206 protein-coding genes and 4 pseudogenes (1 of these 210 only partly in view) are annotated in these 230,686 nt (G+C 44.1%); 115 read left to right on the plus strand and 95 right to left on the minus strand.

Annotated elements, in window-relative coordinates; genetic code table 11:
- From NLG07_RS01915 to NLG07_RS01945, 7 genes are all read left to right on the plus strand, one after another.
- Positions 1 to 303: the 3' portion of a VOC family protein gene (locus NLG07_RS01915; protein ID WP_254856021.1), read on the plus strand. Its footprint begins 138 nt before the window's first position; only the last 303 of its 441 coding nucleotides appear in the window; the start codon falls outside the window, past its left edge; its stop codon occupies positions 301 to 303.
- A 12-nt stretch (positions 304 to 315) separates the two neighbouring features.
- Positions 316 to 780: a Cys-tRNA(Pro) deacylase gene (gene ybaK, locus NLG07_RS01920; protein ID WP_254856023.1), complete on the plus strand. Its 465-nt coding sequence runs from the start codon at positions 316 to 318 to the stop codon at positions 778 to 780.
- A 61-nt stretch (positions 781 to 841) separates the two neighbouring features.
- Positions 842 to 1,870, plus strand: coding sequence for an ester cyclase (locus NLG07_RS01925; protein WP_254856024.1), 1,029 nt, complete (start codon positions 842 to 844; stop codon positions 1,868 to 1,870).
- Positions 1,870 to 2,568, plus strand: coding sequence for an ABC transporter ATP-binding protein (locus tag NLG07_RS01930; RefSeq protein ID WP_254856026.1), 699 nt, complete (start codon positions 1,870 to 1,872; stop codon positions 2,566 to 2,568). Before NLG07_RS01925 ends, NLG07_RS01930 begins: the two co-directional genes overlap by 1 nt.
- Before the next feature lie 3 nt (positions 2,569 to 2,571).
- Positions 2,572 to 3,885, plus strand: coding sequence for an ABC transporter permease (locus NLG07_RS01935; protein ID WP_254856028.1), 1,314 nt, complete (start codon positions 2,572 to 2,574; stop codon positions 3,883 to 3,885).
- Between the two features lie 12 nt (positions 3,886 to 3,897).
- Entirely contained in the window at positions 3,898 to 7,038 is a 3,141-nt protein-coding gene (locus NLG07_RS01940; RefSeq protein ID WP_254856030.1) for a tandem-95 repeat protein, read from the plus strand.
- Entirely contained in the window at positions 7,035 to 7,607 is a 573-nt protein-coding gene (locus tag NLG07_RS01945; RefSeq protein ID WP_254856031.1) for a glutathione S-transferase family protein, read from the plus strand. Before NLG07_RS01940 ends, NLG07_RS01945 begins: the two co-directional genes overlap by 4 nt.
- A gap of 56 nt (positions 7,608 to 7,663) precedes the next feature.
- Here the strand turns inward: NLG07_RS01945 and NLG07_RS01950 are convergent, their stop codons facing one another.
- From NLG07_RS01950 to NLG07_RS01985, 8 genes are all read right to left on the minus strand, one after another.
- Positions 7,664 to 10,087: a TonB-dependent receptor gene (locus NLG07_RS01950; protein ID WP_254856033.1), complete on the minus strand. Its 2,424-nt coding sequence runs from the start codon at positions 10,085 to 10,087 to the stop codon at positions 7,664 to 7,666.
- An 84-nt stretch (positions 10,088 to 10,171) separates the two neighbouring features.
- Positions 10,172 to 10,729 carry a sugar O-acetyltransferase gene (locus NLG07_RS01955; protein ID WP_254856035.1) on the minus strand — a complete coding sequence of 186 codons (558 nt, stop codon included), beginning with the start codon at positions 10,727 to 10,729 and terminating at the stop codon, positions 10,172 to 10,174.
- A gap of 27 nt (positions 10,730 to 10,756) precedes the next feature.
- The gene (locus NLG07_RS01960; protein WP_254856036.1) at positions 10,757 to 10,927 is read right to left on the minus strand and encodes a hypothetical protein; all 171 of its coding nucleotides are present in this window, start codon (positions 10,925 to 10,927) and stop codon (positions 10,757 to 10,759) included.
- A gap of 135 nt (positions 10,928 to 11,062) precedes the next feature.
- On the minus strand, positions 11,063 to 11,524 hold the full coding sequence (locus tag NLG07_RS01965) for a hypothetical protein (protein ID WP_254856037.1): 462 nt from the start codon (positions 11,522 to 11,524) through the stop codon (positions 11,063 to 11,065).
- A 155-nt stretch (positions 11,525 to 11,679) separates the two neighbouring features.
- Positions 11,680 to 13,419 carry a sodium:solute symporter family protein gene (locus NLG07_RS01970; protein ID WP_254856038.1) on the minus strand — a complete coding sequence of 580 codons (1,740 nt, stop codon included), beginning with the start codon at positions 13,417 to 13,419 and terminating at the stop codon, positions 11,680 to 11,682.
- Entirely contained in the window at positions 13,419 to 13,712 is a 294-nt protein-coding gene (locus tag NLG07_RS01975; protein ID WP_254856039.1) for a DUF4212 domain-containing protein, read from the minus strand. Before NLG07_RS01975 ends, NLG07_RS01970 begins: the two co-directional genes overlap by 1 nt.
- A gap of 376 nt (positions 13,713 to 14,088) precedes the next feature.
- Entirely contained in the window at positions 14,089 to 15,102 is a 1,014-nt protein-coding gene (locus NLG07_RS01980; RefSeq protein WP_254856040.1) for a LacI family DNA-binding transcriptional regulator, read from the minus strand.
- A gap of 15 nt (positions 15,103 to 15,117) precedes the next feature.
- Complete coding sequence (locus tag NLG07_RS01985; protein WP_254856041.1) at positions 15,118 to 16,461, minus strand: GH1 family beta-glucosidase; 1,344 nt, start codon at positions 16,459 to 16,461, stop codon at positions 15,118 to 15,120.
- A 165-nt stretch (positions 16,462 to 16,626) separates the two neighbouring features.
- Here NLG07_RS01985 and NLG07_RS01990 point away from each other — a divergent pair, with 165 nt between their 5' ends.
- Both NLG07_RS01990 and NLG07_RS01995 read left to right on the plus strand, forming a co-directional pair.
- Positions 16,627 to 17,871, plus strand: coding sequence for a sugar MFS transporter (locus tag NLG07_RS01990; RefSeq protein WP_254856042.1), 1,245 nt, complete (start codon positions 16,627 to 16,629; stop codon positions 17,869 to 17,871).
- Positions 17,872 to 17,875: 4 nt separating this feature from the next.
- Positions 17,876 to 20,422, plus strand: a complete 2,547-nt coding sequence (locus tag NLG07_RS01995) for a glycoside hydrolase family 3 protein (protein ID WP_303049216.1) — start codon at positions 17,876 to 17,878, stop codon at positions 20,420 to 20,422.
- Between the two features lie 313 nt (positions 20,423 to 20,735).
- On the opposite strand, the gene NLG07_RS02000 is transcribed toward NLG07_RS01995, so the two are convergent.
- Both NLG07_RS02000 and NLG07_RS02005 read right to left on the minus strand, forming a co-directional pair.
- Positions 20,736 to 23,723, minus strand: coding sequence for a TonB-dependent receptor (locus tag NLG07_RS02000; RefSeq protein ID WP_254856785.1), 2,988 nt, complete (start codon positions 23,721 to 23,723; stop codon positions 20,736 to 20,738).
- A 26-nt stretch (positions 23,724 to 23,749) separates the two neighbouring features.
- On the minus strand, positions 23,750 to 28,459 hold the full coding sequence (locus tag NLG07_RS02005; RefSeq protein ID WP_254856043.1) for a family 16 glycosylhydrolase: 4,710 nt from the start codon (positions 28,457 to 28,459) through the stop codon (positions 23,750 to 23,752).
- A gap of 283 nt (positions 28,460 to 28,742) precedes the next feature.
- Here NLG07_RS02005 and NLG07_RS02010 point away from each other — a divergent pair, with 283 nt between their 5' ends.
- On the plus strand, positions 28,743 to 28,982 hold the full coding sequence (locus NLG07_RS02010; protein ID WP_254856044.1) for a VF530 family DNA-binding protein: 240 nt from the start codon (positions 28,743 to 28,745) through the stop codon (positions 28,980 to 28,982).
- Between the two features lie 12 nt (positions 28,983 to 28,994).
- Here the strand turns inward: NLG07_RS02010 and gnd are convergent, their stop codons facing one another.
- Both gnd and NLG07_RS02020 read right to left on the minus strand, forming a co-directional pair.
- Positions 28,995 to 30,467, minus strand: coding sequence for a decarboxylating NADP(+)-dependent phosphogluconate dehydrogenase (gene gnd, locus NLG07_RS02015; protein ID WP_254856045.1), 1,473 nt, complete (start codon positions 30,465 to 30,467; stop codon positions 28,995 to 28,997).
- A 104-nt stretch (positions 30,468 to 30,571) separates the two neighbouring features.
- Positions 30,572 to 31,534, minus strand: a complete 963-nt coding sequence (locus tag NLG07_RS02020) for a carbohydrate kinase (RefSeq protein WP_254856046.1) — start codon at positions 31,532 to 31,534, stop codon at positions 30,572 to 30,574.
- Positions 31,535 to 31,635: 101 nt separating this feature from the next.
- On the opposite strand from NLG07_RS02020, the gene NLG07_RS02025 reads away from it, so the two are divergent.
- The gene (locus NLG07_RS02025; protein WP_254856047.1) at positions 31,636 to 32,787 is read left to right on the plus strand and encodes a DNA alkylation repair protein; all 1,152 of its coding nucleotides are present in this window, start codon (positions 31,636 to 31,638) and stop codon (positions 32,785 to 32,787) included.
- 6 nt (positions 32,788 to 32,793) lie between these two features.
- Here NLG07_RS02025 and NLG07_RS02030 read toward each other — a convergent pair whose 3' ends face one another.
- On the minus strand, positions 32,794 to 33,027 hold the full coding sequence (locus NLG07_RS02030; protein WP_254856048.1) for a hypothetical protein: 234 nt from the start codon (positions 33,025 to 33,027) through the stop codon (positions 32,794 to 32,796).
- 70 nt (positions 33,028 to 33,097) lie between these two features.
- Positions 33,098 to 35,383, minus strand: a complete 2,286-nt coding sequence (locus NLG07_RS02035) for an alpha-amylase family glycosyl hydrolase (protein WP_254856049.1) — start codon at positions 35,381 to 35,383, stop codon at positions 33,098 to 33,100.
- 75 nt (positions 35,384 to 35,458) lie between these two features.
- Here NLG07_RS02035 and NLG07_RS02040 point away from each other — a divergent pair, with 75 nt between their 5' ends.
- On the plus strand, positions 35,459 to 35,911 hold the full coding sequence (locus NLG07_RS02040) for a methylglyoxal synthase (protein WP_254856050.1): 453 nt from the start codon (positions 35,459 to 35,461) through the stop codon (positions 35,909 to 35,911).
- Here NLG07_RS02040 and glpK read toward each other — a convergent pair.
- Positions 35,908 to 37,392, minus strand: coding sequence for a glycerol kinase GlpK (gene glpK / locus NLG07_RS02045; RefSeq protein WP_254856051.1), 1,485 nt, complete (start codon positions 37,390 to 37,392; stop codon positions 35,908 to 35,910). The genes NLG07_RS02040 and glpK overlap by 4 nt on opposite strands.
- A 114-nt stretch (positions 37,393 to 37,506) precedes the next feature.
- Between glpK and NLG07_RS02050 the strand changes: the two genes are divergently transcribed.
- From NLG07_RS02050 to NLG07_RS02060, 3 genes are all read left to right on the plus strand, one after another.
- Complete coding sequence (locus tag NLG07_RS02050; protein WP_254856052.1) at positions 37,507 to 38,268, plus strand: DeoR/GlpR family DNA-binding transcription regulator; 762 nt, start codon at positions 37,507 to 37,509, stop codon at positions 38,266 to 38,268.
- A 70-nt stretch (positions 38,269 to 38,338) separates the two neighbouring features.
- Positions 38,339 to 39,856 (plus strand): glycerol-3-phosphate dehydrogenase, encoded by a 1,518-nt coding sequence (glpD, locus tag NLG07_RS02055; RefSeq protein WP_254856053.1) that lies wholly within the window; start codon positions 38,339 to 38,341, stop codon positions 39,854 to 39,856.
- 45 nt (positions 39,857 to 39,901) lie between these two features.
- Positions 39,902 to 40,369 (plus strand): EVE domain-containing protein, encoded by a 468-nt coding sequence (locus NLG07_RS02060; RefSeq protein ID WP_254856054.1) that lies wholly within the window; start codon positions 39,902 to 39,904, stop codon positions 40,367 to 40,369.
- Between the two features lie 6 nt (positions 40,370 to 40,375).
- Here NLG07_RS02060 and NLG07_RS02065 read toward each other — a convergent pair whose 3' ends face one another.
- The 3 genes from NLG07_RS02065 to NLG07_RS02075 form a co-directional block, all read right to left on the minus strand.
- Positions 40,376 to 42,040 carry an SWIM zinc finger domain-containing protein gene (locus NLG07_RS02065; RefSeq protein ID WP_254856055.1) on the minus strand — a complete coding sequence of 555 codons (1,665 nt, stop codon included), beginning with the start codon at positions 42,038 to 42,040 and terminating at the stop codon, positions 40,376 to 40,378.
- 5 nt (positions 42,041 to 42,045) lie between these two features.
- The gene (locus NLG07_RS02070; protein ID WP_254856056.1) at positions 42,046 to 44,613 is read right to left on the minus strand and encodes a CheR family methyltransferase; all 2,568 of its coding nucleotides are present in this window, start codon (positions 44,611 to 44,613) and stop codon (positions 42,046 to 42,048) included.
- Positions 44,614 to 44,979: 366 nt separating this feature from the next.
- Positions 44,980 to 45,999 (minus strand): PleD family two-component system response regulator, encoded by a 1,020-nt coding sequence (locus tag NLG07_RS02075; protein WP_254856057.1) that lies wholly within the window; start codon positions 45,997 to 45,999, stop codon positions 44,980 to 44,982.
- A 278-nt stretch (positions 46,000 to 46,277) separates the two neighbouring features.
- Between NLG07_RS02075 and NLG07_RS02080 the strand changes: the two genes are divergently transcribed.
- Positions 46,278 to 48,410 (plus strand): YgiQ family radical SAM protein, encoded by a 2,133-nt coding sequence (locus NLG07_RS02080; RefSeq protein ID WP_254856058.1) that lies wholly within the window; start codon positions 46,278 to 46,280, stop codon positions 48,408 to 48,410.
- 48 nt (positions 48,411 to 48,458) lie between these two features.
- On the opposite strand, the gene NLG07_RS02085 is transcribed toward NLG07_RS02080, so the two are convergent.
- Positions 48,459 to 49,448 carry a fatty acid desaturase gene (locus tag NLG07_RS02085; RefSeq protein WP_254856059.1) on the minus strand — a complete coding sequence of 330 codons (990 nt, stop codon included), beginning with the start codon at positions 49,446 to 49,448 and terminating at the stop codon, positions 48,459 to 48,461.
- Between the two features lie 240 nt (positions 49,449 to 49,688).
- Here NLG07_RS02085 and NLG07_RS02090 point away from each other — a divergent pair, with 240 nt between their 5' ends.
- Positions 49,689 to 51,224, plus strand: coding sequence for a HAMP domain-containing sensor histidine kinase (locus tag NLG07_RS02090; RefSeq protein ID WP_254856060.1), 1,536 nt, complete (start codon positions 49,689 to 49,691; stop codon positions 51,222 to 51,224).
- Positions 51,225 to 51,229: 5 nt separating this feature from the next.
- Here NLG07_RS02090 and NLG07_RS02095 read toward each other — a convergent pair.
- The 7 genes from NLG07_RS02095 to NLG07_RS02125 all read right to left on the minus strand — a co-directional run bounded on the left by NLG07_RS02095 (position 51,230) and on the right by NLG07_RS02125 (position 61,616).
- Positions 51,230 to 52,383, minus strand: a protein-coding gene (locus NLG07_RS02095; protein ID WP_254856061.1) for an IS3 family transposase whose coding sequence is annotated in 2 segments (ribosomal slippage) — positions 51,230 to 52,143 and positions 52,143 to 52,383 — 1,155 coding nt in all. Because the reading frame shifts where the segments join, the coding sequence is not laid out codon by codon here.
- 379 nt (positions 52,384 to 52,762) lie between these two features.
- Positions 52,763 to 54,292 carry a TnsD family Tn7-like transposition protein gene (locus NLG07_RS02100; RefSeq protein ID WP_254856062.1) on the minus strand — a complete coding sequence of 510 codons (1,530 nt, stop codon included), beginning with the start codon at positions 54,290 to 54,292 and terminating at the stop codon, positions 52,763 to 52,765.
- 2 nt (positions 54,293 to 54,294) lie between these two features.
- Entirely contained in the window at positions 54,295 to 55,941 is a 1,647-nt protein-coding gene (locus NLG07_RS02105; protein WP_254856063.1) for an ATP-binding protein, read from the minus strand.
- Positions 55,934 to 58,042 carry a Mu transposase C-terminal domain-containing protein gene (locus NLG07_RS02110; protein WP_254856064.1) on the minus strand — a complete coding sequence of 703 codons (2,109 nt, stop codon included), beginning with the start codon at positions 58,040 to 58,042 and terminating at the stop codon, positions 55,934 to 55,936. The genes NLG07_RS02105 and NLG07_RS02110 overlap by 8 nt, the downstream gene beginning before the upstream one ends.
- Positions 58,029 to 58,886 carry a TnsA endonuclease N-terminal domain-containing protein gene (locus tag NLG07_RS02115; RefSeq protein WP_254856065.1) on the minus strand — a complete coding sequence of 286 codons (858 nt, stop codon included), beginning with the start codon at positions 58,884 to 58,886 and terminating at the stop codon, positions 58,029 to 58,031. Before NLG07_RS02115 ends, NLG07_RS02110 begins: the two co-directional genes overlap by 14 nt.
- 139 nt (positions 58,887 to 59,025) lie before the next feature.
- On the minus strand, positions 59,026 to 60,858 hold the full coding sequence (gene glmS, locus NLG07_RS02120) for a glutamine--fructose-6-phosphate transaminase (isomerizing) (protein ID WP_254856066.1): 1,833 nt from the start codon (positions 60,856 to 60,858) through the stop codon (positions 59,026 to 59,028).
- 2 nt (positions 60,859 to 60,860) lie between these two features.
- Positions 60,861 to 61,616, minus strand: coding sequence for a DeoR/GlpR family DNA-binding transcription regulator (locus tag NLG07_RS02125; protein WP_254856067.1), 756 nt, complete (start codon positions 61,614 to 61,616; stop codon positions 60,861 to 60,863).
- Between the two features lie 151 nt (positions 61,617 to 61,767).
- Between NLG07_RS02125 and NLG07_RS02130 the strand changes: the two genes are divergently transcribed.
- Complete coding sequence (locus NLG07_RS02130) at positions 61,768 to 62,613, plus strand: putative RNA methyltransferase (protein WP_254856068.1); 846 nt, start codon at positions 61,768 to 61,770, stop codon at positions 62,611 to 62,613.
- A 3-nt stretch (positions 62,614 to 62,616) separates the two neighbouring features.
- Here NLG07_RS02130 and glmU read toward each other — a convergent pair whose 3' ends face one another.
- From glmU to NLG07_RS02170, 8 genes are all read right to left on the minus strand, one after another.
- Complete coding sequence (gene glmU / locus NLG07_RS02135) at positions 62,617 to 63,975, minus strand: bifunctional UDP-N-acetylglucosamine diphosphorylase/glucosamine-1-phosphate N-acetyltransferase GlmU (protein ID WP_254856069.1); 1,359 nt, start codon at positions 63,973 to 63,975, stop codon at positions 62,617 to 62,619.
- A gap of 69 nt (positions 63,976 to 64,044) precedes the next feature.
- Complete coding sequence (locus NLG07_RS02140; RefSeq protein WP_254856070.1) at positions 64,045 to 64,929, minus strand: DMT family transporter; 885 nt, start codon at positions 64,927 to 64,929, stop codon at positions 64,045 to 64,047.
- A 4-nt stretch (positions 64,930 to 64,933) separates the two neighbouring features.
- Positions 64,934 to 65,479: a methylated-DNA--[protein]-cysteine S-methyltransferase gene (locus NLG07_RS02145; protein WP_254856071.1), complete on the minus strand. Its 546-nt coding sequence runs from the start codon at positions 65,477 to 65,479 to the stop codon at positions 64,934 to 64,936.
- A 54-nt stretch (positions 65,480 to 65,533) separates the two neighbouring features.
- Positions 65,534 to 67,462, minus strand: a complete 1,929-nt coding sequence (gene speA, locus NLG07_RS02150) for a biosynthetic arginine decarboxylase (RefSeq protein WP_254856072.1) — start codon at positions 67,460 to 67,462, stop codon at positions 65,534 to 65,536.
- A 215-nt stretch (positions 67,463 to 67,677) separates the two neighbouring features.
- Complete coding sequence (gene groL, locus NLG07_RS02155) at positions 67,678 to 69,318, minus strand: chaperonin GroEL (RefSeq protein ID WP_254856073.1); 1,641 nt, start codon at positions 69,316 to 69,318, stop codon at positions 67,678 to 67,680.
- A 33-nt stretch (positions 69,319 to 69,351) separates the two neighbouring features.
- A complete protein-coding gene (locus NLG07_RS02160; RefSeq protein ID WP_254856074.1) occupies positions 69,352 to 69,642 on the minus strand; it encodes a co-chaperone GroES in 291 nt (96 codons plus the stop codon).
- 182 nt (positions 69,643 to 69,824) lie between these two features.
- Positions 69,825 to 71,210 (minus strand): amidohydrolase family protein, encoded by a 1,386-nt coding sequence (locus NLG07_RS02165; RefSeq protein WP_254856075.1) that lies wholly within the window; start codon positions 71,208 to 71,210, stop codon positions 69,825 to 69,827.
- A 59-nt stretch (positions 71,211 to 71,269) separates the two neighbouring features.
- Complete coding sequence (locus tag NLG07_RS02170) at positions 71,270 to 71,797, minus strand: FxsA family protein (RefSeq protein WP_254856076.1); 528 nt, start codon at positions 71,795 to 71,797, stop codon at positions 71,270 to 71,272.
- 173 nt (positions 71,798 to 71,970) lie between these two features.
- On the opposite strand from NLG07_RS02170, the gene NLG07_RS02175 reads away from it, so the two are divergent.
- The 5 genes from NLG07_RS02175 to accC all read left to right on the plus strand — a co-directional run bounded on the left by NLG07_RS02175 (position 71,971) and on the right by accC (position 76,790).
- Positions 71,971 to 73,788: a protein-disulfide reductase DsbD gene (locus tag NLG07_RS02175; RefSeq protein ID WP_254856077.1), complete on the plus strand. Its 1,818-nt coding sequence runs from the start codon at positions 71,971 to 71,973 to the stop codon at positions 73,786 to 73,788.
- A 60-nt stretch (positions 73,789 to 73,848) separates the two neighbouring features.
- Positions 73,849 to 74,382 (plus strand): heme NO-binding domain-containing protein, encoded by a 534-nt coding sequence (locus NLG07_RS02180; RefSeq protein WP_254856078.1) that lies wholly within the window; start codon positions 73,849 to 73,851, stop codon positions 74,380 to 74,382.
- A gap of 137 nt (positions 74,383 to 74,519) precedes the next feature.
- A complete protein-coding gene (aroQ, locus tag NLG07_RS02185; protein WP_254856079.1) occupies positions 74,520 to 74,957 on the plus strand; it encodes a type II 3-dehydroquinate dehydratase in 438 nt (145 codons plus the stop codon).
- A 21-nt stretch (positions 74,958 to 74,978) separates the two neighbouring features.
- Entirely contained in the window at positions 74,979 to 75,437 is a 459-nt protein-coding gene (accB, locus tag NLG07_RS02190; RefSeq protein WP_254856080.1) for an acetyl-CoA carboxylase biotin carboxyl carrier protein, read from the plus strand.
- A gap of 9 nt (positions 75,438 to 75,446) precedes the next feature.
- On the plus strand, positions 75,447 to 76,790 hold the full coding sequence (accC, locus tag NLG07_RS02195) for an acetyl-CoA carboxylase biotin carboxylase subunit (RefSeq protein ID WP_254856081.1): 1,344 nt from the start codon (positions 75,447 to 75,449) through the stop codon (positions 76,788 to 76,790).
- Between the two features lie 55 nt (positions 76,791 to 76,845).
- On the opposite strand, the gene NLG07_RS02200 is transcribed toward accC, so the two are convergent.
- Positions 76,846 to 77,604, minus strand: coding sequence for a fatty acid desaturase (locus NLG07_RS02200; RefSeq protein WP_254856082.1), 759 nt, complete (start codon positions 77,602 to 77,604; stop codon positions 76,846 to 76,848).
- A 132-nt stretch (positions 77,605 to 77,736) separates the two neighbouring features.
- Between NLG07_RS02200 and NLG07_RS02205 the strand changes: the two genes are divergently transcribed.
- The 4 genes from NLG07_RS02205 to NLG07_RS02220 all read left to right on the plus strand — a co-directional run bounded on the left by NLG07_RS02205 (position 77,737) and on the right by NLG07_RS02220 (position 80,712).
- Positions 77,737 to 78,762 carry an AraC family transcriptional regulator gene (locus tag NLG07_RS02205; RefSeq protein WP_254856083.1) on the plus strand — a complete coding sequence of 342 codons (1,026 nt, stop codon included), beginning with the start codon at positions 77,737 to 77,739 and terminating at the stop codon, positions 78,760 to 78,762.
- A gap of 73 nt (positions 78,763 to 78,835) precedes the next feature.
- Complete coding sequence (locus NLG07_RS02210) at positions 78,836 to 79,225, plus strand: hypothetical protein (RefSeq protein WP_254856084.1); 390 nt, start codon at positions 78,836 to 78,838, stop codon at positions 79,223 to 79,225.
- A gap of 54 nt (positions 79,226 to 79,279) precedes the next feature.
- Positions 79,280 to 79,462 carry a DUF6435 family protein gene (locus NLG07_RS02215; protein ID WP_254856085.1) on the plus strand — a complete coding sequence of 61 codons (183 nt, stop codon included), beginning with the start codon at positions 79,280 to 79,282 and terminating at the stop codon, positions 79,460 to 79,462.
- A 203-nt stretch (positions 79,463 to 79,665) separates the two neighbouring features.
- Positions 79,666 to 80,712, plus strand: a complete 1,047-nt coding sequence (locus NLG07_RS02220) for a DcaP family trimeric outer membrane transporter (RefSeq protein WP_254856086.1) — start codon at positions 79,666 to 79,668, stop codon at positions 80,710 to 80,712.
- A 34-nt stretch (positions 80,713 to 80,746) separates the two neighbouring features.
- On the opposite strand, the gene NLG07_RS02225 is transcribed toward NLG07_RS02220, so the two are convergent.
- The gene (locus NLG07_RS02225) at positions 80,747 to 81,685 is read right to left on the minus strand and encodes a LysR family transcriptional regulator (protein WP_254856087.1); all 939 of its coding nucleotides are present in this window, start codon (positions 81,683 to 81,685) and stop codon (positions 80,747 to 80,749) included.
- A gap of 139 nt (positions 81,686 to 81,824) precedes the next feature.
- Between NLG07_RS02225 and NLG07_RS02230 the strand changes: the two genes are divergently transcribed.
- Positions 81,825 to 84,653: an FAD-binding and (Fe-S)-binding domain-containing protein gene (locus NLG07_RS02230; RefSeq protein WP_254856088.1), complete on the plus strand. Its 2,829-nt coding sequence runs from the start codon at positions 81,825 to 81,827 to the stop codon at positions 84,651 to 84,653.
- A gap of 105 nt (positions 84,654 to 84,758) precedes the next feature.
- On the opposite strand, the gene NLG07_RS02235 is transcribed toward NLG07_RS02230, so the two are convergent.
- The 6 genes from NLG07_RS02235 to NLG07_RS02260 all read right to left on the minus strand — a co-directional run bounded on the left by NLG07_RS02235 (position 84,759) and on the right by NLG07_RS02260 (position 91,211).
- Complete coding sequence (locus NLG07_RS02235; protein WP_254856089.1) at positions 84,759 to 85,373, minus strand: Slp family lipoprotein; 615 nt, start codon at positions 85,371 to 85,373, stop codon at positions 84,759 to 84,761.
- A 235-nt stretch (positions 85,374 to 85,608) separates the two neighbouring features.
- Positions 85,609 to 87,705 (minus strand): TonB-dependent siderophore receptor, encoded by a 2,097-nt coding sequence (locus NLG07_RS02240; protein WP_254856090.1) that lies wholly within the window; start codon positions 87,703 to 87,705, stop codon positions 85,609 to 85,611.
- A gap of 171 nt (positions 87,706 to 87,876) precedes the next feature.
- A complete protein-coding gene (locus tag NLG07_RS02245; RefSeq protein ID WP_254856091.1) occupies positions 87,877 to 88,218 on the minus strand; it encodes a DUF4870 domain-containing protein in 342 nt (113 codons plus the stop codon).
- Positions 88,219 to 88,442: 224 nt separating this feature from the next.
- Positions 88,443 to 88,712 (minus strand): TIGR03643 family protein, encoded by a 270-nt coding sequence (locus tag NLG07_RS02250; RefSeq protein ID WP_303049222.1) that lies wholly within the window; start codon positions 88,710 to 88,712, stop codon positions 88,443 to 88,445.
- A gap of 116 nt (positions 88,713 to 88,828) precedes the next feature.
- Positions 88,829 to 90,958: an exonuclease domain-containing protein gene (locus tag NLG07_RS02255; RefSeq protein WP_254856092.1), complete on the minus strand. Its 2,130-nt coding sequence runs from the start codon at positions 90,956 to 90,958 to the stop codon at positions 88,829 to 88,831.
- Between the two features lie 4 nt (positions 90,959 to 90,962).
- Positions 90,963 to 91,211, minus strand: a complete 249-nt coding sequence (locus NLG07_RS02260; RefSeq protein WP_254856093.1) for a hypothetical protein — start codon at positions 91,209 to 91,211, stop codon at positions 90,963 to 90,965.
- 82 nt (positions 91,212 to 91,293) lie between these two features.
- On the opposite strand from NLG07_RS02260, the gene NLG07_RS02265 reads away from it, so the two are divergent.
- The 13 genes from NLG07_RS02265 to envZ all read left to right on the plus strand — a co-directional run bounded on the left by NLG07_RS02265 (position 91,294) and on the right by envZ (position 102,745).
- A complete protein-coding gene (locus tag NLG07_RS02265) occupies positions 91,294 to 91,485 on the plus strand; it encodes a CPXCG motif-containing cysteine-rich protein (RefSeq protein ID WP_254856094.1) in 192 nt (63 codons plus the stop codon).
- Position 91,486: 1 nt separating this feature from the next.
- Positions 91,487 to 92,098: a flavin reductase family protein gene (locus NLG07_RS02270; RefSeq protein WP_254856095.1), complete on the plus strand. Its 612-nt coding sequence runs from the start codon at positions 91,487 to 91,489 to the stop codon at positions 92,096 to 92,098.
- A 23-nt stretch (positions 92,099 to 92,121) separates the two neighbouring features.
- Entirely contained in the window at positions 92,122 to 92,289 is a 168-nt protein-coding gene (locus NLG07_RS02275; RefSeq protein WP_254856096.1) for a hypothetical protein, read from the plus strand.
- A 10-nt stretch (positions 92,290 to 92,299) separates the two neighbouring features.
- The gene (locus NLG07_RS02280) at positions 92,300 to 92,584 is read left to right on the plus strand and encodes a high-potential iron-sulfur protein (RefSeq protein WP_254856097.1); all 285 of its coding nucleotides are present in this window, start codon (positions 92,300 to 92,302) and stop codon (positions 92,582 to 92,584) included.
- A 126-nt stretch (positions 92,585 to 92,710) separates the two neighbouring features.
- Positions 92,711 to 94,201, plus strand: coding sequence for a S10 family peptidase (locus NLG07_RS02285; RefSeq protein ID WP_254856098.1), 1,491 nt, complete (start codon positions 92,711 to 92,713; stop codon positions 94,199 to 94,201).
- A gap of 10 nt (positions 94,202 to 94,211) precedes the next feature.
- Positions 94,212 to 95,090 carry a 50S ribosomal protein L11 methyltransferase gene (gene prmA / locus NLG07_RS02290; RefSeq protein ID WP_254856099.1) on the plus strand — a complete coding sequence of 293 codons (879 nt, stop codon included), beginning with the start codon at positions 94,212 to 94,214 and terminating at the stop codon, positions 95,088 to 95,090.
- Between the two features lie 160 nt (positions 95,091 to 95,250).
- A complete protein-coding gene (dusB, locus tag NLG07_RS02295; RefSeq protein WP_254856100.1) occupies positions 95,251 to 96,237 on the plus strand; it encodes a tRNA dihydrouridine synthase DusB in 987 nt (328 codons plus the stop codon).
- A 32-nt stretch (positions 96,238 to 96,269) separates the two neighbouring features.
- Positions 96,270 to 96,563: a DNA-binding transcriptional regulator Fis gene (fis, locus tag NLG07_RS02300; protein ID WP_254856101.1), complete on the plus strand. Its 294-nt coding sequence runs from the start codon at positions 96,270 to 96,272 to the stop codon at positions 96,561 to 96,563.
- A 115-nt stretch (positions 96,564 to 96,678) separates the two neighbouring features.
- The gene (gene purH, locus NLG07_RS02305; protein WP_254856102.1) at positions 96,679 to 98,277 is read left to right on the plus strand and encodes a bifunctional phosphoribosylaminoimidazolecarboxamide formyltransferase/IMP cyclohydrolase; all 1,599 of its coding nucleotides are present in this window, start codon (positions 96,679 to 96,681) and stop codon (positions 98,275 to 98,277) included.
- A gap of 24 nt (positions 98,278 to 98,301) precedes the next feature.
- Positions 98,302 to 99,588 (plus strand): phosphoribosylamine--glycine ligase, encoded by a 1,287-nt coding sequence (gene purD, locus NLG07_RS02310; protein ID WP_254856787.1) that lies wholly within the window; start codon positions 98,302 to 98,304, stop codon positions 99,586 to 99,588.
- Positions 99,589 to 99,707: 119 nt separating this feature from the next.
- On the plus strand, positions 99,708 to 100,610 hold the full coding sequence (locus tag NLG07_RS02315; protein ID WP_254856103.1) for a phosphoribulokinase: 903 nt from the start codon (positions 99,708 to 99,710) through the stop codon (positions 100,608 to 100,610).
- A 92-nt stretch (positions 100,611 to 100,702) separates the two neighbouring features.
- Positions 100,703 to 101,437, plus strand: a complete 735-nt coding sequence (gene ompR, locus NLG07_RS02320) for a two-component system response regulator OmpR (RefSeq protein WP_254856104.1) — start codon at positions 100,703 to 100,705, stop codon at positions 101,435 to 101,437.
- Positions 101,438 to 101,446: 9 nt separating this feature from the next.
- On the plus strand, positions 101,447 to 102,745 hold the full coding sequence (gene envZ, locus NLG07_RS02325) for a two-component system sensor histidine kinase EnvZ (protein ID WP_254856105.1): 1,299 nt from the start codon (positions 101,447 to 101,449) through the stop codon (positions 102,743 to 102,745).
- On the opposite strand, the gene hslO is transcribed toward envZ, so the two are convergent.
- Both hslO and hslR read right to left on the minus strand, forming a co-directional pair.
- Positions 102,742 to 103,635 carry an Hsp33 family molecular chaperone HslO gene (hslO, locus tag NLG07_RS02330; RefSeq protein ID WP_254856106.1) on the minus strand — a complete coding sequence of 298 codons (894 nt, stop codon included), beginning with the start codon at positions 103,633 to 103,635 and terminating at the stop codon, positions 102,742 to 102,744. The genes envZ and hslO overlap by 4 nt on opposite strands.
- A 19-nt stretch (positions 103,636 to 103,654) precedes the next feature.
- A complete protein-coding gene (gene hslR, locus NLG07_RS02335; protein ID WP_254856107.1) occupies positions 103,655 to 104,059 on the minus strand; it encodes a ribosome-associated heat shock protein Hsp15 in 405 nt (134 codons plus the stop codon).
- Between the two features lie 125 nt (positions 104,060 to 104,184).
- Between hslR and gspC the strand changes: the two genes are divergently transcribed.
- The 13 genes from gspC to NLG07_RS02400 all read left to right on the plus strand — a co-directional run bounded on the left by gspC (position 104,185) and on the right by NLG07_RS02400 (position 116,659).
- Positions 104,185 to 105,090 (plus strand): type II secretion system protein GspC, encoded by a 906-nt coding sequence (gene gspC, locus NLG07_RS02340; protein ID WP_254856108.1) that lies wholly within the window; start codon positions 104,185 to 104,187, stop codon positions 105,088 to 105,090.
- Positions 105,091 to 105,103: 13 nt separating this feature from the next.
- Complete coding sequence (gspD, locus tag NLG07_RS02345) at positions 105,104 to 107,149, plus strand: type II secretion system secretin GspD (protein ID WP_254856109.1); 2,046 nt, start codon at positions 105,104 to 105,106, stop codon at positions 107,147 to 107,149.
- Positions 107,150 to 107,151: 2 nt separating this feature from the next.
- Positions 107,152 to 108,708 carry a type II secretion system ATPase GspE gene (gene gspE / locus NLG07_RS02350; protein WP_254856110.1) on the plus strand — a complete coding sequence of 519 codons (1,557 nt, stop codon included), beginning with the start codon at positions 107,152 to 107,154 and terminating at the stop codon, positions 108,706 to 108,708.
- A gap of 3 nt (positions 108,709 to 108,711) precedes the next feature.
- Positions 108,712 to 109,941 carry a type II secretion system inner membrane protein GspF gene (gspF, locus tag NLG07_RS02355; RefSeq protein ID WP_254856111.1) on the plus strand — a complete coding sequence of 410 codons (1,230 nt, stop codon included), beginning with the start codon at positions 108,712 to 108,714 and terminating at the stop codon, positions 109,939 to 109,941.
- 5 nt (positions 109,942 to 109,946) lie between these two features.
- Positions 109,947 to 110,384: a type II secretion system major pseudopilin GspG gene (gene gspG / locus NLG07_RS02360; RefSeq protein WP_303049223.1), complete on the plus strand. Its 438-nt coding sequence runs from the start codon at positions 109,947 to 109,949 to the stop codon at positions 110,382 to 110,384.
- A gap of 3 nt (positions 110,385 to 110,387) precedes the next feature.
- Positions 110,388 to 111,002: a prepilin-type N-terminal cleavage/methylation domain-containing protein gene (locus NLG07_RS02365; protein WP_254856113.1), complete on the plus strand. Its 615-nt coding sequence runs from the start codon at positions 110,388 to 110,390 to the stop codon at positions 111,000 to 111,002.
- Complete coding sequence (gspI, locus tag NLG07_RS02370) at positions 110,999 to 111,418, plus strand: type II secretion system minor pseudopilin GspI (RefSeq protein ID WP_254856114.1); 420 nt, start codon at positions 110,999 to 111,001, stop codon at positions 111,416 to 111,418. The genes NLG07_RS02365 and gspI overlap by 4 nt, the downstream gene beginning before the upstream one ends.
- The gene (gene gspJ, locus NLG07_RS02375; protein ID WP_254856115.1) at positions 111,418 to 112,053 is read left to right on the plus strand and encodes a type II secretion system minor pseudopilin GspJ; all 636 of its coding nucleotides are present in this window, start codon (positions 111,418 to 111,420) and stop codon (positions 112,051 to 112,053) included. The genes gspI and gspJ overlap by 1 nt, the downstream gene beginning before the upstream one ends.
- Positions 112,050 to 113,108, plus strand: a complete 1,059-nt coding sequence (gene gspK, locus NLG07_RS02380; protein ID WP_254856116.1) for a type II secretion system minor pseudopilin GspK — start codon at positions 112,050 to 112,052, stop codon at positions 113,106 to 113,108. Before gspJ ends, gspK begins: the two co-directional genes overlap by 4 nt.
- A gap of 2 nt (positions 113,109 to 113,110) precedes the next feature.
- A complete protein-coding gene (gene gspL, locus NLG07_RS02385; RefSeq protein WP_254856117.1) occupies positions 113,111 to 114,313 on the plus strand; it encodes a type II secretion system protein GspL in 1,203 nt (400 codons plus the stop codon).
- Between the two features lie 11 nt (positions 114,314 to 114,324).
- Positions 114,325 to 114,804 (plus strand): type II secretion system protein GspM, encoded by a 480-nt coding sequence (gene gspM / locus NLG07_RS02390; protein WP_254856118.1) that lies wholly within the window; start codon positions 114,325 to 114,327, stop codon positions 114,802 to 114,804.
- Positions 114,801 to 115,565: a type II secretion system protein N gene (locus NLG07_RS02395; RefSeq protein ID WP_254856119.1), complete on the plus strand. Its 765-nt coding sequence runs from the start codon at positions 114,801 to 114,803 to the stop codon at positions 115,563 to 115,565. Before gspM ends, NLG07_RS02395 begins: the two co-directional genes overlap by 4 nt.
- A gap of 95 nt (positions 115,566 to 115,660) precedes the next feature.
- Positions 115,661 to 116,659 carry a diguanylate cyclase gene (locus NLG07_RS02400; RefSeq protein ID WP_254856120.1) on the plus strand — a complete coding sequence of 333 codons (999 nt, stop codon included), beginning with the start codon at positions 115,661 to 115,663 and terminating at the stop codon, positions 116,657 to 116,659.
- On the opposite strand, the gene yrfG is transcribed toward NLG07_RS02400, so the two are convergent.
- Positions 116,656 to 117,333, minus strand: a complete 678-nt coding sequence (gene yrfG / locus NLG07_RS02405) for a GMP/IMP nucleotidase (protein WP_254856121.1) — start codon at positions 117,331 to 117,333, stop codon at positions 116,656 to 116,658. The two genes, NLG07_RS02400 and yrfG, sit on opposite strands and share 4 nt — an antisense overlap.
- Positions 117,334 to 117,422: 89 nt before the next feature.
- Between yrfG and nudE the strand changes: the two genes are divergently transcribed.
- On the plus strand, positions 117,423 to 117,989 hold the full coding sequence (nudE, locus tag NLG07_RS02410; RefSeq protein WP_254856122.1) for an ADP compounds hydrolase NudE: 567 nt from the start codon (positions 117,423 to 117,425) through the stop codon (positions 117,987 to 117,989).
- A gap of 7 nt (positions 117,990 to 117,996) precedes the next feature.
- Entirely contained in the window at positions 117,997 to 118,812 is an 816-nt protein-coding gene (gene cysQ, locus NLG07_RS02415; RefSeq protein WP_254856123.1) for a 3'(2'),5'-bisphosphate nucleotidase CysQ, read from the plus strand.
- Here the strand turns inward: cysQ and NLG07_RS02420 are convergent.
- The 4 genes from NLG07_RS02420 to NLG07_RS02435 are packed head-to-tail and all read right to left on the minus strand — an operon-like array spanning position 118,796 to position 122,521.
- Positions 118,796 to 119,020, minus strand: a complete 225-nt coding sequence (locus NLG07_RS02420; protein ID WP_254856124.1) for a YheU family protein — start codon at positions 119,018 to 119,020, stop codon at positions 118,796 to 118,798. The genes cysQ and NLG07_RS02420 overlap by 17 nt on opposite strands.
- Complete coding sequence (locus tag NLG07_RS02425; RefSeq protein WP_254856125.1) at positions 119,017 to 120,054, minus strand: hydrolase; 1,038 nt, start codon at positions 120,052 to 120,054, stop codon at positions 119,017 to 119,019. Before NLG07_RS02425 ends, NLG07_RS02420 begins: the two co-directional genes overlap by 4 nt.
- Positions 120,054 to 120,572, minus strand: a complete 519-nt coding sequence (locus tag NLG07_RS02430; protein ID WP_254856126.1) for a TIGR02444 family protein — start codon at positions 120,570 to 120,572, stop codon at positions 120,054 to 120,056. Before NLG07_RS02430 ends, NLG07_RS02425 begins: the two co-directional genes overlap by 1 nt.
- Positions 120,569 to 122,521, minus strand: coding sequence for an ATP-binding cassette domain-containing protein (locus NLG07_RS02435; RefSeq protein ID WP_254856127.1), 1,953 nt, complete (start codon positions 122,519 to 122,521; stop codon positions 120,569 to 120,571). The genes NLG07_RS02430 and NLG07_RS02435 overlap by 4 nt, the downstream gene beginning before the upstream one ends.
- 129 nt (positions 122,522 to 122,650) lie before the next feature.
- Between NLG07_RS02435 and NLG07_RS02440 the strand changes: the two genes are divergently transcribed.
- Positions 122,651 to 122,857: a YheV family putative zinc ribbon protein gene (locus NLG07_RS02440; RefSeq protein ID WP_254856128.1), complete on the plus strand. Its 207-nt coding sequence runs from the start codon at positions 122,651 to 122,653 to the stop codon at positions 122,855 to 122,857.
- A 23-nt stretch (positions 122,858 to 122,880) separates the two neighbouring features.
- Here the strand turns inward: NLG07_RS02440 and NLG07_RS02445 are convergent, their stop codons facing one another.
- Positions 122,881 to 123,093, minus strand: a complete 213-nt coding sequence (locus NLG07_RS02445) for a SlyX family protein (RefSeq protein WP_254856129.1) — start codon at positions 123,091 to 123,093, stop codon at positions 122,881 to 122,883.
- A gap of 342 nt (positions 123,094 to 123,435) precedes the next feature.
- On the opposite strand from NLG07_RS02445, the gene NLG07_RS02450 reads away from it, so the two are divergent.
- Positions 123,436 to 123,702, plus strand: a complete 267-nt coding sequence (locus NLG07_RS02450; RefSeq protein WP_254856130.1) for a hypothetical protein — start codon at positions 123,436 to 123,438, stop codon at positions 123,700 to 123,702.
- Here the strand turns inward: NLG07_RS02450 and NLG07_RS02455 are convergent.
- Positions 123,699 to 123,965, minus strand: coding sequence for a GIY-YIG nuclease family protein (locus NLG07_RS02455; RefSeq protein ID WP_254856131.1), 267 nt, complete (start codon positions 123,963 to 123,965; stop codon positions 123,699 to 123,701). The genes NLG07_RS02450 and NLG07_RS02455 overlap by 4 nt on opposite strands.
- Before the next feature lie 209 nt (positions 123,966 to 124,174).
- On the opposite strand from NLG07_RS02455, the gene fkpA reads away from it, so the two are divergent.
- Entirely contained in the window at positions 124,175 to 124,933 is a 759-nt protein-coding gene (gene fkpA / locus NLG07_RS02460; RefSeq protein ID WP_254856132.1) for an FKBP-type peptidyl-prolyl cis-trans isomerase, read from the plus strand.
- A 112-nt stretch (positions 124,934 to 125,045) separates the two neighbouring features.
- Positions 125,046 to 127,634: a response regulator gene (locus NLG07_RS02465; protein WP_254856133.1), complete on the plus strand. Its 2,589-nt coding sequence runs from the start codon at positions 125,046 to 125,048 to the stop codon at positions 127,632 to 127,634.
- Here NLG07_RS02465 and NLG07_RS02470 read toward each other — a convergent pair.
- Positions 127,627 to 127,797 (minus strand): hypothetical protein, encoded by a 171-nt coding sequence (locus tag NLG07_RS02470; RefSeq protein WP_254856134.1) that lies wholly within the window; start codon positions 127,795 to 127,797, stop codon positions 127,627 to 127,629. The two genes, NLG07_RS02465 and NLG07_RS02470, sit on opposite strands and share 8 nt — an antisense overlap.
- 218 nt (positions 127,798 to 128,015) lie before the next feature.
- Between NLG07_RS02470 and greB the strand changes: the two genes are divergently transcribed.
- The 3 genes from greB to NLG07_RS02485 all read left to right on the plus strand — a co-directional run bounded on the left by greB (position 128,016) and on the right by NLG07_RS02485 (position 131,590).
- Positions 128,016 to 128,495 (plus strand): transcription elongation factor GreB, encoded by a 480-nt coding sequence (greB, locus tag NLG07_RS02475; RefSeq protein ID WP_254856788.1) that lies wholly within the window; start codon positions 128,016 to 128,018, stop codon positions 128,493 to 128,495.
- Positions 128,496 to 128,498: 3 nt separating this feature from the next.
- Positions 128,499 to 129,185, plus strand: a complete 687-nt coding sequence (locus NLG07_RS02480) for a uracil-DNA glycosylase family protein (RefSeq protein ID WP_254856135.1) — start codon at positions 128,499 to 128,501, stop codon at positions 129,183 to 129,185.
- Positions 129,186 to 129,262: 77 nt separating this feature from the next.
- Complete coding sequence (locus NLG07_RS02485; RefSeq protein WP_254856136.1) at positions 129,263 to 131,590, plus strand: Tex family protein; 2,328 nt, start codon at positions 129,263 to 129,265, stop codon at positions 131,588 to 131,590.
- Here the strand turns inward: NLG07_RS02485 and bioH are convergent.
- Positions 131,568 to 132,350 carry a pimeloyl-ACP methyl ester esterase BioH gene (gene bioH / locus NLG07_RS02490; protein ID WP_254856137.1) on the minus strand — a complete coding sequence of 261 codons (783 nt, stop codon included), beginning with the start codon at positions 132,348 to 132,350 and terminating at the stop codon, positions 131,568 to 131,570. The genes NLG07_RS02485 and bioH overlap by 23 nt on opposite strands.
- 95 nt (positions 132,351 to 132,445) lie before the next feature.
- On the opposite strand from bioH, the gene NLG07_RS02495 reads away from it, so the two are divergent.
- Positions 132,446 to 133,105 (plus strand): ComF family protein, encoded by a 660-nt coding sequence (locus NLG07_RS02495; protein ID WP_254856138.1) that lies wholly within the window; start codon positions 132,446 to 132,448, stop codon positions 133,103 to 133,105.
- A 7-nt stretch (positions 133,106 to 133,112) separates the two neighbouring features.
- Here NLG07_RS02495 and NLG07_RS02500 read toward each other — a convergent pair whose 3' ends face one another.
- Positions 133,113 to 135,689 (minus strand): M14 metallopeptidase family protein, encoded by a 2,577-nt coding sequence (locus tag NLG07_RS02500; RefSeq protein WP_254856139.1) that lies wholly within the window; start codon positions 135,687 to 135,689, stop codon positions 133,113 to 133,115.
- Between the two features lie 146 nt (positions 135,690 to 135,835).
- Here NLG07_RS02500 and nfuA point away from each other — a divergent pair, with 146 nt between their 5' ends.
- On the plus strand, positions 135,836 to 136,414 hold the full coding sequence (nfuA, locus tag NLG07_RS02505) for a Fe-S biogenesis protein NfuA (protein ID WP_254856140.1): 579 nt from the start codon (positions 135,836 to 135,838) through the stop codon (positions 136,412 to 136,414).
- A 217-nt stretch (positions 136,415 to 136,631) separates the two neighbouring features.
- Here nfuA and NLG07_RS02510 read toward each other — a convergent pair whose 3' ends face one another.
- Entirely contained in the window at positions 136,632 to 138,002 is a 1,371-nt protein-coding gene (locus NLG07_RS02510; protein ID WP_254856141.1) for an MATE family efflux transporter, read from the minus strand.
- Between the two features lie 247 nt (positions 138,003 to 138,249).
- A complete protein-coding gene (locus NLG07_RS02515) occupies positions 138,250 to 138,495 on the minus strand; it encodes a hypothetical protein (protein WP_254856142.1) in 246 nt (81 codons plus the stop codon).
- Between the two features lie 111 nt (positions 138,496 to 138,606).
- On the opposite strand from NLG07_RS02515, the gene NLG07_RS02520 reads away from it, so the two are divergent.
- Positions 138,607 to 139,698: a polysaccharide deacetylase family protein gene (locus tag NLG07_RS02520; protein ID WP_254856143.1), complete on the plus strand. Its 1,092-nt coding sequence runs from the start codon at positions 138,607 to 138,609 to the stop codon at positions 139,696 to 139,698.
- 53 nt (positions 139,699 to 139,751) lie between these two features.
- Here NLG07_RS02520 and NLG07_RS02525 read toward each other — a convergent pair whose 3' ends face one another.
- The 5 genes from NLG07_RS02525 to NLG07_RS02545 are packed head-to-tail and all read right to left on the minus strand — an operon-like array spanning position 139,752 to position 143,674.
- The gene (locus NLG07_RS02525) at positions 139,752 to 140,441 is read right to left on the minus strand and encodes an SCO family protein (protein ID WP_254856144.1); all 690 of its coding nucleotides are present in this window, start codon (positions 140,439 to 140,441) and stop codon (positions 139,752 to 139,754) included.
- Positions 140,438 to 141,355: a heme o synthase gene (gene cyoE, locus NLG07_RS02530; protein ID WP_254856145.1), complete on the minus strand. Its 918-nt coding sequence runs from the start codon at positions 141,353 to 141,355 to the stop codon at positions 140,438 to 140,440. The genes NLG07_RS02525 and cyoE overlap by 4 nt, the downstream gene beginning before the upstream one ends.
- Before the next feature lie 9 nt (positions 141,356 to 141,364).
- Positions 141,365 to 142,342 carry a heme A synthase gene (locus NLG07_RS02535; protein WP_254856146.1) on the minus strand — a complete coding sequence of 326 codons (978 nt, stop codon included), beginning with the start codon at positions 142,340 to 142,342 and terminating at the stop codon, positions 141,365 to 141,367.
- A 9-nt stretch (positions 142,343 to 142,351) separates the two neighbouring features.
- Entirely contained in the window at positions 142,352 to 142,954 is a 603-nt protein-coding gene (locus NLG07_RS02540; protein ID WP_254856147.1) for a hypothetical protein, read from the minus strand.
- A gap of 15 nt (positions 142,955 to 142,969) precedes the next feature.
- On the minus strand, positions 142,970 to 143,674 hold the full coding sequence (locus tag NLG07_RS02545) for an SURF1 family protein (protein ID WP_254856148.1): 705 nt from the start codon (positions 143,672 to 143,674) through the stop codon (positions 142,970 to 142,972).
- Between the two features lie 21 nt (positions 143,675 to 143,695).
- Between NLG07_RS02545 and NLG07_RS02550 the strand changes: the two genes are divergently transcribed.
- The gene (locus NLG07_RS02550; protein ID WP_254856149.1) at positions 143,696 to 143,905 is read left to right on the plus strand and encodes a DUF2909 domain-containing protein; all 210 of its coding nucleotides are present in this window, start codon (positions 143,696 to 143,698) and stop codon (positions 143,903 to 143,905) included.
- A 57-nt stretch (positions 143,906 to 143,962) separates the two neighbouring features.
- Here NLG07_RS02550 and NLG07_RS02555 read toward each other — a convergent pair whose 3' ends face one another.
- The 5 genes from NLG07_RS02555 to lexA form a co-directional block, all read right to left on the minus strand.
- A complete protein-coding gene (locus NLG07_RS02555; protein WP_254856150.1) occupies positions 143,963 to 144,847 on the minus strand; it encodes a cytochrome c oxidase subunit 3 in 885 nt (294 codons plus the stop codon).
- A 12-nt stretch (positions 144,848 to 144,859) separates the two neighbouring features.
- Positions 144,860 to 145,456: a cytochrome c oxidase assembly protein gene (locus tag NLG07_RS02560; RefSeq protein ID WP_254856151.1), complete on the minus strand. Its 597-nt coding sequence runs from the start codon at positions 145,454 to 145,456 to the stop codon at positions 144,860 to 144,862.
- 26 nt (positions 145,457 to 145,482) lie between these two features.
- Positions 145,483 to 147,084 (minus strand): cytochrome c oxidase subunit I, encoded by a 1,602-nt coding sequence (gene ctaD, locus NLG07_RS02565; protein ID WP_254856152.1) that lies wholly within the window; start codon positions 147,082 to 147,084, stop codon positions 145,483 to 145,485.
- A gap of 12 nt (positions 147,085 to 147,096) precedes the next feature.
- Positions 147,097 to 148,212: a cytochrome c oxidase subunit II gene (gene coxB, locus NLG07_RS02570; protein WP_254856789.1), complete on the minus strand. Its 1,116-nt coding sequence runs from the start codon at positions 148,210 to 148,212 to the stop codon at positions 147,097 to 147,099.
- A gap of 284 nt (positions 148,213 to 148,496) precedes the next feature.
- Positions 148,497 to 149,120, minus strand: coding sequence for a transcriptional repressor LexA (gene lexA, locus NLG07_RS02575; protein WP_254856153.1), 624 nt, complete (start codon positions 149,118 to 149,120; stop codon positions 148,497 to 148,499).
- 138 nt (positions 149,121 to 149,258) lie between these two features.
- On the opposite strand from lexA, the gene plsB reads away from it, so the two are divergent.
- Positions 149,259 to 151,697 carry a glycerol-3-phosphate 1-O-acyltransferase PlsB gene (gene plsB / locus NLG07_RS02580; RefSeq protein ID WP_254856154.1) on the plus strand — a complete coding sequence of 813 codons (2,439 nt, stop codon included), beginning with the start codon at positions 149,259 to 149,261 and terminating at the stop codon, positions 151,695 to 151,697.
- 3 nt (positions 151,698 to 151,700) lie between these two features.
- Here plsB and NLG07_RS02585 read toward each other — a convergent pair whose 3' ends face one another.
- The 4 genes from NLG07_RS02585 to NLG07_RS02600 all read right to left on the minus strand — a co-directional run bounded on the left by NLG07_RS02585 (position 151,701) and on the right by NLG07_RS02600 (position 156,998).
- On the minus strand, positions 151,701 to 152,576 hold the full coding sequence (locus NLG07_RS02585; RefSeq protein WP_254856155.1) for a MipA/OmpV family protein: 876 nt from the start codon (positions 152,574 to 152,576) through the stop codon (positions 151,701 to 151,703).
- Positions 152,577 to 152,667: 91 nt separating this feature from the next.
- Positions 152,668 to 154,194 (minus strand): threonine ammonia-lyase, biosynthetic, encoded by a 1,527-nt coding sequence (ilvA, locus tag NLG07_RS02590; protein WP_254856156.1) that lies wholly within the window; start codon positions 154,192 to 154,194, stop codon positions 152,668 to 152,670.
- Position 154,195: 1 nt separating this feature from the next.
- On the minus strand, positions 154,196 to 156,043 hold the full coding sequence (ilvD, locus tag NLG07_RS02595; protein ID WP_254856157.1) for a dihydroxy-acid dehydratase: 1,848 nt from the start codon (positions 156,041 to 156,043) through the stop codon (positions 154,196 to 154,198).
- Between the two features lie 22 nt (positions 156,044 to 156,065).
- Positions 156,066 to 156,998 carry a branched-chain amino acid transaminase gene (locus NLG07_RS02600; protein WP_254856158.1) on the minus strand — a complete coding sequence of 311 codons (933 nt, stop codon included), beginning with the start codon at positions 156,996 to 156,998 and terminating at the stop codon, positions 156,066 to 156,068.
- A 325-nt stretch (positions 156,999 to 157,323) separates the two neighbouring features.
- Here NLG07_RS02600 and NLG07_RS02605 point away from each other — a divergent pair, with 325 nt between their 5' ends.
- Positions 157,324 to 158,847, plus strand: a complete 1,524-nt coding sequence (locus NLG07_RS02605) for a YifB family Mg chelatase-like AAA ATPase (RefSeq protein WP_254856159.1) — start codon at positions 157,324 to 157,326, stop codon at positions 158,845 to 158,847.
- A 5-nt stretch (positions 158,848 to 158,852) separates the two neighbouring features.
- On the opposite strand, the gene ilvY is transcribed toward NLG07_RS02605, so the two are convergent.
- Positions 158,853 to 159,716, minus strand: a complete 864-nt coding sequence (gene ilvY, locus NLG07_RS02610) for an HTH-type transcriptional activator IlvY (protein WP_254856160.1) — start codon at positions 159,714 to 159,716, stop codon at positions 158,853 to 158,855.
- Between the two features lie 180 nt (positions 159,717 to 159,896).
- Here ilvY and ilvC point away from each other — a divergent pair, with 180 nt between their 5' ends.
- The gene (gene ilvC / locus NLG07_RS02615; protein ID WP_254856161.1) at positions 159,897 to 161,372 is read left to right on the plus strand and encodes a ketol-acid reductoisomerase; all 1,476 of its coding nucleotides are present in this window, start codon (positions 159,897 to 159,899) and stop codon (positions 161,370 to 161,372) included.
- Between the two features lie 169 nt (positions 161,373 to 161,541).
- Here ilvC and NLG07_RS02620 read toward each other — a convergent pair whose 3' ends face one another.
- The 4 genes from NLG07_RS02620 to proB are packed head-to-tail and all read right to left on the minus strand — an operon-like array spanning position 161,542 to position 166,035.
- Positions 161,542 to 162,759, minus strand: a complete 1,218-nt coding sequence (locus NLG07_RS02620) for a multidrug effflux MFS transporter (protein WP_254856162.1) — start codon at positions 162,757 to 162,759, stop codon at positions 161,542 to 161,544.
- Entirely contained in the window at positions 162,756 to 163,655 is a 900-nt protein-coding gene (locus NLG07_RS02625) for a DMT family transporter (RefSeq protein ID WP_254856163.1), read from the minus strand. The genes NLG07_RS02620 and NLG07_RS02625 overlap by 4 nt, the downstream gene beginning before the upstream one ends.
- Positions 163,656 to 164,918 carry a glutamate-5-semialdehyde dehydrogenase gene (locus NLG07_RS02630; RefSeq protein ID WP_254856164.1) on the minus strand — a complete coding sequence of 421 codons (1,263 nt, stop codon included), beginning with the start codon at positions 164,916 to 164,918 and terminating at the stop codon, positions 163,656 to 163,658.
- 1 nt (position 164,919) lies between these two features.
- The gene (gene proB / locus NLG07_RS02635) at positions 164,920 to 166,035 is read right to left on the minus strand and encodes a glutamate 5-kinase (protein WP_254856165.1); all 1,116 of its coding nucleotides are present in this window, start codon (positions 166,033 to 166,035) and stop codon (positions 164,920 to 164,922) included.
- Between the two features lie 180 nt (positions 166,036 to 166,215).
- Between proB and NLG07_RS02640 the strand changes: the two genes are divergently transcribed.
- Positions 166,216 to 168,657: a M1 family metallopeptidase gene (locus tag NLG07_RS02640; RefSeq protein ID WP_254856166.1), complete on the plus strand. Its 2,442-nt coding sequence runs from the start codon at positions 166,216 to 166,218 to the stop codon at positions 168,655 to 168,657.
- Positions 168,654 to 169,211: a DUF6702 family protein gene (locus NLG07_RS02645; RefSeq protein WP_254856167.1), complete on the plus strand. Its 558-nt coding sequence runs from the start codon at positions 168,654 to 168,656 to the stop codon at positions 169,209 to 169,211. The genes NLG07_RS02640 and NLG07_RS02645 overlap by 4 nt, the downstream gene beginning before the upstream one ends.
- Here NLG07_RS02645 and NLG07_RS02650 read toward each other — a convergent pair.
- The 3 genes from NLG07_RS02650 to NLG07_RS02660 are packed head-to-tail and all read right to left on the minus strand — an operon-like array spanning position 169,208 to position 171,457.
- Entirely contained in the window at positions 169,208 to 170,653 is a 1,446-nt protein-coding gene (locus NLG07_RS02650; RefSeq protein ID WP_254856168.1) for an NAD-dependent succinate-semialdehyde dehydrogenase, read from the minus strand. The two genes, NLG07_RS02645 and NLG07_RS02650, sit on opposite strands and share 4 nt — an antisense overlap.
- Positions 170,650 to 171,135, minus strand: a complete 486-nt coding sequence (locus NLG07_RS02655) for a GNAT family N-acetyltransferase (RefSeq protein ID WP_254856169.1) — start codon at positions 171,133 to 171,135, stop codon at positions 170,650 to 170,652. The genes NLG07_RS02650 and NLG07_RS02655 overlap by 4 nt, the downstream gene beginning before the upstream one ends.
- A 19-nt stretch (positions 171,136 to 171,154) precedes the next feature.
- The gene (locus tag NLG07_RS02660; RefSeq protein WP_254856170.1) at positions 171,155 to 171,457 is read right to left on the minus strand and encodes a DUF6482 family protein; all 303 of its coding nucleotides are present in this window, start codon (positions 171,455 to 171,457) and stop codon (positions 171,155 to 171,157) included.
- A gap of 181 nt (positions 171,458 to 171,638) precedes the next feature.
- On the opposite strand from NLG07_RS02660, the gene NLG07_RS02665 reads away from it, so the two are divergent.
- From NLG07_RS02665 to NLG07_RS02680, 4 genes are all read left to right on the plus strand, one after another.
- Positions 171,639 to 172,538, plus strand: a complete 900-nt coding sequence (locus tag NLG07_RS02665; RefSeq protein WP_254856171.1) for a DUF3014 domain-containing protein — start codon at positions 171,639 to 171,641, stop codon at positions 172,536 to 172,538.
- Between the two features lie 85 nt (positions 172,539 to 172,623).
- Entirely contained in the window at positions 172,624 to 173,910 is a 1,287-nt protein-coding gene (locus tag NLG07_RS02670) for an amidohydrolase family protein (protein ID WP_254856172.1), read from the plus strand.
- Positions 173,911 to 173,916: 6 nt separating this feature from the next.
- Positions 173,917 to 174,501: a YqaA family protein gene (locus tag NLG07_RS02675; protein ID WP_254856173.1), complete on the plus strand. Its 585-nt coding sequence runs from the start codon at positions 173,917 to 173,919 to the stop codon at positions 174,499 to 174,501.
- Between the two features lie 28 nt (positions 174,502 to 174,529).
- A complete protein-coding gene (locus tag NLG07_RS02680; RefSeq protein ID WP_254856174.1) occupies positions 174,530 to 175,312 on the plus strand; it encodes a class I SAM-dependent methyltransferase in 783 nt (260 codons plus the stop codon).
- Here NLG07_RS02680 and tusA read toward each other — a convergent pair.
- Genes tusA through rph form a run of 3 tightly spaced genes read right to left on the minus strand, consistent with a single transcriptional unit; the run spans position 175,309 to position 176,958 of the window.
- Entirely contained in the window at positions 175,309 to 175,542 is a 234-nt protein-coding gene (gene tusA / locus NLG07_RS02685) for a sulfurtransferase TusA (protein WP_254856790.1), read from the minus strand. The genes NLG07_RS02680 and tusA overlap by 4 nt on opposite strands.
- Positions 175,543 to 175,582: 40 nt before the next feature.
- Positions 175,583 to 176,227: an orotate phosphoribosyltransferase gene (gene pyrE / locus NLG07_RS02690; RefSeq protein WP_254856175.1), complete on the minus strand. Its 645-nt coding sequence runs from the start codon at positions 176,225 to 176,227 to the stop codon at positions 175,583 to 175,585.
- 14 nt (positions 176,228 to 176,241) lie between these two features.
- Positions 176,242 to 176,958, minus strand: a complete 717-nt coding sequence (gene rph / locus NLG07_RS02695) for a ribonuclease PH (protein ID WP_254856176.1) — start codon at positions 176,956 to 176,958, stop codon at positions 176,242 to 176,244.
- A 138-nt stretch (positions 176,959 to 177,096) separates the two neighbouring features.
- On the opposite strand from rph, the gene NLG07_RS02700 reads away from it, so the two are divergent.
- Both NLG07_RS02700 and NLG07_RS02705 read left to right on the plus strand, forming a co-directional pair.
- Positions 177,097 to 177,957 carry a YicC/YloC family endoribonuclease gene (locus NLG07_RS02700; RefSeq protein WP_254856177.1) on the plus strand — a complete coding sequence of 287 codons (861 nt, stop codon included), beginning with the start codon at positions 177,097 to 177,099 and terminating at the stop codon, positions 177,955 to 177,957.
- A gap of 194 nt (positions 177,958 to 178,151) precedes the next feature.
- Positions 178,152 to 179,375, plus strand: a complete 1,224-nt coding sequence (locus NLG07_RS02705; protein ID WP_254856178.1) for a site-specific integrase — start codon at positions 178,152 to 178,154, stop codon at positions 179,373 to 179,375.
- 220 nt (positions 179,376 to 179,595) lie between these two features.
- Here the strand turns inward: NLG07_RS02705 and NLG07_RS02710 are convergent.
- From NLG07_RS02710 to NLG07_RS02740, 7 genes and pseudogenes are all read right to left on the minus strand, one after another.
- A protein-coding gene (locus NLG07_RS02710; RefSeq protein WP_254856179.1) for an IS3 family transposase occupies positions 179,596 to 180,680 on the minus strand; the annotation gives its coding sequence in 2 pieces (ribosomal slippage) (positions 179,596 to 180,428 and positions 180,428 to 180,680; 1,086 coding nt in all).
- 375 nt (positions 180,681 to 181,055) lie between these two features.
- Positions 181,056 to 184,256, minus strand: coding sequence for an efflux RND transporter permease subunit (locus NLG07_RS02715; protein WP_254856180.1), 3,201 nt, complete (start codon positions 184,254 to 184,256; stop codon positions 181,056 to 181,058).
- 11 nt (positions 184,257 to 184,267) lie between these two features.
- Complete coding sequence (locus tag NLG07_RS02720) at positions 184,268 to 185,557, minus strand: efflux RND transporter periplasmic adaptor subunit (RefSeq protein ID WP_064435651.1); 1,290 nt, start codon at positions 185,555 to 185,557, stop codon at positions 184,268 to 184,270.
- 54 nt (positions 185,558 to 185,611) lie between these two features.
- Entirely contained in the window at positions 185,612 to 186,829 is a 1,218-nt protein-coding gene (locus tag NLG07_RS02725) for a TolC family protein (protein ID WP_254856181.1), read from the minus strand.
- Positions 186,830 to 186,910: 81 nt separating this feature from the next.
- Complete coding sequence (locus tag NLG07_RS02730) at positions 186,911 to 187,261, minus strand: hypothetical protein (protein ID WP_186507790.1); 351 nt, start codon at positions 187,259 to 187,261, stop codon at positions 186,911 to 186,913.
- A 61-nt stretch (positions 187,262 to 187,322) separates the two neighbouring features.
- Positions 187,323 to 188,231, minus strand: a complete 909-nt coding sequence (locus tag NLG07_RS02735) for a cation diffusion facilitator family transporter (protein ID WP_254856182.1) — start codon at positions 188,229 to 188,231, stop codon at positions 187,323 to 187,325.
- Positions 188,224 to 188,490: pseudogene (locus NLG07_RS02740) on the minus strand (transglutaminase); the annotation flags it as partial. The gene NLG07_RS02735 and the pseudogene NLG07_RS02740, both read right to left, overlap by 8 nt.
- A 69-nt stretch (positions 188,491 to 188,559) precedes the next feature.
- Between NLG07_RS02740 and NLG07_RS02745 the strand changes: the two are divergent.
- Positions 188,560 to 189,713, plus strand: a protein-coding gene (locus NLG07_RS02745; RefSeq protein ID WP_254856061.1) for an IS3 family transposase whose coding sequence is annotated in 2 segments (ribosomal slippage) — positions 188,560 to 188,800 and positions 188,800 to 189,713 — 1,155 coding nt in all. Because the reading frame shifts where the segments join, the coding sequence is not laid out codon by codon here.
- A 20-nt stretch (positions 189,714 to 189,733) separates the two neighbouring features.
- Here NLG07_RS02745 and NLG07_RS02750 read toward each other — a convergent pair.
- Positions 189,734 to 190,192, minus strand: a pseudogene (locus NLG07_RS02750) (transglutaminase family protein); the annotation flags it as partial.
- Between the two features lie 10 nt (positions 190,193 to 190,202).
- On the minus strand, positions 190,203 to 190,862 hold the full coding sequence (locus NLG07_RS02755; RefSeq protein ID WP_254856183.1) for a cation transporter: 660 nt from the start codon (positions 190,860 to 190,862) through the stop codon (positions 190,203 to 190,205).
- 79 nt (positions 190,863 to 190,941) lie between these two features.
- On the opposite strand from NLG07_RS02755, the gene cadR reads away from it, so the two are divergent.
- The 25 genes from cadR (at position 190,942) to NLG07_RS02880 (ending at position 213,936) form a co-directional block, all read left to right on the plus strand.
- Positions 190,942 to 191,331, plus strand: a complete 390-nt coding sequence (gene cadR, locus NLG07_RS02760) for a Cd(II)/Pb(II)-responsive transcriptional regulator (protein ID WP_254856184.1) — start codon at positions 190,942 to 190,944, stop codon at positions 191,329 to 191,331.
- Positions 191,332 to 191,816: 485 nt separating this feature from the next.
- Positions 191,817 to 192,197, plus strand: coding sequence for a hypothetical protein (locus NLG07_RS02765; RefSeq protein WP_254856185.1), 381 nt, complete (start codon positions 191,817 to 191,819; stop codon positions 192,195 to 192,197).
- A gap of 107 nt (positions 192,198 to 192,304) precedes the next feature.
- Complete coding sequence (locus tag NLG07_RS02770; protein WP_254856186.1) at positions 192,305 to 192,802, plus strand: DUF411 domain-containing protein; 498 nt, start codon at positions 192,305 to 192,307, stop codon at positions 192,800 to 192,802.
- Complete coding sequence (locus tag NLG07_RS02775) at positions 192,802 to 194,229, plus strand: TolC family protein (RefSeq protein ID WP_254856187.1); 1,428 nt, start codon at positions 192,802 to 192,804, stop codon at positions 194,227 to 194,229. Before NLG07_RS02770 ends, NLG07_RS02775 begins: the two co-directional genes overlap by 1 nt.
- Positions 194,229 to 196,001: an efflux RND transporter periplasmic adaptor subunit gene (locus tag NLG07_RS02780; protein WP_254856188.1), complete on the plus strand. Its 1,773-nt coding sequence runs from the start codon at positions 194,229 to 194,231 to the stop codon at positions 195,999 to 196,001. Before NLG07_RS02775 ends, NLG07_RS02780 begins: the two co-directional genes overlap by 1 nt.
- Positions 196,002 to 196,016: 15 nt before the next feature.
- Positions 196,017 to 199,181 (plus strand): efflux RND transporter permease subunit, encoded by a 3,165-nt coding sequence (locus NLG07_RS02785; protein WP_254856189.1) that lies wholly within the window; start codon positions 196,017 to 196,019, stop codon positions 199,179 to 199,181.
- Positions 199,182 to 199,209: 28 nt separating this feature from the next.
- Positions 199,210 to 199,881: a PepSY domain-containing protein gene (locus tag NLG07_RS02790; RefSeq protein ID WP_254856190.1), complete on the plus strand. Its 672-nt coding sequence runs from the start codon at positions 199,210 to 199,212 to the stop codon at positions 199,879 to 199,881.
- On the plus strand, positions 199,881 to 201,713 hold the full coding sequence (locus NLG07_RS02795; protein ID WP_254856191.1) for a 2Fe-2S iron-sulfur cluster-binding protein: 1,833 nt from the start codon (positions 199,881 to 199,883) through the stop codon (positions 201,711 to 201,713). The genes NLG07_RS02790 and NLG07_RS02795 overlap by 1 nt, the downstream gene beginning before the upstream one ends.
- 24 nt (positions 201,714 to 201,737) lie before the next feature.
- Positions 201,738 to 202,085, plus strand: a complete 348-nt coding sequence (locus NLG07_RS02800) for a copper resistance CopC family protein (RefSeq protein WP_254856192.1) — start codon at positions 201,738 to 201,740, stop codon at positions 202,083 to 202,085.
- Between the two features lie 173 nt (positions 202,086 to 202,258).
- Positions 202,259 to 203,065, plus strand: a complete 807-nt coding sequence (locus NLG07_RS02805) for a DUF4198 domain-containing protein (RefSeq protein WP_254856193.1) — start codon at positions 202,259 to 202,261, stop codon at positions 203,063 to 203,065.
- 34 nt (positions 203,066 to 203,099) lie between these two features.
- On the plus strand, positions 203,100 to 203,996 hold the full coding sequence (locus NLG07_RS02810) for a copper resistance D family protein (RefSeq protein WP_254856194.1): 897 nt from the start codon (positions 203,100 to 203,102) through the stop codon (positions 203,994 to 203,996).
- A gap of 15 nt (positions 203,997 to 204,011) precedes the next feature.
- Positions 204,012 to 204,482 carry a DUF4440 domain-containing protein gene (locus NLG07_RS02815; RefSeq protein ID WP_254856195.1) on the plus strand — a complete coding sequence of 157 codons (471 nt, stop codon included), beginning with the start codon at positions 204,012 to 204,014 and terminating at the stop codon, positions 204,480 to 204,482.
- Entirely contained in the window at positions 204,449 to 204,985 is a 537-nt protein-coding gene (locus tag NLG07_RS02820; RefSeq protein WP_254856196.1) for a DUF4440 domain-containing protein, read from the plus strand. Before NLG07_RS02815 ends, NLG07_RS02820 begins: the two co-directional genes overlap by 34 nt.
- Positions 204,972 to 205,658: a heparan-alpha-glucosaminide N-acetyltransferase gene (locus NLG07_RS02825; protein ID WP_254856197.1), complete on the plus strand. Its 687-nt coding sequence runs from the start codon at positions 204,972 to 204,974 to the stop codon at positions 205,656 to 205,658. Before NLG07_RS02820 ends, NLG07_RS02825 begins: the two co-directional genes overlap by 14 nt.
- Positions 205,646 to 206,497, plus strand: a complete 852-nt coding sequence (locus NLG07_RS02830) for a formyltransferase family protein (protein ID WP_254856198.1) — start codon at positions 205,646 to 205,648, stop codon at positions 206,495 to 206,497. Before NLG07_RS02825 ends, NLG07_RS02830 begins: the two co-directional genes overlap by 13 nt.
- 146 nt (positions 206,498 to 206,643) lie before the next feature.
- Positions 206,644 to 207,066 (plus strand): hypothetical protein, encoded by a 423-nt coding sequence (locus tag NLG07_RS02835; protein ID WP_254856199.1) that lies wholly within the window; start codon positions 206,644 to 206,646, stop codon positions 207,064 to 207,066.
- A gap of 121 nt (positions 207,067 to 207,187) precedes the next feature.
- Positions 207,188 to 208,204, plus strand: coding sequence for a porin (locus NLG07_RS02840; protein ID WP_254856200.1), 1,017 nt, complete (start codon positions 207,188 to 207,190; stop codon positions 208,202 to 208,204).
- A 194-nt stretch (positions 208,205 to 208,398) separates the two neighbouring features.
- Positions 208,399 to 208,926: a cytochrome c gene (locus tag NLG07_RS02845; protein ID WP_254856201.1), complete on the plus strand. Its 528-nt coding sequence runs from the start codon at positions 208,399 to 208,401 to the stop codon at positions 208,924 to 208,926.
- Between the two features lie 82 nt (positions 208,927 to 209,008).
- A complete protein-coding gene (locus NLG07_RS02850) occupies positions 209,009 to 209,422 on the plus strand; it encodes a MerR family transcriptional regulator (RefSeq protein ID WP_254856202.1) in 414 nt (137 codons plus the stop codon).
- Positions 209,423 to 209,523: 101 nt separating this feature from the next.
- Positions 209,524 to 211,767, plus strand: a complete 2,244-nt coding sequence (locus NLG07_RS02855) for a heavy metal translocating P-type ATPase (RefSeq protein WP_058552469.1) — start codon at positions 209,524 to 209,526, stop codon at positions 211,765 to 211,767.
- 24 nt (positions 211,768 to 211,791) lie between these two features.
- Positions 211,792 to 212,145, plus strand: a complete 354-nt coding sequence (locus NLG07_RS02860; protein WP_029773135.1) for a cupredoxin domain-containing protein — start codon at positions 211,792 to 211,794, stop codon at positions 212,143 to 212,145.
- Positions 212,146 to 212,154: 9 nt separating this feature from the next.
- The gene (locus NLG07_RS02865; protein WP_254856203.1) at positions 212,155 to 212,490 is read left to right on the plus strand and encodes a DUF2933 domain-containing protein; all 336 of its coding nucleotides are present in this window, start codon (positions 212,155 to 212,157) and stop codon (positions 212,488 to 212,490) included.
- Positions 212,483 to 213,148, plus strand: coding sequence for an isoprenylcysteine carboxylmethyltransferase family protein (locus NLG07_RS02870; RefSeq protein ID WP_184424896.1), 666 nt, complete (start codon positions 212,483 to 212,485; stop codon positions 213,146 to 213,148). The genes NLG07_RS02865 and NLG07_RS02870 overlap by 8 nt, the downstream gene beginning before the upstream one ends.
- Positions 213,132 to 213,554 (plus strand): hypothetical protein, encoded by a 423-nt coding sequence (locus NLG07_RS02875; protein WP_254856204.1) that lies wholly within the window; start codon positions 213,132 to 213,134, stop codon positions 213,552 to 213,554. The genes NLG07_RS02870 and NLG07_RS02875 overlap by 17 nt, the downstream gene beginning before the upstream one ends.
- Before the next feature lie 10 nt (positions 213,555 to 213,564).
- Positions 213,565 to 213,936 (plus strand): cation transporter, encoded by a 372-nt coding sequence (locus tag NLG07_RS02880; RefSeq protein WP_254856205.1) that lies wholly within the window; start codon positions 213,565 to 213,567, stop codon positions 213,934 to 213,936.
- A 100-nt stretch (positions 213,937 to 214,036) separates the two neighbouring features.
- Here the strand turns inward: NLG07_RS02880 and NLG07_RS02885 are convergent.
- A pseudogene (locus tag NLG07_RS02885) lies at positions 214,037 to 215,121 on the minus strand (IS3 family transposase).
- 182 nt (positions 215,122 to 215,303) lie between these two features.
- Between NLG07_RS02885 and NLG07_RS02890 the strand changes: the two are divergent.
- From NLG07_RS02890 to acnA, 4 genes are all read left to right on the plus strand, one after another.
- Positions 215,304 to 216,305: a HAMP domain-containing sensor histidine kinase gene (locus tag NLG07_RS02890; RefSeq protein WP_254856206.1), complete on the plus strand. Its 1,002-nt coding sequence runs from the start codon at positions 215,304 to 215,306 to the stop codon at positions 216,303 to 216,305.
- Positions 216,306 to 216,307: 2 nt separating this feature from the next.
- The gene (locus NLG07_RS02895) at positions 216,308 to 216,970 is read left to right on the plus strand and encodes a biliverdin-producing heme oxygenase (protein ID WP_254856207.1); all 663 of its coding nucleotides are present in this window, start codon (positions 216,308 to 216,310) and stop codon (positions 216,968 to 216,970) included.
- A gap of 86 nt (positions 216,971 to 217,056) precedes the next feature.
- A complete protein-coding gene (locus tag NLG07_RS02900; RefSeq protein ID WP_254856208.1) occupies positions 217,057 to 217,770 on the plus strand; it encodes a hypothetical protein in 714 nt (237 codons plus the stop codon).
- 134 nt (positions 217,771 to 217,904) lie between these two features.
- The gene (gene acnA, locus NLG07_RS02905) at positions 217,905 to 220,622 is read left to right on the plus strand and encodes an aconitate hydratase AcnA (RefSeq protein WP_254856209.1); all 2,718 of its coding nucleotides are present in this window, start codon (positions 217,905 to 217,907) and stop codon (positions 220,620 to 220,622) included.
- A 4-nt stretch (positions 220,623 to 220,626) separates the two neighbouring features.
- Here the strand turns inward: acnA and NLG07_RS02910 are convergent, their stop codons facing one another.
- The 4 genes from NLG07_RS02910 to NLG07_RS02925 all read right to left on the minus strand — a co-directional run bounded on the left by NLG07_RS02910 (position 220,627) and on the right by NLG07_RS02925 (position 223,365).
- On the minus strand, positions 220,627 to 221,325 hold the full coding sequence (locus tag NLG07_RS02910; protein ID WP_254856210.1) for an aspartate/glutamate racemase family protein: 699 nt from the start codon (positions 221,323 to 221,325) through the stop codon (positions 220,627 to 220,629).
- Positions 221,325 to 222,650, minus strand: coding sequence for an amidohydrolase (locus tag NLG07_RS02915; RefSeq protein ID WP_254856211.1), 1,326 nt, complete (start codon positions 222,648 to 222,650; stop codon positions 221,325 to 221,327). The genes NLG07_RS02910 and NLG07_RS02915 overlap by 1 nt, the downstream gene beginning before the upstream one ends.
- Before the next feature lie 264 nt (positions 222,651 to 222,914).
- Positions 222,915 to 223,193, minus strand: a complete 279-nt coding sequence (locus NLG07_RS02920; protein WP_254856212.1) for a hypothetical protein — start codon at positions 223,191 to 223,193, stop codon at positions 222,915 to 222,917.
- Positions 223,186 to 223,365, minus strand: coding sequence for a hypothetical protein (locus NLG07_RS02925; protein WP_254856213.1), 180 nt, complete (start codon positions 223,363 to 223,365; stop codon positions 223,186 to 223,188). Before NLG07_RS02925 ends, NLG07_RS02920 begins: the two co-directional genes overlap by 8 nt.
- Before the next feature lie 159 nt (positions 223,366 to 223,524).
- On the opposite strand from NLG07_RS02925, the pseudogene NLG07_RS02930 reads away from it, so the two are divergent.
- The 7 genes and pseudogenes from NLG07_RS02930 to NLG07_RS02960 form a co-directional block, all read left to right on the plus strand.
- Positions 223,525 to 223,812: pseudogene (locus tag NLG07_RS02930) on the plus strand (tyrosine-protein phosphatase); the annotation flags it as partial.
- Between the two features lie 398 nt (positions 223,813 to 224,210).
- Entirely contained in the window at positions 224,211 to 226,802 is a 2,592-nt protein-coding gene (nirB, locus tag NLG07_RS02935; RefSeq protein ID WP_303049217.1) for a nitrite reductase large subunit NirB, read from the plus strand.
- A 32-nt stretch (positions 226,803 to 226,834) separates the two neighbouring features.
- A complete protein-coding gene (nirD, locus tag NLG07_RS02940) occupies positions 226,835 to 227,176 on the plus strand; it encodes a nitrite reductase small subunit NirD (protein WP_254856215.1) in 342 nt (113 codons plus the stop codon).
- A gap of 102 nt (positions 227,177 to 227,278) precedes the next feature.
- Complete coding sequence (locus NLG07_RS02945) at positions 227,279 to 227,611, plus strand: type II toxin-antitoxin system RelE/ParE family toxin (RefSeq protein ID WP_254856216.1); 333 nt, start codon at positions 227,279 to 227,281, stop codon at positions 227,609 to 227,611.
- Between the two features lie 70 nt (positions 227,612 to 227,681).
- Entirely contained in the window at positions 227,682 to 227,990 is a 309-nt protein-coding gene (locus NLG07_RS02950; RefSeq protein ID WP_254856217.1) for a helix-turn-helix domain-containing protein, read from the plus strand.
- Positions 227,991 to 228,231: 241 nt separating this feature from the next.
- Positions 228,232 to 229,620 carry a CmpA/NrtA family ABC transporter substrate-binding protein gene (locus NLG07_RS02955; protein WP_254856218.1) on the plus strand — a complete coding sequence of 463 codons (1,389 nt, stop codon included), beginning with the start codon at positions 228,232 to 228,234 and terminating at the stop codon, positions 229,618 to 229,620.
- A gap of 58 nt (positions 229,621 to 229,678) precedes the next feature.
- Entirely contained in the window at positions 229,679 to 230,677 is a 999-nt protein-coding gene (locus tag NLG07_RS02960; protein ID WP_254856219.1) for an ABC transporter permease, read from the plus strand.
- Positions 230,678 to 230,686: the final 9 nt, after the last annotated feature.

Raw genomic sequence — 230,686 nt, forward strand, 5'->3', positions numbered from 1 at the left:
CCTGCCGACGTCGAACGCGCTAAACAAGACAAAGCGCCTTGCGTCGAACTCACCTACAACTGGGACGATGAAGCATACACTGGCGGACGCAACTTTGGCCATCTTGCTTATCGCGTAGAAAATATCTATGCGACTTGCCAACGCCTACAGGACGGTGGCGTGACCATTAACCGGCCACCCCGTGATGGACACATGGCGTTCGTGCGTTCTCCCGATGGGATTAGCATTGAACTGTTACAGGAGGGTGATCACCTTACCCTGCAAGAACCTTGGGCAAGCATGCCAAATACGGGTGAATGGTAATCACGTATCAGCATGACCCCAGCCATTGCTTTGTTACAACAACAGAATATCGCTCATGAAGTTTTATCTTATGAGCATTCCCCCAATGCAACGTCTTATGGTTTGGACGCTGCAGACAAGCTCTACTTGAACCCGGCTCAAGTATTCAAAACACTTGTCACAGACTGTTCGGGCACACTGGTTGTTGCTCTAGTGCCCGTTGCATACTCTCTTAACTTAAAAGCATTAGCCAAAGCAATCGGAACTAAAAAAGCCTGTATGGCCTCTCCTCAAATGGTACAAAGTAAAACAGGATACGTATTAGGAGGCGTTAGTCCGCTGGGACAAAAAACACGCTTAAAAACCGTCATTGACCAGAGTGCTAGAGAGCTTGACCTGATGTATATTAGTGCCGGCAAAAGAGGACTAGAAGTCGCTTTGAGACCTACTGATCTTTCTCATCTTTGTTCCGCACAATGGCTAGACATTGCCATATAAATCCGTATCCTAAGAGTTTAAAAATACAATAATAACAACGACACTTAATAAGCTTTTTCCTATGACACAGCAAAATAACAAGCAAGCGATCTTGAATTACACCCGTTCAATGTACATGGGAAATTTTGCGCAAGCTCAACTCATGGCTGATGATTTATTTGCGCAAGACAGTACCTTACAACTGTGTTTTCCATTTGAAACATTAGATGATATTACCCACCTATTCGGAATTTACGATACCCTACTAAACGCTATTCCCGATTTGGAGCGAAGAGATACTATCGTGATCTCCAATGCTACCGATAAAGGCCATGAATGGGTTGGCTGTTGTGGCTATTACACGGGCGTTATGGTTCGAGATTGGTTAGATATTCCAGCTACAGGGCGGATGGTCTCGATGCGCTTTCATGAATTTTATCGCTTTGTTGATGGTCGCATAGTCGAAATGCAAGCCATTTGGGATATTCCTGAGCTCATGATACAAGCCAATGCATGGCCTTTAGCTCCGAGTTTAGGTCGTGAATGGCATGTGCCAGCTCCAGCGACTCAAGATGGCATATCAACTCAGCCTCTTGAGCCAGAGCTCAGCGCAAAAGCAGCGCGCATCGTCACCGATATGTGTACCGATTTGGGCAATCACGCTACAGGCGGGCCCAAAGCGATGCAACTTCCTAAATATTGGCATGAGCGTTGTAGCTGGTATGGTCCCAGTGGCATTGGTACAGCTAGAGGTTTACATGGATTTCGGCACTGGCATCAAATTCCATTTTTGAATGCGCTTCCTGATCGCGATGGCAACCCAGAACACGGGCATATGTTTGCGGACAACAATTATGTTGGCTATACCGCATGGCCGGGTATGTTTATGACGGTCAGTGATGATGGGTGGCTGGGGATTGTCCCAAATGGCAAACGTATTAGCATGCGCAGTTTGGATTTTTGGCGGGTCGAAGGTGAAAAAATCCGTGAAAACTGGGTGCTTATTGATTTGCTGTCGGTCTATGACCAACTCGGTTTAGATGTGTTTGCACGCCTTAGGGAATTCAACAAAGCGCGAAATTATTTACATCATATGGATTTAGATCTGTAATGACAAACACCCTACAGGATGTACTCAAGCTACACCAAGTTGCGTTTACTCATGCAAACGCAACATCTGAGCACCCGACCCTAGATATAAAACAATGGGTTGTGCGTGACGGAGAGTCTGTATTTTTACAAGGCAAATCCGGTTCTGGGAAAAGTACCCTGCTTAACCTAATTGCAGGTACCCTTACCCCGCAAAGAGGGAGTATTGAGATAGCAGGTACCGATATAACGCAACTATCCAATACACAGCGAGATATCTTCCGTGCGCAGTATCTCGGGATTGTGTTTCAGCAATTTAATTTGGTGCCGTATTTAAGCGTTTTAGACAATGTGCTTATCGCTGGGTATTTTGCCAATAATACGCAAATGGACTTACCAGAAAGAGCACGAGAATTGTTCCGAAGACTGGCAATAAGCGAACACTTACTAACTCAAGAGGCGAGAAATATTAGTATTGGGCAACAACAGCGTGTGGCTATTGCACGTGCTTTACTCAATCGTCCTCGATTACTACTTGTTGATGAACCCACGTCAGCGCTTGATGCGGATGCGACACAAAGTTTCATGGATCTTCTCAAACAAGAACAACAGGCCAACAAGTGTGCTATGGTGTTCGTCAGTCATGATCCGAACCTAGCTCAATACTGTGATACGCAGATCACAATGTCCCAACTTAATCCCGTCGCAGGAGCAAAATAATTTATGTTATTGCGTCTGGCGATCCGCAGCCTTAAATTTCGTAAACAATCTGTGTTATTAACATTCATCGCGATGTTTTTGAGCCTCAGCGTATTATTTGCAGTAGAGCATATTCGCGCACAAGTAAAAGAGAGTTTTACCCGAAGTGTCTCTGGAGTAGACTTAATTATCGGGCCACGCACTGGAGATCTCACTTTGTTATTGTCAAGTGTCTTCCATCGCGGAGTCCCCTCCACAGCTATGACTCTGGACGACCTCAGTGCTATCAGTAAACATCGAGAAGTTTCTTGGTCGGTGCCTGTCAGTTTGGGCGATACCCATGCTGGGTTCACGGTTGTAGGTACGAGTACGAATTTTTTTGATTATTTTCAGACCGGTGAGCAGGTGCCGTTGTCATTCGCAAGCGGGCGAGCCTTTGCCGCCAGCAATGAGATTGTTATCGGGGCACAGGTGGCTAAATCCTTACATTACCAGGTTGGTCAATCTATCGTACTCGCGCATGGGTTAGGGGAAGTGAGTTTTCACCATCATGATGACCACCCTCTATTCATCGTCGGAATCTTAGCTCCCACAGGTACGCCAGTGGATCATGCTTTGTATACCTCTTTGCAAGCGCTTGCACAAGCCCATGATAGCCCTCCGAAAAGCCTAAAGCGGCTAGCACGGTATAATCATTCTGACACCCATGCTCATCGCCATGACCATGAGTCAGTGTTGGTAGATGTCTCTCTCCCTGACCCAAGCAAACCTTTACTTACTATGCCAGAGAACACTGACATCACATCTGCTTTTTTAGGCATAAATAATCCTTTTGCCATACTGAGTTTGCAACGAATAATTAATCGCGATACCGTTCGACCATTGAGTGCCATTATTCCTGGTGTGACATTAAACCAGCTATGGCAAATTTTGCGTTTTGTAGAAACCACGTTGCAAGTCATTACTTGGCTAATCGTATTTGCAACTTTACTCGGTTTAGTCACTATGTTGCTGGCCAGTATGCGCGAGAGACAAGCTGAGTTCGCCGTTTTTAGAGCGCTTGGGGCAAGGCCTGGACAAATATTTTGGCTGATCCAACTCGAAGCCCTTACATTAGCTATTTTGGCGATTTTGGCCAGTATTATGTTATTAAGCGCTATAATTAACTTAGGTGGCAGTTCACTTTCATTAGCTTTAGGCGTGTCAGTGTCAAGAACGCTGTTGAATAACACGCTGTTGATGAATATTGGTTGGGTACTTTTCAGTGTGATATTAAGCACCAGCATCCCTGCATGGAAAGCCTATAAAAATAATTTACAAAGCGGTTTACAACGATAAAAGGTTAACCTAATGACGACAAAAAAAATTGCCATCGTACTGATCTCTATACTGTGCAGTTCCAGCGTATTCGCTGCAGATTATTGGCAACGTTACAGCGCCAAAGAAACTGACCAGTTTGGTGTTGAGGCCACTTTTTATGGGCTCGAAACAAACGCAATACGTTCTGTTTTACAAAGCGACATGCACATTACCGTACCTGCTGCAGATGGCACTATGCATACTTATGCGCTTACTCCTAGTCGAGTGTTACCTGAGGCATTGGCGCGTAAATACCCACAATTACAATCTTATGTCGGTGTGAATGTCGAGCATCCACAATTGACAGGACGTTTTGACTGGTCACATCGCGGTATGCACGCCATGTTTGATACTCCTTCGCAGGACCGCACTGAGCAGACGTTGCGTACATTTATCGACCCTGTCAATGCGAGCAAACACCGTGTTTATCAAGTCAGTGACGAAACCCTACACAATTTTAGGCATCAACATAATAAACTTGCCCCAAAAATCATCCGTGAGTTATCAGTCAATCAACCAACGGCGACCAAACAACGACGCCTAGTCCAGGCTCGTACATCGAGTAGTATTATCACTTACCGTCTTGCAATCACTGCCACGGGGGATTATTCGGCATTTATCGGTGCAGAAAACAAAGCAGATGTTATGGCTGAGTTAACGGCAATGACTAATCGGCTCAATGAAGTGTTTTTAGTCGAGGTCGGTGCACGGTTTGAACTTGTCAGTAACAATGACGATGTGGTTTTTCTAGATGCCGAAACCGACCCTTTTAACAATGACTCAGACGATGGTACTCTGAATCGAGATGTTCAAGACAATGCGATTGGTGTGTTGAACTATGATATTGGTCATGTTGTGAATTCTGACGGTGGCGGTTTGGCTGTGCTCAACTCACTATGTAGTCGAGCCTTCAAAGCCGACGGTCTCTCAGGTATCGCAGCTACAGGCAGTAATGATGCGTTTTGGGTGGATATTGTCGCACATGAGCTCGGTCATCAATTTGGCGCAACCCATACTTTTAATAGTGATGCGGGGAGTTGTGATGGGAATGGTTCTGCACAAACTGCTGTGGAGCCGGGTTCCGGCTCAACCATTATGTCGTATGCGGGTTTGTGTAGCGATACCAATGTCAGCACCTTCGTGCATGATAATTTTCACGCTATTTCGTTGGCACAGATGCTAGAGCACCGTCAGATCGTCGATGAAAATCAATTTGGTTTTTATCTCAACAGCTGTGGCACTGTCAGTGTCAGCGGTAACAATCACCCTGAAGTTGACGCGGGTAATGATTATACAATCCCTGCTAATACCTACTTTGAACTCACCGCGACAGCAAGTGATGTCAATCCTGATGATGTCCTCACGTATAGCTGGGAACAAATTGATGCAGCCGGTTTTGGTGGCGCAAGCAGTTCTGAAGAAGATGTACTAACCGACCAAGGTACAGGGCCGCTCATCCGTGCGCGCACGCCAAGTGTTAGCCCGAGTCGCCATATCCCAGATCGCACAGTGCAACGCTCCGGTAACGTCGTGATCGGTGAAGTATTACCGACGACATCAAGAACAATGGACTTCTCCATTACGGTTCGAGATAACCAAGGTGGGGTAGCACGTGATGAAATGACCGTGACAGTGGACAATACCGCTGGGCCTCTTGAAATCACGACCGAACTGTCAGGACAGTTTTTTGAGACCAATCCCATCAGCATAAATTGGAACGTGAATGACACAGACGCTGCGCGTTTTAACTGTGCTACATTGGATGCATTTATCTCTATCAACGGTGGGGTTACCTACGACCAACAAGTTGCCAGTAACCTACCAAACAATGGTTCTGCGAGCATCAATTTACCCATCACCAATGGGCGTCAAAACTTCCAAACTTTAATGCTTAAGTGTTCGGATAATATCTTTTTTGCTTCGCATCGCGGTACGTTTTCGAGTGACATTGAAGGCATTCCATTAACCATTACCGGGCAAAGTATGTTAACCGTGACAGAAGATGCGTCAATTACGTTATCTCTGAGCGATTTTAGCACTAACGAAACGGCATCGACGCTGACGGTTTTATCCGGTACTCACTATACGTTTGATGGCCTCACAGTCACGCCAAGTGCAGATTTTAATGGCAATTTGTCTGTTAACGTACAAGCAAGCGCAGGTGCCAACACCAGTGCATCGTTTGCCGCGCAAGTCACGGTAACGCCAGTCAATGACCCCCCTACAGCAACCTCATCTACGGCCAGTTTTGTCGCCAACACGACAGACAATGTCATTAATTTGAGTGTTAATGATGTGGATGGCGATACGTTGACCATCACCGAAGCCACAACCGATGGTAATGGCACAGTGGTGATTGCTGGAGAGACGTTACAATATACGCCAGAGGCCGACTTTACCGGTTCCGAGACGATCAGCTATACGGTTTCTGATGGCAGCGAATCGGCTAGCGCAACGGTGACCGTTGATGTGACACCTGAGCCGGTTGTGTTAACCGTTTCAGGCTTTACTGAAACAACAACGCAAGAAGATATTCCAGTTCAAATTAGCATCGAAGACTTTACCACGAATATCCAAGCCACGGGCATGGTGATTTTAAGTGGCGCGAACTACACCGTATCAGATAGCACTATTACCCCTTCGGCGAACTTTAATGGCACCCTTGCTGTTAATGTACAGCTCAGTGCTGGAGATGTGTTAGCGGACGTGTTTGTTGCGAATATCACAGTTGACCCAGTCAATGATGCGCCTGTGGTCAATGATGAAACTCGCTCAACCACATCAGGAACGGCCATTAGTATTAATGTGCTCACCAATGATACGGATGTGGATAACGATACCTTGTCCGTCACCAGCATCGATTATTCGGGTACGGGTAGCGCTACATTAGACAATAACATCATCAGTTATACCTCAGCGGCAAGCTTTACTGGGACAGAAACCATTACTTATGTCGTCACAGATGGTACGGAAGACGTTACTGGGACAATTACTATCACGGTTACTGCGCCTCCCGTCTCACCACCATCATCGGGGGGTGGCGGTGGTGGTAGCATGCACTGGCTTCTGCTACTAGGGTTATTTGGCTTAACTCTACAACGCCGCTTCTCAATCATTAAGGATATTAAATGATTTTATATGGTTCTACGACGTCGCCTTATGTGCGACGTCTGCGTCTACTGTTACAAGACGTAGATTACGAGTTTCAAAAGGTTCAGGTTTTTCAAGTGGAATACCGCGAGGATTTTGCCAAGATCAACCCAGTCATGAAAGTACCGGCGCTGGTCGATGGAGACATGACACTATTTGATTCGAATGTTATCGCTGAGTACCTTCATGACAAACTAGATAAACCGTTTTTGTCAATTACTCAAAAAAATGTTTTAGCCACTATCAATGGTGTGCTGGATTCATTAGTCCAAGTGATGATTTTGAGTCGTGAGGGGATATCTGCAGAACAAGCTCCAACGTATGTCGGCTTACAAGAGGAACGTGCTCAGTTGTGTTTTGCTTATTTGGAACACTTACTGGAAGCAGGCGAGTTTAGTGAATGGGAATTTTTATCTATCAGTCTTTACACAACATTAGATTGGATCGCATTTAGACAAATGAGTGATTGGTCGGCCTACCCCAAGTTAAAAGCGTTTTACACACGACATCAAAAGCGTGATGACGTAAAACACACTGATCCTAGGCTGTAAACAAAAAAACCGTGAGCCTCAACCAACTCACGGTTTTCTTTGATACAACAATTTTATTAAAATTGACCGCGAATACCCACTTTAATATTGCGACCCGCAAGCGGCGCTTCGTCTTTTAGGAAAGAAGTATGCACTTGTGCATATTCATCAAAGAGGTTTTTGACTTGGGCGTATAACACTAAGTCGACATTTTGCACATCCATATAGTAATTAAAATTCGCATTAACCAGTGTATAGGCATCTGTCTGCGACTCTTCTGCAGCAACGTTATCTTGTTCAAAGACATGTTGCAATGACAATTGAGCCATATAATCATCAGTTTGATACGTCCCTTTGATTAACGCTCGCTTAGGTGGTGTACGCGGCAAATTACCGTTATCAGAACGCGCACGTACATAATCTAACTGTACTAATGAATGTAGTTCTGGCGTGATTTGGTAGTTTACCTGCGCTTCAAATCCAGACAACGTAGCATCTACTTGGGAGTATTGATAAATAGGCAATTCACCCCCATGCCCATGCTCGTCATATTCACTGTCATGCATTTCATCGAGCTCGTCGAGATCTTCATGCTCACCTTCGTGATGTTCGATCATCACCGAGGTAAAACCAGTGTCATTGAGTGCCAGGTAGTTATCCACACGGTTATAAAAAACGTTAAAGACAAAGCCCAGATCACCGCTGAATTTCCGCCACGTTAAATCAATGTTTTGCGATGTTTCGATATCCATTTCTATATCATGATTTTCAATATCCAAGTGGCCATCGTGAAATTCCACTTCAAATAATGCACCGACTTCATATGTCCGTGTCGCGATATGCGGACCGTTTGCAAAAATCTCTGCTGCAGATGGCGCACGCTGCGCATTAGATAATGCAATGCTGTAGTTGTAACCCGGTGCGTAATCATGGACCAACCCTGCCGAGAAACTAACCGGTGTGAATGACTCAGACAAAGTGCCATCCTCAAGTTCGGCATCGATATCCACCGATTCCACTCGTGCACCAAACTGATATAACAAATTACCTTCGTGATATTCGCCTAGCCAAGCTAAACCCAGCATTGAAGTATCGGTATGAGGGGTAAATGCTTCTTCACCATCAGCGGCAAAATCTTGCGTCTTGTATTGTAAGCTGACCGCATTGCGTGAATGTCCCTTGGGACGTAATTCTAAGTCTACTTTCGCTTCATGGGTTTCATTGTAAAAACCAGTTCCAACTTCACCGTTTTCAATTTCAACGTGTGCATAATCAATATAAGAATACTTTGCGTTAATCGCATTCAGCCAGCCATCATTAAAGGTTAAACGCGATAACACTTGAACGCGGTCTTGTTCCATATCAGCAAACACACTTTCTTCTTCATGGTCGTCATGATCAGCCTCATCATGCTCCTCGTGTTCATCTTCATGACCATGAGCGTGGCCTGGAATACCATATTCTTTATTCAAACGACCAAATGATACCCCAACAAAACCTTTTTCGAGCAGGTAGCTTGCACCAACGGCAAAGCCATCACTCGTATATTGCGAATTTTCAACTTTTCTTTCTGTATGTTCTGCATACTCTTCATGTCCATGTGCTTCGTGGTCATCATCGTGGTTGGCTGCATCCATGTCATGATCATCATGTTCTTCGTGATGCCCACCGTCAGGAATGTCGTACTCATCGGCATCGCGATAAAAGGCATTTGCTGTGAGAACGATGTTACCCAAGGCTTGTTTTACATTGAAGCTTCCTGCGGTTTCTTCATTAACGCTCGCTTGACTTAGGTTAAACTGAAATTCATCGTCTGCATCGGTAGCAATACGTTCATCAACTACATTGACCACTCCGCCAATTGCCCCACTGCCGTAAAATAGCGTAGCAGGACCTCTAAATATCTCTATTTGCTGTGCAGTCGAAGTGTCCGTAGCTATCACATGGTCTGCGCCAATGCGCGATGCATCCCCAGCATCTAGACCATTTTGCGTAATGAGGACTCGCGGTCCAGCCAAACCTCGAATAATTGGACTACTAGCGACACCGGCATAAGCAGTGGAGTGCACCCCAATTTCATCAGCTAACGTATCCCCTAAAGTCGCAGTTTGTGCGTTTCGCAACTCATCTTCAGCCATGACGCTGATAGGCAGTGCCGACTCAACAAGGGAAGCATGCAGCGGCATACCACTGATATCAATGACTTCAATCGAGCTTTGTAATAGCCCAACTTGGATTGGGTTGCTCAAATCTTGCACAAAAACCGTCTGATGAGCATAATTTTGAGCAGCAACATGCAGCTCCACTTGTTGCGATACTTCGGCAGGTAAAACAAACTCACCTTGGGTATTGGTCCGCAATAGAGTATTGCTGCCTTTGATGGTAATTTTGGCGTTAGCAATGGGTTGAGCTGTTTGCGCGTCAGTAATTACACCGGTATTAGATTGAGCTGTAGCAAAGCAAGATGCGATGGCCAGCGATAAAGCAGAAATTTTTTTCATGAACCAAAAGCCCTCTGAATCATTGTTTATTGTGATATTATCACATCACAAAAAATCTTCAATGAAACAGTTGCCTTTTTAATGTTAAACTTTTTTGACTATTCGAGCGGGGTTTCCGACAACTACCACGTTATCGGGTATATTTTTGGTCACAATACTTCCAGCACCAATAGTAACACCATTCCCCACAGTAATCCCTGGTAGAATGATAGCACCCGCACCAATCCAGACATCATTACCGATGTGGATGGGTTCTCCCGATTCGGTGTCGCGCCGTTCAATAGGATCAAGAGGATGCGTTGCACCGGTAATGGTCACGTTGGGCCCACAAAACACATTTTCACCGATATTGACCTCACACACATCTAAAATGGTCAAATTGTGATTAGCATAAAAATTGTTGCCTAAGGTAATGTTGTAGCCGTAATCGACCCAGAAATTCGGTTCAATATGTGCGCGGCCTTTGAGATTGACCAGTTCTGCGAGGATCCCATTGCGTTTTTTATAGTGATTAGGATGACACTGATTAAAGCGATGACATAAGTCTTTAGCGTGTTTACGCTCCTTTAAGATTTCAGGATCCCAACCAATGTAAGGTAAGCCCGCAAGCATCTTTTGTTTTTCAGTGAGCGCTTCACTCATGTCGCCTCTATCCATTAACAGCGTTGATTACGCTAATAATATCATAACCACGTTTTCAGGCTCAGCGTTACGACACTTTTCAATGTCTGCCTCAGACCAACCACAGTTAATGAGCAGATCATGTGCAATTTGTTTTGCCGCTATTGTGGTTTCTGGGTTGTGAATTGTTTTTACCGCCATGACCTGATAATCGTCCATATCGTCCCTCCTGACAAAGTGTAAAAACATTGGAAGAACGAAACGGCGTTCCCATAACGCCATTTATCCATGTTTTACTTGTCATACGAGACTATAGTCTTATTAGATCATGTTTGTATTTATAGTTTTAATATGTTATGGCGTTTGGGAGGTGAATTCAGCGATGTATTGACCGCCGTCTATGGTTGCAACAAATCTGAGTATTTTTTCGCTTCCTGGTTGCGCCAGTTGCTCGGCTAATTCTGTCTTTTGATACCAATAATGCGGACTGTCTTTCATGCCCATACGATATGTTTCTGACATGCCATTCTCGTCTACGACAAATAGCGTCATCGTATCCAATGCGAATGTAGAATTTGCTGTGGTTAAGCCATTTTCTTCATAAATACTGATACGCAAACTATCGACCGCCAAAATACACTCTTTGGTCAAGATATTGCACTGTCCATCTTCGGGTGTCATTTGATAAAAACGGACTTCAGATGCCTTATGCTCTTCCCACATATCTGCTGCGGCAAAACCGAGGATCAACAAAATAGGCGCGATAAAAATCGCCACTTTGGTGTGTTTATCAAGTTTAGAAAACGCTTTAATCATAATGCTGTCTTACAGGTTAAATTGCTTGTGACTGAGACTGTGATAATACCATAAGAGAGTTGATAATACAGGGCGCTATTAGTGGTAGACACAAAAAACCCTCAACCTAAGTTGAGGGTTTTGAAGTCAATCTAATATAGATTAGAAATCATTTCTTAGTGGTCGTGTGCTGCCGCAATCTCACCGTGTGGTGAACGGAAGTTATCAACCATATCAGCGATTTCTTTAGGTGCTGGCGCAGTAGATTTCAATACTAGGAAAGCAACAGCGAAGTTCACGATTGCACCAACCGCACCGAATGCGTTAGGTGAAATACCTAGGAACCAGTTCGCATCTAAGCCGCCTAAGAATGAAGTACCAGGAATAAACATGATGCCTTTGTGTTGGAATACGTAAAGCATTGTTACACCTAGACCTGCACACATACCTGCGATGGCGCCTTTGTCATTCATAGTGCGTGAGAAGATACCCATCATTAGCGCAGGGAAGATAGAGGATGCAGCTAGACCGAAGGCTAGTGCAACCGTACCTGCCGCGAATCCTGGAGGGTTCAGACCTAAGTAACCGGCGAACAGAATCGATACTGTCATAACGATACGTCCCCACATTAGCTCAGACTTCTCGCTCATATCTGGCGTTAAGATACCCTTCATCAAATCGTGTGAAATTGATGATGAGATAGCAAGTAGTAGACCCGCAGCAGTTGATAGTGCCGCAGCTAGACCACCGGCAGCAACCAGTGCGATAACCCAGTTAGGTAAGTTCGCAATTGAAGGGTTAGCTAGTACCATGATGTCACGGTCAACTTTAACCATTTCGTTAGTTGCTTTATCTGCTGTGTATTGGATTTTGCCATCGCCATTCTTATCTTCGAATGCCAATAGACCTGTCCGTTCCCAATCTTTGAACCACTGAGGACGTTGCTCATACTCAAGGTTTTGACCTGGAGCAGGTTCAATCGTGTTCATTAGGTTAAAGCGAGCCATTGCGCCAACAGCAGGAGCTACTGTGTATAGTAACGCGATGAATACTAACGCATAACCTGCAGAAGAACGTGCAGCTTGTACTGAAGGAACCGTAAAGAAGCGCATGATAACGTGAGGTAGACCTGCAGTACCAATCATTAATGAAAGCGTGTATGCAAACATGTTCAATGAGCTACCAAGCGTCGCAGTTGTATATTCTTTAAAGCCAAGGTCAGTGACAACCAAATCAAGCTTATCAAGTAGATAAACACCACTTCCGTCCGCTAACGTAGAACCAAGACCTAATTGTGGAATTGGGTTACCAGTTAACTGGAACGAGATGAAGATAGCTGGAATTGTGTATGCAGTAATCAATACAATGTACTGAGCGATCTGAGTGTAAGTAATCCCTTTCATACCACCTAATACAGCGTATACGAATACAACCGCCATACCAATGTATAGACCTGTATCGTATTCAACTTCTAGGAAGCGAGAGAACGCAACACCAACACCTTTCATCTGACCGATGATGTAAGTAACTGATGCAACAATCAAACATATGATAGTTACGATACGTGCAGTACGTGAGTAGAAACGGTCACCAATGAACTCAGGAACCGTAAACTTACCGTGCTTACGCATATAAGGAGCTAGACACATAGCTAGTAGTACATAACCACCTGTCCAACCCATTAGGAATACAGAACCACCGTAACCTAAGAAGGCAATTAGACCAGCCATCGAAATAAACGATGCAGCTGACATCCAGTCCGCGCCGATTGCCATACCGTTTTGTAATGGAGTAACACCACCACCAGCAGCATAGAAGTCAGCGGTTGATCCCGCACGCGCCCAAATAGCGATTGCGAAATACAAGCCAAACGTGCCGAATACGGCAATGTATGTATAAATCTTTAACTCATCCATTACGAATTCTCCACGTCATATTTTTTATCTAGATCATTCATTTTCTTGCCATACCAGAAGATAAGGGCTAAGAAGGTATAAATTGAACCTTGTTGTGCAAACCAGAAACCTAACTTATAACCACCCAAACGGATTGCATTCAACGGTTCAACTAAAATTAAGCCAAAGCCGAAAGAAACTACAAACCAAATGACCAAGCAGATCTTGATTACGCGAAGGTTCTCTTGCCAGTAAGTGCTTTGATTCTCCACAGAGTTCTCCCAAATCGTCATCTGCGGCCATAGTGACCACATCGACTATTAAGTTAAATTTGATGGACCTGATGTATAAGCTAAACATTTGTTCAACCATGAACATGACATCCATCGCCAGTTAAAAAGTTTATAGATTTGTTAATAATTTGATATAAAACCTTAGTCGCAAGCTTAAGGTTTGTTATCGAAAAGGAGGGAAATGTAATGAATTACATTAGCAGTAAAGTAATCAAAGCCATACCGGAAAAGTTAATAACACATTGATTTATAATGAATTATTTCAAAGATCGCCTATTATACATCAATTTCCGCTATCTCATTCATGTTAAAAATGTTAACACTTAAGGCTTATATACATTTAATATTGCTCAATAAAAGAACAAAATAAAGTGAACATTTGTTAACAATCAATTTGTCATTGATGCAGGATTGGCTCGCTTAGGGAATCTCTAACCACTATTTTGGTTGCAAACATATTGGTAATTTTTTTGCCGATACGTTGTTTATAAACCGTTTGCAATATCCAATCAGCAGCCATTGACCCCATATCTGAAATAGGGTTTTCGACAGACGTTAATGATGGGTAGGTGTAACGTGCAAAAATCAAGTCATCAAATCCGATGACGGATAATTGCTGTGGCATATCAATTCCTGCTCGACGCGCGGCAAATATCACCCCGGTAGCCATATCGTCATTACCGCAAACGATCGCAGTGCAAGGCTTATCTAATGCATGTAAGTACTGAAAACCCGCTTCACCTGAGGAATCATGATAATCCCCACAATATACATAATCGGGATTGAATTCGATGCCAGCCTCTTTGAGTGCACGTTGATGACCACGCAACCTCAAGCGCGCATCCTCTTTGTAGGTAGGGCCACTGATGTAACCAATTTGCTTGTGGCCTTTATCGATAGCCGACTTGGTAGCCAAATACCCACCCTGCTCATTATCAACGATAAAACAACGATCGGCAATTTGAGGTATCTGATGATTGATGACAGCAAATTGAACATTACGCTTGGACAGTTCAATAAGATAGTCATCAGAAATGGAATCGATACACAGTATTAGTGCATCACAACGACAGCTGATCAGAAACTCAATGGCTTCTTTTTCTTTAGCTTCATCACTGTGACCGGCGGTTATAATAACATGCTTGCCAGCATCACGAAGGGTTGCCTCAACAGTGGCGAGCATGTTACTAAAAAAAGGACCATCCAACACCGAGACCAACACCCCCACCCGATTTGATGTGGAGGAAGCTAGTGACTGCGCAATGGAATTAGGCCGATAACCAAGCTCCTGCATGGCCGCTTCGACACGGTCTTTGGTGCGCTGTGCAACTTTAGACTTGCCATTTATCACACGCGAAACGGTTGCAAGTGAAACCCCCGCACGTTCTGCAACTTGATAAATATTAGCCACTACTACCTCAACAACTTACTGCGATAAACCTCGTAAATATAACATATCACGATAAGCATTTGCGCTATTCTTTAGTATGCGTGCTTGGCTTTCATAATCGACGTACACAATACCAAACCGTTTACTGTAACCCAATGCCCATTCAAAATTGTCCATTAAACTCCAGGCAAAGTATCCACGAATATCCACTCCTGCCTCCATGGCATCGGCTAGTGCATTAAGATGGGTTTGAAAATAATCAATACGCTGGTCATCTATTACCTGCCCATCTTCTAAGCGGTCGGCCATTGCCGCGCCATTTTCGGTAATATAAATTGGCGGCAGTGAATATCGTTGATGCAGCCCAACCAACAGATCCGTAAACGCATATGGGGTAATTTCCCACCCCATCTCTGTTTGCGGGTAATCATTGCGCTCAACTTCCTCAAACCATCCATTCTCGGTCGCCTTGAAAACCGCGCGGGTGTAATAATTTAAACCTAAGAAATCAATTTTTTCGCTTATTATGTCCATGTCACCTGACGCAATTTCAGGTTTAATTTCATCGGGTAGACGATTCATTAAAGCCGGGTATTGTGCCGTTAGAACCGGCTCTATGTACCAATTAAATAAATAATCACTCGCTATTTGTGCCGCCTTTTGATCAGCTGGCGAATCGCTATCGGGATAGCTCGGATGTATATTTAATACGATCCCAGCAGGCACTGTTGGAGCATATTCCCGAATTTTTTGCATGGCTAAACCATGTGCCAAAAGTAAATGATGGTTTGCTTGACGTCCGGCTTTTTGGTTTTTGTGTCCTGGTGCATGGATACCCACTTCATAGCCTAGATAACCTGAACAAAACGGCTCATTTAATGTAATATACGCATCCGCTTTATCGCCCAAGCGCTGAACCACATTGGCAACGTAATCGGCAAAAGCATATGCCGTATCACGAGACAACCAACCTCCTTCATTTTCTAAATGTTGGGGTAAGTCCCAATGATACAAGGTGATAAATGCTTGCTTACCATGTTGGTTTAACAGATTAAGAATATTTTCATAGAAATCGATACCGATTTCATTAAGGGTGCCATCGACATTGATCACTCGAGGCCAAGCAATCGAAAAACGGTATGCATCAACGCCCAACTCGATGAGCATCAACACATCTTTTTCCCACAAGGTATAATGATCACACGCAACATCACCGTTGCTACCATCAGATATCGTGCCTTGCAACTCGCAAAAAGTATCCCAGATACAATCTAGCCGAAGCTCTCTTGCGCCTTCAATTTGAAAGCTCGAAGTCGCAACACCAAATATAAAGTCGTTCCCTTGTGCTTGAATTGCTTGGGGCAGTACCAATTTTTTCATTTCGTTTACAATCTTGCTAGTGGATGGGTGCTGTTTTTGTTATTTATTGCACACATTCATTGAATTTATTTTTAGTTCGTGTAACACTTTGCAGATGCTATGAAAGCGCTTACATTTGTTAATGTAATGTTTACAACGAAAAAAATCAAGTCTTAGGAGATAAATATGGCATCTTCAGCGCCAGATGCGTCGGTTACAGCAAGTAGCGGCAATCAAACTTATCGATTCGCATTAATTGCGTTAACGTCACTATTTTTTATGTGGGGATTCATTACCTGTCTGAATGATATATTGATCCCGGCTCTGAAAGGAGCATTTGAATTGAATTTCACTCAGGCTATGCTGATTCAATTTTGTTTCTTTAGTGCTTATTTTTTAGTCTCTTTACCCGCAGGTAAGCTCGTCGGCAAAATCGGCTATCAAAAAGGCATCGTCGTTGGTCTTTCTGTGGCATGTTTAGGGTGTGTATTGTTCTATCCTGCAGCGGCAATGAGTGTCTATGGTATCTTCTTATTCGCTCTGTTCGTATTGGCCTCAGGGATCACCATCTTGCAAGTCTCTGCAAACCCGTATGTAACCGTGTTAGGTCCATCAGAAACGGCATCTTCCCGTTTAACTTTAACGCAAGCATTTAACTCATTTGGTACCACTATCGCGCCTTTCTTTGGTGCGTTTTTAATTTTTGGTGCTGGTGGTGAGCATACTGTCACCGATGCCGCTGCGGTCAAACTACCTTATCTCATCCTTGCTGCTGCTTTGCTTGTTCTTGCGATCATTTTTGCTGTACTCAAACTACCAAAAATCTCAGCTGCTGAAGGAAGTGACTCATCTAATTTAACCGGTTCTGCCTGGCAATATCGTCACTTGGTATTTGGGGCGATCTGTATCTTCTTATACGTGGGTGCGGAAGTAGCGATTGGGTCATTCCTTGTTAACTACATGGCGCAACCAGAGATCGCAGGATTTGATGAAGCAACCGCAGCTAAATACATTGCTTACTATTGGGGTGGCGCAATGGTCGGTCGTTTTATCGGTGCAGCAGTGATGCAGTATGTTGCGGCAGGTAAAGTCCTCGCATTTAATGCGTGTATGGCTATTTTATTAATTATTGTTTCTGTAAACAGTACCGGTATGGTGGCCGTTTGGGCGATTTTAGGTGTGGGGTTATTTAACTCAATCATGTTCCCAACTATTTTTTCATTGGCCTTACAAGGCTTAGGTAAACATACAGCACAAGGTTCTGGCATCTTATGTCTTGCCATTGTGGGTGGCGCAATTGTGCCATTAATGCAGGGGTTCTTAGCAGATACATTTAGCCTACAAATTTCTTTTGTTCTGCCAATGTTGTGCTATGGGTTCATTGTGTATTACGGCTTTAAAGGTCACAAGCCAGTTGGACAAGAGGGATAAAAAAATGCAATTCAAACACTCATTAATTGCTATGGCTATGGCGGGTGTATTAAGCGGTTGTGGGACAGCCCAACCGGAAAAAGAGAGTATGACTGAAATGAAAGATTCCACTTCCGGTGCTCATCCGGTATGGCCAGTCCTTGATATTAGTGTCAAAAAAGATCCAAAAGTAGAAGCCAAAGTTGAGTCGATTCTGGCTACGATGACCGTTGAACAAAAACTAGCACAGATGATTCAGCCAGAGATCCGAGATGTCACTGTTGAAGAAATGCGTCAATACGGTTTTGGCTCATTCTTAAATGGCGGTGGCTCCTACCCTAATGCTAATAAACAAGCCACGGTACAAGAGTGGATTGATTTAGCTGAAGCTATGTATCAAGCATCCATTGACGATTCATTGGATGGCTCCACCATTCCAACCATGTGGGGTACTGACGCAGTACATGGTCATAACAACGTGATTGGCGCAACATTATTCCCACATAATATCGGTTTAGGCGCTGCCAACGATCCTGAATTGATTGAACGCATTGCCAAGGTCACTGCAACCGAAGTGTTAGTAACCGGCATTGATTGGATCTTCGCTCCAACGGTTGCTACCGTGCGCAATGATCGCTGGGGTCGTACATACGAGGGTTACTCAGAACATCCAGATATCGTGCGTAGTTATTCAGAAGCCATTGTGAAAGGCTTGCAAGGTCACGCTGAGGACAACTTTATGGGCGAGGGTACCGTCATCAGTACCGTCAAACATTTCGTCGGAGACGGTGGTACAACTGATGGCGTAGACCAAGGTAATACCGTTGTAGATGATGAGACGTTATTTAACATCCATGCTCAGGGTTATGTAGGTGGTTTGACTGCTGGCTCACAGTCCGTAATGGCATCATTTAACCGCTGGAATGGCAAAAAAATCCACGGCGATCATTACCTATTAACCGAAGTCCTCAAAGACCGCATGGGTTTTGATGGGTTTGTGGTCGGTGACTGGAATGGCCATGGTCAGGTCGCAGATTGCTCCAATGAAAGCTGTCCTCAAGCCATCAATGCCGGTTTAGATATCTTTATGGCACCAACCCAGTCGTGGAAAGCGCTTTGGACCAACACCCTGCAACAAATCAATGATGGCATCATTCCGATGTCACGGGTCGATGATGCAGTACGTCGTATATTACGTGTCAAAGTTCGTGCAGGTTTGTTTGAAAAACCAAGTCCTGCCAATCGTCCGCTTTCTGGCAAAACGGAATTACTAGGCTCTGCTGAACATCGAGCGGTTGCACGAGAGGCAGTGCGCAAGTCATTGGTCATGCTGAAAAATAGCGATAATTTATTGCCTTTATCGCCCAAACAAAACATTTTAGTCGCGGGCGATGGTGCGCATAATATCGGTAAACAATCTGGTGGCTGGACCATAACATGGCAAGGTACCAACAACGAAAACAGTGATTTCCCTGGTGGTTCATCGATTTTTGATGGCATTGAACGCCAAGTCACTGCTGCTGGTGGACAAGCGACTCTTAGCGTCGATGGTAGTTTTACTGATAAACCCGACGTGGCCATTGTAGTCTTTGGTGAGGAACCTTATGCAGAAGGTGTGGGGGATATTGCAAATTTAGAATATTCACCTAATGACAAAAAAGATTTAGCCCTACTGAAGTCGTTTAAAGACCAAGGCATTCCAACGATTGCATTATTTATAACGGGTCGTCCATTGTGGGTCAATAGCGAATTAAACGCATCAGATGCGTTCGTTGCAGTATGGCTCCCTGGCTCAGAAGGTGAAGGGATCGCCGATGTGATTTTGCGAGACGCTGATAACAACGTGCAACATGATTTTGTTGGGAAATTATCCTTCTCTTGGCCAAAAGATCCAAATCAAATTGTCAATGTAGGTGATGCGAATTATGACCCATTATTTGCATATGGCTTTGGCCTAACGTATCAAGACACTGATACCCTTGGCGATAAGCTGCCTGAAACGATTACCACCCAACAGCAAGCAACTGATTTGGTTTTCTATAATCGTTCCACACAGGCGCCTTGGACCAAGACCTTGGTATCGGCATTTGATACCGCCCCGATTACCGCTAGCACGCAGTCAATTGGTGTGGTCAGTTATCGTACCCAAGACCGTGAAGTACAAGAAGATTCGTTTTCTTTGAGTACACAAGGTGGTGCTTATGCTGGAGTTCGTTTTGCGGGTAACGGCACTGCTCAGGACTATTCGTCGGCGTTTGCTACCGATAAGATGTTGAGCATGTTAGTCAATGTTACGACTGCGCCGAACGCACCTCTCATGTTGGGCATCAACTGCGGTGCTGTGAGTGATTGTGGAACCGTAGTGGATATCGCTCCCATATTATCAAAACTTCCGCAAAGTTCATGGCAACGTATTAATGTCTCGGCGCAATGCTGGTCTGATTTAGGTGTTAACTACGGTAAATTATCGGAAGGATTAAGTATGATCACTGCCGGTGAAATGCAAGTGAGCTTCTCTGATATTGGATTTGTCGATTCCGTAGAGGGTGAGTTAACTATTAGCTGTAAATAAGCAGCAATATAACTATCAACACAAGTCCCCGTTAAAGAACGCATGGTCTCAATTGAGTCATGCGTTTTTTGTTGCATTCATAACTATATGAAATACGTATAGCAGAATTAATCTCTTTCGATGAAACTAGTTATACTAAGATACATGCCTGAGGTGAAATGGATTGTTCCTGAACGGCCAGCTTACACAAGGAAGGAATTGCTTCATTGTGCACGGCATAAGAATTTCATTCGCAGATCAAAGAAAAATACCCGGCATACACAAAAAAAAGCCCCTGCTTTGCAGCAAGGGCTTTTCATAATGCCATTTAATACTATAGGTTGTTGATACGAACACCCACTGCATATCGAGGACCGTATTGACCTGCAAACAAGAACTGCTCTTCAAAACGACCGAAGTGCTGTTCTGTCTCATTCGTCAAGTTAATCCCTTCAGCAAATACAGTAATGTTTTCTGTAACATCATAGTTAATGCTGATATCCCATTGACCATACTCTTTTGCGAATTGAGGCGGAACATCCAAAGTACCTTGAGATTGACCTTGACCAATCAGATACTCCTCACGCCAAGCATAGGTTAAACGAACCGATAAAACATCGTCTTCATAGAACGCAGTAAAGTTTGCTGAATCACTTAATCCAGGCAGTACTTTTTGAGCTGCTAGAATATAAGGATTATACTTCACATCTCCGTCAACAAAGGTCGCATTGGTTGAAATACCAAGACCTGTGTCGCCAAATACGTGTTGTACTGCAATTTCAACACCGTTGGTTTCACGTTCATCGACGTTCTCAGGTGAGCTTAAACGCCAAGTGATGAGGGGATCGGATGAAGGATCAGGCTCAATTGCTCCACTTGCGTTCGCAAATCCACCGGCAACTAGCTCGTTAAAGATAGCTGTATCAGTCGCTTGTTCACCGCGGCCAGTAATCGCAGCCGCCGCATCGTTCCAACGTTGACCTAAATAGATATCATGTAAACCATCGATTTGTACGTCTACTGTTGACGTCTCAATCCAATCATCTACTGATTTCCAGAAACCGCCAACCGCTACGTAACTAGCATCGTCGTAATAGTATTCTAAAGTCAAATCAATATTGGTAGATTGGAACGGCAACAAGTTTGTGTTACCACGACCACCGGTGCGAGCACCGATTTTTGGGCTACCCGATAAAGATAAACCGCCTAATAATGAACCTAAAGGCGCTCGAGTAATGGTTTTACCAGCAGAGAAACGACCTACCAAGTCGTCGCTTAGATCCACTTTAATATCTAAATTAGGAAGTAATAAGTCATAACCACCAGCATTAGATACCTCTTGGATACCAGCAAAATCAGTAATCCACTCAGAGGGTGCAACCCAGTTCACTTGGCGAGCAATGTTACTTTGTGATGGACTGATGACATCAGTCTCTTCATAACGCAAGCCAGCATTTAGGACAACGTAATAATCTGATACATCAAACTCCCATGTGGTATTGATGTACGCACTGATTGTTTCTTCTTCCACAGATGATGTTGTGTTAGTTGTGTAGTACGGATCAATGACATACTCATTTTCACCCACAAACTCTGCAGTAATGTTTGCTAATTGACGAGCTAACGCTTCATCATAATCAAATGTCCAGTAATAGTTAGGACTCAATGAAGCACCACCGCCTGCGAATTGATCAAGCAAACCAGAGGTTGAGTTGAGTGTAAACATGCTGTCTGGGAAAATTTGCGTATAGCTTGGTAAGAAACCTGGGCCACCGCGCAAACCTGACCAGCCACTTGTGCCCGTAAGAACCTGTTTAGTATAGCTTGCACCCGCTAAAATCTTAGTTAAAGCAGGGGCAAAATCATACTCAGGTAAATACTCAAAACGCAGCTGAGCTTGTTCAATTTCAGACTCACCAGGTGAGTGAAGGAACTGACTGAAGTTAGAATCAATTTCTGAAGCCAATAATTGATTCGTACCGTTATTCCACATCACATTGAATTGTGGAATATCACCAGTTAAGTATGAATACTCTTTATAGTCTAGCGCTGCAGAGCCAAGGATAATCTGGCCTGAACTACGCAAACCTGGGTCAGCACCATTATCAATGGTAATATATGAATCGTGGTAATCAAACTCAATGTTCAGTGCATCGGATGCCGCAAAATCAACATTGAAACCGAACGATCGCATCTCAAACTCTGTAGTATCACGAGTGGCCGTAAAGGACCCATCGTCTCCAGAGATATTGGCGTATAGAGCCGTACCGTTTTCATCAAGCTGATATGAGTTGATGTTAGAACCGAAGTTATTCCATATACCCCAACCAATAGAGTTGCGACCTGTGGTGACTTTACTGATGGTGTAATCAGAGGTTAATACAAGGTCATCGGTTGCGGCAAATTGGAACGTAAATTGAGAGTTTTCGCGATTACGCGAGATATTCTCAATCCCGTAGTTCATATCCTTCGGAAAGAAGTGGGCAGCAGTAGGCTGCAACACACCATCCAGATCCGGTGCCATGAAATTCTTAACCAGTTCGCCATTTGCATCAACAGGACGTGCATCAATCGCGTCATTACCGTCTAGGTTAGGTAATGACTGATTAGCTTGCCAGCCTTGAATACCCGCTGTTTGTTTTTGAAAATCACGACGCGCACTGGAAAAGGTTGCCGCAAAACCAATGCGATCATCGGCAAATGTCTGACTCCATAGCGCAGCAATTTCAGGGATATAATCATCACCTTCCACATTTGAACTGTCATGGTTCATTTTGGCGGTTACCGAATACTGTAATCCAGGTTGTGACAGCGGTTTCGCTGTCACAATATTAACTGTAGCACCCAGACCACCCGAAGGTAAATCTGCGCGTGCCGTCTTATAAAGCTCAAGTGCACTGACACCTTCAGACGCTAAGTTCTCAAAGTTGAACGAACGCGAAAAGCCCGTCGTTGGCATTTGGCGACCATTCAATGTCACAAGGTTAAAATCAGGACCAAAACCACGTACTGTGATCTGGCTACCTTCACCGTTGGCTCGGCTAACGGATACACCTGTAATACGTTGCAGTGATTCAGCTAAGTTCGTATCGGGGAATTTACCCATTTCTTCAGCCACAATCGCGTCAACAACGCCCTGATTGTCACGCTTGATGTCAGCAGAGCGAATCAAGCTTCCCTTGATGCCTTTTACTGAAATGACTTCAACGTTGTCATCGCTACTTGCATCTTCTTGCGCCACAACTGGTAGCGCGAGAGACGCGCCCATCAACATTGCAATTGATGCGGCGAGTTTAGTTTGTGTAAATGTATTATTTTTCATCATTTGTACTCTCTATGCTCCAGTCATTACTCAGAATCAGTAACAACGATATTTTTCACGATCACTGGTGCATCCCGTGTATCAACGTACATCAGTAATGAGCTGTAATTATTTGCCGCATCTTGTGCTGGCACAGTTATGGTGTAAGTATTTTCATCAACACCACTCACCGTTATAGTGCCTGCGTCGAATGCAGGGTTTACATCAGGATATGGAGCTTTTTCAAAACGGAAGCGCACGTCAGCAGGAGTGCCATCACCTGGTATGGCTCCAGTAAATGTAATTGTGCCACCCGTTGCAAAATTAAATGGATACAAATCCGCGTTATCGTTTGCGAAACCTGCCCATTCTACTGCTGTAGCAGGAACAGTATAAGTGTCACCATCTTTTACTGCACCTGAATCTGCAAATGGTTGCATTACAGCAGTTGCAACTGCTTCACCAGCCGCAGGGTTCTCTGACACCACAATATTTGTAATTATTACAGGCGTATCACGTGTATCTACATACATCAATAATGAGCTGTAGTTTTCTTCTGCAGGACGAGCTTCTATATTAATTGTATAAGTTGTTGCTGTTGTCGTACTTACCGAAACAGAACCTGCATCGAACGCAGGATTTACATCAGGGTAAGGTGCGTTTTCGAAACGGAAACGCACGTCAGCCTGAGCCCCACCCTCAGGTAACGCTGCAGTAAACGTAATGGTACCGCCGTTGGCAAAATTAAATGGGTACAGCTCCGCATTGTCATTTGCAAACCCTGCCCACTCTACTGCGCTAGTAGGGACGGTGTAAGTATCACCGTCCTTAATTGCACCCGAATCTGCAAAGGGTTGCATTACTGCATTTGCTGCTGTGACCGTCGCTTCAGCTTCTGTTACTACTATATTGGTAATAGTAACTGGAGCATCACGGGTATCCACATACATCAACAATGAACTGTAGTTTTCATCTGCTGGACGAGCTTCTACCGTAATGGTATACGAGGTCGGAGTTGATGCATCAACAGTCACGCTACCTGCGTTAAACGCTGGATTGACGTCAGGATAGGGTGCGTTTTCGAAACGGAAACGAACATCTGCAGTAGCACCACCCTCTGGGATAGAAGCAGTAAATGTAATTGTACCGCCATTTGCGAAATTGAAGGGATACAAATCAGCATTATCGTTTGCAAATCCAGCCCAGTCCACTGCCGCTGCAGGAACGGTGTAAGTATCACCGTCCTTCACAGCACCTGAATCCGCAAATGGTTGCATCACAGCCGTAGCAACTTCCTCACCAGGCATTGGCGTTTCAGTTACCTCAATATTTGTAATAATCACCGGCGTATCGCGCGTGTCAACATACATTAATAGAGAGCTGTAATTTTCTTCTGCTGGACGAGCTTCGACATTAATTGTGTACGTTGTCGGAGTCGTAGTACTAACAGAAATTGTACCCGCATCAAATGCAGGGTTTACATCTGGGTAAGGTGCATTTTCAAAACGGAAACGAACGTCAGCCTGTGCTCCACCTTCAGGTAACGCTGCAGTAAACGTAATGGTACCGCCGTTTGCAAAATTAAATGGATATAACGTTGCATTGTCATTCGCGAAACCAGCCCACTCTACTGCATCATTTGGAACAGTATAAGTATCGCCGTCTTTCACTGCGCCTGAATCAGCAAATGGTTGCATGACCGCATATGGTGAGCTTGAACCACCAGTGTCGCCACCAGTATCACCGCCTGTGTCGCCACCAGCGTCACCACCTGTGTTACCACCGGCTGGTAATTCTAGGTCGCCAATTTGATATTGAGTCACAACAACATTAGATACATTGACTGGCGCATCACGGTCGTTGAGATACATCAAGAAAGAGCTATATGTATTTTCCGCATCTTGTGCTGGAATCTCAATGGTATAGGTTGCTTCTGCACCTGATACAAACACTGGACCCACACCAAATGTTGGATTGACGTCTGGATACGGATTAAATTCAAACACAAAGCGTACATTCGCACCCGAGCTGCCTTCCGGGGCTGAACCAGTGAAGGTAATTTTGCCGCCGTTAGGGAACTGCAACGGATACATAGTATCAGTCATGTTTGCAAAACCAGCCCAATCTTCTGCCCCAGTTGGGAACACAAAAGTGCCCTCGGTAACTGACGCGTTACCAAATGCCTCAGTAAACGCCGCTGGGTCAGTTTCTACATCAGCAGCAACTGCACCTGCTTGACCTTTTTGAGTCACAACGACATCGGTAATGGTTACCGGCGCATCTTGAGTATTTAGATACATCAAGAATGAGCTATATGTATTACCCGCATCTTGTGCAGGGAATTCAACTGTATAAGTCGTTAATTCAGTGGTATTTACTGTCACCACGTCTGTGCCAAAGGTTGGATTCACATCTGGATATGGGTTGAATTCAAAGACATAGCGTACATCAACTGCCACACCACCTTCTGGAATCGCCGCACGGAATGTAACTTTACCGCCGTTCGGGAATTCCATTGGGTAGATGCTATCATTTAAGTTAGCAAAACCAGCCCATGCCTCAGCCCCTGTGGGGAAGAGATAAGTGTTACCATCTGTGATAGACGCATTACCAAACGCTTCGGTAAACGCTGCAGGATCGTAATCCACGTCTGGCGTACCCGCCGAGATGCCTTTTTGCGTAACCACGACATTAGTAATGTTTACTGGTGCATCTTGGGTATTAAGGTACAGCAAGAATGATGAATACGTATTCTCTGCATCTTGCGCAGGTAATTCAATTGTATAAGTACGAGCTTCCGAACCGGATACCGTGACTACATCCGAACCAAAGGTTGGATTGACGTCTGGATATGGGTTAAATTCGAATACGAAACGCACATCTACGTCAGGGCTACCTTCAGGCACAAATGCCGTGAAGCTAATTGAACCACCATTCGGGAATTGCATTGGGTAAATGCTGTCATTTAAGTTAGCAAAACCAGCCCATGCTTCTGCCCCTGTTGGGAAAATAAACGTGTTATCAGTGACCGATGCATTACCGAATGCTTCAGTAAACGCTGCTGGTTCATACACAACATCAGGCGTTCCACCCGTTGCTGCGCCGTCTAAAATGGCAACATTGTCCATACGGAATACCGCACCAGCACCACGCATCCACTCTGGGAATACCATAATGACATCAAGTGAAGTCAAATCAACACCAGCTGCTTGAATGTCAGCAAGTGGGATTTGATATGTTGTCCATTGACCCACACTTGGTGCTGGGCCAAAGTTAGACAACGGCTGTTCCCATGCTCCTGCATTTCCTTCATCTGCTTCTATTTTAAACATCCAACGTGCGTCAGCATCGGTCGGCTGTGACATGACCTTGACGTCAAATGTTACATAACCACTTTCAGCCATGGCCAGAGCATTATGTGGCGCCGCAGAAATACCTAATGAAGGATCTTGTGGTAAGAACAAAGAACGCGTAATGAAACCAAATACCGTGCCGTTTGCACCGCCTGATTCAGATACGGTGAACTCGTAAACATTGCCACGAGCCGCGTCGTCAGCGACCAATGCAGGAGTGGTGCCGCCGCAGCAGTCCCAAGCCACCCAGCTTAAGTTTGTTTCATCATCAAAAATAGTAATAGGATCCGGTTCGCCGGCAGAAAGTGTTGGAGAAGGTGCTTTACCTGAAACAAGTTTACCACCATCTTCTACTGGCACATTATAACCTGGCGCCGTCGTTTCACAGCCACGACCTGTTTGTGGGTCTGCTGCACATTGATACACGCGAACATAATCAATTTCATATGTTTGACCTGCACCAGTAAACATCGTCGGATCAACACCACCTTCATTGACTGATGACGGCCACGAACCACCTACTGCAAGGTTCAAAATCAAGAAGAAATCTTGGTCAAAAGGAGCAGAAGAGTAATCTGTCTCTAATTGACCCGTCGCAATATCATAGAGTTCAGCATACCAACCGCGATGACGTAAACCTGTTACCTCGCCGCTTGAATTAGTTCGCAACTCAGACTGTCTTTGGGTCGCATACAATACGTCATTGAAGTACCAACGAATTTCACCCTCTTGCCATTCAATTGCATAGCGATTGAACGAATCAGCTGGGTTACTTGATGGCGTATGAGCCGCACCAGAAAAATCACTGCTTGGTCCAGCGCCATAATGAATCGTGCCATAGATATTAGTTTCCTCAGAACCATCGGCACGGTCTGCGCCAAGGTTGACTGCTTCGACAATATCGACTTCACCAGACTTCGGCCAGCCGCCGTATACAGAATCTGTCGGCATCATCCAAAAGGCAGGCCATGTACCTTGACCTTTTGGCAATTTTGCACGCATCTCAATACGACCGTACTTAAAGTCGCCTTTGTATTGAGTATTTAGTCGGGCTGAGGTGTAATCATCATCACTATCACCTGTGGCACCTTCATTGAGTTTGGCTACAATTTTTAGTGTGCCGTCAGAGACAAACGAGTTCTCTGCGGAATCAGTGTAGCACTGAAGTTCTTGGTTGCCGCCGCCGTCACAGTTGACTTCGTGGGACCATTTTTCTGCATCGATGGCATTGCCATCAAATTCGTCTGCCCAAACTAGCTGCCAATCAGTGACAGGTTGTATTGGATTGACAGTTGTAATATCAGTAACTGTCGCTGAATCACTGGCACTGCCACCACAACCGACAAGGGTTGCTGCGGCTAAAATCGCTGCGATTCTTGATTTATTCAAGAGTGTTTTCTTCATTGTCATGCCCATTACAAACAGTGGTTGTTTTTGTGCTTCGAAATTGTAAGCGCTTTCATTAATTATGCAAAAAATAAGCGAATAATCAAAAATGTAAGCGCTTCCACCCTCGGATTATAACCTTGTGAGTGTAAAGGTCAAGGTGCAATGTTAAAAAAAAGTAACAACATTATGACGAAAAAGTGTGCGCACTCTAATCATTAACAAGCTCTTAACCCCTTCTCTTGTCATTTGTAAGGCCTTCCTTCATACTGAATAAAATTATGTATGAACAAGCTATCACGTGACACAACAACAACCCAACAACCCTCTTCATGGCATAAAGCTGGAACAAATAGTGACTGAACTACAGGCCCATTACGGCTGGTCTCCTCTGTATGCCCGAATCCGCATCAACTGTTTTAGCAAAGACCCTTCGATCAAATCGTCACTGAAGTTTTTGCGACGCACTCCTTGGGCGAGGGATAAAGTGGAAGCCTTGTATCTCGAGACATTCTTTGGTGACAAAAAAGGGAGCGTTTAGCTCCCTTTTGTTTTACACATCGTAAGTCGTTGAGGCAGTATCGCCACCGCGTCCTGTCCAATTGGTATGGTGGAATTCACCACGAGGACCATCTAAACGCTCATAGGTGTGCGCACCAAAATAATCGCGTTGTGCTTGTAATAGGTTAGCAGGCAGTCGAGCTGTGCGATACGAATCAAAATAATTCAATGCCGCTGATAAACAAGGCGTCGGAATGCCTACACTAATCGATTGACCTAACACCTGGCGCAGACCGCTTTGTGCATTCTGCACTGTCTCACTAAAGTAGGGATCAAGCAACAAGTTAGACAATTCGGGATTGTTATCATAGGCAACTTTGATGTTGTCTAAGAAGGCCGAGCGAATAATACAACCGCCACGCCACATTAATGCGATGCCACCATAGTTAAGGTGCCAGCCAAACTCTTTGGCCGCTTCAGTCATCAAATCATAGCCTTGGGCGTATGAAATCATTTTCGCCATCAGCAATGCCTGACGTAAACTTTCTAAAAAGGATTGTTTGTCGCCAGTAAATTTAGCTTTTGACGGACCAGATAACACCGATGAAGCCGCTACACGTGCATCTTTTTGTGCACTGATACAACGCGCAAATACCGATTCAGCGATTAAAGTAAGAGGGATCCCTAACTCCAGCGCCGTCACCCCGGTCCATTTCCCGGTACCTTTTTGGCCAGCCGTGTCGAGGATTTTTTCAACCAATGGTGAGCCATCTGTATCTTTATAACGACAAATATCAATACTGATATCAATTAAGTAAGAATCGAGCTCAGTCTTCGACCACTCTTCTAGTACATCAGCGATTTCGTCTGAATTCAAACCGACCACGTCATGCATAATATGATATGCCTCACAAATCAGCTGCATATCACCATATTCGATTCCGTTGTGCACCATTTTGACAAAGTGGCCAGCGCCGTCTTCACCGACCCAGTCACAACATGGCGCTTGCTCCCCCGTTGCAGTATCGGTTACTTTGGCTGAGATATTTTGGAAAATGTCTTTGACGCTGTGCCACGCCTCTGGGGCACCGCCTGGCATGATTGAAGGACCGGTTAACGCACCTTCTTCACCACCTGAAACGCCAGTACCAATAAAGTGTAAGCCTTTTTCACGTAAATACTGAGTGCGTCGATTAGTATCTGGATAATGCGTGTTGCCGCCATCAATGATGATGTCACCGGGTTCTAAATGTGGGATGAGCTTTTCGATAAAATCATCGACTGGTTGGCCAGCTTTGACCATTAGCATGACCTTACGGGGTTTTTCTAACGACGCAACAAACTCAGGTATGTCCTTTGCACCGCGAATGGTTTTACCTTGAGCTCGACCATTTAGAAACTTTTCCACTTTGTCATAAGAACGGTTAAAGGCGGTGACTGTATAGCCTTTGGATGCCATATTCAGAATGAGATTTTCCCCCATTACAGCCAAACCCACTAAACCAATATCCGACAATGCTTTCATGCATGTGCTCCAAACAAATGAAAAAGGAATAAAAAGATGCGTAATTATGACGTAATCACGCACCTAACACAAACAAATCGAATACTGGGTATAGGTTCTCTGAATCAGCTGGCTGTTTTTTCAACAAATACAGTTGAATTCACTTGTTCGAGAGTCGGAAGTGCGGTCATGGCACCAAGTTTGGAGCACACAAGACCACCTACTTTTGACGCAAATTGCACATAACTGGTTAAATGTTCCTTATCGGTATGCCACCCCTGTACCGCAACTTGATACAGTATCGCGCCAATGAAAGCGTCTCCGGCACCTGTCGTATCTTGAACATCAATCTGATATGGCGGGATAATAAAATGCTCTTCATGAGTAGCGACATAACATCCTTTCGCGCCTAATGTTACAAATATCACCTCCGGACCTTTGTCTAATAGTTGCTGAGCACCCTGTTCAATATCCTTTTGACCGGTGAGCAACTCAAGCTCCTCATCACTGACTTTAACCACATTGGCTTTTTCAATGAACGGTTGGCAGTGCGCAACAAATTCTTTTTCATGTCCAGCCCAAAACGCATCCCGATAGTTCGGATCAAAACTAATAAAATTCCCTTTATCTTTGACGCTGTCTAATACAATGCGATAGGTTTCTTTGAGTGCACCTGGTAAAAAACAAGTCGCCGCCCCAAAGTGATACAAACCACCGCGATTGATCATATCCAGCAACTCATCGTTAAGTTGCAGATCAGCATCAGCACCTCGATTGAACACAAAATCGCGTTCGCCGTCTTCAGCTAAGGCAACAAATGCGAGCGTTGTCGGTCGGTCTGAACGTTGCAACAAATCAGTATCTACCCCGAATTGAGTAATGTAATCAGCCAAAAAATTGCCAAAAGGGTCCGTTCCCACAGCTCCGACAAAATGCGCATTACCACCGAGACGCGCTGCCGCTGCAGCAACGTTAGCAGGGGCTCCGCCTGGTTTTTTTAAAAAATTCTCACCTATGGATAAGTCTGTCCCTTTGTCGGTACACACAAAATCAATCAGTAACTCGCCAATACAGTAAATTGCTTTCACTTTTTTATTCACTCAAAATTGAACACACGATGTTAAACTAACAATTATTTTACACAGTTACAAGCAAAACTTAATCGATTAAGTTACTTTGAGAATTTACTATGCCAAAGTCTTTCAAACAACACTATAACCATCAATCCATTACGGCTCTTGGCAAAACAATAACCGCGAATTATCCTGATTTCCCACTTGAAAATTTTGTCCATGAAGCAAGTCATAACATCGAATCCTTGGAGTTTAAGGCGCGTTCACAACAAATTACTCAAGCCTTAGTCAACCATTTACCGCACGATTTTGCTGATGCTATTGCGACCTTAATGGCCTCACTGGCGCCCGATTTTGACGCGTTAAGAGTGGATGCAGCGCAAGCAGGCTGGACTATCCAAGATTTTGCTCCGGAAGGCATTTCTGGTTGGATGATTATGCCATGTGCGGATTTTGTTGCACTCAGAGGAGTAACGGATGCACATTTTGCGTTGAGTATGACGGCGCTTGAAGCCATGACCAGCCGATTCAGTGCTGAGTTTGCTATACGGCCTTTTTTACGAGACTTTCCCAAGCGCACTCTCGCACAATGTTTGCACTGGACTAAGCACTCGAATCAGCATGTTCGACGCCTTGCTTCGGAAGGCACCAGACCGGTTCTACCTTGGGGGATGAAGCTCCCAGAACTTGGTGCCGATCCAAAGTTAAGCTTACCAATATTGGATGCATTAAAAGACGACCCTAGTGATTATGTACGAAAATCCGTTGCTAACCATCTAAACGATCACAGTAAGCTTCATCCTGATTGGGTGTGTGCAACTGCAACATCATGGTGGCAACTTGATAAAGCCAGACAACGTTTACTCAAACATGGATGTCGCACCTTGCTTAAACAAGGTCATATTCAAACCTTGGCGCTATTCGGTTTTGGCGGGGTACAAGCGAATGTCGTTCTGACGCTTTCAAGCGCATCGATACTGATGGGAGGAGCAATCGACATTCAGCTGTCAATTGAAAGTACCTCAGCTCAGGAACAACGCATGATGATTGATTACGTTGTTTGGCATCAAAAAGCCAACGGAACAAAAAGCCCCAAAGTATTCAAATGGAAGGAACTCGTAATCCCTGCTGAACAGACCGTGGAGATTATCAAATCCCATACCATCAAACCCATCAGTACCCGAACTTACTATGCTGGGGAACATTCAATAGAAGTCCAGATAAATGGAACATCGTGTGGACATGTGGATTTTGAATTAGAGTTGTAGCCGAAATTAACTATCGCTTTTTTCGCTTGCGCGTTTGACTAGGATAAACGTGAGGTACATTTTTGTTGGTATCGACATAATCATGCCTATTGCGACGCAACAGGCACTGATGATAATACCAGTGACACCTAGGCTGTGCATATAATCTGAATACACATGGAAATACACACCGAGCAAAATTAAACTAATCCCCACTACCATGACGATTTTTAACATCGTTATCAACGCGCTATCAGACATACCATTTTACATCCCAACCTATTACAGATTAATTATAGATTGGGAGAAGGTCCGTTGACTTGATCGAGATCTATTCAGTGGCTAGTTGCCAGACGCCGACAAAACCTGGAGGCAAAACCATGCTAGCCGAGAAAGAAACGTCGTCAGTATTCAAAAGACTCAGAGCAGATTGTCCCAACGCATGGCTCAACGTCCCACTTTGGCTCCCTACGTTGATAGCAACAAGATACTTAGAATCTTCATGCGTTCGAGTAAAGGCAAGTACGCGCTCATTGCTGCTAGTTAACACGTTCATCTCACCAGTACTTATCACCGGATGCGCACTGCGCAATGCATACAAAGATTGATACCAATAATACAAAGACGAACTATCTAACTGCTGGGCTTCAACATTGTTCACAGAGGCATTTTGAGATAAAGCCCGAAACGGAGTACTCGTTGAAAATCCCGCATGTGTAGCGTCGTTATTCCAACTCATTGGCGTGCGTAATGATGCGTCAGGTTGCATATTCGCCCCAGCAGCCATTCCGATCTCCTCACCGTAATACGTAAACGGTTGTGGAGAGAGCAATAGGTACATTGCACTGGCCAAACGATACTGCGTCATATCACCATTGAGTTGGTTATATACACGATTACCCGCAAAAAAATCATGATTGGCCAATATCATCGGCATTTGATCGCGGTTCGCTTGATTGAGTTCATTGAGTAATCCAGCCGAAATACTGCGATTGCGCACACTTTCCAAGATGGTATGCCCAGCACTGAAATTAAACGCGTTCACACAACTATCAGGTTTGGCCATATCGCGAAATTGTCCTGGCGCTTCGCACACAATATAGGCATAAGGATAATCATCTAGAACAGACGCCATTTCCCCCATCACCGTTAGGTTTTGCGGCTGATTTTCAAGCTGACCGATGCCGTTTTCAATCAGTACTCCAACCGCATCAAAACGAAATCCATCCACCCCCATGTTGAGCCAAAATCGCATACTGTCTTTGTGATAGTCCAACACCGCTTGATTGCGCAAATTAAAATCTGGCATGCGCTCGGTAAATGCGCCGTAATACACCCCATACGGGCTATTGCGCCAGGGTGTGCGTCCCCACAGCTGCCAGCGATTATCCACTGTATCATTCCAAATAAACCAATCTCGCAACGGATGATTCGGACTTGAGGCCGCATCTTGGAACAATGGATTTTGTGATGCTGCATGATTCATCACGTAATCAATAATTATCGCGATCCCTAAACGGTCAGCCTCATCCAACATATTTTGAAAATCAGCTAAAGTGCCATAATCGCTTTCAACATCTCGATAATTTTGCGTTTCATAGCCGTGATCGTTATCCGCTGACTCCATGATGGGCATCAACCAAAGTGCGGTAATCCCAAGCTCAGCTAAATACGGAAGTCGCTGGGTCAAACCATTAAAATCTCCGACTCCATCCCCATCAGAGTCTTGATACCCACGGACATAAATCTCCATAAAATTGGCGCTTTGCCACCAATCATCAGCGATATTTTGCTCTACCGGTAGTGGCTCTATGGAAGAAAAATCTAGCCTCTCGCTTTCATTGCCATTGTTTGCCATGACTTGTTCTAATGCCGCTCTTGCTTCGGCCTCAGTGCTAAATGGAGTCGCCGTTATTCCAGGCCCTTCTGCCGCGACACTGCCTTCAGTGACCCACACGGTATCACCAAAGGTCGCAGGAGTAAGGATCAAATCGTAATTCGGACTTTTGAGGTCGCCAAAATGCACAATAAAACTAAAAATTTGGTCTTCATCAATAATCGGTACTTCCCAATACGCATAATCGTTTTCCACACGGGTTGGGGGCATGGCATTTTGCCAGGTCGTAACATACTGAGGGTCGACTGAATTGCCCCACAAATGCAAGCCCCAGCCAGCATAAAAACCACTTGAGTGAAGATAATAAATCTTCATAGTGCGTATACTAGTATCCGGTGGCGGAATTTGAGTAACTGTCACTGCCAGTGTCTGGGAGGTTGTTTCACTTCCATCACTGACGTCTAACCGTGCGCTATAGGTTCCATTTTGAGCCACTGTAAACACAAACTGTGTGGTCAAAATACAATTATTCACTTGATGCGTTTCTGGCGATGCCCCTTGCATTGTCAAAGTACAACGCAAATTGGTCGTATCACTATCTGTCACTTGCCAATTTAAGGTTACTAATCCTTGCTCAGATACATTCGCCAAAGTAAATGAAGTAATTTCTGGCGCTTGATTAGACGGTGTGTTCACTGGCGTGACGGAAACAGAGTCAGCACTGCCTCCACCACATCCCACAAGAGTCAACGTCATACAGAACAACAAAAATACACGCATTTTTACTCCAAAATCTTTGCGCCTTGAAACGCTTTCATATATAAACATAACATATACTAACCATAACTTAATATTATGCAATATACGACCCATCAATCTCCAAAACAGAAACGCATTGCACTGGTAGCACATGACAATATGAAAGACACACTCGCAAAGTGGTGTTTAGACCATCGAAACCATCTTGCAAAACATCAACTTTATGCAACGGGGACGACGGCAAAATTGATTGCAAATGTGGCTCAATTAGAATTGACTGCACTACTGAGTGGGCCGATGGGTGGCGATCAACAAATTGGCGCAATGATCGCTGAACAAGGGTGTGACGTTTTGTTCTTTTTTTGGGACCCATTCGCAGCCATGCCACATGATCCTGATATCAAAGCGCTTCTAAGGATCGCTGCTGTATGGAACATTCCGGTTGCATGTAACCCAAGTACGGCGGATATGTTGATAAGCTCCCCTTTACTTAATCAAAGTTATACTTATCAACACCCGGATTATTCTAGTTATGAAGCTAACCGTTAAGCTTGGATGACTCTTTTGACAGCAGATTGCCACTGTGAATATTGCTCATCTCGTTCGGTTTTTGACCAGTTAGGCGTGTAATCCTGTTGCAACTGCCACAGCTCACCTATCTGCTCGAGAGAGTCATATATTCCATATTGGTACCCTGCTAAATAAGCAACCCCTAATGCCGTCGTTTCAGTGACTTTTGGCACATGCACTGGAGCCCCCAATATATCGGCTAAATATTGCATCAGCCATTGGTTGTGCACCATGCCACCATCTACGCGCAACGTTGTTGGGCGTTGACCATCTTGCTCCATTGCTTTTTGTAAATCTTTGGTTTGTAACCCGACCGATTGCAATGCCGCTGCAACAATCTCTTTGATACCTGTATCACGAGTTAACCCAAAAATCGCACCTCGAGCATTGGGTTCCCAATACGGTGCGCCTAGCCCTGTAAACGCGGGCACCATAATAACAGAATTGTTCTGTTTTACTTGCTTAGCCAACGCTTCGGTTTCTTTGGCGTGTTGAATAATTTGCAAACCATCTCGCAACCATTGAATCGTTGCACCCGCCATAAAAATACTGCCCTCTAACGCATAGGTGGGTTTCCCATCAATCCGATAAGCAACGGTCGTCAACAGACGATTGTCCGATACAACACATTGCTCACCGGTGTTGACAATCATAAAACAACCTGTGCCATAAGTACTTTTTGCCATACCTGGTTTGAAACACGTTTGACCAAATAGAGCGGCTTGTTGATCGCCTGCAATACCTTGTACAGGAATGGCTGAACCCAACCAATCTGAGTGAATATGACCAAAATCCGCTGCACTGTCTTCGACCTGCGGGAGCATGACTGCTGGGATATTGAAAAGCTTGAGCAATTCTTTGTCCCATTCTTGCTTTTGAATATTAAACAATAGCGTGCGTGAGGCATTGGTCGCATCCGTCTTATGTGCAGTGCCTTTAGTCAATTGCCATAAGATAAAACAATCCACCGTCCCAAATAATAACTCACCCGCTTCGGCTCGACTTTGTGCGCCTTCGACATAATCTAAGATCCAACGCACTTTACTTGCAGAAAAATAAGGATCTAACAGTAATCCGGTCTTCTGCTGAATATCCGCTATAAGCTTTTTGTCTTGTTTAAATTCTGCGCAATACTGTGCTGTACGACGGTCTTGCCACACGATTGCAGGATATATGCATTTCCCTGTTGTTTTCTCCCATACCAAAGTTGTCTCACGTTGGTTGGTTATTCCACAGGTTGCTATTTGAGACGCGTCAATGCCAGCGTCAGTTATGGCTTGTCGACAGCTGTCTAAAGTCGTTTGCCACAAATCGTCTGGCATATGCTCAACCCACCCATCCTGCGGAAAATGTTGCGCAAACTCTTGTTGCGCTTGGGCAATACGCGTACCCGCCGCATCAAAAATAATTGCACGAGAAGACGTTGTGCCTTGATCGATGGATAGGATATAGTGAGTCATGTGGTCTCCTTGTTTTTGTATATCTAAGCAAATTAACATGGTTTTTACAACATAAAATTTTCGTTTTCGAACATTTTCTAAAACACTACAACTTAAAGAATTGAAGATATTGGTATGAAACAAGCACAACGCTTATACGACATTGTCAACGTAGTAAAAGAACAGGGCTATATGACCATAGAGGAGTTAACGAAGCGCTATAAAGTGACGCCGCAAACCTTGCGTCGAGACCTTAATACACTTGCTGATGAAGGCAAAATCAAACGCCATCACGGCGGTGCTGCAAGCATCGAATCAAGCATCGAAAACACCCCATATCAGCAACGCAAAGCCGAAAACCAAAACGCCAAACTTGCGATTGCTAAGCGCGTCGCTCAGCTTATCCCAAACAATGCATCTCTGTTCATCAACATCGGCACAACCAATGAAATAGTGGCAGAACAACTCTTGCAACATCAAGGCTTAACCGTCGTTACCAACAATATAAATGCAGCAAGCATTCTGTCCCAAAAACAAGACTTTTCGGTCATTATTGCTGGAGGTGAAGTGCGTTTTCAAGATGGCGGGATCATAGGTGAAGCAACCCGTGACTTTATTCAGCAATTTCGTATGGATTTTAGCATTTTGGGGATCAGTGGTATCGAATCCAACGGGGCATTGTTGGACTTTGACTTTCGCGAGGTGAAGGTCTCACAGGCCATGCTGGCTCATGCACAACACAATATCTTAGTTGCCGATGGGAGTAAGTTTCATCGGCAAGCCATGGTCGAGCAAGCTCACATGTCACAAATCGATACTTTTGTGTGTGATCGGGAAGCGCCGAGTGAATTAATGAGTGTAATGAAACAAAATGATGTTCGTTTCATAAAAATTTAACCTTAATAACTTTCATTTATTTTCGTTTGTGCTATATTTTTTCTCAAATGAACAAATTATGACTTTTTTTATGTCTTTTACACAAACGAACATGGAATATGACATTGTCGTCGTTGGCGGTGGTGTCAACGGCGCAGGTATTGCTGCAGATGCCGCTGGGCGAGGTCTTTCTGTATTATTGGTCGAAGCAAAAGACCTCGCAAGCGCGACCTCAAGTCAGTCAAGTAAACTCATTCATGGTGGTTTGCGTTACCTCGAACACTATGAATTTCGTTTGGTACGTGAAGCGCTTGCTGAGCGTGAAGTGTTGTTAAAGAAAGCCCCTCATATTATGTGGCCGTTGCGTTTTCACTTACCGCATCAACCTCATTTGCGTCCGGCCTGGATGATTCAGGCTGGTTTATTTTTGTATGACCACCTAGCAAAACGTGAAATTTTGCCTGGTTCTAGACGTCTGAAACTCGATGCACATTCTCCATTAAATAATACGATGCACACGGCGTTTGAATATTCCGATGGTTGGGTTGATGATGCGCGACTTGTGGTACTCAATGCAATGCAAGCACAAGATAAAGGCGCTGACGTACTGACCTATACCCAATGCACAGGCGCTACACGCGTTAATGAGCACTGGTCTATTACCCTGCAAAATGAACAACGCGGTGAATTCTCAGTCTGTGCTAGAGCATTGATCAACGCCGCAGGTCCATGGGCAATCCAGTTCCTAGACGATGTGGTCGCCCAACGACATAACAAACACATGCGCTTAGTCAAAGGCAGTCATTTAGTTGTCCCTAAGATCCACGACGGTGAGCAAGCTTATATTTTACAAAATGCCGATGGACGGATTGTTTTTGTATTGCCTTATGAGGATGACTTTTCACTAATTGGGACTACGGATGTGAACTTTACAGGCGATCCACGTAATGTCGCGATTGATCAGGAAGAAACGGACTATCTCATTAAGATCACTAATGAGTACTTTAAGACACAAGTTAGTGTAGCCGATATCGTCCATACATTCTCAGGGGTACGCCCACTTCTCGAAGACGAAGGTGCGGATGCCCAAGCGTTGTCTCGCGATTATGAATTTACATTAACCGGGGACGCACAATCTGCGCTACTGCTAAACATCTATGGCGGTAAAATTACCACTTACCGCAAACTCGCCGAGCATGCTGTAAACAAGTTGGTCACGTTCTTCCCTCATGCAGAATCAGCTTGGACTGCCCATGCACCATTGCTCGGCGGTGATTTTGCTGACCCAGCGACGTTACTGAAACAACTTTGTGAGCGATGCCCCTTTATTCCACTAGCCACTCTGAAACGCTATGTAAGATCCTATGGTTCCTTAACCTCTCATCTTCTTGCTGGGGTAAAATCAGAGCACGAACTTGGGCGAGATTTTGGTGCTGGATTATATGAGTGTGAATTACGTTATCTGCAAACCCATGAATTTAGTAAAACACTGGATGATGTTTTATGGCGTCGAACCAAATTAGGGCTTCGTCAGACAGAGCTTGATATGGAAGCGCTCAACCGTTTTTTTAGCGCTGACCAAAAAGCACCTGAAATAAGCGCAGTTTAAACATAAATGGTTTATCATAACGCCAGTTAGCAATAAGGAGTATTTATGCGCTACTGGCTGTTTAAAACCGAACCGGATGCGTTTTCCATTGATGATCTCGCTCAACGACCAGATGGCACTGAAGGTTGGGATGGCGTGCGCAATTATCAGGCGCGCAACTTTATGCGCGACCAAATGAGCGTGAATGATCTGGCCTTTATTTACCACTCTAGTTGCAAGGTGCCAGGAATCGCTGGGTTAGCTAAAGTAACTCAAACCGCGTTGGTGGACCCAACGCAGTTTGAACCTGAATCAAAATATTATGACCCTAAAGCCACACTAGAACAGCCTAGATGGCACATGGTTGCGTTAACCTTTGTCGAAAAATTCAATCAGGTTCTCCCTCTGTCAATGATTAAGCAACAACCCAATATTACTGAACTTGGCTTAGTTCAAAAAGGGTCTAGGTTGTCCATAATGCCAGTTGCACCAAACGAATTCGAATGGTTATTAGAGCTTGCTCGCAAACCATAGCCACAGCTATTTGGCATCATCAAAGTGATGCTGTAAGAGCATCACAAAACTGCGCTTTTTAGCGTAGTTATCCTGCAGCACGTTGAGCAATTTATAAAATGGTGAGAGGGGCTTGTCTTGTGCAACAAATTCATCATGGATCTCTTGTAAAATCTCAATGATGTAAGCGTAACCTTTATGTCCTTGATCAACATTGCGGGTAATCAAATTTAAATAATGTTTTAATGCTGCTTCATAAACACACTCTTGCAAACATTGATACGCCAGTCCATGTAACTCTTCATCGTTCAACTGCACTTTTTGGCTCAGTGCTAAAGCATCATGGATAGAACCAAAATTCAAATACAAAGAGAACAATAATTTTTCTTGACGATGAGTAGGCTGTTTATGAATGATTGCCCGTGCTTGTGTGACCAACTGAGAAGGAGCGACATTATGATCATTGACCAACGATTTGAGTAGAGCAATATCAAAGTTCTTAGCGTATTGTTGCAAGGCTAACTGCACAGCATCGTCTGGTTTTCCTTGCATCTGATTCACTTTGATCAGCATCTGGTTGATTCTCTGCAGGTCCTGGGGCAATGCACCGGCTTTTAACTCAAAAAGCAATGTCAGCGACTCGGTTAGGTACCCTTGATTGATTAGACCGTTTGTCATTTCAATTTTTCGGCTCATCGGCAAATAAGATACCTTAGCATACTCAACCGCTTTCAAATACTCATCCTGCGATGCAAAATACAGTGCTAACGAAGAAGCCATTTGTTTAGTATGCATCGCATCAGGGGCGGACTTATAGTTTGACTGATACTCTTTTTGTAGTGCGACATAGTATTCAGAACGAAGCTCATGTGAGGCGTTAACCAAGAACAGCTTTCCGATATCGCCCAGGTCGACATACAAAAACTCGTTGTAATACAAATTTAGTAAATAAACTACTTTGGTATGTCGTTCCGCGTTCCAGCGCTCAAACGTTTTGACATACTGTTGTTCTATTATCGTCTCTAAGGCAAAGCGATAGCCACCTGAGTCATCGACACGTTCACAAATTTTGTCATATCGAGCCAGTATAAATTCACAGATATGCAGTGCCGTAGTATCCGTTAATTCATCAATTAAAGGATGAATTAAGGCTAGTTGGTTACGGGCTTTATCAAAATATTTGCGCACCAATTCATAGCGCCAAACATCTCTTAAAGGCAATGCTTTTACTACCCACTTGCGTAATGTTTTGATATCGAATTGACCAAAGGCAATATCGGCTTTTGACGCCCAATGCTGGACGAGTTCTTTATCTTTATTGATGAGATGCTCTAGGGCTGATTCTAGTTTGGCTCTGGGCATCGTTTGCAGTAAGGCTGAGATTTTGTCTTGAGAACTGCCTTGAACTAAAGCCGCTAATTTAGATTCTTGCGCATCATGATGCAATGCAACAGCAACACAATGCCGACAGAAATCAAAACCATCCGATTCAGGGCAGGAACATCCCCCATCATATCCATTGCTCAGGACGTTCAAGGTAACAGAATAAAGACTTTCATCTGTGACGTGTGCCTGGATATGGTTGCCTAATATTGTGTATTGTGAAACGGCATTGTTTGACAGCAACACTTGTCCATTGGCAAACGCACTGCTGCCAGCAAGACGTTTGATCAGCGCAATTAGTTCTGACATCGGGACTACAACTCAAGAGTAATAGATGACTCTTCGTCTTCGCTTTTAATCATTTGCAAAACAATGATAACACCGTCAATGGCTAACTCGTTTTGAGGTCGAGTTGGGTTAATTTTTAGCGCGTAACGACTGTTGTTATTCAACTCGAATTCGCCATCAAATGACTGACCATTAGCGATGATATTTTTACAAATAGTATCAATGTTGATGTCTTTCAATTGATTTGGGATCTTCCAAATAGGATTGCCAATATCACTGTCCGCAATATTAAATACACGTACGGCTTGTGCCGTAAAGCTACGAATGTGCAAATTGTTGTCTAGGTAAATGACCGACATATTTGCTGCACTCATCAATGAATCCCAATCACCTTTTAGCTGATTCATTTCTGTCAACTTAAGTTGATGCTCGGTGTTTACTGTAGACAATTCTTCATTAACGGATTGCAGTTCTTCATTGGTACTTTGCAACTCTTCGTTACTCGCTAACAACTCTTCATTGGTCGCCTGAAGTTCTTCATTCGAAGTTTCTAACTCTTCAATCGTGGCTTGTAAATTTTCACGAGTGAATTGCAATTCGCGCTCTAAATCATATATACGCTGACTGTTTTCATACTCTTGAGTGATCTCGTTTTCGTCTTGATTTGCATTATTGCCTTCTGTAATAGCTGGATTCGAAATCACTACCGCAGAATGTGTCGGGGTTGCATCAATACCTCGAATCGAAACCGGTAAAATGCGTACATCCACATAGTCACGTGAATTACGGCCAAAGATTGCCACTTTGCGGAATAAAATAGGTTGATTAGTACGGAATGCTCTAGCCAATCCAGATACGACAGGGGTACTTAAATCCTTAATCAACATATTGCCAATATGGTTGTTCAAACGACCGTGGATCGGCAAGACGTAATTCGTTGAATCGCCCACGACGCGTAATATCTCGTGATTTTGATCGACCAATAAAGTAAATGGTAAAATCTCGCGGCCGAGAGACTCAATTAATGCTTCCAAGATGCGCAACTCATTGGAGCGGCGAGTTTCAATCAGTGCACTGCTACGCAACGTTGGAATAGATCGGTCTTCGTGCGTGAGCAGTGCTTCACGAGGTCCAGTGAGGGTTCGCTCTGACGTACCGAGGCCAATGTTCATAAATATCTTGTTCTTTTGGTCAAGCACTTCATAGTTTGGCTCTTGTTCACCCAGCGTCTCACTTGTCCCAAGTACTAATACACCACCTGGTTTCAACGAAAAAGAAAAATTACGCATAACTTTGGTCTGCGGCTCAGGCTTGAGATATATCAGGAAATTACGACATGAAATCACATCAATTTTGGTGAATGGCGGATCATTGAGCACATCATGACGGGCAAATACGACCATTTCACGAATTTTACGCACAATCGTAAAGCTCTCTTGAGAGACTGAGAAATACTTTGCCATGATATCTTTGGGTAAATCTGCCGCAATACTCTGCGGATAGATACCCGCACTTGCTTTGGCTAAGGCTTCTTTGTCTATGTCAGTGGCAAAGATTTTGACGCGTAAATCCCAGTTGAATTTTTCACATAATTCACAAAAGATAATTGCAAACGAATAAGCTTCTTCACCCGTTGAACAACCCGGTACCCATAAGCGAAACTCGTTGCGTTTAGATTGTTCAATGTACTCTGGAAGCAGTTTGTTTTGTAATGCATCGTAAACGGACTTATCACGGAAAAAGTTAGTGACGCCAATCAATAATTCTTGAAACAGTTCTTCAATTTCACTTGGCGATTGTTGGCAATAGTCCAAATATTGGTTGATGGAGCTTTTACCACATTTCGCAATTCGACGTTCAATGCGCCGCCCCACTGTAGTTGGTTTATATTGACTAAAGTCGACCCTAAAACGTTCATACAACAAGTTGAATAGACTGCTTTGCGGCTTATCTGCGACCGTTTCTTCGGATGCATTATCAAGCGTGATCCCCTGACGTAGAGGATGGCTGACATATTCAATAATGCGCTTGGGCAACATATCAATTTCATCGACATAATCAGCCAAGCGGTTGTCAAAAATACTCTTGGGCATACCATCAAATCGAGCAGTTCGGTAATCCTGTACTAAAACAATTCCGCCAGCTTCGCGAATATATCGGGCGCCTTTCGTGCCATCCGAACCGGTTCCGGTTAACACCACACCAATTGCACGCTCACCCACTTTTTTGGCCATCGACTCGAAGAAAATATCAATAGGCAAAACTGGGAGTAATTTAGAACGCTCTTGTTGCTCTAAGGCAAACGTTCCGTCTGAGCTCAGTCGGAGGTTGGTACTACGAGGAATGAGATAAATATGGTCTTTTTCTGGCTTAACTCCTTCTTCTGCCATGGTAATCGGCATTGAAGTAGAGGATTCAAGTAACTCAAGCATCATGCTTTTATAATCAGGCGACAAATGCTGAATAACAATGAAAGTCAGCCCTGATTCTGATGGCATTTTTAAGAAAAATTCACGTATAGCCTCTAGCCCACCCGCAGACGCACCTATACAAACATGATAAAGCTTATTTGAGGGTTGCTTATTCTTAGACATATTCATTCCATCAATCAAATGTTTACTATTTGAGTAGCTTACAGTGCCACTTGTTGATTTGTTATTGCAGCTTCTAGGTGAGCAAGGCAAATTGGTTTTAAAATAGTACCATCGGCCTCAAATTTGAGAAATTGATGTTTTTTAGCAACACTAAGAGCTGTAACAATGATGACTATGTTAACTTTAAATGCATCATCTCGCATTGCTTTTATGAAAGCGGTTGCGTTTTTTTCTTCTTAACCTTGTCTCATCAATTAGAATGGGTTCATATTCTTGACGATAATATAAGAGGTAATTGAGATTGACGTATTGATGTATGCAGAAATTGCTGCCAAACCCTCTTCCGTTTTTCCACTATTAATGCATCTATATAGTGACACCTGATAAAACTTTTGTTGGTAAGCCGAGACGATAGCTAATGAAAGCGTCCCGTTTTTGCGTATCAAAATACCCACCTGTTAACTCACTAATTTGATGTATACAATTGAATTCTTTTTGTGCAAAAGCGAATGCTTCTACGTTGGGCTGAGCTAATACAAAATCAGTAATTTCGCCTACCAAGTTGAATTCAATAAAACTAAAATCACCGACTTCCCTTTGTGCGATTTTGAATGAAAAATTTTGGAGATGTTCTTGAGCGCTGACAACGCGAATTAAACTCTTTGCTAGAATACTAGTTACATTAAAGTTGGCTAGCATCATTTTTTGCTGACGTTTCCCTTGAGCAGATTGAAAGCGTACTTGATAAATTGATTTGCCAAAATAATCTCTTATCGATGTTATGACATCCTCGATTAGAAAGTTTGTTTCATGGTGCAATTTATCTGAAATCCACAACATATAGTCAGTCCAATGTGAAACTTCTTTAGCATAATCAAGGGTATCACACTGTGCCGCTGTGAATTTTAAGTGGTAAGCAATCAAATTCATCAACTGAATATTGAGTAAATGATGATTATGGGCGCGAGTGATCTCGTTATCTAATAACGAGAGTTTATGGCTCTGTTCCTTGCGATATTCTATATTGCGGCGGGCAACACTGAGCCGCGCCAGAAGGATATTTTTGCTTTGACCTTTTTGTACAAAATCATCCGCACCACTCTCAAGTATTTGCACTAACACGTCTTTTTCTGAGAGGCTGGAATATGCAATTATATAAGGGGAATGTTCCAATGAAATATTGCGAACTAGCTGGCAAAAAGTAAAGCCGTCATTGCCTGGCATCAAAATATCTAAAATGACAATAACTGGTTCGTTCATCGACTCTAAAATCTTGATCCCTTGTTCTGCATCTTCTGCTTGATAAACGGATAAATCCATGCAACTTGCTAACGCAGCAATTTGGAACAAGGTATATTCATCGTCATCGATAACCAGTAGTTTCATATGTTTTAAGCAATTTTTTTTCTCTTTACTAATTTAGCACAATGAGCCATTTTGACCACTAGATAATAGCTTTTCAGACTGAACGAAAATCAAAAAAAACAATAAATATCAACATCTTAACCATTTAACTCATCTGAATTTTTATACTTTAGACTAATAAATCACACTCGTCTTTCCGAAATAACTTACGCTCCCTACTGCAGTTAATCGAACCATTACTAACGATTTCTTGCAACGACTTTGGTATTATATATGGGTTATACATTGAGTATTTTTTTATGCAAGCCACCATCAAAGCCGACCGAGGCCTATTTTCATACCCTAAATACTGGGCACATTGTTACGGTACCGCGCCATTTTTACCTATGTCGCGCGCCGAGATGGACGAATTAGGCTGGGACAGTTGCGACATCATTCTCGTCACTGGTGACGCCTATGTCGATCACCCTAGCTTTGGTATGGCGATCATTGGTCGCTTGCTGGAAGCACATGGCTTTCGCGTGGGCATCATTGCGCAACCCGATTGGCACAGCAAAGACGACTTCATGAAACTCGGCGAGCCAAATCTCTATTTTGGCGTAACGGCTGGCAACATGGATTCCATGATCAATCGCTACACCGCAGACAAAAAGCTGCGCCACGACGATGCGTACACGCCCAATAATGAAGGTGGCAAGCGCCCTGATCGCGCAGTCACGGTATATACCCAGCGCTGTAAAGAAGCCTACAAACACATCCCAGTGATCATTGGTGGCATTGAAGCGAGTTTGCGTCGAATTGGTCATTATGACTATTGGTCGGAAAAAATCCGACGTTCAGTCATATTTGACGCCAAAGCAGATTTACTGATGTTTGGTAATGCTGAACGACCTCTGATTGAAGTCACTCACCGCCTGGCTGCAGGTGAGGATATCAAAGATATTAAAGACGTTCGTGGCACAGCCATTATCGTCAAAGAAGCTTTACCAGGCTGGGAAGGTGTCGATTCTACGTCTCTGGATAAGCCGGGCAAAATCGATGCTATTCCCTCTCCATATATTATGGAGCCTGAGTGCCCAACCGATGCTGAGACCAAAGCGGATGTCACGCAAACTGCACAACCTATCACGATAGCACCGACTACGAAGCGAAAACCATGGGAAAATGTCTACGTCAAATTACCCGCATACGAAACCGTTAGGGACAACAAAGTCCTCTATGCGCATACGAGCCGTATTTTTCATCAAGAAACCAACCCAGGTTGTGCTCGTGCATTGATGCAGCGTCATGGCGACCGGCATGTTTGGCTCAACCCGCCTGCCATGCCTTTGGAAACAGAAGAAATGGACGCGGTGTTTGGCCTGCCATACCAACGTGTACCGCATCCGGTATATGGTGATGCTAAGATCCCTGCATACGACATGATCAAATTCAGTGTTAATATCATGCGTGGCTGTTTTGGTGGCTGTACCTTCTGTAGTATCACTGAGCACGAAGGGCGCATTATTCAGAGTCGTTCAGAGCAATCTATCTTGCAAGAAATAGAAGACATACGTGATATGGTGCCAGGCTTCACTGGCGTCATTTCTGATTTAGGTGGTCCCACGGCCAATATGTATCGCTTGCGTTGCAAATCCCCCAAAGCCGAAGCCACTTGTCGTCGTCCATCTTGTGTTTACCCAAGTATTTGTGCACACATGGACACCGACCACACGCCAACCATTAACCTTTATCGCAAAGCCCGTGATTTGCCGGGGATTAAGAAGATCTTGATTGCGTCGGGTGTGCGCTATGACCTCGCGGTGGAAGATCCGAATTACGTCAAAGAACTCGCTAAGTATCACGTGGGTGGATATCTCAAGATCGCCCCCGAACACACAGAAGATGGTCCTCTATCTAAGATGATGAAACCGGGCATGGGTAGTTATTATGAGTTTAAACGCTTGTTCGACAAATTCTCCAAAGAAGCTGGCAAAGAGCAGTATTTGATTCCGTATTTTATTGCTTCTCACCCAGGTACAACCGATGAAGATATGCTTGAGTTAGCAATTTGGCTAAAGGAGAACAAGTTTAAACTCGACCAAGTACAAAACTTCTATCCTTCACCCATGGCAACCGCGACGACTATGTACCACACTGAAGTGAATAGCTTGCGTAAAGTGACTAAAGACTCTGAAACCGTACCAAGTGCAAAAGGTGAGATCCATCGTCGCTTACACAAAGCGATGTTGCGTTATCACGACCCCAAAAACTTCGCACAAATTCGCAAAGCCTTGGTCAAAATGGGTCGTGAAGATTTGATTGGTCGAGGACCTGAACACCTGGTCCCACCAGAATCTCGAAATGAGCGTCAACAAAGGGCGAAACCCGCAAGACGTGGCGGACGTGCGGCGACCAAACATACCAAGGCACAATTTGTTACAGCAAAATAGTTGAAACTATGCAAATCTAGTTTTTTCGCCTAAGAAGTGAATCAACCACTATCCAGGGAATGCGTTCGCGTTTTTTACACTTTCAAAGTCGTTAAATCGCACGCCTTGTTGTTTCATGACTTTATTCACCTTGTGGCTGATCCATTGACGTATATAAAATGGCTGGTTAGGCACAAAGTGATGGATCGTATGGGTTTTGCCAAAATTAAAACAGAATAGGTGAAAAGGCATAAACCACTTACTCGTTATGATATGTGTTTGTTGATGTAAATGACTCACTCCACCGTAGTAATGCATCGATGAAGTGACAAAATTCAGAGACGTTGAACGAATAATATTTGGAATAACCAAAACCACCATCAAAAACTCAAACACATGTATTACAGGACTGAATATTACAGGTAGGTAAGTCTCGATTGGCAAAAATAAACCAAGTCCGTGGTATCCAATCATGGTATAGAGCACGACAAAATAACAGGTCGCGACTGGAAAAGCAGCGTGGAACACTTTACCAAAACTAAAGCCTTTGATTTCTTTCTCGTATACTTTGCGAAACATAACGAGTCCAAGAAGACCATCCATAATCACTATCAAACGTTTCAAAGGATTTTTGATGCCGTTACCCACTAGGCGCTCTTCTAAATCCTGTTCGGTTCCAGAAACTTGATGATGATGCAGGTGCATATGACGTCTAAACCAAGGGTTGACTGTATTGGGTCGCATTAACCAGACCATGAGCATCATAAAATTATGGATCAAAGGCATCTTGCTAAAGTATTGGCGATGAATGAGGTCATGCTCCAATTCATGGGAAATGGAGGCAACCATCGCAATCAAGAGAATAACCAACCAAGCAGGCAAAATCTCATAATAATACAGACTGCCAAGCCCAATCATGGTACTGGCTGAAAATAAAAGAATCAGCATCCCAATGGTATTTTGATGAGACAAAAACGCATATTTATCACGCAACATCTGCTCTTCAGAACGTATTGCTTGAATAATGACTTTTGTTTGTTCTCTGAGTTTATCGCGCATGGGGACATCCGTCATATCTGCCTTGCTCCAATATATAGTAATCGATGGGCTGACTCTTATTATCTTAACCCTGTGTGTATGAGACATTATATAACTATTTAGTCTGTATGAGGATATCTGCACTGGGTAATGAACTGGCACTTATCTGTTTATCTAACTTTACTCTGACCTGTGTTGCAATTAATATCAGTTCACGAAATCACCAAAACGTGGTGCTAATTAGTAAAAGGAATATTATAAATGACACGTTTACTGCACGTTCTTTTGGTCTTTTTTATTTTTGTGTTGCCGGGATTTAATGCAACTTCTGCGACGCTTATTATTCTTGAGCGTTCAGGCACATCTTCCTTTACCCAAGAGCTTAACCATCAATTAAAACAAGCGTTGTTTAATACGCCTGTTTACATTAGTTTTGTGGATACCTTTTATTCTTCACTGTCGGTAAGCGAAAGATCAAATGTCTTTCCACTTTATAACAAAGCGGTGATGCTCATCGCTGGGATTGATGAAAGCACACCCATCACCCGTATCATTAGTCAAGGTTCGTCAGCGGGAATATTCTTAGAACAATATCCTGATTTTTTTCCTGCTGCAGAACGTTTATTTACCCATATTTTGTGGACACCCAAGACTGGACAAAGAATACCATCCGATATCAATCTACGCGACTCGATTAAACACATTTCTCTGCTTTTTCCAAACAAATCACATTTGCTATTGGTAGGTAATTACAATGGTTTTTCCAGTTATTTAACTGAGCGTTTACTAGAAAATCAAAGCGAATCGAATTTAAAATTGATTAAAACCGATTACCAGGAATCTGTCATTTTGGACAGTACACCTCCCTCATTCATAAAGGGGACAGTGGCATTACTGACTCATCCACCGCAATCACAACAAGAACAAGCTGCGTTCAACTGGCTTAAAGCCAATCACATCCCCGTGTTGTTTCTGTTCAGTAGTGAGTTCGACCTTATCAAGTATAAAAATGTCGGTGGCTTAGTCGTTTCTCCGTTCAAATTAGGCTCACTGATAGAAAAAATCGTTAACAATGATGTACTCACAAAGGACGATATGGAAGTTACTGTTGCCTTGTATCACAATTACGCTCTGGCACACTATGGACTGGACCCCGCAAGCTTTAGTGAAGATTACCAAATTGTAGGGCGTATCGAATATTCTTATGAAGAAATCCAATATATGATGATTATTGGATTGCTTATCTTTACTCTATTTTTGATTATTTTACTGATAATGAATAACAAAAATCGTCAGTTGCTCAATGAGCGTGCACGTAATGCAGAACACGCGAATCGCCAGAAAGACAAATTGATGGCCAACATTTCACATGAATTACGTACCCCCTTAAACGCTATTCACCTAGCCTTTGAAGTGCTCACAGACCACTCTTTAGAGAAGTCTGATACAGTGATTGACGCTGGAAAACGCGCCACAAAGCATCTTAAAAACATCATCAATACAATACTGGAATATCAAAAGTCTTCGAATCATGAAACATTGATTTTGTTGGACTGGTTTAACACTGACGAGCTCAAACACGCTATACAAATTCATCAATATCACGCGCAAAAGAAAGCGCTACAATTTGCTATCAAAGGTATGGATAAGCTGCCTAATGATGTAAAGACAGATAAAAAACTCTTGTTACAAATTGTGCACAATGTGTTATCCAACGCGTTAAAATTTACTGAACGTGGAAGTATTACGGTGTCCTGTAAGTATACCCACTCGCATCTAGATATTGGTAAGGCCTGACTTCTCTAGACACTTTCTACCCGTTTAAAATATTCACGCTCAAAGTTATTTGGCGATACCCTATCATTTTTTGTATGTCGGCGAGTGGGATTATAAACCATCTCAATATAATGAAACACAGCTTGCTTAGCTTCAGCTCGGTTTTGATAAATTCGACGACGTATTTTTTCTTTCTTTAAATTGCTGAAAAAACTCTCTGCGACGGCATTATCATGACAGTTACCACGACGACTCATACTGGGTACAATATTGTATGCATCAAGTAGCTTTCTAAATTGCCGACTGGAATATTGAGAGCCTTGGTCTGAGTGCAAACTGACCTGCTGTTGAGGCTTTCGTCGCCAATATGCTGCTGTAATCGCTTGCATTGCTAAGTCCTCTGTCATTCTATCGCTCATGGACCAACCAACAATATTACGTGCGAATAAGTCCATGACGACGGCCAGAAAAAGAAAGCCTTCATGAGTTTTAATATAAGTAATGTCGGTCACCCACCATTGGTTAGGTCGCTCAACATTGAATTCACGATTCAACTTATTTTCGGCTACAATATCACTTTTACCGCCGTAATAACCTCGTGGCACTTTGTACCCTCTTTGCGCACGAATGCCTGATTTTCGCATTAAGCGTAAGATCCGATCACGGCCACAATATTCATTGGCATCACGAAAGTCCATGTAGATGTTACGGTAGCCATGAAAACCACCGCTCTCTATCCAAAACTGCTTAATTTTTTGTGCAAGCTGTTGGTCTGCCCGCTCTCGCTTACTGATTGGCGATTTAAGCCAGTCATAATAACCACTGGGATGAACCTCTAGCACTCGACACAAAACTCTCACGGGATAACGTGAACAACGAGACTTTATAAACCGGTATCTTTCTTTGACTCGCCGGCAAAGAATACCGCGGCTTCCTTTAACAGGTTCCTTTCTTGCTCAAGGCGCTTCAACTCACGTTTTAACCTTGCATTTTCAGCTCGTAAGTCCTGGTCTTCTACTCGTGCTTTAGTTGGCTTTGAAAATCTTTTAAGCCACGCATAAAGCGTCTTAGTGCTTATACCGAGACGTTCTGCAACATCGTTAACAGCGTAGCCATGGACAGCAACTTGATTCACTGCTTCTTGCTTAAACTCGTCTGTATATCGGATACCTTTACCCATGATTTACCTCTTATGGTTATAGTTACATTTTTACCATAAAAAGTGTCGGGAAGTCTCAGGCCTTACCAAAATATGGATTAAAAACATATCAAATGCGTGGATCTAATCTTGAATTTTTTCTTCAGAGTGATCCATTCTCAAAGAAAATTTGTTTGTTGAATTAGCTTAAAAGCAACTGCGTTTTTTCAGTCGAAATGTGCGCTTGCTTAACTGGACTAGAACACTATCTAATCCGAACTGGTGCGCTGTTAAAACCGGAGTATGCAAATCATTGGCTCAATGAAAAATTCGTTTGGTGCCAAATTCAATAGGGTGATCTGCTCTGGTGAAAAACTTTACGAAGTAGGTCGAACTCTTCCTGTTAACTACTGTTTAGTAGTTAACAGGCTTCAAGCTCAATTATTTTCTGGTCTAGTAAGGATGTTAGACTTTCTTTTCGAATTCCCGATATTCTTAGAAGTCGCCACCTTTGCACTGGTAGATTTTGTTCTTTTAGCTTGTCAGCCGCTCTAGATAGACGAAAAGATTGATACTGTTCAATGCTTTCAGCATGTGCATTAAGCCAATTATCAGTTTCAGGCAAGTCTGCTAGATGTTTTTCTACAGAGTTTGAGCGGGGTAATTTTTTAATGAAAAAATGTTTACTTAGCCGATTGCGTTCAGGATTGGCGTTTTGTTCAGCTAATAAGACGTTAAGTCGTTCAATATTATCTTTGTCCCATGCTTGGTAGTCTGGCGCATACCTATTTTCAACTTTGGCAACAACTTTAGGTTTGTTATTCATAAGCCAGTCTTTATCGTTTCGGTAAAGCCAAGCGTATAATGCGCCTCCTATACTAGCTACCCTTATCTGCTTAACTCCGAGATCATTATGTTTCTCCAGTAATTCAAGCCACTCTTTTCTTTTAGCTTCTAATAACTTTGGTTCTATAGCCTCAGTATTTTTCTTTTGTGATTTTGTCACTTTCAACGATTTGGGAAGTTTTGATACTTTGCGGAATATTTCTTCATTACAAGTATCCGGTAACAGTGAGCACCAAACCATTAAATGCCTTAAAGGGTGAAAAGATTTTCTGTGTTTACGAAACAAGCAAATTAGCCAATTATTGTCGCTTGTATCTAATGTATATATTTTTGACTCTAAATGACCCCAATCTGATTCGAACTTTTCACGAATTTTTTTGTGATCTGCTTGGTTGCCTCTGGAAAGGTTAAGTTCTTTGGCAACATTCAAATAGAACATGCTCCATTGATGTTCAGTAAACCCTGACAAAACAGGATTACTTAATAACGTTTCAAATCTGTTTATTAATTGGCGCTCAATATCCGTAATTTCTGTACTCTCATGTTTAGCGATTTCACCTATTAATGAAGCTGATTTGTATAAATGCTTTTGTTTAGAGTGCAGTGGTAAGTCTGAAGCTTGTAAAAGGCAATTATGTTTAATACAGACGTTAACGCCCGCGATTTGATTTAAACGGCTCCAATATGGTTCTCCAAGGTTTTCTTTTTGTTCCTGATAACATTGTGGACAATACCGAAAATACTCAGACTTTCGAACAGAAGAGGCCGCTATGCCCGCTCTGGTATGTATACTGCCACCTTGCTCAGAATACATTGACTGAATTACTTGTGCCGATTGCTGCGTATTTAAGAAGGGGAAATATATTGGCGCTAGCGTATGATGCTTAATAATGTCTTCCACATCTATTTGCCAAACGATACTTACTCTTTCTGTAAACACTTGTAAGTGGCTGGGAAGATCTGGAATTGCAACAGCAGTATGTTTGCCAAAAATGTCTCTCGATACTGCTTGCCTATTTTCTAATTGACCAGTATGAACCGCATATCGAGCTATAACGCTATAGAGCAGTTCATTCTCATAAGGTACTGGAAAATACGCCAACATACTTAACTCGCCATTAAATTCTGTACTGGAAAAATAAAACCTTCATCACATAGCTGCTCATACATGGTTCCTGATTTACTGGCATGTAGTTTTCTTAAATCATGATCATCCAGTCTTCCCCACGCTTTTTTACTTACATATTTAGGTGTCGATTTTTGGATTTTCTTTGTAGGAGCCTCATTTAACCCGCTTAATGAAGAAGTGGCATGGTGAATAATTTGAATTAGTGTCACTTCTGGGTTGTTATTAACGCTCTCTAATACCAGTGGCCTAACAATATCTTCGTTAATACCCATAGCCATTAGAGTTTGTATGGCCGAATTTGCTACCTCGGATTGAGATGCTTCGCCAAGCTCAATATTAGCCTTTTTATTTAATGGGACAGCTTTGAGGTGATCAAATGTATTTAATAGTGCCCCCTCAATTTTAGGAATTACGATATCACTGCACTGCTCAAGTACAGTTCTATCTTTACTGTTTAAAGCATCGAGCATCGGTTTTACTATTGAAAGCTCTTCCTCAAATACATCTCTTAGTAATTCAACAGAAAGGCATTCATCTTCTGGTGAATTAGCCAACAGAATAGCCCTTGCTTGAGCTAAGCAAAATAGCTTGACTAAAATATCAGGTACTCCCTGTGATATCTCATAAAGCTCATTGATCATCACTTCGTCTAACTTTCCGGGCGATTTGAGCCATTGGTATTGCCACAGTTCTTTGACAAAATCATCCCAGTTTTCATCTAGTGGTAATCGATCCCAAACAATACTACCTTCACCTGATGCTCGCCTCGCTTGACGGAATTCCGAAGCAAATAGCTTTAAAGCAGTTGGAGTACCAATTAGTACAATTGACACTTCAACAACATTTACGAGCGTCACCAGAAAATTAATCATTTTCTTTTCGCCACCGCTCTTAGCCAAATTCATGTGCTGAAACTCGTCAATTACAACTAAACCGACGGCATGAATCAAACATAGGTTGGCGACATTGGCTATCATTTGACCAATTCTGGGTTTGCCAGATGTATATTTTTTGCGGTAGTTAGTATTTAAACGTTTATCTAGTGCAATGAAAAAGCTTTCGCAAAACTCAGCCAATGAACCATCATAAGGGCAGTCAACCTTTATCCACGGCACTTGTAAAATATGGTATTCTGGGTGATACAGTACTCTGTCATAAGTGTTAAGTAGATTATTTGTAGCTGTCGATTTACCTGCACCTGAAATACCAGATATCGCCATTGATGACGCTGTTGAATCAACAACATCATGTACATATGTCGTTAAGTCTTGATTAGTAATTATGTTTTTAACTTCATTAAGCTTTTGTTTAAATGCTGCGTGTTTTGGATTTCTGCCGAGATAACTTTTTCTTATTAGCTGAGACAATTTTTGTTCAAGTAGTAGATGAACTGTTTGAGGTACAAAAAAGCTACGAGTCAAACGGCTAATGGCGTGAACTCGTATGTGACCGCCCAGCTCTATTTCTTCTTTTTTGAAAGTCGGTCTGCGGCTGAGTTGCTGAACAACTTCAATTGGACTCATAATCGGTGGTAATGCCGCGATTAAAGGGTTATCAGCGTATTCTTCTAACTCTGACTCAATATACACAGCTTCTTTAAATTTCGGACCGTCAAAACTACTCATCTGCATCTTCTCCCTTTAATAAATCTGTTAACTTAGTTGGCAGCTTAAAGCTCTTAGGCTTTGACTCACTAGCGCCTATCTGCGTAACGTTATCTTCCTTACGTTTAGGTTGTTCATTAAACAAAGTTTCTGATTTAGACTTTCTCTCAGCCTGTCGTTCTTTGCGTTTATTGTCATTAATGCCTTTGACTTTTTCGGTTTTAGTCATGGTAGGGTTTTCTGGTTGGTTTGACTTGGATCGCTTTGATATAACTTCTAGATCAGTAACTAAATTAACAGCGCCTGCACGAGATTTGAGCTTTGAGGTTGCTGCAACATCTGCCTTGACGTTATTTTTCTCCCACACTTCCCAAACTGTTAAGTCTCGATATGAGCGACTTCTTTCAGTAAGACTTGCACGGATAAATGATGAATAGGTGTCATTTGGCCTGAGATAAATTGTATTGGCTGAGTATAAATCATAAGCCACGGTGACTTTCTTCGGTCCTTGATAGTTACCTTCAAACCAGCCCCAATCTAACGCTTCCAGACAAGTGTAATAACAACCAAATAGCTTTAAACCATGCTCCGTTATACTAGCCTGTGTGTGAGGCAATAAGTTTACTTTTACTAAATCAACAGGTGGCCTACGTAATCGACCAGTTCTATATTGAATACCCCAATCCCACAGCATTAAAGGGTTATGAGGTAGAGTATCAGGAATATCTTGGTCTGGATCATATGTTGTTAAGGTATGGTCGTTATTATAGAAAAGAACTATCTTAATGATCATTTGAGTAAACTCATACAGAGTATGGACACCGTCTTGTCTATAATCCTTGCCATGCTTTTTTTTGCCTATTGTATTTCCAGTAACATACCCTTCAACAAACGGCTTCATTTTCACTTGGATTGTTCTAAAGTAACGCTCGACAATACCTTTCCAGTCAGCTCGATAAGGAGGTGTATTTTCTATTCCGACATTAAAGCTCTTGCTCAATACTTCAACATGCCTACCTAGCATCTCCCCTCTATCACCAATAATAGATTCTGGTAAACCACTTGTAGGCCACATATTCTCGGTGATCTCGATGCCAAACTCTTTGCAATAAGCTACTTTGTCTAGCATTGAATTTGAAAGAGCCTCCATTGCACTAACCCAAGAAGCATTCTCTAGTCCGATGTACATACCAACTATGGCTCTACTAAACACATCGACAACAAAATACAGAGTAGGTCTGCCAATAATTTTTTCTCTGTCCTGAGCTGAAACCAAATATACATCAGCAATAGTTGCATCAATTTGATATCGGCTTCCCGGCCCTTCAACTTCTGAAGTTGATGTGCCTAATACTGGTCTGTGATCTTTGGCATAATTTATTTCACCTTCTCGTCTTCGAGTAACCTCAATAGATGTAAATTCTTTTTCGTAAAAATACTTAAATTGTCTTTCTGTTGGTACATCAAGCAAATGTTCAGGCTTGCAAGGAATAGGTACACCAAACGCAATCAATACTTGGTTATACGCATAGTCAAATTCGTATTTATTTTTATTTAGTAAGCACTTCTCAATAGCTACCCTAAAAATAGCCTTGATTGAATCATCTGTATTAACACCAACACCATCTGTTCTGGTTCTGGGTGCACCAATTTTCTTGTCACCAAGTTTTTTGGTTTTACCCGGCCCTCCACATAAATTGAACCGACCACTTAATGCGTTTTTACATTTTCCGCCCTGCCAATATCTGCGCAACCATCTATAGACTGTTTGTTTGGTAGCACCTGAATCGCTGATTACATTGGTAAGTAATTGACCTCGTGTTTTACGTTGATATATTTCTGGCTCTCGCGTGACAATATCCTCAATTGCTTCCCAAGCTCTATTTTGTACTTCCTCGGCTTTAGAACCAGCTACTGGAAAAGTCATCGCAATTTCAATAAACGGATCATCAATCAAAAATAAATCCCCATTTGCCATTTGATGTTCAAACTCAAGTCGGGAAGAAACAGAAGGCAATGCTTTATCGCTCTCCAACTCAATCCATATGACCGCTTCTCTATTTGACCAAAGGACTCTAATTTTTTTAGATATTAGCTGAAACACATCATTAGGCATGAACATACTCAAACTCCTTGTTTATCCAATGCTCAGAAGGGGTCAGATCACTTGTTTTTAATGTTCGATGGCTAACCTCGGCCATATTCCATGTAAAAGCAGTTTGAGCACAAAGGTGCCTGAAATACGCTAGATAAGTACCTTTTTTACATTGATGCTGTTCATCCAACATCTTCATAACAATAGAAATTTTGTCTTCAGGGTGTATTTGAATCGCGCTGTTGATAATTTCAAAAGTGTTTAGTTGGTCATTGCTATCTAAATCAAAACTGTGGATATGTGGGACAAGCCACTTTATGTTTCGAAGCAAGGTGACAGGAACTTCGTTTTCGGTAAACAAATACCAGTCAACACCTTCTCCCTCCCAAAATCGCTTTTCCAGTTCTTGTTTTTCAATAACACGCTCATCCTCTAATTCTTCTCGGTACTTAACGGAAATAGCTATTGGAACGATTTTTCCTGATTGAAGAGTGTCGATTAGTAAATCAGTTGTCATTACTTGATTTACTCCACGTACAGCAGGGTGTTTGATTCCCAATCGTTGGGCGATATTTAAAGTTTTTTTGGGGTCTAATGGAAATTGTTCACGTATGTCTACAATCGACAAATGCCAGTCGAATAGGAGAAAAGCAGATAACTCAAGATCTGATAGTAGGTGAACAATGCGTCCATGAGTTAATGCGGGTCTTCTATGTACGCGCCCTTTACTTGGAACGTCACGTACGGTTAGAAAGGGTTTATAATCTTTTCCGCTGCCTTGACCGCGTTTTTCCTTTGTTAAACGCTTGATTATTGCTGGTTCTAATAATTCAATAACATCTTTAGAACTAGGAGTGAGAAAATCTTTCATATTGCACCTGAGCTATTCCATTAATTACAGAATAGCTCAAAAATACAAAGTATGATATTTTTTTGTAAAGTATGATACTTTATTGGTTAGTATGATACATTATTGTCAGTTTACAAGAACCTAATACAGAGCGGTAAACTTACTCCACCGTAACGGACTTCGCCAAATTTCGAGGTTGATCCACATCTGTGCCTTTAATTAATGCCACATAATAGGACAACAACTGCAAAGGAACGGTATACACAATCGGCGCAATGGACGCATGACAATGTGGCACCGGTACCACACGCATCGTTTCATCCGATTCAAAACGCGCATCTTTATCGGCAAACACATACATAATGCCACCACGTGCGCGGACTTCCTCAACATTTGATTTGAGTTTTTCGAGTAGCTCATTGTTTGGGGCCACCACAATCACCGGCATCTCATCGTCAATCAATGCCAGAGGACCGTGTTTCAACTCTCCTGACGCATATGCTTCGGCGTGAATATATGAGATTTCTTTGAGCTTTAAGGCCCCTTCCATGGCAATCGGATACTGCTCACCACGACCTAAAAATAATGAGTGGTGCTTATCCGCAAACTCTTCTGCCAAGTCCTCAATGTCACTGGCCAAAGCCAAGGTTTCATCAAGCTTCGCTGGTAAGCTCTGCAAACCTGTAATGATATCGGCTTTATCCGCATCCAACATGCCGTTGTGTTTGCCTAGAGCAAGGGTTAATAACAAGAATGCGGTGAGCTGGGTGGTGAATGCTTTGGTTGACGCCACGCCAATTTCTGCCCCGGCTTTGGTCATGAACGCCATATCGGATTCACGTACCAAAGACGAACCATCCACATTACAAATGGTCAAACTCGACATATAGCCCAACTCTTGTGCCAAACGCAATGCGGCTAGGGTATCTGCTGTTTCACCAGATTGCGAAATGGTCACTAACAAACTGTTTGGCTGAACGACCGATTTGCGGTAACGAAACTCAGAAGCAATCTCGACATTACACGAGACATTAGCATACTGTTCCAGCCAATAACGCGCGGTCATCCCTGCGTGGTACGAAGTACCACATGCGATGATCTGCACGTGCTTCACTTTACTTAACAATACCTCAGAGCCTTCGCCAAAAATGCCCTCAATCGCACCATTCGCATCCAAACGCCCTGCTAAGGCGTTGCGCACAACCGTTGGCTGCTCGTAGGTTTCTTTGAGCATGTAATGACGATATTGCCCCTTGTCACCGGCGTCATGTTCGACATTGGATTCAATGACCTCACGCTCAACTGGATTGCCATCCACATCAAAAATAGCCACTGAACGACGCGTGATTTCAGCCACATCTCCTTCTTCTAAAAAGATAAAGCGGCGCGTGACTGGAAGCAATGCCATTTGATCGGAAGCGATAAAGTTTTCACCTAAACCTAAGCCAATGACCAAAGGCGAGCCTGAACGTGCTACGACCACTCGAGACGGATCGGCCTGGTCCATAATGACCGTGCCGTAAGCACCTTCAAATTTTTTAACCGCCGTTTGCACGGCTGACAACAACGAATCATGACTATCAAGTAAAGCATGTACTGTGTGTGCAATAGTTTCGGTATCCGTATCAGTGGCAATGGTATAGCCTTGTGCAGATAACTCCTCTCGTAATGCTTGGAAGTTTTCAATAATACCATTGTGTACCACGGCGATACGCGATGACGACGTGTGCGGGTGAGCATTGTTTTCCGTGACGCCACCGTGTGTTGCCCAACGCGTATGCGCAATACCGGTTGAACCTTTGCCATTATCGTCTGTGATGGCATCGGCAAGCGCTTGTACTTTTCCCGTACGTCGCACACGGCTGAACTCACCGTCAGCGGTTAACAATGCCACTCCAGCAGAGTCATAACCTCTGTACTCTAGGCGTTTTAAACCTTCTAATAAAATTTCTACGACATTGCGCTCTGCAACCGCTCCGACGATCCCACACATATTTATTCTCCTTTGTCCGCCAGCAAGACGTGTACGTCATGCGTACGGATCTGCGCAACGGCTTCTTCTGTTATTTGGTTATCGGTCACAAAATGCGAAATCTGTGACCATGCTAATTCGATATTGGGCATTTTTTTGCTCAATTTATCTGACTCAGCCATCACAACGGTCTGTTCAGAGACATCAGACATGACTTGGCTGAGTTTGGTTAATTCGTGAAAGGTTGCCGTGCCTGTATCAACGTCGACGCCGGAAGCACCGACAAACGCCCACTCAAAGTTGTACGATGCAATCATCTTCTCTGACATTTGCCCTTGAAAAGAATGTGAGACAGGGTCCCAAGTACCACCACACATCAAGATGGTCGCGTTGTTACTGCGCTCAGTTAACGCCGTTGCAATCGGCAACGAATTGGTCATGACAACAATATCAGGAATTTGTTGCAAAAAAGGCAACAAGCGAGCAGTCGTCGAACCGCTATCTACAATGATGCGAGCGCCAGGTTGAATAAGGCTGGCGGCAGTCTTGGCGATGGCTTGTTTCACTTTGGAAAGCGGTTGTGTTACTGGGGATTTTTCGGGTACCAAGACCGCACCACCGTGCGTACGAATGCAAAATCCATCGCGTTCAAGTTGAGATAAATACTTTCGAATCGAAACCTCTGAAATACCCAGCAGACTAGACAAGCCAGAAACCGTCACAGAGTCATTTTTTAAGAGTTGATTTTTGATTAAATTACGATTTTGTGCAACAGCCACAACACACCTACGTTTCGAAACGAAAGTTAATTATACTTTGTTTTTTTCGTTTCGCAATCCATTTGCTCTAAGCCTTTTTCTTAGAGACTAATTTGAACCCATTCAAAAACCTTGAGACAATACCTTTATGTTCAGCTCACTTCCTTCCACTATGCTATCTTCCATCCACAATCAATGGTTATGTCCTGCATGCCATCTCCCTCTATCGCAAAAAGACCGTACCTTGGGGTGTGACAATCAGCATCAGTTTGATCTTGCCAAGCAGGGGTACGTGAACTTACATCTTGTTCAGCACAAAAAAAGCAAACAACCTGGTGACTCACCGGAAATGGTGACCGCGCGACGGACATTCTTATCACAAGGGCATTATGCACCACTTGCGCAATGCCTCAGTCAGATAATCACACTTTACCAGCCTAATGATGCTTTGCGACTGTTTGATGCCGGATGCGGTGAAGGCTACTACCTTTCGACTCTGCATGACTTAATCAAAAATACATACCCCAACTCGGCATACTGCGGCATTGATATTGCTAAATCCGCAGTAGCGAAAGCTGCAAAACGATTACCTCAGGCGCACTTTGCGGTGGCCAGTACGTTTGCGATTCCTTTGGCAGAATGTAGTCAGTCTGTAGTAATACAAATCTTTGCACCGTCGTCAGAGAGTGAAATCCGTCGAGTGCTGGAGGATGATGGTATTTGGATCACGGTCAATCCTGCTCCAGAACATCTTTATGAACTAAAAGAGTGTGTTTACGATGCGCCCTCTAGGCACGAGGTAGATGATGATTGTCCGGCTGGATTTGAGATCCTTGACAATCAAGAGTTGTATTTTGCCATTGATGTACAAAAACACGAGGACACACGGCAGGCACTATTACAAATGACACCATTTTACTGGAGTATCTCAGAAGCAAAACGCGCGTTGCTCAGTGAAAAACTCACCACGGCACACGCGCATTTTCATATCAAGGTACTGCGAAAAATGGCTATTTGACGACTATTTTTTGCTTGGCCGTTCCCAACCGGATAAGTTGCGTTGCTTGGCTCTAGCAATCGCCAACTCACCATCTGCCACAGTCTTAGTCAATACCGATCCCGCGCCAACAGTAGCTTGTGCGCCAATTTCAACCGGTGCCACTAAAGACGAGTTCGAACCGATAAAAGCACCGTCGCCAATCACAGTCTTGGATTTATTCACACCATCATAATTACAAGTAATCGTGCCTGCACCAATGTTTGCGCCCTCTCCTACTGTGGTATCACCGAGATAGGTTAAGTGGTTGGCTTTGGAACCCTTGCCAAGGTACGTCTTTTTCATTTCAACAAAATTACCGACTTTAGCGCCTTCGGCCATTTCTGCGCCAGGTCGTAGTCGGGCATAAGGCCCTACTTGACAGTACTCACCGACAATCGCTTCTTGCACAATGCTGAAAGCTTCGATGACGGCCCCATCCGCAATTTGACAGTTTTGTAAGACACAGTTCGGGCCAATACGCACGTTGTTACCGAGCACAACATTACCTTCAAACACACAGTTCACGTCGATTGACACATCATTGCCGACGGTCAACGTACCGCGCACATCAAAACGATGTGGATCAGCCAGTGACGCGCCATTGAGCATGGCGATTTCGGCCTGTTCATGTTGATAGGCACATTCTAATCGCGCTAATTGCACGCGGTTGTTAACGCCCTCTACTTCGACCGGATTATCTGGGTGCGCCGCACGGATCTGCTTGCCTTCATTGGCCGCCATGGCAATGACATCGGTTAAATAGAACTCACCTTGCGCATTGTCATTGTTAAGCTGACCTAACCAGCGTTTTAGATCTGCTCCGCCCATGACCATCATACCGGTGTTGATTTCGGTGATCTCGCGTTGCGCATCCGTTGCATCTTTATGTTCGACAATCGCTGTGATATTTTCTCCGTCACGAATAATACGTCCCATACCGGTCGGGTCGTCCAAATGCACAGTTAATAAAGCCAAATCAGCGGTTACTTTGGCCTCTAACAACCTGGCAAGTGTTGTCGCTTTGATTAAAGGGGCATCCCCAACCAAGATCAACACATCAGCATCATCTGCGATATGCGGCAGAGCTTGTTGTACGGCATGCCCAGTGCCAAGTTGCTCAGCTTGCAAACACCAGTTCAGCTTGTCGTGCTTAACGGCAGCCTGTAACTGCTCGGCACCGTGACCGTAAACGAGGTTGACTTGTTCTGCGCCCAAGGCATCTACGGTATCTATAATGTGCTGAACCATGGCTTTTCCGCCAATGGGATGCAGGACTTTGGGGAGAGAAGATTTCATACGCGTGCCTTTCCCGGCCGCAAGAATAACTACTGATAATGACATTCTTGTCTATTCCTTTTGTCTAAGTTGCAATAGTGTAGCGAAAAGCGAGGAGTGTGTAAAAGTGGAAAATTATTTCGCTCGCAACCACTGCCAAGCCCGATCTAATCCACCACTAGTCAGCATCACCCCTAATAAGATAATCACTGCACCAGAAAGCATCAAATGAGAAATGGTTTCATCCAATAACCACCAACCCCATATAAGGCCAAACACAGGCACGATATACCCGACATAAATGGCTTTGGATGCCCCAATTTTGCCAATCAAATTAAAATACATCATGTAAGCAATACCCGTGCACACCACTGCCAAAAACAACACCGCGCCCCACGCTTCCAATGATGGCATGACTGTAACCGGATAGATAACGACCAAAGGCAACAGCACAACAGCGGAAACCACCTGTGAGCCAGCCGCGATAGCTAGGGGCTTAGCTCCGGTTAAATACTTTTTGAAATAACAAATAGCAACCCCATAACAGAAGGTTGCAATCAAGCAAGCAATCACTGGCATCAAGGTGACACCCTCTAAACTTAGAGATTCATAACTAAGTAAGTACACACCAAAAATACCGCAAGCAAAGCCTACCTTCGCCGCATGCGAAATCGTCTCGCGCAACCACAGCCAAGCTAATAAGGCGCCAAATATGCCTGCGGTGCCATTTAATAGTGCAGTAAGAGCAGAGGGTAAATGCAACGAACCATAGGCAAAAAAACAAAAGGGGATCGCGGTATTTAACAACCCCACCACAATGACATGGCGCCATTGCGCAAACATCTCCGACGTTTGTTTGCGGCAAACAACAAAGGGCAACAAAATCAGCGCAGCGAGCAAAGCGCGGATCTCAACCATCGCAAAAATGCCAAACTCAGGTACGGCAATACGCATCAACATAAATGACGCGCCCCAAATCGCACCTAATACAATTAATTCAACAAAATCTTTGAACGGCATATTTCTAGAAAAATCCTCTTTGTGGGTTTTCGTGTGCAAGCAGAGCAGATTTGATGTCCAAACCGCCAGCATAACCGGTCAATGCACCATTTGCGCCAATAACACGATGACAGGGGATAATTATTGCGATGGGATTTTTGCTATTTGCATTACCCACTGAACGACTGCCATTGGGCTGACCAATATGCTGGGAAAGTTGAGCGTAACTCCATGTTTCACCATATTCAATATCCTGCAACCCAGCCCATACTTTATGCTGATAAGCGGTCCCAATCGGGGCTAGGGGTAATGCAAAGCGTTTACGCTCTCCAGCAAAATAGTCGTTGAGTTGCGCAACACAAGACTCTGTAATACTGTTAGGACGGTCTCGGGCCATGTCATCAACAAAGCTGACCGCCGTGATGGCTTGTCTGGTCGCTACCACTCGCACCGGTTTGTATGGCGTTGCAATATATTGCTCAAACACAGCTTCGTTATAGACCAAGACTTGACCACTCCCATGTTTGCAAAGAAAAATAACTACGCCAAGATATCGCGTACTGGCGTCCATTGATATCCTTCTACACACGCCAGTTGCATATTGACGCTTCCGTTATCTTGTTCGTTACCGTTTGAGATAAGTGTAGCCTGATAAGCAGTTCTCGTAAAAGTCCGTCAGTTTTACCCCCTCTCGAGGCTTGATATGTCCTGCGGCGACTTGTTTGTCTATCAACCGCTTCACGTCTTTGGCCATAGAGTCTGGATTATATTGCATAATGGACAGTACATTTTCTACCGAAGAGCCGCGCACAACTTCCTCAATATAAAAATCTTGTGGGTCATCATCATGACTGAATATATGTACTTCATTGAGACGCCCAAATAAGTTATGCATATCTCCCATCACATCTTGATAGGCTCCAGTCAAAAATAGACCAATGTAATAGTTCTCGCCGCTGCGCAACTGATGCATTGGGATGACATTTGATATCTCACGACCTACCGTGAACTGATCGATTTTGCCATCGGAGTCACATGTGATATCAACCAATGAACAGTTGACTTCAGGTACTTCATTCATTCGTGTTAACGGTACCACCGGTAGCACTTGATCGATTGCCCATGTATCAGCTGCCGACTGAAAGATTGAAAAATTACACAAATACTGACTGGATAAATCAAAATCTAACTGTTCGAGCTCCTCTGGAATAAACTCTGCGGTGCGCAATTGTTTGCGAATACGATTCATGATCTGCCAGTAAAAAGTTTCTACTTTCGCAACCTCTTCAATATCTAGTACTCGAAACTTAAATGCAGCATCAGCCTGCTCTTTGTATTGACTGGCATCGTTAAAGACCTCTTGCATATTGTCTTTGTTAATTTCAGTCTGACTCAATTCTCGAATATTGGTAACCAGTATATGTTCATCGTCTTTGGGGGAGGTATCCACTGCCGCGTTATCTGGACGTATCTCGCCGACAATCTCTGTGATCACGCAACTATGATGAGCCGTAATGGCACGACCTGATTCACTCACTAAGGTTGGATGAGGAACTTTTTCTAAATCACACACCTCTTGCATGCCGTATACAACATCGGCAACATATTCATCCAAGGAATAATTTCGCGACGAGTCATTAGTAGATTTACTGCCGTCATAGTCAATTCCTAAACCGCCACCGACATCGACGTATTGCAGTGGGAAACCAAGATGATGCATTTCGGCGTAAATCAACGCGCCTTCATTTATCGCTTCTTTGACCGCCCGGATATCCGTTAATTGTGAACCGATATGAAAATGCAATAATTGCAAGCAATGCCCAAGTTCTTCACTTTCCAAATAACGCGCTGCATTGATAATTTCACTGATTGTTAAACCAAACTTTGCACGGTCGCCACCAGAACCTTCCCATTTACCACGACCTTTGACTGAAAGTTTCGCCCGAACGCCAATCATGGGTTCAATGCCAACCTCTTTAGCGACTTTGACAATCAGATATAACTCAGAAAACTTTTCAACAACGATAAGAACTTTGCGCCCGAGTTTTTGCGCCAAAAAGGCCAATTTCATAAACTCTTCGTCTTTGTAACCATTGAGGATTGTCAACGCATCTGGAGTGGTGTTGTATGCCATGACCGTTAATAACTCAGCTTTGGATCCTGCCTCTAACCCATAGTGATAAGGTGCACCGGCATCGACAATTTCTTCGACGACTTCACGCATTTGATTGACTTTAACTGGGTACACACCGCGATAAAGTCCCTGATAATTTGCTTCATGAATGATGCGGTTGAACGTTTCATTGAGTTGAGCAACTTGCGCCCTTAATACATCGTGAAAGCGCACAACCACAGGCAACTGAATCCCCTCTTCTCGGATCTCTTCAATTACCGCTGTAAAATCAATCTGCATATGAGGTCGAGCGGTATCTGGAGTAACACATAAGTTGCCATTTTGACTAATCGCAAAATAACCAGCTCCCCACTTAGATACACCATACAATGCATCAGCTTCGTCAATATTCCAGTCTCTTTGTAATGAATGTTCGATCATCTTTGTCAGATCCAGATGGCTAAATTTCAGTGCTTTTACCTACGGCAAAAGTGTAAAAGGCGAATTATATCGATTAGACGCTAAAACGCACGAAAAAATATACAGTTTCTCTCGACAATTTTTTGCACATGGATGAATTGATTGTCTTGTTCATCGCAAAAAAAAAACGCCCTGACTTGCAGGGCGTTTTGTTATCTAAATAAGCAAGATTCGCACTACATCATGCCTGGCATGCCGCCGCCCATGCCGCCCATATCAGGCATTGCAGGTGCGTCATCTTTAGGTACTTCAGCTACCATTGCTTCAGTAGTAATCATTAAGCTGCCAACGGATGCGGCAAACTGTAATGCAGAACGAGTGACTTTAGTTGGGTCCAAAATACCCATTTCTAACATATCACCGTAAGTGTCATTACCAGCATTGTAACCAAAGTTACCTTCGCCGTTCTTAACCGTGTTAACAACCACTGAAGCTTCCGCGCCTGCATTGGTAGAGATTTGACGCAATGGCGCTTCCATCGCACGAAGAGCCAATTTGATACCCACATTTTGGTCTTCGTTTTCGCCAGTAAGTCCGCTCAGTTTTGCGGCAACGCGAACTAATGCTACACCACCACCAGGGACTACGCCTTCTTCAACCGCTGCACGAGTTGCGTGTAATGCATCTTCAACACGCGCTTTTTTCTCTTTCATTTCGACTTCTGTTGCTGCACCAACTTTGATAACTGCAACACCGCCCGAAAGTTTGGCTAAACGCTCTTGAAGCTTTTCGCGATCATAATCAGAAGAAGACTCTTCTACTTGGCCACGAATTTGGTTACAACGACCTTCGATTGCCGCTTCGTCACCTGCGCCATCAACTACCGTTGTGTTGTCTTTGCTGATCACAACGCGCTTCGCTGTACCTAGGTCTTCAAGAGTGACTTTTTCAAGCTCTAAACCAATTTCTTCACTGATGACTGTGCCGCCAGTTAATACTGCGATGTCTTGTAACATCGCTTTACGACGGTCACCAAAGCCAGGTGCTTTGACTGCTGAAACCTTAACGATACCGCGCATATTGTTTACCACTAGTGTTGCAAGCGCTTCACCTTCAACGTCTTCTGCAATAATCAAAAGCGGCTTGGATGACTTAGCAACGGCTTCTAATGTTGGAAGCAATTCACGGATATTAGACACTTTCTTATCAACTAACAAAATGTACGGGCTATCAAGCTCAACTGTGCCATTTTCTTGATTGTTGATGAAGTAAGGTGATAGGTAACCACGGTCAAACTGCATACCCTCAACGACGTCTAGTTCGTTTTGTAGCGCTTGGCCTTCTTCAACTGTGATGACGCCTTCTTTGCCAACTTTCTCCATCGCTTCAGCAATGATGTCACCCACGATAGAGTCAGAGTTTGCAGAGATAGTCCCTACTTGAGAAATAGATTTGCTATCTGCACAAGGAGTAGATAGGCCTTTTAATTCTTCTACGGCAGCTGCGACGGCTTTGTCGATACCGCGCTTAAGATCCATTGGGTTCATACCCGCAGCGACGGACTTTAAACCTTCATTAACGATGGCTTGAGCAAGAACCGTTGCAGTAGTCGTACCGTCACCGGCTTCGTCATTTGCTTTTGACGCGACTTCTTTGACCATCTGAGCGCCCATGTTTTCAAACTTGTCTTCAAGCTCGATTTCTTTTGCTACCGATACACCGTCTTTAGTGATGGTTGGCGCGCCAAATGATTTGTCCAATACAACGTTACGGCCTTTAGGGCCTAGTGTTACTTTTACTGCGTTTGCAAGAATGTTAACGCCTTTGAGCATTTTGCTGCGAGCGTCATCAGAAAAACGTACTTCTTTTGCTGACATTTTCGAATTCCTCTTAATCTGTTTTCGTTAGGCTTATTCGACAATCGCAAGGATGTCGCTTTCGCTTAGAATCAATACTTCTTCGCCGTCTAATTTTTCAGTTTTAACGCCATAGCCATCGTTGAAGATAACTTTGTCGCCCACTTTTACGTCTAGTGCTTTTACGTCGCCGTTATCTAAAACGCGACCATTACCGACTGCGATGACTTCGCCTCGAGTCGATTTTTCAGCTGCAGAACCAGTAAGTACGATTCCGCCAGCTGACTTAGTTTCATGCTCTTCGCGTTTGATAATTACGCGATCATGTAAAGGACGAATTGCCATTATTTTAATCTCCATTTGTTATTTCACATTAGGATACATCATTAACAAAACTCCTCTTCGGAGTGTGTGCTACAACGCAAACTAGTGTTACGTCTTGTACACGTATATGGGAATACCCCTGAATAACTCAAGGGCATTATTAAAATTTTTTTGATTTTTTTGTCGAAATGACAATGGCAAGATTATTTGACACGAACGCTTGGTTGCAATGCTGATTCGATAACTCGTCCTTCATATTTGTAGAGAGTACCATCCTTCATAACTAAGTCGACATCTTGTAATAAATTCATAAAGCGCAAGACATCGCCTTTAACGGCAATGATATCGGCATATTTGCCTTCACTAATCGTACCCGTTTTGTCACTTACTCCCATCATTACCGAAGGCCAATAGGTTGCGGCACGAATCGTATACATGGGATCCATACCAAAATCATGCACCCAAACGGCCATCTCATTCCACGTACTTTGGCAATGGAATTTGGTTGGAATACCACTGTCGGTTCCCACTAACAAAACCACACCGGCTTCTTTAAGCTGTTCGACTTTGCGCTGTAACGTCGGTTGACGCAGTGGAGTCAGCTGCATGTAAGCCAGCTGTCCGGGTTTTGCTAAAGACGCTTTAATATCAGCAATCGTGTCCTGTTTGAGACCTCGGTGCCAGCAGGTATTGTCTAGTTTTTCAGGATTGGCTACCGTGCGATGGTAATTGAATAACCCTTCCACCGTCGGCGTCCAATACAGTGGTCCTCCAGCGATACGCCCCTTTGCGGTGCGCTCTTTGAGCTTGTCCATAATGTCTTTAGGAAACTCTGGTGCGGTAGTTAATCCGGTGTGTTCAAAATTATTAATCCCGATATCCAAGCCAATTCGAATTTCATCGGGTTTGTGCGAGTGCCCCACCACTATCATATTCTGGGCATGTGCTGCGTCCACAATAGCCTGAGCGACTTCACGAGGCATTAGGTCATGATCAATCAGCTTAATCATATCCATGCCAGCTTCTTTGAGTTCTTTGACCTTAGCTTGCGCTTCGGCAACGCTCTTAACACCCCAGCGATAGTTCTCCGTGCCAGGATACGGCTCGTGTTGCAAAAAAGGTCCTGACATATACATTCTTGGACCGTGAATAGAACCATCGGCTAGACCTTGCTTGACCGCTATTGACGCTTCTAATGGCGCACCTAAATCACGCGCACTGGTGATCCCAGCTAACAATAACTGTACCGCACTGGCGGGCATTATCTCTTCAGCCAGTCGTTCTTGGTATGCTGGGTGCCAATGGCTATAATCGGCATGACCGGTGATCATCAGATGCGCATGCGCTTCCCATAAACCAGGTAGAACATCCATTCCTTCAGTAGAGATCACCTTGTAAGTCTCTGGAACAGGTAAAGTATCTACGGTTCCGACGGCTTCAATCACATTGTCTTTGATTAAAATCACCGAATTTGCCAGAGGTGCGTGGCCAAAACCATCAATGAGTCTTCCACCGACTAGCGCTTTGTTGTCAGATGCAAGAGATTGTGAGGAAAATAGTAGGGTCAAACCCCAAATGACGAATCGCATACCATTACCTATTGTTATTGATTTGTTAACAGGCAATGTACGTGATTGCTAATAAGAACTCAATCTAAACGTTTTGGCGCCGTCGAATCTGTTGACTGTGACGACTTGGTATCATTGTCAAGGTCTGAGAACTCCCCCTCAATTATGTCATCCTTATCAGGGGTGTACTGCCCAGAGCTATTGTATTGCCTATAGCCGGTTTGACTGAAACCAGCATGAGTGAATCCGCCACCTTGTACGTTGACCATTTTGACCACGTGGCTAGCCAGATACCGTCGCGTCGTTGGCAAGGTGAGTAATAGGCCAAAAATATCGGTAATGAATCCAGGCGTTACCAACAGCACTCCTGCGATCAACAACAATAGTCCAGAACCTATTTCCTCGGCAGGCACTTGGCCTTGAGCGATTTTGACTTGCGCTTGCGCAAGCGTTGCAACACCTTCGCGTTTCACTAGGTAAGCGCCAATCATGGCCGATAAAATAACCAATAACACAGTATTCCACCCACCAATAATGTCTCCGACATGTATCAGAACGGCAATCTCCATGATTGGCATGATGACAAATAACAAAAATAACTTACCCATGATTTCCTCAATTTTGACAAAGCGCTAGTTAAGTTTGCCTTAAGCCTTGCCTAGTATAGTGTTGGACATTGACCACATAGCCTAACAAATTATTTTGCTTCTTGTTGTGAAAGCAAGATAGACTTTTGTCGGTTTAATAACGTATAACCAACGGGTTTCACTTACAGGATATTATGCAATTGCGCCATTTACGTCATTTTTTTTTACTATGTATTTTATTCTTATCTGTGGGCTTAACCGCTTGGGCACAAGACCTTGGTAACAATCGCTTACAAAACCTGTTTAACGATGAGCCGACGTTTCTTAAAGTCGATGAAGCGTTTGTACTCGACTACACACAAAAAGATAATAAGCTACTCATTACTTTCACCATTGCCGATGGCTACTATCTCTATCAAAAACAATTCAAAGCGGTTGGCAAAAACGCCACGGTAGGCGAGCCCTCCTTGTCACCTGAACCCACCCAGATAGAAGACGAGTTCTTTGGTATTTCAGATGTGTTTTTCGAGACCGTGACACTCACCTATCCTATTATCGAATCGCGCAGTGATGGCGTTCTTAAAATACGCTACCAAGGCTGTGCAGAGGCGGGGTTATGTTATCCACCCACCACACAATCTTTATTTTTAAATGAGGTAGCGGCGAATTCACAAGCCAATAGCGATACAAGAAACGACTCAAACCAAGTTGTTTCAGAACAATATCGACTCGCCGAACAGCTGGCCAGCGGTGAAAACTTATTGTGGTCAATCTTGTTGTTTGTGGGTCTTGGCGCTTTATTAGCCTTCACACCATGTGTGTTCCCAATGTATCCGATTTTATCCAGTATTATTGTGGGACAGGGCAAACAAATTAGTACGTCAAAAGCATTCAGCTTGTCCTTTGTCTATGTACAGGGGATGGCAATTACTTACTCAATTTTGGGGTTGATCGTTGCATCTGCTGGCGTGCAATTTCAAGCTGCCTTGCAAAACCCAATACTGCTAACTATTTTTATTATTGCTTTCATCGCTCTGGCATTATCTATGTTTGGCCTATATGAAATCCAGCTTCCTAGCGCGTGGCAAGAAAAACTCAATACCATGTCCAACCAGCAACGCGGAGGCTCTGTATTTGGGGTCTTTTTGATGGGGGTGATCTCTGGACTGATTGCATCTCCTTGTACCACAGCACCGCTGACCAGTATTTTATTATTCATCGCGCAATCAGGAGATTTGCTGTTGGGGTTCAGTGCGCTCTATGCGTTGTCACTTGGCATGGGGATCCCACTGATCATCTTTGGCTTAACCGGGGGTAAACTACTGCCTAAAGCCGGAGCCTGGATGAACGTGATCAAGGCCATATTTGGCTTTATGATTTTGTCCGTCGCAATTTTCTTCTTTGAGCGAATGGTGGTTGAACCTTGGACGCAATTGCTTTGGTATGGACTGTTCTTAGCTTTATTGGGTTATTTGTTAGAAATCAATGCGCAAAAATCAGCGAGTTTCACGCGAGGGGTTTTCCGCGTCATATTATTAAGTGGTTTCGTTTATGTGGTATTGCAAAGCGTGAGTTTTTTCAACCCGACATTTCCCGCTGTAGCCACCACAACGAACCAACAAAAAGTTGATGTCCATGAACAGTTTACCCAAGTAAGAGATTTGGGTGAACTTGCTATGTACATTGAGCGCGCTAATACCGAGGGTAAAACCGTCATGGTCGATTTGTATGCGGATTGGTGTGTAGCCTGTAAAGAATTCGAAAAATACACTTTCCCCGATCCTGCGGTACAAAAAGCCCTTAGCAATACAATGTGGTTGCAAATTGATTTAACCGACAATACTCCGACGAACCTTGAATTTCAGGAAGTGTTTGAGGTTACTGGGCTTCCGACAATCATGTTCTTTGATAAAGAAGGGAACGAACTGACCACTTCTCGCATTACCGGTTTTGTCGATGCCGACGTATTTGCCACTCATGTAAATCGAATTTTTGACGATACATCTCAATAGAGAATTTATTATCTAGAAACCTGTCTTCGCATATGGGAATGCAACACAAAAGGATGCAATATGTTAGGGATAATTTTTACAACCTTACTCGATATGGTCGAGGATAAAATGGGTTACGCTATGGTCGATGAGCTGTTGCTTTCAACAAAGCTCGAAGGCAGTTACACTGGAGTGGGTCATTACGATTTTGACGAACTACTAAAAATCGTCGTGGCACTTTCAGCAAAAACCGGCATTGCGATACCTGATTTACTTGAGGCCTTTGGGGAATACCTTTTTGGCAAACTGATGCAAGGTCATACCTCGTTGTTACCCGATAATATCAGCATGATCGATTTGTTATCCGAGCTCGATTCTAATATTCATGTGGAAGTCTTAAAACTTTATCCAAACGCGACGTTGCCTACATTCAGTATTATCAATAAAAGCCTCTCCCACATAGACTTACTTTATCGCTCACCACGCCAGCTTGAACAACTCGCAGTGGGTCTGATTAAGGGTTGTGCAAAATATTTTGATGAAACCTGTGAAATCTCGTTAGAAACGATGAACTCATCCCCGCATGAAGTCAAAATTTCGGTAAATTTGCAGTGAAATGCCACTAAAGTTCAGAAAAGCTAAACTTTTTTATCTGATAAGACCAGTAAAGTACTGCAACTTTGCACATTTTCACTATAATGCTTCAAAGACTTTGTTATCTTGCACGATAGCGTTACGTTGGGAGCATATTTGTGAACATTCTCATCTTAAATGGACCAAACCTTAATCTTCTAGGGACTCGCGAACCGGACGTTTATGGAAGTGAGACATTAGCAGATGTTATGCAAGCTTGTGTTGCCCTAGGTAAAGACCACGGCTGTTCAATTGAGCATTTTCAAAGCAACCATGAAGGTCAATTAGTAGATCGTTTGCATCAAGCAGCGGGCAACTATGACGCGATCATTATTAACCCAGCAGCTTTCACTCATACTAGCGTTGCGCTCAGAGATGCGTTACTAGGTGTTGCAATTCCATTTATTGAAGTGCATATCTCCAATGTGCACGCTCGAGAAACATTTCGTCATCATTCCTATTTTAGCGACATCGCACAAAGTGTGATTGTCGGTTGCGGTACATATGGCTATCAACTTGCTGTCATGTCTGCAGTAAGAAACTTTTCACCAAATTAAGAACCTCATAAGGCTTTTCCAATGGATATTAGAAAAATCAAAAAACTCATCGAGCTAGTTGAAGAATCTGGCATTGCAGAATTAGAGATCACCGAGGGCGAAGAATCCGTGCGCATTCACCGTGGTGGTTCTGCACAACCAGTACAATATGCACCGGCTCCACTTGCCCCAGCCCCGGTTGCAGCGCCCGCAGCGGCTCCAGCTGCTGCACCGGCAGCCGCGACTGAAGCACCGGCTGAAGTAGCAGGGCATCAGGTAAAATCTCCGATGGTTGGAACGTTCTATCGTGCCGCAACACCTGAAGCCAAGCCTTTCGTAGAAGTTGGTTCCAAAGTCAACGTTGGTGATACTTTATGTATTATCGAAGCAATGAAAATGATGAATCAAATCGAAGCAGACAAAGCCGGTACCATCAAGGCCATCTTGGTTGATAACCAAGAGGCCGTTGAATTTGATCAACCATTATTCGTCATCGAGTAAGGTTGCCTTATGCTTGATAAAGTATTGATAGCTAATCGCGGTGAGATCGCTTTGCGGATCTTACGCGCGTGTAAAGAACTCGGGATCAAAACCGTTGCGGTGCACTCAACTGCCGACAAAAACCTCAAACACGTTTTGTTAGCTGATGAGTCCATTTGTATTGGTAAGCCTTCAGCACAAGAAAGTTATCTCAATATTCCACGTCTGATTGCCGCGGCTGAGGTAACGAACTCTGTTGCAATCCATCCTGGTTATGGTTTCTTGGCCGAAAGCGCTGATTTTGCTGAAGCGGTTGAGCGCAGTGGTTTTGTGTTCATTGGTCCAAAAGCTGAAACTATTAACATGATGGGCGATAAAGTTGCTGCCATTAACGCGATGAAAGCGGCTGGTGTACCATGTGTCCCGGGATCTGATGGTCCATTAACTGACGATAATGAACGCAATAAAGCCATTGCTAAGCGTATTGGGTATCCGATGATTGTCAAAGCAGCTGGCGGCGGTGGTGGTCGTGGCATGCGTGTCGTGCGCAGTGAAGATGAGCTCGTATCATCGATTGCGACCACCAAAGCAGAAGCAAAAGCGGCTTTCAACAATGATGTCGTGTACATGGAGAAATATCTCGAAAACCCTCGTCACGTTGAAATCCAAGTCCTGGCTGATGGACAAGGCAATGCGATACATTTAGGTGAACGCGATTGCTCAATGCAACGTCGTCACCAAAAAGTAGTCGAAGAAGCTCCAGCACCCGGTATTTCTGAACAAATGCGCGAAAAAATAGGTGAGCGCTGTCGCAAAGCCTGTATTGAAATTGGCTATCGCGGTGCGGGTACGTTTGAATTCTTGTATGAGAACGGTGAATTTTATTTCATCGAAATGAATACTCGTATTCAGGTTGAACATCCTGTGTCAGAAATGATCACTGGCGTGGATTTGATCAAAGAGCAACTGCGTGTTGCCGCAGGTCAGCCATTGTCAATTGATCAATCTCAAATCAAAATCAAAGGTCACGCCATTGAGTGTCGGATTAATGCAGAAGACCCTAAAACCTTCTTACCAAGCCCAGGCAAGATCGATATGTTCCACGCACCAGGTGGTTTAGGAGTGCGTTGGGACTCACATATCTATAGTGGTTATTCTGTGCCGCCATTTTACGATTCAATGATTGGTAAGTTGATTACTTATGGTGAGAGTCGTGATGAGGCAATTAACAAGATGCGTCACGCACTTGAAGAACTTGTAGTGGATGGCATCAAAACCAATGTCGATCTGCAAAAAATGATCATGGCAGATGAGAACTTCTTTGCTGGTGGCACTAATATCCACTATCTAGAGAAGAAACTCGGTCTGCAGTAATCGGTAATGTGACTGGTTAAGCCCCTTCATTGAAGGGGCTTTTTTTTGTGTTGCACTAAGCTAGATTATCATCATGTTCCATAATATAGTTGCGATAACGGTACCACGGAACATGAGGATGAGCATGATGGACTTGATGCAAATTTTGTCCAAGCAGCAACCAACGCGCCCCGATAAAATTATAATTGCGTGCGACATCGTCACGTGTTCGTCCCTGATGAGGATGATGTGGTACCCAATCCAGTACCCATGCCAATATTCCGGTCGCAAGCCACGCCGGGAGCCACCAATACAAAAGCATGTTAGTTATCCCAAAGATGCTGATAAATCCTGCATTTATTGCGGCTAACCCCAATAACTCATTGAACACGCGCTGTTGGTTCAACTGCGGCACCTTGCCCGAACGAATTTGCTTAAAGTAAAACCATCCATAATGGCCGATGACTAAAGGAGCTTTTAGCACACTTTGCCATAAGGGCCCAGTAATAAAAGCATCGGGATCCTTAGCGCTGCGATTGGCAAAAGCATGATGTTGCATATGATTATAGACAAATACACTGTAAGGGATCCCGAGAGGTAAACTGGCGAGACGCCCAAGCCAGATTTCTAATTTCGGTCGTTTTCGCCAAAGCAAACGGTGACTTGCTTCATGCATTACAGTAAAGCTGCCATAAGCTAAGGCGACGAGTCCCAGCCCAATCAACCAATAAGGCAATCCGAAGAGTATAGTACCTGCACACAATAGACTATATCCACCTACTAATAAAAGCATTAAGCAAATTGTTGGTTTGGCTAAGCTTGATTCATGTAGCATAAAATCGCTCCTGTTTTTTAAGGAACTATAATGCAATCTAGGAGACTAATTTATTAAAAGGCGACAAGTGTTTATTATTTTATGACAATTTTTTATGTTTACGCGACAAATATTTATTAAAATGCGACATTTATGAAACCAAACTATTTCGTTCTGCCAAATAGCTTTATCAGTCAATTGCCCCTCACGTGTCGACGTTTTGGTATCGATAAAAGCTACGTGCTAAGGCAAGCTGGGCTATCAGAAGATATTTTGCATGCCGATTACCGGCTGATTCCGCTATCGCAATTTGTCATTTTGTTGGAACAACTTTATCGAGAAAGTGAAGCGCTTGATAGCATTGCGCATTTTGCACAACAGCAAGACATCAGTCGATTATTTATGCTCAAGCATCTTTTATTACGGTGCAAAAGTATGGCTGATTTATTATCTCTTTTGCGCGAGGTGATGCCTCTGATCATCCCTGGCTTAGTGGTGAGTCTCAATGCGGGTGAACACAATTTACGGATTGTAATACATCATCATTATGCCCCAGCTATGCAGCAACTCAGCGCGCAAATGTTTACGATTAGTTTGGCGTGTCACATGTTGCAACAAACTGTATCTGATCCTTTGCACATCCGCAGTCTCATGCTACCCAATAGCCATATACCTGAAAGCGAACTGCTGGTACTCAAACACCTATTCAAATGTCCTATCGCTACCCATACCGAAGCATTAGTGCTCAATTTTGATGCTAAATATACGCAACAAACGATTCAGATCCCTCAATCATGGTCCGAACAAAAAGATCACGCCCCTATCAATCCAGAACTCTGGTTATATCGTTTAAAAGAGATGATTACCGTGGCGTTGCCATCCGGACGAGTGTCATTGCCTATGATCGCACAACAATTACAATGTCACCCTCGCGCGTTACAACGACAGCTAAAAGCACAAGGATTGACATTACAAAGCATAATTAATGATGTGCGGCGCATGCATGCAGAGCATTTGTTATTGGATACCCACTATGACATGTTAACCATCAGCCATATGGTTGGCTTGAAACATCAAAGCCAGCTATCTGCAAAAGCAATGCAATGGTTTGGGGTATCAGCGCAGGCATATCGAAAGGCTAAATTAGAACAGAAAAAAGCCCACCAAAAGGTGGGCTAAACAGCAAGAACGCGTACACACTTCAACAGTGCATAATAGTTACGCAGGCTGTTCAAAAAAGGTTCACATATAAATGCAAACTTTTTACACTGAACTAAAAACACAGTTATCACAAGACATCGGCTTGTTAACTTACCTTAGGATCGTATTGGATAAACCCTATGATCTGGTTGATATTGAACAAGATATTCGCGACTTATATGGTTTCCCAGAAAGGTTATTCGGCAGTTATCGAACAGAATGGTTACACTATTGTTTACCGCAACTCTCAAAACTGATCCCTGATACTTTTGCGGATGAAGAACATTTTATTACCTGGTTAGAACAGCAGTCACCTCGACTTGACCCTGAAAAAGTACAAGAACTGTTAACAATTGTGGATCAGGTGAGTAATTTTTCAGAAAAACTTGTCCCTTTTCCAACACCATTACGTAATCATGTCTATCAACTTTTAAAATTATAAACCTTTGCATATACGATTATAGTATTAGATGATTTTCTAACAAAAGGACCTTTTATGTTTGGACTGTTCAAGAGTAATCCCGAGAAAAAGCTTCGTAAAAAGTACGATGCACTGCTTGAAAAAGGCATGCACGCACAACGTAACGGCGATATGAAAGCGTACGCTATGATCACTGCAGAAGCAGAAAAAGTCTGGGCTGAGATAGAATCTCTTACTCCTAGAAAACAACAAAATTAACACAAACCATCAAGTCTTACTTACGTATTTTTTACAACTGCGTTTGTTTTTTCATCAAATTTTATTTTATTAAGGACCTTTGTCGTTAAAACCGATTGCGTGGTTTTGTGCAAGGGTCTTGTGCCAAAGTCGTATTTATCAATCGCTAATTGAATATTAATGTTCTGTTTGTTTTTTGTTAACACAAATGGGAACACACAACTATGAAAAAACTATTATCTTTAACAGCAGCTGCTGTTGCTCTTGGCTTAGCTTCACAAGCAAACGCTGCCGTTACTCTTGCAGAAGACGGTGACACTAAAGTAACTCTTGGCGGTTTCATCAAAATGGACGCACGTCACGTAAACGGTGACCTTTACCGTGACGGTTACTGGATCGGTTCTGCTGGCGCAGGCGATTTCAGCCAGACTGACTTCAATGCCGACCAGTCTCGTTTACAGTTTAAAGTTCAACACGGTAAAGTAACCGGTGTATTTGAAGTTGATGCTGCTACTGCAGAAGGTAACGAAATCATTTCTAACTCTTCTGGTATTCGTATTCGTCACGCGTTCATCAAGTGGGATAACTGGTTAGTGGGTCAAACTTGGTCTACTTTTATGCCTCTACACGCTCTTGCTGAAACGCTTGATTTTGGTGGCGCGCACGTAGGTGAAGCGTTTATCCGTCAAGGTCAAATCCGTTATACTAACGGCGGTTTCTCTTTCGCACTTGAAAACCCATTCACATTCGGCGGTGACCGCGATGAATCTAAGCAATCTATGCCTGACATCATTGCTCGTTACGACTTTAAAGGTGACTGGGGTCAAGCAAACGTAGGTGCATTATTCCGTAAAGTGGACCAATCTGGTATCGACGAAACGGCAGTAGGCTTCAACGCAGCAGCCAAAATCAAAACGGGCGGTAAAAATGACCTTCGTATCTCTGTAGCTCAGGGTGAATATGGTCGTTATGTAGGTACCGTTGCTGTTCCTGACATCATCACTGTAGATGGCGAAACTAAAGTTGAAGAAGGTACTTCTTTCACTCTTGCATACCGTCACTTCTGGAACGATGCAACTCGTTCAACTTTCTTCTACGGTAACTCTACAACTGATCTAGGTGATCGTGACCGCACTCATTGGGGTGTTAACGTGATTACTTCTGTAACGTCTAAATTAAAAACAGGTGTTGAGTTTGGTGAATATTCACAAGACGAAGCAACTGATTTAAGCTCTAACTACTTAATGTTCTCTGCCGTTTACGCGTTCTAAGAACCCCAAAACAGCTAAACATAGAAACACAAAGCTAGGTCTTCGACCTAGCTTTTTTCTGTCTGATAAACCAATCTTCATGTTGTAAATACACATTGCGTATGTGTTCAATGAGTAATTTGAGCTTTTGATCGGGTTGACGCATGTTCGGATACACCGCATATATACCAATTTGCTTAGTATCGTATTCAGGTAATAACGCCACCAGTGATTGAGCTTTGAGTTCTTCATGCACTGCGACTTTGGGTAAATACGCAATACCAATACCAGACAACACAGCGGTTTTGAGTGATAACAAATTATTTGCTTGAAAATTACCACTGACTCTCTCGTAGTAATCTATCCCGTTGACCGCTAAGCGCCACGTATCCGCGCCAGAGCTTTCATATTTATACGTCAAACAGTTGTGATATTGCAGTTGTCTTGAATGTTGTGGTACACCGTTGTGGCGCAAATATTCCGGACTGGCGACCAAGACCCAATCAGAATCCACCAAACGCCTCGCAATCAAGCTGGAATCCGCCAACTCTCCTGTACGTATCGCCAAATCAAAGCCTTCCTCCAACATATCCACAAAATGATCGGCCACGACTAAATCAATATTGATGTCTGGATATTGCTGAGTAAACTCTGCCAATGCTTGATTGATTAACACTGATGCCGATACCGATGGCACCGATAAACGAATGGTTCCACTTAAGTTATCGCTATAACCGGTCACCGCATCTTGGGCATCTTGTAAAGCGACTTTTGCCAACTTGGCTTTCTCATAAAGCGTACGACCACCATCAGTCAAACTCAACTTGCGCGTAGTTCGATAGAGCAACTGCATATTTAAGGCTGATTCTAGGCGTCCAATACGTTTACTCACGACGGAGTTGGTGATCTCAAGCTGCTGCGCCACCTTGGCAAAAGAACCCGCTTCAACGACCTGTACAAACAAAAATATGTCATCTGCTTTAACTTTACCCACATTTGCCCCACTAATAGAATCAATCAACCAAATTATTATAGCAAAAAGGGAAACTAATTTATGACCATGCGACTATTTATTTATCTTGATACAACATCTATTATCAGCTACTGACTAGCAATATTAATATGGGCTTTGTATGCACACTCTTAACTCGTCTTATCTCAGTGCACTGCGCGAACGCCTTGCACCGGACCAGCTAATTGAAGATATCTCAAGACGCAGAGCCTATGCCACGGATGCGAGTTTTTATCAGCTGACCCCGTTGCTGATCGTGCATCTTGATTCACTTGAAGAAGTCCAAGATGTGTTGGCACTGAGTTTTTTGCACAATGTGCCTGTGACATTTCGCGCAGCAGGTACAAGTCTGTCTGGCCAAGCCATTACCGATTCGGTATTGATTACATTGAGTGGAGAATGGCGTGGTCACACGATCCATAATCAGGGTAAACAAATCACGCTACAGCCCGGAGTTGTTGGTGCAGATGCTAATAAATACTTAGCCCCATACGGACGCAAGATTGGTCCGGACCCCGCATCCATTAACAGCTGCAAAATTGGCGGTATTGCCGCAAACAATGCCTCGGGTATGTGCTGTGGTGTTGCGAACAATACCTTTTATACTGTCGCGGCGATGACCATTGTGCTGGCGGATGGCACCATATTAAATACCGCTGATCCGCAATCCGTCGCCAGTTTTCAGGTTTCCCATCAAGATTTGCTTGACAATCTAAGCGCCCTTGCCCGAGATGTGCAAAGAGACAGCGAACTGTGTGCACTCATTGCGCACAAATATCGCCTCAAAAACACCACTGGCTATGCCGTTAATGCGTTAACGGATTTTACCGATCCCATTGATATATTGATGCATCTCATGGTGGGTTCCGAAGGTACTCTTGGTTTCATAGCTGATATTACATACAACACGGTCGTCGAACACCCTCATCGTGCTACTGGCCTATATTTGTTTGCCAATGCGACTCAGGCCTGTGATTTGACCTCTCGCCTGCAGTCGGCTCCCGTGGATGCAGCTGAGCTTCTTGACCAACGCGCGTTGGATAGTGTCAAAGGCAAACCAGGATTACCACTGAGCTTTTGCGATCGCGACCCACAATGTACTGCCTTATTAATTGAAACGGCAGCACCGGATGCCACAACATTGGCCTCTCAAATTGAAGAGCTAGAAGCAATTGTGGCCGGCTTTGCCCCCATCGAGCAAGTGACTTTTACCACCGACAAAACACTTGCGACACAGCTATGGGCCATTCGCAAAGCGACTTTCCCCGCTGTAGGCGCTGTGCGTGAGACGGGTACTACCGTTATCATCGAAGATGTCTCATTCCCCAGTGAAGCCCTCGCGCAAGGTGTACAAGGCTTACATGAATTATTTGTCAAATATCAATACGATGAAGCCATCATCTTTGGACATGCCTTGGCCGGTAATTTGCACTTTGTGTTTACTCAAGCGTTTGATACGGATGAGCAAATCGCGCGTTATGATGCCTTCATGCAAGATGTGGCTCATCTCGTAGCAGTACGTTTTGGTGGGTCGCTCAAAGCTGAACATGGTACGGGTCGCAATATGGCACCGTTTGTTGAACTCGAATGGGGCGAAAAAGCCTATCGCGTGATGCAACAAGTCAAGCAGATCATGGATCCGACCTATGTGCTTAATCCCGGTGTGATTTTGAATGATGATAACAACGTCCACATTAAAAACCTCAAAGCCCTGCCAGCTGCTAATGAAATTGTCGACAAATGTATCGAATGTGGGTTCTGTGAGGTGGTGTGCCCCTCCAAAGAATTGACCTTTACCCCGCGCCAGCGAATTGCAGTATGGCGTCGCATTCAACAACTCAAAGACAAGGGGTATTTGATTGATTCAGAGCGCCAAGAACTGGGACAACTCGAATACGATTATCAGTATTTTGGTATCGATACCTGTGCCGCGACTGGATTGTGTGCCGAACGTTGCCCAGTCGGCATTAATACGGGTGATTTGGTGAGAGCATTACGTGCCGAACAGCGCGGTAAATTCGGTCAGGTCATTGCGCAGTTCAGTGCGAAGCAATTTGATAGTATTACCGGTGTCGTCAAAACGAGTCTTAATGGTGCAGCCAAAATCAGTCGTATTCTTGGTCGTGATAACACAGATAAAGTCGGCTCGATATTGCACAAATCCTCAAGAGGCACGATACCTTTGTGGTTTGCCAAATATCCCCAAGGCGCCAATAACATTCCTCGTACCACACAGTCTACAGACAAAAAAGTGGTTTATTTCCCCAGTTGTGCCACGCGCAATATGGGGGCAACTCCAGAGGCACGTGAACAACGCAGTGTGCCTGAGGTGGTGCTTAGCGTCTTTGAAAAGGCTGGGTATGAAGTCATTTTACCCAATAACATCGACGGTCAATGTTGCGGCATGCCGTTTCACTCCAAAGGGTTTCCACATACAGCTCAAGATAAGGCAAATGAATTACTACAACGCTTAAACCATTACTCCAAACACGGCGAATACCCCATTGTCTTTGATACGAGTCCATGCAAGCTTCGCCTAAAAGAACACGGCTCAGTATTACCCATCTATGAAACGACCGAGTTTGTGGTCGAGCATATTTTGTCGCAACTAACGATTACGCCTAAAACCGAGCCCGTTGCGCTGCATGTTACCTGCAGTAGTCAAAAAATGGGGATCGCAGAGCATTTGCGCACCCTTGCTAAAACCTGCGCAGAGATCATCATCGAACCAGAGGGGATCCATTGTTGCGGGTTTGCCGGAGATAAAGGAATGACGTTACCAGAACTCAATGCCAGTGCCTTGAAAGGGCTTCGTCAGCAGGTGCAAGGCAAATGCACAACGGGATATAGTAATTCTAGGACTTGTGAGATTGGATTGTCACAACATTCGGGCATTGATTATCAAAACGTGTTGTTCTTATTGGATGAGGTCAGCACGGCAGAATCTTGAGGGTCGGCTGTGAGTGCAGAGCGGACAATTTAAACTGCAATAGATATAGAGTAATAAGTAGCCCACCCTCGACTTTAGCAAGGTACGGGCTACTTATTATTTTGATTAGGATGATATTTTAAACAAAACTAAATTTTTACTTTTCTTTTTAGGTACGGTGAATACAGGCTTACGTCGCATCATTGGATCAGTCTCATCCTGTGAAGACCAAGGTGAATCAATGGCACCTGTTAAATATTGATTTTCAATACTAGACATAGCAATGATACCTGTTGAATCGTACTGGCGATTTTCTCTCAAATCCAACCAAGAATATATCGCTTCAGGAATCACCCTAATAACATAAGATTTCTCATTTGCTTGTATCCTTTTTGCATTTCCAATAAACGTAATTAAATCGCCTGTACGGTATTCTTCTGTTGCATTAAAGTTAGGTGTAAAGATAACAACTTGAAATTTATCATCTATTTTTTTTACAGGATCAGGGCGGATATATCTATTTTGCTCTGTTACTTGTAAAATAATTAATGAATTCTTACCTAAATATTTAATATCCAAAACTTCACCACCCCACCTTACCATATGTCCTTCGCTGGTAGTTTCCACTACTTCTGTAACAGAAATGTCTTTTTCAATGCTAAATTCTTTTACCGGGTTTGTAGTAGTGCATGCTGAGCAAGCAATAGTCGTCAAAGTTAAAATCAAGGTTTTAAACTTCATATTAATTTTCTCATGAATTAAAGAGGTTTTATAATATGTATAAAATAATTACAGTTTTATGAACCTTACTTTGAAATTTAATTAAATGTAGTAGCACAATAAAAATTTCAAGATGCCTCTGCGCCCGCTATCCGTGGTTCTGAATCATTCAATTGTTGAGAACTTTTTACATATATCCTAAAGATGAAAAACCCAGTAGAAGCTGGGTTTTATCTTTTGGACTTAATACTTAAAATTAAAATGAACCTATCAACTTCAGTTTCGCATTCACAGGCTCTGCCACAGTCGCTTGATGCGTAGAGTGTGCATTCGGGAAGTACAGCTCATCAGTGGCATTCTCGATATGCAACTGTAAGCGCAAGTCATCCGAGAATTCATAATAACCAGCCAAATCGATGCGCGTGTAACTTGGCAACACTGCTGAGTTGCTATTGTCGATGAAGCTCTCGTCTTGATAAGTCACACCTAGGCTTATACCGGCTTGGTCATTGATTTCATATTGAGCCCAAGCTGAGTAGGTTGATTCTGGTAACTCACGCGGGGTTAATCCAGTATTGCCGGAGCGATTGACAATCTCACCATCAAGCTGTGAGAAATTCACACTAAAGCTAAAGCGTTCATTCAACTGACCCAATAATTGCATTTCAAAGCCTTCAATTTGCGAATCAATCACATCTAATGTCGCAGGATCGTTATCTGCCGTTTGCGGTGAAGATTGCTCATTTTCAAACATTGCAGCAGTGAAACTCAAGGTCTCAGCAAAGTCCCATTTGATACCCACTTCACGGTTGGTGAAGGTATCCGGGTCCAACTGATTATTATTGCCATTGATATTGGCGTACTGTTCACCGGAACGCGGCAAGAACGATTCGCTGTAACTTATATACAATGAAATATTTTCTTGTGGTTTGTAGATAAACCCTGCACGAGGCGAGACTTCATCATCAACACGTGAACGCACTTCATCAACTTTCATATTATCCACGGTAATATCAAAACGGTCGAAACGCGCACCAAGCACAAGGTCAAACTGTTCAGACAAGGCGATTTCATCTTGGATATAAAAAGAAGTAACTACCAAATCCACATCGGTCATGTCATTGAGATCGGTAAACGCAACCGTGAACGCTTCATTGCCAAATGTCGTTCCCGATAAAGCATTAAAGGCGAGTGGACGAGTGGCCAAAAACGTCTCACGATCATCGCTATTGGTACTAAAGACAGGGTTGTAACGGTATTGATAAGAATCAGTTCGAATGTACTCGATACCCGTCATAAACGTATGTTCAATATCGCCTGTATTAAACTCACTGATGATATTGCCTGACAATACGGTATTTTTACGTTCAGTTTCATCAATGTAACCATCCAACTCCACTTCATCCGTGGCAGGTTCGAACGCGGTTGCATAGAAGTTCACGTATAGCTTTGCAAAATCGCCATAATACACGTTGAAATTACCTTTAGTGTTTTCACTGAATTGGTGCTCAATATTGGCACGGAAGGTGTTCGCCTTGACCGTGTGGTAATTGTTATCAGGATCACCAAACACGATATTCTGTAAACGATCCACTGGTCGGCCATCTGCGCCCGTCGGTATGCCTCGATCGATGAAGCGCTCGTGATCGATATATTCATAGGACAAATCGATGCGGGTAAAATCACTTAACTGATAGCGATATGTTGGATTAAAGCCAATGCGCTCACCATCGTAAAAATCTCTGTCGCCTTCTAGATTTTCGATCATCACATTCAAACGCAAAGCAGAGTCATCATTTAAGACATGGTTTGTATCAATGGTACCCATCACCCCGCCAAAAGTATCTGCGCTTAACGTATAGGTAGATTTTTTGGCATCATCTAGTTCAGCGCGTTTGCTCACTCGATTCAGTACACCACCGGTACCGCCACGACCAAACAACAACGCATTTGGACCACGCAGAATCTCAACTTGCTCTACATTATACAGCGCACGGTAATACTGCACGTCATCGCGATTGCCATCGATAAAAAAGTCTGCAGAAGAACGCACACCACGAAATACCACTGAATCACGATGGCCTTCACCCTGCGACGTGTTTACGCCTGGGGTGTAATCGATAATTTGGCTGATGCTTGTGATACCACGACCTTCAATTTCACTTGCCGTTAGGATAGATAAACTCTGTGGAACATCCAAAATCGGAGTCGGAGTCTTCACCGCGTTGGAATGATTGACAGATAAGTTCTTGGCTTTGACTTCAATGGTTTCGATATCTACTGCGGTCGTAGTGGCGATGGCCGGAAAAGTCATGGCAATTGCGCAAGTAAGTGATGTGAGTGAGTGTTTCAAGTGGTGCTTCCCTTTTATAGAGCGATGTATGCTATAAATCAATTCGGGAGCTAATATAGTAGAAAACAAACCTTAATGCAAACAATTCTCATTAAGATAATGGTATTAGAATCACTTTACACAAAAAAGCCGGCCATACGACCGGTTTAATAGCATAGGATGACACAAAGATTATTTGAGCAAACGTAACTTCAACGGCACGCTAAAACTTAATCCCGTTGAGCTTGCAATTGCGCCCATTAGAGCAAAAAGCACGTTTGCAATGGCGATGAATGGCATAATACTGGCTGAAAAGACTATTGCTCCAACAATCAATACCACCAACACGGTAATGCCCCAATTCATACATTCTTTGGCCTGTGCTTGAACATAAGGCTCTGAGCGTTGCATAAACGCGAATAACAACCCAGCGATCACGCCCAAAACACTGCTCATTAGCCACATGACCATAGCGGTGTTCTTTGCGTCAGTTGAATCCGTTGTCGTGCTGACCACAGGTGAAGATTCCAACATACCCATATATATCCTTCCTTATTTGGTGAGTGTGATGTGATAGTTAACGACCTCTCAACGACAAGATTTAGAGGGATCGGTACTTTAAATATAGTTGAGACAATATGAAATGCGACTTTCGCCGGAACAAAAATTTACCCAATTCAAATTTTATCAAATTTATGCGAGAAAACCCCGTGATCAGACTTGCTCTGTCGCGGGGTAGTTCACTCAGCAAGCGGATGTCAGCGCTTACGCACTGCTTTGTACTGCGTAGGACAATACCCTCGATTCACATCTGGACTACGCAATGCGCCGTGTTTCGTGGCTCTACCGGATACTCTAGCTCGCCAATTGTTGAACGTTTTGCGCTTGAGGTTGGCTCTCATCAATTTGATGACGTCTTTTTCGGGTAAACCGAACAACGCTTCAATCGCTTCAAACGGAGTGCGGTCTTCCCACGCCATTTCAATCACTCGAGAGACTTGTTCTGGGTCAAGTTCAGTTGAAGCCACCTCTCGCACTGAACGATGTTTGGCCGATTCAGATTGAGGGGTTTTGGGAAAATCGTCTGGGTGCATTGTTTGAAACTATTTTGAATAAAAACATCATATACGTAATCTATGCAAGATTAGTTTTCATTGCGCGCTTGATTAATGATATTGAGCAATTCACTCGCGGCTACCGCATCCGACATCGCTCGGTGATGACGGGTCATGCTGATCCCAAAATGCTTGGTCAAATTAGCCAGTGAATAGGATGGTAATTTGGGATAAGTTCGTCGCATTTGCTGAACCGTACACAACTTAGGCATGCTAAAGCGCTCGCCCAGTCGTTCATATTCGGCTTTAATAAAGCCATAATCAAAATTGACATTGTGTGCGACAAAAATCGTTCCCTCCATAAACTTCCGCAAACTATCAGCAATCTCGGCAAAACGAGGGGCATTAGCCACCATGCTCTGATCAATGCCTGTCAACGCAGTGATATTTTTTGGGATCATACGCTCGGGATTGAGCAGGCTTTGCCATTCATCAATGACATTGCCATGTTGCAGTTTGACCGCGCCGATTTCAGTAATCCGGTGATTACCGGCTCGTCCCCCTGTGGTTTCGATATCAACCACCACATAAATCTGGTCTGGATCAACACCCCATTCCACCCGTGTAATGTCTACCGCGATCCCCAGTTCACGCATTTTGGCCAAGGTCACTAGCTGGTTTTTGCGCAGCACATCACCTTGAGCTTTGATTTCTTTAAAAATAAACTGCCCATTTTCGACAATCGCAATATCAGGAAACCCATCGCAATACATCGCGTAGTTTTGTGCCATTGCCCGAAGCATACTGGTGATTTGCTCACTTTTAAGGTATTTAAAAAAACGCACCATACGCTGATGAATGACTTTGTGCCAACGAAAGATCCCATTGCTTTGACCGTAGTATTGCGTCGCTCGTTGCAGTAACAATCGCTCCGCTTTGCCAGGGTCTTGCAGCTTGGCAAGTTCAGCTTCAACGCCATCAGCCCGCTCGGTGTAAAGATTATTATGAATGAGATGATATGGCCTGTGGTCAAACTCATTACCCGCTGGATTATTTGGATCAAACAACAGCGGCCAAAACACAAGTCCAAACAATGCGCGCCATGGCTCGTTTTCCATACGGTACGCTTCGATACCTCGCTGTTGATAAACCTCCACACACGCGAACTCGACTCGATTGCGGTGAATTTCATCCAACGTGATGAGATCACTGCCGCTGCGAAGCCAATCGGTTAGCATGCTCGTGCGTTTTTGCTTGGTTTTACGCGCCAAAAAATCCAGCGCAAAAAACAAAACGACCTCGTTGGGCGGCTCCTCAATCAGCGCCTCACATTCGGCAATCACTTGGTCTTTGTCACCATGCTGATATTCATAGCGCAAACGTTTGGCAATGGCGTCGCTGTGTTGAGATTTGCGCCAATACTGCACAGCCAATTTCGGCTCGGTCGCAAAACAACGCTTACCATACATAAACCAATATATATCCCTGAGCTCCTGCCCTACTCCGTTAAGAGTCTCAATATCTTCTACCGGCGCTGGTAGTGGTAAACCATGTTTGTTGGCACGTTTCACATCGCGCAGGGCAACCGACCAGTAATAGTGCGTTTGGGCATCATCTAGATGCTGATATCGCGCCCCTTCTGTCACTTGTTTGCGCGTACGCATAATGCCCAAATCCCGCATCGAAAACTGATTCAGTCGCCCCGACAAATGGCCAAAAAACAAGAACAAGCCATATTCAATTACCTCATCAACCAAGCGATAACTATAACTTTGCAGCAATGCCGTTTCCCGTACTTGCGCGTACTCTGTTCTCGCTTCAACCCATTCTAAAATATGTGGTTTTGCGACTGATTTAGCTGGTGCTGGAAGCGCTAACTCATCACATAACCCAAATAATTCCCCTTTAGTCAACTGCGCAAGCCAAGTTCGATATTCACTTTGTGGGATCAGGGTAAACCAACCTAGGCGATGACATTCGATAATGGCGTCTTCCGGGTCGGATATTTCATCATACCCAAAGGTATGATGTGCCAAAAAAGGGTATTTGCGATTGAGGCTGCGCACCAACACACACTGCACATCTTTTGGTTGATCCCGAAATACAGTAATGAATTCAATATCTTGTGGGCGCAACAAATGCGCATTGTACTGGGTTAAAAACTGCAAAAACTCAGCAAAATGATCAAGATAATAAAAGGTTGGAAGGACTTTACGCATACATTTAGAATACGCGTTTTTGCTTAGCAACCCAAGCAAAATGCTGTTGCAGTTCGGGATCGGCTAGGATTTTATCAAGTGTGTCGTAATGCTTCGCCAACGTCATCTCATCATAGCGTTTATGTAATCCGGTGTGGCACATGCGGCATATTTCGATGCCTTGATTCAACATCGCTTTATCGAAATGTTTGCGAAAAAACGTGCGGCGGTGCATTTTACGCGGGATCAGATGATGAAACGTCAAGTGGACCACGCGTCCACATAAAGGACAGGTGCCGTGCTTTTTTTTTGACTCTTTTTGTGGGTTATTGCGTATCACTAGTAAAGGAGTATCTATGAGTTTAACTGAAGCGAACACTTTCGAGTGTCCATATTGCATGGTCGTCAACGACATTGAGGTCGACCTGCACAACGATTTGGGGCAACAACAAATCGTCGATTGCCAAATTTGCTGTGCGCCTATTGAAGTATACGTTCATGACAGTGGTTTTGGACTAGAAATTATTGCCAAACGGGATGATGAATAATATGAAATGTTATACACCCAGTGATCTGGGACACATGGACAAGTTTTATCGCGCGAACTTCGTCAATTCGTTATCGGGTGTTAAATCGGCTAACTTAGTCGGAACCAAAGGTCGCAATGGCATTGAGAATCTAGCCATCGTAAGCTCTGTGTTTCACGTTGGCGCAAACCCTCCCTTAATGGGGGTGTTAATGCGTCCTCATACCGTGCCACGCGATAGCCTGCGAAATATGAAAGAAACCGGATTATTCACTCTCAATCACGTCAACAGTTCGATTGCGCAAGCTGCCCATCAAACGTCTGCGCGTTATCCTGAAGATGAATCTGAGTTTACGGCAACGGGCCTGACACCTTTTTATTCACACGAGTTTAAAGCGCCTTATGTACAAGAATCTCACCTGCGGATCGGCCTTGAGGTACAAGACATTCAAAAGCTCGACATCAATCAGACTGAATTGGTCATTGGCCAAATTGTGGAAGTATTTGTTGACGAAAAGATCGTTTCTGAAACCGGCTATTTAGACATCGAAGCGATTGATACTATTGGTATTACCGGTTTAGATAGTTATCATAAAATCCAACGCATCGCTCAATATGAGTACGCTAAAGCTTAGCGACAAAGAACAACAAATAGAATATGACGACTAATCTCGACCCAAATTTTGACCAACTAATCATTATTTGCGGTATTGCCGCGGTACTGGTAATTGGCATAATCTTGTTTGTGATCAAACTTCCCAGCGAAGAACGCGAATATAATGATTCCAATACTGATAATAAAGACGAATCAAATTTAAACGAATGAGGAAACTACAATGAAAAACTTAAACCGACGTGACTTCTTAAAGTGGTCAGGTGCGTCTTTAATCGGCGTTACCTTTGGCGGTGTTGCCCTACGCGCTCATGCGGAACAAGTGGATCCTTCTGATCCACAAGCGGCTGCACTCAAATACACCCATGAATCCAAGGTGGAAGGCCAGTACTGTAATAACTGTGCATATATCCAAGCTCAAGGTGAAGATTGGTTACCTTGCGCCTTATTCCCTAGTAAGAAAGTGTCTTCTAAGGGCTGGTGTAACGTCTGGACCAAGAAGCCTTAAAGTAAAGCCATTGCTTGGCTTACGATTGTGTAAGCCAAGCTCATCCCTTCTGATTGTATTCCCTCCACTGCCTCTGTACACTTAGTCCTGACGACAAAACACATAATAAGGGTTAGGGAAACAACAATGAAATTAGCAATCATAATTTGTTCTGTGTTCGCGCTCTGTGTGACATCCACAATGACGTTGGCTGAATCCACATCAGTGCCTGAGCCGGTTCGCTCAATCACGGAACACTCAATCAAAATTCAAGATAAAACCATCAAATATGAGGTTATTGCTGGCGATACGCATATCCTGAATGAAGCTGGCGAGGCCATTGCTAATATATTCAGTACCGCTTATTTTCGGACCAATACCAAAAACCCCAACCGCCCTGTATTATTTATTTTTAACGGTGGGCCTGGGTCGTCGAGTGTGTGGCTGCACATGGGTATTTATGGACCAAAGAAGGTCGTTATTGGTTCGGATGCTGAAGCCGTCGGTTCCCCACCCTATGCAATATTAGATAATCCTGACAGCTTAATTGATATTGCCGATATGGTCTTTATTGACCCTCCTGGAACGGGGTATTCACGTGCCATTGGCGTCGGTGAAAACAAAGATTTTTGGGGCGTCAAAGAAGACGCTGTGATTATGTCTGAATTTGTGCGCAGTTTTACCCGAGAGTATAACTTATTTAACCGTCCGAAATACTTATCTGGGGAAAGTTACGGCACCACTCGCGCAGGTGCTATGGTCAAAGAACTGCAAGAGGGTTGGGGCTCGTATGACTTGAGCGGGGTATTTTTGATTTCCTCCATAGTGGATTTTCAAACTGGAGATTTTAAAGCGGGCAATGACCTACCTTACATCACGTTTTTGCCCACCTATGCAGCTACCGCATGGTATCATCAGGCGATTGACCGCACTGGTTTTGTATCGCTAGAAGCCTTTTTGGATGAGGTAAGAGAATTTGCGCTCAATGACTATGCAACAACGTTGTTAAAAGGTCAAAGAGCAACAGATTTAGAGCGCTTCGAGGTAAGTAAGCAGTTACAACGATTTACAGGCCTATCAGCCGAGTTTTTGCGATTATCCAATCTGCGCATCAATGAATTTCAATTCATGAAAGCGTTATTGCGTGAACGTGGCATTCGTGTGGGTCGCTTAGACAGTCGCTATGTTGGCCAAAATACCGATAACATCAGTTATCAATTTGAAGCGGATCCCTCCGCATACGCCATAGACGGCGCCTATACCGCAGCCATCAATGATTATTTCCGCACTGAACTCAACGTGAAGCGCAACGTGCGCTATCATATTTTGAGTGGTAACGTGTTTAGCAACTGGAACTGGTTGTATGAACGCAACGCTCGATCCCAGGGCTTTTTGAACGTCACGCCATTTTTGGCGACCGCACAAAAACAAAATAAAGATTTTAGAATTTTCGTCGCCAACGGTTATTATGACCTAGCGACACCGTTTTTTGCGACGGAACACTCTATGCATCACAATGACATCGATTTGTCTCGTGTGACCATGAAGTATTATGAAGCAGGACACATGATGTATATTCATCATCCTTCACTTAAAGCGCTGGCCGATGATATGCGCGCTTTTTTAACTCAAGAGTAATTTCTTTTTCATGGCTTATATCCAACTCAAAATCAATATGATCGCCGAGCACGCTGAAAGCTTAGGCGACATGCTCAGTGCCAATGGTGCTCAGGCCGTAACCTTTGTCGACGCCAAAGATACGCCTTTATACGAACCAAAACCTGGCGAGGTCATGCTGTGGCCGGATACCCAAGTCATAGGTTTGTTTCCCGCCGAGATGGATATGCAAGCGGTGATTACGCGTCTCTCCAAGGCGCGGATTTTAGGTGAGGATTTTGTCTACGTGCTTGATCCTCTTGAAGACAAAGATTGGGAGCGTGAATGGATGGAAAACTTCCACGCCATGCAATTTGGCAAGCGGTTGTGGATCTGTCCATCGTGGCGTGAGATCCCTGAACCCAATGCGGTCAATGTCATGTTGGATCCGGGTCTGGCATTTGGGACCGGCACCCATGCAACCACTGCATTGTGTTTGCAATGGCTTGATGGACTGGATCTAACGGGCAAATCGGTATTGGATTTTGGCTGTGGCTCTGGGATTTTAGGCGTCGCTGCAGTCAAATTAGGTGCCTCTGCCATGGTCGGAATTGATATTGATCCACAAGCACTGCAAGCCACGCGAGAAAATGCGTCACGCAATCACGTCAGTGCACAAGTCGAAGCCTTTTTGCCAGAGCATGCGCCGGCGCAACAATACGATGTCGTACTGGCAAATATCCTCGCAGCGCCATTACGTGAACTCAAAACAATCATTGCCGGATATTGTCAATCCGGTGGCCAAATCATCCTCTCAGGTATCTTGGTAGAACAAGCTGAAGAAATTGCCAATCTGTATTCAGAATTTTTTGTTATTGACCACATTGCACATTCCGGTGAGTGGGCTAGTATTAATGGAACAAAGCGCTAATTATTGTCAAGCAAAATAATTGCAATTTGGTTAATTATTATACTTTGCAAACCGACAAAAAAAGCGTAATATCTCACTCCCTTTATGGAAACGGGCTATTTTTTGTACGATATGGATGTTTTTTATTCAAGCTGAAATAGAGTACAGATAAGAGGTATTCATGCGCATCGGGCCATATACTTTGGACAACAATGTATTTTTAGCGCCGATGGCAGGAGTCACTGACCGACCGTTCCGACAAATGTGCAAGAGGATGGGTGCTGGGCTTGTGGTGTCTGAGATGCTCTCAAGCAATCCAAAAGTGTGGCACACCGAGAAATCCAAAATGCGCATGGACCACAGTGGTGAACATGGAGTTCGCTCTGTTCAAATAGCGGGTTCAGACCCGCATCTCATGGCTGAGGCGGCACAACACAATGTTGCAAACGGTGCACAGATCATCGATATCAATATGGGTTGTCCTGCAAAGAAAGTAAACAAAAAGCTCGCAGGTTCTGCCTTGCTACAATATCCGGATCAAGTGGAAGCGATTTTGGATGCGGTAGTGAATGCTGTTGAAGTACCTGTGACCTTGAAGATCCGTACAGGTTGGGATCCAGAACATCGCAACGGCGTGTTCATTGCTCAACTTGCACAACAGTACGGTATACAGTCTCTAGCGGTACACGGTCGCACTCGTGCGGACATGTACAAGGGCAATGCAGAATACGACACCATCAAAGCGATTAAAGCTGCGGTATCGATTCCAGTGATTGCCAACGGTGATATTACAACACCGCAGAAAGCCGCTGAAGTATTGACATACACCGGTGCTGACGGGGTGATGATTGGACGAGGCGCGCAAGGTAATCCTTGGCTGTTTCGTGAAATTATCCATTACCTCGAGACGGGACAAATTTTGCCTAAACCCACGTTGGCTGAGCAGTGCTCTGTAATGCTTGAACACATAGCTAACATACACGCTTTTTACGGCGGTATTAGCGGCGTGCGCATCGCGCGCAAACATGTGGTGTGGTACATGGCGCAGCTTGATCAAGGACGTCAATTTCGTGGGCATTTTAATGCATTAGAGACCGCTGAAGCGCAACTCGAAAGCATCAAAATGTTTTTTTCTGAAACGACAGATGAGTGTGTCTCTGTCGCTTAATTGATAACTTTAACAAAGAGCAGTATTCGATTATGTTTGATCAAAATGCAACTTCTCCATTTACGACCATTGTAACTACGCCCGCCCAAACGACTGCGCAAAAGCCACTGCGTGAATCGGTTAAGCAAGCGGTCAATAAGTACCTAAAACAATTAGAAAACAACCAAATTGAAACCTTGTATGACATGGTATTGAGCGAAGTTGAAGCGCCTTTACTGGAAGAAGTGATGACTTATACTCGTGGCAACCAAACTAAAGCTGCGATCATGATGGGCATCAATCGCGGTACATTACGCAAGAAGCTCAAGCAATACGGAATGAGCTAAGTCGTTCGCGCTTAAGCGCAGATTAGAGCACCTTTGGGTGCTCTTTTCATTTGTATTAAGTGCACTACAGTAAGTTATACGCCCACCTTATTTTTTATCTAGCAAGAAGAGTTATATGAGTACTAGCCAACCCATTCGTCGCGCTTTGTTAAGCGTTTCTGACAAAACCGGTATTGTCGAATTTGCCACCGCCCTTGCGGCCCAAGACATTGAATTATTATCTACCGGTGGTACTGCAAAATTATTAGCAGAAGCCGGTTTGAACGTTATTGAGGTCTCTGATTACACGGGCCATCCGGAAATCATGGACGGTCGCGTAAAGACCTTACATCCCAAAATCCACGGTGGTATCTTGGCGCGTCGCGGTACTGACGAAGCCGTAATGGAACAAAACAATATTGGTCCAATTGACTTAGTAGTTGTGAACCTATACCCCTTTGCAGCAACAGTAGCAAACCCAGATTGTTCTCTAGAAGACGCCATTGAAAACATCGATATCGGTGGACCGACTATGGTGCGCGCCGCAGCCAAAAACCACAAAGATGTCACTATTGTCGTCAACGCTTCTGACTATGCTGTGGTATTAGAAGAAATGAACGAGAACGCGGGTGGCTTGAGCTATCAAACGCGTTTCGACCTTGCCATTAAAGCATTTGAACACACAGCAGAATACGATGGCATGATCGCTAATTACTTTGGCGCGCGTCTTGATACTCAAGAATGTGCGGAAGACTGCGGCCATGAACACAGTGAGTTCCCCCGCACTTACAACATGCAACTGACCAAAAAACAAGATTTGCGCTACGGCGAAAACTCTCACCAATCGGCTGCTTTTTATGTTGAAAATGACATTCAAGAAGCGTCGGTTGCAACCGCTGAGCAGTTACAAGGTAAAGAACTGTCGTTTAACAACATTGCTGATACGGATGCCGCATTAGAGTGTGTTAAAGAGTTCGATGTACCAGCTTGTGTGATTGTGAAACACGCTAACCCATGTGGTGTTGCCTTAGGTGACGATATTTTATCTGCGTATGAACGTGCCTATAAAACTGACCCAACTTCTGCGTTTGGTGGCATCATCGCCTTCAACCGTGAGTTAGACGCGGCGACTGCGCAAGCGATCATTGACCGGCAATTTGTGGAAGTGATCATTGCGCCAACGATTGCGGATGAAGCCGCCCAAGTCTTGAGTGCCAAACAAAACGTCCGCGTATTAGCATGTGGCGATTGGCATGGCCAGTTAACTGACGGCTATGACTTTAAACGCGTCAATGGTGGATTGCTCATTCAAGATCGCGACTTTGGCATGGTCGAAATGGACGATTTAAAAGTCGTTACCAAACGGGCGCCAACTGAAAGCGAACTCCAAGATTTGATGTTCACTTGGAAAGTCGCAAAATACGTCAAATCTAACGCCATTGTCTATTGTAAAGACGGAATGACTATCGGTGTGGGTGCAGGTCAGATGAGCCGTGTATATTCTGCCAAAATCGCTGGCATCAAAGCGGCTGACGAAAACCTAGAAGTCAAAGGCTCAGTGATGGCGTCAGATGCCTTCTTCCCATTCCGCGATGGTATTGATGCCGCCGCTGCAGCCGGTATTACGGCAGTGATCCAGCCAGGTGGTTCAATGCGTGATGAGGAAGTCATTGCGGCAGCAGATGAAGCGGGTATTGCAATGGTCTTTACCGGCATGCGTCACTTCCGTCATTAATTCAGATTAAACAGGAGCAAAATGATGCAAATTTTAATTATTGGTAGCGGTGGTCGTGAACACGCACTGGCGTGGAAAGCCTCTCAATGCGCGGGTGTTGAAAAAGTCTTTGTCGCCCCAGGTAATGCTGGCACGGCAAACGAACCAAAATTAGAAAACGTCGCTATTGGTGTAGAAGATATTGAAGCACTGGTTGCGTTTGCCCAAGACAATGCGATTGATTTGACCATTGTGGGCCCAGAAGCGCCATTGGTCATTGGCGTAGTGGATGCATTCAACGAAGCGGATTTAGCCTGTTTTGGTCCGACGGCAGGCGCAGCTCAATTGGAAGGCTCAAAGGCCTTTACCAAAGATTTCTTAGCGCGTCACAATATCCCAACAGCGGAATATCAAAACTTTACCGAAATCGAGCCAGCCCTTGCCTATGTGCGTGAAAAAGGTGCGCCGATTGTCGTCAAAGCCGACGGTTTGGCTGCGGGTAAAGGCGTAATTGTTGCCATGACATTGAGAGAAGCAGAAGATGCGATTCGCGATATGTTAGCGGGTAATGCTTTTGGTGAAGCGGGCTCTCGTGTGGTCATTGAAGAATTCCTCGATGGTGAAGAAGCCAGTTTTATTGTCATGGTAGATGGCGCAAACATTGCGACGTTTGCAACCTCACAAGATCACAAGCGTGTCGGTGATGGCGATACAGGGCTGAATACCGGTGGAATGGGTGCGTATTCTCCAGCGCCAGTGGTTACCTCTGAAATTCATGACCGCGTGATGCGTGAAGTGATTGAACCCACGGTGCAAGGCATGGCAGCAGAAGGCAATCCCTACACTGGTTTCTTGTATGCCGGTTTAATGATCACAGCTGATGGTACACCAAAAGTCATCGAGTACAACTGCCGCTTTGGCGACCCAGAGACTCAGCCGATTATGATGCGCCTACAGTCTGATTTGGTTGAGTTGTGTCTCGCCGCTACCAAAGGTGAGCTAGCTGGACGCACCATTGAATTTGATCCTCGCCCTGCAGTGGGTGTGGTGTTAGCCGCTGGCGGTTATCCAGGTAGCTATGCCAAAGGCTTGGCTATCAGTGGTTTAGGCCAAGGTGAATCGGCGGATGCCAAAGTATTTCACGCTGGTACTGCCCTTGCTGGTGATGAAGTCGTTACAGCAGGTGGTCGAGTGTTATGTGCCACTGCAATGGGTGCGACGGTTACCGAAGCGCAAGCCAATGCCTATGCACTGGCGTCTCATATTGACTGGCAAGACATGTTCTATCGCAAAGACATTGCCTATCGAGCGATTGCTCGAGAAGCTGAGTAACTGTTTTGCTCATTGATTAAAGGAGGCTGCGGCCTCCTTTTTTTCAATAGTAGCTTTTATCCCGCTTCTGCGTATACTACATGCAGGAATAATAATGATCAGTACAAAGGTAAGCGGTTATGTCAGCCAAGCATCCCATTATTGCCATCACGGGCTCTTCCGGCGCTGGTACCACGACAACAACCAATGCCATTCGGCATATTTTTCGCACGCTTGATATCAATGCGGCTGTAGTCAGTGGCGACAGTTTTCATCGCTTTACCCGACCAGAAATGGAAATAGAAATCCGCAAAGCGCAGGAGCAAGGGCGCCATATCAGTTATTTTGGCCCAGTCGCTAATGACTTTGCTTTACTCGAAAATTTATTTACACAATATGGTCATAACGGAACGGGTCAAACACGTGAATACTTACATACTTTTGATGAAGCCGTGCCTTACAATCAGATGCCAGGCACCTTTACGCCATGGCAAGACCTACCAAGTGAAACCGATGTGTTGTTCTATGAGGGCTTACATGGGGGAGTGAAAACCGACGACATTGATGTGGCCAAACACGTTGATTTGCTCGTTGGCATGGTACCTATCGTAAATCTTGAATGGATCCAAAAAATCGTTCGTGACACCACGGATCGCGGTCATAGCCGAGAAGCCGTGATGAGCAGCATTGTGCGTTCGCTTGATGATTACTTCCAATACATTACCCCTCAGTTCTCTCGAACACATGTCAATTTTCAGCGCGTGCCGACCGTCGATACATCCAACCCATTCAGTGCGCGTGAAATACCCACGCAAGATGAAAGTTTTGTGGTGGTGAGATTCCGTCGTGAAATGAAAAACATCAATTTTCCCTACCTGCTACAAATGATTGATGGCGCCTTTATGTCACGTGTTAATACACTGGTTGTTCCGGGTGGTAAGATGGGATTAGCCATGGAGTTGATTTTGACCCCGCTCATTGAAGAAATACTCCATCGAGGTCAAAGCAACAAAACACAATTGGATTGGCTACAAGGCAAATAACATTTTGTAACAACCTGCATTGATACTGTAACTAATTAGCGCTTTTGTCTTTGCTACGCTTAGCTTATAGTAATCCAATCAAGGCAATGTATATGGGATTTTTTATGGGGCAAGAAACATCCAAAATTTTGGTGGTCGACGACGATATGCGCTTGCGCAGTCTGCTCGAACGCTATTTGGTGGAACAAGGATTTCAGGTACGCTCCGCGGCGAACGCCGAACAAATGGATCGTTTGCTTGAACGCGAGAACTTTCATTTAATTGTTTTGGATTTAATGTTACCCGGAGAAGACGGGCTTTCTATCTGTCAGCGTTTGCGCAGCAAAGACAACGCCATTCCTATTATCATGCTGACCGCCAAAGGCGATGAAGTCGACCGCATTATCGGTTTGGAGATGGGCGCAGACGATTATTTGCCAAAGCCTTTTAACCCTCGCGAACTCCTTGCTCGGGCCAAAGCGGTACTCAGACGCAAAACGTCTGAAGCACCTGGCGCACCAGCACAAGAAGAACAGATCATTGAATTTGGTGTCTACAAGCTCAACCTTGCCACTCGCGAAATGAGCGCAGAGGGCAAACCGATGACACTCACCAGTGGTGAGTTTGCTGTCCTAAAATCTCTAGTAACCCATCCCCGTGAACCGTTATCCCGTGACAAACTCATGAACTTAGCTCGTGGGCGAGACTATGGTGCCCTTGAGCGCAGTATTGATGTACAAGTCTCGCGCTTGCGTCGAATGCTCGAAAAAGATCCGCAAAATCCACGTTACATTCAAACCGTGTGGGGCTTGGGGTATGTGTTTGTGCCCGATGGCTCTTCGGTCTAATCGTCATCAATGCGTTTGACTCCTAAATCTGCCTTTGGTCAGACCGTTTTATTGATTGGCGTCTTGTTGCTGGTCAATCAAGTCGTCTCCTATGGCTCCGTTGCTTATTATTTTATCCAGCCCAGTTCACAACAAATCAACTCTTTGATCGCCAAGCAAGTTCACACTATGTTATTACAGGACTTATTGGGGCCCTCTGAACGACGCGACGAGTTTGCTAAATCCTCTAATATTCGCTTTTACAATCAAGATGAAGCGGTTGACAAAGGTCTTGCTCAAGCGACGTTTTACCATTTTATGTCCAATCAAATCTCCAATGAATTAGGTCAAACAAGTGATGTTCGAGTGTCCACTGATGCCCCGTATCGGATTTGGCTGCAAATCGATTCGTATCCCAATCTTTGGATTGTGATCCCAATGCAAGGCGTGACTGAGAATAATTTTTCTCCTCTTACTATTGTCTTGTTGGTAATAAGCCTTTTATCCGTCATTGGCAGCTATGTGTTTGTCAAACGCATGACCCAACCCATGCGCGCGCTACAACAAGCCGCGAACCAAGTTGGCCGTGGCGAGTTTCCCCCACCGATTACGCCTACCGGCACCGAAGAAATTCAAGATGTGACCAAAGCTTTCAATAATATGGCGCAAGGTATCAAACAACTTGAAGCAGACCGCAATATAATGACAGCTGGCATATCGCATGATCTGCGCACGCCACTGACACGAATTAGACTGGCTGTCGAAATGCTCGATGATGACAATCAGTGGATTGCAGATGGGATTGAGCACGATATTGAAGATATGAACGACATTATCGACCAATTTATTGATTTTGCTCGTAATTCCCGCCATGAAGAAGGCGGTGAGATGTGTAACATCAATGACTTAATTGAAGAGGTGGTGCAAGCGCGGCATTTTGATGACGATCACACCATTGCGCAAAAACTGCAATCGGTTCCCAACACCAAACTGCGCAAAGTAGCCATTAAGCGCGTGATGGATAACTTGGTCGAAAACGCCTTTCGCTATGGCTCTAATCATTTGGAGATCCACTCCTTGTACCGCAAAAAAAGTAACTTTGTCACTTTTCAAGTACGAGATTTTGGAGAGGGGATCCCCGCTGAGCAAATCGCGACTTTAAGCCAGCCATTTGCCCGAGGCGATAGTTCTCGAGGTTCTAAGGGGTCGGGTTTAGGGCTGGCAATCATTAAACGCATTGTGGATCTGCATCACGGTGAGATTAGTTATTTTAATCACCCTGATGGAGGCTTTGTGGCAGAGGTCAACCTGCCACTGGTTAAAGACTAGTTATTTTGGCCATCTGCATCGGGCGAAAAACCCGCATGAATGGATGCCACATCCATCTCATCAAAGCGATATTCGCTGTGACAAAATTGGCAATTCATCACAATACTGCCTTCTTCTGCAATGATCGCGTTTAACTCATTTACATCAATATTGCGCAGTGCAGCCATGGTTTTGTTGCGTGAGCAATGACATTCAAACACAATTGGCGCTGGGGTGAACACTTCAACTTCTTCTTGATGATATAAGCGGTATAACACATCATTGGCCGGTAACGTGAATAATTCCTCTGGCGTTAGTGTTTCGGTCAACGCTGAAAGGTGTGAGAACTCGGTGGTCTCGGCCACATTAGTGGCTTCTGAAGAGGTCGGCAAGATTTGCAATAATGTTCCACCTGCCATTGCCGGTGCTTCATGCCTCGCAAACAAGCGCACTTGTGTGGCAAGCTGCTCAGATTGCAGGAAATACTCCTCGATACAGGCGGAAAGGGACGGTTGGTCTAAGCCAACTATCCCCTGATAGCGCTCACCTTCTTTGGGCGTGATCGTTATCACCAAAAAGCCTTTGTGAAACAAATCCGAAAAATTATCCGGTAACTCTGTCACGGTCTCATCCCAACGAGCAACCCCGCGCAATTTCAAATCATGGGTACCATTGACAACCGCGTATTTGACAATGCCTTCGCTTTGAATTTGCAGGCCTATTTCACCTTCAAACTTTAATGTCGCGTTCAATAAACTGGTCGCAGCCATTAGCTCTCCAAGTAAAGTTTGGATCTGAGGTGGATACGCATACGAATCCAAAATCGACTGGTAGGCACTTTGTAGTTGTACCAGTTCGCCACGCACATTGGCTTGATTAAACAAATAACGCTGTAATGTATCAAAAGACATAAATTTCTCTAATTGGTGTTTATTGGTGTTTTAATTCAATGATCTGACGCCGCTGTTTTTTGTCAGGCTTAGTCTCAGGTTTGGGGCTGTGAAACGCACTGAGCTTGCGCGCCTGAGCATTCCGCTCTCGTTGCTCTACACTGCTTTGTGTTTCACGATACATATCTTGTACCAACGCAGCCCCACGTCGCTGTTCAACGATCTCGTTGATCACCAGCTCCTTCGTATCGTATCCGGCAGGTACTTTGACCGTTGCGCCAAGCTCCACGACCTTACTTGGTTTGGTACGCTGACCATTGTAATGTACTTTGCCAGCTTGTACTGAGGTTCGAGCTAAACTACGTGTTTTGAACAGACGGGCAGCCCATAACCACTTATCCAGTCGAACTTCCGGTGCATTTTTGTTTGAAGGTGTATTTTTCATTCGTAAAAATGTAATATCCGTTATATAAACTATTCGGTTTGTAGACGACGTGTCTGTTTGGCGAATTCAGACTTAATTCAGTCTGTACACACCACAATGTCAACATACGGTATAAGATAATAACAATGATACAACACACTGGGATCACTCAGAGCCTTAGCTCACGCTTTTGGACGGCTTCAACACAGAACGCCGTACGTCTTACCGTGGCTGTCTTGGCAGTTGCCTATATCTTATACATACTGAGCCAAATCACTTGGCAGATTATACCAGAACCGCAAACGCCCAGTACAGTTCAACCCTCAATTCAAAGCTCAGTGACCATTTCAGACAATGACGATGTCAAAAATATCAATATTTTGTTGAGTCAGAATATTTTTGGCGATAGAGCGTCCACTCCAAAAGTCGTTGAACAAGATGTCACCGATGCGCCGGAAACCAAACTCAACCTCACCTTAAACGGCGTTGTCGCAAGTACGGAAAAAGACGGTGGCGCAGCAATCATTTCTCGTGGTAATAACCAAGCTACGTACGGTATTGGGGATAAAATCGACGGCACACAAGCGTCCTTACATCAAGTCTTTGCCGATCGCGTGATCATTTCCAATCGCGGGGTAAAAGAAACCTTGATGCTTGATGGAGTGGATTTTGTCAAAGCCTCTGAGGCCCAAATTATTCAAGCAGAGCCCGTTATCGAGGAAGCCTCGACCCAAGCAGAGCTCGACCAAGACATGGTCGCGAAACTGCGCAATGACCCAACTCAATTTGCTGACTTTATTGCAATTAATCCTGAACGGGTGGATGGTGAAATCGTTGGTTATCGCGTCAGTCCCGGTCGCCAACCAGAATTTTTTGCCCGTGCTGGGCTCAAAGCCGGTGATGTCATTATCGGCTTAAACGGATTAGATTTGACGTTGCCACGCGAGGCCATGCGGGCTATGCAAACACTGAAAGAATCCGATACGCTGGATCTAACCATTTTGCGTAACGGCAACACTCAATCGCTGACATTAACACTGCCTGGGCAGTAAACAAGGTATTCATATGTTATTTGGTTCTTCGCATTTTCTCCGACACGCCTCTATCGCGGCATTGCTCAGTGTTGCCATTGGTTTAACTGCACTCTCACAACCGAGTTTTGCTCAGGCACAGTACTCTCCTAATTTCAAAAATACCGATATCAATGAGTTCATCGCGATCGTTGGCAAAAACCTAAAACGCACCATCATTGTTGACCCTAATGTGCGTGGCAAAATCTCCGTGCGCAGTTACGATCTGTTAAGCGAAGCGCAGTACTATCAATTTTTCTTAAACGTCCTTGAAGTGTATGATTTTGCAGTGGTCGAAATGCCCAACGGCGTGCTCAAAGTCATTCGCTCTAAAGATGCTAAGAACTCTAACTTGCCGGTAGTCGAAGATGACTTACTCAATGGCGATGAGATGGTTACTCGTGTTATTCCTCTATACAACGTGCCCGTGCGTGAACTCGCCCCACTATTAAGGCAACTCAACGATACGCAAAACGCCGGTAATGTCGTGAGTCACGATGCGTCCAATGTCATCATGTTAACCGGTCGTGCTGCGACCATTAATCGCCTCGTAGAAATCATTGAACGCGTCGACCGCGCCGGTGATGAAGAAGTCGAAATCGTAAAACTCAAGTATGCCTCAGCGTCTGAGATGGTGCGCATCATTGATAGCATCAACAAATCTCAAGGCAACAATAACAGTGCTGGTAAAGCCGCCCCCCGTGTCGTGGCCGATGATCGCACCAACTCAGTCATCGTATCTGGGGATGTCAAAGCTCGTCAGCGCTTAGTCAATTTGATTACCCGCATGGACCAAGAATTAGAAACCAGCGGTAATACGCGAGTCATTTTTTTGAATTACGCAAAAGCACAAGATTTGGTCAAAGTCCTTGAAGGCGTGTCCAAAACCATTCAAGCCGAAGAACAAGGCGGTAGCAAAGCCAAATCCAACAATCGCGAAGTCAGTATTGATGCCCACGAAGACTCAAACTCTTTGGTCATCACTGCAGAACCTGACATGATGCGGTCGCTAGAAGAGGTTATTCGTCAGCTGGATATTCGCCGCGCACAAGTTCAAGTCGAAGCAATTATTGTTGAAGTTTTCGAAGGAGACGGCACCACACTTGGCGTGCAGGTAGTTTCTGAAGATGGCGGTGGCACTCAGTTCACAAACGGGGTTGCGGGTGTCGGTGCGCTGGCCGTTGCCGCTAGACAAGCAGAAAATCGCGAGGTCAACCGAACCAATATCACCGCCAATGGCGAAGTGGTCAGTTCGAGCGATACCGTGGAAGGTAATTTCCAGCCGTTGGCTCAATTACTCGGTGGGGCCAATGGTTTAATTGCCGGCATCATTGATGATGGTTGGGGTGCGGTTGTACAGGCTGTATCGACTGATACCAATTCCAATATTTTGGCGACACCTCATCTCACCACCATGGATAACGAAGAAGCGTTCTTTATTGTTGGTCAGGAAGTGCCGATTTTGGGCGCCATTTCATCTAATTCAAATTCACAGTTACAAACTCAGTCGGTTGATCGTGAAGAAGTGGGTATTAAGCTTAAAGTCACCCCGCAAATCAACGAAGGCAATGCAGTACAACTCTTGATTGAACAAGAAGTCTCAAGCGTATCTGGCGCGACTGCGGTAGATATTTCCATTAACAAGCGTGAAATCAAAACTACGGTCATTGTCGATGACGGCGGAACCATAGTGCTGGGAGGACTAATTGACGAAGAAGTGCAAGAAAGCGTCAGCAAAGTCCCATTACTAGGCGATATTCCGATTGTCGGAAACTTATTCAAATCCACTTCTTCAAGTAAGCGCAAGCGCAACTTGATGGTGTTCTTACGTCCTTCAATTGTCCGTGATGCAGCGACAATGAATGAGATATCGCATCGCAAATACAATTACATTCGCGCTCAGCAACTCGATCGCCAAGCGGATGGTATTCCCTTGATGCCATTCAAAAAAGGTCCCGAATTGCCAGCATGGGACGACGCTCTTAGTTTGCCACCTAGCTTCGAAGAATACCTTGAAGCCAAAGACAAAAAAGACGACTAGCCATGACTGATGCTTTAGTTGATGCACCAGAATCGCCAGAGCCATTAGCGTCTCAAGATGCTGCGCCAGTAAGTGCTGAGGCCAAAACACTGAGTTTTGGTTTTGCTAAGCGACATACTATTTTGCTCGATGCGATAGCGGCACAAACCAGCGATGATGCGCTGGCCGATGTGTATGTCACACATAACACGGCGCCGCAAATCGTAGCAGAAGTACGGCGAGTGTACGGCCTGCCATTTAATCTCAAGTTAATCGGTGCCGAGCGCTTTGAAGAATTGCTCACCAGCATGTACCAACGCGATTCTTCTCAAGCCAAGCAGTTAATGGAAGACTTGGGTAACGAATCTGATTTGTTTGCTTTGGCAGAAGATCTAACCGAAACCGAAGACTTATTGGAAACCGAAGACGATGCACCGATTATTAAGTTGATCAATGCACTTCTTGGCGAAGCGATTAAAGAAGGCGCATCAGATATTCACATCGAAACCTTTGAAAACCAACTTGTCGTGCGTTTTAGAGTGGATGGCGTATTACGTGAAATTCTCAAACCCAACCGTAAGATGTCTACTATGTTGGTGTCGCGGATCAAAGTTATGGCGCGTTTGGATATTGCTGAGAAGCGCGTCCCTCAAGATGGTCGTATTGCGCTAAAAATTGGCGGTCGTGCAGTCGATGTACGGGTATCCACGATGCCATCTAGCCACGGCGAACGCGTCGTATTGCGTTTATTAGACAAAAACAACGCGCGCTTGAACCTCACTGATTTGGGCATGACCTCACGCAATCGCGAGATTTTTTCAGGGCTGATCCGCAAGCCCCACGGCATCATCTTGGTAACCGGTCCAACCGGTTCAGGTAAGTCTACGACCTTGTATGCTGGATTAACTGAAATCAATGCCAAAGATCGCAATATCCTGACCGTTGAAGATCCAATCGAGTTTGATATTCAAGGTATTGGTCAAACCCAAGTCAATCCAAAAGTCGACATGACCTTTGCTCGAGGCTTACGGGCGATTTTGCGTCAAGACCCAGATGTCGTCATGGTCGGAGAGATCCGTGATTTAGAAACCGCACAAATTGCTGTACAAGCCTCATTAACCGGTCACCTTGTGATGTCGACACTACACACCAATACAGCGGCCGGTGCCATTACTCGTTTAGAGGACATGGGCATTGAGCCCTTTTTACTTTCCTCCTCCTTGCTTGGTGTTTTATCACAACGCTTAGTCCGCACCTTATGTGATGAGTGCAAAACTGAGCATCCGATCAACGAACAAGAAGCCGCTTTGCTCAATGGTACTCGAGTGGGCACGGTAATTTATAAACCGGTTGGCTGTGTCGCATGTAATCACACCGGTTATAAAGGCCGTACCGGCATTCATGAAATGCTTTTGGTCGATGAAACCATCCGGAACTTAATTCACGATGGTAAGGGCGAACAAGCCATAGAAAAATACTTGCGCCAAACCAACCCATCGATTCGTGCAGATGGCCGCGATAAAATCCTTGCTGGCATCACTTCGCTTGAAGAAGTTTTACGCGTCACGCGAGAGGAATAAGCCATGGCGGCATTTGCGTATGAAGCTTTAGATTTAGCGGGTAAAACCAAAAAAGGCGTTCTCGAAGGTGATAACGCAAGGCAAATTCGAGCGCAACTGCGTGAACAAAAACTCATTCCTGTGGAAGTTGAACAAGTCAAAGAGACACCGGCAAACGCTTCCTCATTTGATCTTAGTCGCCTGATTACTCGTCACCGCATCAGCGCAGCAGAACTTGCCCTGTTAACGAGACAACTTGCCACTTTGGTTGAATCTGGCCTGCCCATTGAAGAATCTTTATTCGCTGTGGCTGAACAAGCTGAAAAAACACGTCACAAAAAAATGCTTATGGCTGTGCGCTCGCGGGTCGTTGAGGGCTATACTCTAGCTGATGCACTGCGAGAATTTCCATCGATATTTGATGATTTGTTTGTGGCCATGGTGGCAGCAGGTGAAAAATCAGGGCATCTCGATACCGTGTTAGAACGCTTAGCCGATTATACTGAAAATCGCGAAAAGACCCGATCGCAAATTATCCAAGCGCTCGTTTATCCAGTGATTATGATGGTCTTTGCACTGGGTATTGTCATCATGTTACTGACCGTTGTTGTGCCCAAAATTGTCGGGCAATTTGACCACATGGGACAAGACCTCCCTACAATGACGCAGATCTTGATGGACATCAGTGCATTTGTGCAAAACCACGGCATTTTATTTGCCGTATTTCTACTTATTATTGGATTAATCGTCAGTAAACTACTCTCTATTCCACATGTTCAATTGCGTTATCATCAATGGATTTTATCACTTCCCTTGATTGGTCGAGTCAATCGCGGTTTAAATACAGCTCGCTTTGCTCGCACATTATCAATTTTGACCGCCAGTGCTGTGCCATTATTAGAAGCCATGCGCATTGCCTCAGATGTGCTTGCCAATCGCTTCATCAAACGCGAAGTTGGGGCAGCGGCGATGCAAGTTAAAGAAGGGGCTAGTTTACGAGCGTCTCTAGAGCGAACCAAAATATTCCCACCGATGATGATGCATATGATTGCTGCGGGTGAAAAATCTGGCGAGTTACAAGGGATGCTTGCCCGAGCGGCAGATAACCAAGATCGCGAATTTGAAAGTCTAGTCAATATCAGTCTTAAAGTGTTTGAACCCTTTTTAATTGTCTTTATGGCGACGATTGTTTTATTTATCGTCCTTGCCATTTTGCAACCTATTTTAGCTCTTAACAGTATGGTGAATTTGTAATGAACATATCCTCTTTGCGCCACGCCCGTGGCTTCAGTTTGATTGAGATTATGGTAGTGCTGGTGATCATCGCGATCATGGCATCAATCGTCGCGCCTCAAATTTTGGGTAACCAAGAAACCGCACAACTCAAAAAAGCCGCGGTCGATATCCAATCTTTGGAAAGCGCAATCGAGCGTTATAAATTACAAACCAATATTTTTCCGACCACCGAACAGGGGCTGGAAGCTTTGGTATCTGAGCCTCAGATTGATCCCATGCCACGCAACTATCCTGCGCAAGGTTTTATCAAACGTCTCCCTCAAGATCCTTGGGGTAATGATTATCAGCTGATCAGTCCAGGAGAAGTTGGCTTGGTCGATATTTTTTCCTATGGTCCAGATGGTGAGCCAGGCACTGATGATGATATCGGTACTTGGAATCTCAACGACTACTTAAAATAGTCCATGCACGCTCGTCGCGGATTCTCGTTAATCGAAATCATGCTGGTCCTGCTCGTCATGGGTATGGTCGCAAGCATGATTGTCGTCAATCCGCTACGTGAAGAGCCCGCGCAACAACTTGAACAAGAAGCTAAACGGTTTGCTGCCAAACTTGCGATTGCATCTGATTTTGCGGTACTTAATCAAACTCTAATTGGGGTGCGCTTGAACAAAGAAACGCTCACCTATAGTTTCGTTGAGTTGTCTGATAGTGAAGAATGGCTGCCTCTTGAAGGAGCACAATGGATGGAAGCCTACGCCATGCCTGAACGGTTTACATTTAAGGTAAAACTAGACGGTTTAGCTTGGTTAGACGATGATTCATTTTTAGGCTCTGGTAGTTTATTTGACGAAGAACTCTCGGTCAGCAGTGCTGGCGTGCAGATTGGCGATCCAGAAGACGAACCACCACCACCGCCTGAGTTATTTTTGTATCCCAGTGGCGAAATTGGTGATTTTGCTGTCGAATTTTCTTATTTAGGTGAGCAGTTTGGCGATGCGCGACCTTTGGCAATACAAGTACAAGGACAAGGCTTTTTGCCATTGATCATGGAGTATGACGAGGAAGATATCCTGTGAATCCACGCCGACGCCTCCCAAAACACACGCATTTATCTAAGCAGAAACAACGTGGTTTGACGCTCATTGAAGTCATGGTTGCGCTGTTGATCTTTGGCTTAACCGGTGTTGCTGTACTGAAAGCGACCAGTGATAATTTAACGGGCGTGAGTCAAATCAAAGACGTTACGGTTGCCACGTATGTTGCCAATAACCGCCTCAATCAAATCCATATCGAACGTCGTTGGCCTTTGGAAAAAAATGCTAAGGGTGAGATGACAATGCTCGATAGGACTTGGTACTGGCGTCAAGATGTGAGCAAAACCGAAGTGGACGATATGGTTCAAGTTCGAGTCTGGGTCAGCCTTGATTCCGATATGAAAACAACCATTACCGATGTTGTGACCTTCTTTACCCCACCTGTGGAACGTTCGTAATGATTGTGCAAGGCCGACATCACGGGTTTACCCTAATCGAAATTTTGGTGGCTGTCGCCATTCTTGCCATTATTGCGGTGGCCTCAAGTACCGTTTTGAGTAGCGTGATTGATTCTGCCAAAGCCTCGGATACCCAAATGCAAGAGCTAGAAATGCTCCAGCGCAGTATGATGGTGATCGAACGAGATATGTCTCAAATTATTGCTTTAGCGCCTCGTCTGTCAGGTCAAGACAATGAAGTCGTGATTCAAGGGGGAAATGGTGTTGCCGACTCCCTAGCAGATGGTATTTTGTTTACCCGCAACGGCTGGGCCAATCCATTACAACGCCAGCCTCGTTCCAACCTCCAAGGCGTTGGCTATCGTCTTAACGGCAGTAATGAGCTGGAACGGATCTATACATTTTTTATTGACAATGTGACGAACACCGAACCGCAAACCCGGATGTTATTACCTAATGTGTCTAATTTGATATTTGAGTTCGCCATTGGCACCAACAATCGCAATGAAATCCAGTGGGAAGAACAGTTCACAGGTAAACAACTCCCTCGTGGCATTGCGATTGTCATCACCTCTGAAACCTTTGGTGAAATTCGCCGTGAATTTGCTATTTTGCCGCAAGGAGTAAGCTCATGATCCGACATCAGCGCGGCGCGGCCTTGCTAGTGGTGTTATTTATCGTCGCTTTAGTCAGCATTATTGCCATGCAGATGGGCGTTTCCTTACAATTGCAAGGGCAGCGCACCGCCAACATCAAAGCCCAAAATCAAGCCCAATGGTTTGCCTTAGGGGCAGAACAATATGCCACAATTGCGATGAAGGAAGTACTCAGTTTGAGTAATGGCATCATTCACCTGAATCAGCCATGGGCTGAGCCCATTACCTTTCCAATTGAAAACGGCATGATCACCGCACAACTTGAAGATGCCCAAGCGTGTTTTAATATTAACGCCTTAATATCCGCCTCCGCTTCCAGCTCGACAACGGGTTCAGCGTCCGCATCGTCTACTCCCACAACATCTACAGCACCGGCTCAACAAGCTTCCACTCAGTCCAATGGAACTAGCACGACTAGTGTTGGTGATTTGGCCCAAGCATTTACCGAATTAGTGCGACGAGTCAATGGCAACGATACCTACAATGCTGAGGTGGTGCGAGATAGTCTGCTGGATTTTATTGATGAGGATTCACAAGCTCGGCAACTTGGCGCGGAAGATGAAACCTATCGCGGTACAGCGTTTCCCTACTTGGCGGCAAATCGCTTTTTGGCTGATATCTCCGAGTTGCGCCTGGTTAATGGCGTGGATATCGCTTGGCTACCTGAATTACTCAAGTATGTATGCGTCATTCCCAATGAGCACATGATGACTGTCAACATCAACACCTTAACGGAAGAAGATGCGTTATTACTCAGTGCGTTACTCAATATAACGGAAGCGGATGCGCAAAATCTCATCAGCAATCGTCCTGAAGATGGCTATGATGACATCCAAGCCTTTTTTAATGAACCGCTACTCAACACCTTGCAACTCGACCCAATGATGCAAGCATGGTTTACAATTAGCACAGAATATTTTACTTTGCGTACAGAAACACAATACGATCAGAGTCGTTTTTTCCTCAGCAGTCTATTGCGCGTAAGTAACGATAATGAACTGACGGTTGTGCATCGCAAATTTGGGAGATTTTAATCGTGGAACAACTTATTTTGCGTCTTGGCGCTCGCGCAGAACAGCCTGTTTATTGGGGCATGTGGGACAGTGCGTCAAGTCAGATTCTCGCCTCAGGGATTTTGCCAGATGCGCAGCAGTTAAGCACTTTACACGAACGCGCCGGTGGGCGTCCCGTGCGAGCGATTGTCGATAGTTCTGCCGTACGCTTAGCTGCAGTCTCCTTGCCTCCCAATGCTGGACGCAAAGTCATGGCATCGATTGGCTTTATGTTAGAAGACGATATGGCCTCTGATGTCGATGAGCACTTTATTGCACTGGGCCCCCGCATAGAAAACGAGCAAACTTTAGCTTTAGTCAGTCATGAACAAATGCAACAATGGCAAGCTTGGTTATCTGAAGCGGGATTTGTGTGCGATACCATGGTCCCCGATGTACTGGCATTGCCTGCCTCACCAGATGCTTTGAGTCTTTTGCAACTTGACGATCAAATCCTCTGGCGCCACGGACAATGGCAAGGGATGACGGGGGAACGATCGTGGATGGGGATGACCCTGCAAGGCTATATCCAGCAGCATCCAGAGCTCACTGAAGCAAGGACATTAACTGCGGAGTTGAAACAATCCTTCACATTACCTGTTCCTGTCACAATCAACGATGCCGAACTTGAACTGCCGATTCATATTTTGGCGCAACATAGCGATTCACCTGAGTGTAATTTATTACAACAAACCTATAAAGTGAAAGCAACGTCGAACACGACTTGGTTATATTGGCGCAATACTGCAGCGATAGTGGCGCTCGCTTTTGGGTTGGCGCTCGCCAATAAAGGCTTTCAATACACGGAGTTAAAGGCACAAAACGATGCGTTGCAAACGTCTATCAAAACCAATATAGCGCAGAGTTTTCCAGGTCTTGGCAATTATCGCGACCCGCGACGAGCGATCACCCGTTATGTGCAGCAACGCGAGAACAGCGGTGGTGCAGTGTCGGGTATTCAGATGCTTGGCAACTTGGGAACGGCCTTTGCAGCCGGCAATATTAAAGCCCAATCCATTCGTTTTGATCACAAACGAGGGGAAATTCGCATGCAAGCGGTAGCGGATAATTTTGGTCAATTAGAACGCTTCAAAAACAAAGCTTCCGAAGCCGGTTACACGGTGACGCAAGGTGCTATTAACAATCAAAATAATCGCGTCATCGGTGCGCTAATCATCAAAAGTTAAAAGGTTTTTTCATGCTCTTGCAATTAAAACAGTGGTTCGAACAACAATCTGAGCGCGACCAATTCCTCCTCAAAGTGATGTGCGTCGTCATTGCTTTTGGCGCGGTGTATTGGTTGATTTGGCAACCGGTGAATCAAGCCGTGACGGACCAAGCCAAGCGCTTACAGCAACAAGAGAGTCTGGCCACTTGGGTAGCACAACAACAACGCAAAGTACGCAGTCTACCCGCCAATGATTCTGCTTCAAGAGGATTAGAAGGCACCTTGGTTCAAGTTGTGAATCAAACCGCTAGTCAACGCCAAATTACGCTCACTCGCATTCAACCTCGGGGCGAAGAAGTTCAAGTATTTATCGACGAAGTCGAGTTTAACCAACTCATGAGCTGGTTAGCACTAATTGAAGAACGCGGTGCGCAGATTCTGCAAATTGATGTCACCGAAGGGAATGCTCCGGGAATGGTTAAAGTACGACGCTTGGAGCTTGGCAAATGACTCGTAAGGTCGTCTGGGGACTAATCGGAACGCTATTTTTTGTGGTGTGTTTGCTGGCCACACTTCCTGCTAAACAGCTTGTGTATCGTTTGGATCTGCCAGCAAACTTACAACTGTTTGGCGTCAGTGGTAGTATTTGGCACGGTAAAATCCAGCGTGCTAGCGTCGTCCATACTGAGTTAACCTCTGTGCGCTGGTCTTTGTCGCCTTGGCGTTTACTGACTGGAAAAGTCGGATTAGAATTACATGTGGGCAATATTCGAGAAACGAATCAGGTCTATCTTAAAGGCAATGCGGTCATGTCTTTGTTTAAGCAACATCTTGCGTTATCTGATATGACTATTCGCATGCCCGCACAAACAATCTTGAATCGTGCAAATTTACCGATGAAGGTCTTGGCCAAAGGCCCGGTTGAGGTCAAATTAGCCGACGCCTCGGTACAGATGAACGCAACGCAAGTACTTTGCGAAGCCATTTCAGGTACGGGTCAATGGCGCAATGCCCAAGTGTTAGCCCCTTCAGGCTTGGTCGAAATGGGAACATTTAATGCAACGCTTGGTTGTTCTGACCAAAACTTAACCATTGATGTGGCTGAGCCGAATGCATTGAACTTGAGTTTTGTCGCCTCTGGACGCGATTTACAGTCGTTGCGAGTGAATGGTCGCTTTAACATACCTGAAGATATGCCTAATGAAATCAAAGCAGTAGGTCGTTTTCTTGGGCAACCTGGAAACGACGGCTATACCCAATTCACTTGGTAAAGGGGTGCTGAAAGGACATAACTTAATATTAAAATTTGCGAAACCTAAGATCTGGGTCAATACTTCCAACATTGGAACATAAAGTGTGTGTTGATATGGATTTATATGGTAACAAACTCTGTGCATTTTCAAATAACGTGAATAACCGTACTTACAGAGTGCTCGTAGTCGATGATAGTCCTATTGATTTGCATTTGATTATAAATGGTCTATCAGGCCATTTCTCTGTGATTTTTGCGTCCTCAGCACATGAAGCATTATGCTTAGTTAAACAACTCCCACAACCAGATTTGATTTTACTTGATATCATTATGCCTGAAATGGATGGCTATCAGGTCTGTCAACGGCTCAAAGCAGAAGAATCCACCTCGGGTATTCCGGTTATATTTTTGTCGAGTCTCGATAGCACTCTTGATAAAACCAAAGGCTTCAATGCAGGTGGCGTGGATTATGTGACTAAGCCGATTCAGCTTGAAGAACTTGAGGCACGTATTCAAACTCATATCCGTCTCAAAGAACAATCTCAATATTTAGAGGCAATGGCCTTTTATGATCCTCTTACCCAGGTTGCCAATCGGCGCAAATACAATGAAGTTCTGCAACGTGAATGGGCCCGCTGCATCCGTTACCACCATCAGATGTCGATGATCTTAGTTGATATAGATTACTTTAAAGAATACAACGAAGCGTATGGTCATGCCGAGGGAGACAACTGTTTAATCAATGTAGCTCGACTGCTTGAAGGGGTTTCCAATCGGACAGCTGATATTTTCGCGCGAATTGGCGGCGAAGAATTTGTGTTGTTATTACCCGATTGTAATGCGTTCGGAGCAGTACAAAAAGCCGAACAAATGCTCAAAATCATTCGCGATGCCAAAATCAACCACAAACTTTCTCCGAGCAATGCTTATTTGAGTATCAGTCTAGGGGTCGCGACCGTCTATCCATCGCCAGGTCACAGTGCCCTATCTCTGTTCCAAGCGGCTGATGATGCGATGTTTAGTGCTAAGCGCGATGGCCGCAACCGCTACTGTATGGCCGAACTAGACACCATTTCAGGTGTTGCAGGAGAAAATGCTCGACAACAACACTAGACAGTATGTTCAGTAATATCAGAAAGTAATACTCGATAATCGCTCACAGATGGAAAGGCATCAATCACGTTATGTGGTTTTTGTGAGTCAGGGTTCTCGACACCGAGCAAATGTTCAATCCCGTATTTTTGTGCCGCGCATAAGATCGGCACACTATCATCAACAAATAATGTCTTTGCTGGGATGAATCCATAATCTTGATGCACCTTCTGCCACAGAGATTGATACTCTTTCGGAACGCCGTATTGATGCGTCGAGACAATTTCATCGATGTGTTCATCGAGTTTTGTGCGCTCAAGTTTTAGTGATAAACTGCCTTGATGGGCATTAGTCAACAAGATAACTCTACGACCAGATTGTTTGAGCGCATCCAGAAACGGTAATGTGTCCTCACGCAGAGCAATTAGGTGTTCCACCTCGTATTTCATCGTCGCGATGTCTAAATCGAGCAATTCACTCCAATAATCCAAGCAATACCACTGAATATGTCCTTGCACCTTGGCAAGCTCTTTAGCCATTACTGCATTAGCCTGTTCAAGGGATATTGAGTGCTTAAGGGCGATTTTTTGTGGTACTAACGTTAACCAAAAAAACGTATCGAAATGCAAGTCAAGCAGCGTACCATCCATATCTAAAAGTACCGTCTCTATCTCTGACCAATTCAGTTTTGCCATAAAAAGTTACTTACCATTAACATAAAAAAACGGTATGATTATATCAACATTGAAAAAAATAAAAGCAGTTCTTCTCGCCAATTACGCCTATGCCAGAGATTGACCCAAATAAGCCTTTACCCATTATCACTGAGCGCAAGATTGTTGCGCGAAGTCGTTTTTTTGCGGTCGAGCAGGTCGACTTAACGTTCTCCAACGGTGCAACCCGTGAGTTTGAACGAATGGCTGGTCACGGGCGAGGCGCAGTGATGGTAGTGCCTTTTGCGGATCCAGAGCACATTTTGCTGATCCGCGAATACGGCGCTGGCACGCATCGCTACGAATTGGGTTTTCCTAAAGGCTTAATTGATACAGGTGAAGCACCAGAAGAAGCGGCCAACAGAGAACTCAAAGAAGAAATCGGCTTCGGCTCTAACGACATTCGCTTTTTAACGCAAGTATCTATGGCACCCACCTTTTTTAACGCCAAGATGCACATTTTAATCGCCCGTGATTTGTATTCAGAGTCCCTAGAAGGCGACGAGCCAGAACCACTTGAAGTGGTCAAATGGCCAATTGCCGACATCAATGGATTACTCGCCCGCGAAGACTTTACCGAAGCCCGCAGTATCGTTGCGCTATTAATGGTCGATAAACTATTACGGGAGCACCACTGAGAGTCCTATGCAATACCTTGATTTACTTGCCATCGCCCAAGATGCCGCCAAACGAGCTGGTCATGCTATTTTAGAAATATATGACAGCGGTGACTTTGAAGAATACGCCAAAGACGATGAATCGCCAGTTACCAGCGCTGATTACAAAGCCAACGAAATCATTATGGACATTCTTCAGACCAAGACGCCTGATATTCCAATCATGTCGGAAGAAACCGAACACTTAGCCCTGGCTGACCGAGTCGATTGGGAGCGTTATTGGCTGATCGATCCGATTGATGGTACCCAAGAGTTTATTGCTCGCAGCGGCGATTTTGCTGTGAACATAGCCTTAATTGAAAACAACCAGCCTGTCATTGGTGTCATATATTGGCCCGCAGGAGAAAGCTTATATTATGCAGTCAAAGGCGAAGGCGCTTACAAATCTTGCGCCATTGAACAAAAGCAAATTCATGTCAAACAATTCATTGCGCCCGCTGAAGAGCCTGTGGTGGTAGCCATTTCCCGCCGTCAAAAACGTGAAAACGTCTTGCGCCGCTTAGATAATTCTCGTACCTATCAAACCTTACCCACTGGGTCTTGCTCGTTAAAAGCCTGTTTCATCGCAGAAGGCAAAGCTGACTTTTTTATGCGCTTGGGTGTCACTGGCGAGTGGGATACGGGTGCGTCTGAATGCATCATCAACGAAGCCGGTGGTCGTATTGTCAATGTCGATTTTGAGCCAATTACCTACAACCAACGTGAATCTTTAGAAAACCCAAACTTTATGGTGTTAGGTGATCAATCTGTCGATTGGGAAGCCTTAGTTAATTACTACGTGTGAGTTTCTCCTTCGGGATGATATTAATACTTTCATGTAACTCTGAGTAGACAATCACCACCGTGCCTTGCTCTAACTGCATGCGCACTTGCAGAACTTTGTCTGCCATAGGGATCTCGTGCTCCCCGTAATCAGTGCCTTCACGCAACACAAACGCTTCGATAAGACGATGCAATGTGTCTTCTGAGATCTCTTGCCACGGTACGATCATGGTTTTTTTTCACCTATTTCAGTAAAAAAGTCCAGTGCGCGCAAGGCGAGGTGATCGCATTTGATCCGCCAAGGAGGCCCCGTAAAAAAACCCACATGCCCGCCATTTTGACTCATTTCATACGCCACAGATGCGCTGAGTTGATGTGCTTTGGGAATGACATCTGCGTTCATAAACGGATCGTCCTGAGCATGGATCACCAGGGTCGGCTTTTCAATAGCATGCAAAAATCCAAGCCCAGAGCATTTTGCATAATAATCTTGTGCCCCAGTAAAGCCATGTAATGGCGCAGTAACGTTTTCATCGAATAATTCAAAACTGGTTAGTTGCTCGACCTCATGTGCCTCAACGCGTACTTTTCCCATATAATCCATGGTTTGCATTTTTTGTTTCAAGTTCGCTTGCATACTGCGTAATAAACGGCGCTCGTAAACTTTGGCAAAGCCTTGATTAATAGCTTTAGCACACGCATCGAGCCGTAACGGCGCACTCACCACAACACTGCCACTGAGCGGGTTTTGATCGGCATATTCGGCGTTGAGTTTGCACAACATATTGCCACCCAGGGAAAAACCGATTGCATATATTGGTTGATGACGATATCGGCTTTGTAGCAAATGAATAATGGTTTTGGCATCGCTGGTTTCACCGGAGTGATACGCTCTAGGGGTTCGATTAGCAACCCCGCTGCACCCACGAAAATGCATCACCACACAATGATACTGTTGTGAAAAGACATGCACTGCATGTTTGATGTAATGTGAGTCCTTAGAGCCCTCCAATCCATGAAACAAGATAACCAGGCCTTGGCACTTGGTTGGTTTGTGTGCCCAAGCCAAATCAATAAAATCGCCATCGTCTAACTCGACACGTTCAGACTCAAAAGCAATCGTTGGATGCTGACCAAAGTAACGCCCAAAAATCGTTTGCACATGTCGATTTTTGGCCCACCAGGGCGCTGTGAACGCAAAAGGTGTGATGTGCCCAAACGCTGTCTGATGTGATGTGACTGACGCCGAATACAACTCCGCCATTAATGATAGCCTTTCGCAACAGCGGTAATCATTGACGCGAGTTGTTTGGCGTGCTCAATACCTTCGCTAAACCTCGATGAATGCAACTGCGTCGTGCAGTGCCAATCAATGTAGTCAATAAAATGCGAATGACTCTGTAATGCAGGACTAGGTTCTTGCAAGGTCATGATGTATTGCAAAAAATGCTGTTGCTGACGTCGTTCGGCATCCAACTCATCCTGCAATAACAGCGCATAGTATGGGGAGGATTTATCCGTGATGGTCTTGCGTTGTTCACGAATCGGATCGACTAACACATGTTGAGTTTGTGTAACCAAATGCTGCCATTTAGGGGCATCCAATGCGCGCATTAGTACGCCACTTTGCTGTGCCCATAATAAAGCAAAAACAGCATTTACATTACCATTATATTTATCTTGCCAAGTGAGTGAGTACTCTTTTACATTAGGGTAATCATAGCGCTCCAAACAATAAGCCCACAACGAGTCTGATGCGTGTTGTAAATCAACAATGATCACAGCAACTCCTCATGTAATTGTTTTTCAAAAATCCCTTGTTGCGTTTCTAGCTCATCTTGTGCAGTAAACCAAGCTTCCTCTGCTTCATTGACGTTTAGTTGCAACTCCCCTTGCTCTTGCAATAGGGCAGTTAATTGCGCCTTGTTTTCAGCATTATATAAACTGGTATCCAATAATGTATTTTCGATTTCACTTAGGCGTGTTTGAGCAGAATTCATTATCTTTTCGTTGCGAGTGATGGCATCGCGAAGGGGTTTGGTACGTTGTCGAAATTCGGCTTCAAGACGCTTTTGGGTTTTCCTATCCAGAATTTTCGGGCGTTCATCCTCGGTGATTTGACTATCTGACGAGAGTGTCTTATCTGCATCTTTATCGGATTTCGCCTCTTGTAAGACCCATTGTGTATAATCGTCCAAATCGCCTTTAAACGGGACGACAGAGCCGGCATTAACGAGATAAAAGTCCTCACACACACTCTCTAATAACGTTCGGTCGTGAGCTACCAACACCATAGCTCCGGTAAAGGTTTGCAGCGCATAATTCAGCGCATCGCGCATCGACAGATCCAAGTGGTTGGTTGGCTCATCCAACAATAATAAGTTTGGTTTCAAATAAACAATCATGGCTAATGCCAAGCGGGCTTTCTCACCTCCCGAGAAAGGCTTCACCGGGCGTGTTGCTTGGTCACCTTGAAAGCCGAAACCACCCAAAAAATCTCGCAACGACTGTTCGGTGGCTTGCTCATCTAAGCGTTGTAAATGTAACAATGCGCTGGCTTCGGGGTCAAGTGTGTCCACCTGATGCTGAGCAAAATACCCCACATCCAAGCCCTGAGCCGTCGTAAACTCACCTTGCATTGGACCGTGAACATTCGCTAATAACTTAATCAAAGTGGATTTACCTGCACCATTGCGACCCAATAGACCAATGCGACTGCCCGGGACCAGGTTAAGCTGGACCTCTTTCAAAATGACCTTATCACCGTAGCCGACTTGAATATCGCGCATTTGCACCAGTGGGTTAGGCAAGGCTTGAGGCTCTGCAAAAGCGAAACTAAATGGGTTTTCGGCCTGTACCGGCGCCAGTAAACTCATGCGCTCGAGCTGCTTCACACGACTTTGAGCTTGTTTAGCTTTACTGGCCTTGGCTTTGAAGCGAGTGATGAATTTTTCTAAATGCGCAATGTGCGCTTGTTGTTTCTTGTATTCTAGGCTTTGTAGGCGCAAGCGCTCTGCTTTTTGCTTTTCATAAGCGCTATAGTTACCGGTATACGTCTTCAGCTGACGCTGTTCAAAGCTGATAATTTGATCGGCAATGGCATCGATAAAATGTTTATCATGTGAAATCAGTAATAAGGTGCCCGCATATCGTTGTAACCACTTTTCTAACCAGATAACTGCGTCTAGATCCAAGTGGTTAGTCGGTTCATCGAGTAAGAGCAGATCCGACGGACATAAAAGAGCTTGGGCCAAATTAATGCGCATCTTCCACCCACCAGAAAAATCATTGACCGGTTGTGCTAGCGCCTGTTGACTAAAACCTAATCCCGACAAGATAGTCGCGGCTCGCGCTTCGACATCATAATGCCCAGCGCTGGCGAGTGCGTCGTGTAACCGTGCGATTTCTTCTCCGTGATCAGCCGCTTCCGCTTGCGCCAACTGAGCCCGCAAGTCACTCAATACTTTGTCACCTTGAATGGTGTGCTCCAAAACACTTAGTGCAGTCTGCGGGGTATGCTGTGCAACGGAGACCATGCGCCATTGTTTGGGAATGGATAACTCACCAGTCTCAGGCGCCAGTCCACCGGTAAGCATGGCAAACATAGACGATTTACCGCAGCCATTGGCGCCGATAATAGCGCATTTTTGTCCGGTAAAAATATCGATGCTACACGGCTCGAGCAGTGTTTCGGCGCCTCGCATAAACGAGACTTGAGTCAGTTTGATCATGTTACAGGATAAATCATAATATCTTTAGGCGCGCATTCTACCACTAAATTCGCAAAGATTTTATGATGCATTTGCGTATAATGAGCGTACTAAAATAATGCGAAACTTATTTACTACCAACTAAACCTTATGTCACAAGAAAAAACACGTAAACGCTTTATCGCCGGAGCCACTTGTCCGCATTGCAAAGCCCAAGATTCCATCATGTTGTATTTTGAAAATAACGTCGAAAAGTTACAGTGCGTTGAATGTGATTACAAAGACACTCAATCACAAACCGACGTAGAAAGCGCCGGCCAAAATACCGCAGATGTAATTGGCGTATTTAAACCCTAACCTCATCATCGAGGTGCTAATTGTTAGTAATGCGGCGGCGGGGTTTCTTCACTCGCCGATGCAATGTTACTTGGCTCCATACTTTTGACCTTGTCTAGTACATGTTTGAGCTTAAATTGCACATCATCGAGTTGTTTCTGCTGTGACGCTAATGCTTGATTGAGCGCTTCAATCGTATCTTCTTGAAACGCTAATTGAGTTTCTAAATCTATTATTTTCTGTTCTAATGAGTTCATTTGTCTCACTTTAGTCGTATAACTTACAAAACTAGGCCGTTAATATTGCCAAAAAAACAAAAGTAAGAGATTATCAAAATCTTGTAGTGTTTTGCTTTGATTTCAATTATGCAATATGAAAGCTCCTCGAGCAAACTGCAGATAGGGACATCCGCGTTAATTTTGTTATCCACATTAGTGGGATACTTTCATTTTATCTTCGATAACCCAAGATATTTATTTTTTGTCGGTCAAGTTGCCTTTTTTGTTATCTGTTTATTCGTCGTGACGGTTTACAAAAAGCGTATGTCTTTTGACTGTTGCTGAGACATTCTCGCCAATGATATTCGATATGCATGCAAAATGAATATTGTTCGTACACAAATCTTACTGCCTCTAATCATCGTGTGCGGAATTTATCAATACTATATTGATGGCTACGGCTTTATACTTTTTGTTTTGTGTAGTGGCTTATTGATGGTGATTAACCGCTTTTGTTGGTTAGCAATTCACGCTAATACGCCATTTCGAGTGCTGTTCATTGCATCTAATGATATGCCGTTTAAATGGTTGGACTTGTTACGAGAGCCTGTCAATTATTTGAGCAAAAATCATTACTCACGAGATTAACCATCTTTTTTTAACCAAGTGATCTTGCGGTGTTTAGGCACTTTTTTTAACTGCGCTTCGACTTTGCAGGCAGCACTGCGGTCAGGAAACTCCCGATACGCTAAGAGTTCTAGGGGCCGATTAATCTTAGTAAATTTCGCGCCTTTCCCAGCGCAGTGTTGGGCGTAACGTCGCTCTAAGTCGTTAGTTGAGCCACAGTACAACATGTCGTTTTCACACTGCAAAAGATAGACGTACCAAGTTTTGATCTGCGCACTTTTCATGTACGCATCATGCGCGACTCTTTCACACTTGTCAAAGCATCGATTACTTTAGAGGCAACTGAACAAGCACTTAATAACCAGGCCAGAAGTAGGATTTTTAGGCTCAGGTGTTGGCATCTGCCTGATTTTACAGTAGATTGCGTAGTATCTTTTCGACGATAGCCAATGCTGGCTAGTTGATCACATACACTCAACGGAGAATTCCTATAATGAAACGTTCAATTGTGGCGTTAGCCACCTTATCTGTATTAGGGTTAACGGCCTGTGGCGAACAAACTAAAGCGCCAGAAGAAGCCCAAACGCCAATCGAATTAACCACGGACGTGCAGCGCCAATCTTATGCGCTAGGTTCAAGCATGGGTGCGTTTGCATTGTCACGCAAAGCGCAGTTAGAAGAGCTAGATTTACCATTTGATGAAGACGCGTTACGTCGCGGCTTTTTAGATGGACTTGCTGAGCAATCCGTATTAAGCATGGAAGAAATGCAAACCATTATTCGCAATGCTGATCAAGAAGTGCGCACTAAACAAGAAGCGCTTGCCAGTGCTCAAGCGGAAGACAATATTGCTAAAGGCCAAGCGTTTTTAGCTGAGAACGCCGCAAAAGAAGGCGTTGTCACCACGGAATCAGGTCTTCAGTATGAAGTACTCGTTGAAGGAACAGGCACTAAACCGGCCGCAACCGACACGGTCGTAGTCCATTACAAAGGTACCTTATTAGATGGCACTGAATTTGATTCATCATACAAGCGTGGAGAACCAGCGTCTTTCCCTCTTAACCGTGTCATCGCGGGTTGGACTGAAGGGGTTCAGTTGATGTCAGAAGGCAGCAAATATAAGTTCTACATTCCATCTGAACTCGCTTATGGCCCTCGTGCTACCGGTAACATTACACCTAACTCAACGTTGATTTTTGAAGTTGAATTAATTGATGTGGTCGATGCAGAACCGGCGACTGCAAACGAGTAACACTTTTACCAATCTCTTAAGGGGGAGCTTAGCACTCCCTTTTTCTAGTAAACGTATATAAATTAATCGTTTTTAGTCTATACTAATTCTAAATTTATATCATGGATTATGAATGAAACGCGGTCTTACCTTACTCCAGATTTTGATACCTTCATTGCTCATTATCTTCGTGTTAGGTGGTTTGGTATGGCTTGAGCTCAAACAATCAGTTGAACAGCAAAAAGCACTAGAGGTTGTCCGAGTTGAAAATCAAGTTACCCTACTTGAGAACATCTTTGATGCAGAGTTTTCCAACGTAGTTCAAGACTTGCTATTAATCAATCGCGGTGTGCCATTCGGCACTATAGATTCTGTGCTCTCTCAACGCGAACATATATTACAACATTGGACTGACATCCTTATCACCCACAATAAATATCAACAAATTCGATTTATTGATACCAATGGCGATGAGCTACTGAGGATTGAAAATAGTCCAACAGATGGTCGCGTGATTACCCCAGATACTTTGCAAAATAAAGCGAATCGAGATTACTTTATCAATGGCATACAGCTCGAGACAGGACAAGTTCTAATCACAGACTTTGATTTGAACCAAGAGTTTGGTCAAGTACAAATCCCTTATAATCCAACGATTCGATTCATCGCGAAACACCCACTGGGTCTCATTGTCATCAATTACTCATCGACTGAGTTATTTTCGGATCTGGCAGATGTGGTCAAAGACCAAATTTATTTGGTCAACGAGCACGGGTATTTTTTGGCGCATCCGAACATCAATCAATTGTGGGGATGGCTAGTTGATCGACCTAAGGCAAATTTTGCCAAACAACACCTCGAGCAATGGCAGGCATTATCTAATGGCTCCCGATACATCGACGACCAGTGGTATTTGGGTCGAATACACTATATGCAACAAGATTCAGATATCCTGCGTCCACAGGTATTTGTTGCTTATCCACTCAAACGTCCAGGCTCTTTGTTTGAAACTATACAAAAGCAAACCTTGTTGCCGTATCTACTGATTGCCACACTTATTTTTATTGCACTGATGGCATGGATTTATAAAGCTTTAATTCGCTTACAAGCAACGACTTTTGAAGCCACTGTCTCTAAAGAGAAAGCCGACCATGCGCTCAGTGTCAAAACGCGCTTTTTGGCCAACATGAGTCATGAATTACGCACCCCACTCAATGGTATTATGGGCTTTTTTGAATTGCTCAAAAATGAGCCTTTGAACAATAAGCAAATGAGCTATGCTACCAATGGCTTTAACTCTTCAAAACTTCTCGCTCGCATCCTCAATGACATCTTGGATGTTAGTAAGCTCGAAGCCAATCAGCTTAATATTTCGGAACATCCCTTTCGGTTGGATACCTTGTTGCGTGAAGTGGGTACGCTGTTGTCCAGTTCGATCAAAGATAAGTCCATCGAGTTGTGGTTTGATGTTGAACCCAATCTCAATACATATCTGTTAGGCGATGATATTCGGATTCGCCAAATATTGCTCAATTTGTGCAATAACGCTATTAAGTTTACCGACCATGGTTATGTCAAACTCACTGTGCAACAGCTTGCAACAAGTGACAAAATGGTCACCTTAGCATTCTCAGTGGAAGACACTGGGATTGGGATTTCACAAGCGAATCAAGCGCGTATTTTCGACAGTTTTGTACAAGTCCACGAACAGGATTCAAAAAAATACGGCGGTACTGGGTTGGGTTTACATATCTGTCAATCATTGCTGGCGCTGATGGACAGTCAACTAGAAGTGCGCTCTGAAGAACATCAAGGCTCGGTCTTTTCGTTTACGTTGAAACTAAGCAAAGCTGAGATGCCGCATTTGGATAAAGACGCAATAGATAACTTAAATCATGTTCTGCTCAACGACGTACATGCCATTATTTATACGGATAATGCACTAGCATTAGATATTATACCCAAAATGACCAGTAACTTTGGTTGGCCAACCTTTGTCTGTCACAACAGAATTGAACTGCTTTCACAAATTCAAGCACTGCCTAGTGTGTCCATGGTGATTATTATTGATCGCAACGACCAACGCCAAGAATTGACCTCTGATTTACAACAAATTGCCAGTTTGACCAAAGCGTTTTCCAATCGCTTAGTGTATATGTTGCTCAGTGCAAGCGAAGGCTTGCAAGCTCATTTTGCTTCGGACCAGCTGACACTGGTGGATGGTGTGTTTATCAAACCACTCACGCAGTCGAGTTTGTACGAAACGATTTTGGAAGGGTTATCTCATAAAATACAGCGTTCAGAGTCGACCTTAGTTGGCAAAGACGAACTGACTCGCCACATCCGGATATTGCTAGTAGAGGACAACTACATCAATCAAGAAGTGGCGCTGAATATGCTCGAATCAGAGGGATACAGCGTGGATATTGCAGAAAATGGACATGAGGCGCTGGATTATTTAAAAGACCAGAAACGCCTGCCTGATATCATTTTGATGGACATGCAGATGCCCATAATGGACGGTATTACCGCCACTCAGCATATTCGCAAGCACAATAATTGGCGACACATCCCCATTATTGCCATGACGGCAAATGCCATGGATGAAGATAAGCAAGCCTGTTTAGCCGCAGGTATGAATGGCCATCTAGCAAAGCCTTTTGAAAAGTCTACTTTGCTCGAAAAAATCGGTTATTTTACTGTTAAGAAACACCTTAATTAGTAGTAGTGTGCTCTGCTTGTTGCTGTAACTTCTGATATTCCTGTGCAGTCAAAACAACGTGAGTGATTTCCTCACCGTTGCTGATCATCACTGGCTCGTTATGCGATGAATATAATGCATCGCTTGGGGTATTCATGAATGATTGGTAATTTAGGGTATTCATGTTGTGTTCTCTTGTAATTTTGTAGGGTTCATCTTGTATATTAGCAAAAGAATATAAGCTTGCACGTAAGACGATATGGGAATTTGCGACATATCAAACATTCACGCTATGAATGTTAATCGATTAAGGCATTTACTTTGTCGATATTTACTGTCGGTGTTTACCCGTATTTTGGTACACTAAATCATAATCATTCATTGTCGGCCATTTCATCAGGTATGCAAAAAGCCAATTTAATTACCCCAACAGGATATCGCACCTTACAAGCCGAAGAAGACCAGCTATGGCGAGTGGAGCGTCCCGAGATCACCCAAAAAGTCACCTGGGCAGCTGGCCTTGGTGATCGTTCGGACAACGCCGACTATGCTATGAATAAACGTCGGTTACGGCAAATCCATAGCCGGGTAAGGCATCTGCGCAAGCGCCTTGCAGCTGTGACCGTGGTGGAGCCGAACAAAGCTCAACAAGGTAAGGTGTATTTTGGTGCTTGGGTGACGCTAGAAGATGAAGCAGGGCAATGCAAAACCGTTCAGATTGTAGGGACAGATGAAGTGAGTTTTCATCGCGCACCCTGCTCAATTGATTCGCCTCTTGCGCGAGCTATGATCGGCAAAGAAGTCGATGATGAAGTCGAAGTGCGCACACCCAATGGAAAAACATTGTATTTTATCAACGACATCCATTATGACAGTGAGTAATCTATGACGAGCTTTGCCCAAAGAGTGATCGAGTTTAATCACGGCTTAGACGCAAGCATGCCTCTACCCGAAGGGGTGCGCATGATGAATCCATATGTTGAAGGGAGTCAAAGCCGTGCTATTTCTGATCAGTTCTATCGCAAATATTACTCAGATGATCGGCCTCGCAGGCTCATTTTGGGCATCAACCCAGGGCGCTTAGGCGCTGGAGCAACTGGTATTCCATTTACCGACAGTAAACGACTCGCCGAGGTATGTGGGATTGAAGCGCCATTTATCTTACATGAGCCATCATCGGTATTCGTTTACGATGTGATTGAAGCATACGGTGGTGCCGAGGCATTCTACCGCGATATTTTTATTGGTGCGGTTTGCCCATTAGGCTTTACCAAACTCAATGCCAAAGGACGTGAAGTCAACTACAACTATTACGACAGTAAAGCGCTTACCGATGCGGTGATGCCGTTTATTCTCAAAGCACTTCGTGACCAAATTGCGTTAGGCGTCTGTACTAAGCGAGTCTTTGTATTTGGCAATGGCAAGAACTACGATTTTTTGTGTAAACTGAATCAACAATATGGTTTTTTTGATGACATCGTACCGCTTGAGCATCCCCGCTATGTCATGCAGTACAAAAGCAAGCAGAAAGCGTTTTACATTGACAAATATCTACATGCATTTAGGACGTAAATACTCTGATTAGGCTGGTTGAATCCATTATCACATTGCCAGTATAATGCTGTTTTTTCCGATATTCTCCAGCATTCATGATTATCCAAACTCTTGCATCCGAACTATCCGTTCAGCCTCAACAAATTCAAGCCGCCGTCGCCTTATTAGATGAAGGCGCCACGGTTCCGTTTATCGCACGTTACCGCAAAGAAGCCACCAATGGTCTGGATGATGCTCAGTTGCGTCTTCTCGAGACTCGCCTTGGCTATCTACGTGAGCTAGCTGATCGCAAACAAACCATTCTCAAGTCCATTCGTGAGCAAGACAAGTTGACGCCAGAGCTTGAGGCACAGATAAACTCAGCAGAAACCAAGCAACTATTAGAAGACCTATATCTGCCTTACAAGCCAAAGCGCCGCACCAAAGGCCAAATCGCCATTGAGGCGGGCATTGAACCACTCGCGGATTTACTTTATCGCGAACCTGAACGCACGCCAGAAACCGAAGCGGAAGCTTATATCAATGTCGATGCTGGGTTTGCCGATACCAAGGCTGTGTTAGATGGCGCTAAGTTTATTCTGATGGAGCGTTTTGCAGAAGATGCCATGTTGCTGCAAAAACTGCGTAGCCACATGCAACAGCATGGCTTTGTCGTTGCCAAAGTCATGGCTGGCAAAGAACAAGACGCCGTCAAATACAGCGATTATTTTGCCCATCAAGAAAAATACAAAACCGTTCCCTCGCATCGTGCCCTAGCAATGTTTCGCGGTCGCAATGAAGGCTTTTTAGCCTTAAATATTACGCTTGACCCAAATGCTGAAAGCCCTTTGACCCGCTCAGAATGCGAAGATATGATCGCGGCTTATTATCACATCAGCGATGCCGGTCGACCGGCGGATAAATGGCTCCAAGGGGTAGTAACCTGGACGTGGAAAATCAAAATTTTACTCTCTTTGGAAACCGAACTATTCAATGCATTAAGAGAAAAAGCCGAAGCCGAAGCGATAAATGTTTTTGCTAAAAATCTCAATGATTTGCTTATGGCCGCGCCAGCTGGACCCAAAGTGACTATGGGACTTGACCCAGGTATTCGCACAGGCGTCAAAGTCGCTGTCGTCGATGCCACGGGTAAAGTGGTAGCAACTGCTACGATTTTCCCCCATCCTCCACAAAATGCATGGGATAAATCCATTCGTACCCTTGCGATGTTATGTCAGCAACACAAAGTGGATTTGATCAGTATTGGTAATGGCACCGGCTCGCGTGAGACAGACAAGCTGGTTGCCCAGATGCTTAAGCAACACAGCGAACTCAAAGTGCAAAAAATCATCATAAGTGAAGCTGGAGCTTCAGTATATTCAGCTTCAGAACTGGCCTCACAAGAACTACCAGGCTTAGACGTTTCTTTGCGTGGTGCCGTATCGATTGCACGTCGCTTACAAGATCCGCTGGCAGAATTAGTTAAAATCGAACCCAAAGCCATTGGCGTTGGCCAATACCAGCACGATGTTTCGCAATCGCATCTTGGCCAGTCTCTGACTGCGGTCATTGAAGATTGTGTAAACAAGGTTGGCGTAGATTTGAATACCGCATCGCCGTCTTTGCTAGCTAATGTCTCAGGATTGAATAAAACTTTAGCACAAAACATCGTGGCTCACCGTGATGCGCATGGTGCCTTTGGTTCGCGCAAAGATTTATTGGAAGTGGCGCGTTTGGGGCCCAAAGCGTTTGAGCAAGCGGCTGGATTTTTGCGTATCAACGGCGGACAAAACCCATTAGATGCGTCATCTGTGCACCCTGAAGCGTACCCTGTGGTCGACAAAATTTTGCTCAAAACCGGTGAGGCAGTCAATGATTTAATCGGAAATACTGGGGTATTGCGTAAATTAGCACCTGCTGACTTTATTGATGAGACGTTTGGGGAGCCTACCGTTAAAGACATTTTGAGTGAATTAGAAAAGCCCGGACGAGACCCTCGCCCTGAGTTCAAAACCGCTAGCTACAAAGAAGGTGTTGAGACCATACAAGATCTTTTGCCGGGCATGATCTTAGAGGGCGTGGTATCGAACGTTGCAAACTTTGGCGCCTTTGTCGATATTGGGGTGCATCAAGACGGTCTAGTGCATATCTCTGCGTTGACTGATGGTTTTATTTCCGATCCTCGAGATGTGGTCAAAACCGGCGAAGTGGTCAAAGTCAAAGTGGTCGAAGTGGATATTGCGCGCAAACGCATATCTCTTACGATGCGCCTGAATGATGAAATCGTTGCAGAAAAAGTCTCGAAACCTTCTGGCTCACAACGCAACGAACGCAAACCACAACAGAATCATTACAGTGGCAGACAGCGCAGTGCACAACCCGCCAATCTCAGTGGGGGTATGGCCGATGCGTTTGCCGCCGCTATGGCAAAACAAAAGAAATAATTTCTTCTACAAATGCTTCACGCGCCGACATGAATGGCGCGTGAGAAACATGTTCCATTATAACAGTCTTCGCTTTGGGTTGGAGTACGGCGATTTGATCAGCTGCTTTGACTGGAACCAATGCATCAAGCCGACCATAAAGCCTCAACGTGGGCACCTTAATATCACCAATTTGAGTTTTCAAATCAGTCGTTTGCAATAATTTCAGCCCTTGCAATAAGCTGGCTTCACAGGGTTCGGGGTAACGTGCTATAGCCTCTCTCAAAGCCAATATGTCAGCTTTCGCATTAGGCGCTCCCATCGCTTGAATGGCGAGGAACCTTTGCACTGTTGTTCGGTAGTCATGCGCTAATTGAGTTTCAAATGCCTGTAGCACTTCTGGCTTGATCCCTGGCCAATTGGGTTGCGCCATAAACTGGCAGCTCGTTGCAATACACAACAGACTAGCGAGGTTTTGCTGAGACAGTAGCGCAATTTGTTGAGCGAGTAGGCCACCTAATGACCAGCCAAGTAAGTGACATCGACTGGGGAGTTGCTGACTAATGAGCTCAGCGCTTTCTTCAATTGCCCCAAGAGGAATATGTGCGTTGTCACCAAAGCCAGGCAGGTCGAGCAAAATTACCCCCATGTACTGTGACAAATCTTCTGCAAGGGAGTCAAACACTCCACTATTTAATCCCCAGCCATGCAACAACACAATAGGTGGGTGAGTATCAGTGATTAAATCTGGGCTTAAGATCCGCTGTGAAAGTTGAGTCATTGAGGTAGGCTGAAGCTTTTTGATGCGAGCATTTTACCGTGTTTTTCTCTTTCATCCAAACCTGCAAAAATACCTCCGACCAATGCTATGCTGTCATGCGTGAGTTTAATATCTGTTTACTCTGCGATATGCCAAGCACAGCAGTCATTTGTCCTGTCTGCCAACAGGATATGTTGTGGCGCAGTGATGTGCAGGTGCAATCAGAAATATTAGAACAACTTTGGGTGCATCCTCGGTTATCTCATCTCAAGTGCGATACATTGATTTGCCTTGATAAGTATCGCTACCCTCTGACTTATCTGATCCCTTTAATTAAGTTTCACGACCGTGCTGATTTGTCTACATGGTTAGCTGATCGTTGGTATGAGCAACGCTTTGCTTTGGTAGATACGCTACCAGATGCTCTGATCAGTGTGCCTTTGCATCCCAAAAGACTGCGCCATAGAGGGTTTAATCAAGCGGCATTGATTGCAGATAGATTAAGCACCCTCAGTTCTATCCCTCATCTAGTACATGCTGCCAAACGTATAAAAGCGACCAAACGTCAGTCTGAATTACAACAAGCACATAGAGAAGCCAACCTTTCCAATGCCTTTACGGTGGATCACCATGCATTGATTGGACTCAAACACATCGCGCTCGTCGATGACGTAATCACCACTGGGGCAACGATGAATGCGTTATGCCAAGCGATTCACAAGGTGGCACCACACTTGTATATTGCTGTGTGGTGCCTTGGGTTAGCTGAGCTTTGACCACGCTTTAGTTGATAGCAGGGCTCATGTAGATGGCGTTGGCCATGATTTTTTCTGTACCGCGCCAATAGCCTCTAAAATTGACCGGATCCACAATGGCAATGACTCGACCTTTGCCTTTGCGGTGCGCAACAAGTGCTGTGGTATTGCCAATCAACTCGTTCACTTCTGGCGCAGTATAACCGGCCACGAGTGGGAATGATGTATACTTGGCCGCTTCAATGAAAGGTTTGTCGTCTGCTTGGAGCAGCAAACTGCTGGTTTTGAAAAGTGGCAGTGTCTGGTTGTGAGTGACTCCCCACAGCAGAGGGTGCGTCGGGTCTACTTGGGCCAGATGCACGGAGCCGGCGACTTGTTGTAACGCGCGATAAATATTGCGATCGGCATACTGCATATTCTCAAACATCACGGCATTGCGCACAGTATTGCGAGATTTTACTGTCGCTTGCAGCCAGCCCATGTCGCTGAGCCAGCTCAACCCCATACGTTGGCCGATCAAAGTACCACCTGACTCAAGCCAGGATTCGATTTGCGCTTGGCGCTTCTCATCGAGGTCATTATAGACACCAGTCACCACAATCAGATGCGTAAAATTGGACAGATCCACATCCGCCAGACGATCTTTGTCTAACATGGTTAATGGCAAACCAACCCGCGTATCAAAATAATGCCATATTGCGCCAACCGCATTGGAAGATACGCCCACCCCAGTCAAAATAGCGACTTTGGGCAATTCCAGCGGTAACATGCTTGGGCTGCCCAAATCAATGCCTTCAATCGTCAAACCGGTTGCGAGGCTGTGCATTTTGATTGGATACTGTGCTAGTGCTTCGTTTAACAAATCAAACAATGGCACGTGACGGTTCAAGCCAACATTAAACACCATTGCACCGGGCGTAAAACTCAGTTTATTACCTAATGTGTCATTCCCAGTGAACGGAGCAGTCGCCAAGCGCACATTGACGCCTTGCTCTAATAAAAATTGTAATACCGCTGGCGCTTTAGCATCGTGCCATGGCAAGACATACGCCACAGCACCAGATTGCAATGGCTGTGCGTCAATGGCCAGTTCAGTAATCGGTGATGCGTTGATTTTGTTGGCTTCGCGTTTGGACAAACGCGCATAGTCAAGATTATAAGCCAGTGGTAAATTCCAGTTAGAGACATCGTAGAAGGTATTATTGGGAAAAGACTTACGCTCAGAAAACAGAGATTTGAGCAATCGATATTGTGGTTGGTCAAGGCTGACAAAAACCGCTTTTCCGGCTTGGTAAGATTTGTTGTCTTTGCGCACGTCTTTGTCAAGCAAAGACAGTTCAATACGGTGGGCGTTGAGCTTTTCGACAAACGCTTGGTTGCGGGTCTGGTCATCACTCAAGCTGACCAAGAATCCGCCTTCGTCATCCTCTTTAATGAGAGTTTGCGTCTCTTGATAGAACGCTGCGTGATGATTTAAGAACGCGGATTTATTCTCTAACGCCCCTTGGAAAGTTGAAAACGTCGTGGCGATTTGGTTTTTGATTGTCATCGGAAAATTAAGCAAGCCATTGTCTGACATCTGTTGTGCCCCTCGTGAACTAGCTTGTTCAAACAAGATCCCGACTGTGCCATGCGCATCGGGATAAGTTGAGCCTTTACCATAATAAAAGTCGTCAAAGCGCTCTTGGGTATAGTAGAGCTGTTGCTCATTATCTAATGCCTTAGCGTGGTATTGGGCCAGCACATTGGTAAGTTGAATATTCTTTGGATTGGTTAATGGGTGAGTGCGATCAGGTACTCCAGGTTGGAAAAAATACGTTGCATTGGTACCCATTTCATGAAAATCCGTCAAGATATGCGGACGCCACGCTTGATATTGTGCTACACGAGCTTGGGATTCAGGATGCGTGAGCAACAACCAATCGCGATTCAAATCAAACCAATAGTGATTGGTACGGCCGCTAGGGAAACGCTCTCTATGCTCGCGATGATAAGGAGAAGCCGACGGGTTTTGCCCATTATGCATATTAGTCCACTGCGCAAAGCGGGCTAGACCATCTGGATTCAAAGATGGGTCGAGCAAAATCACGGCATTTTGCAATAAGGCATCAACGCTCTCGCCTTGGGCCGCTGCCAGATAATACGCCACTAACAAGGCGGCGTTACTGCCTGAAGGCTCATTGCCATGAATCGAATACCCCATATACAAGACTAACGGGGCGTCATTTTTTGGACGAGTACCTGCGTCAATATGCTGCATATGAGTTTGTTGAATTGCGCCAAGATTAGCCAAGTTATCCGGGTGAGAGATGGTCAGATTCAAAAGTTCGCGATTTTCATGCGTATAACCAATGACCTCAAGTTGAATGCGATCCGATTGCTGCGCCAAAGTTTTCATATAAGTCACGAGCTGGTCATGACGCACATGCCAGGTACCAACCGCATCCCCCAGCACCTCCTGAGGTAGGCTAATTTTGGGGTCATAGGAAACGTTCGTGGGTAGGTAATCCAAATCTGATTTGGGGTAGAAAACATTGTCGGCAGTGAGGTGTGAACTAGTGAACACCATACACAGGGCACATACTGATGCCAAAATCTGTCGCATATCATTGTCCTTTTTATATTTTGCCCATATTATGCAATTAAACATGAAAAAAGCCAATACTTGACTGTTTTACTCAAGTAATAATGGTATACTTACCCTATTGTGATTTACATAACTGATGACGCCAATTGGCAAAGGATAATGAGATGATCAGTATTTCCGAAGCAGCTCAAGCACACTTCGTCAAACTCTTACAGAACCAAGAAGCCAACACCAACATTCGAGTATTTGTGGTGAACCCCGGTACGCCAAGTGCTGAATGCGGTGTATCTTACTGTACGCCAGATGCCGTTGAGCCCAATGATGTTCGCTTGCCATTTAATGGTTTTGATGCCGTGGTCGACCCTGAATCAGCCCCGTTTTTGGAAGAAGCTGAGATTGATTATGTGACCGACCAAATGGGTTCACAACTCACACTAAAAGCACCAAACGCCAAAGCCCGGAAAGTGGATGCAGACGCGCCACTCATTGAGCGCGTAGATTACATCATTACTACTGAAGTAAACCCTCAGCTTGCTTCGCACAACGGCAAAGTCACACTCACCGAAATTACTGAAGACGGTGTTGCGGTACTACAGTTTGGCGGCGGTTGTAATGGATGTTCTATGGTCGATGTCACGCTTAAAGAAGGTATTGAGAAGCAATTGTTGGAACAATTCCCAGGTGAGTTAACCGGCGTGAAAGACGCGACTGAACACCAAGCTGGCGAGCACTCTTATTACTAACCCCATTAGTTCAGGATGAGCCACAGATGCGTCCCGGATATTAATATTTCATTCAACGACACGGCGCCAACCCCAAACGGAGTTGGCGCATTTTTTTGTATGGTTTACTAACCTTTCGTTTTGGGCTGTTGTGCATCATGCTTGAGTATGGTGTGAGCTCGCTAGCCACCGCTGGGATTGCTCCTCTATTTGCCGGATTTGTATTAGCAATATACGGTTATTTGGGCATATTTGCGTCGCGCTTTAATCGGTTGCTTTGATTGTGGTAATACATAGACAACAAGTGTCCACCCAACGTGGTTCCTCGCGTCACCTGTAGCCCTAACAACGCAATCCATAAAGCCATATTCCCCGCCCCAAGTGATAACAACTGCATCAGCCAATACAGGCCAAAAAAGCCAAACAAGGCACTAATGAACATACTATTGCGCATAATATCTCCACGCGTTAGCCCAATGTAAATCCCATCTAAGCAATAACACCAGTGCGCCAAGAAGGGTAGCGCGACCATGATCCAATAATAGGGCTGTGCTGCAACAATGACGAGTGGTTGATTGGTCAACAGCGACACAAACCAAGGATACCCCAGCGCCATTACAAGCGTAATCGCAACGCCAAAGATATTAGACCAAATCAGCGATACACCAATATCTTCCCATAAACCATTGCGATTCTTTGCCCCTTCACGCTCACCAATCATAGCTTCGATGGCATAGGCTATACCATCTAAACCCAGAGCAATGAGCACAAAGAACTGCATTAAAATCGCGTTTACGGCGGCCGCTTCCACGCCATAGCGCGCGCCTTGATAAGTCAAAAACGCCAAACACGCCTGCAACATCAATGCACGAATAAATAGATCTCGATTTAAGCCTAGCAGTCGGCGAAATGCGGACAGCGTGAACCAATCGCTTGATAACCTCGCTGTGTTGTCCTTGAGGTGTAAGTTGGCAATGCAATACAGACTTGCAAGCAACATGCACCATTCAGCGACGACGGTGGCAATCGCGACGCCGTTCACCCCCAGATCAAACCCAAACACAAAGACAATGTTCAAGATGATATTCAACACATTAATACCCACCTGAATCACCATCACCGCGCGGGTTTGTTGCTGGCCCACCAAATAGCCAATCACGACTAGATTCGCCAGGGCTATGGGTGCATTCCAAATCCGAATGACAAAATACTCAGACAAGCTTGATTGAGCGAGTGTTGGCAGGTCAGTGATGTGCTGCATGAGTTGTAGCAAGGGGGGATGACATATAGCGAGTAATATCCCTACGGCAAAAGCAAATAGCAAGCCACGGGCGAGATCATCCCACTCACCTTGTGATGCCTTCGCCGCCTCCCGCGCCCCTTTTTGCTGGGCAGATAAACCAGTCATAGATTGACGCATAAATCCACATAACCAAAAAATTTGTGCAATCAAAAACGCGCCAACAGCTGTTCCCGCCAAAAACTGTGCATCGCCCAAATGCCCAAGCACCGCGGTATCCACCAAGCCCAGGATCGGTTGGGAGACATTGGCCAAAATCATGGGCAAAGCCAGGGCGAGTAGGGTGCGGTGTCTGGTTGGTAGTGTCATAGAAAAAAGTGTGCGTTAGGTAACATCTGTACCTCTGTCTTTGAGAATGAATTGTCGAAGTGTTTTCTCACTTCTATTCAGTCAATTTATTCTGATAGCTTATCCTTCGTTATTTTTACATCCCCGTTAGCACTTCTTCGCCAAAACGACGCCAAGATTGACCCGTTAATATTCATCACAGGACCAAATCTCGCAGGTGCTAAACCCATGGTTGCAGTTTTTGCCATCTCCACCGCAATACCCGAGGCTAAGCCAGAGTTTTCATACCTAATTCAAACGCAATCGCACGCGCCGATGGTTCATCCATTTTTACTAGCTTTGCGGCACCATAGCCCAAGATTAAACCAAGGATGTTTTGCAGGGCGACCCATACGATAAACGCAAAGCCAAGCGTGATCAAGTTATCCCGCCCTGCGGCAGTAATCACACCAATGATCACCACAATCCACACCATAGAAACCAAAGGCGTGTTGCGGTGACAATGGGGACTCACACATTAGTGCAAATGCTGATATGAACAGAAAATTGAATAGAAGATACGATTGAACATCATAAATTTATGAGATAGATTGGGGATACTTAACACGTCGGAGGTTATTACCCAGTGGCAAAACACCAAGTTCGATATTGGTTCGCTATATCCTTGTTTATCTCATTACTTAGTATTCATTCTCTGGCATTCGCGCAGAATGACAAAAAGTCTAAAAAGCAACTCGACAACGCCGTCATCCTGCAATACCACCACGTTGCGGCTAACACCCCGGCCATTACCTCAACGCGCCCCGATGTGTTTGCCGAGCACATGGCGTACTTAGCCGAGCATTATCATGTGATGCCACTGAAGGCGATGATTGAAGCTTTGCAATCAGGACAAAAACTACCAGACAAAACCATCGCCATTACCTTTGACGATGGCTATGCCAATATTATCGAAAACGCCCACCCGATCATGGCGCAATACGGCTTTCCTTATACCGTGTTTGTCAATCCTCCCGCCATTGGTGTGGCTCGTAATCAGCTCACTTGGGAGGAGATTGAGATAATGGAGAAGCAAGGGGCGGATTTTGCCAACCATACCCTTGACCATTTGCACATGTTGAACCGCTTAGACAATGAATCCGATGAAGCCTGGCTTGATAGAGTAGTCCGCAATGTAGAAGAAGCCGAGCGCCAGCTGACCGAAAAAATCGGCTATTCTTTGAAATATCTAGCCTATCCTTTTGGTGAATACAATACTGAGCTCAAAAATACGCTAACCGAGCGGGGGTATGTGAGTTTTGCCCAGTACTCTGGTGGGGTAGCGAGTTTTAGTGATTTTGGGGCAATTCCGCGTTTTCCGGCAGGCGGTCGCTATGCTAATTTGAACACCCTCAAGACCAAATTGGCGAGCCTTGCATTTCCGGTATTGAGTAACAGTATTTCTGATCCTGTGGTGGTTGATCCAATGCCAACGAGCATGAGTTTAACCCTAGATAATAAGGATTTCTACATGTCGATGGTGAGCTGTTTTTGGCAAGGTGAGCGCATACAAACCACACGAGATGGGAATGTATTGACTATACCGTTGCCTGAACAATTTCCGACCGGACGCTCGCGGATCAATTGCACTGCACCGAGCAAAAAGCACACGGGGCGTTTTTACTGGTATTCACAGCCGTTTTTTAAGGCACGTGCCGACGGGTCTTTTCCTGATTAGCTAAGGGCTTTTCCAGATTAGCTTAAAGCTTTCTCCCATTAGAGGGCGTCCGCCTAACCACCAATGATCGCAGGTAAATCCGCTAAGATTTGAGCGGTATCACTGATCGCGATTTGACCGGGTATGTGTTGTGGTTTAAACCGACCAATGACATTACCATCTGGATTGATGACAACGACCGAACCAGAGTGGTTCACCAAGTAATTTGGTTTGGAGGTATCATCGCTCATCGAGTACATCATGCCCATGCTGCGAACCAAAGGATATAACTCTTTATGCTCACCTGTTGAGGCGATAAATTCTTCGTTAAAAAACGTGACATATTCTTTAAGTCGTTGTGGGGAATCGCGTTTGGGATCGACGGATAGAAACCATACCTGAACCGGGTGCTCTGAGGGAATATTCGCAATCTTAGGAAAGGCGCGGCCCAATTGAGCAAGCGTTGTGGGGCAGATATCCGGACAAAAAGTATAACCCACAAATGCCAACGTCCAGTGACCTTGCAAATCCGCATTGGTCATTGGCTGCTGTTCATGCGTGATGAGATTAAAATCGACTAATTGACGCGCTTGTGGGTACCACTGCATGTACTGTGTGTCTGCTTGTTTAGTCTGAGTATTTGATGCTTGTTCTGGGCCCTTGGCTTTTTGGGAAATACTATACAAGGCAAAACCAACTATTAATGCCATCACGCCAAATATGACGTATAAGACACTGCCTCGCTGATGGGTTAATGATTTCATAGAGTTATCGGTACGTAATGGTCTATTAACAATACCACAAACAATAACATCAAATGAATAATTGAATACTTAAATGTCGCCATCGCAGTACCTGTCTCTGGGTGATATTTTAACTTCCAAGCGTAATATACAAAGCCAAGGTTCAATGCAGATGAGCCAATCAAATACAACATATCCGACATGCCAATTAAATATGGCATGACACCGATCACGCACAGTAATACTGTGTACAGCAATACGCAGGTTTTGGTGAATTCCACTCCGTGGGTCACGGGTAACATGGGTATCTCAGCTTTGGCGTAATCTTTTTCACGGTGGATGGCTAACGCCCAAAAATGTGGGGGTGTCCAAGTAAATATGATCAGCACAAGTAACAATGGATAAGCATGGATTTCGCCAGTTACCGCAGTCCAGCCTAGTAAGGGGGGTATGGCACCTGCTAGGCCTCCGATAACAATATTTTGTGGCGTTGCACGTTTCAGGTACATGGTGTAAATACCGGCATACCCCACTAAGCCTGCAAAAGTTAGCACCGCCGTTAACATATTGATCCAGACGGCTAAGGCTACAAAGCCCGCCACTCCCAGAGCAAACGCAAACCACAAGGCATTTTGTTTACTCACTCTTCCTTTGGCAATCGGTCGATTGATGGTGCGCGCCATTTTGGCATCAATATGTTCATCCACAACGTGATTGACCACCGCAGCTGCTGATGAAAGCGCGCCAATACCAAACAGACCAACCACAAGTACCAGCGGCTCGACCCAAGTCTCGGTTGCCAAGCACATACCGACTAACGCAGTGAGCAATAACAACAATACCACATTGGGCTTGGTCATTTCGTAATAATCACGCCAAACTGCGCGTTTAATACTAGAACGGTCTGGTTTGGCGAGAGAAACGGTATTGGCCATGAAAAACTCCTAGACTCTGCGATATAAAATATATGTAATCATGACCATTACCAGTAATAAACAGGCCGCAACCGCATTATGTAACGTGGCAACGGTTAAAGGTAATGAATACACGACATTGGAAATGCCCAAAGCGACTTGGACGGTTAACACCACTCCCATGGTGACCGCCAAACGGCGAATCAAATGAGAATGTGCTTGTGACCATAGGCGCAATGCTAACCACACAATATATGCGGTCACAATAATGGCGCCAAATCTATGCATGACATGCATGGTCATTCGGTCTTCATATGGATGCACGCCAAATTCGTAATTGTCTGCTTCTGGGATACTAAACGCCCCTGCAAAATTGAGTCGCTCGGTCCAATTACCTTCACAAATCGGTAACTCGGTGCACGCTAGCGATGCGTAGTTCGCTGAGGTCCAGCCACCTAACGCAATCTGTATGACCAATAAAACCATGCCCAACAGTGCCCAAGGAGCGGTTTTTCGCATGTGTTGGTTACTTGAGGGAATACTAAATGGGGTTAAACGCAAGTACAGCAAAAACAAGCATGATATCACTGTGAAACCACCCAGAAGATGCATCATCACTACCGCTGGCAGTAGATTAAGTGTCACGGTCCACATCCCTAGGGCCCCTTGAAAGCACACCATCAGCAATAAAAAAATAGGCAACTTTAAAGGCTGATTATGTTGACGTTTGAACAATGCCAGACCGGTGATGATGACAATAAACAACCCAAGAGTGGAGGCTGCATAACGGTGGATCATTTCATTCCAGGCTTTTTCAACTTCGACAGGACGTTCAGGAAATGCAGCATTGGCCGTATCGATGGTTTCTTGAGTCATGGGCACACCTACGTGACCATAACACCCTGGCCAATCAGGGCAGCCTAATCCCGCATCGGTTAAACGGGTGTATGCACCTAATACAATCACAATTAAAGCAAGTAAAATACTTGCAAGTGCCCACTTTCTCATACTTTTTATTTATCCTATTCTTGAGAGCTTAAGCAGTTTTTTGATATCGCTTAATAATGCGCGGCTGCCTTCAACTGCCTCCGATTCGTCTTCAAATGTTGGGTGTTTCAGCATGCCGTTATTTAATGTATCAACCACAAATATACCGTTTAACTCCACATTTTTAAACATGTCATTAACAATTTTTTGTTCGACATTTAACATTTGGATGGTATGAGGGCCTTCATGTGCGCCGAATCGAGTGTAAACATTCTGCCAAAAAGTGCTATTGAGCAATGACTTATGGCTTGATTCGGTACTAATCACAACGGGTACGACGCGTTCTACGTGCTTGCCAAGGGAGAGGTGAACTTGTTGCATCGCAAACAGAGTGTTTTCACATCTGAGATCACACTCGTCGGGTAAGACGTACACCATCCGCCATTTGGGCTCAGTTTCCGCCAGTACCGGAGTAAGATCTAGGACTGGGTTCAGTAATTCCCCTTTGTTGGTCACACCTCGGTTAAAAAAGTCCGTATCTAAGGCAATTTTTGCCAGAATCACCGGTAAAATGAAGACAATGGCAACGAGTATGAGAGATTTTTTATTATTGCTTTTGACTGGGGCTGACATTCGAACTCCTAATTATTATTTGCGTTTGCGCTTGGCTCCTAAACGCCAATAAATGACTACTAAAGCAATGGCTAATCCGTACCATTGTGCGGCATAGCCAAGGTGTTTTATCGCTGGCATCACGACTGGCTGCCAACGGCGTTTAAAAGCAACGTCGGTTTCAATTAAGGTCAGCATAAAAGGCAAAAGCTCTATACTACTGAACTTACTCAAACGGCCAAAATCGACTTCCTGTATGACTTTTGGGAACACGCCATCGTCAGTCGCAGTCTCTGAGACAAAACGATTCATACCAGGTATTGTGACCATTGCTTCTATATCGTTTATCTGTTCGGGTAGTACTATAATGGGCAGTTCATTGCGTAATTCAGGGGCTTTAATCCAGCCGAAATTGACGAGAACAGCCCCATATTGGGTTTGCATAGGCACGATCACTTCGTAGCCAACCTGACCTTCAAACTGACGATTATCCAATAAAAAAATACGATCACTTTGCACTTGGCCAGAAGCAAAGGTAGGCAAATCTCGAATATCTTCCTGATAATCGATGATCTCTTTTAATGAAAACCGAACCTGTTGTTGCTTTGCTTCAATTTGCGCTTCACGCTCCATTTTGGCGCTGTATCGTTGTGATTGCCATACTCCTAATGAACATAACGCAAGGAAAACAATTAGTACAACTAAATGTGAAAAAAATGTTAAACTCTTACCATCACTCACAAAATATAGCCTTGGATAATCATGTTATTAAAAATATTAGTTACTGGCTTATTGTTCTTTATGATTTTTAACCTGTTTAAAGCGATGCGTATCATGCTTAAACCAGGCAAAACAGATGAAAATATGTCTAAGTACATTGGTCGTCGTGTGTTAACTTCGGTAGGCATTTTTTTGATCATTATTCTCGCTGTTGCCACCGGCCTGATTGAGCCGAATCCTAGACCATACTAAGTAGACTTTAGATTAAAAAGCAGCGCCATTGCGCTGCTTTTTGCTTTCTTTTGAACGTTATAATATATATACAAAGATAAACAGCATCACCCATACGACATCCACAAAGTGCCAGTACCAGCTGCCCGCCTGAAACGCAAAATGTTCGTCCGGAGTAAAGTGCCCTTTTAGTACACGGAAGAACAACACAATCAGGATGATAGTCCCCAAAGTAACGTGCATCCCGTGAAATCCGGTTAATAGGAAGAAAGTATTGCCATAAATTCCCGAATCCAAGGTTAAACCTAATTCAGTGTATGCGTAGATATATTCTTCAACCTGTAAACCCAAGAAGATGACACCGAGCAAAATCGTCACACCCAGCATCCAAGTAAGCTGTTTGCGTTTATTTTGTTCTAAACCAACATGTGCATAGTGCAAGGTGACGGATGAGACTAGCAAAATCAATGTATTGACAAGAGGTAAACCGAACCACCCCATTGGCGATGTCTCAGTACCGCCAGGCGTTTGCACCAACGGCCACATTGCTTCAAAACTCGGCCACAATACTTCATTGGTCATGGCGTTGTTTGATGCGCCACCGAGCCAGGGGATCGCAATCATTCGAGCATAAAAGAGCGCCCCAAAGAATGCCGCAAAAAACATCACTTCAGAAAAAATAAACCACGCCATTCCCTGTCTGTAGGAGCGCCCTAGCTGAGCGGAATACAGCCCAGCCATACTTTCATCAATTTGATTCTTGAACCAACCGGTCACCATGACAATTAAGGTAATAATACCGACAGTTAGAATATAACCACCGTAACCTTCTTTGCCCTTGGTCATTTCAACCGTGAAGTTCGCTGCGCCTACGGCAATAAGAAACAGTGCAACTGCTCCGACAATAGGCCATATACTGGATTCTGGGACGTAATATTTTTCGTATTCTTGCTGTTGTGCCATTCTTTTTCTCCTTTACTTTGAACCCATAGCTGCTTGTGCTTTAGCTACGCCTTTTGCCGCCTCAGTGACGTCATACAAAGTATATTGCACGGTAAACTGTTCGATATCTTTCGGTAATTGAGGATCGATATAAAACTGCATTGGCATTAATGCCTCTTCCCCGGATAGAAGGGGTTGATTGTTGAAACAAAAACATTCAGTTTTATTGAGATACAAGGCAGCTGTACCTGGTGATACAGACGGTATTGCTTGCCCAATAATATCGCGCGACGCGGGATTTCTGACATAAAACTCGACGGTATGCAGCTCACCAGGATGAACCTTGATGCGTTGGGTATTGGCTTCAAATGCCCAAGGCATACCGCGCATGGTTTTGGTTATGAACTCAATAGTTACTTCGCGTTCTGTATCGATAACAGGCGCAGAATACACAGCTGCAGTTTCGTTGGTTTTGCCATTGATACCTGTTAGATCGCAAAATACATCATACAAAGGTACCAAAGCAAAACCGAAACCGAACATACCAAGAACAATGCCCACTAATTTCACCACCAAACGCGAGTTTTCTTGTTCTTGTGGTGTATTTGATGGGGTGTGTTCTTGATTCATAAATCCTACTCCTAAACCTGTATCAATTACTTAACTACAGGTGGTGTATCGAAGGTGTGATAAGGGGCTGGTGATGGGATTTCCCACTCTAGACCCTCAGCACCATCCCAGACTTTGTCTGATACTGGTTCACCCTTGTGGCGACACGCTTTGATTAACAGAGCTAAGAATATCAACTGTGATAAACCAAATGCGAAACCGCCTACACTGATCCATTGGTTAAAGTCTGCAAACTGCAACGCGTAATCAGGAATACGACGTGGCATACCCGCCAGTCCAACAAAGTGCATAGGGAAGAACAGTAAGTTGACTGAAATCAATGAACACCAGAAGTGCCATTTTGCCAATGTGGTATCAAACATTACGCCAGTCCACTTTGGTAACCAGTAATATGCTGCAGCCATAATTGAGAAGACGGCACCTGATACTAATACATAGTGGAAGTGTGCAACGACAAAGTACGTGTCGTGATACTGGAAATCAACCGGAGTGATCGCAAGCATCAAGCCAGATAAACCACCAATGGTAAATAAGACGACGAATGCAATAGCAAACAACATCGGCACTTCAAATGTCATTGAGCCACGCCACATGGTTGCCACCCAATTAAAGACTTTGACGCCGGTTGGTACCGAAATCAACATAGTGGCAAACATAAAGAACATTTCAGCTGCCACCGGCATACCTGTGGTAAACATGTGGTGCGCCCATACAATGAACGACAGCAACGCAATAGATGCGGTCGCATACACCATTGAGGCATAACCGAATAATGGCTTGCGCGCAAACGTTGGGATAATGTGTGAGATGATACCGAACGCCGGTAAAATCATAATGTACACTTCGGGGTGCCCGAAGAACCAGAAGATGTGCTGGAACATGACGGGGTCACCACCACCGGCGGCATCAAAAAAGCTTGTGCCAAAGTATTTATCGGTGAGTACCATAGTCACTACACCGGCCAACACTGGCATGACCGCAATTAACAAAAACGCCGTAATCAGCCACGTCCATACAAACATTGGCATCTTCATCCAGGTCATACCTGGTGCACGCATATTCCAGATTGTTACCACAACGTTGATGGCACCCATGATGGATGAAATACCCATAATGTGCACCGAGAACACAAACAAGGCAGTCGAATCAGTACTATAAGTGGTAGATAGCGGTGCATAAAAAGTCCAACCGAACGCTGGGCCACCACCTGGTAAAAACAGTGAACTGATCAAAATCGCAAAAGCAAATGGTAAGATCCAGAAGCTCCAATTATTCATGCGTGGCAAGGCCATATCTGGTGCACCAATCATCATTGGGATCAACCAGTTTGCCAAACCTGTAAACGCCGGCATGACTGCACCAAACACCATGATCAAGCCGTGAACCGTCGTCATCTGGTTGAAGAAGTTCGGATCAACGATTTGTAAACCAGGTTGGAATAACTCGGCACGAATGACCATCGCCATCGCACCACCAGTTAAAAACATTATAAAAGAGAACCATAAATACAAAGTACCAATATCTTTGTGGTTCGTGGTGAACAACCAGCGCTTTATGCCTTTAGCAGGACCATGATGATGGTCATCATGGTGCGCATCGTGCTCAAGAGTATCAGTTGCTGTGCTCATTGTGTGCTACTCCTAATTACCATTTGCTACTGCGTGGATGTCTTTGGCTTGAACCACATCCCCAGTGTTGTTACCCCATGCGTTACGCTGGTAAGTAATCACTGCTGCAATTTCAGATAAAGTTAACTGTTTAGAAAATGATTGCATGGCTGTACCCGTGACACCATTTAATAAGATATCGATGTGTTTTGGCTGGTCGTTCAATGCGATGTTACTGCCTTTTATAGCAGGAAATACACCTGGAAGACCTTCACCGTTTGGCATGTGACATGCGGCGCATTTCGCCATGTAGACCTTTTGTCCGTTTTCCATTAATTCATCTAAAGACATATTCATGGCCAACAAACGTTCTTCTTCTGCTTGTGCTTGAGCGATAGCTTCGAGCTTCTCATCGCGCCACATGGCGTAATCATCAGGAGACTTGGCAATAACAACAATTGGCATAAAGCCGTGGTCTTTTCCGCAAAGCTCTGCACACTGTCCGCGATATACACCTGGTTCATTAACCATAGTCCAAGCTTCATTAATAAATCCTGGGTTAGCGTCTTTTTTAACAGCAAAGTCCGGTACCCACCATGAATGAATCACATCATCCGAAGTGATTAAGAAACGGACTTTTTGCCCAGTGGGAATGACGAGAGGACGATCCACTTCTAACAGGTAGTTTTCACCTTTAGCAAACTTGTTATTGATTTGCTCACGCTGAGTGGCAAGGTTTGAGAAGTAGTTGATACCACTGTCCATGTACTTATATTCCCACTTCCACTGCGAACCTGTTACTAATATGGTCAAGTCCGATTCAGAAGTATCTTCCATTGCAATCAAAGTTTGTGCTGCAGGTATCGCCATCAAAACCAAAATAACAAACGGCGCGACTGTCCAAGCGATTTCTACTTTGACACTCTCATGGAAGTTAGCCGGTTTAACGCCTCTTGATTTGCGGTGACGAATAATGGAAACAAACATCACACCAAACACAATTACGGCAATGCCGACGCAGATCCAAAACATCAACATGTGCAAGTCATAAACTTGCTGGCTAATATCTGTAACGCCTTGTCGTAAATTCAAATCGCTTCGCCCCGCACTCTCTGCTGTGTCCGCCAAAATAGGCACACTTGCTAACACAGAACAACATGCGAGGAAAAATTTAGTGAGTTTTTTCACTCAACACCTCCGCCGATTTTTAAGATAAAATTTAAGTTTGTAAATAATAAGAATGGACTTGTAAACTTGAAACCTTTCTTTTGTTAAGTCTATGTTAAATGATGTTTACATGTTGAGCAATATGTTTATTTGAATTAAATTTGAAAAATGATCCTTTTTTGTACACCTTCGCTCAAAAATTAAAAAAAAACCGCAAAACGTTATATTTTGCGGTTTGATATTGATCTATAAAGGTATTTAAAATATTACATCCAGTCGGCTGAGCGAATGACTCCTACTGCAATGCCCTCAATATTGAACGCTTGTTCGGCTAAATCGACGACAATCGGCTTAAAGTCTTCGTTTTCAGCGTGTAAATACACATATTGCCCGGATTTCTCAAGTCGTTTAACTGTCACATCATCTTCAACCCTTGCCACAACAACTTGCCCATTGTGTACATCCTGAGTCTTGTGTACCGCCAAAAGATCGCCATCTAATATGCCAATGTCTTTCATACTCATTCCGCTGACCCGTAATAAGAAATCCGCATTGGGTCGGAAAAGATCAGGATCGACTTGATAGTGGGACTCGACATGTTCTTGCGCCAATAAAGGTTCGCCTGCTGCAACACGTCCTATCAACGGCAAACCGCTCTCTTCGGGTTCGTCCTCCAATGGCACATTCAGCTTGATCCCTCGTGAGGTACCTGACAAAATCTCAATAAATCCTTTCTTGGCGAGCGCCTTGACGTGCTCTTCAGCTGCATTAGGTGACTTAAACCCCAGTTGCCGTGCAATCTCAGCACGAGTGGGAGGCATTCCGGTTTCAAGGATGGATTGCTTTATCAGATCCAAAATCTCTTGCTGGCGTGGCGTAATCGGTCTCATCAGTCACCTGTTCATTAATACAGTTACTGGTAGTATATCCAGTATATTTCAAAATGCAACCTTCTAAGAAACTCATTGCTAGATATGCAGGTTGACCTTGCGTATAATTCTCCCAAATTTAGATATAGGAACCGATTTATGCGCTGGTGGCGTAAACTCTTTGCTTTTTTACTGTATTGGCCAATGCGAGTTCTGGTTAAAGCTCATACCATTCCTGCTCAAGTCCAAGATGAGCTGCATATCGACTCCGAAAAACCGGTTATCTATTTATTACACACTCGGTCCATAGCCGATTTACTTGCACTTGCCTTTTCTGCACGCAAAGTTGGCTTGCCAAGCCCATTAGCAAGTCAAATATTACCGGGGACTGACATTAAGTACCCTAGAGCATTGTTCCTTCATACCACGATGCCAGTGTTTGGCAAAAAACCGCGTAAAACGGATATAGAACGTCAATTTACTGAGCTATTTAATATCCATCGCCAGCATCCTGACATGGATGTTCAATTTGTCCCAGCCTATGTTACTTGGGGGCGTGCGCCAGAAAAAAGCAAGCCAAATTTTAGCGATCTCGTCGTCGATGTTGCCTCACCCAGCTGGGTACGCAAACTATTTATCGTGATGTTTTTGGGACGCGATAACTTCGTTTCCTACTCTAGAGCCGTCTCTTCCAAATTCATGTCCGACCAACATGGTTCAGATGAGCACATCGCCAAAAAGTTATTACGAGTAGCCGCCACCCACTTCCAGCGCAAACGACAAGGACTAACTGGCCCCACGTTACTCGAGCGACAAACCTTACACAGTGCTGTTGTGGGTGCAAAAGCAGTAAAACTTGCGATGCGCGAAGAAGTGCGAAGCAAAAACATCACGCCAATGAAAGCCAAACAACTTGCCCATGATTATTTAGATGAAATCGCCGGAGATTATCGCGAAGGATTAGTGCGTTTTGCAGACCGGATTCTCACTCCAATATGGAACAAGATCTACAATGGGATCAGTGTCAACAACGCGGCCACTGTGCGTGAGCTCGCCCGCAATGGCCATGAAATAGTGTATGTACCCTGTCACCGTTCGCACATGGATTATCTGCTGCTCACCTATGTCATCTATCACGAAGGCTTGGTCACACCCCATATTGCGGCAGGTATCAATCTTAATTTTTGGCCTGCAGGACCGATTTTCCGCAAAGCGGGCGCTTTCTTTTTACGTCGTAGTTTTGCGGGCAACAAACTGTACACAGCCGTGTTCAGAGAATACCTAGAACTGCTCTTTAACAAAGGTTACTCCGTCAAATATTATCCGGAAGGCGGTCGCTCACGCACGGGACGTTTGCTTCCTCCCAAAACCGGTATGCTGGCCATGACGTTGCAAGCCATGCAAAAAGGTATTCAGCGCCCTGTGAGTATTGTGCCGGTTTACATTGGCTATGAAAACGTCATGGAAGTGGGCAGTTATATGAAGGAGCTTCGCGGCAAGGCCAAAAAGAAAGAATCTCCGCTTCAAGTACTGTCCGCCATCAAAAAGCTCCGGAACTATGGTCACGGCTATTTGAATTTTGGTGAGCCCATTTTGTTGAACCAATTCCTCGATGAACACGCTCCAGAATGGTCTTTACCGAACGACGAAACAGACAAAAAACCAAGCTGGTTATCACCCGCCGTCAATCGCCTTGCTGATGATGTCATGTTAGAAATTAATAAGTCAGCGGCAATTAATGGCATGGCATTAACGTCATTGTGCTTGCTTGCTTCTAAAACCTATAAAATGAGTGAAAACGAGTTGCGTCAAGCCATTGCTGATTATCTTGATTTGTTTCGAGCTGTGCCGTTTTCGACCACTGCAACGATCCCAGATGTTGACGCGGACACATTGTTACAAAGCACATTGTCCCTCAAACGTTTTGCAGTAGACAAAGACGATTTTGGCAAAATGATCGCTCCATTGCCTGATAAGGTAGCTGCGTTGACTTATTATCGCAATAATATTATTCACCTTTTTGCGTTACCCAGTCTTATTATGGCGTTGGTATTTAGTGGCGCCGCCACCAGCAAGTCAGCCATCATAAACACTGTCAAAATTGTCTATCCATTATTGCAAAAAGAGTTATTTATCTACCTTAGCTTAGCAAATGCATTGGCCATGACCGAGCGTTTTATTGAACAATTTATTGCACAAGGGTTATTACTGGAAGGCAAACAACTGACCGCACCTAGTGCTTCAAGCCCTGCTTTCCATTCAGCATGGTTACTCTCTCGCGTGATGCAAGATACTTTTCAGCGCTATGCCATCGTCTTGCATGTATTAAGTATTCACAAGCAGATCTCACGCAGCGCCCTGGAAAAAGATGCCCGTAAAATCGCCGAGCGGTTATCGGAGCTGTTTGGGGTAAGTTCACCGGAGTTTTCGGACAAAAATGTCTTTGCTACGTTGATCAACGGATTACGTGAAAATGAATTGGTAACTTCGAACGAGCAAGGCTCCTTGATGCTGAATGAAGCCTCAGAAAACCTGCAAGAATTAGTGGATAAGTTGGTGTGGCCAGAAGTGGTGCAGCATTTGGAGAAGCTGGATTAACACTTAATAACTGGCTTTGCGGTCGCTTTTATACAAGCGCCATGCGAAGCCAGCGCCGAAGCTGTAACTGATATCCTTTTCAAATAATGGACTATCGCGATTCGCCGCACCCTGATTAAAATTAATGATGCCACCGACAAATCCTCTAAGGTTATCCGTTAATTCCAAGGATAACCCCACGGTAAACTTTGACCCTAAATAACCAGAATCTGACTCGTAAAGCGGTCTTTGTTCAGTGACGAACTGAGGTTCGACATCATAAAAAACACTATGCACCCCCTGTGTTGCAAATGTTGCCCCAAGTCGTACGGTCAAAGCGGAGTGAGAGAACCAGCGTCCACGCTGCTGCCAGACCAATTCGGGCTCAAAAACATAGCCGTGATGTTTTAGCTTAGAAAAATCAGTGCTAGAAACTGCACGTGCTTGCAAAATAGCTTTCAGACGTCCTACGCCTCCGCCCTTGTATTGCTTATCTACAACTAGATAAGTTGCTTGTGGACCGACTTCAAAAAACAAATCTAAATCAGGCATACCCTCTCTGATGGATTGATCATCGCTATCCGATGGAAAGGCAAGACCTAAAGACACATCAAATTGCCAGCGATTCGTCTCTTTCACGACAGCTTGTGCTTGACCGTCACCAAAGCGAAATGTATCTCCACGATATATGACATAAGGTATCATCAGAACAACGAGATCAGTCTCAGCGGAAGCCGGATAATCAGGAGAAACACCCGCGCCACCAGCCAACCCCCATTCCCATAAGGGTAGCGCTTCGTCAGGATTTTCAAATCCGGTCAGATCTCGGGCGACATTTTTTTCATCACTCAAAGTAAAAGCTGAGAACAACAAACAGAGTAAATAAACGAAAACTTTCATGTTGTGAGTCACAAGTGGAACTAATAACTCACCTTAACAACGTTGAGTGACATTCTTATGAAGCATTACGCGAATGTTTCAGCATGCAGAGCTATCTGGCCAAAAAGTAACGATACGCCGGATCAGCAGTATGCTCTTGATACGCAAACCCAAGTTCGGCTAAATGCGATTCAAATTCTTGTGAAGCATCATCTGGCAGATTAAAGCCAACCAAGACCAAGCCATCGGCCGCCCCGTGGTTGCGATAATGGAACATGGTAATGTCCCAACGCGCGCCAAGCGTATTGAGGAATTGTAATAATGCACCGGGATACTCGGGAAACTCAAAGCCGAACACTCGCTCATTGATAGCGATTGGGGGCTTGCCGCCGACCATGTGACGCACATGTAATTTGGCTAATTCGTTGTTAGACAAGTCCATCCATTGATAGCCGTGCCCAGTCAATTTGGTCGTGATGGCCTGATACTCTGCCATGCCACCTTTGAGCTTAATCCCAACAAAGACATGTGCCTTGTCCGCACTGGCAAATCGGTAGTTAAACTCAGTAATCAGTATAGAGCCCAAGGTTTCACAAAACGCCTTAAATGCCCCGGTTTCTTCTTTGAGTTCAACGGCTAAGACAGCTTCTTTGCCTTCCCCTAACTCACAGCGTTCTGAGACATAACGCAACGTGTGAAAATTGATATTCGCACCACACAAAATACCTGCGACATTTTTACCTTGATTGTCACTTGCGTATTTACGGATTGCCGCAACCGACATCGCACCCGCAGGCTCGGCAATGACGCGAGTATCATCAAAAATATCTTTAATGGCGGTGCAGATTTCGTCATTGGTCACTGTGACCACATCGTCCAAATACGCCTGGCACAAACGAAAGGTCTCGGTACCGATGGTTTTGACCGCCACACCATCAGCAAAAATACCCACACTGGGTAAAGTTACTGGTTGACCGGCATCAAGTGCCGCTTTAAGGCACGCTGATTCATCGACCTCTACACCGATGACTTTGATAGTTGGATTGAGTTCTTTGAGATAAACGGCCATGCCAGCAGCTAAGCCACCACCACCGACCGCAATGTACACCACCTCTAAATCAGGGCATTGTTCGAGTAACTCACGCGCGACAGTGCCTTGTCCGGCGATGACATCTGGGTCATCAAACGGAGGGATCAACGTCATTCCCAGCTCAGAAGCTAACGTTTTGGCTCTATGGGATGCGGCATCAAAACTGGTTCCGTGCTGGACAATAGTGACATACTCTCCACCAAAGTTGCGCACCGCCTCGACCTTAATGTCTGGGGTAGTCTCCGGCATCACAATGGTGGCTTTAATTTGCTTGCGCTTGGCGGCATACGCCACACCTTGTGCGTGATTACCAGCAGAAGCTGCGATCACCCCAGCATCCAGCTGCGCTTGTGAAAGTTGAGCGATGCGATTGTAAGCGCCGCGAAGTTTAAAAGATTTTACCGGTTGCTGATCTTCACGCTTCAGAAATACCTGCTGTTGAAGGGTTTCTGATAAACGTGTCATCTGCATACAATCAGATTGCACCGCCGCCTCATAGACAGGGGCTAATAAAATCTTTTTTAAATACTCGTTTGCGCTTACTGTCATGTTAGATATCTTCTACCTTACTTGGATCGCGGACCGCGCCTTGGTCAGCACTGGTTGCCAACATCGCGAAAGTACGCAATGCAAGTGATACTTTTCGATCACGATTAACTGGCTTATAAGGACGTTCACGTGCCTCCATTGCCACGCGACGCGCCTCTAACTCGGCATCGGATAACGCAACATTTAAAGTGCGGTTCGGGATATCGATTTCGATCGTATCGCCGTTTTCGACCAATGCCAAGCCACCACCAGAGGCGGCTTCTGGAGAACAATGACCAATAGAAAGGCCAGAGGTACCACCGGAGAAACGACCATCTGTGATCAAGGCACACTCTTTGCCAAGACCTTTGGATTTGAGATACGAGGTGGGATAGAGCATTTCTTGCATACCTGGACCTCCTTTGGGGCCTTCATAGCGAATGACTACGACATCACCTGATTTGACCTCATCATTGAGAATACCTGCAACGGCATCGTCTTGATCTTCATAGACACGCGCAGGTCCGGTAAATTTCCAAATCGACTCATCCACACCAGCGGTTTTAACAATACAGCCGCGCTCAGCAAGATTACCAAACAACACTGCCAAACCACCTTCTTGTGAATAAGCGTGTTCCACTGAGCGAATACAGCCATTTTCACGGTCGGTATCAGCTTCATCCCAGCGGCAATCTTGACTAAATGCCTTAGTGGTGCGGATTCCAGCTGGGCCGGCTCGGTAAAATTTGTCCGCATCTGGATTATCCACAGTGATATCCATAGAGGCGATTACTTCAGCCATCGGCTTGCCCAGTACGTGGTGCGCATCGCCGTGCAATAAACCGGCTTTGTGTAATTCGTTCAAAATCGCCATTACGCCACCGGCACGGTGTACGTCTTCCATGTGGTACTTAGGTGTGGCTGGCGCGACTTTTGATAGATGCGGGACTCTGCGCGACAAACGGTCGATATCATCCATCGTAAACGGTACTTCACCCTCAATCGCAGCGGCCAACAAATGCAAGATCGTATTGGTTGAACCGCCCATGGCAATGTCTAAGCTCATGGCATTTTCAAACGCATTAAAGTTGGCAATATTGCGTGGCAGTGCCGTTTCATCGTCGTCACCATACCAACGCTGGCATAACTTAACAATTTCTTTACCGGCTTGGATAAAGAGCTGTTCGCGATCGGCGTGAGTGGCAAGCATCGAACCATTGCCTGGCAAGGATAAACCTAACGCTTCGGTCAAACAGTTCATTGAGTTTGCCGTGAACATGCCTGAGCACGAACCACAAGTCGGGCACGCTGAGCGTTCGATTTCTTCTGAATCGGTATCGGATACTTTATCATCTGCCGCGGCCACCATAGCATCGACTAAGTCCAGCTTTATGATTTGATCAGAAAGCTTAGTTTTCCCAGCTTCCATTGGACCACCTGATACGAAGATCACAGGGATATTTAAGCGCATGGCTGCCATGAGCATTCCCGGTGTGATTTTATCGCAGTTAGAAATACAGACCAAGGCATCGGCACAATGCGCATTACACATATATTCCACCGCGTCGGCAATGACTTCTCTTGATGGTAACGAGTACAACATACCAGCATGGCCCATGGCAATACCATCATCCACTGCAATGGTGTTGAACTCTTTAGCCACACCGCCAGCTTCTTCAATGCTACGGGCGACCAATTGTCCCAGATCTTTTAAGTGCACATGCCCAGGTACAAATTGAGTAAAGGAATTCGCAACCGCTATGATGGGCTTGCCAAAATCCCCATCCTTCATTCCTGTGGCGCGCCATAATGCACGGGCACCGGCCATATTGCGACCTTGAGTCGTTGTTGCTGAACGTAGTTTAGGCATTGCTATTACTCTTTTTTAAAACTTATTTATATACGGGTGTTAACCAATTCCACTTGTCTTCGGTGGTACCGTTAAACAAGCCGAAAAACATATCTTGCACTTCTTTCGTGATGGGACCGCGACCGCCGTTGCCAACGGCAATGCCATCCACACTGCGGACTGGCGTGACTTCAGCTGCGGTGCCACACATAAAGATTTCATCAGCAAGATACATGGATTCACGCGGAATATTTTCTTCGCGAATTTCATAGCCTAATTCTTTGAGAAGCGTCATACAGGTATCGCGAGTAATACCTGGTAAAATCGCCGCTGTTTTTGGCGTCGTCATTACTACTTTATCACGAATCACAAAGATGTTTTCACCAGCACCTTCGGAGACGTAGCCATTGACATCTAGTGCAATGCCTTCGCCATACCCATGACGTCGCGCTTCCATTGAAATCAATTGCGATGATAGGTAGTTACCACCGGCCTTTGCACCGGTAGGAAGGGTATTGGCAGCCAACCGGCTCCACGATGAAATACCTGCATCAACACCAGACGTTAACGCTTCCTCACCTAAATACGCACCCCATTCAAAGGCGGCGATGCTTAGCTCAGTTTCTTGACCAAATGGCACCTGTATTCCCATACCTAAATCACCGTAAAAAGCGATTGGACGAATGTAGGCCGATTTGAGCTCGTTGGCGCGGATGATATCCATCGTCGCTTGATTGACTTGGTCGAGCGTGTAAGGGATGGTCATGCGATATATTTTGGCAGAATCGAATAAACGACGATTGTGATCATTTAAGCGAAATACACACGTACCTTGATCCGGCGTATTGTAAGCGCGGATACCTTCAAATACCGATGAACCGTAGTGAATTGCGTGCGTCATGACATGCACAGTCGCATCTCGCCATGGCATGATTTCACCGTTAAACCAAATTTTTTCTGCTGGGGTTTTAGCCATTTTCTGTTTCCTGTAGAGGGCTAAGCAACCTTGCTCACGCCCAAAAATTGTTCAATACGCGCCCATAATACACTGGAAAATCGCGATTCGATAGCACTAAGCAAGAGAATTGATCTCTTTAGCAGAAATGGTAAAAAGTTAGATTTTCGTCACTGAAAGAGCGAAGTGCTCTATGTATAGTTAGCCTCAAGCTTGAGCAAAAAGCAAATGTTTTTTGGTCTAACACCTCTATTCGCTGACCCAAAGTCCGGATTTTGTAAAACTGGCCATCACAAACATGCTTGAGCATTACAATCTCTGTATACCGTTTGTATGGAGAATTAAAATGAGCATGGCGACTTTGCACACCAGCACCGTCATTGGTTTTACCGCGCATGATGTCACTGCAGAGATTCACATCACCAAAGGATTACCACAATTTCAGATAGTGGGATTAGCCAGTGGTTCACATCTGCACGTAAAAGAACGGGTGCGCAGCGCCATCATCCACTCTGGTTATACTTTCCCAGCCAAAAGAGTCACCGTAAACCTTTCCCCTGCAGACTTACCTAAGTTTGGCGCTCGATTTGATTTGCCAATTGCGCTTGGCATACTCATTGCCGCAGGCGAAATCATTGCAGAGCAATTACACGATTATGTGTTTTTAGGAGAACTTGCCTTATCAGGTGAATTGCGGGCGGTCAGCGGTATTTTGCCAGGCATCAAACAAGCGATTAATACAGGAAAAAAAGTGATTTTTTCGTTTCATCAGGCCAATGAGGTTGCGCCTTTTTATCCGGAATTGTGCTTTCCTGCGAAGACATTAAAGGAGGTAGTCGGTCATTTGAACGCATCTACTTCATCTAAAGCAAATGCTAGGTTGAATAGCGTAGCACCGGTTCAGCCTAAGCAGCATACCGGTCAGTTTATCGATTCACAATGGGATTTGATTCTGGGTCAGTATGGCGCAAAACGTGCACTGTTAATCGCGGCAACCGGTGGCCATAATATATTGTTATATGGCCCTCCGGGTGCGGGCAAAACCATGCTAGCTTGTGAACTCGTTAATTTGCTGCCCGATCTGCCTAAAAATGCTTTTTTTGAAACGTTAACTTTGCACTCGTTAGCCAATCGCCCAATGCCTAATTCAAACAGGCCTCCGCTGCAGCGCCCTCATCATAGTGTGACCAAAATAGGACTACTTGGTGGTGGCAATCGAGCCCAACCCGGATCCATAAGCCTTGCGCATAATGGTGTGCTGCTGTTAGATGAGTTAACTGAGTTTGCCAAACCCCTGTTAGACCAACTTCGCGAACCGCTACAAGAAGGTGAGATCAGATTACATCGGGCTCATTACGCGCTCAGTCTGCCTTGTGATTTTCAACTCATCGCTACGCTTAACCCAAGTCCAACTGGATCTGTAGAAAATAACAGGAGTAGTGTGGATGCGACAATACGATACTTGAATCGTTTATCTGACCCTTTGCTAGAACGCATTGATATGCAATGTGAAGTCCCTAAAACTCGACCGAACCTAGCACCGAACAAAGCTAATGAACCGGGTATTAAAGAGTTGGCACAACTTGTGAAAACTCAACAGCTAAAACAAATACAGCGTCAAGGATGCCTCAACAGTCAATTGACACCCGCTCAGATCAAGTGCATTCAACTTTGTGCTGATACGCAAAGGCTGTTAGAACAGGCCCATCAACAATATCAGCTATCCGCACGCATGATCAGCAGGCTGATTTTGCTTGCCCGCAGCATCGCCGATCTCGACCATGCGGTTGACATAAAGCCCAAACACATTGCTGAAGCATTACAGTACCGGAGTTTCGACCGGTTATGCCAACAATTAATTACCCAATAGAATAGTTAACCGCTAGTTAGCTCCATCAGCGCGCTGATTTTGGGTTCAAAGGCACGACTTGCCAGACAGCATAAACCCAAACGGTAAGCTTCAATGTCCGGTACAGTGATTTGATATAAGCGATTAGAGTGACGCACATAATCGAGAATAATTTTGGGCACAAAACCCAAGCCAACGCCCAAGTTGACCATACTGACAATGGCCTCATTGCCTCCAACGGTTGCATAGATGCGTGGACGAATATTATGCTCGGCGAACCAGTGATGTACGATTCGACGAGATGGACCTGATTCAGGCATAATGACAGGCTGCTGGGTCCAATCGACATCTTTTATACGCTGAATCTTAGAAGATTTTGGCGCGATCAACACCAAAGGCACGTCGTCCAGATGTTGAAACATGACGTCTTCTGGCCACTCTGGGTAATGAATACACACTGCCGCATCAGTGGTTTTTTGTTGTACTCTTTGCACAGCTTCAGCAGGGTCTCCAGTCAGCAATTTTAATTCCACACTAGGATGCAAAGAGCGGTATTTATCAAGTAAACCTGGTAAATGCGATTGCGATGCCGTCACCGAACAATACAGGCTTAACTCGCCTCTCAACTGGGTTTGGTTCGATTGTAATTGGCTATTTACGCGATCCCATTCGGCCAAAGTATTACTGGCAAAGACTAAAAAGATCTCCCCCGCATGGGTTAAACTGACTGAACGGTTGTTGCGCTCAAACAAGGTCACTTGGGTTTCTTGTTCTAGCCGAGTGATGGCACGACTTAACGTCGATGGGGTAATAAACATGGCTTGTGCGGTCTTGCCAAAGTGCAATGACTGCGCCAAATGATGGAAAAGTTGCAAGCTGCGAATGTCCATAAACCCTCTTGGATAAAGTGAAAATACTAATTGTTGCGATTTACGCAACACTAGGTTGCAAATATATCATTTTATCCAACAAAAAACATCGGCTAAGATACATTCAAATCGTCACTGATTGATATTGAAATGGTAAATATCCGCGATGCGGGTTAATTTTTGGAATTGGAAAGTATAAGCATGGCTAATTATTTTAATACCTTACCTTTACGCGTACAGCTTGACCAACTTGGTCGTTGTCGTTTTATGGACCGCAGTGAATTCGCTGATGGTTGTGATTTCTTGAAAGGTAAAAAGATTGTCATCGTCGGTTGTGGTGCACAAGGTTTGAACCAAGGTTTGAACATGCGTGACTCCGGTCTAGACGTCTCTTATGCTTTACGCCAAGCCGCTATCGACGAAAAACGTGACTCTTTTGTTCGTGCAACTGAGAATGGTTTTACCGTCGGTACGTACCAAGAACTTATTCCAACTGCGGACCTAGTTTATAACCTTACCCCAGACAAGCAGCATTCTGCAGTGGTCGAAGCGGTCATGCCATTAATGCAACAGGGCGCAACTTTAGGCTACTCGCACGGTTTTAATATCGTCGAAGAAGGCCAGCAAATCCGCTCTGATATCACAGTTGTCATGTGTGCACCAAAGTGTCCTGGTACCGAAGTACGCGAAGAATATAAGCGCGGTTTTGGTGTACCTACTCTTATCGCTGTTCACCCAGAAAACGACCCAGAAAACAAAGGCTGGGCCATTGCTAAAGCACTCGCCTCGGCAACTGGTGGTGACCGCGCAGGTGTCCTAGAGTCTTCATTTGTCGCAGAAGTCAAATCTGATCTGATGGGCGAACAAACCATTCTTTGTGGTATGCAACAAGCCGTTGCCGTATTAGGCTACGAAAAAATGGTTGCAGATGGTGTAGACCCAGCTTATGCCGGTGCATTATTGCAATACGGCTTGGAAGCCATCACTGAAGCATTGAAGATCGGTGGTGTGACCAACATGATGGATCGTTTGTCTAACCCAGCCAAGATCAAAGCATATGATCTATCTGAGGAATTGAAAGTCATTCTACGTCCATTATTTGAAAAACACCAAGACGATATCATCAGTGGTGAATTCTCAAAAACCATGATGGAAGATTGGGCCAACGGCGATGCTAACTTACTTAAGTGGCGTGCTGAAACAGGTGAAACTGCATTTGAAAATGCACCAGAGTTCACCGGGAAGATCGATGATCAAGAATTTTTCGACAAGGGTATTTTCATTGTTGCTTGCATCAAAGCAGGTGTTGAATTGGCCTTTGACGTAATGGTTGAAGCAGGCATTTTACCTGAATCAGCTTACTATGAGTCGCTCCATGAAACGCCACTTATCTCTAACACCATCGCCCGTAAGCGCTTGTATGAGATGAACGTTGTTATCTCAGATACGGCTGAATACGGTAACTATTTATTTGCTAACGCTGCCATCCCATTATTGGCAGAGAAAGTCATGCCGACCTTGAGCGCTGAACTACTTGGTGCAGGTCTAAGTGATACATCAAACGCAGTGGATAACATGCGTTTAGTGGAAGTGAATCGCGCCATCCGTGAAACGGGTGTTGAATTCATCGGTGAAGAGCTTCGTGGTTACATGAGTGACATGAAAGCGATCATCTAAGAAGGTAACAGTTCTGTCGTTAGGTGCTTTTTTATAAAGCCCTCTTTGCCCGGCCAATTTGGCCGGGTTTTTTATGTGTATCACCTGGTAAATCTCATATTCCCAACTGCATTTTCTTTGTCGTATGCCACATGATTACTTGTGCTAAGTGCTAGATCCTTAAGCCAAATTAATTTCGCGCATATTTGAACAAGCTCATTGTCAAAATACAACAACTCACAAAGCCAATCCCAATAGGGATCAATGTATCCACCAGGAACGCATCCACTACCAAAGCAATTAACACGGCTACTACACTACTTACCGCACCCAACAACGCTGCGCCAAGGCCAGCCACTTCGCCCAAAGGCTCCATCGCCAAAGAATTGATATTTCCAAATAAGATCCCGACAAAGAAAAAGTTTACAAATAGCAAACCAATAGTGACGGGCAAAGGTGCTAGACCTTGATAAAGTATTTGTGCAATGACAAACATCACACTCAGTAATAAGTGTCCCCTCAAAGCTAACTGGCATAAACGCACCATACCCAAACGTTCAACCAAATGGGCATTCAACAAAGATGCACACCCGATTGAGAATGCCAATGCTGCAAAAATATAGGCAAACCAATCACCTACATCATAAAAGCCAACAAAAATCGTCTGGGTCGCACCTAAATACCCTAAAAACCCACCAAAAACTAAGCCAATTCCCAGCATATAAGGCCAGACCTCACGATGTGTGAGGATAAATCGACTCGCGATGAAGAACTCAGACCAAGTGAATTTGCGACGATCTGCTTTGGCTAGGGTTTCCGGTTGACGTAGAGCCAACCACAGCACGGATAGAATCACCATAACAAAGAAAAACGCAAAAATATAATGCCAGGTAAAATAGCGCAAAATAGCCTGTCCAATAATGGGTGCCATCATTGGCACCATAATGAACACCACCATAATAAAACTCATCACCCGCGCCATGCGATCGCCAACGTAAATATCGCGGATCATTGCCATCGTCGCGATTCTTGGACCACTGACGCCAAAGGCTTGAATCAACCTGCCAAGCAACATCACTTCCATGGTCGTTGCCGCCATACAAATCAAGGTGCCAAGACAAAAAATCAAAGATCCTAAATATACCCCAAAGCGCCTTCCAAAACTGTCACAGATTGGCCCAAACACGAGCTGACCAAAAGCCATACCAAAGAAGAATAACGTGATGATCATATGGGTATGCTGCATACTCGGACTGTTTAGATCATCGCCAATCATGCTCAAGGCTGGCAACATGGTATCAATGCTCAGCGCCACCAATGAGGTCAACAAGGCCATTAAGGTGACAAATTCAGGTAGGCTAAGGGTGGCTTGTGCGTGTGCGGTTTTATCATTATGCGGCTGGCTCATACGTTCGCCTCAACAGATATCTCCTGCGTATTTTGTTGCCTCAAGGCTAAATAATTACCCAAGCCAATACAAGCAACGCCAACTATGGCCAGCAAGGACCACTGATATCCTTCCATCACAGTTGCGATGAAGAGAGCTATCACAGGATACACTAAGACAACATAGGCAGCTTTATCAGAACCAAGGCGTTGCACTAACAGCATATAACAGCCAAAAGCAATAACAGAGCCGAAGATAGAGAGATAGGCCAGCGCCGCATAAAATTCGACCTCTTCTGGCCACTGCCAAGGTATGCCCAATAATTGCAAGCCAAGCAAAATCACCACACTCCCATAACACATGGAGTAACAGTTAAACGCCACCACCGAGACATCATCGAGTAAATGCTCTGAAATGATATTGCCAATACTCGCCGAAGAAAATGAACACAACGCCCATATCAGCCCTAACTTCAAACTTTCACTCGAATTTAACTGACGTAATTCCGGATAAAAAATCGAGCAGATCCCAACGAATCCCAACGTTGCACCTATGACCACTTCGCGGCGAATCGGTTTGCGCAGAAATACGCGTCGTAAAATCACATTAAAATAAATGACGGACGTGCTTAACACCGCCAAAAAGGCACCCATAATATGTTGTTGTGCAACATACAAAAATGAGTAATCCAGGGTGTATAAAAATAATCCGGCAAGACACATCGTCAGATGCTGTGTAATGCGAAAGCGCATGGGTAGCCGACGCCACCAAATAAATAGAGCTAACACGAATGAAGCAAATAAAAAGCGAAAGGCAACTGCATAAGATGGATTGCCATAGTCAATTTGGAAATTAATCGCATGCCAAGTTGAGCCCCAAATCAGGGCACAAACAATAAAGTAGAAAAAGGACGACATTTAACCCCGTATATGCCCATCGCCTGTCACGACAAATTTTTCCGTCGTCAGGGACGCAGCCCCCATCGGTCCATACGCATGAAGTTTGGAGGTAGAAATTCCGATTTCTGCTCCTAAGCCTAACTCACCGCCGTCAGAAAAACGCGAAGACGCATTGACCATGACCACTGCAGAATGTATTTGTTGTAAAAACGCCTGCTGACGCTCACTATTTTCGCTGACAATGACTTCTGTATGACCTGAATTGTATCTTTGGATATGCTCAATGCCTTGCGCAAAATCATCTACTACACGCACGGCTATTTCCATAGCGAGGTATTCCGCTTCCCAGTCAGCATCGGATGCCGGAACGACATCCAGTTCCACGTTGGCAAAATGAGGCAAGCTTTTTGCGCACGCGTGCACTTTTACAGCGTGTTTAGCGAACATATGAGCCACTTTCGGTAACAAGGATTCAGCTTGCGCCGAGTGAATCAATACGGTTTCTAAGGCATTACAGACGCTGGTTCTTTGTGTTTTACCATTTTCGAGTAAGCGAAGGGCTTTGTCGGCATCGGCAAACTGATCAATATACATATGACAAACGCCTTTAAAATGCTGAATCACTGGAATTTGGCTGTGTTGAGAAACGAAACGAATAAGGCCTTCACCGCCCCGTGGAATAATTAAGTCGATATCGTCCGATAAGGTCAGCATTGTATTGAGAATTTCGCGATCTGGATCGGGGATCACAGTGACGGCTGCAGTATCTATTTGGTGTAACTCGAACGCATCGTGTAAACACCTTGCCAAGGCCATATTGGAATGTAACGCTTCTTTGCCGCCACGCAAGATGACGGCATTTCCAGCTTTAAAACACAGTGCCGCCGCGTCGATAGTGACATTTGGGCGCGATTCGTAAATCATGCCGATGACACCCAAGGGAATTTTCATTTTTTGTACGCGGATTCCACTTGGCATGGTTTGCGGGTCGCTCATTTGACCAACCACTTCAGGTTGGTGGGCAATATCCACTACCGCTTGTGCTATCGCCTTGATACGCTGCTCATCGAGCATCAGACGATCCTGCATTGCCTTGTCCATACCACTAGCCAATGCCTGCGCCAAGTCTTCGCGATTGGCAGTGATAATTGCTTTGGTATTATTCAGTAACGTCTCTGCAACCGTTAATAGGACGTTCGTTTTTTGTTCTGAACTCAGTTGGGCAACTTGTCTCGCCGCGTATTTTGCCTTTTTTGCAGACTGTTCAATCGAAAATGACATCTTACCCTTCCTTATCTAATCTTACTAGGTTATCACGATGGATGACCTCTTCGCTAATTCGATAGCCTAGTTTTTCTTTGGCTTGCTCGCTATTGAGTCCTAAACAAAGACTCATTTCGGTATGCGCATACTGACTCAGCCCTTTGGCAACCGGGACTCTATTATAATAAACCGTGACTGCATCACCAGCGACAAAAGCACCTTGTACTTTCGTCACCCCAATAGGCAGTAATGACGCACCTCGTTCTAGCAATGCCGAAGCAGCACCTTTATCAATATGCAATTCGCCTTTGCTACGCAAAGTATGCTTAAGCCAATGGCTTCGCGCATTTTGCAAACTTGCTTGAGGGATAAATAAGGTGCCTGGATTATTATTTTCAGCCAGTGCTGTAAAGACTTCACTTTTACGGCCGTTGACGATAAGAGTTTGAATACCCGCTTGCGCACATCGCTTCGCCGCCTGTAACTTGGTTTGCATCCCCCCTGTCCCAACACTTGTGCCAGCGCCAGAAGCCATTTTTTCAATCTGCGGGGTAATCTCTGGAATCACAGTGAGTAATCGAGCATTTGCATCAGTTCGAGGATTGGCGGTGTATAAGCCATCGATATCTGTGCAAATAATACAAGTATCCGCGCCCGCAACCAAGGCTGTGTAGGCGGCTAGGTTGTCATTGTCGCCGACTTTAAGCTCATTGATCGCCACCGAGTCATTCTCGTTGACAATGGGAATTGCACCGTGCTTAAGCAACTCCCGTAAGGTATTTTGAATATTGACGTACCGCTCACGATCATACAAATCGTCCATCGTCAGCAAAATTTGTGCACAAGGAGCATCAAAAAAACGCGCCCAATTACTCATCATTTGGGTTTGACCGATGGCGGCCATGGCTTGCTTTTCTGCAATACTCGGGGTGTGATTCACCGGAATACTGGCACGGCCGGCCGCGACACTGCCAGAGGAAACAATGATGACTTCTTTGCCTTGTGCCCGAGCGTTAGAAATAAACCCGGCTATGGCTAATAAATACTGTGCTGAACAACCATGCTCGGGCCCATCTGGAGCAATTAACGAACTGCCGACTTTGACCACTGCACGTTGCCATGAAAATGCTTGCATAAATGATGAAAAAACATGTTTTGCTGTGTATACAGAATACTGTATTTTGCCTAGCAAACCAACACTTATGCGCCTTATTTACTAGGTAACGAACCACCTGAATTGAACAGAAAATGACGAGGTTTGTGAGAGAGCAAGAATTTCGTTAAAATATTTCCACTATTTTTAAGAGAAATAACTATGCAAAGACTGATTTTGAGCGTATTACTGTGCTGTTCGGTAGTCGCGCACGCAACCGTAGTCAAACAAACCAAAGGGGATTTTGAAGACAAATTCCGTCAACTTGATGAGATTTTACCCACTCCTAATGTCTATCGTAATGCTGCAGGTGAGCCGGGGCATGAATATTGGCAACAACAGGTCGACTATGCCATCGCTGCTCGTTTGCTCGAAGACAAGCGTCGCATCGAAGCGACTCAAGATATTGTCTATCACAACAACTCTCCAGATACATTGAAGTATTTGTGGGTGCAACTGGATCAAAATCGCTTTAAACCCGACTCAATGGCCAACCTGACCACAACCTTTGGGGGGATTGGCACCCGAGGTCCTGCTACGCAAGCCGCCACCGATTCAGCACCTGCCAAAATATCTTTGGACATGTTGCGTCGTGAGCAGTTTTTGGCTGATGTCGAAGTGGGTTATGATATTTCTCGCGTCGTGGATGGTTTCGGTAATCCGCTGCGGTACACCATTGTCGGCACTTTGATGCGCGTGGATTTACCCCAGCCCCTAAAATCTGGCGAAAAAATACGCTTTAGCCTCGATTTTGCTTTTAATATAGTGGAAGAAGATGCCGTTTCTGCTCGTTCTGGTTATGAGCACTTTCCAGATGATCCTCGTGAGGGCGGAAATGATATTTTCCTCCTTGCACAGTGGTTCCCTCGTATGGTGGCTTATACCGATTATGAAGCATGGACCAACAAAGAATTCATCGGTCGAGGTGAATTTACCCTAGAGTTTGGCGACTACGATGTGTCGTTAACGGTTCCTGCTGATCACATAGTGTCAGCAACCGGGGTTTTACAAAACCCTGACGATGTCTTGACTGATGAACAACAACGTCGCCTGAAGCAAGCCGAAACGGCTGAACGCATCGTCTTTGTGGTCACACCTGAAGAAGCAATGGAAGCAGAAAAAACCGCTACCACTAAACAAAAAACCTGGCGTTTTAAAGCCGACAATGTGAGAGATTTTGCCTGGGCATCCTCACGTAAATTTGCTTGGGATGCCAGAGGCTATCGTCAAAATGATCCGGACATGCCATTGGTTATGGCGATGTCGTTTTATCCTAAAGAAGGGGGGGAGTTATGGCAAAAATACTCCACCGAATCGATCATTCACACCATGGCTGTGTATGAGCGTTTTTCTTTTGCTTACCCATACCCGACTGCGCAATCAGTGAATGGCCCAGTGGGAGGTATGGAGTATCCAATGATCACCTTTAACGGTCCTCGTACGACCTTGCAGGACGATGGTACTCGCACTTACTCTCAAGCAGAAAAGCGCTTTTTGATTGGCGTGGTGATCCACGAAATTGGGCATATTTACTTTCCCATGATCGTAAATTCAGATGAACGTCAATGGACTTGGATGGACGAAGGTCTAAATAGCTTTTTGGATGGCGTTGCCGGACGTGAGTGGGACCCGAATATTCCTTGGGGAGTTGAACCTCGTGATATTGTCGATTATATGAAGTCGGAGGTTCAGGTGCCGATCATGACACAATCTGATTCGGTCTTACGCCTTGGCCCCAATGCTTATACCAAGCCTGCTGCAGCGTTAAATATCTTACGCGAGACCATTATGGGCCGCGAATTATTTGATTTTGCGTTCAAAGAATTTGCCCAGCGCTGGAAGTTTAAGCGCCCAACACCTTCGGATTTTTTCCGGACGATGGAAGAAGCGTCCGGCGTGGATCTAGATTGGTTTTGGTATGGTTGGTTTTATACCACTGACCACGTAGATATCAGTCTAGATAGCGTTTATCAACTGCGTTTAGACACGCTTGACCCAGACATTGACTTTGCTCGAGAGCGTCAAGCTGAAGCAGATAAGCCGTTGTCACTGACCGACGAGCGCAATCGTGCAGAAGGTCGCACATTATGGGTCGAACGCTTCAAAGATATTCGTGATTTTTACGATGATAACGACCGTTTCACTGTGACCAATAAAGAGCGCAATGCATATCGTGAATTTTTAGATGGGCTTAAAGACTGGGAACGAGTCGCGCTGGCTCGTGCGTTGGAAGAGGATAAACATTATTATGTGTTTGCGTTTTCTAATCTTGGTGGTTTGGTTATGCCAATCATATTGGAGTTAACGTACGCCGACGGTAGTACTGAGCAAGTCCGTATTCCCGCTGAGATTTGGCGACGCAGTCCCAAAGCGGTCAGCAAGCTGATCATCACTGACAAAACCGTTGTATCCGCCACGGTTGACCCGCGCTGGGAAACGGCCGATGTGAATGTGCACAACAATCACTACCCACGCCAAATTATCCCGTCGCGCATTGAAGCATATAAGAGCAAAAAACGCAGTGGCAAAGTGTATCGTGACATCATGCACGATATTACCACTGAGCTCAAAACCGATGAGCCAGAAACGGAACAACCTGAATGAGACTCAACTCTTTTGCTATCTCTTGGCGGATACTGACGTGTGTTTGCGTCAGTATCTTGTGGCTTGCCATGATGCCAGTGCATGCGCATCAGCAAAAAGCCGGCGTGACCACAGTGTCCCACAACCTCCGGAGCAACCATCTTGAAGTAGTACATCGCTTATATATGCACGATGCCGAACACGCGGTCAAAACACTGTTTAATAGCGATGCAGATATATTAAAGCAACGTGACACACAACGTCAGTTTGCTCAGTATGTGACCGAGCGCTTCGGCATGTATACCGATACAAAACCCCTGCCTTTGGTTTTGGTTGGTTACGAAGTGGATGGTCGATTTTTCTACGTATATCAAGAAGCGCCGATGCCAAATGATTTGACTGAATTGGATATTCGGCATGAAGTGCTGGTTGATGTGTGGCCGAAACAAAGTAATTTGGTCAACCTCGAGGGTTTAGAGACGGTCGGTAAATTTGATCAGCAAACCAAATCAGTGCGCTCATTGCAATTTAGCGACAAACGCACTTTATTGAATATTCAACTCAAACGACCCTAGACGCGTTTAATGTAATGCGCGGCCGTGTAGTCATATAATCCCTGCGTGCCGCCCTCGCGACCAAACCCGGACTGCTTGATCCCACCAAACGGTGCAGCTGCATTGGAAATGACTCCAGTATTAAGACCCAACATGCCATAACGCAAACCGCTGCTCAAACGCTTGATAGAATCTGAATTTTGCGAAAAAGCGTAGGCTACCAATCCCGCGGTCGTATCATTGGCTAATTTTAGCCAATCCTCTATATCGTCTGATGCCACACTAATAAGTGGATATACTGGCCCAAAAATTTCCTGCTGGCAAATATCGTCATCGTGTTTGACATTGGTCAGGACCGTATGATCATAATAAGCACTGCCCGCTCGATATTCTTTCCCGGTGAGTCTTATTGCCCCTTGTGCTTGAGCATGTTCGACTATGGCTGCGATTTTGCTCGCCGCTTTGGAGTGGATCAGGCTGCCAACTTGTGTTTGTGGATCGTGAGGTTCACCTGATTTGAGCTTGCTTAGCGCATGACTCAATTTGTCTGCAAAATCCTGATAGATTGCTTCTGCCACGTATATCCGGTTAGCCGCCACACAGACTTGACCGGCATTGCGCAATTTGTTTTTAAGCAACTCGCTCACTGCTAAATCGATATCAGCATCACTCAAAACCATAAATGGCGCATTACCACCGAGCTCCATCGACACCCGTTTGAGATGTTGGGCACATTGTACATTGAGCTGTTTGCCCACCGCCGTAGAACCGGTAAAAGTAAATTTGGCAATTCTCGGATCAGAGGTAAGAATATGTCCCACCTCCTTAGCATGGTCACTGACAAGCACAGCAAACCAACCTTGTGGCCAACCAGCTTGCGCCATCAACTCAGCAATCGCCAGCGCAGACAATGGCGTTAATTCGGATGGCTTCACGATAAATGGACAACCAGCCGCAAGGGCTGCAGAGGCTTTGCGCAAAATCATCGCATTGGGAAAGTTCCACGGTGTGATCGCACCCACGACCCCTACGGGACGTTGTTCTACCACAAAACCATCGTGTTGTTCCGGTTCGGCGAGCACATTGGACGCACGTGAATAATAACGCAGATAGCTTATGCCATAATGAACTTCAGCTTTGGCATCGCTGATGGTTTTACCGGATTCGTTACTGAGTAACTGTGACAGTGATTCAATCTGTTCTTCGATCAAGTTAGCTGTCTTCACTAACAGGGATTGCCTATCAGTAAGCGGTAGCGGGTACTTACTTATAGCTTGACTGGCTAACCGTAATGCCGTTTCAATATCACTTGCCGACGCACTGTGAAGATGCACGATGATTTCATGCGTAACAGGGTTAAAAACGGTAAAATGTTGTTCGGGTATTAACGAGTGGTGTGTCGTAACGTAGTCATTACCAACAAACGAAGCGGAACCTCGTAAGGTATAAGGCGTGATATTCATAGGATGATCTCCATTCGAATATCGGCACGTGCATACGGCGTATCTTGCATGGGGACTTCCCTAAAACCATGTCGTTCATAAATAGCCAATGCGTTGGTTAAACGTCTATTGGATTCTAAAAATAACGTCTTGGCTCCCATGCGGGTGGCTGTCACAATGGCTTGTGGGACCAAAAGTGATGCGAGTCCTTGACCTTTGTAAGCTTCAGCGACACCCATTTTGGATAACTCGTACAAGTCATTATTTATTTTTAGTACACAACAGGTGACTGCGACGTCATTATTGATACAACCAAATAACACCTCGCCGCCACGTTTTAAGACGTAAGTCTCAGGGTCGCCCAAGGTCTTTTGGTCTTTGTCTTCCAATACAAAATACTCATTGATCCAAGCGCTGTTGATGTCACTGAAGGCTTGTATGTAAGGTTTGCGCTCATTGGGTCGGATATCGCTCAATGCGAGCCAAGTTATCAACGCTTGCAAAGTCTTTCCTATGTTTTAGTTAATATGGTTGCTCCAAGGAAAACGGCATCGCCAGAGGCTGCTGCGTTTTTGGGGGATTACCAATCATTTCATCATAAGGTGAATCATGCACCATACACGCATCATCGACAATGCATTGATGAAAAAATTCACGGATGTGCTGGGTGCTGTGAAAGCGTGCAATGTTGTCTTTTGCATCATACACAAATCCAGTCTCTCCAGCGATGGTCACTTTGACAAGGTATACATTCATCTCAAAAGACTGGACTTCAAGACGTTCAATGTGTTTTTTTGGGGTAAATTCTGCAAGATAAAACTTCATAAGCTTCGCTGTTCTCGTCACATACTATGTATACCCTTTTAGGTGCTGAAAAGATCCCGAAAGTGAAAGCTTCCTGAATAATTCACAAAAGTCATAATGCTTATTCCGCTTTTGCGGAACTCAATGTAAGATTTAGATGACTAACAAAATAAACTTTCAACCGTATTAAGGATTGTTTGACGTGACAGAGACGAATCAACAAGGTAAACCGTTCCCATCCATTCAGATTGCCATCGCACTGTTGCTCGTGTTGATTTTAGTCTTTGTGTTCTGGCCTAGCTCAGAGGAAGTAGAGCCCGCTCCAGTGTCGGTACCAGTACCTGTAAAAAAAGTCGATGATATGGCACCAGCCATCCCTGAAGCAGAGAAGGTAGTAGACGCCGCGCCAGAATTTGTTGCGGAAGAGTTTGTGGAGGTTGCGCCACTGCCCGAAGTTAATGTCGAAGAGTTAGCTGAGGTCACATCGGAGTTCATCGAGCCTGAGGAAGTGGTGGTCGCCCCCGAACCTTTGGATATTTCGGATCAGGCGGTCAAAGAAACCATCTTAGCGCTTAGCAAGGTACCCATGCTCACCACCTTAGTCGTGAACGAGGGGATTTTGAGTCGAGTAGTTGCCAGTGTTGTCAATACAGCCCAAGGTGATCTCCCCGCTAACAACTATTTGTTGAGTGCGCCCAAGGCCGAATTCAGTGTCTACAAACAAGCCAACATGCTCTACATTAATCCGGTTAGTTTTGAGCGCTATCGTCCTTATGCTGAAGCCTTTGCACAAATGGAAACGGAAGATATCTTAGCGCTATACGCCAAATATTCCGAACAACTCAACGCTCAATTTGAGGAAATATCGACACCTGGTAGTTCGTTCAATGACACACTCATTGAAGCCATCAATCAGCTACTAGATACCCCTGTTGTAAGCTTACCGATTGCAGTTCAAACTGACCGTGCCATGTATCAATTCGCAAATCCCCAGCTTGAGGCATTGAGTCCTGCGCAAAAACAGTTCTTGCGCATGGGGCCTGAAAATATGCGTTTGGTCATGCGCAAATTACGCGATTTACGCAGTGCACTACAAAATTAAGCGCATGAGATAAAGATGGATTTTGTCGTTTTTTTTTCGTAGATTGGGCAGATACGATATAAAATTAACAAAAAGGAAAATCGTTATGCGTTTCTTAGCCCTTTCACTTCTCGCATGTATAAGTGCGTTGAGCAATGCTGATACAATCATACATGCTGGCACCATTATTACTGCCGAAGAGAAGCAAATCCTACAAAATCATTCGATCATTGTGCGCGAAAACAAGATTCATGCCATACGTGAAGGGTTTGTTGAGGCGAATGACGGTGATAGGGTCATTGATTTATCTCAACATACTGTCCTGCCCGGCTTAATGGACATGCACACGCATCTCTCTTATCAACATGAAGGCCCCAGCACGTACATGCAACGCTTCCAATTAAATGGTGCCGACTATGCCCTGCGCGCCGCTCATTTTGCTGAAAAAACGCTTATGGCCGGTTTTACCACGGTTCGTAATTTGGGAGATAGCTACAATGAAACCGTAGCGTTGCGCAAAGCCATTGCCCGTGACATGGCTGTGGGTCCTCGTATTTTTACAACTGGCAAATCCATCGCGACCACGGGAGGGCATGCGGATCCCACTAACGGCACAACAGACCACATTATGGGTGATCCAGGCCCAAAAGAAGGCGTGGTCAATGGCGTGGCAGATGCTCGAAAAGCAGTGCGTCAACGCTATAAAGACGGTGCAGACCTCATTAAAATCACCGCAACAGGGGGCGTATTATCCCTTGCAAAAAACGGTCAAAACCCACAGTTTATGCAAGACGAACTCAATGCGATCGTTACAACAGCCAAAGATTACGGCATGACGGTCGCGGTGCATGCGCATGGCAAAGAAGGTATGTTGCGCGCGATTAAAGCAGGAGTTGATTCGATTGAGCACGGTACTTATATGGATGAAGAAATCATGCAAGCAATGGTCGAAGCTGGTACGTTTTATGTGCCGACAGTCATTGCGGGTAACTTTGTGGCGCAAAAAGCCAAGATCAAAGGCTTCTTCCCTGAAGTGGTTCGTCCTAAAGCTGCAGCGATTGGCCCACTGATTCAAAACACGTTCGGTAAGGCGTATGCTTATGGCGTTAAGATTGCGTTTGGTACCGATTCGGGGGTTAGTCCACATGGTACCAATGCACAAGAATTTGCACTTATGGTGGAAGCGGGCATGCCAGCGCATGATGCGATTTTGAGTGCAACCATGCATACCGCTGACCTTCTCAACATTGAAGAGGAACTGGGCTCAATCAGCGAAGGCAAACTGGCTGATATGATCGCGGTACAAGGCAATCCTCTAGAGGACATCACCGTCTTAGAAAACGTGGCGTTTGTGATGAAAGATGGTCAAGTCTACAAGCACAGTTTACAGTGATCACGGATGATCAGAACGCTTAAACGCAAGGTCAAACACTGGGTCGAGTCAGAGCACATGTTGGCGGGGATTGGCGCAGCATCATTTGCCGAATCCACTGTCGTACCTATCCCCATTGAGACCGTTCTGATCCCAGTGTCGCAATTACGCCGTGATAAAATTTGGCACATTGCCACCGTTGCAACCTTAGGTTGTATTGTAGGAGCTTTATTAGGCTATGCGATTGGTCTTTGGGTGTTTAACTTGTTTGAATCGCAGATAATCAGTTTATTTGGCGATCAAGCCACGTTTGATGACATCATGTGGCGCATGAACACAGAAGGCTTTTGGTTTATCGTTCTTGCCGGTATTGCACCGATCCCATTGCAACTTGCGATGATTGCAGCCGGAGCATCCGGTTATCCATTAGGCTGGTATCTTGTAGCGATCGCGATTTCTCGAGTATTGCGATATTTTGGGATTGCTTGGTTGGTTTTGCGCTTTGGTGATCGTGCCGAAGCGATGTTGCGTGAATATAAGTGGAAAGCAGTGACGATCTTATCCGGATGCATCGTGATCATCTGGATAGGGCGCACGTATTTATTCAATTAGATATAGATAATAACAAAAGGACGACAGAATGAAGGTAACAAAAAACTTGTTAATAGCAGGCTTAATGGGGCTTGCAGTTTCCAGCTTTAGCGGGTTAGCACACAATCACGGTGACCATGGCGGTTCGGATTTAAAAAGCTTAGTCAAACAAGCGCAAAATGCCGATGGACGGCCAGAGCGTGATGCAGATCGCGACCGCAATCGCAAGCCAGCAGAAACTTTGGCGTTTTTTGGGCTTGAGCCCGACATGAAGGTGGTTGAGCTGATGCCTGGTGGCGGTTGGTATACCCGGATTTTGGCACCCGTACTGCATGAAAAAGGCGAGTATTATGTCGCATTGGGCACTAGCCGAGTTGAGAAAAACCTCATAGGTGAAGCGCCTTTTGACAAGATCAATGTGGTCGCCAAAGATGCCAAAATCTGGCGTGAGGAAGGCGCAAAGTTGTATTCGCTAGAAATGAGCGACTACGGTGTGACCGATGCCGACATGGTGCTGACCTTCCGCAACTACCACAACTTCGGCGAAGAGGGTCGCAAGGCCATGAACGATGCGGCGTTTAAAGCGCTTAAATCAGGCGGTATTTATGGGGTGGTTGATCACACCGCTCGACACATGGAACCCTTCAATGATTCAAACCGCCGTCGTTTCGACCCAGTCAAAGCTATTTTAGAAATACAGGCTGCGGGATTTGAGTTTGTTGGCTATTCAGACCTACATTATCGCGAGGATGACGAATTAGAATACGAAGTGGGCGCACGCTCGGTGACTGGAAACACAGACCGTTGGACGTTGAAGTTCAAAAAACCTTAATCAAGACCTTTTTTGATCACATAGCGATACGGCTCTTGAGTGGTATCGCTTTTTAGTAATTGGTGATCCATAAATCGGCAAAAACTCGGAATATCACGGGTTGTTGCCGGATCATCGGCGATGATCATAAGCGTTTGTCCATCCGCCATGTGCCGAATGGTTTTGCGGATCATCATTACGGGTTCAGGACAGCGCAGACCTAACGCATCAAGCGTCTGGTCGGCCTGCATTAGAACGGGTTGATGGTTTTCAGGCTGTTCGGTCATGCGGTTAGGCAATGCCGTACTGTTTGCGATAGGCGCGCATGGCTTGCAAGTGCTCGGCTTCATCGCCTTTTTCCGCCAAATATTCCATTACGTGCGTCATCGTCACAATGCTGACCACTTGAGTGTCAAAATCACGCTCAACTTCTTGGATTGCACTGAGCTCACCTTGGCCTTTTTCTTGTCGATCAAGGGCAATCAATACACCCGCTAATGTCGCTTGTTGTTGCGCAATAAGCTCCATAGATTCTCGGATGGCAGTCCCTGCGGTGATCACATCATCCACTAACATAATGCGCCCTTGCAAATCTGCGCCTACTAAGTTGCCACCTTCACCATGGGTTTTGGCTTCTTTGCGGTTAAAACAATAGGGAGTATCGATATTGTGCTGTGTGGATAAGGCCACGGCCGTGGTTGTAGCAATCGGAATCCCTTTGTAAGCCGGACCAAATAACACATCAAAGTCGATCTTGGCGTTCACTAAAGCCGCAGCATAACACTGACCTAAAGTGGCTAAATCTTTACCGGTATTGAATAAGCCAGCATTAAAAAAATACGGACTGACTCGTCCAGATTTGAGCGTAAATTCTCCAAATCGTAACACATTGCGCTTAATGGCAAATTCAATGAAGTCACGTTGATAATCTTGCATGGTTCAGGCGCTCCTTATTGATTTAATGCAGATTTTTGTGCGTTAAAAATTTCATATAAACCGTCTTTGGCCAAGCCCAACATCTCATTGAGCTCATCAAAGCTAAACGGTTCGCCCTCAGCTGTGCCCTGTACTTCAATCAATTTACCCGATTCGGTCATGACAACATTCATGTCAGTTTCGGCTACTGAGTCTTCGGTGTATTCAAGATCAGCCACCGCTTCGCCGTTGACAACGCCCACGGATACTGCCGCAATCATGTGCTTGAGTGGATTCGTTGAGATGATATTTTTGGCGCGCATGTGATTGATGGCATCAACCAGTGCCACACAGGCACCTGAGATAGAGGCCGTGCGCGTGCCACCATCGGCTTGAATGACATCGCAATCCAGAGTAATGGTATTTTCGCCAAGGAGTTTCAGATCGACAGCAGCTCGTAGTGAGCGTGCAATCAAGCGCTGAATTTCTAAGGTACGACCGCCTTGCTTACCACGTGCGGCTTCGCGCTGAGAGCGAGTGTGCGTTGAGCGTGGTAGCATTGAATACTCAGCCGTAATCCAGCCTTCACCTTTGCCTTTCATAAAGCGCGGTACACCCTCTTCTACAGTCGCGGTGCAGATGACCTTGGTGTTGCCAAATTCAATTAAGACAGAGCCTTCAGCATGACAGGTAAATTGACGGGTGATCGTCACAGGACGGATCTGGTTGGCAGTACGGCCATCAGCGCGCATAAAAAATCCTTAGCAGATAAACAAGCAGGTAAAATAAACGCACATATTATAGCCCAACATGTGTGACAGCGTCATTAACCATATGGCTTAAAATAGTGTACACTAAGCGCGTTTTAATATTTTTGATAGGAAACGCCCGTGATTTACAGTATGACTGCCTTTGCCCGCCGAGAACTCAAAGCCGATTGGGGCTCTGCCGTGTGGGAAATTCGTTCAGTAAATCAACGTTATCTCGAAACGTCGTTTCGCTTGGTCGAGCAGTTTCGGGGACTAGAGCCAGTATTGCGCGAGCGTTTCCGCAAATCACTCCAGCGTGGCAAAGTCGAATGTACGTTGCGCTTCATGCCAGCCCCTGGCGCGTCTAGCACATTAAATGTCAATCAAGAGTTGGCGGCTGCGGTAATTGCTGCGGCTGAGAGTTTGCCGATTGAGGGGCCTGAGTCGTTGAGCCGTTTGGAAGTGTTGCAGTGGCCAGGTGTAGTGGCATCTGCCGAAGCGGATATGGATGCCATTAATGCGCAGCTGTTGGCTGAGTTTGATTTGACGCTTGCGGACTTCATCTCATCCCGTGCCGATGAAGGGGTGAACTTGAGCGAGATGATTGAACAGCGCTTAGTGGGCATTGAAGGCCAAGTGGCTTTAGTCACTGAGCGTATGCCTGAGGTGTTGGCATGGCAACAGGACAAGATTCGCTCGCGCTTTGAAGAAGCCAAGATTGAGCTGGATTCAGCCCGTGTTGAGCAGGAACTGGTATTGTTGGCACAAAAAGTCGATGTGGCCGAAGAGCTCGACCGTTTGGTATCTCATGTCGGTGAAACCCGTAAGATTCTGAAAAAAGGCGGAGCCGTTGGGCGTCGTTTGGACTTTATGATGCAGGAATTTAATCGCGAATCGAATACGTTAGGGTCGAAGTCGATCAGTGCGGAGATTACGCAAGCAGCGGTGGAGCTGAAGGTTTTGATTGAGCAGATGCGCGAGCAGATCCAGAATATCGAATAATATCCTGAGTAATTCATAGACATCCATAAAGCCCTTTTTTATAAAGGGCTTTTTTATGTTTCAGTCCAAGGAAGTCTTCATTAATCCAGCAAAATCCAGAAATAATCGGTGGGCAAATTGGTGGGTAAAAATGCATTTACTTACCTGAAAGTGGTGGGTATTATCTTCCTATCTACAACTAGTCGTGAAGCATTATGAGTACCGCAGGTAAGCTCACTGTCAAAACAATTCAGTCAAAAGTTAGCAAGAATGATGTTGGTAAACATGCCGATGGTGGAGGGCTATACCTTGTCGTTCCAAAGTCCGGTTCGCCTTATTGGATGCTAAGGTACACATATAATAAAAAGCGTAAAGAAATGACTTTGGGTAAGTTAAATGACCTCAGTCTGCAAGACGCTAGGTATGAAGCCAGCACTAAAATGAAACAAGCCAGAGATGGTAAAGACCCATTGCTCGAAAAGAAACGTGCTGAACAAGAATCCATTGTCACGGTTAATGATTTGTTTGAGGACTGGTTTGTAAGCGTGAGCCAAAGAATCAAAAACAGTCAAATTCCTGAACGCGTTTACAAAAAAGACATCGCTCCGGTTTTAGGTGAAATAAAGTTAGATCAGCTATCTGCTAGAGACATCCGAACAGTGTTGAGCAACATTAGTAAGAGCGGACGAGCAACTATCGCTAACGATGCTCTAGGTTACTGCAAACAGCTGTTTAACCATGCAGTAAAACTAGACTTACTCCAATATAACCCTGCACTCGCATTTTCGCAAAAAGACGCAGGTGGTATCGAGCAAGCTAGGGAACGCGCCTTAACTGAAGAAGAACTAGGTGTATTCCTACAGACCGCAAAAAAGCATATTAAACAGTTTGGTCAGGATAATTACCTAGCTGTTTTGCTTCTAGTTTGTTTGGGCGTCAGAAAGTCCGAGCTCTGTGAGGCAAAGTGGGATGAGTTTGACCTAGATGCTGCTGTATGGAACTTACCTGCCGCAAGAAGTAAAACTAATGTAGGGATTGATATTCCATTGGCGCGACAAGTCATTAGCTGGCTAAAAGAGCTAGAAGTACGTGCATGTGGTTCGGAGTACGTATTTCCAAATCGTAGAAGTAGTAAATCGCCTCATATGGGTTCAGATACGCTGAACAGAGCGATATCTAAGATGTTTGGTAGGGAAATACGTCAATCTATGCATTCGAAGAACCTGATGGGCGATATGGAGTATTTCACAGTGCATGATTTACGAAGAACATGTCGAACACTGTTAGCAAAACTAGGTACCTCTAGCCATGTAGCTGAAAGATGCTTGAATCACAAGCTCAAGGGTGTAGAAGCTGTGTATAATCAGCATGATTACTTGGAGGAAAGAAGAGAAGCGCTTTGTCTACTTTCAGAAAATGTTAACAACTTAACTATCTAATTAAAACAGCTCTCTTTTTAAAGGTCGATTACGATCATTGTGCATTAACCAATATGTTAGGTTGGTAATACCTAGAAGGAGTGCAATACGACGTTTTATGTGAACGGCTTTGCCCATCCTCGTGCGTTGTCAACGTATTCTATCTAAATAAGGTTTATCTAAGAAAACTTCTTAGATAAGGCAATGTATTCTTATGTAATCCCCCCATTTTAAACAGCAATCATTCGTAGAAATTCATTAAGCTGCCTTTAGCACAGCAGTTGGCGGTATTGGGTCGTTCATTATTATATAACCATAACCACTTCGTTGCCAACTCTTGTGCTTGAGCAACACTTTCAAACATATGCATGTTCAGCCATTCGTGTCTTACGGTTCGATTAAAACGCTCGACATAAGCATTCTGAGTCGGTTTGCCAGGTTGGATGTAAAGTAACGTTATGTGGCGGTTATTCGCCCAAATTACGAGTTCATTCGAGATGTATTCGGGGCCGTTATCGCATCTAATGGCACTTGGTTTGCCTCGCCATTCAATTACTTGCTCTAGCGAACGAATAACTCGTGCGCTTGGCATAGATAAGTCCACATCAATCGCTAAGCCTTCACGATTGTAGTCATCAATGACATTAAACGTTCTTAAGCTGCGGCCATCAGCCAAGGTATCTGACATAAAATCCATTGACCACACTTGATTTTTCGCCAGCGGCACACTTAAGGCATCTGGTCTATCTCGTTTAATGCGTTTTCGCGGCTTTATCCGTAAGTTAAGTTCAAGCTCTCGGTAAATACGATAAACACGTTTGTGATTCCAACTAAATCCTTTGACGTTGCGCAAATACAAAAAGCACAAACCGAAACCCCACTGCTTGTTGGCTTCGGTCAATCGCAATAGCCAGTCTGCAACCAATGCATTTTCGCTTGATAGCAAAGGCACATAGCGGTAGCCACTTTCACTGATGTTGACGCAGGCACAGGCCAAACGAATACTAAACTGTCTGTCGGATACGAGTTTTTTCGCCATCTCGCGTCGCAAGAATGGCGTTACAGCTTTCCCTCAATGATCTCCTGTCGAATGTCTGCCTTAATACACTCTTCAGCATACATCTTTTTAAGACGCTTGTTCTCGTCCTCAAGTTCTTTAAGTCGCTTCAGCATCGAAGCGTCCATACCGCCAAACTTTGCACGCCATTTATAAAACTGAGCGCTACTCATGCCATGCTCTCGACACAAATCAGGCACCGACACTCCGGCTTCGTTTTGTTTGATCATTGCCATTATTTGGCTATCACTATATTTTGATTTACGCATTAGAAAACTCCTTCATTTTATTTTATTGGAATTTTCTACTTATGACTACTGTGGTTTAGTGGGGGGATTACAGTGGGAGTTGTTATGTGATTGATGCTGACCATAAGTTAATTGATATTTCATTTGTTGAACTGGTTGTTATGAGGGCAGGAGTTTATTCGGCAGATCGAGTTTTAGAAATGAGAGAGCAACTTAAGTCGCAACATAAAAGTCATTAAATAACGAAAATAAGGAGTCTAGAATGACTTCAACAAATTCAATATTCGATCAGATTAGTAATTTTACGAAATAGCTAGCTTTTTAGTGATAGCAATAAAGCGAAGCTTCCAATTCATATACCTTGACTTGGAAGCTTCACAATTGATGAAAATTGAATTAGCGGGATAACTCCTCAATTTTCTTTTTGGAGAACCAGCGATATAAAACAGGCAAAACAAACAATGTGAGTAATGTTGCTGTTATCAAACCACCAACTATAACACTTGCCAGTGGTCGTTGTATTTCAGCTCCTACACCATTTGACATTAACATCGGTATTAAACCTAATGCAGATGTTATTGCTGTCATAAGAACAGGTCTCAAACGAGAAGTTGCTCCTTCAAAAACAGCATCAGTGACTTCTAAGCCATCTCTAATTCGCTGGTTTATACTTTCAACCATAACCACACCATTTAACACTGCAACACCAAATAGTGTAATGAAGCCAACGGAGCTTGGCACGGACAAGTATTGCCCAGAGAAATATAAGGAGAAAACACCGCCGATAACAGCCAATGGGACATTAACTAAAATCAACATGGCTTGACCAACTGAGCCAAATGCGAAGTAAAGCAAAAGAGCAATTAGCGCCAAAGATAAAGGAACCACTATAGCTAACCGTTGTTGTGCTCGTTGTTGACTTTCAAATTGACCACCAATGGCAACAGAGTAGCCAGCAGGTAAATCGACTTTCTCGGCGATTACCTGTCTGATATCGGCAACAACACTGCCCATATCTCTATTTTGCACGTTGGCTTGGATAACAACACGTCGTTGCACATCATCTCTTCTCACTTGCGGAGGGCCTGACTCAAAAGAGATTGTTGCAACATCACCAAGACGAACCCAAGAACCTGTAGGTGACTGAATGCGAATATCAGAAATAGCTTCTTTATTACTACGATATTCTTTTTCTAAACGCACATATATATCATAACGCTCATTCCCGTTGATGATTTGTCCTGCTTCAACTCCACCTATACCATCTCGTATCACTTCCATTATATCACCGACCGATAGGCCAAAACGTGAAAGCTCTTGTCTGTTTGGCTTTACAACTAATTGAGCTTCACCAGCTATTTGTTCAAGCGCAACATCTCTAGCGCCTTCAACTTCTTTAATTGCCGATTCTATTTCTTGCCCTTTAACTGCCAATTGATTGAGGTCTGGTCCAAACAGCTTTATCGCTAGTTGTGCTTTTACACCAGATAGTAACTCATCTACACGGGTGGCAATTGGTTGAGAAAAGTTCAGTAAAAGTCCCGGAAACTCTTCAAGCGATTGTTCCATTTTGTTTTGCAGTTCATAACGGTTTGAAGCACTGGTCCACTCGGATACAGGTTTAAGTCCGATATAAATCTCGATGTTATTAACTGGTTCAGGATCGCCGCCAATATCAGGTCGCCCGATACGGCTTAGTGCATAAGTAACTTCAGGAAATGCCATCAACTTTTCTTCTAATATAGGTGAAACCATCAATGCAGTATCTAAACTAGAAGAAGGAGCAAGAGTTGCTCTTAAGTTAATTGTTCCTTCTTCTAGCTCTGGAACGAATTCAGTACCTATGTAAGGTATAATTGAAAAAGCCGAAACAACCATAATTAGCGAGGTAACAACAATTAACTTGGTACGTTTAAGTGCAAACTTAAGCCCCTTTTTATATAGCTTATCTAAAGGTTTAACGACAAAGCTTTCTCTTTCTTTTATGCCTTTTTTGAACATGAAAGTGGCGAGTGCTGGTACGATAAACAAGGCAACAACAATAGCTGAAATGATGGCTAAAATAATACTAATTGCCATTGGCTGGAATAATTTTGCTTCGACGCCTTCAAAGCTAAACAAAGGCAAGAACACGACTAAAATGACAGAAGCAGCAAAAAATACTGGGCGAGCCACTTCTTTTCCTGCTTGTTTTAGCCGCAACTCGATACCATGATCATCTTTTTCTATTGCAAAGGGATCAGTATCATCACTAGGAACACGTGCTTCTACACTTTGTTGGTGTGTTGAATCAGGGTGGTTTAAATGTTTAAACATATTTTCAACCATGACCACTGAGCCGTCCACAAGCATACCAATAGCTACGGCAATGCCACCTAGTGACATAAGATTGGCAGAAATTCCCCACCAAGCCATGATCATTAATGCAATACCTACCGATATTGGAATGGAAATAAGAACAAGAAACGTTGCTCTTAAATTCATTAAGAACAGGGCAAGCACGATACAAATAAAGATAAAGGCAAGTGCTAGTGCATTGACTACAGTACTGACAGCTTGTTCGATTAAATCAGCTTGATCATAGAAGGGTTCGAATCGAACACCTTTAGGTAATGCCTGATTGATTAGTGGAATTCGTGCATTAATACCATCAATGGTTGCTTTTGTATTGGAACCCATACGCTTGAGTACAATGCCTGAGACAACTTCACCTAGGTTTTCAACTTTTCCTTCGGACGTTTTACGGGTCATAGTGACCGCACCTTGTCGAATTTCACTACCTAGTTCAACTTTGGCTACATCAGAAACCGTCACAACAGTACCATCTACGGTTTTTACAGGTACTTGCTTAATGTTGCTAATGCCTGCTTCACCACTTTCGAACCAACCCGTTCCTCGAATAACAAGCTGCTCTTGTCCTCGGTTTATATACCAACCGCCAACGTTGGCATTGTTACTATCAAGTGCATTAACGATATCTTCTTGCGACAATCCATATGCAAGGAGCTTAGAGGGAGCTATGTTCACTTGATATTGCCTAACATTACCTCCGAAAGATAAGACATCTGTGACACCATCAACTGGCATAATCAGCAATTTGATTATCCAATCATTGAGGCTTCTGAGCGCCATTGAGTCATATCCTGCGTCTTTATCTGACACGAGCAAGTATTGAAATACTTGACCTAACCCTGACGTATTTGGTCCCATTTCAGGCGTACCTACACCGTCAGGTATCAACTCTTTTGCAGCTTGAAGCCGTTCAAAGACGAGCTGCCGTGCAAAATAGATATCAGTCCCTTCTTTAAAAACGACAGTAACGCCAGACAGCCCTGTTTTGGAAATTGAACGTACTTGTTCAACATCAGGTAACGCATACATGACCGCTTCAATCGGATAAGTGATGAGTTGTTCTACTTCTTCTGCGGCAAGCCCCGGCGCTTCAGTATTAACCGCGACTTGAACATTGGTCACATCAGGGAAAGCATCCAAGTTCAGTTTTGGGATCACCATTATTGCGCCAACAATAGTGGCAAATAAGGCAATCAAAATAAGGAGTCGGTTGTTTACAGACCAATCTATAATTTTATTAAACATAGCGGCTCTCCTTAATGGTTATGCGGATCAAATCCGCCTTTAGCTATTTCAGAAGCAACAAAAAACGCTCCTTGAGTGACCACACGAGTACCACTTTCTAAACCAAATATTTCTCTGAAATTACCTAGAGAACGACCTAACTCAACCTCTGTCGCTTTGAATTCACCGGGATGATCCTCAACAAATACGGTCCAATCTCCGTCCGCACTTCTAATTAGCGCTTCTTCTGGAACGGCCATAACTTTTTGTTCAGTGGCAAATTGAAAATATACTTTAACAAACATGCCTGAATGGAGATTGTCATCTGCATTATTAACACTTAGGCGAATGATTCGAGTTCTAGTGATGGGATCAATCGTGTGGGCTTCCTGAATAACTTTTGCCTTATAATCCTCTCCTTCTAATTTAACTATTGCCGGAGAGTTGATTGATAGATTGAGCTTTTTGTTGGGTGATACTTTAGCTTCCACCCACAGCTTATTTTCATCTGCCAAAAGCATGATAGTATCACCCGCATCGACTCGTTGGCCTTGGGTGAAGTCATCTTGTAAAACTACTCCTTCTCGCTGAGCTACTAGCGAATATTGGCCAAACGAAGTTATGTCTTTATTTGATATGTCTTTTATCGCTTTTTCAGTTAACCCTAGTGCGATAAGTTTTCCGTATGTGGCGTTAAATGTGGTTTGAGCCTGAAGTAAACGACTTTCACTTACTGTTTTGTTGCCTAATTTCTTTACTCGCTGCCATTCAGTTGACGCAATCAAGTAGTCAGCTTGAGCTTGAGCCATTGCTTCACTAAATAGGGTGACCAGCTTTTGTCCTTTTTCTACGTGTTCACCGAGTGCAGTATGTCTGCTTATTATCACTGACTCGGTACGGGGAGAAACGACATAGCTGCTATAACCATCTACTTTGACCTCTCCGGGCGCATAGATTGTACTGAATTGATAATCAGGTCTTATGCTTTGAACTTTAATATTGGCTAGTGACATTTTTTGAGGGCTTAGAGTAATACCTTCTTCATGTTCCTCTTCAGTTTCTTTATTTTTGCTCTCTTGGTCGTGACCATGTTCGTCATGTTCTGTGTCTTTTTCAGAATGGTTGCCTTCATTTTCCTGATGGCCTTCTTCTACATGATTTTCTTCACTTTCCGAGTGTTCGTGTTTATGTTTTTTGGGATTTGCTGTTACAGGTTCAATTGTATTTACTTGTAGAGCATACACTTCACCGCTTAATGTCCCACCTAAAAAAAGTCCACTAATTACTATTGCTAATAATTTTTTGCTAAATAATGTATTCATTTTTTTACCTATATTCTTTTAACGTTTAAGATTTCTAATTGCCGTTTTAACTAATTAAATCTTAAACTTAGATAATTGACCCATGCTCCAAATGAAGGCTATTTCAGAGAGTCTAAATTGTTTTTCTAGTTGAATGCCTGAGTGCAATCCATCAGCTCTTTGGCTCAACGCTATTAGATAGTCTGAAGTATTGATGTCTCCAGCCTCCCAACGAGCGTTTAGCAACCTCGCGCTATTATCAATTCGGTTTTGCATAAGGTTTTGCCATCGCTGATAGTATTTTTTACTGATCATGAGGGATTCATAGTTGGCCTGAGCTTCAAAAGAGCGTTTTCGATAAATGGATTGGAAATAAGCTTCCGCAGCAACGGCTTCTGAATATGCCGCTTTAGTAGCATCGGAATAGTTATTTCTGATATTCAAAGGCATAGAGAATGTTAAGCCAACGATATTATCGTCACTATTTTTTCCTGCGCTAATCCCTATGGTGGGATTAGCTTTATTCTCTATGGTTGTTAGTTGTGCTTTAGCTTGTTGCTCTTTCCATTTTGCTTTAGCCAATTGTACTTGGGGGTGTTGTTCAATCCATTCAGCTTTGTATGAATAGTTTTCAACATCGAAATCAATAGAGATTTTACTGGCTAACTCTGGTGTCCAATCAGGCAGCAGCTCTTTAACTTTAACCTCAGCATTTTTTAGCTCTATTTGATATTCAGCTATTTCACTAAAAACTTGAGACAAGTTTAAGTAAACCAGCTCAGCATCTAGAGGCTCAAGTATTCCCGCCTTTTGTTTGTCTTCCACAATACTAAGTAAGGTTTGCAGTTGACTTTCTCTCTCCGTAGATAGCTGTGCAGTATCTTTCGCTGATTGCCAATTTGTCAAAGCAATTAACGCATCGGCCTTTTTTGAATCGATTAAATTCAATAAGTGCTGCTGGCTGGCATAAAGAGTTATCTCGCCAATTGACGTATTGGCAGAGCGTTTATCCCAAAAATCAATGGTCTGACTCAAACCGATTGAATAGTTATTAAAATCACCTTCTTTCTCAAAACTTGCGTCAAGCTCAGGGTTATATATTGCCTGAGTTAAGCTTTTTGCATGATGATTGCTTGCGATTAACAACTCTCTTGCTTCAATTATTTCGGGATCTTTATTTATTTGTGTGTCTAACCACGACTCACTTTTTTGCTTGCTGTAAGCGGCATATGAAATACTTACAAGCAGGCAGAATGACAGGCAAGTGCCTGTATTTTTTATATATTTATACATAAGACTTCTTAAATTTTAAGTATTAATAATCTCTCATTTACCGATTTTTAATCGATAAATGGACGGATATAATTTAGAAATTTAAGAAATAGGAGGGCGTAATATAGCGTCTAAAAATTCTTTTGTTTGATCGAATTGATAAGGTATTAGGTTGTTGTTATATAACTTTGTTGCACTATTTGAATTGCTAATTAATATCCACGATAAGTGGCTGCCGCTACAATGACCACAATGATGACAATCCTTGATATCATGAGGTTCATCATCAGCGTTTTCATTTAAAATATCGCGATCATCTTTATGGTCATGTTGAGTTTGCAGGTGCTCTACATCGATTTGATGATTCTCAGAAGTTGCAGACGCAATAGAGCTTATCGATTGTAGAACAATCGAAAGAACTAATATTATCCTTAAAGCAACAGTGAAATTCAAAATAGACACCCATAAAATTGTGAGATAAAACTATAACAAGAAGCGACAGTTGAGACTAGCTCTATGTTTCTTTTTCATGCTCATCTCTGCAAGTTTCTTTGGGAAACTCAAACTCAATGGTTGTATGAGACAATTTATATTCTGAAAGTTCAATTGCGATAGTTTGTTTTAATGCAACGAGTTCATTCACACTTGAGTTTTTAGATAACTCCAAATGAGCTGTTAGTACATGACTTTCTCCGTCTAACGACCAAAAGTGCATGTGATGAACCCCATTAACTTCAGGTAATTTAATTAAAGTTTGTTTGATATTCTGTTGAGTTTCTTCATCTGGAGCGGCTTGAAGAAACAAAACAAGTGTAGATTTTAGATTTCTGAAAACATTAAATAAAATAAATAATGTAAAACCAATTGATAGCAGTGGGTCTAGTATTGGCAGTTCTACAAATAACAACACAATTGAAACAATTAGAACGGCGACCCAACCCAGAACATCTTCCAGTAAGTGCCAAGTTAGTACTTTTTCATTTAAAGTTTCCCCAGCTTTTAATTTGAATACGGCATACCCATTTACGGCAACACCGAGTATCGCAAGCCCTAACATTCCTTCAACTACAGGCATTTCAGGGTTGGTTAGCCTTGGAATTGCTTCAAACAACACCCAAATTGAGCCAATTACTAATACAACGCCATTTACTAATGCCCCGAACAGTGTAAGTCGGCGGTAACCATAGCTGTATTTATCTGGCGCTGCTTTGTTTGAAAAACGACTTAATATCCATGCAAAGCCAATCGATAAACTATCTCCTAAGTCATGCACCGCATCAGCCATAATAGCGGTACTGTTGGTGAGCCAACCACCAATAAATTCGATGATCGTAAAGGTAACATTGAGAAAAAATGCCCAACCAATCCTGTCGTCTGTTCCATGTTGATGACTATGACTATGACTATGACTATGACTATGCATTTTGTACCTCCAGCGCTTTATTTTTTCTTAGATTAATGACATTGAAATTTATTAGGTGGCGGATCACTTTTTGATACATCCAGCGTTTGACTCCAGACAAATTAGTGCCTTTTTCAAGATAAAACTCATCAGGGGAATTATAAAGTCCAAAGTCGTCGTGAATCCCTTCTTTTTGAATATATGTGTCGGTTCCGCGCCAATCTGTATCTGGTGATGAAAAACATTTTGTTGCAACACCATAACCACAGAAATTGTCTTTTTGGTAAGGCCTGAGACTTCCCGACACTTTTTATGGTAAAAATGTAACTATAACCATAAGAGGTAAATCATGGGTAAAGGTATCCGATATACAGACGAGTTTAAGCAAGAAGCAGTGAATCAAGTTGCTGTCCATGGCTACGCTGTTAACGATGTTGCAGAACGTCTCGGTATAAGCACTAAGACGCTTTATGCGTGGCTTAAAAGATTTTCAAAGCCAACTAAAGCACGAGTAGAAGACCAGGACTTACGAGCTGAAAATGCAAGGTTAAAACGTGAGTTGAAGCGCCTTGAGCAAGAAAGGAACCTGTTAAAGGAAGCCGCGGTATTCTTTGCCGGCGAGTCAAAGAAAGATACCGGTTTATAAAGTCTCGTTGTTCACGTTATCCCGTGAGAGTTTTGTGTCGAGTGCTAGAGGTTCATCCCAGTGGTTATTATGACTGGCTTAAATCGCCAATCAGTAAGCGAGAGCGGGCAGACCAACAGCTTGCACAAAAAATTAAGCAGTTTTGGATAGAGAGCGGTGGTTTTCATGGCTACCGTAACATCTACATGGACTTTCGTGATGCCAATGAATATTGTGGCCGTGATCGGATCTTACGCTTAATGCGAAAATCAGGCATTCGTGCGCAAAGAGGGTACAAAGTGCCACGAGGTTATTACGGCGGTAAAAGTGATATTGTAGCCGAAAATAAGTTGAATCGTGAATTCAATGTTGAGCGACCTAACCAATGGTGGGTGACCGACATTACTTATATTAAAACTCATGAAGGCTTTCTTTTTCTGGCCGTCGTCATGGACTTATTCGCACGTAATATTGTTGGTTGGTCCATGAGCGATAGAATGACAGAGGACTTAGCAATGCAAGCGATTACAGCAGCATATTGGCGACGAAAGCCTCAACAGCAGGTCAGTTTGCACTCAGACCAAGGCTCTCAATATTCCAGTCGGCAATTTAGAAAGCTACTTGATGCATACAATATTGTACCCAGTATGAGTCGTCGTGGTAACTGTCATGATAATGCCGTCGCAGAGAGTTTTTTCAGCAATTTAAAGAAAGAAAAAATACGTCGTCGAATTTATCAAAACCGAGCTGAAGCTAAGCAAGCTGTGTTTCATTATATTGAGATGGTTTATAATCCCACTCGCCGACATACAAAAAATGATAGGGTATCGCCAAATAACTTTGAGCGTGAATATTTTAAACGGGTAGAAAGTGTCTAGAGAAGTCAGGCCTTACCATTTATTTGATTAAACTTTTGCTGTATTGAAGTGAGATATTGATTGTCTAAAATAAAGCCCTCTAAGTTGATCCAACGTCCTTCAAAGTAAACTTCAACCCAACTGTGAATAATGTATTTGGGTGCTAACCAAAAGACATAGTTAGGAATAGCTCCTTTTTGTAATTGCTGATCTATTGTAAACCCGTGAAATCGGCACTGAATTCCTAATCCACGTAATAAGGCCATTAAAAGGTTGCCCTTAGTGTTACATTGCCCGTATCCGTCAGATAAAACTTTACTTGCGGAAATATCGTCGCTTTCGTTATAGCCAAATAGTATTTCGTCTTTTACAAACTGATAAGCAGTGCCAATCTTGTTGTAGTCATCAAGCACATGCCATTTTCGCTCTGTTATTAATGATTGGATAGTGGGGTGTTCAAAATTAACTATCTCAGTTTTTTTAAGATATTCTTGATTCATAAGAGCTTCCTTACTTTGAATTGCAGCAGGTTGATTGTTTATTTTTATCTGATACTTCAGATGTATATTGAGCCGATACTAATTCTTGTTTGGCATCCGTTAATATCATGTAAGCACCTCGAAGAATTAACATTGAAATGATGCTACCAATAACAATATCAGGCCAGCGTTGTTCTAGCACCATGACAAGGATGCCAGCAAATACGACACCAAGGTTTGCGATCACATCATTAGCTGAAAATATCCAGCTAGCCCTCATATGCACTTCATCATTATTGTGCTTTCGTATAAGCATCAAACAAATGACATTAGCGATTAATGCCACAGAACCAACTCCAATCATAAACCAAGAATGAGGCTCACTTTCTCCAACTAGTCGCCTAGATATATCGAGAAGAATTAGAACCCCTAACCCCAATTGGAAATAACCACTTACTAATGCTGCATAAGCTTTATGTTGGATTGACTTCCCCACGGCATATAAGGCAATGGCATAGACGATAGCATCAGCTAGCATATCTAACGAATCAGCAATTAATGCGGTTGATTCAGATAACCAACCTAAACCAATTTCAAATACAAACATCGTGGCATTTATGGCTAAAAGCCAATAAAGCACTGTTTTTTGTTGGTCATCTTTTAATTCTACTTCACAGCCACAACCGCTCATTTTTTTACTCCGCCTTACTTGTATAATTCAAGTGTAAAACCTATAGTAACTATAGAGTCAAGTTTAAAAAGAAAATATTATGAAAATAGGTGAATTATCGAAAACATCCGGTTGTTCTATACAAACTATTAGATTCTATGAAAAAGAAGGATTACTTTCTGATCCAGAGCGTACAGAAGGTAACTTCAGATTGTATGACGTTACCGCTTTGAAGCAATTAGAATTCGTAAAACATTGTCGCAGTCTCGATATCTCTCTTATAGATATTAAACGTCTTATCGACCTAAAAAATAAACCAGAGGAAAGTTGCTCAAGTGTAAATGCGCTGATTGCGCAACAATTAGCTTTGGTAAAAAAACGCATGAAAGAATTAAAAGCCTTAAAAAACGAATTACAACAAATGGCTAGTACGTGTAATTCTGATAATACCATTGAAGGGTGTGGGATAATTAAGTCATTAGATAGCTAAAGTGATGTATAAAAGACTCTTTTTTAACTCACCTTGATTATTGATACAGGCTAATTAATAGTTATTTTCTTACCCACACGAACAGATTTGAGTTCCCCGGCAAACTCTCTCAACTAACAATAGAGATTTGTCGCTAGTATCGTGAGCACCTAACGTGACCATTTTGAGTCTACGAGACATTAAATTAATGTCATTAAGGACGTATTGTTTATCAATAAGCGAGCATACTCCTTCGCTGTATATCAATACCTTTGACGGGGATGTATATGCATTTACAAGATAAACGAGTCAGAATTAGAGATGTATCAACCATGTGCACTGGTATAACTTTTGACTACTAACCGTCAAATGAGATTATGAATGCTACATGTACCCCTTTGAAAAAACTGACGATAATCAAATATTCATAAATGTTTACACAGTATCAATTTACTTAGTCGAAAATTTACATTAGTATAGGCGATGTATATTTTTATGAGAATTTTATGTCTAAAGCATTTTCAAAAGTCTTAGTAATAACGCTTATGCTGTTTGCCTTTGTAGGGCAAGCATTTGCGTATTCTGCTATGTCTTGCGAAATGTCATCAGGTTCTCACGAATCACACATGAACATGGATCATTCCAAGATGAGTCATCATAAAGGAATGGATCATGGTGATATGAATAAAAGCAGTAATGGTCAATCAGAAGATTGTTGTGATGTTGAATGTGTTTGTCCTGCAAATGCTTGCTCATCTACGACAGTCCTATATTCCAGTGTTGATTCGACAGATATTCAAATATTGAGTGAATCTGTAGCTGCTCTGCAATCTAAACAACCTCATTCAATTTCCACTTCCCTTTATCGTCCACCAATTTTTGCCTAATACAGGATTAGTGCGCCCAAATTTTGCGCACATGTAATTAATTTTTCTGTTAGTCAATATAGCGTCGTAGCGCTATAGATATTTTCCAGCGATGTCTGGGGGCAAAAATGATCAATAAGTATTTAAAAATAGCAGTTGTAATGCTGCTTTCACCTGCGTTTGCAAACGCTAATGAACATAACCATGCAGACAATCACGACGTAACACCTTTGGAGTTAATCGTTTATAAAACCCCTACTTGTGGGTGTTGTAAAAAATGGATAACTCATATTGAAGACGAAGGGATTGTTGCGCACTCCAAAGATTTTCGAAACATCAGCAACATCAAAACTAAGTATGGTATCAAGCCTAATTACCGTTCCTGCCACACGGCAGTGAGTAGAAACGGATTTGCCTTTGAAGGTCACGTACCTGCTAAATTTATTCAGCAGTTCTTATCAGAAGAGCACCCGAATGCGATTGGGCTTTCAGTTCCAGCAATGCCAGTTGGCTCTCCCGGTATGGAAGTCGGTGACCGCTTTATGCCATACAAAGTGTTAATTCTATTTAAAGATGGAACGAGTGAAGTCTATGCAAAAGTTAAGACATACGAGGAGCAATTCTAATGAAATTGAACGCTTCAAACCTTACGTCACTTTCAACTGCGCTACTGCTCGGCTTATCTGTATTCTCTGTTCAAGCTGAGAAAGTAGTGTCGCTTGAACAAGCTATCACCTTAGCTCAGCAAAATGACCCTTGGCTTCATGGTAGCCGATTGAAACAAAGTGCGGTTGAAAATAGAAGTATCGCTTCAGGTACTTTGCCTGACCCGAAAGTATCGCTAGGGATAATGAATTTACCAACAGATACTTGGGATTTAGATCAGGAAGGAATGACTCAGCTAAAGGTTGGTGTTTCTCAAATGTTTCCGAGAGGAGATAGTCTAGAGATCAAACAAGACCAGTTAAAAATCGAGTCCACGAAATTTCCATTGCTACGTGAGGATCGTAAAGCGAAGTTGAAAAGCCAAGTGTCACAGCTTTGGCTAGATGCTTACTTAGCCCAACAGACCATTAAATTGATAGAAGAAGATTGGGCGCTTTTTGAGCAGATGGCAGAAGTGGCTAAAGCTAGCTACTCAAACGTTGTTGGTAAAACCAGACAGCAAGATGTTATTCGTGCTCAATTGGAAATCGTGCAGTTAGATGACAGGTTAACTTCGCAAAAGCAGAAACTAGAAACGACAATCGCTCGCCTTAATGAGTGGCTTCATATTTACGATGCTGCTCGCTTAAATGAATCATTCAACTTTGACGCGCAACCACTAGAGTTTAGCGTCTCAAAAGAATTGCCTTCGATTCGATTGAACAATCCAACAGTCCTAACAGCATCTAATTACTCAAGAAATCTATTGGCTCAGGAACTTGCTAATCATCCAGCCATACTTGCAATTGATGTAAAACGCAAAGCTTCAGAAAAAGGAGTTGAGTTAGCCAAACAGCAATATGAGCCGCAATGGGGTGTCAATGCGAGCTATGCCTATCGTGACAATATGCCTTCTGGTGATAGCCGAGCTGATTTATTTTCTGTTGGGGTAACGTTTGATTTGCCTTTGTTCACTGAGAATAGACAAGATAAGCAAGTTGCAGCTTCTATTGCTGATTCAGAAGCTATAAAAACCGAGAAATTATTGCTGACAAAACAAATGATCAGTGCGGTGGAAAAGGAGCTTAGACAGCTTAAACGTTTATCTGACAGGCAGTCTATTTATCAAAAACAACTTCTCAAACAAACGCATGACCAAGCTGAAGCGTCATTGACGGCTTACACCAACGATGATGGCGATTTTGCCGAAGTTGTTCGAGCAAGAATTGCCGAATTAAATGCCAGAATATCAGCCTTAAAAATTGATGTTGACGCACTTAAAACAGTTGCTCGCATTAACTATTTCTTTTCGTACTCTCAAACTAACTCAAATGCTGAGCATAAGCCAATGCACACTTCGCACAGAATGAATCAGCACTTATCCAATCAGCAATTTGGAGAAAAATAATGTCAACGAATACTAAAACACCAAATTTGAAACTAGTAGCCGCCATCATCATTGGGGCAGCACTAGGTGCTGGAGCATTAAGTTTATATCAAGGTACAGGTTCAAGCGGTAATGGCAATGAAGCTACATCAGGAGAGAAAAAACCGCTGTATTGGGTTGCACCGATGGATTCTAATTACCGCCGTGACAAGCCCGGTAAGTCGCCTATGGGTATGGATTTAATTCCTGTGTATGAAGAAGGATCATCTGGTGATGACTTTGGCCCCGGAGCCGTAAAAATCGCGCCTCATGTAGTGAATAATCTTGGGGTTCGCACAGCTCCTGTTGAGCTTAAAAATATGCATACTGAAATATCAACCGTAGGTTACGTTCAATATGATGAAGATAAGCTAATTCACATCCATCCACGTGTAGATGGTTGGATAGAAAAGCTCTACGTCAAAGCCGCAGGTAATCCTGTTGAGAAAGGGCAGCCTCTATATACACTATATTCTCCTCAGCTAGTTAACGCGCAAGAAGAACTATTAATAGCTATAAAGCGCAATAATAGTTCCTTAATTGCGGCGGCCAAAGATCGGCTTAAAGCGTTACAGCTTTCAGCAGACTTTATTCAAAAGCTAGAAAAGACACGAAAGGTTCAGCAAAACATCACCTTTTACTCCCCTCAGGCAGGTGTTGTTGATGGTTTGAAGATTAGAGAGGGTTTTTATGTAAAGCCGGGAAACACCATATTAAGCATTGGTCAGCTAGATCAAGTTTGGGTTGAAGCAGAAGTGTTTGAACGTGACGCAGCCTTAATTGAAGAGGGACTTCCTGTATCAATGACACTTGACTATTTACCCGGTGAGGACTGGGCTGGTGTCGTTGATTATGTCTATCCAACCTTGAACAGTAAAACACGCACACTCAGAGTGAGGTTGAAGTTTGACAACCCAGACTATCAATTAAAACCAAACATGTTCGCACAAGTCTCTATTCACGCTAATCAAGCTGATAGCACCATACTTGTGCCTAAAGAAGCTGTTATTCGAACAGGTAAACAAGACAGAGTTGTACTTGCGTTAGGGGATGGCCAGTTTAAATCTATTGAAGTGACTATTGGCCGTGTTGATATCGATAGTATCGAAATCTTAGAGGGCCTTAATGAAGATGATGTTGTGGTGACATCAGCTCAATTCTTGATTGATTCTGAATCAAGTAAAAGCTCTGACTTTAAACGAATGACTCACGATGAAGTGCCCAACTCTGTTTGGATGCAAGGTGATGTTAATAGTGTTATGACTGGGCATCGCATGGTTAATATCAGTCACGGCCCTGCTGAAGCTTGGGATTGGCCTGAGATGGTTATGGATTTTACTGTGGCTGAAAAAGTTGATATTGACTCATTAAAGTCTGGTCAATCTTTGCACTTTGAGGTGAGTAAAACCGAAGATGGTGGATATGAAATTACTGGAATTCATATCATGAGTGAGGCCGCTGATATAGGTGAAGAAGTATCTTCAGCAACAGTATCAGGTCTAATCAATGCGATTAATGTTGATACGCGTATTCTAAATATTAGCCGAGGCCCAATAGAGAAATGGGATAGACCTGCTGCGACGATGGATTTTATCGTCGCGGACAATATAGAAATAGTTGATTTCAATGTTGGTGATAACGTCACTTTCACTTTTGAGGTGAGAAATAATTTGGTTATCACTGAAATCTATCTTGAATCAAATGAGCAACTAAAGCATGAACCTAAAAGTGCTGTTGACCATTCAAATCATTAAGTTAGGAGATAAATAATGATTGAATCAATTATTAGGTGGTCGATAGGTAATCGCTTTTTCGTCATCTTAGCTACCTTAATTTTGATTGGTGGTGGGTTATTCTCAATTAAAAATACACCAGTTGATGCATTACCAGATCTTTCTGATGTTCAAGTGATAATTAAAACGAATTATCCCGGTCAGGCACCACAAGTAGTGCAAGATCAAGTTACTTACCCTTTAACAACAGCAATGCTGTCAGTTCCGGGGGCTATTACAGTTCGGGGGTATTCATTTTTTGGAGACTCCTTTGTTTATGTCATCTTTGATGAAGACACCGATTTATATTGGGCAAGGAGCAGAGTACTTGAATATTTAAGTCAAGTAGCCCCTTCGCTACCTGCTACCGCACGCCCACAACTAGGACCTGACGCCACAGGCGTTGGCTGGGTTTATTTATATTCCCTTGTAGACAAAACGGGCAGCTTAGATATTAGCCAATTGCGTAGTATTCAAGATTGGTTCTTAAAATATGAATTGCAAACTGTACCGGGAGTTTCTGAGGTTGCTGCTGTTGGTGGCATGGTTAAACAATATCAAATACAAGTCGATCCCGATAAATTAAGAGCCTACGGTATACCACTTAGTCACATTCAAATGGCACTTAAACGTGGTAACCAAGAAACAGGTGCCTCAGTTGTTGAAATGGCGGAAGCAGAGTACATGGTTACCGCAACTGGCTATATCAAAAGTATTTCCGACATAGAGTTGATCCCTCTTGGTGTTAACGCACAAGGAACCCCGCTTACCATTGGCGATGTGGCGGAAGTCAACCTAGGTCCACAAATGAGACGAGGCATTGCTGAACTAAATGGTGAAGGAGAAGTCGTTGGTGGTGTTGTTGTTATGCGCTTTGGCGAAAACGCACAAAAAACAATTGATGGTGTAAAAGCTAAATTAGAAGAGTTAAAAAAAGGGTTGCCTGAAGGAGTTGAAATAGTCACGGTTTATGACCGTTCTGGCCTAATTGGAGAAGCTGTAGAAAACCTTTGGGGTAAATTACTCGAAGAGCTTGCGGTCGTTGCAATTGTATGTGTTGCATTTTTATTTCATTTGCGCTCATCAATTGTAGCAGTTGTTACTTTACCTATTGGCATCTTAGCGTCATTTATCATCATGCACATGCAAGGAATTAATGCCAACATTATGTCATTAGGTGGTATTGCTATTGCTATTGGCGCGATGACAGATGGTGCGATAGTGATGATTGAAAATATGCATAAGCATATGGAAAAAACGCCACTAACGGATGAAAATCGTTGGCAAATAGTCTCGAAAGCTGCAAGTGAAGTCGGTCCAGCACTATTTTTTAGTTTGCTCATCATTACAGTCTCATTCTTGCCAGTATTTATTTTGGAAGCGCAAGAAGGAAGAATGTTTTCTCCACTTGCTTACACAAAAACATATGCAATGGCCGCATCAGCAGGCTTAGCGATAACATTAGTTCCTGTTTTAATGGGGTATTTTATTCGAGGAAAAATTGTTTCAGAAAAGAAAAACCCTTTAAACAGACTGCTTATTGCTATCTACATGCCTGTTTTAAAGCAAGTTATGAAGTTTCCTAAATCGACAATAGTAGCAGCAATATTAGTGACGATTGTTGGTTTTTGGCCTGTCGATAAAATTGGTAGTGAATTTATTCCTCCTTTAGACGAAGGCGATCTTATGTATATGCCGACTACCTATCCGGGAATTTCCATTGGTAAGGCAAGAGAAATTCTACAGCAGACAGACAAGCTAATTAAAACAGTGCCAGAAGTTGAAACAGTATTTGGTAAAGTAGGAAGAGCTGAAACTGCAACTGATCCCGCGCCTCTAACTATGATTGAGACCTTCATTCAGTTGAAGCCTCAAGAAGAGTGGCGTGAGGGAGTTACAACAGAATCTCTAAAAGCTGAGTTTGATAAGTTGGTTAAGTTTCCGGGCTTGACGAATGCTTGGGTTATGCCAATCAAAACTCGTATTGATATGTTGGCAACAGGTATTAAAACGCCAGTAGGTATTAAAGTAGCAGGAGCTGATTTAAATACGATTCAAGAGATAGGGCAACAAATAGAGCAATTGTTACCAGAGGTGACAGGGACAGCTTCAGTTTATTCTGAACGAGTTGCAGGTGGACGATATATTAAAGTTGATATTTCGCGTGAAAAGGCAAGCCGTTTTGGATTAAATATCGATGACGTGCAGCAAGTAGTGTCAACTGCTATTGGAGGGATGAATGTCACTCAAACTATTGAAGGGCAAGAGCGTTACCCTGTCAACTTGCGATACCCACAAGATTATCGAGACTCTCCGGAACAGTTATCACGATTACCCGTTGTCACTCCTAATGGGCAACGTATCGCTTTAGGTGACGTAGCTGAAATAAAAGTAGAAGTAGGTCCTCCGGGGATTAAAAGCGAAAATGCTCGTATTAATGGCTGGACGTTCATTGATATAGAGGGCGTTGATGTTGGTACTTATGTTGAAAGTGCAAAAAAACACTTAGCCAACAACCTAATATTACCAGCAGGATATTCAATTACGTGGGCTGGCCAATATGAATATATGGAAAGAGCGAAGGCCAAGCTAACTTATGTTGTTCCATTGACGCTCGCCATAATTGTTATTTTGCTTTATTTGAATTTCAGAGCGTTTAGTGAGGTTGCGATCATCATAGTGACCTTGCCAATGGCGATGATCGGTGGCTTATGGCTGATGTATTTAGAAGGCTTTAACTTCTCTGTAGCTGTTGGTGTAGGCTTTATTGCTCTGGCTGGTGTTGCTGTTGAGATAGGTGTGATAATGCTGGTTTATCTCAATCAAGCACTCGCTGAACTTAAGGAAAAAGCCGAGGAGCGAGCAGAACTTATTTCAGATGATGCTTACCAAGATGCATTATTGCACGGTGCAGGCTTACGAGTGCGCCCTGTTATGATGACGGTTGCCACAATCATTATCGGTTTAATGCCTATTTTATATGGTACAGGTACAGGCTCTGAGGTAATGAGTCGTATTGCAGCACCTATGGTAGGCGGAATGACAAGTGCTGTTTTGTTAACACTAATTGTGCTTCCAGCCATTTATTCAATCGTTAAAAAGCCTGAAGTAAATGCCTTTAATAAAGAGCTTTCTAACGCGGAGCTAAAGAATAATGCTTAGCAGAGTTAGGAAGTACCATAAATGGCTAATGGCTTTTGTGGGAGTACAGTTCCTTTTCTGGTCTATTACTGGCGTGTATATGGTGAGTATGGATATTCACTATATACACGGCGAAACCTTGGCTAAGAGCGAGGAAGCCAAAATAGATTTAGCTAGTGTGGATTACTCCATTGCAAAGCTAGCTGCGGATTACCCTCAAGCTAGCCAAGTCTCGCTTACCCAAAGCATGGGCAACCCTTTGTATTCTTTTATTAATGGAGAACAGGGGAAAATGGCAATTGATGCTAAAACAGGGGCTGTTCAAGCCCTTGTTGATGAAATCAAAGCTAAAGAAATCGCGCAATATCACTATGCGATGAATCATGAAATCAACAGCACAAGGCTGATTAAGTCAGTGACTGATATGCCTGCTGAATTGTCTCCAAGACACTTACCAGTTTGGAGAGTGACGTTTGAGCAATTCGCCACACCAACATTTTATATAAGTCAACAAACTGGCGAACTCGTTGCCAAGCGGCATGATTACTGGCGCTTGTTTGATTGGATGTGGCGTTTTCATATTATGGATTACGATGATGGAGAAAACGTATCTAACTGGTTTTTGTTCTTAGTTGCCACTCTAGGTCTAATGGGAGCAATTACTGGCGCAGTATTGACTTATTATCGAGTGCTTTCCCCAAATAAAAAGGGAGTCATTTAATGCGACTATTTAAGTTGAATACAACGTTACACAAATGGCTTTCTTTATTTGTTGGTTTACAACTGCTTATTTGGTTGGGAACGGGCCTTTACTTCAATTTGATGGATCACAGTAAAGCCAGTGGTAATGAGCTTAGAGTTCATTCTCATCATGAAGGTAACATTACAGACTTTAGATTTATCCCTTTTAAAGACATTACTAGTGAAGCACCTCAAGAAGTAAAACTTATATGGATTTTACATCAGCCTTACTATCATTTAGTGTTCGATAAGGGGCAGCATAGCTATCAAGAACGCCACTCAAAGCTATTTGATGCTGTAACAGGAAAGCCATTTAGTCTAGCTGAAGAACAAGTACTAACTTTGGCAAAAAACTCCTACTCAGGAGAGGGTAAGTTTACTACTCCAGTGTTATCTCAACCTCCATTTTCTGATCACGTAAGGCAACAAAATCCTATGTGGCAAGTTGTCGTTGAGGATGAGAATAATACAACTATTTATTTAGATAGTATTACAGGCCAAGTGCTTCGCCATGCCAATGATGATTTCAGATTGAAAGATCTGATGATGAAGCTTCACTTTATGGACTATGGCAATTCTGGAGGATTTAACCATTGGTTGATCATTGCATTTGCTTTTGCAACGCTATTCCTTTCAGTTACTGGTGTTACTTGGCTGATACAACAGTATCGAAGTGGTTTACTGAAGTTAAGTTGGGGCACTAACAGGCAAAAAGTGGCAGTGACTTTTTCCAATGAAAATACTATTACTGACATCTCAGCAGTTGACCGCTCAACTGTATTAGAGGGGCTAGCTAGTTCACATGTATACCTTCCTTCAAGTTGCGGTGGTGGCGGTACTTGTGGCAAATGCGTGTTCTTAAGTTCAACTAAATTACCTATCACACTATCTGAACAGGAACATTTATCTCAGGAGCAACTTAAGGAAGGCTATCGGCTTGGATGTCAGCATAGGTTCTCTGAAATTAGTTCGATTGAAGTTAATACTGATCTCAATATTGAAAATCATGAGCTAGTTGTGGTTGCGACAAATTTCATTACTCCTTTTATCAAGGAAGTGAAATTTAAGCTGAAATCAGGCAAGCAATTGGAATTTAAAGCTGGTGCATATATGCAATTTGACGTGCCAGCAGGGATGAATAGCCTACGCCCAGATGATATGCCTGAGAACTTTGAAAAATACTGGGAAAGTTATTCTCATGGAAAGTTTTCACATGACAGCGTAACTCGCCATTACTCCTTGGTTAACTTTAATCAAGAAACAGATGAGCTAACCTTCAACATCCGCTGGCAAACTGCTAAGGATGGTTATAAAGCAGGTATAGGTTCAAGCTATTTAGGGTCACTCGAAGTTGGTGAAACGATAATCGCAAAAGGTCCTTTTTCTGACTTTTATGCTACTTCAGGTAAAAAGGTTCCTCGCATATTTATTGGCGCTGGCTCAGGACTTGCCCCACTCAGAGCTATCATTTTTGAACAGTTGAAAAAACGCCAAGATGAAGGTGACTTGACTCTCATCTATGGTGCGCGAACTGAAGATGATTTGCTGTACCGCGATGAGTTGAACTTATTGAGTGAGCAGCATAAAAACTTTTCTTATATTCCTACACTTTCTAACCCTTCAGAACAATGGCAAGGGCATTCTGGCTATGTACAACAAGTACTTCTGCCGTATTTGAGCCAAAACGTAAAATTCCTGTCTACAGAATTTTACTTGTGCGGCCCAGAAGCAATGATGAGTGAAGTGGAACAAATAATTACTGATGTTGGTATACCCAGTAATCAAATTTTCAAAGACAAATTTAGTCGTTAATTCATAAATTAAACAGAGGTAAATATGAAAACATTAATTAAATTTTTAACCGTAATCAGCGTTGTTTTTAGTAGTGCGGTTTTCGCGCATGTGCATCTTGAAAAAAGCGTGCCTGCTGATAATGCAATGCTAATGAAGACTCCAGAAGAGTTAAGGTTGGCATTTAGTAAAGAGGTTCGTGTAGTCAAAATTACATTGAAAAACAAAAAAGGTGAAAAGGTTAAGTTTGGCTTTAAACCTACTAAAGAAACCAATACCGAATTTACGTGGAAGCTACCGAAACTTGCACCTGCTAACTATGTTGTTGATGTTACTTTCTTAGGTAAAGATGGGCATAAAATGAAAGATAGTTTTGGCTTTATGGTTCACTAATTTTGAGTTGAAAACATCTAGCAGAGTTTAGCAAACTCAGGTTTAAATAAGGCTGTAATGGTGCTCTTTTAATAGAGCACCATTATTGTTTTATTAGCTCTCATCATTCAGAGAAAGTAGTAACTCTGCAAGATTATTGGAAATAATATTTATAGCGAACACGGGAATTTAGAGTGAACATAATTAAAAACTTAAAAATTAAACGAGTAATTACTCGACTATTAGTTACCTTGAACATGCTTGTATTGCCTACAGCTCTGGCTCACGAGACATTTTTGCTTCCAACTCAAAGTGTTTGGGAAATGAATAGTAACGTTGAGGTTAGAATGGCGAGCGGATTGAGCTTTCCTGACCTTACATGGGGCGTAAACCAAGAGCGTATTTCTTCGTCAACGGTTCAACTAAATGGAAAAGATGTAGCCGACCCATTATTTAAAGATGGTAAAGCTTTTTTAACCGTTAATTTCAATGCAAGTGAAGCTGGCTTTGGGGTGGTAGCTATAAGCACTAAAAAACGCTCTGGTGATATCGAACATGAAAATACCGAAGGATATTTGGAGGAAATAGGTGCATCAGAATCTATTAAGCAGGCATTTAGAGCATTACCGGGAAAGCCTGCATTACACAGAAGTTACGTCAAACATACAAAAAGTTTGATTTGCGTTAAAAGCTGCAAGAATAGCCAAGATTTAAGTTTGAAGCCTGTCGGTCAAAAGCTGGAATTTATAACTGCTAGTGATGATGCAGGTCGCTTTCAGCTTCTACTCGATGGTAAGCCTCTACCTCACCATGAAGTTAAGGTCAGAGATTCTGCAAAAGATCTTTATCAATATACAACTGATTCTCGCGGCATGTTTTCTATTGGAGAGCAGGTATCGGGTACTGTCATGTTTGCAGCCGTTGCAATAACTTTGCCTGAAAAAGCAGATGGGCTTTATCACAGTGATTATGCCACTTTAGTGTTAAACACTGAGCAATAGGTTTGTATTTTCTCAATATTAAAGAGTGTTTGTTATGGAAATGATTATTTGGAATACCGTTATTGTACTGTCCAAAATTGTATTTTACGTCGGCTTTGCCTGTATTGCTGGTTATACATTTTTCAGGCAAATATTTGAGCATAACGAATCTCATAATAATGTTGAAATAGCGAACCTAAAATGTACAAAAACTTCAGCCTTGGTCGCTTTTATTACTAATGTGGTTTGGTTTTTTGCTAGTACTGGTGCAATGGCTGAAGAAGGCATTCAAGGGGCGCTAGACCCTGATATGTTGGCGATAATGTGGGACTCATCTGTCGGTGATGGATCTCTACTTCGAGGTCTTGGATTGGCTCTAGCGATATTCGCGATAACGTCACGCATTAAACTCAAATATCTTGGACTGAACAAGTACTTAAAACAAATTGTGTTAGTGTCTAGCTTATTAACCCTAGCGTACTCCTTCACGCTACTGGGCCATGTATCAGAGCTAGGCATATTTGAAAAAGGCTTACTGATATTCCACGTGCTTGTTATGGCTTGGTGGTTCGGAGCGTTGTTTCCGCTTAAACAAGCTTGCCATGAACCGGACTATGAGCAGCTCTACTCATTGATGGACAAGTTTGGAAGGCAAGCAAGTATCGCGGTGAGTCTATTGTTAATTGCTGGCCTTTGGTTAGCTTTTCAATTAGTCGGAAATGTTGAAGAACTGTTTAGTTCAAGCTATGGGCAAACACTGTTACTTAAATTAGCTCTCGTGACTTCGATATTGGGCATCGCAGCTAAGCATAAATTAAAACTCGTCCCACAACTTAAAAATAAAGATGGCAGAGAAGCACTATCTAAATCTATCTCGATAGAAATGGTAGTAGCTTTTGCCATTTTATCGGTAACTGCTGGGCTTACTAGTGTTGTTGGCCCTGCAAATTAAAACCTAAAAGAGAGAATGAAAATGAAAACAATAAATATATTACTCGTTTTATTAATGACGTTTAGTTTCGCAGCAAACGCTCATGGTAATAAGAATAAAGACAAAGGTTTGTTTAAAGGTTTAGATACCCCTGCCGCAAAAGTCGTTTTGGCATTTCATCAAGCACTAGAAACGGGTAATAAGGATCTAGCAAGAGCACAGTTGGCTGATGATATGACCATCTACGAGGGAGGTCGTGTTGAAAGAAGTGCTGATGAATACGCCCATCACCATATGCTGTCGGATATGAAATACCTCGCTTCTATGAAGAGCAAAACACTTGAACATCAAGTAACGATTCTTGGAAGTACCGCTATATCTGCTTCGCGCAGTCATACTAAAGGTACTTACAAAGGCAAAGAGCGTGATTATCAAGGCATGGAAACAATGGTTCTCGTAAAACAAAACGGTGAATGGAAGATCAAGCACATTCATTGGTCACATTAATTTATTGGTCAAACAAAGGAGAACAACAAATGACTAAATATATATTAATTAGCATTCTGAGTATGCTGGCATTTTTTTCAAATGCGCATGATAAAAGCCACATGGATGATGAAAAGCAAATTACTCATATCATTCATCAAATTAAATATGGTTGGGAAAATGGCGATGGTAAGCCTTTTCGCAAGCACTTTCTTGATTTTAAAGGAGCAAGGTATTTTGAATCAGGTGGTCAAAATGTTGGGCTTAACGATTTGGTTGAACACCATGTTGAACCAGAAAAAGATGCGTTAGTTTTTCTAAGCTTGGATTTTTCTAATATCCAAATTCATATTGAAGGTGATTTTGCTTGGGCACTTGCCGATACAGCGGTAAAAGGCGAAGTGAGAAAATCAGGAAAAACCTTTGATAAAACAGGGTTTCAAACGTTTCTATTTAAGAAAGTAGATGGTGAGTGGAAGGTGTTACACAGCCATTCTTCTAGTCGAAATCGTGCAAAGAAATAGCTACATTGACTTGATGAGAGCTACCGCAATTACATTGATGGTGGCTTTTCATCTTGTCTGGGATTTAAACCATTTTGGCTATGTTACAACAGACATACCTAATGGTTTTTTCTGGAAAGAGTTAAGAGCAATAATTGTAAGCTTGTTCTTATTCTCGGTTGGTGCCAGTTTGGTTTATTCCTACCAAGGTGGTATATCATCGAAGAAGTTGTGTTGGCGGCTATTTAAGATATCTAGCGCGGCGTTCTTAGTGACCTTATCGTCACTTATTACTTTCCCTGAGCATTGGATTTACTTTGGTGTTTTACACTTTATTGCAGTCGCAACAGTATTGTTAGTATGGTTGGTCGGAAGACCTAAACTTGCTTTGCTATTATCTATGCTTACTTTTACAGCATATATAGTTTTAGAGATACCTTGGAATTGGCCTTTTAACTATATTGAAGGTTATATTTCAAAACATCCTAGTGACTTAGTTACTCCGTTTCCTTGGCTAGCCTTGCCCTTGCTTGGTATCTGGGCTACACATTTCAGAATTTTTGGTTTGGGTCCAGCCAATCAAAAAGCAATATCCCCTTATGTGACATCGCTTAGTCAACACTCTTTACTGATTTATCTGCTTCATCAACCTTTACTTTTTGCTGGTTTTAGCGCCATAGAATGGATCAATTAAATATGAAAGTCGTCTATTTTGGAAACAATCTATTTTCAAACTGTTTGGCACTTTTGATTAAGCAAGGCTTAAGTGTTGAAGCGGTTTATATCAATGATGTAGAGGAAAATGCAAGTATCGTTAAACGGCTTAGTGATATACATAAAATAGTAACACGTTCATTAAAACCGACGAAAGAAGAGCTTGATGAACATATAAAATCTGGAGTGACTCTTTTTGTCGTTGCTGACTATGGATATAGACTGCCGATCACAGATGTAAAATATGCTTTCAATATTCACCCCACGCTTTTACCTAAAGGAAGAGGCCCTACTCCACTAACATATTTAGTTGAGCTACCAGAATTTTCAGGCGTCAGTATACATAAACTCACGGATGTACTTGATGGTGGAGATATCTTACTCCAAGAGCAATTTGAAGTAGTACAAAATGAATCCATTTCCTCCATAATGGTGAAGTCAAGCTTGCTAGCGGAATCTTTACTGCAAACCTTGTTAAATGATCTCGAAACTATCTATGAGGGCGCTACGCCACAACAAGAACGATTGGCTACTTATTGGAAGCACCCTAGTATAGAAAGAAGAGTCATGTCGTGGCGTAATGACACTCAACAATTTAGGCAAGCAACACGTCAATATGGGCATTTCGGCATCTTAGTAAAATTGAAAGGAGAGCTTGTTATTGTCAGCCAATTAGAGGTGACCGATTTCAAACATGACTACAAGCTAGGCGGCATTATTTTTGAAGATCAAGCGTTGATTAGTGTGGCTATTAATGGCGGCTTTGTTGTTCTTATTAAAAGTAGAATGGGGCTAGTAAACTCAGCAGTACTAGAGTAGTTAATATATTAAACGTGTACGCAAAAAGCTTTGAAGTAGACTTTAAGGGCTAGGTTAGAACGTAGGTTTTAGTTCAAACTTTGACCAAGATCAATGAAATATTTGCATAAGCTGTTAGTGTTAATAATGCTATAGAAGGAATTAAAATGTTTAGACTTTTCAGGTGGTTTAAAATAGTGGTGATTACTGTGTTGCTTACGCAGCATGGCTTTGCTACTGCTAAACCAATGAATTGTGAAGAACATCATAAGGACTCTTCCGATACGCATATTATGCAACCAAGCAAAAATATGCATCATCAAACAATGCATGACAATACCCACCATCACACTGAAAATTTGCAAGATTCTAAACACAATCATGCCAATGAAGAGTGTGAAAAATGTAAAGCTGGTGACTGTCTATGCTGTGAAGGTGGCTTTTGTGCAAGCTTTCATTTAAATGCCTATCTTGTGCAAGAGGAAGAAGAAAATAGCAGCAATATTAACTTAGACTTAATTATTCAACGGATACCCCCGCCAGCCTCTGGCATCCATCTCTTACCTTATCGTCCCCCAATTATTGGCTAATCACGGGATCAGTGCGTCTTTTTTTCGCCAGTCCCATCAAAAATAGAACGATTTATTCATTGGTTTAAATAACCAACTGTTTTGAACAATTAGCACAATATTTTTGGGAGGCATGATGAACATGCTCAAATTATTGCCATTTGCAATAGCTACCGCTGTTGCGAGTGGGCACCTCTTAGCGAATGAACAACAAAATAATAGTCGCTTCGCGTTAGCGGGGTATGGAGACGTAAAATACGAAGACAGTAAATTGATGGATACCAGTGCATTCAGTGCGCGATTTGTACCTATTTTCTTGTTTAGTCTCAATGACAAAATGCATATAGAAGCTGAAACTGAGATCTCAGTCGATGAAAACGGGGAAACTGAAGTCGAGCTTGAATACGCTGATATTCATTATTTCCTTTCTGATACAACTACTTTTACAGCAGGTAAATTTCTACTCCCATTCGGCCAGTATGGGCCGAATCAACACCCTAGTTGGATAAATCGCTCAGCATTTTCTCCCGGTATTTATGGTGGGTTAGGCGGTCATGGCGGCTATCAACCTATGCAAGGTTTGTTACCCGTGATGAGTGATATTGGTATTGGTATTCAACACATAATTCCTTTGGGTAAAAATCAAAAAATATTCTTTGACGTATACGTGACCAACGGGCTTGCTGCCGAGGCTCCTCATGACGATGAAGAAGATGCCCATGATGAAGAGCCTGTGCAGGATGAACACGAAGAAGAGGTTGTCGATGAACATGCTGAAGAGGAAGACGAGCATGAGGAAGTTGATGATCATGCTTTGGAACTTCCTGAACTAGCGTTTGAAGCGACGAGTTCGGATAACAATTCAGATAAAGCGTTTGGCGGTCGTATTGCTTATGCTTTTCTTCCGGGCATTGAGGTTGGTGCTTCCTATTACACGGCAAAATACGATGATGACGAAAAACTAGGGTTTTCGGCAACTGGCTTTGATATCAACTGGATTGGTAACCATTACATCGTCAGAGGGGAATACATCAAAACAGAAACCGATGCCTTCGAAGAAGATGAACATGAAGAAAACAAAGTGATCACATTTGATCGCAATGGTTGGTATCTCCAAGCAACCTTTATGGCAGGAAAAATGTTCAATGTATTACAGTGAACAGATTTCGTCGTTGAATATGCTGAGACCAATAAAATTAACGAAGCAGAGCGTTGGGCTTATGGCATTAATTACTGGTTAGACAGTCGAGCTGTCATTAAGGCGACATACGAAGATACCACCGTTCACGATGGGGAAGACGACAAGCGCTTCGCTATCCAATACAGCTATGGCTTTTAAGGGGAGATACTTAGATGAAATCAATTATTCAAATATTACTGGTTGTCAGCTTATCTCTTTTCTCTGCGTTTAGTTCTTATGCACAAGAGAAAATTTCCGGTGCAGAAGTGATCAATAACAACTGTGCAAGATGCCATAACGCTCGCGCTGTTCATGAATTTTCTATTCCCGAATGGAAAGTCATTATGCCGCATATGCGAGAAAAGGCGCATTTAACAGGTAAAGAAACGCAAGCTGTTCTTGAATTTTTGGAACTAACTAGCCAAAGCGTACCTTTGGCAAAAAAAGTAGCGCCAGAAAAGATGATAGCGCCTGATGGAAAGCAATTGTTTACTCAATTTGGTTGCCAAGGCTGCCATTCATTGAAAGGTGATGGTGGCACTGTTGGGCCAGCGTTAGATGAAACGATTAAAAACAAAGGGATCGGCTTCTTTATTAAGAAGCTCCAAAACCCTCAGTTTAATAAATCAACTTCTCCTATGCCTAAAATGCCGCTAAACGAGCAACAGATAAAAGCGATAGCTGAGTACATTAAATCATAAGGATATGCTTGACCTGTGTCTTAGACACAGGTCTAAGCTGTAGGTGAGAGTACAAACTTAGGTGAAAAACTAAGGAGTAAATATGAAAGTAACAGAGCTGGCAAAAAGCCTTGGAACGACTGCTGATACGGTGCGCTATTACACGCGATTGGGACTGTTAAAACCTGCTAAGTCAGTGAACGGCTACAAGTCATACTCGAATAAGGAGGTATCGAGACTTAAATTCATTTTAAGTGCCAGAAACCTTGGTTTTTCCGTTGCTGATATCAAGCAAATTCTTAATGAATCTCAAGATGGTAAAAGTGCGTGCCCATTAGTCAGAAGCCTGATCAAAGAGCGGCTTGAAGAAACAGAAAAACAGTTTCAAGCAATGTTGGCACTTCGAGGAAAAATGTCTTCAGCTCTTTCTCAATGGGAAGAAATGGAAGACAAAGCACCGACTGCAAACATGGTTTGTCATCTCATCGAAAACTTTGAGCAAATTAAAAAAGCATAGGAGGAAAAAGGGTGGCTACTAACACAAATATAAAAACTGAATCAGGCTGTTGCTGTCAGGCAAAAGCTCAATCCTCTTCGTGTAAAAGTAAGGAGAATACGTTGGAGAAAGTATCACATAACCAACAGCTTATCATTGAAGGTGCTGGGTGTGCTAGCTGTGTAGGCAAAATTGAAGGGGCGTTGAAGGCAACTCTTGGAGTCGTCAGTGCGGAAATGAATTTTGCTGATAGGACAGTAACAGTTTATGGGACAGCTAAAACAAAAGAATTGATCAAAGCTGTTGAGTCAGTGGGGTATAACGCGAAGCCAATTGATGATAGCTCAGCAACAGATGCGCTTGATGAGAAAGAGGCGGCTGATTGGGCATATTATAAGAAGCTAATGCGCGATACGTTTATTGCCCTTTCACTCGGCGTTCCTTTGATGATCTACAGCATTGTAGTTGGAGAAATGACGGTTGAAACAAACCTTGAACGAATTTCTTGGTTGGTTGTAGGCATTTTAACTTTTGGTGTTATGTATTTTTCAGGCAAGCATTTCTATGTAGGAGCATGGAAGAGCTTCAAAAATCATTCAGCCAATATGGACACCCTAATTGCTTTAGGAACAGGCACGGCTTGGTTGTATTCGATGGTTGTCGTGTTTGCACCTGACGCTGTTCCATTGATGGCACGGCATGTTTATTTTGAAGCTACCGCCATGATCATTGGCTTAATTGATTTAGGTTTAGCATTAGAAATCAAAGCCAGAGGTAAAACCTCTGAGGCCATTAAACGTCTTATCGGCTTGCAAGCCAAAACAGCAACCGTGGTTCGTGACAACAAAGAAGTTCAGATAGGTATTGAGCAGGTTTTATTTAACGATATTGTGAAGGTAAAACCGGGTGAAAAAATTCCCGTCGATGGCGTGGTATTGGAAGGACACACCTCTATTGATGAGTCCATGCTGACAGGCGAACCTATGCCTGCTGAAAAAGCTGAAGAAGATGAGGTTGTCGCAGGTACTTTGAACAAATCAGGCATGATTTTATTTAGAGCCACACGCGTTGGTAAAGACACGGCGCTTGCACAAATCATCAATATGGTGAAACGAGCACAAAATTCAAAACCGCCGATTGGCCGTTTGGCCGATGTTATTTCAGCTTTTTTCGTACCTGTCGTGATGATTACCTCTGTGTTAAGTGCGCTAGCATGGCTTAACTTTGGACCTGAGCCAGCCATTGCTTTTGCCATCGTTTCAGCAACTACTGTGCTTATTATTGCCTGCCCGTGTGCTTTAGGCTTGGCAACACCCATGTCTGTCATGGTGGGAGTAGGAAAAGCAGCAGAAGCCGGAGTGCTTATTCGCAACGGTGAGGCACTGCAAACCGCCTCTAAAATCACTGCCATGATTTTAGATAAAACGGGCACTATTACTGAAGGGGCACCTAAGGTAACCGATATTATTTTAGCAAAAGCTACTGACGAAAAAGACGTACTACAGCTTGCAGCAAGTTTAGAAAGCGGCTCAGAGCATCCTTTAGCGCAAGCGATTGTTGAAAGTGCGTTAGATCAGGATATTGAGTTACTAAAAATTGAAGCCTTTAACGCCATTACGGGTTTTGGTGTAGAAGCAAACTGCAACAATAAAGCCCTGCTTTTCGGTAACGATAAACTAATGAAGTTAAAAGGCATAGACCTCACTGGCTTTGTTGGAAAAGCCCAGTCTTTAGCAAAAGAAGCTAAAACACCTATGTATTTTGCTGTTGATGGTGAGCTTGCCGCAATAATTGCTGTTGCAGATCCAATCAAGTCTGACTCAATCTCTGCTATCCAACGTCTTCAGGCCAATGGTATACGCGTCATCATGCTAACGGGGGATAACAAGGAAACCGCTGCCGCTGTTGCCAAAAAAGCGGGCATTAGCGAGTTTTTTGCTGAAGTGCTGCCAGAAGACAAAGCCAACAAGGTGAAAGAGCTACAAGGCAGTGGCGAAATCGTTGGTATGACAGGTGATGGCATCAACGATGCTCCGGCGCTAGCGTTAGCTGATGTTGGTTTTGCTATAGGCACAGGTACAGACGTTGCGATTGAAAGCGCGGATATTACCCTGATGCGTGGTTCACTTCATGGCCTTGCTGATGCCATCGCGGTAAGCAAAGCGACTTTACGAAATATCAAACAAAACTTGTTTGGCGCGTTTGTCTATAACGTAGCCGGGATTCCTTTTGCTGCGGGGGTTCTATACCCCTTCTTTGGCATTCTGCTTAGCCCTGTAATTGCTGGTGCTGCAATGGCGTTTTCGTCATTGACCGTAGTGTCAAATGCAAATCGACTTCGCTTTTTTAAAGCCCAAAACTCATAGAAAGTAAGCATTAGGAGAATCACAATGATGATAATTAACTTATTAGGCTTAGTGTTAATTGCAATGATTGTTTGGTGGTTTTGGCTATACAAACCCAATAAAACAATTGTTCAAGATAGTGAAGTACTCATTGAAGTGAGGGATGGCGTGTATTCACCATCCTCAATTCAAGTGTCTGCTAGCCAGCCTGTCACTCTGAAGTTTATGCGCAAAGATCAATCACCCTGCGCTGAAACAATGCTTATTCCATCATTGGAGATAAGTGAGCAGCTTAAATTAAATGAAATTACTCAAATTACCTTATTGAACTTATCACCGGGAGAGCATGAGTTTCATTGTCAGATGCAAATGTATCGCGGTGTCTTAAAGGTCGTTTAGGAGGGCAATATGAAAAATCAACACCCTAATTTTTGGTCAACACCTACAGGTTGGGCTGCATTGGTGCTTATTGCCGCAGCCACCTATTTTTTAATCTTTGAACATGGACAACATGTTCTGCAATTTCTTCCCTATTTAATTTTGCTGTTATGTCCTTTGATGCATGTATTTATGCATGGCAGTCACGGCAAACATGGTCACGATCATTCACATGCGCCTGATGACAAAAAGGAAGAGAGCTTTCAAGAACTCACGGATAAAAATGAAGCCTATCGCGATGGCTACATACAAGGGTTAGAAGAAGGACGCAAGGAATTGCATAAGAAGGAGAACAGTGATGAATGAGACATATGATTATGGCTTATGGTCAATGGTGATACTGAATTCAGCAATTTTTATCTTTTTTGCCTTTAGTTTTGTCAAACCAAAAACATCAACTGATTGGCGAAGCCTAGGAGCGTTCTCCGCCTTTATTGTCGCCCTATTTACTGAAATGTATGGCTTTCCTTTAACTATCTATTTTTTGTCTGGATGGTTAACTGAAAATTACCCAGAAGTTAACTTCTTTGCGCATGAAAATGGGCACTTATTACATACTTTCTTTGGTTTGGAAGGTGATGCCCATTGGGACCCATTTCATATAGCGAGTATGGTGTTTATTGTGGCAGGTTTCTTTATGTTGTCTTCAGCATGGAACGTATTGCATCACGCGCAAAAACACCATCAATTGGCTACTACAGGATGGTACGCGAGGTGTCGTCACCCACAGTACGTAGCTTTCATTCTAATCATGTTCGGCTTTTTATTGCAGTGGCCGACCATCCCAACACTTGCGATGTTTCCAATCTTAGTCGTTGTTTACGTCAAGCTAGCGAAACGCGAAGAGACACAAGCTATTGCCGAGTTTGGTTCGGAGTACCATAGCTATATGGAATCGACACCAAGTTGGATTCCAAATTTTAATAAGAACATAGAAGGTAAAAATCATGAAAATGTTAGGTAAATCAATTTTATTTGTCAGCTCACTATTGGCGGCCACAAGCTTATTTGCTCAAAACAATGAGAATAAACATGAAGGTGCGAACAAATCGGATATGCATCAAAGCATGGCAATGTCGCATGAGAACATGGGAAAAATGCATTCAAAAATGATGGAAATGAAAAAGGAAGTCCATGCCATTAAAGCTGAAAAAGATCCTGAAAAGCAAAAGCAGATGATGGCTGAACATCACCGCTCAATGATGAAGATGATGCAATCCATGCACAAAAACATGGAAGAAATGCCAATGCATCAACAAATCAAGATGGCTGAACATCATTTAGAAATGATGGGGAACATGATGCCGCAGATGAACCGCAAAATGGAAGAAATGAAAGATAGCAATCAACAGCATTCACACAAACATTAGGAGAAAAATTATGAGCGATTTAGATCATAGAGTTGGCGTTAGAGAGCAAAATTTAGTTGTTCGAAATCTAAAGCTTAGCAATGTCACAGAAGAAAGCTGTGACGAGTTAGTAAAAGAAATAGATCAGCTTTTTGGTATAGATGAAGTTAGTTACAACATCAAAGAAGGTGAAATACACCTTGCCTATGATGCCGCAAACGTAAGCCTTGATGGGATTGAGGTGGTAATCCGTAAGTATGGCGTAGATGTTCATGATGATTGGTGGACACATACTAAAGAAAGTTACTATAAATTTGTTGATCAGAACATCAAAGATAACTCTGTTCATAAGCCTTGGAGTTGTCATCAAGCACCTTCGGGGGCTGGCCGGAAAAACAAATGAATTCATAAAAAAGTGTATAGATAATTAGTTAGTCAAATGAGGTAACAGTGATGAAAATGTAATCCCCCCATTTTAAACAGCAATCATTCGTAGAAATTCATTAAGCTGCCTTTAGCACAGCAGTTGGCGGTATACCGCCAACTGCTGTATTGGGTCGTTCATTATTGTATAACCATAACCACTTCGTTGCCAACTCTTGTGCTTGAGCAACACTTTCAAACATATGCATGTTCAGCCATTCGTGTCTTACGGTTCGATTAAAACGCTCGACATAAGCATTCTGAGTCGGTTTGCCAGGTTGGATGTAAAGTAACGTTATGTGGCGGTTATTCGCCCAAATTACGAGTTCATTCGAGATGTATTCGGGGCCGTTATCGCATCTAATGGCACTTGGTTTGCCTCGCCATTCAATTACTTGCTCTAGCGAACGAATAACTCGTGCGCTTGGCATAGATAAGTCCACATCAATCGCTAAGCCTTCACGATTGTAGTCATCAATGACATTAAACGTTCTTAAGCTGCGGCCATCAGCCAAGGTATCTGACATAAAATCCATTGACCACACTTGATTTTTCGCCAGCGGCACACTTAAGGCATCTGGTCTATCTCGTTTAATGCGTTTTCGCGGCTTTATCCGTAAGTTAAGTTCAAGCTCTCGGTAAATACGATAAACACGTTTGTGATTCCAACTAAATCCTTTGACGTTGCGCAAATACAAAAAGCACAAACCGAAACCCCACTGCTTGTTGGCTTCGGTCAATCGCAATAGCCAGTCTGCAACCAATGCATTTTCGCTTGATAGCAAAGGCACATAGCGGTAGCCACTTTCACTGATGTTGACGCAGGCACAGGCCAAACGAATACTAAACTGTCTGTCGGATACGAGTTTTTTCGCCATCTCGCGTCGCAAGAATGGCGTTACAGCTTTCCCTCAATGATCTCCTGTCGAATGTCTGCCTTAATACACTCTTCAGCATACATCTTTTTAAGACGCTTGTTCTCGTCCTCAAGTTCTTTAAGTCGCTTCAGCATCGAAGCGTCCATACCGCCAAACTTTGCACGCCATTTATAAAACTGAGCGCTACTCATGCCATGCTCTCGACACAAATCAGGCACCTACACTCCGGCTTCGTTTTGTTTGATCATTGCCATTATTTGGCTATCACTATATTTTGATTTACGCATTAGAAAACTCCTTCATTTTATTTTATTGGAATTTTCTACTTATGACTACTGTGGTTTAGTGGGGGGATTACACGGTCAAACGTCGCGAGCAAATTCGCAACAGTGCCAGTGAATTTATTGATAGTATTTCTTCGGGTATCGCGATAGGCATAGAAAAAGGAGGACAAGGGTCGAGCGAAATTTTGGCCATCAATAACGTTGCCTCTGAGTCTTTCAATGTGAGCTTGGGCGAACTCATTGGCACGCCCTTTGAAAAATTCATGCTATCGCTGGGCATTACCGAATTGGACAACACCCAGGTTGGACAAAGTTTTACAATTAGTACTGCAAATTACGGCGTCAGAGAAGTCGAGTTCAGAAAGGGGATTTTGTTTGATTATATCAACCTTGATAGACCCAATGAAACCTCGGTAAAACTCATCGTCTATGAGTTTACTGACATCACAGAAGCCACACGCATCAAAAAATCATTAATTGCAGCACGTGACCGGGCCATTTCTGAAAATAAACTCCGCAACGAGATGATCGCCAAGCTTTCTCATGAACTAAAAACCCCTTTGCATGGCTTAATTGGTTTGTCTGACTTGTTAAAAATGCGTTTTGTCGGTGATATTTCAGCAAAAGAAAAGCAAATTGTTGATTCGCTACAAAAATCTGCGTATTTAATGAAAGATGTGATTGATTACACACTAAAAAGCTCGACACTCATTGATACTATCGACAATAAAAATTTCTGTGTCATTGATGCTCATTCACTCATCCAAGACATCATTAATTTAGTTCAACCTGTCGCCGACAAGCATGAAATTGAGATTATCTTCGAATGTAGTAACTGCACTGTGTATGCAGAACCAAGGGGAATTCGACAAGTATTGATCAACATTTTTGAAAATGCCATCAAATATAATGTGCATCGTGGGAAGGTGAGTATCAGCTGTTCAGAGACAGAATATGGTCAAGTTCAAATCACGGTCACAGATACGGGTGTCGGCATGACTGAAGAAGAGAAAAAGCGATGCATTGAACCTTATCAGCGATTTTCAAATAAGGAAGGGTCTGGTCTTGGACTCCCAATTGCTGAAAGCTTAGTAAGAGCCATGGGAGGACACCTCGAGATATCCTCCACCAAAAACGTAGGCACTACTATGGTGATTCGATTAAGTCAACTTATTACAGGTAATTAGGCATGGAGCGACAACTAGCAAAACATTTTATCCCTTTTTCTGCCGTATCTGCAGTAAAGGAAGCGACTCGAGCTGTACACCAACAGATGGAAAGCTGTCATGCGATGCGCCGGTTAATGGCCGATGACGTCACTTTATTAGAATATCAAAGTATTTTGATGCAATGGCAATTATGGACTGACAAAAACATGGTGCATATTGCTTCTCAACTTAAGAGCCTTGCTATATTTGATCTTGTCGACAGATTAGAACGATTTAACATTATACAGAAAGATATTGCGCGGATTGTTGAGATGGAAGAATACATTTTGGCAAATCAAAACGCCCTTCAAATGCTCCCACTTGGCGCTGTAACCTCAATCGACCTAGCTAGTCCAGAACAAGCTCTTGGCGCATTCTATGTTTTGGAAGGATCCACTTTGGGTGGAGCTATGATTACACGCCATCTTAAACACCATTTTGGCGACCAGATACCTTGTCAGTTTTACAATGGTTATGGCATGGGAACGCCTAGCAAATGGCACAACTTTTTGAAACATTTTGAGCAATGTATCGCTACTGAAGTTGATTTAGATGATGCGTGTATAGGAGCTAATGCAGTGTTTTCTTCTTTATTGCAAACGTTTCAGGGTCACAAGCAAAGCGCCATGGGGTTGGTGCAATAATCATACTAGTAAAAAACTTTTTTTGCATAGCCTTCGTTTAAACTTTCATGCTAACACCATGCACATATTGCGCTCAGTATCCGCTCATGAACCTCCTGCATCTAATATTATTGCTATTTTTGATTGCGCTGCCACCCAAAAGCCATGCATTGTATGCTCAAGGCTGCCAAGATCCCAAATACCATGCCTACATCGACTCTCGATTCGCTACCTTTGCGCAAAACAATGAGCGCATGTACACCCAAACCTTGCGCGAATATGAGCGTATTGAGCAAACCAACTCAGCAACACAAGACCATACATTTCAGCGCATCAGCGCCTTAACCCGGCATTTAACTTACAGTGCGCAGCTTGATCCCATTGCGCAGGCCAGGCTAAAAATCGATGCTCTATTGTCGTATTCAGAAGCCTTGAGTATGGAAAAACGCATCGCAGGTCTAGTACTGGACGAGTTCAGCAGTGAGAATCATGCGATTAATATGGCTCGCGCTTGGATCGCCTATCGGCAAGGTGATATGGAGGCGACACAAGCCTCACTTATGGCATCTTTGGATATCAAAGATCCCATGCTCTTGAGTGCATTTGGGCCCGACTTTTCACTGGTCAGGCACTTATATAAGGATGGGCATATTGATATTGTAAAAGCGTTTATCAACAAAACTAAAACCTTTTGGCAGACCTCCGAGGCCAATCGGCTGCGTTTTATCTGGGGGCAAATGATGATTTTGCAGTGCCAGATCCAATTTGAATCCTCCGACATTGTTCAGGCTCTCAATTTGGGGATCCGCACCCAACGCTGATGCGAACTTTACATTTTTACGGGCGCAAAAGTGTCGACAATAAAAAACCATAATACTTTAATCTAGTTGCATCCTCCCCTAAAAAAGCTATTATTGTCGACAATAATGCATTTATCCCTACAAGGTGCTCATCCATGTCTCATTCTACGGCTTTTTCTCCTGCGCAATCGGTCAAAACGTTAAGCGGTACCGCGTATTCCTACCACAGTCTACCAGCCACGGCTGACGCCCTAGGCATCAAGCTAGAGCGACTACCTTACTCGCTACGTCCAATTTTGGAAGGGATTGCCCGTAATGTTGGCAAACATGGTGTCACCGAAGAACAGCTACAAGCGCTCGGACAATGGCCTGAACACAAAGGTACTCAGCCAGTAGAAATCCCTTTTGCCGCCGGACGAGTCATTATGCATGACTTGAGCGGTACCCCCGCGATTGTCGACTTTGCAGCGATGCGTTCTGCGGTGCAGCGCATGGGATTAGATCCTGCAATCATTGAACCCTTAGTCCGTGCGGATTTGGTCATCGACCATACGGTGACGATGGACAACACTGGCAGTCCTGCTTCACTGCGTATCAATGGTGAGCTTGAGGCGGCTCGCAATGTTGAGCGATATTCTTTTTTGAAATGGGGTGCTCAAGCGTTTAAGACCATCCGTATCATTCCTCCGCAAACCGGCATCGTGCATCAGGTCAATCTAGAGTATTTAGCACAAGGTTATTTGGAAATGGACGGTTTAATGATCCCTGATACTTTGATTGGCATGGACAGCCATACGCCCATGGCCAATGCATTGGGCATCGTCGGCTGGGGCGTGGGTGGTATCGAAGCCGGTGCCTCTATGCTGGGTCAACCGATGCAAATGCTTGCTCCAGAGGTTGTGGGTGTGGTGCTCACCGGAGAGCTGCAAGAAGGTGTGACCGCAACGGATTTGGTCTTAACCATCACTGAGATGCTCCGCAAATATCCTGCAGGCGTAGTCGGTAAATTTGTGGAATTTATCGGTGAAGGCTCGGCGAGTCTTTCTTTGCCAGACCGTGCCACCATCGCCAATATGGCACCTGAATACGGGGCGACCATGGGCTTTTTCCCGTTTGATGAAGTCTCCGCTGAATATCTTCGTGCAACCGGTCGTGATGGCGATGTGCCTTTTGCCTTCCACCAGGCACAACAGATGACCTGGACACCTGGGCAACCACTTCCAGAATACACCGATACCCTATATTTGGACTTATCAACTGTTGAGCCTTCGGTAGCAGGCCCCAAAAAGCCACAAGACCGTCATTCGTTATCACAAATCGGTAACGTGTTTGCAGACAACGTATCCGATACCCAGCGCACACCTGAAACCGCCACAGTTACTCCCATGCAGGCCGATGCAGATGGGGTGTTTACTGCGCAAAAAGAGCGTTCCCTAAAAGACGGTGATATTGTCATTGCCGCCATAACCGCCTGTACCAATACATCCAACCCGAGTGTGCTGGTCGCGGCTGGCCTTGTGGCCAAAAAAGCCAACGAATTGGGCATGCAAGTCCCAGCGGGGATCAAAACCTCCCTTGCTCCGGGCTCTCCAGTGGCAACGGACTATTTGACCAAAGCAGGCTTGCAACAGCATCTTGATGCGCTGGGATTCAATACCGCAGGCTATGGTTGTACCACCTGTGTGGGCAATTCAGGGCCTTTAGCGCCTAGCATTGAGCAAGCTTTGCAACAGCATGATATTGTTGCCGCATCGGTGTTATCGGGGAATCGTAATTTTGAAGGTCGAGTGCATCCGGATGTCGATGCGAACTTCTTGATGTCTCCTCCGCTTGTCGTGGCGATGGCGTTAGCCGGAACCGTATTAATCGATCCTACTAAAGATGCCTTAGGCAAAGACGCTCAAGGACATGATGTGTTTTTGCAAGATATTTGGCCATCGAATCAAGAGATCCAAGACACACTCAAACAGTGCCTTGACCCACAGGCGTTTAGACAAACCTATGAAAATGCCCTCTCAGGTCCGGAGACATGGCGTTCCCTAGAAGCCCCTCAAGGTCCAGTATACCAGTGGGATGCGCAATCGACGTATATTCAAGAGATTTCGTTCTTTGATGAATTTTCGCTAGAGGCGCCACACGATGCGCTTTCAAACCTTCACCATGCCCGAATGCTCGTGATGTGTGATGACAACACCACCACCGATCACATCTCGCCGGTGAGCCGCATCAGACCGGACTCGCCTCCGGGAGAGTATCTGATGTCACTTGGGGTCGCGGAAAATGATCTCACGTCACTAGGCGCACGTCGCGGCAATCACCATGTGATGTTGCGTAGTATTTTTGGTAACGTCAAAGCACGTAATTTGATGGTGCCGGGGTCAACGGGGGCCGTGACACACTACCATGAATCGGGACAACCTCGGGAGCAAATGTCGATTTATGATGCGGCCGCCAAATATCACGCTACTAATACACCAACGGTGGTGTTTGGTGGCAAATTATATGGTACCGGTTCATCTCGCGACTGGGCAGCCAAAGGACCTGCACTGTTAGGTGTAAAAGCCATCATTGCCGAAAGCTTTGAGCGTATTCACAAATCAAACTTGGTCGGGATGGGGATTTTGCCGTTGCAACTTCCGGCTGATGTTACTCTCAAATCGCTCAACTTGGATGGCTCAGAAACCTTTGATATTGAAGGCATTGACCAGCTCACGCCAAGGGGCTCGGTCGAGCTCATAATCCATCGGGCTGATGGCTCTAGGCATCAACTGACTTTGAGTTCACGAGTCGATACGTCCTCAGAACTGGAGCAAATTCGACACAAAGGGATCTTGCCGATGGTACTAAGACAAATAGTGAAGGCGAATAGTTAGAGGATCACACCTTTTTTAACGCAAAATCCACCGCCGCCTGAGCATGAATGGCCGTGGTGTCATACAATGGCATCGCGGTATCCGTCGGTTTGACTAACAGCCCGATCTCGGTACAACCTAAGATAACCGCTTGCGCACCTTGTTGAGCTAACTCATCGATAATAGTTCGGTATTGCTGGCGAGAGTCATCGCGGATGCGACCCAAACACAACTCGTTATAAATCACATCATGCACGATGGTTCGTGAGTGTTCACAAGGCGTGACGACCTCAATGCCGTAGTGCTCGGTTAAACGACCTTTATAAAAATCCTTCTCCATCGCAAATCGCGTGCCCAGCAAACCCACTTTGCCGATGTGATCGGCCTGCAACGCGTGAGCGGTGGCATCAGCAATATGCAAAAGCGGCACATCTATGGCATTTTCTACCTGTTCGGCGACATTGTGCATAGTATTGGTGCAAATCAAGACACAATCGGCACCCGCGGTTTGTAATGTTTTGGCTGATTCGGCTAGAACTTGCCCGGCATTATCCCACTCCCCATCACTTTGCATCTGGGCGATTGGCGCAAAATCGACACTTTCCAAAACAATCTTAGCCGAGTGAAGGCCACCCAAACGTGCCTGAATCCCGCGATTGATAGCTTGGTAATAACTGACCGTGGATTCCCAACTCATGCCCCCAATAAGACCAACGGTTCGCATTATTGGGTATTTTCCATATTCTTTTGCATATAATCCAGAGTCAAGTTCGTCAGTAACTTCACGCCCAACTTCATACCTTCATCGTCCACATAAAACTCCGGCGTATGATGCGCAGGCGAATCCTCGACCGACACATCCAGCGGTTTACCGCCTATCCACATGTATAACCCTGGGACTTCTTTTTGAAAATACGAAAAGTCCTCCGCGCCCGTTACCGCTTCGGAATAAATCACATTATCCTCGCCAGCAGTGCGCACTAGGGTCGGCACCATCTGATCGACCAAATCGTGATCGTTGTAAGTAATCGGATAAGAATAATCTAATGGCAAAGTGACTTCGACTTCTGCGCGCATACTCTCAGCAATGGCCTTGGCTTTGCGGGGAACGGCTTCATACATGTGCTGACGTGCTTTTTCGTTCAGGGTACGAATAGTGCCCACCATCTCGACTTCCATGGGAATGATGTTGGAGCGATTGCCACCGTGAATGGAGCCGATTGAGACGACTGCGGCATCATCGAGTAAGCGCAGTTCGCGACTGACAATGGTTTGCAGGCCCATGATGATTTGTGCTGAGGTGGTCACCGGATCGACGCTTTTCCAAGGATATGCACCATGAGCTTGCTTGCCTTTAACGACGATTTTGAACGGATCGACTGCCGCCATGATCCCACCATGACGATACCTGACTTTGCCAATATCGGTATTGGCACTGATGTGCAGTCCAAATATCGCATCCACGTCTGGGTTGTTAAGAACACCTTCTTCGACCATGACTTCTGCGCCACCTCGCTCACCACGAGGCGCACCTTCTTCGGCAGGCTGGAAGATGAACTTCACTTTGCCGTGCAGTTCATCCTTCATGCCGGTTAGAATTTCGGCTGCCCCCATTAACATAGCAACGTGCGTGTCGTGCCCACACGCATGCATCACCGGCACAACATTACCTTCAAACTCCGCCGTTTGGGTGGATTTGTAAGGCAAATCGTTGATTTCTTTGACCGGCAAGGCGTCCATATCCGCGCGCAGTGCCACTGTGGGGCCAGGTTTGCCCGAATCCAATACCGCGACCACACCGGTAATGGCAACGCCGGTTTGTACTTCAAGCCCTAATGAACGCAGGTGCTTTTCGACATAGGCAGCGGTTTTGAATTCTCGATTAGACAGTTCTGGGTTCGCGTGTAAATGATGACGCCAAGCGATGACTTTGTCTTCGATGGCGGCGGCTTTTTGAGCCACTATATCATCCGTCGTGGAAGCGAACGAGAGGGCTGGCGCGATGAACAGTGAGGCAATAAGTGTTTTAGTAAAAGCTTTTGTTTTCATGGTCTTAATGGTCTTTATTCTGATTCTTGTAAAGACAATGTAAAACGATAGCGCATTTTAAGCAAGTATCTAACGTACTCAATCCCACATCATTGGATGAGGCGTTTGACGTTGACTGAATATTCACTCATTACTTCAACCGTATTTAAAATTTCTCTCCAACGGATGCGGCACTTTTTGACCATTCAAAATAATAAACAATACGCTAAATCGTATATTGATGAGGACAAAGATTTCGCCAAGAAGGGGGTAGAATATGAATCATCATAAAACAAGCCCTATACCAAAAGCCCCAACCAATATGACCACGATTTGTGATTTTAGCCACCTGCGCTGCCACTGATTCAAGGTAGACCCATCCTGTAACATAGATAAGGTCGATTTAAACGGAAAGACAAACGCGTTCAATGCATTCACACAGACCAAAGATAAACACAGCGACTGCACATACGGTTCTGAGTTAAGTGATAACAATAACACCCCAAACAGAATCAGAACGATAAAAAGCCCCCCAACAGGGAGGCGGTTCATTAAACTATTCACTGACAAGACCTTGTGTGGCTCCGCCGTAAAAGCTAATTTTACTCAGGCCGAACTTGATGACGGCACTGCCTACGGGGCCACCCACTGCACCCGATGCAGCACCAAATCCTGCACCCGGCAAACCCACACCACCATTCACTTCTTCGATTTCACTTTGAGTTAAATATTGCATTTTTTTATTTTCTCTTTTGTGCTTGATTGCCATGCAAGTGTATCGAGAATACTTATGTCTCGTGACTGACAAAAAGTATAGTTTTAATGCCAGAAAAGGAGAACTTTATTGTCAAAAAATACTCTACCTTAGGAAACACGAAAAGCGGGTAAGTCATTTGATATGGTCTCGTTCTACAAAATGATACACCTAGCGCAATTGCCTCAAATTAAACTGTATTTCGATACACTTTTGAATCAACAAACGCCCATCATTTTACATTGCTCAGCAGGCCAAGACCGCACTGGGTTTATCTCGGCTATGGTACTTTCGGTATTAGGTGTAGAACGGGATATTACTTTTGAAGTATTGGATGCAGAGTATGGATCTGTTGCAGGTTACTTGAAACGCGAGGTCGGGCTAACTGATGCGGACATTGCAAAACTGCGCAACATCTATACCCAGTAATTGTTTAACCGATACAATTGATCAAGTCACGTATCATTCACTGCGGTTCGTGACTTTTTTAATCCTAATCAATCGCCTGAATCACTGCATCCCACAAGATGAGAGTTAGTTGAATGGATATATCTCAGATATGCCACTAACGGTAGGTCTGCCTGCATCAAACTGGTGCAGTTGCCTTAATAACAGTGCATTCACACCCGCCCAAATTGATACAAAAACCAATAGAATCAATTACATAACCTTTGGCACAAGCTTTGCTAATTTGAATAAAATAACATTTAAATTCTTTTGTCATTTGTCCGTACCAACGCCGGTATCTATACAAAGACCGCTTTATCAACGCTGATATCGCTTGTAATGACACGTTTTTGCCCCTGATAAAAAGAGGACGTGTTGCTATGTCTGCATCACTTAGTAAAGAACAACCTAGTTCACAACAAACTACACAAAAAACTACACAAAAAATCATCGTCGTCGGCAACGGTATGGTCGGCCATAAGTTTATTGAGACATTAGTGAACAGCCCTGAAGCCGCTCATTTCTCGGTGACGACGTTTTCTGAAGAGCCACGTCTCGCTTACGACCGAGTTCAATTATCGAGTTACTTTGCCGGTAAGACCGTCGAGGATTTGATGATGACCTCTGAGGCTTATTACGACGAGCACGGGGTAAAATATTTAATCAATGACAAGGTCGAGTACATCGACCGCGTAGCCAAAATCATCACCACAGTCAACGGGATCACTGAATCCTACGACAAACTCATCCTAGCGACAGGATCTTTCCCTTTTGTCCCGCCGATTCCGGGCAAAGACCAAGCACATTGTTTGGTGTATCGCACCATTGAAGATCTCGAGGCCATCACCGCATCCGCTGAACAAAGTGAAGTCGGAGTAGTTGTGGGCGGTGGTTTACTGGGGCTTGAGTGTGCCAATGCCTTGCATAATCTCAAACTCACCTCGCATGTCGTGGAGTTCGCGCCTCAATTAATGGCCGTGCAGGTGGACGAAGGGGGCGGTGCCCTGTTACGAGAAAAAATCGAAGCTTTAGGGGTGAGTGTTCACACCGGTAAAAACACCACTGAAATCGTCGCCGGTGACTCTCGTCGCTATCGCATGAACTTTGCCGATGGCACGCATTTAGAAACGGATATGATTGTATTTTCAGCCGGCATTCGTCCGCAAGATGAGTTAGCCCGTCAGTTCGATCTTGAGCTCGGCGAGCGTGGTGGCATTGTCATCAATGACCATTGCCAAACCTCCGATCCCGATATCTATGCGATTGGCGAATGCGCGTTGTGGCAGAATCGGATCTTCGGTCTCGTCGCCCCTGGCTACAGCATGGCCAAAGCCGCCGTGTCTCACTTAACGGGTGGGGACATCCTATTCCAAGGCGCGGACATGAGTACTAAGCTCAAACTCATGGGCGTGGATGTGGGCAGTATCGGCGATACCCATGCGCGCACGGAAGGCGCGTTAACCTATACCTATTTTAATCAACCAGAAGGGGTGTACAAACGCCTTGTAGTATCCCCAGATAACACCAAGTTACTCGGTGCAGTACTGATTGGTGATACCGACAATTACGGGACGTTATTACCGATGATGTTAGAAGGCATGGACTTGCCTGAACAACCAGAAACGCTGATTTTACCTGCCATAGAAGGCGTAGACAGTGCACTAGGTGTGGCAGCATTACCCGATTCCGCGCAAATTTGTTCATGCCACGACGTCTCCAAAGGCGATATCGCCGCAGCCGTTGCCGATGGCGCGACCGATGTTGCCAGTTTGAAATCTTGCACCAAAGCAGGCACAGGTTGTGGCGGTTGTGTCACCATGATGGGACAGGTGCTTAACAGTGAATTAGAAAAAATGGGCGTCGAAGTCAACGACCATCTTTGTGAGCACTTTGCATACTCGCGCCAAGAGTTGTTCGATATTATTCGCACCAAAAAAATCCGCACTTTTGCCGAACTCATCGAGCAATATGGTTCAGGCATGGGTTGTATGACTTGTAAACCGGCCGTTGGCTCGATGCTGGCAACCTATTGGAACGAGTATGTCCTAGCGGATGACCATATTCATCTGCAGGACACCAACGATATTTTTTTGGCGAATATGCAAAAAGACGGCACCTACTCAGTGGTGCCTAGAATCGCCGCAGGTGAAATTACCCCCGACGGTTTGATCACGCTCGGTGAAATTGGCAAAAAATACGACCTCTACACCAAAATCACCGGCGGTCAGCGGATTGATTTTTTTGGCGCGCAATTGCACGAACTTCCCATGATTTGGCAAGAACTTACCGATGCAGGGTTTGAAACCGGTCATGCCTATGGCAAATCTCTGCGCACCGTCAAATCATGTGTCGGCAGCACTTGGTGTCGGTACGGTATGCTGGATTCGGTTTCCATGGCCGTCTTATTAGAAATGCGCTACAAAGGCTTGCGCTCACCACACAAACTCAAAATGGCGGTCTCAGGGTGCACCCGCGAGTGCGCCGAAGCACAAGGCAAGGACATTGGTGTGATCGCCACGGATAAAGGTTGGAACTTATATGTCTGTGGTAACGGTGGGATGAAACCCCGTCACGCTGATTTATTTGCGTCCGATCTCGATGACACGACCTTGTTGCAATACATTGATCGCATCTTGATGTTTTATTGCCGTACCGCGGACCGCCTACAGCGTACTTCAACTTGGATGGACAATATGGAAGGTGGCTTAGCGTATCTCAAGAGTGTCATCATCGATGATAAATTGGCTATTGGTGCTGAGTTAGAGGCGGACATGGCGCGTGTCATTGACACCTACGAATGCGAATGGAAAAAAACTTTGCAATCACCTGAGCGTTTAAAGCGTTTTGCCCATTTTATTAACTCGGATGCGACCGATGATAGCTTAGCCTATGAACCAGACCGCGGTCAGAATAAAGCGCGCATTGCAACCAAACCCGTTGCAGAGCTGATTCCAATTACCGTTGCCAAATAACGCCTGGATCAAACACATTAAGGAGCCAAACTATGTTAGCCAATTCACCACAAAACGACCTTTGGGAAACTGTATGCACGCTAGATGACATCACGCCATTTACTGGCGTGTGTGCGCTTGTCGGTAAGGAACAAGTTGCCATTTTTCGCACGAGCGAAGATCAATTATACGCGGTACAAAACTACTGCCCACACGGTAAAGCAAGCGTTTTATCGCGAGGTTTAGTCGGCACCATTGGCGAGCAAATCGTCGTAGCCAGCCCCTTGTACAAACAGCAATACAACTTAGTCACTGGAGAGTGTTTAGACGATCCAGAGATCAGCCTCAAAACCTTTTCGGTTCGCCTAGAGAATGGGGCCGTGCAGGTTAGGTGAGTGGACAGATAACCCTCATTACCGATCGTTAGAACAGCATACAAGTACAAGTCAATTTGATAACATTTTGTTATTGATTTTGCCACGCCTAACTATTCGGTAATGAAAACATTCAAATTTATCAATAACCAATCCAAGAAAGAATTCTTAGCATTACCGTCCAAAACTAGAAAACGTTTCGCCAATGATCTCAATGCGATTTGCCAAAACAAACTACCATTTAGCAAGTTCAAACACCTCAAAGAAAGTGTTGGAGTGGGAGCGGTAGAGTTGATTGAAAACGGCAGGCCTGCTTATAGAACGATTTATGTGGCAAAATTTTCAGATGCCGTTTTCATTCTTCACTCCTTTACCAAGACAACCAATGGCGTCGACAAACAGGCTTTAGATACTGCAAAAAAAAGGTACAAGCTCATGAAAAAGTTAACACCTTAATATATCAGCGCTTGTATATATATCAATATAGGAATATCATCAAAAGACTTTATTAAATGAGAAACTAATCATGATCCTCGAATTTTCAAACATTTTTGATTCAATCACTGACGACAAAGCTGAAGCATCAGAACTACAAACTCGTTCTGACTTAATGATTGCAATCCGGGACATCATCAAAGCAAATGGATGGACCCAAGTCCAGGCGGCGAAACACCTTGGTTTGACACAGCCCAGAGTGAGCGATCTAGTCAATGGCCGTATTGAAAAATTCAGCATCGACAAGTTGATGAACTGCCTATATCAAGTTGGGTTCCGATTTAAACCGGTGTATCAAAACAACACTCTCACCATGACTGTGGAAAAAGTCTCGCTTTAACTCGCGCCCCATAACAGTGCACACCTGCCCCAGCAGGACTCAATCAAATCGCCCTCCTTCGTTCATACAAACATAAAACATAACAAAAACAGTATCTTACAACATGGCACCATATCTGCTAACTCTATTGTAGTTTCAAAACACAGTGTTGTGTTCACAGGCAAAGTCGCCACTTCTCGCATCTGCGGGAAGTGGCTTTTTTTGTTTTGGGCACAGACGAATTAGACAATTGGAGATAACCATGTCCCTCAACCATACTCGAGTTGGCAAGCTTGCCAGCAACCTTTTGACCAGTGTTGCAATCGTCACCGCTGCCTTGTCGTACAGCGCACATGCTGAATTAGGCTACCCTGAAAAAGAAGAGCTGACCTTTGGTTTTATTAAACTCACCGATATGGCGCCGATCGCGGTCGCTTATGAAAATGGTTATTTTGAGGACGAAGGTTTGTACGTCACCATCGAAGCGCAAGCCAACTGGAAAGTGCTTTTAGATGGGGTCATTGATGGGCGTTTGGATGGTGCTCACATGCTTGCCGGCCAGCCCATCGCCGCCACGATTGGATATGGCACCAAAGCAGAGATCATTACACCGTTCTCAATGGACCTAAACGGCAATGCCATAACAGTTTCAAATGATATTTGGGAAGAAATGAAACCCAATATTCCAAAGATGGACGACGGACGCCCCGTTCACCCAATCAAAGCAGATGCGCTCAAACCCGTTGTGCAAAAATACATAGACAACGGCAAGCCTTTTAACATGGGCATGGTCTTTCCAGTATCGACACACAACTATGAATTGCGTTATTGGTTAGCAGCGGGGGGAATTCACCCAGGTTATTACGCGCCGCACAAAGGCGACACATCAGGCAAAATTGACGCCCAAGCTTTATTATCTGTAACCCCCCCACCGCAAATGCCAGCCACCTTAGAAGCGGGTACTATATACGGTTACTGTGTGGGTGAGCCGTGGAACCAACAAGCCGTATTTAAAGGGATTGGTGTACCCGTCGTCACTGATTATGAGATCTGGAAGGACAACCCAGAAAAAGTCTTCGGCATCACCAAAGCCTTCTCTGAAAAATACCCCAACACCACGATTCGCTTAACTCGTGCTTTGATCCGCGCCGCCATTTGGTTAGATGAGAACAACAACGCCAACCGCAAAGAAGCCGTCAAAATTCTCGCCAAATCAGAATATGTGGGCGCTGACTATGAAGTGATCGCAAACTCAATGACGGGGACGTTTGAATACGAAAAAGGCGACAAACGCGATGTCCCTGATTTTAATGTGTTCTTCCGTTACAACGCGACCTATCCATACTATTCCGATGCGATTTGGTATCTCACACAAATGCGTCGCTGGGGCCAAATCAGTGAAGGCAAATCGGACGATTGGTACCTAGATGTTGCCAAGAAAGTCTATCGTCCTGACATTTACATGAAAGCAGTTGAATCATTAATTGCAGAAGACATAGTGCCAGCCGCGATGTTTACTAGCCTTGATGGTGTGACAGGCTTTAGAGCACCGCAAACCCACTTTATTGACAACATCGTCTATGACGGCACTAAGCCCAACGAATACATCGACAAATTCGCCATTGGCTTAAAGTCACAACAACAACTGTAACAAACTGGGAGCAGGTGCGGTGCGGTGCACCTACCTGCTCAAGCAGTGAGGAATTCCCATGCCAAATATTATTTCTGATTTTACGACCTCACGTTACGACGTGGGCTTTCAGGCAAAATTGCCACCAGTGTTACAAACATTCATCAAATCTGTCAGCTTGCCCATTTTGGGGCTTGCGGTGTTTATTTTGCTCTGGTCATTTGGTGCCAGCAAAATTGACACATCGCTAGGTAAATTCCCTGGCCCACAAGCGGTAGCCGAACAAGTTGTGAATCTCATTGATGAGCATCAAGCTTCTCGCGCTAAGGAAGCCGCTTTTTATGAACGTCAAGAACAACGCAATGCCGACCGCATAGCCAAAGATCCCAACTATGTTCCCAAAACACGCGCCTTCACCGGAAAAGAAACTTTCATCGACCAAATTGGCACAAGCTTAGTGACAGTGATGAGCGGGTTTGTGCTCGCCGCCGTCATCGCCATTCCTCTTGGTATAGCCATTGGCCTGAGTAAGTCTCTGAACACGGCCATCAACCCGATTATTCAGATTTTTAAGCCAGTGTCCCCTTTGGCCTGGTTGCCACTGGTGACCATGGTGGTCAGTGCCTTGTATGTCAGTACTGACCCTATGTTTGCCAAATCTTACATCGTCTCTTTGATCACTGTGACCTTGTGTTGTTTGTGGCCAATGGTCATGAATACCTCGGTGGGCGTCGCGTCACTGAATTCGGACTGGACCAACGTGTCTCGTGTCTTGCGCTTACCCACCTTGACTCACATTCGCAAAATCGTACTGCCCGCCTCAGTACCAGCGATTTTTACTGGGATGCGTTTATCGCTAGGGATCGCATGGATGGTGCTTATCGCCGCTGAAATGCTCGCGCAAAACCCTGGCTTAGGCAAATTTGTGTGGGATGAATTCCAAAACGGTAGCTCCTCTTCACTGAGCCGCATTATGACCGCCGTCATTGTGATTGGCATCATCGGCTTTATGCTCGACCGTTCAATGCTCCTGTTACAACGCTGGTTGTCGTGGGACAAATCAACTCAAATTCGCTAGGAGACTATC

The organism is Alteromonas sp. LMIT006 (assembly GCF_024300645.1).
Lineage (GTDB): Bacteria > Pseudomonadota > Gammaproteobacteria > Enterobacterales > Alteromonadaceae > Opacimonas > Opacimonas immobilis.

Bases quoted from the DNA above. Each gene is read 5' to 3' on its own strand.
- NLG07_RS01965 (WP_254856037.1), bottom strand. From the start codon at position 11,524: ATGATTAAAGCGTTTTCTAAACTTGATAAACACACCAAAGTGGCGATT.
- NLG07_RS01960 (WP_254856036.1), bottom strand. From the start codon at position 10,927: ATGGACGATTATCAGGTCATGGCGGTAAAAACAATTCACAACCCAGAA.
- NLG07_RS02785 (WP_254856189.1), top strand. From the start codon at position 196,017: ATGATTGAATCAATTATTAGGTGGTCGATAGGTAATCGCTTTTTCGTC.
- NLG07_RS02845 (WP_254856201.1), top strand. From the start codon at position 208,399: ATGAAATCAATTATTCAAATATTACTGGTTGTCAGCTTATCTCTTTTC.
- fkpA (WP_254856132.1), top strand. From the start codon at position 124,175: ATGAAACGTTCAATTGTGGCGTTAGCCACCTTATCTGTATTAGGGTTA.
- NLG07_RS02840 (WP_254856200.1), top strand. From the start codon at position 207,188: ATGCTCAAATTATTGCCATTTGCAATAGCTACCGCTGTTGCGAGTGGG.
- NLG07_RS02265 (WP_254856094.1), top strand. From the start codon at position 91,294: ATGAGTTTAACTGAAGCGAACACTTTCGAGTGTCCATATTGCATGGTC.
- NLG07_RS02075 (WP_254856057.1), bottom strand. From the start codon at position 45,999: ATGAAACTACTGGTTATCGATGACGATGAATATACCTTGTTCCAAATT.
- ompR (WP_254856104.1), top strand. From the start codon at position 100,703: ATGGGATTTTTTATGGGGCAAGAAACATCCAAAATTTTGGTGGTCGAC.
- NLG07_RS02255 (WP_254856092.1), bottom strand. From the start codon at position 90,958: ATGCGTAAAGTCCTTCCAACCTTTTATTATCTTGATCATTTTGCTGAG.
- NLG07_RS02100 (WP_254856062.1), bottom strand. From the start codon at position 54,292: ATGTTGGCGTATTTTCCAGTACCTTATGAGAATGAACTGCTCTATAGC.
- NLG07_RS02315 (WP_254856103.1), top strand. From the start codon at position 99,708: ATGTCAGCCAAGCATCCCATTATTGCCATCACGGGCTCTTCCGGCGCT.
- gspJ (WP_254856115.1), top strand. From the start codon at position 111,418: ATGATTGTGCAAGGCCGACATCACGGGTTTACCCTAATCGAAATTTTG.
- NLG07_RS01990 (WP_254856042.1), top strand. From the start codon at position 16,627: ATGGCATCTTCAGCGCCAGATGCGTCGGTTACAGCAAGTAGCGGCAAT.
- NLG07_RS02645 (WP_254856167.1), top strand. From the start codon at position 168,654: ATGAGACTCAACTCTTTTGCTATCTCTTGGCGGATACTGACGTGTGTT.
- NLG07_RS02910 (WP_254856210.1), bottom strand. From the start codon at position 221,325: ATGCGAACCGTTGGTCTTATTGGGGGCATGAGTTGGGAATCCACGGTC.
- gspE (WP_254856110.1), top strand. From the start codon at position 107,152: ATGACTGATGCTTTAGTTGATGCACCAGAATCGCCAGAGCCATTAGCG.
- NLG07_RS02470 (WP_254856134.1), bottom strand. From the start codon at position 127,797: ATGAATACCCTAAATTACCAATCATTCATGAATACCCCAAGCGATGCA.
- NLG07_RS02035 (WP_254856049.1), bottom strand. From the start codon at position 35,383: ATGCGTGTATTTTTGTTGTTCTGTATGACGTTGACTCTTGTGGGATGT.
- bioH (WP_254856137.1), bottom strand. From the start codon at position 132,350: ATGACTCAACTTTCACAGCGGATCTTAAGCCCAGATTTAATCACTGAT.
- fis (WP_254856101.1), top strand. From the start codon at position 96,270: ATGTTTGATCAAAATGCAACTTCTCCATTTACGACCATTGTAACTACG.
- NLG07_RS02780 (WP_254856188.1), top strand. From the start codon at position 194,229: ATGTCAACGAATACTAAAACACCAAATTTGAAACTAGTAGCCGCCATC.
- NLG07_RS02200 (WP_254856082.1), bottom strand. From the start codon at position 77,604: ATGCTACATGAATCAAGCTTAGCCAAACCAACAATTTGCTTAATGCTT.
- NLG07_RS02605 (WP_254856159.1), top strand. From the start codon at position 157,324: ATGAGCATGGCGACTTTGCACACCAGCACCGTCATTGGTTTTACCGCG.
- NLG07_RS02875 (WP_254856204.1), top strand. From the start codon at position 213,132: ATGAAAATGTTAGGTAAATCAATTTTATTTGTCAGCTCACTATTGGCG.
- NLG07_RS02500 (WP_254856139.1), bottom strand. From the start codon at position 135,689: ATGCGACAGATTTTGGCATCAGTATGTGCCCTGTGTATGGTGTTCACT.
- NLG07_RS01940 (WP_254856030.1), top strand. From the start codon at position 3,898: ATGACGACAAAAAAAATTGCCATCGTACTGATCTCTATACTGTGCAGT.
- NLG07_RS02425 (WP_254856125.1), bottom strand. From the start codon at position 120,054: ATGGCGGAGTTGTATTCGGCGTCAGTCACATCACATCAGACAGCGTTT.
- NLG07_RS02510 (WP_254856141.1), bottom strand. From the start codon at position 138,002: ATGACACTACCAACCAGACACCGCACCCTACTCGCCCTGGCTTTGCCC.
- gspD (WP_254856109.1), top strand. From the start codon at position 105,104: ATGTTATTTGGTTCTTCGCATTTTCTCCGACACGCCTCTATCGCGGCA.
- NLG07_RS02080 (WP_254856058.1), top strand. From the start codon at position 46,278: ATGCAAGCCACCATCAAAGCCGACCGAGGCCTATTTTCATACCCTAAA.
- NLG07_RS02725 (WP_254856181.1), bottom strand. From the start codon at position 186,829: ATGTATAAATATATAAAAAATACAGGCACTTGCCTGTCATTCTGCCTG.
- NLG07_RS02900 (WP_254856208.1), top strand. From the start codon at position 217,057: ATGAACCTCCTGCATCTAATATTATTGCTATTTTTGATTGCGCTGCCA.
- NLG07_RS02030 (WP_254856048.1), bottom strand. From the start codon at position 33,027: ATGTCTGATAGCGCGTTGATAACGATGTTAAAAATCGTCATGGTAGTG.
- NLG07_RS02395 (WP_254856119.1), top strand. From the start codon at position 114,801: ATGACTCGTAAGGTCGTCTGGGGACTAATCGGAACGCTATTTTTTGTG.
- gspM (WP_254856118.1), top strand. From the start codon at position 114,325: ATGCTCTTGCAATTAAAACAGTGGTTCGAACAACAATCTGAGCGCGAC.
- NLG07_RS02160 (WP_254856074.1), bottom strand. From the start codon at position 69,642: ATGGCAATTCGTCCTTTACATGATCGCGTAATTATCAAACGCGAAGAG.
- NLG07_RS02085 (WP_254856059.1), bottom strand. From the start codon at position 49,448: ATGCGCGATAAACTCAGAGAACAAACAAAAGTCATTATTCAAGCAATA.
- cysQ (WP_254856123.1), top strand. From the start codon at position 117,997: ATGCAATACCTTGATTTACTTGCCATCGCCCAAGATGCCGCCAAACGA.
- NLG07_RS02275 (WP_254856096.1), top strand. From the start codon at position 92,122: ATGACGACTAATCTCGACCCAAATTTTGACCAACTAATCATTATTTGC.
- ilvA (WP_254856156.1), bottom strand. From the start codon at position 154,194: ATGACAGTAAGCGCAAACGAGTATTTAAAAAAGATTTTATTAGCCCCT.
- NLG07_RS02285 (WP_254856098.1), top strand. From the start codon at position 92,711: ATGAAATTAGCAATCATAATTTGTTCTGTGTTCGCGCTCTGTGTGACA.
- NLG07_RS02090 (WP_254856060.1), top strand. From the start codon at position 49,689: ATGACACGTTTACTGCACGTTCTTTTGGTCTTTTTTATTTTTGTGTTG.
- NLG07_RS02480 (WP_254856135.1), top strand. From the start codon at position 128,499: ATGACGAGCTTTGCCCAAAGAGTGATCGAGTTTAATCACGGCTTAGAC.
- accB (WP_254856080.1), top strand. From the start codon at position 74,979: ATGGATATTAGAAAAATCAAAAAACTCATCGAGCTAGTTGAAGAATCT.
- envZ (WP_254856105.1), top strand. From the start codon at position 101,447: ATGCGTTTGACTCCTAAATCTGCCTTTGGTCAGACCGTTTTATTGATT.
- NLG07_RS02650 (WP_254856168.1), bottom strand. From the start codon at position 170,653: ATGAATATCACGCCTTATACCTTACGAGGTTCCGCTTCGTTTGTTGGT.
- NLG07_RS01935 (WP_254856028.1), top strand. From the start codon at position 2,572: ATGTTATTGCGTCTGGCGATCCGCAGCCTTAAATTTCGTAAACAATCT.
- glmS (WP_254856066.1), bottom strand. From the start codon at position 60,858: ATGTGTGGGATCGTCGGAGCGGTTGCAGAGCGCAATGTCGTAGAAATT.
- NLG07_RS02525 (WP_254856144.1), bottom strand. From the start codon at position 140,441: ATGAAATCATTAACCCATCAGCGAGGCAGTGTCTTATACGTCATATTT.
- NLG07_RS01995 (WP_303049216.1), top strand. From the start codon at position 17,876: ATGCAATTCAAACACTCATTAATTGCTATGGCTATGGCGGGTGTATTA.
- nirD (WP_254856215.1), top strand. From the start codon at position 226,835: ATGTTAGCCAATTCACCACAAAACGACCTTTGGGAAACTGTATGCACG.
- NLG07_RS02070 (WP_254856056.1), bottom strand. From the start codon at position 44,613: ATGTCTAAGAATAAGCAACCCTCAAATAAGCTTTATCATGTTTGTATA.
- ybaK (WP_254856023.1), top strand. From the start codon at position 316: ATGACCCCAGCCATTGCTTTGTTACAACAACAGAATATCGCTCATGAA.
- NLG07_RS02000 (WP_254856785.1), bottom strand. From the start codon at position 23,723: ATGAAAAATAATACATTTACACAAACTAAACTCGCCGCATCAATTGCA.
- NLG07_RS01925 (WP_254856024.1), top strand. From the start codon at position 842: ATGACACAGCAAAATAACAAGCAAGCGATCTTGAATTACACCCGTTCA.
- NLG07_RS02205 (WP_254856083.1), top strand. From the start codon at position 77,737: ATGAAACCAAACTATTTCGTTCTGCCAAATAGCTTTATCAGTCAATTG.
- NLG07_RS02915 (WP_254856211.1), bottom strand. From the start codon at position 222,650: ATGAAAACAAAAGCTTTTACTAAAACACTTATTGCCTCACTGTTCATC.
- pyrE (WP_254856175.1), bottom strand. From the start codon at position 176,227: ATGCAAGATTATCAACGTGACTTCATTGAATTTGCCATTAAGCGCAAT.
- NLG07_RS02555 (WP_254856150.1), bottom strand. From the start codon at position 144,847: ATGGCACAACAGCAAGAATACGAAAAATATTACGTCCCAGAATCCAGT.
- NLG07_RS02065 (WP_254856055.1), bottom strand. From the start codon at position 42,040: ATGTCAGAACTAATTGCGCTGATCAAACGTCTTGCTGGCAGCAGTGCG.
- NLG07_RS02585 (WP_254856155.1), bottom strand. From the start codon at position 152,576: ATGAAAGTTTTCGTTTATTTACTCTGTTTGTTGTTCTCAGCTTTTACT.
- NLG07_RS02755 (WP_254856183.1), bottom strand. From the start codon at position 190,862: ATGAGCGGTTGTGGCTGTGAAGTAGAATTAAAAGATGACCAACAAAAA.
- purD (WP_254856787.1), top strand. From the start codon at position 98,302: ATGCAAATTTTAATTATTGGTAGCGGTGGTCGTGAACACGCACTGGCG.
- NLG07_RS01930 (WP_254856026.1), top strand. From the start codon at position 1,870: ATGACAAACACCCTACAGGATGTACTCAAGCTACACCAAGTTGCGTTT.
- NLG07_RS02675 (WP_254856173.1), top strand. From the start codon at position 173,917: ATGATCAGAACGCTTAAACGCAAGGTCAAACACTGGGTCGAGTCAGAG.
- NLG07_RS02795 (WP_254856191.1), top strand. From the start codon at position 199,881: ATGCGACTATTTAAGTTGAATACAACGTTACACAAATGGCTTTCTTTA.
- NLG07_RS02850 (WP_254856202.1), top strand. From the start codon at position 209,009: ATGAAAGTAACAGAGCTGGCAAAAAGCCTTGGAACGACTGCTGATACG.
- NLG07_RS02775 (WP_254856187.1), top strand. From the start codon at position 192,802: ATGAAATTGAACGCTTCAAACCTTACGTCACTTTCAACTGCGCTACTG.
- NLG07_RS01945 (WP_254856031.1), top strand. From the start codon at position 7,035: ATGATTTTATATGGTTCTACGACGTCGCCTTATGTGCGACGTCTGCGT.
- NLG07_RS02440 (WP_254856128.1), top strand. From the start codon at position 122,651: ATGTCACAAGAAAAAACACGTAAACGCTTTATCGCCGGAGCCACTTGT.
- cadR (WP_254856184.1), top strand. From the start codon at position 190,942: ATGAAAATAGGTGAATTATCGAAAACATCCGGTTGTTCTATACAAACT.
- NLG07_RS02145 (WP_254856071.1), bottom strand. From the start codon at position 65,479: ATGGACGCCAGTACGCGATATCTTGGCGTAGTTATTTTTCTTTGCAAA.
- NLG07_RS02455 (WP_254856131.1), bottom strand. From the start codon at position 123,965: ATGAAAAGTGCGCAGATCAAAACTTGGTACGTCTATCTTTTGCAGTGT.
- NLG07_RS02245 (WP_254856091.1), bottom strand. From the start codon at position 88,218: ATGTTGGAATCTTCACCTGTGGTCAGCACGACAACGGATTCAACTGAC.
- NLG07_RS02925 (WP_254856213.1), bottom strand. From the start codon at position 223,365: ATGCAATATTTAACTCAAAGTGAAATCGAAGAAGTGAATGGTGGTGTG.
- greB (WP_254856788.1), top strand. From the start codon at position 128,016: ATGCAAAAAGCCAATTTAATTACCCCAACAGGATATCGCACCTTACAA.
- NLG07_RS02105 (WP_254856063.1), bottom strand. From the start codon at position 55,941: ATGAGTAGTTTTGACGGTCCGAAATTTAAAGAAGCTGTGTATATTGAG.
- NLG07_RS02960 (WP_254856219.1), top strand. From the start codon at position 229,679: ATGCCAAATATTATTTCTGATTTTACGACCTCACGTTACGACGTGGGC.
- prmA (WP_254856099.1), top strand. From the start codon at position 94,212: ATGGCTTATATCCAACTCAAAATCAATATGATCGCCGAGCACGCTGAA.
- NLG07_RS01975 (WP_254856039.1), bottom strand. From the start codon at position 13,712: ATGTGGTCACTATGGCCGCAGATGACGATTTGGGAGAACTCTGTGGAG.
- NLG07_RS02720 (WP_064435651.1), bottom strand. From the start codon at position 185,557: ATGAATACATTATTTAGCAAAAAATTATTAGCAATAGTAATTAGTGGA.
- gspF (WP_254856111.1), top strand. From the start codon at position 108,712: ATGGCGGCATTTGCGTATGAAGCTTTAGATTTAGCGGGTAAAACCAAA.
- NLG07_RS01970 (WP_254856038.1), bottom strand. From the start codon at position 13,419: ATGGATGAGTTAAAGATTTATACATACATTGCCGTATTCGGCACGTTT.
- NLG07_RS02140 (WP_254856070.1), bottom strand. From the start codon at position 64,929: ATGCCGTTCAAAGATTTTGTTGAATTAATTGTATTAGGTGCGATTTGG.
- gnd (WP_254856045.1), bottom strand. From the start codon at position 30,467: ATGAAAGCATTGTCGGATATTGGTTTAGTGGGTTTGGCTGTAATGGGG.
- NLG07_RS02950 (WP_254856217.1), top strand. From the start codon at position 227,682: ATGATCCTCGAATTTTCAAACATTTTTGATTCAATCACTGACGACAAA.
- ilvY (WP_254856160.1), bottom strand. From the start codon at position 159,716: ATGGACATTCGCAGCTTGCAACTTTTCCATCATTTGGCGCAGTCATTG.
- groL (WP_254856073.1), bottom strand. From the start codon at position 69,318: ATGTCAGCAAAAGAAGTACGTTTTTCTGATGACGCTCGCAGCAAAATG.
- nudE (WP_254856122.1), top strand. From the start codon at position 117,423: ATGCCAGAGATTGACCCAAATAAGCCTTTACCCATTATCACTGAGCGC.
- accC (WP_254856081.1), top strand. From the start codon at position 75,447: ATGCTTGATAAAGTATTGATAGCTAATCGCGGTGAGATCGCTTTGCGG.
- NLG07_RS02540 (WP_254856147.1), bottom strand. From the start codon at position 142,954: ATGTCAGCCCCAGTCAAAAGCAATAATAAAAAATCTCTCATACTCGTT.
- NLG07_RS02170 (WP_254856076.1), bottom strand. From the start codon at position 71,797: ATGGGTAAGTTATTTTTGTTATTTGTCATCATGCCAATCATGGAGATT.
- purH (WP_254856102.1), top strand. From the start codon at position 96,679: ATGAGTACTAGCCAACCCATTCGTCGCGCTTTGTTAAGCGTTTCTGAC.
- NLG07_RS02670 (WP_254856172.1), top strand. From the start codon at position 172,624: ATGCGTTTCTTAGCCCTTTCACTTCTCGCATGTATAAGTGCGTTGAGC.
- NLG07_RS02835 (WP_254856199.1), top strand. From the start codon at position 206,644: ATGTTTAGACTTTTCAGGTGGTTTAAAATAGTGGTGATTACTGTGTTG.
- NLG07_RS02445 (WP_254856129.1), bottom strand. From the start codon at position 123,093: ATGAACTCATTAGAACAGAAAATAATAGATTTAGAAACTCAATTAGCG.
- NLG07_RS02955 (WP_254856218.1), top strand. From the start codon at position 228,232: ATGTCCCTCAACCATACTCGAGTTGGCAAGCTTGCCAGCAACCTTTTG.
- NLG07_RS02945 (WP_254856216.1), top strand. From the start codon at position 227,279: ATGAAAACATTCAAATTTATCAATAACCAATCCAAGAAAGAATTCTTA.
- NLG07_RS02465 (WP_254856133.1), top strand. From the start codon at position 125,046: ATGAAACGCGGTCTTACCTTACTCCAGATTTTGATACCTTCATTGCTC.
- tusA (WP_254856790.1), bottom strand. From the start codon at position 175,542: ATGCAGGCCGACCAGACGCTTGATGCGTTAGGTCTGCGCTGTCCTGAA.
- NLG07_RS01985 (WP_254856041.1), bottom strand. From the start codon at position 16,461: ATGAAAAAATTGGTACTGCCCCAAGCAATTCAAGCACAAGGGAACGAC.
- NLG07_RS02820 (WP_254856196.1), top strand. From the start codon at position 204,449: ATGGAAGATCAAGCACATTCATTGGTCACATTAATTTATTGGTCAAAC.
- proB (WP_254856165.1), bottom strand. From the start codon at position 166,035: ATGCAAGCATTTTCATGGCAACGTGCAGTGGTCAAAGTCGGCAGTTCG.
- NLG07_RS02165 (WP_254856075.1), bottom strand. From the start codon at position 71,210: ATGCGATTCGTCATTTGGGGTTTGACCCTACTATTTTCCTCACAATCT.
- NLG07_RS02860 (WP_029773135.1), top strand. From the start codon at position 211,792: ATGATGATAATTAACTTATTAGGCTTAGTGTTAATTGCAATGATTGTT.
- glpK (WP_254856051.1), bottom strand. From the start codon at position 37,392: ATGACTCACTATATCCTATCCATCGATCAAGGCACAACGTCTTCTCGT.
- dusB (WP_254856100.1), top strand. From the start codon at position 95,251: ATGCGCATCGGGCCATATACTTTGGACAACAATGTATTTTTAGCGCCG.
- speA (WP_254856072.1), bottom strand. From the start codon at position 67,462: ATGATCGAACATTCATTACAAAGAGACTGGAATATTGACGAAGCTGAT.
- NLG07_RS02060 (WP_254856054.1), top strand. From the start codon at position 39,902: ATGCGCTACTGGCTGTTTAAAACCGAACCGGATGCGTTTTCCATTGAT.
- NLG07_RS02815 (WP_254856195.1), top strand. From the start codon at position 204,012: ATGAAAATGAAAACAATAAATATATTACTCGTTTTATTAATGACGTTT.
- NLG07_RS02715 (WP_254856180.1), bottom strand. From the start codon at position 184,256: ATGTTTAATAAAATTATAGATTGGTCTGTAAACAACCGACTCCTTATT.
- NLG07_RS02280 (WP_254856097.1), top strand. From the start codon at position 92,300: ATGAAAAACTTAAACCGACGTGACTTCTTAAAGTGGTCAGGTGCGTCT.
- NLG07_RS02025 (WP_254856047.1), top strand. From the start codon at position 31,636: ATGCCAAAGTCTTTCAAACAACACTATAACCATCAATCCATTACGGCT.
- NLG07_RS02600 (WP_254856158.1), bottom strand. From the start codon at position 156,998: ATGGCTAAAACCCCAGCAGAAAAAATTTGGTTTAACGGTGAAATCATG.
- NLG07_RS02450 (WP_254856130.1), top strand. From the start codon at position 123,436: ATGAATATTGTTCGTACACAAATCTTACTGCCTCTAATCATCGTGTGC.
- NLG07_RS01955 (WP_254856035.1), bottom strand. From the start codon at position 10,729: ATGAGTGAAGCGCTCACTGAAAAACAAAAGATGCTTGCGGGCTTACCT.
- NLG07_RS02790 (WP_254856190.1), top strand. From the start codon at position 199,210: ATGGCTTTTGTGGGAGTACAGTTCCTTTTCTGGTCTATTACTGGCGTG.
- NLG07_RS02485 (WP_254856136.1), top strand. From the start codon at position 129,263: ATGATTATCCAAACTCTTGCATCCGAACTATCCGTTCAGCCTCAACAA.
- NLG07_RS02865 (WP_254856203.1), top strand. From the start codon at position 212,155: ATGAAAAATCAACACCCTAATTTTTGGTCAACACCTACAGGTTGGGCT.
- NLG07_RS02810 (WP_254856194.1), top strand. From the start codon at position 203,100: ATGGAAATGATTATTTGGAATACCGTTATTGTACTGTCCAAAATTGTA.
- ilvC (WP_254856161.1), top strand. From the start codon at position 159,897: ATGGCTAATTATTTTAATACCTTACCTTTACGCGTACAGCTTGACCAA.
- lexA (WP_254856153.1), bottom strand. From the start codon at position 149,120: ATGAGACCGATTACGCCACGCCAGCAAGAGATTTTGGATCTGATAAAG.
- yrfG (WP_254856121.1), bottom strand. From the start codon at position 117,333: ATGGCAAAACTGAATTGGTCAGAGATAGAGACGGTACTTTTAGATATG.
- NLG07_RS02495 (WP_254856138.1), top strand. From the start codon at position 132,446: ATGCGTGAGTTTAATATCTGTTTACTCTGCGATATGCCAAGCACAGCA.
- NLG07_RS02130 (WP_254856068.1), top strand. From the start codon at position 61,768: ATGCTATCTTCCATCCACAATCAATGGTTATGTCCTGCATGCCATCTC.
- NLG07_RS02770 (WP_254856186.1), top strand. From the start codon at position 192,305: ATGATCAATAAGTATTTAAAAATAGCAGTTGTAATGCTGCTTTCACCT.
- NLG07_RS02680 (WP_254856174.1), top strand. From the start codon at position 174,530: ATGAAGGTAACAAAAAACTTGTTAATAGCAGGCTTAATGGGGCTTGCA.
- glmU (WP_254856069.1), bottom strand. From the start codon at position 63,975: ATGTCATTATCAGTAGTTATTCTTGCGGCCGGGAAAGGCACGCGTATG.
- NLG07_RS02800 (WP_254856192.1), top strand. From the start codon at position 201,738: ATGAAAACATTAATTAAATTTTTAACCGTAATCAGCGTTGTTTTTAGT.
- NLG07_RS02175 (WP_254856077.1), top strand. From the start codon at position 71,971: ATGCAATTGCGCCATTTACGTCATTTTTTTTTACTATGTATTTTATTC.
- ilvD (WP_254856157.1), bottom strand. From the start codon at position 156,043: ATGCCTAAACTACGTTCAGCAACAACGACTCAAGGTCGCAATATGGCC.
- NLG07_RS02210 (WP_254856084.1), top strand. From the start codon at position 78,836: ATGCAAACTTTTTACACTGAACTAAAAACACAGTTATCACAAGACATC.
- NLG07_RS02040 (WP_254856050.1), top strand. From the start codon at position 35,459: ATGCAATATACGACCCATCAATCTCCAAAACAGAAACGCATTGCACTG.
- NLG07_RS02880 (WP_254856205.1), top strand. From the start codon at position 213,565: ATGAGCGATTTAGATCATAGAGTTGGCGTTAGAGAGCAAAATTTAGTT.
- NLG07_RS02180 (WP_254856078.1), top strand. From the start codon at position 73,849: ATGTTAGGGATAATTTTTACAACCTTACTCGATATGGTCGAGGATAAA.
- NLG07_RS02005 (WP_254856043.1), bottom strand. From the start codon at position 28,459: ATGAAGAAAACACTCTTGAATAAATCAAGAATCGCAGCGATTTTAGCC.
- glpD (WP_254856053.1), top strand. From the start codon at position 38,339: ATGTCTTTTACACAAACGAACATGGAATATGACATTGTCGTCGTTGGC.
- NLG07_RS02660 (WP_254856170.1), bottom strand. From the start codon at position 171,457: ATGAAGTTTTATCTTGCAGAATTTACCCCAAAAAAACACATTGAACGT.
- NLG07_RS02535 (WP_254856146.1), bottom strand. From the start codon at position 142,342: ATGAGAAAGTGGGCACTTGCAAGTATTTTACTTGCTTTAATTGTGATT.
- NLG07_RS01950 (WP_254856033.1), bottom strand. From the start codon at position 10,087: ATGAAAAAAATTTCTGCTTTATCGCTGGCCATCGCATCTTGCTTTGCT.
- nfuA (WP_254856140.1), top strand. From the start codon at position 135,836: ATGATCAGTATTTCCGAAGCAGCTCAAGCACACTTCGTCAAACTCTTA.
- NLG07_RS02435 (WP_254856127.1), bottom strand. From the start codon at position 122,521: ATGATCAAACTGACTCAAGTCTCGTTTATGCGAGGCGCCGAAACACTG.
- NLG07_RS02230 (WP_254856088.1), top strand. From the start codon at position 81,825: ATGCACACTCTTAACTCGTCTTATCTCAGTGCACTGCGCGAACGCCTT.
- NLG07_RS02110 (WP_254856064.1), bottom strand. From the start codon at position 58,042: ATGTTCATGCCTAATGATGTGTTTCAGCTAATATCTAAAAAAATTAGA.
- NLG07_RS02235 (WP_254856089.1), bottom strand. From the start codon at position 85,373: ATGAAGTTTAAAACCTTGATTTTAACTTTGACGACTATTGCTTGCTCA.
- NLG07_RS02115 (WP_254856065.1), bottom strand. From the start codon at position 58,886: ATGAAAGATTTTCTCACTCCTAGTTCTAAAGATGTTATTGAATTATTA.
- NLG07_RS02625 (WP_254856163.1), bottom strand. From the start codon at position 163,655: ATGTCGTCCTTTTTCTACTTTATTGTTTGTGCCCTGATTTGGGGCTCA.
- NLG07_RS02870 (WP_184424896.1), top strand. From the start codon at position 212,483: ATGAATGAGACATATGATTATGGCTTATGGTCAATGGTGATACTGAAT.
- nirB (WP_303049217.1), top strand. From the start codon at position 224,211: ATGTCTGCATCACTTAGTAAAGAACAACCTAGTTCACAACAAACTACA.
- NLG07_RS02365 (WP_254856113.1), top strand. From the start codon at position 110,388: ATGCACGCTCGTCGCGGATTCTCGTTAATCGAAATCATGCTGGTCCTG.
- NLG07_RS02050 (WP_254856052.1), top strand. From the start codon at position 37,507: ATGAAACAAGCACAACGCTTATACGACATTGTCAACGTAGTAAAAGAA.
- plsB (WP_254856154.1), top strand. From the start codon at position 149,259: ATGCGCTGGTGGCGTAAACTCTTTGCTTTTTTACTGTATTGGCCAATG.
- cyoE (WP_254856145.1), bottom strand. From the start codon at position 141,355: ATGGCCAATACCGTTTCTCTCGCCAAACCAGACCGTTCTAGTATTAAA.
- NLG07_RS02420 (WP_254856124.1), bottom strand. From the start codon at position 119,020: ATGATCGTACCGTGGCAAGAGATCTCAGAAGACACATTGCATCGTCTT.
- NLG07_RS02895 (WP_254856207.1), top strand. From the start codon at position 216,308: ATGGAGCGACAACTAGCAAAACATTTTATCCCTTTTTCTGCCGTATCT.
- NLG07_RS02765 (WP_254856185.1), top strand. From the start codon at position 191,817: ATGTCTAAAGCATTTTCAAAAGTCTTAGTAATAACGCTTATGCTGTTT.
- NLG07_RS02560 (WP_254856151.1), bottom strand. From the start codon at position 145,456: ATGAATCAAGAACACACCCCATCAAATACACCACAAGAACAAGAAAAC.
- NLG07_RS02550 (WP_254856149.1), top strand. From the start codon at position 143,696: ATGTTATTAAAAATATTAGTTACTGGCTTATTGTTCTTTATGATTTTT.
- NLG07_RS02735 (WP_254856182.1), bottom strand. From the start codon at position 188,231: ATGCATAGTCATAGTCATAGTCATAGTCATAGTCATCAACATGGAACA.
- gspK (WP_254856116.1), top strand. From the start codon at position 112,050: ATGATCCGACATCAGCGCGGCGCGGCCTTGCTAGTGGTGTTATTTATC.
- NLG07_RS02830 (WP_254856198.1), top strand. From the start codon at position 205,646: ATGGATCAATTAAATATGAAAGTCGTCTATTTTGGAAACAATCTATTT.
- NLG07_RS02620 (WP_254856162.1), bottom strand. From the start codon at position 162,759: ATGAGCCAGCCGCATAATGATAAAACCGCACACGCACAAGCCACCCTT.
- NLG07_RS02400 (WP_254856120.1), top strand. From the start codon at position 115,661: ATGGATTTATATGGTAACAAACTCTGTGCATTTTCAAATAACGTGAAT.
- NLG07_RS02705 (WP_254856178.1), top strand. From the start codon at position 178,152: ATGAGTACCGCAGGTAAGCTCACTGTCAAAACAATTCAGTCAAAAGTT.
- NLG07_RS02220 (WP_254856086.1), top strand. From the start codon at position 79,666: ATGAAAAAACTATTATCTTTAACAGCAGCTGCTGTTGCTCTTGGCTTA.
- NLG07_RS02270 (WP_254856095.1), top strand. From the start codon at position 91,487: ATGAAATGTTATACACCCAGTGATCTGGGACACATGGACAAGTTTTAT.
- ctaD (WP_254856152.1), bottom strand. From the start codon at position 147,084: ATGAGCACAGCAACTGATACTCTTGAGCACGATGCGCACCATGATGAC.
- acnA (WP_254856209.1), top strand. From the start codon at position 217,905: ATGTCTCATTCTACGGCTTTTTCTCCTGCGCAATCGGTCAAAACGTTA.
- gspC (WP_254856108.1), top strand. From the start codon at position 104,185: ATGATACAACACACTGGGATCACTCAGAGCCTTAGCTCACGCTTTTGG.
- NLG07_RS02630 (WP_254856164.1), bottom strand. From the start codon at position 164,918: ATGTCATTTTCGATTGAACAGTCTGCAAAAAAGGCAAAATACGCGGCG.
- rph (WP_254856176.1), bottom strand. From the start codon at position 176,958: ATGCGCGCTGATGGCCGTACTGCCAACCAGATCCGTCCTGTGACGATC.
- NLG07_RS02215 (WP_254856085.1), top strand. From the start codon at position 79,280: ATGTTTGGACTGTTCAAGAGTAATCCCGAGAAAAAGCTTCGTAAAAAG.
- NLG07_RS02640 (WP_254856166.1), top strand. From the start codon at position 166,216: ATGCAAAGACTGATTTTGAGCGTATTACTGTGCTGTTCGGTAGTCGCG.
- hslR (WP_254856107.1), bottom strand. From the start codon at position 104,059: ATGAAAAATACACCTTCAAACAAAAATGCACCGGAAGTTCGACTGGAT.
- hslO (WP_254856106.1), bottom strand. From the start codon at position 103,635: ATGTCTTTTGATACATTACAGCGTTATTTGTTTAATCAAGCCAATGTG.